Raw genomic sequence first — 227,457 nt, 5'->3', positions numbered from 1 at the left:
CCGCGCCGGCGGAGAGCGCGGCGAGGCATTCCGCCTCTGTCATCGCCGGCGCCGTGGTGAAATCGGCGGTCGGACGGTCGAGATCGAGCGCCACGACCTTGAGGTCCAGCCCGGCTGCACGGGCGAGCGCGTTGATCGCGGCGCCGCCATGCTCGAAGGTGGCGACCATCTGCGCCGTTACCGCCGCCGGAAAAGCGCTCACATTATGCGCGACTATCCCGTGGTTGCCCGCGAACACCGCCACGCGCCCGCGCCCGATCCGTGGTCGTGCGCGCCCTTGCCAGCCGGCGAAGAAAACCGCGATCTCCTCCAGCCGGCCGAGCGAGCCGGGGGGTTTGGTCAACTGCGCCTGTCGTGCCCGCGCCTGCGCGATGGCCTCCGCATCGGGCGCGATCGAGGCCGCCAGCGCGGCCTCGACATCGGCTATCGTCGCGAAGGTCATTCGGCGACGAAGCCCGGCGGCGGGGTGCGTGTGATGAAGTGGCCCTTCACACCCTGCGGCCATCGCGCGAAAGGCACGCGACCATGTTCGCTCCCGGCGTATTCGACCGCGTAATCGAGGATCGCCCTCGCCGCCTCCGCGTCGGGCGCGAAGCGGCCGAGCACGTAGCCGACCTTGTTCGGCGCGCGCAGATGCACCGTGCAGAAGTCCGCGCAAGCGAACAGACACGGCATTTCCTGCACCGCGATGCCCGCGTACCGCGAGTCCGACGCCTTCACCGCGCGCAACGCCGCGACGAGGTGCGCGCCGCCACGCAGACCCGCCGCATCCTCGCGCGCGTCGGGTGTATGGCGGCAGGTGTTGCACGCGACAACCGCCGGACCATCCTCGACTCGCCTGAGCATTATACGGACACCGCGCGCGGAAGCATAAGACGCGAGAGACACTGAGACATCGAACGGCACCCACGACATGGGCCGCGCGCGATGCGCCATGTCCACGACACGGCACACCGCGAAACGCGGTCCAACCATGTCGCCTCTCGGGTTCACCCCCGTTCGCCCGGCACACCCTGTCCGCACGAAGGACGACCGCGACGGGCAGGTCTCCTGGCTCGCGGGTCAGTGCCGGTTCGCGCCGCCTTCTCGGGATCTTGCGATCCCAATGGCCTGTGGCGCGATGGCTCGCCGCTTACAGTTGCAGGGGCAGCCGGGGTTCTCCCGTTCCCTTTTCATCCCCGTCGCCGGGGAACCTGTCGCACCCGGCGCGGTAGCTGCGGTGGTACGGCCCGTCAATACGCGCGCCCGGTAGGTACGATCGTCACGGTTTCGCCAAATCGCTCGATCGTCGCGGTGATGCCGTAGACCGCGCGCAGCCGCTCGGGCGTGAGCACGTCGAGGGGCACGCCATCGGCGACGATCGTGCCGGCATCCATCAACAACACGCGGTCGCAATAGCGCGCCGCCATCGTCAGATCGTGCAGCACCGTCACGACCAGCGCCCCGCCCCGTGCCTCGGCGCGGAGCAGGTCCATCACGTCGATCTGGTGCCCGGGATCGAGCGATGCAAGCGGCTCGTCGGCGAGCAGCCCCGGCGCCTCGACCGCGAGCGCGCGGGCGAGCAGGACACGCGCGCGTTCGCCGCCCGAAAGGTCTGTGGCGATCCGCTCGCGTAAATCCGCGACACCAGCCCGTTCCAGCGCCCGTTCAACTGCGGCGGCATCGGCATCGGAAAGGCGTGACATCGGCGCGAGGTGCGGCAGGCGACCTAGCGTGACGAGTCGTTCGACCGTGAGCGGCCAGTGCAACGTCTGCCCCTGCGGCAGATAGGCGAGCGTCCGCGCGGCCACGCCTCGCGCCATGCGCGCGAGCGGCACATCGTCCACGCATATGCTGCCCGTCGATGCGACCAGCCCGAGCGTTGCCCTCAGCAACGTCGATTTGCCCGCGCCATTGGGGCCAACGATCCCGACCACAGCGCCGGGCGCCAGCACCGCGTTTACGTCATGCACCACCGGTCGCCGCCCGAGCGACACCCCGACATCGCTCAGCGCGATCGTCACCATAGCCGTCGCTCGCGCATCAGATAGGCGAGGAACACCGGCACGCCGAGGAACGCGGTCACCACGCCGAGCTTGAGTTCGTTGGTCGAGGGGATCAGCCGCACGCCGATGTCCGCGAAGGTCAGCAGCACCGCGCCGGCCAGCGCCGAGGGCAGCAGGATCGCCGAGGGGCTTCGGTCGGTCAGCGGGCGCACCAGATGCGGTACGATCAGCCCGACGAACCCGATCGACCCCGACACCGCCACCGCGCCACCCACGCCGATCGCCACGCCGAGCAACAGCCGCAACCGGGTCGCGCGCAGATCGGTGCCGAGCGCGCGTGCGCCATCCTCGCCGAGCGTCAGCGCGTCGAGTGCGTGGCCGTCGAACAGCAGCAACGCCGCGCCCACCGCGATGCAGGGCAGCGCGATCCAGACATGCTGGAACGACCGGTTTTCCAGACTGCCGAGCAGCCACGTCATGATCTCCATCGCCGCGAACGGATTGGGCGACAGATTGAGCGCGAGACTGATCGCCGCCCCCGCCAGCGTCGACACCGCGATCCCGGCGAGAATCAGCGTGAGCGGGCTTTCCGACCGACCTGCCAGCGTGAACAGCAGCGCCAGCGACACGAGCGCCGCCGCGATCGCCAGTACCGGCAGCACGATCGGGTTCAGTTCGGCCAGTCCGAAATAGATTGCGCCGACCGCGCCGAGCGCTGCCGCGTTCGAAGCGCCCAGCACGGAGGGCTCGGCGAGCGGATTGCGCAAATATCCCTGCAACGCCGCTCCGGCCAGCCCGAGCATCGCCCCGACCGCGAGGCCCAGGATCGTGCGGGGAAGACGCAGCTCGATCACGATCGCGGTCGCGACCGGATCGCCCCGCCCGACCAGCGCCGCGAGGACGCGGGTCGGCGCGAGCGACACCGATCCCAGCGCGAGCGAGGCGACGCCCGCGGCGATCATCAGCGCGATCAGGCCGCCGATCAGTGCGGCGCGCCCACCGCGCGGGATGCCGGTTCTCACCGGAAGCTCCGTGGTGGGTGATCGCCTTGCTTGTCTCGCTGAAGCGTTCGCTTATGGGCGTCGCAATGATACGCCGCCTTCTGCCGATACTGCTCGCGCTCGGTGCGACGGCTGCCGCGCCGTCGCACGCGCCGCGCCGCATCGTCTCGCTCAACCTGTGCGCCGATCAATTGCTGGTCGATCTGGCCGATCGCGACCAGATCGCCGGGCTGACCCGCAACGCGACCGACGCGGAGATGTCCGCCGTCGCGGCGCGCGTGCGCGGGCTGCATATCCTCGGCCAGTCCGCCGAGGAGATCCTCGCGATCGACCCCGATCTGATCGTCGGAACGCCGCCCTTTCAGGGCGGGATGATGGCGGTGCTTGCGCCGCACCACTATCCCGTCGTCGATCTCGCATGGGCGAGCAGCTACGCCGATATCGTTGCGCAAATCCGTCAGGTTGCGCGCGCGGTCGGCCATCCGGAGCGCGGCGAAGCGCTGATTGCGCGGATGAACCGCGATCTCGCCGCGCTGCCCCGAGCGCCCGGCCACCCGGTCGGCGCCTATTACCAGCGGCGCGGGTACATGACCGGCACCGGCACGCTGGTCGACGACATGATGAATCGGGTCGGACTGACCAACCTTGCCGCCAAGCTCGGCAAACCCGCGCTGTCGCAGGTGTCTCTGGAGGAGATGATCGCCGCGAAACCGGACTATCTGATCGTTGAAACCGGGTCCGATCATGTCGTCGATCAGGGCACCGAGATGCTCCACCACCCGATCCTCGATCACATCCCGCGTTTGCGCCTCCCGCAAGCGTGGACGGTGTGCGGCGGCCCGGCCTATGTGCAGGCGGCGCAAAGTCTCGCGCGGCAGATCGCGGCAGCCCGCACGCGCTAACCCCCCGTGGAGAGTCAAAACTCCACCCCCGCCTGCGCCTTCACGCCTTGCTCGCGGAACGGATGCTTGACCAACGTCATCTCGGTAACGAGATCGGCCACGTCGACCAAAGGTTGCGGCGCGTTGCGCCCGGTGATGACGACGTGAGTCATCGCCGGCTTGGCGGCGAGCGCCGCCAGCACCTCGGCGAGCGGCAGATAGTCGTAGCGCAAGACGATGTTGAGTTCGTCCGCCACCACCATCGCATAGCTCGGATCGGCGATCATCCGCTTCACCTCGTCCCAGGCGGTGCGCGCGACAGCGATGTCGCGGGCGCGATCCTGTGTGTCCCAGGTGAAGCCTTCGCCCATCGGCTTGAATTCGACAAGCTCGGGAAAGCGGTCGAACACGGCTTTCTCCCCCGTCGCCATCGCGCCTTTGACGAACTGGACGACGCCGACCTTCTGCCCGTGCCCGATCGCGCGCACCACCATGCCGAGCGCGGCGGTGGTCTTGCCCTTGCCCGTGCCGGTATAGACGATGACGAGCCCCTTCTCGACCGTCTTGGCCGCGACGATCCGGTCGTGCGCGGCCTGGCGCTTGCGCATCTTGTCGGCGTGCTCCGCCTCTGTACGGTCGCGCATCAGATCCGCGCCTTGATGCCGCCGTAGCCGGCCCGGCCCGGGCTGCGGACCCCGACATTCTCGCGGTAATCGGTATCGAGCAGATTCTCGACTCGCCCGAACAGCGACAGCCCGCGCGCGAGCGTCACGTCGGCGCCGAAGTTGACGAGCGTGTAGGCCTTCAATGTCTCGGTCGCGAAGGTCGCGAAATTGCTGTCGCGCGAGTCGCCATTGTAGCGCATCGTCAGGTTCGCGCCGAAACGGTCGCTCTTCGCACGCCACGCGAGGTTGGCGCTGCCGATGTGCGACGGGCGGCGGGTCAGCACGACATCGGCTTCGTCATGCGCGTCGAGATAGGTGTAGCTGCCGTCGAACCGGAACCCCGCCGGCAGATCGAAATTGGCCGATACCTCGACACCCTGATGCGGCGACGATCCGGTCGCGTTGATGACAGTGTAGACGGGCGCGAACGTGCTGACGATCTTGTGGCGCAGCACCGCGTTGAAGTAGGTCACATCGATGCGACCATGCCCGGCAAGGAAGGACTGCTCGATGCCCGCCTCCCAGCCGGTCGATTCCTCGGGCTTCAGGTTGGGGTTGCCGACGAAGCCGCTGGTGGGCGAATAGCCGAACAGTTCGGAGAAGACCGGCGCCTTGACGCCCGTCCCGCCCGCCGCGTGGAGGCGCGTGCCGCTGTCGAGGCGGTAGCTGGCCTGAAGGTGCCACGTCGTTGTGTCGCGGAACCGCTCGTTGATATCGTGACGTACTGCCGCGCCGAGGCCGAGGCGCCCGCCGACGGTCAATTGATACTGGCCGACCAGCCCCCAATTGTCCGTGCTGTTGAACGGGTTACTGCCGGTGATAAACGCCGAGGTGCCGCGATATTCCTCATGCTCATAATCGACCGCGCCGGTGATGACGTGGCTGACCATATCGTCGCCGAGCTTGAGCGCGGAGACGAACGAGACCTTCTTGCGGCGCCCGGTGTCGCCGGTGGTTTCGGCGCCACTGTCATCGAAATAGTGGCGCTGCGAATCCTGCAATTGCGCGCTTAGATCGTTGCTCCAGCGTCCGTCTGCGGTGTCGTAGTGCGCGCCGACCAGCGCATAGACGGCGTCATTCAGATACATCCCGCCCGAGTCGATCGCATTGCCGGTGGCGACATAATCCTGATCGTTGAGATCGGCGTCGATGTGGGTGTAACGCACCACGCCCCGCAGCGCGAAGCCGCCCGAGCGATAGCCGAACTTGCCGTTGACGGCGCCGATCTTCGACCCGATCCGCCGATCGCCCTCCGGCGCGACGACATAGCCGCCGATCCCCGAATACGACCCGCCGACCGCATAATCGAAATCGCCGACCGTGCCGGCCCCGCGCGCCGCACCGTTGACGGTGTTGAACGATCCCGCCTCGATATTGCCGGCGAAGCCCGGCATCTCGCGTCCGGTCGCGGTGATATAGTTGATGACGCCGCCGATCGCGTCCGATCCGTAGAGCGCGCTCTGCTCACCGCGCAGCACTTCCACGCGCGCGCCGGGATCGGCGAGCAGCGAGGCGAAATCATATTCGCCGTAATAGGGATCGGCCGCCTCGATGCCGTCGATCAGCACGAGCGTATGGTTGCTCTCGGCGCCGCGAATCCGCACCTGCGTCATCCCGCCGACCGCGCCGGTGCGGTTGACCGAGACGCCGGGCACGTCGCGCAACACGTCCGACACGATCACCGTCTGGCGGTCGGCGAGATCCTGCGCCGACAGCACCGTCGCCGAAGACCCGAGCGTCGCGGTCGAGATGCCGCCGCTGGCGCGGGCTGCGGTGACGACGACCGTGTCGGTCACGCTGTCGGTGGTGGTATCGTCGGGCACGCTCTGCGCCAGCGCCGGCGTGGCGATCGTCAGCGCCAGCAACGAAATCACGGTGTTCTTCATAGTCTTACCCCCAGGCGTCGAGCGAAGGCACGGCTGGGGCGAGCCGTCCGCGCGCGCGAACGACCGATCGCATGTGCGCCAGGCGGACGCCGATCGGCGCCTGACACCACGCGACCCTTGCGGCCCCGGCCGCAGGGTCCGGGTTCGGCAAAGCAATGCTTCGCCGGAACCCGTTCGTCGCTCAGACGGAGGACCGTGCCACGGCCTGTTCCTGGACCTTGGCAAGAGCGACCACGACGCCGGCAGGTCTCCTGGCTCACGGGTCAGGGCTTGATGCACGCCTTCCCAGCGGATGTTGGCATCCGCCAGTGGCCGCCCGGACGGATCCGGGCCAGTGCATCGCGCTCGCCGCTTACAGTTGCAGGGACAGCTATGGATTTGGGCCGGGCGGCCCGCACCATATTCCCGTTTTCAGCCCCTCTCGGGGCACCGACGCGATCATGAGCGGATCGTCACCGACCCGCTCGATCGGGCGCTTAGGACAGATCGCCCATGCCGCCAACCCGAATCGATCGCGCGGAACCGAAGCGGCCCCTGCCCCGTCTTACCGACAGCAAGGAGCGGCGCGATGGCGATTCATCTGAAGAAGGGCGACAAGGTCTCGTGGAAGAGCCACGGCGGCACCGCGCACGGCACGGTGGTGAAGACGCAGACCTCCGAAACCGCGATCAAGGGCCACAAGGTCGCCGCCAGCAAGGAAGCGCCCCAGTTCATCGTCGAAACCGAGGAAGGCAAGCAGGCCGCGCACAAGCCCGAAGCGCTCAAGCGCGATTAGGTCAGGCGGCACGCTCGTACAATGCGGTGGCGATCGCCTGTTCCACCATCCGGCCCGCTGTTCGAACCCGGTTGGCCGCCAACAAGGGCTTCGCCGCTTTCGCCTTCGCCAGTACCGCGACCGGATCGAGATCGCGAAACCCAGCGCTGCGCAGGCCGGGATGTGCCGCGATCGCCTCGCACATCGCTCGGAAACGGCGCATCACCATCCGGTTGGGCCGCCTCCGGTCGCGCGAGAGCATCTCGAAACTGTGCGTCACGATCACGAACGGGTCGTCGCCCGTCGCGGCATGGCGCAGCGCCGCGCGCATCTCCCAGGCCGAGAGCGCGCAAATCTGCGCGGGACGAAAATGTCCCGGCCGATCGAGCAGCCCCGATACCGGCAGTTCGGCCACACCACCCACATCGACCGGCGCATGCGTCTTGCGGCTGATGCGGCAGCTATCGTCGGGGCAGCCGATGTTGACGCTGCTGTCCCACGTCATGCCGAGCGTCGCCAGCGCGGCGAGGGTGCGATCGTCCGCGCCGTAATTGCCCGCGCGAAACGCGGTCGGGCGCGGGGCGCCGGCGGCGGTGAGCAGGTCGCGGGCGAGCGTCAGCAGCGTGATCTGCTCGGCCAGTTCGAAATCGCCGATGTTCCGCCTTAGTCCACCGACCGGCGCGTGCGCTGCCCATTCGAGCCACTCGGTATGGATATGCAATTGCACCTCATGCCCGCGCGAAAGCATCGGCGCGATCATTGGCGCGAGGAAATCCGGGCCATGCGCGAGCGCCGGCATCGGATCGACGAAGAACACGCCCTTCAGCCCGGCGCGTTCCAGTTCGTCCATCTGCCAGCCGACGCCATACGCCGCATCGCCGACTCGCCCCGCGATCGACCGGTCGAGATTGTCGGCGAGGCTCGCGCCGTGCCGATGCAGGCGCGAGGACAATTCCGTGTCGATCGTGACGAGGACTTCGGCCATATGCTCGCCAGCGATGCCAACTCGGCGTTAACATCGCGTGTGCGTTTATCCGCTCCTTAACGCCTCGGCGCTATCCGCCTGCCTTGTATGGAGATGATCGACACGCGCTACGGCACGTTTCGCGGGCTGGTCCGGCTCGCGCTGACGCGGGCCGAACTCGCCCTTGGCGACGGGGGCGTGTCCTTGCCCGATCCGACCGCGATCCGCCGGCTGGTGTTCGTCTGCCACGGCAACATCTGCCGGAGCGCTTTCGCCGACGTGCTGGCGCGCAAACACGGCCTCAACACCGCCTCGTTCGGCCTGTCGACCGCCAACGACAAGCCCGCGCATCCCCCGGTCACGGCGGCGGCGGCGGCGATGGGGCATGATCTCGGCGCACACCGCTCGCTGCGCGTGCAGGATTACACCCCCGCCGAGGGCGATCTGCTGCTCGCGATGGAGACCCGCCATCTGCGCAAGCTCGCCGGCGACCCGGCGCTGGCGGCGATACCGCGCACGTTGCTCGGCCTCTACACGCGGCCGGCGACACCGCACCTGCACGATCCCTATGAACTCAGTGACGCCTATACACGCGCCTGCCTGAAGCGGATCGCCACCGCGATTCCCGTTCTTGCCGCCGCTTTTCCGGGTGCGGTGTCAGCGGCATTCTCGCCCCCATCTCCGTTCGTCCTGAGCGAAGTCGAAGGACGGGCCCGGAGCAAGGCGCCTGAGGCACGTGCTTCGACAGGCTCAGCACGAACGGATCAGACAGGGTCCGAGACCGCCTAACGCTTGAGCTTGGCGAGGATGCCGGTCACGTCGCGCAGCAGCGGCTTGGGATCAGCCCAGGACCATATGTAATAGCCGGTACGCGGGTTGAGGAACTCGGCGAGGTACGCCGCCGCCTCGCGCCATCGGCTGAACGGCGGACGCCCCGCGCCGGCGATATCGGGATCGCGCAGGATCTGAACGAGCCGCTTGGTGTCGGGGATGGCATAGCGCGCGCGGCGCGGGCGATAGGCGATCGTCGCGTCCGCGGGTTCACCCAGCACGGCGTGGCGATATTGCTCCCACGCGAAGCACGCGCCCGCCTGGCTGGCGAGCGGCAGGCTCCCCCAGAAGCGGCCGTTGATCTCCATCAGCCAATAGCGCCCGGTCGCGGCTTCGTGGCGATATTCGACCATCGCCGGCCCTTCCCAGCCGATCGCGGCGAGCAACGCCTCGGACTTCGCCATTTGCTCGCGGTGCAGATCGGCCGACACGGTGGCGCACAACGTCGAGACGCCGCCGCTCGCCGGATATTCGCGCACGCGGCGATGCTGGAAGCGCAATCGTGCGGCACCGTCCGCCATCATCAGCATCTGGCCGAAGCCATAGCCGCCGACCCAGCTCTGCACGAGCGGATACGCGCCCAGCGCTTCGTAGCGCGAGAGCCGGCGCAGGAGGTCGTCCGGCGTGCCAGCGTATTCCGCTTTCTCGAACGCAAGCCCCGCAGCATCGAGCCGGGCGAACATCGCCGGCGGGTCGCTCCATTTGAGCACAACCGGATAGGCGAGCGTCGTGGCACGCTCGGCGAGCGGCTCACCGATGCGCGGTTGCCAGCTCTCGGGCGTGCGGATGCCAACCGATCGCGCCGCCTCCAGCGTCTTGAGCTTGTCGAGCACGATGTCGAGCTTCGCCCTGCGCGGCGTCAGCACCCGGCATGCGCCGATCGTGTCGGGCAACGCGGCCAAGTCTAGCAAATCGCCCTCGCTGATCGAGATCAGCGCAGCGGCGGCGGTTTCTGCGATCAGATCGGGCAGCCATTCGGCCAACGCATGATGCTTGGGCCGCAGCACGAACCGCGTGCAATAGCGCGATGCGCCGCCCACCGAATAGGCGGACCGCCCGATTCCGATGACCGGCACCCCAAACCGTCCCAACTCCCGCACGACGGTCAGCCCGATCGCGGTATCCACCCCGAGAACGATCGCGGAGGGGAGAGGATGCGGGCGGTTCATCGCGATCGACCCTGCCGCCCGCTCGTAAGCTTGGCAAGCCGGTCCACGTACCGTCCAGACGTTGTATCGGAAAAATGGTCGGGGAGACAGGATTCGAACCTGCGACATCCTGCTCCCAAAGCAGGCGCGCTACCAGACTGCGCCACTCCCCGACGCGGGAGGCGCCCCTTTAGGCGAAGCGGTTCGCGAAGAGCAAGCGCTCATCGCGAACCGCCGCAGACTGTTTACGGCTGGGTGGCGCCGTCGGCAGTCTTGGCCGCCGAATCGCCGACCTTTTTAGCGCTGTCGCCGATATCCTTGGCCGCGCCGGACACGGCATCGGTGCGAATCGTGTCGTTCTTGCTCTTGTTCATCAGGAACATCGAGCCGATCACCAGCGCGAACGCCAGGACGATCGCGATCAGCCATGTCGCACCGCTGCCGCGTCGCTCGACGATCGTGGTATGCGGGGTGTCGGTCACACGGTCATCGCTCATCACTCGGCTCCTCGTCCTATGTGTTTACAAAACGAGGAGGCACGCGCGATTGTTCCCGAACAGGCCCTGTCGATCAGAACGGCAGCTTGAAACCCGGCGGCAGCGGGATACCGCTCGTCATCTTCGCCATCGCGGCGCCCGACGCGGCATCGGCCTTGGCGCGCGCATCGTTGAACGCGGCGATGACGAGATCTTCGAGCATCTGCTTCTCGCTCACGGCGAGCAGCGATTCATCGATATTCAGCCCGATGATCCGCCCCTTCGCCGAAGCCGTGACCGTGACGAGCCCTCCGCCGGCCGCGCCCTGCACTTCGATCGTGTCGAGGCCGGCCTGCGCCTTTTCGAGTTCGGCCTGGACGTTCTGCGCCATGGCCATGATGTCTTCGAGATTGTTCATGCTTCACTCCGTTGCAGGGCTATGATGCGATCGAGTTCGTCGGGCAGGAGTTCCGCACCGGGAAACGCTTCGAACGCGGCTTTGACCACTGGCATCGCCAGAATTTCGAGACGGCGCTTCTCCTTGTCGGCATCGTCCTGCTCGCGCAGCGTCGGCGCGCCCGGCACGTCGGCGGTCGTCACCTTCCAGACCTTGCCGGTCAACCGCTTCAACTCGACGTTCAGATCACGCACCAGATCGGCGGAAATGGGCCGCGCCGAGCTGAGCACAACCTCGGGCGCGGCGAAATGGACGACACTGGCGCTGAAATAGACTTTCGAGGCGAGCGCCTGCTCGCCATTGTCGTCGAGATACGTCCTCAGCGCGGCGATCGTGTCCGGCAACGCGGCCTCGGCGGCCGGGGCGAGCGTCGGTGCGGCGGCGGGCGCGGCCGGTGCCGCCATCGAGACGCGGCCCTCCGCCAGCATCTTCGCGAGCTCGCCCGGATCGGGCAGCGTCGATGCGTGGACGAGCCGCAGCAGCGCCATCTCGCACGCCTCGATCGGCAGCGCGGCGCGGCCGACTTCCTCATGCGCCTTGAGCAGCAATTGCCAGAGCCGGTGCAGCGCCGCGAACGACAGCCCGCTCGCCCAGCCGGCGAGCGCGTCGCGCTCCTCGACCGATTGACCGGCGTCGATGCCGGCACCGAGCTTGACGAGAGTCGCGCCGTGAACCGTCTCCAGCAGCCCGCGCAACACGCTCAGCGGATCGACGCCGAAATCATATTGCCGCCGTAGCGATGCCAGTGCCCCTGCCCCATCACCAGCGAGCAGCAGCGCGAACAGATCACGCGTCGCGCCACGATCGGACAGGCCGAGCATGTCGCGCACAGCGTCCGCCCGCACGCCGCCGCCTTCTTGCCCCGCATGCGCGATCGCCTGATCGAGAATCGAAAGTCCGTCGCGGGCCGATCCTTCGGCCGCACGCGCGATCAGCCCAAGCGCTTCGGGTTCGGCCTCGACACCTTCGGCCCGCGACACAAAAGCGAAGTGCTCGGCGAGCTTCTCGGCGGGGATTCGGCGCAGATCGAACCGCTGGCAGCGCGACAGCACCGTCACCGGCACCTTGTTGACCTCGGTGGTCGCGAACAGGAACTTCACATGCGCCGGCGGCTCCTCGAGCGTCTTCAACAGCGCGTTGAAGGCGTTCTTCGAGAGCATATGGACTTCGTCGACGATGTAGATCTTGAACCGCGCCGACACCGCCGCATAGCGCGCCGCATCGATGATCTCGCGGACGTCGTCGACGCCGGTGTGGCTGGCGGCGTCCATTTCGATCACGTCGATATGGCGCCCCTCGGCGATTGCGCGGCACGGTTCGCATACACCGCACGGGTCGATGGTCGGGCCGCCCTGCCCGTCCGGGCCGATGCAGTTGAGCGCCTTGGCGATCAGCCGCGCGGTCGAGGTCTTGCCGACCCCGCGCACGCCGGTCATCAGAAACGCATGCGCGAGCCGATCGCGTTTGATCGCATTGCCGAGCGTCTGCACCATCGCATCCTGGCCGATCAGCTCGGCAAAGGTCTGCGGCCGGTATTTCCGCGCGAGAACGCGGTACGCCTCGGCTTTGGGCTGCGGAGGTTCACCAAGATCGAAGGAGTCGGACATGGCGGCTATGTAGGCATGGCGATGTGCGTTGTCGAAGCTTTGGTGTCCTCCGTGTCACCTCACTTGGTCGGATACTCCTTCGCCTCTTCGAGCACCGGCAGAGTCACCTCGCCGGTCGCCGCCCATTCGGTGCCGCGCAGCAGCAACGTCTGGAGCGGCTGGAAGTGGAGTGAGACCTCGTCATGCCCCAGCGTGATCGAGAAGACGCGGCCCTTGCCGTAATCCTGAGTCCACACCTGCGGGTGATCGGCGTCCATCCCCTTCATCGCCTTGAGCTTCTCGGGCGTATAGGCGGCAATCGGATATTTCGGCCCGGTCAGCTTGGGATCATAGCTCGCCGAGCTGTCGCGCGCGGTGGCGAGGACGTGGAGCTTGGCGCCGGGCGCGAAGCTCATGTTGGTGTACATGTCGTCGTTGTACGTCCAGATATACTCGCGCATCCCCGCCGTGATCGGGTTGTCGCGATCGACGATATGGATCGGGAACGCACCCGGCGGCGAACGGCGGCTGCCGTGGATCGGGTCCATCACCCCGCCGACCAGCGCCTTATACTCGGGCCAGTTATACCCCCAGGTGAACGACGAATGGTAGGCGACCAACCCGCCGCCCTGCTTCACATAATCGAACAGCGCCTTTTCGGCTTCAGGCGACCAGCGGTGTTCCTTCTGGTCATCATACACCCAGCGGCTCGAATAGTTGAGCAGCACCACGTCATAGCCTTTCAGCATCGCGAGATTGCCCTGGTCGAAATCCTCGGTGACGCGGACGTCGAAGCGGCCGGTGTCCTGCATCATCGTGCGCAGCATGTTGTCGATGCCGGTCCAGTCATGCTCGTAGCTGTTCTGGCCGCTGATGATGAGGACACGAATGCGCTTTTCGGTCGGGTCGGCCGGGATGGCGACGCGCTGAACGGTCTCGGGCGGGCGGTAACTGGGGTGGACGATCACCTGCGCGCCAGCGGGCACGACACCAAAAGCCAGCAAGGCAGCCGTCATCATTCGGTACTTCATGCCGTCTCTCCCGTTTTATATCGGTTCAACACTCAGGCGGTAAGCGGTGCGCGCTCGCGGTCTTTCGCGGTGGCCGCGTTCATCGGCCAGAACAGGATCACCACCGCCTGAAGCATGAGCAGCACGATCGGCCAGCCGTAATAGGACCAGCGAATCGTCGCGCGCGCACCATCGCTGACATGGTCGGGCGTGAAGGCGGCGAAGGCGAGCGCATAGGCGATCGCGGCGGTGCCCATCGCCATGCCGATCTTGGTGGCGAGGCTGATGCCGGAGGACAGCAGCCCTTCATTGCGCACTCCAAAGCGCGCCTCGTGGTAATCGACCGCCTCCGCCGCCATCGCGAAGATGCCGGTGATCGTCATCGAGGTCGCGATCGACGCGGCGAAATAGAGCGACAGGAACGCCACCGGGTTCGCCTCGGTGAAGGGCAGCGCCGCGAACAGCGCGATCGACAGCACCAGCGCGCCGAAACAGCCCGTGCGGATGCCCGTCCGCGACAGGATCGGCGGCGCGAGGAACGCCGAGAGCAGCAGCAGCCCCGAGATCGCCGGCAGCATCACCGAGATCATCCACGGCCGCCCGAGCACATGGATCGCGAAGAACGCCGTCACCGAGATCATCGCGCCGAAGCGCACGAAATAGAGCAAGGCGAACAGGAAGCAGACCCACCACGCCCGGTTGCGCAGCATCTCGCCGATGCCGGTGAAAACCGGCATGCCGACCGGCGCGGCATCGTGGAAACGCTCGCGGCAATTGCGGAACAACGCGGTGAGCGCGACCAGCGACAGCGCGGCGAACAGCACCGCGACGAGCAGGAACCCGCGCCGTTCGTCGCCGCCGCCGAACAGCCCGACCAGCGGCATCGTCGCCGCCGTGCCGAGAATCACCGACACCGACGTGCCGATCGATCGCATACTGCCGAGCTTCAGACGTTCGTCAGTCGCCTCGGTCATCATCGGCATCAGCGCGGTATAGGGGATCGAGCCGAACGACATCAGCACGCCGAGCAGGTTGAAGGTGACGAACGCCCAGACGAGCTGCGCATCGACACCCCAGTCCGGCACCAGGAAGATCGCGAGGAAGATCCCGCAGTAGGGCAATGCGGTGAACAGGAAGTACGGGCGTGTCCGCCCCCAGCGCGTGCGCGTGCGATCGACCAGGATGCCGACGCCAATGTCGATGACCGCATCGAGCAGCCGCGCGGTGAGGAACAACGTCCCCACCGCCGCGGCCGGTAGCTTGAGCACGACGGTGTAATAATACAGCAGAAACGCACTGACCATATTATAGGCCAGGCTGTACCCGAAGTCGCCGAACCCGTAGCTGAGCTTCTCGACGAAGCCCAGCTTCGGCGCCCCCCTCACCGCCGCCCGCATCGCGTCAGCCCTCCAGCGTCGCGCGCGTCCGTTCGAGCGATTCGAGCGCAGGCGCGGTCGGTTTGTATTCGAGCCCGTAGGCGCCGGTATAGCCAAGCTCGTCGAGCGCCTTGAGCGTCGCGGGCCAATCGATCGTACCCGTGCCGGGCTCGTGGCGGCCGGGCGTGTCGGCGAGTTGGACGTGCGCGACGAGATGCACGCGGCCGTTCAACACATCGGCCATGTCCTCGCCCATCACCACCGAATGGTACACGTCGTAGAGCAGCCGCAGATTAGGGCTGTCGACCGCTTCGATGATATCGAGCGCGAGCTTTGTGCTGACGAGGAACATGCCGGGATGCTCGACGCGATCGTTGAGCGGCTCGAGCACGAGCAGGATGCCGGCCTCTTCGGCAAGTGCGGCGGCTTGCTTGAGCGCGTCGATCGCGGCGGCGACATGCTCCTGCTGGCTCACGCCCTCCCGCGTGAAGCCCGAGGCGACGACGAGCGGCGGCGAGCCGAGCGTCTTGGCGGTGACGAGGCTCTCGCGCACCGCTTGCAGGAATTCGCCGTGCTGGGCGGGATCGACGATGCTGCGGCGGGGTTCGACGACGATGCCGGTCAGCTTCACGCCGGTTTCGGCCAGCGATTCGGCGATCGCGTCGACATCCTTGTCGCGCCACAGATGGAATTCGACCGTGTCATAGCCCGCCGCGCGCGCCGCGCGGATACGATCGGGCATGGCCGGATGTTCTTCCGCGAAAATCCACTCGACACACGGTGACAATTTCGGGGAAACCTGCATGTTCATTCAACCTCTCCATTGGCGCTTTGGCGCTGAACACGCTTGTGTGTCCGCGCCTGGCCGATCTCGTTCGATCCGCCCACGCCGTGCTTTCATTTATAATTAGAACTTCAATTCTTTATGTCGAGCGTAAAATACGTTCGCATACGCACAAGATTGTTGCGCCGCAGCAGTATCGGCGCATCTGCGCGTTTTTGATCCAGGTCATTGCGCCCCTGCTTGACACCATCGCGAATCAGATATTATTGGAACCATTATTTTATTTCGAATGACGACAGTCATCGTTGTGGGGAGGATGGTTCACATGCGCTACAACTCGATTCGGGTTCTGATGGCTGGAGCAAGCCTGCTGGCGAGCAGCGCCGCGATGGCCCAGCAAGCACCGGCCACCGCGCCGGGCGACGACACGATCCCGGACATCATCGTCACCGCGCAGAACCGCGCCGAGAGTGTGCAGGACGTGCCGATCGCGATCTCGGTGATCAGCGGCGACACGCTGAAGGCGCAGGGCGTGACCGATTTCACCTCGGTCGCCAAAGTCTCGCCTGCGCTTCAGGTGACGAGCGACACCACCAACACGCGCGTCAGCGTGCGCGGCATCGGTACGCTCAGCAACAACGAGGCGCAGGACCAGTCGGTCGCGGTCAATATCGATGGCGAGTATATCAACCGCCCGACCATCCTGAACGCGGCGATCTTCGATCTCGAACGCGTCGAGGTGCTGCGCGGCCCGCAGGGCACATTGTATGGCCGCAACTCGACCGCCGGCGCGGTCAATTTCATCACGCGCAAGCCTGGCGACGAATTCCGCGTCAACGGATCGGTCAGCTATGGCAATTATAATGCGGTGATCGCCGAGGGCGGCGTCGACGTTCCGCTCGGCGACGTCGGTGCGTTCCGCGTGGCGGGCACCTATTCCTACCACGACGGCTATGTTTACAGCCCGAACACGCCAATCTCGCTTCCGCAGTTCAAAGCGGACGACGGCGGGCATCGCAGCGGCAATGACAACACCTGGGGCGTGCGCGGCTCGCTGCGGCTCGAACCGCTTGCGGGTCTCGAGATTAACGCCTCGGTCGAACACGACGAGATGCACATCATCCCGGCGGTGCAGGCGTATCAGGATCTCAACGCCGCTGGCGGCTGCTCGGCGAGCGGCTTCGTCGAGGTCGGGCCAATCACGCCGGGCGTGCAGTGCATTCCGCAGAACACCAACTTCCTCAGCAAGGTCGATCGCGGCAATTACAATATGCCGCTGACCGGCGTCGGCAAGTTCGACCAGATCTCGACTGCGGTACGCGGCCGCATCGCCTATAATTTCGGCCCGGCGACGCTGACCTATACCGGCGGCTATCGCGAAACCTCGAACACCGGGTTCAACTCGCTCTCCCCCGCGTATGCCTTTTCCAATTTCGGCGCATCGGTGAAGACGCAAAGCCACGAACTGCGGCTGAACGGCGAGGAAGGCCGCTTCAAATGGCAGTTCGGCGGGTTCTTCTTCAAGGAATTGCTGGACACCAACGGCGGCTTGTACAGCCCGTTCATCGGCCCAAAGGGTTCGTACATCACCTATCCGGTCCATCCTACCGACACCCAGAGCTGGTCGGCATTCGGGCAGGCGGAATATGGCCTCACCGACCAAATCACCGCGGTTGGCGGTTTGCGCTATACCAAGGACCGGCGCAGCGCGAACTTCTCCAACTACGGCTTCTCGTTCAATTCGGGCTATGTCGATCTGACCAAAACCTCGGCGGTGCCGACGCCAGTCCCGCTCTATTATTCGGGCGACAAGATCACCTGGCTCGGCGGGCTGAACTACAAGCCCAACAACGATACGCTGATCTACGCCAAAGTTTCGACCGGCTACAAGGCGGGCGGCTTCGACGCCACCGGGGCGAACTTCCGGCCCGAGAACAACACCGCGTATGAAGGTGGCCTAAAGCTCAATTACGGGCCTGGGCATCACAACATCTTCAACATTTCAGGCTTCTACTACGATTATAAGGACTTGCAGAACGACGTCCTGCTCAACAATGTTACGGGTGCGCAGACGCTCAATTCGGGCGCCGCGACGATATACGGCGTCGAGGCCGAATCGACGATCCGGCTGTCGCCGCGCGATACCTTCACTGCGTCGTTCAACTATCTGCACGCGCGCTACGACAACTTCATCGCGTCTTACGTCGTGCTCGACTCGGCGAACCCGAACCTGACCTCTCTCTCGACGGCCGAGAACCCCAACCTGAAGGGCAACCGGCTGCCGCAAGCACCGACGTTTGTGATCGGTGTCGGTTACGATCACGTCTTCGATCTCGGTTCGTCGGGCAAGCTCACGGCGCGCGCCTACTCGCGGTTCAAGAGCGATTACTATCTCGACTTCTACAATTACCGCGACTCGCAGCAGAAGGCCTATACCCAGACCGACCTGAGCCTGGAGTACAGGCCGGAGAACGGGAAATTCGGGGTGCAGGTGTTTGCCCGCAACCTCGAGAACATCCGGCCGCTGGTGTATGCCTCCTACGTTGCGGCCGGGACCGACGATATCATCAACTGGCAGTTCAGTGCGCCGCGCACCTACGGCGCGCGGGTGTCGATCGACTTCTGATCGATCAGGAGACATGACCGTGAGTGAGGCAAAGCAGTGGAACCGGCGTGAGCTGATCGGCGGCATTGCCTTGCTCGCGGCGGCGATCGGCGTGCCGGCGGCAGTGGTGTCGCTCTCGGCCTTATCGGCAGACGACGCACCGACCGACCGGCAGCGCGCGATCATCACCGCCGCCAGCCAGCACGTCATCCCGCGCACCGCGACGCCGGGCGCGGGCGACGTGGGGGTCGGCGATTTCGTGATCCTCGCGCTGGCGCACGGCCTGGACGGCACCCGCGCGCCGAGCGGAGCGGCGGGCATGCCACAGCTCGCACGCTTCCAGCGCCCGGACGGATCGCTCCGCTTCCTTGACTGGCTAGAGGATGCGCTCGACGCGCGCGGACGCAGCGACTGGCTGGCGCGCAAACCCGCCGAACAAAGCGCCGCGCTCGCCCGGCTCGATGCCGAGGCGTTCGCGCAAGGCGCCGACAAACACCCGTGGCGCGCGCTCAAGGCGCTGATCCTCACTGGCTATTACACATCGCAAGCGGGTGGGTCGCGGGAGCTACGCTACGTGCTCGATCCCGGCCGCTTCGATCCCGACCTACCGCTTGCCCCGCATACCCCCGCCTTTTCCAGCGACTGGAGCGCGGTCGATTTCGGATGACCCAGATGAACACTCCTGAATTCGACGCGATCGTGGTCGGCTCCGGCATCACCGGCGGCTGGGCGGCCAAGGAACTGACCGAGGCGGGCCTACGCGTGCTGATGATCGAGCGCGGGCGCAAGATCGAGCATCAGGTCGATTATGAAACCGAGACCAAGGCGCCGTGGGACATGCCGTTCCGGGGCCTCGGCGACGCGGAACTCTACCGCGAGGAATATCCGGTGCAGGCGCTCAACCGGCATTTCACCGAATTCACGCAGGGGCATTTCGTAAATGATGGCGAGAACCCCTATTCCACCGCGCCGGGCAGCGATTTCACCTGGTTCCGCAGCTATCAGCTCGGCGGACGCTCACTCACATGGGGGCGGCAATCGTACCGTTGGTCGGACTATGATTTCGGCGCGAACAAGCGCGACGGCCACGGCACCGACTGGCCGATCCGCTACGCCGATCTGGCACCGTGGTACGACAAGGTCGAGGAGTTCATCGGCGTATCGGGCGCGGCCGAGGGGCTGAAACAATTACCCGACGGCAAGTTCCAGCCGCCGATGGCGCTCAATGCGGTCGAGCAGCATGTGCGCGGCGTGCTGGCCGAACGCTATCCGGGCCGCGTGCTGACGATCGGCCGCACCGCCAATCTGACCGAGGCCAAGCCCGATCAGGGGCGCGGCGCCTGCCATTCGCGCAGCATCTGCGCGCGCGGGTGCTCCTATGGCGCGTATTTCTCGACGCAATCGAGCACCCTGCCCGCCGCGAAGAAAACCGGGCGGCTCACGCTCATCACCGACGCGATCGTCGAGAAGATCGAATACGATCCGGCAACCCAGCGCGTCACCGGCGTGCGCTGGTTCGACACCATCGACAACACGCGCAAGCAAGCGACCGCGCGAATCGTGTTCCTCAACGCAGGATCGTTCAACTCGAACCATCTGCTGCTCAACTCGACCAGCGAGGCGATGCCGCACGGACTCGCCAATGGCAGCGGCGTGCTCGGCACGCACATCATGGACCATGCCAACACATTATCGGCGGCGGCGCTGATGCCGGGGTTCGAAGGCCACACCAGCTTCGGAAACCGCCCGACCGGTGTGATCGTACCGCGCTACCGCAACATGGATGTGATGGACGGCATTGGCCACACGCGCGGCTTCTCGTTCCAGGGGGGCGCGCTGCAAAGCACGTGGACTCGCGCCAAGCGCGAAGCCGGCATCGGCGAAGACTATAAAGCTCGGATGCGCGACGTCGGGCCGTGGCGGATGGTGCTGGTCGGCTTCGCCGATTGCGTGCCGCGCGCGACCAACCGGCTGACTCTCGATCGCGTCAAGACCGACGCGCACGGCATCCCGCAGCTCAACGTCGCCTTCGCGTTCGGCAAGGAAGAACTCGCGGCGCTGGCGCAGGCCAAGGCCGAAGCGTCCGAGATGCTCACCGCCGCGGGCGGTCAGGTGCTGATGGGCTTCGACCGCCCCGGCCCTGGCGGCACCGCGATTCACGAGATGGGCGGCGCGCGGATGGGTTGGGACCCGGCGACCTCGGTGCTCAACCGCTGGAGTCAGGCGCATCAGATCGCCAACCTGTTCGTCACCGATGGCGCGCAGATGAGCAGCTCGGCGTGTCAGAACCCGTCGCTCACCTATATGGCGCTCACCGCGCGCGCGGCCGATGCGGCGGTGACGATGCTGAAAGAAGGAAAGATTTGAGCGCGATCGACCCCGCGGCGATGACGCCGCGGCAGAAGAGCCTCGCGTTCTTCACGCTCGTGATCGGGTTGGTGCTCGAAATCGTCGATCTGACGATCGTCAACACCGCGCTCCCCGCGATTCAGCGCGATTTCGGCGGCGATGGCGCGGCGGCGCAATGGATCGTGGCGGGCTATGCGCTCGCTTTCTCGGTGCTGCTGATCCTCGGCGGGCGCTTGGGTGACCTGTTCGGCGGGCGGGCGATGTTCCTGCTCGGCGTCGCCGGCTTCACCCTCGCCTCGCTCGCGTGCGGCGCGGCGGGAAGCGCGGACGCGCTGATCGCCGCGCGGGTGGCGCAGGGGGCGGCGGGCGCGATCATGGCGCCGCAGGTGCTGACGATGATCCAGCTGCTGTACACGCCGGTCGAGCGGATTTCGCGGCTCGCATGGTTCGGGGTGATCGGCGGGCTCGCCGCGATCTCGGGGCCGATCCTTGGCGGGGTATTGATCGCGGCGAACATCGGCGGACTGGGCTGGCGCACCGTGTTCCTCATCAACGGGCCGGTCGGCGTGCTCGCGCTTGTCGCCGGCTGGTGGCTGCTGCCGCGCCACCGTGCGGAGCATCGCGTGCGAATCGACCTGATCGGCACGGCGCTGTTCGGCGTGGCGCTGGCGGCTTTGTTCTTTCCGCTCGTCCAAAGCGAACACGCCGCCTTCGGCGCGAGGAGCGCGCTGCTGCTGCTCGGCGGCTTGGCTCTGCTCGTCTTCATGTGGCGGCTGCTCAAGCGGCGCGCGGCGCGCGGCGCGCCGGTGGTGTTCGATCCGGCGCTGCTGTCGAACGCGGTGTTTCGAGGGGGCCTCGGCATCGCATTGGCCTTTTCCGCCGCCAACACCGGCTTTCTGTTCCTGTTCGCCTATACGCTCCAGAAACTGTCGGGGTTCACGCCGCTTCAGGCCGGATTGATCCACGTGCCGTTCAGCGCGGGCGTGATGTTCGGTATGGCGGTGCTCGGGCGCACCTACGCACGACGCGCGGGCAAGTGGCTGATCGTCGGCGGCGCGGGCCTGCTTGCGCTGTTCTACGGCGGCACGCTCGGCTGGATCGCAAGCGCTACGCACGGCCTCTGGACGCTGTTGCCGCTGGTGCTCGTCGCGGGCGTCGGCATGGGCATGGTGTCGGCACCGATCGCGCCGATCGCTGTGTCGCGAGTCGAGCGTGGCCATGCCGGCGCGGCGAGCGGCATCCTCAAGACGGTGCAGCAGATCGGCGGCGCGTTCGGCGTGGCCCTGGTCGGCGGCGCGTTCTTCGCGATCGGTGGCGAGCGAAGTCTGGTCGGCTCGATTGTGGTGATCGAAGTGCTGTTGCTGGCCTGCGCGCTGTGCGCGGCGACCCTGCCGCGCGCGATCTTCGAACCTGCCTGATCGCACCTTCGATATTGGAATTGCGTTCTCATCACCCTCGGGAAAAACGATGAGCAAGCGCAAACATCCTGTGGCCGGCGCTTGACAACAACGTCTTCCGAATACTATCGAAATACGAACGCTAATTCTAAAATGGAGGAGGGGAAAAATGCGGTTTTCGGTGTTCCTCAACGCTCGTTCGACAAAGCCAGAAGAAGACGGTCGCCTCATCACCGATCTGATCGACCATGCCGAGCGCGCCGGCGATCTCGGTTTCTCGGCGATCTTCATGCCAGATCACCATTTCAACGGGTACATGCCGGTCGCGAGCGATAGCTTCCTGCTCGCCGCTTATCTCGCCGCGCGGATGCCCGAGATGTATTTCGGCTTCTCGGTGGTGTCGGTGCCGCTGCACCATCCCGTGCGCTTCGCCGAACGGATCAACGTGCTCGACCATCTCACCAAGGGCAAGCTGCTCGTCGGCATCGGCTCGGGCACCACGCCCGAGGAGATGATCGGCTTCGCGGTCAACTACAAGGAAGCCAGCGCGCTCGCCGAGAAGAACCTCGCGACCGCCGAAGAACTCTGGGCGAAGCGGATGGACGATCCCGCCGTGGTGATCGACAACGGGCCGTATCAGGGGCGCGTGCTCCAGCGCATCACGCCGACACCCTATGGCGAGCACCACGCCCGGCTGATGCCGGTCGCCTTCCGCGAATCGAGCGCGCGCCGCGCCGCCGAGAACGCCTGGCCCGCCTTCATCCCGGCCTTCACCCCGCCGCAGATCTACGGCACCGAGCCACTCGCGCACGTCACCAAGCATTTCGGCAACTATCGCCGCCTGCTCGATGAGGCTGGCCACGACCAAGCCGCGATCGCGGCGGCGCTCGACTGGACGACGCACACCTATCAGTGTGTCCACATCGCCGAGACCGACGAACAGGCGCGCGAGGAACTTGAGATCATCCTCAAGGGCTATCAGGACGCGGTCGATCGCGAGAACGCGTTCAACCGCCGTGCCGAGGCGGACGACGCCAACAAGAAGCAAGACGTCAACGTCAACGCGCTCGACGATGGCTGGATCGGGACGTGGTGCCTGTACGGCTCGCCCGAAACGGTGATCGAACACCTCAAGCCGTACCAGGAACTCGGCATCGGCAACGTGCTGTGCGGCACCACCACCGGCCCGCTCACCGAGCAGCGGCTCGGCTTCGCCAACCAGACACTTGACCTGCTTTCGAGCAAGGTCATGCCCGCGTTCGCCTGATGGCGCGCCGGGTCGTCGGGATCGGCGGCACGCTCAGGCCGCGGTCGTCGAGCGAAATGCTCGCGCGCGCGGTGCTGGCGGAATGTGCGGCGCTGGGTGCGGAGGCGGTGATGTTCGACGGCATCGCACTCAGCGAGCTGCCGCACTTCAACCCAGAGGCGCCGACCCGCAACGCCGCCGAGCAGGCGCTGGTCGCAGCGGTACGCGCGGCCGATGCGCTGGTGATCGCCAGCCCCGGCTATCACGGCGGCGTCTCCGGCCTCGTCAAGAACGCGATCGACCTGCTCGAAGACACCCGCGGCGACGCGCGCGTCTATTTCGACGGGATGCCGATCGGGCTGATCGTCTCGGCGGCGGGATGGCAGGCGGGCGGCGTGACGCTCGCCGCGTTGCGCGGCATCGTCCACGCGATGCGCGGCTGGCCGACCCCGGTCGGCATCGCGATCAACTCGATCGAACAGAAGCCGTTCGGTGCCGACGGCACGCTCATCGATGCCGGTATCGCCGCGCAGGTGGCGTTGCAGGCGCGCCAGATCATGACGTTCGGAGTATCGGAGGCGGCATGACCCGCGCATTGACCCTGACCGAAGCCGCCACGCTGACGGCGGGCGCGACGATGTGGACGAGCGTTGCGATTGCGGACGCGGATATCCCGTCGTTCAGCATGGCCGACGGACCGATGGGAATCGCCAGCGGCCGGATCGACGAGCGCGAAGTCTCGCTGCTCAGCCCCTGCCCCACCGCGCTCGGCGCGAGCTGGAACGTCGCGCTGGTCGCCGAGGTCGGTCGGATGATCGGCGGCGACGCGGTCGCGCGCGACGTCGATGCGGTGCTCGCGCCCAACGTCAACCTCGCGCGAAGCCCGCTCGCTGGCCGCGCCTTCGAATATTTCTCGGAAGATCCGCTGCTGGCGGGCGTGCTCGGTGCGGCGTGGATCACTGGACTGCAATCGACCGGCACCGGATCGGTCGCCAAACACCTCGTCTGCAACGACAGCGAGACCGGGCGCGACTTCGTCGATGTCCGGGTCGATGAACGCACACTGCGCGAAGTGTATTTGCTGCCGTTCGAGCTCGCCGCCGCCGCCGGCTGCGTGGGGATGCTGGCCGCGTATAATCGCGTCAACGGCGATTGGTGCTCGGAACAGGCGCACGTCATCACCCGCATCGTCAAGGACGAATGGCGCTTCCCCTATCTGGTGATGAGCGACTGGTTCGGCACGCATTCGACCGAGGGCACGATCACCAGCGGACTCGATCTGGAGATGCCCGGCCCGGCGCGCTTCATGGGGCCGAAAATCGCCGAGGCGGTGACGGCCGGCCGGGTAGATCCCGCCCGCGTGCGCGATGCCGCAGCGCGCGTCGCCGCGACCGCGCGGCGCGTGACCGGACCGAAGACCCCGCCCGCACCCGAAGAGGCCGCCGATATTCTCGAACAGGCCGCCGCCGAAGGCTTCGTGCTGCTGCGCAACCAAGGCGATCTGCTGCCGCTCGCGCCCGGCGTAGTGAAGCGGATCGCGGTGATCGGCCCGAACGCCGCCGCGCCCTGCTATCAGGGCGGCACCTTCGCCAAAATCTCGGTATCGCCCGACACGCCGACGCCGGTCGCCGCGATCCGCGCGCGCTATGGCGCCGACTGCGAGATCGTGTTCGAACCCGGCGTCGATCCGCAACCGCGCCTGCCCGCAATGCCGGTAGCACCTGGTCGCGACATCGGCGACGGCTGCGTGAGCGGCATGACGCTCGACTATTTCGACAGCACGGATTGCTCGGGCACACCGCGCTTCAGCGAGACGCGCGCGACCAACTCGTTGGTATGGTTCGTCGGCGTCCACGATCAGGGCCGGTTCGACCAGCCCGGCTCGGTGCGCGCCAGCGGGCTATTCCGTGCGGAAACCGATGGCGCGCATCGCTTCTATCTCGGCGCGACCGGCCTCGCCCGGCTGCTCATCGATGGGCGCGAAGTGCTGCGCGGCGGCCGCGAACTGCCCGCCAAGGATGTGATGGGCGCGCTGAAAAGCGGCGATGCCGATAGTGTCGAGGTCATGCTTTCGGCCGGACAGGAGGTGCGCGTCACCGTCGAGTTCGGCTATACGCCGGCGCGCGTTCATGGCCTGTGGTACGGCCTCCGCGCCCCCGACAGCCCGGCGGCGATGCTCGCCCGCGCGGTCGCGGCAGCGCGCGATGCCGATGCGGTGTTCCTGATCGTCGGCGAAACCTCCGATTCGAGCGTCGAAAGCAAGGACCGGCCCGACACCAGGCTCGCGCCCGAGCAACTCGCGCTGATCGAGGCGGTCGCCGCCGCGAACCCGCGCACCGCCGCGATCGTCAACGTCGGCCACGCCTTCGATGCCGAATGGGGCGATCAGGTCGCCGCGCTGATGGTGGCATGGTATCCGGGCCAAGGTTTCGCGCCCGCGCTCGCGAGCGTGCTGTCGGGCGACCGCGAGCCGGGCGGGCGGATGCCGGTCAGTATCGCGCGCGCCGAATCGGAATATTGCGGCTATGCGCTGACCCCCGATGCCGACGGGCGGCTCGCCTATGACGAGGGCACCCGCTTCGGCTATCGCGGGCTGATCGCCAACGGCACGCCGGCGCGCCACGCACTCGGCAGTGGCTTCGGCTATGCGCGGTTCGACTGGTCGGACGTGCGCATCGAGGACGGCGCGGTGTCGGTGCTGGTGCGCAACGTCTCGGCGCGAGCCGGCGCGGAGGTGGTGCAGGTGTATCGCGACGCGCCCGAATGTGCGCTGCTCGGTTTTGCGAAAGTGTCGCTCGCTCCCGCCGAACAACGTCGCGTCGAGATCGCCGTCGAACCGCGCCTGCTGCGGCTATGGGCGGAGGATGGTTGGGCCGAAATCACCGGCGAAATCGCCTTGCGTGTCGCGCGCGACGCGGAAGATGCCGGGCTGGTGGTTACGCTCTCGCGGTAAGCAAAATCCTCCGCATGAGCGGAGGATTTCACCGTGTCCGCAACATCCCGTTGGCTTCCAGCCAGCGCCGGAATCCCTCGATCCAGTCGGTCGTCGTGGTTCTGGCCGCGCCCAGCCCGAAGCCGTGGCCGCCACGCTGATAGAGGTGGAACTCGACCAGCGCATGTGCCTTCGACCAGCTTTTGATCAGGCCGGTGCCGCCCGTCCAGAACAACGGATCGTCGCTCGCCAGCGCCACGAACATCGGCGGCGCACCAGCGGGCGCCTGCACCGCATCGAGCGGACCGTAGATCGGCGCGATGAACGCCGGCCGCGCGGCGGGATCGCCTGCGAGCGCGACACTCAGCGTCGTGAAGGCGCCCGCCGAAAAGCCCATCATGCCGATCCGCGCCGGGTCGATCTTCCATTCCGCCGCACGAGCATGAACCAGTTTCAGCGCGGCGATGCCGTCGGCAAGCGCTTCCGGGGGCGTGCCCGCCGGAGGGCGGAAGCTCGCAGGGCCGGTGCCGGTACGGACCGCGATCATCTCACGACGATAGGTGGCGAAATCGGCCGGTGTCGCGAGCGTGCGATATTTGAGCACGAACGCGGCGATGCCATGATCGGCGAGCCAATGCGCGACCCGATAGCCCTCGGTATCGATCGCGAGGCCGAGGAAGCCGCCACCCGGCGCGACGATCACCGCCGCACCGGTCTCGGCCCCGGCGGGTGGCAGCACCGGGGTCAGCGTCGCCTCGGAGACGTTGCGGACACCGAGATCGCCGTTGATCCACTGCCATTGTTCGGGTGGCATCGCGGGTTTCTTCGGCGTGCCGAGCGCGATTTCGGCCGGCACCTCGGGACGATGCGCCAGCGCGATCGTGAACGCAGGCGGCGCATCGGCGGCGATGGCGGGCACGGCGGCGAGCAGCGCGAGCGCGGCGAGTGCGACTCGCACCACTCAGCGCCCCGCCAGCGCGGGCGTGCCGCCGCGCAGGGACGCGGCCAGCGCGACCAAGGTGACCGCCAGCGCGGCGATACCCGCGATCAGGAACGCGCCCTGCATCGATCCGGCGGCGAGATCGAGCCGGTGGACGATCAGCGGCGACACGAACTGGCCGAGGAAGAAAGCGCTGCTCCAGATGCCCATGCCGCGCCCGCGATGCGCGAACGGGAATTTGGTCTGCGCCCAGGCGATCAGCGTCGGCACCGCCATGCCGGCAGCGGTCTGCTGGAGGCAGAGTGATGCAAACAGCACCGGCACCGTCCGCGCCAGCCCGAGTCCGGCGAGGCCCAGCCCCATCAGGGCAAGGAAGGTCGCGATCTGCACGGCGTTGCCGCGCCCGGAGAGCAAACGGAAGATCACCGCGCCGAGCATGATGAACAGACTGGGAATCGCCGTCATCCGGCCGACCGCTGCCGGATCGTTGATGCCGATTTCCTGGAATACGATACTGCCGTTGACGATGAACACATAATAGAGCGCCGCGCAGAACAGCGTCGCCACCCCGACCACCACCGCCGAGGCGACCGGAAACGCACTCGCCGGTGGCGTTTCACCCGTGACGGCCTTCGCTTCGGGCGGCTTCGGCTCGAACAGGTAACGCACCATCGCGAAGAAGATCGGGAAGGCGACCAGATAGACGAGGAACCCGCCGTTCCACCGCATCGAAGCGACCGTGCCCGACAGCAATATCACGCCCGACGCCAGGAACGGCCCCGCCATGCCTTGCAGGAACAGCCAGTTGCGCCGCCCGCGATCGTCCCAATAATCGCCGATCAGCGTGTTGACGATCGTCAGGATGCCCGCCTCGCACACGCCCAGCATCAGCCGCGTCGCGAGGATCGAATCGAGGCTTTGCAGGAAGAACGGCAGCGTACCGAACACGCCGTAGAGCAAGGTGCAGCCGAGCAGCAGCGGCCGCCTGCCGAAGCGATCGACGAAAAAGCCCATGAACGGTGCGAGGATCGCGATGGTCAGGCCGGGCGCCGTCACCATCAGCGGCACCTTGGTCTTGGCGTCGGGATCGTCGGCGAAATGCTGGATCATCGCCGCGACGATCGGGAACATCGAAACGATCGCGAAGATCGGCAGGAATCCCGCCGCCACCACCGTAATCCCTTGCGGGCGGAGCGTGAGACCTGTGAAGAAGGAGCGTATCGCGCGCATCTGAATCCTCCCATCGGACGGAGTTATGCCGTCTCGCTGCTTGACGAGACATGCGCTAACAAAATAGAATAGTAATTACAAATATAACATTGGAGAGTGGCGATGCGGCGATTGCGAATGGGGATGATCGGCGGCGGCCCCGGATCGTTCATCGGCCCGGTCCATCGCATCGCGGCGGAACTGGACCGCGAAATCGAGTTGGTCGCGGGTGCGTTCTCCAGCAACGCCGGGCGCTCACGTGCGGCGGGCGAGCAATACCGCATCGACCCGAGTCGCGCCTATGCCGATGTCGCCGCGCTGATCGCGGGAGAGACGGCCCGCGCGGACGGGGTCGATTTCGTCACGATCGTCAGCCCCAACCATCACCACCTTCCCGCCGCGCGCGCCGCGCTCGCGGCCGGCATCCCGGTACTGAGCGACAAGCCCGCGACCGCGACGCTGGCCGAGGCGCAGGAACTCGCCGATGTGGTGCGTGGCGCCGCCCTGCCTTATGCGCTCACCTACACCTATTCGGGCTATCCCCTGGTGCGCGAGGCGCGCGCGCGGATCGCAGCGGGCGCGCTGGGCACGATCCGCAAGGTCGTGGTCGAATATCCACAAGGCTGGCTCGCGGGCGAAGCCAGCGGCAAACAGGCCGAGTGGCGAGTCGATCCGGCCCGCGCGGGCGAAGGTGGCTGCATCGGCGACATCGGCGTGCATGCGCTCCATCTCGCCGAGTTCGTTACGGGCCTGCGCGTCACCGAACTGCTCGCCGATCTGGCGGCGGTGGTGCCGGGCCGTGCGCTCGACGACGATTGCACCGTGCTGCTGCGCTTCGAGAACGGCGCGCGCGGCGTGCTGCTCACCTCGCAGATCGAGATCGGCGAACTCAACGGTTTGCGCATCCGCGCTTATGGTGATCGTGGCGGGCTGGTGTGGAAGCAGGAAGAACCCAACAGCCTGACGCTCTACGATCTCGACGGCGGCTGCTCAATGGTGCGCGCCGGCACCGCGCTGCTCGGCGCCGATGCGGCGGCGCGCACGCGCACGCCGGGCGGGCATCCCGAGGGTTATCTGGAAGCGTTCGCCAATCTCTACCGCGATTTCGCCGCACTGCTGCGCGGCGAGCCGGCGCCGTTGCTGCCCGGCATCGAGGATGGCTTGCGCGGCATGGCGTTCATCGCGACCGCAGTCGCCGCCAGCCGTGATCGTGCCGGCTGGGTGCCGTTGAGCGTCTGAGCAATGCCCGGCTCAACACTCGACGACGTTGACGGCGAGCCCGCCAAGCGAAGTCTCCTTGTAGCGCTCGGACATGTCGAGGCCGGTGCGGCGCATCGTCTCGATCACCTGATCGAGACTGACGCGGTGCGTGCCGTCGCCGAGCATCGCCAGCCGCGTCGCCTCGATCGCCTTGATCGATCCTACCGCGTTGCGCTCGATACACGGCACCTGCACCAGCCCGGCGACCGGATCGCAGGTGAGGCCGAGATTGTGCTCCATGCCGATCTCGGCGGCATTCTCGATCTGCTCCGGGGTCGCGCCGAGCGCGGCGGCCAGCCCCGCCGCCGCCATCGAGCAGGCGACGCCGACCTCGCCCTGGCAACCTACCTCGGCGCCCGAGATCGAGGCATTCTCCTTGAACAGGAAGCCGATCGCCGCCGCCGTCAGCAGGAAATCCTCCACCCCGCGCGGCGTCGCGCTCGGCGCGAAGCGTTCGTAATAGCGCAGCACCGCCGGCACGATGCCGGCCGCGCCGTTGGTGGGCGCGGTGACGACCTTGCCGCCAGCGGCATTCTCCTCATTGACCGCGAGCGCCCACAGGTTGATCCAGTCGATCACCGTCAGCGGATCGGCGAGCGCGCGTTCCTGCCGGGCGACCAATGTGCGGTGAATGCCGGGCGCGCGCCGCTTGACGCGCAAGCCGCCAGGCAGCTCGGCCATGTCGGAGCGGATGCCGCGATCGATGCAGGCCGCCATCGCGTCGCGAATCTCGGCAAGCCGCACCGAGACCTCCTCGGGCGCGAGCGTGGCTTCCTCGTTCTCGCGCATCAGTTCGGCGATCGTCTTGCCGGTGCGCAGGGCGAGCGCGAGCAGTTCGTCGCCCGAGCGGAAGCGGTTGGGAACGTCCCAACCGCCTTCGGGCGCGGCGTTGCGGCCGATCTCGTCCTGATCGAGCACCGCGCCGCCGCCGATCGAATAATAGGTCCGGCGCAGCGTCTCGACGCCGCTCGCGTCGAACGCGGCGAAAGTCATCGCATTGCTGTGAAAATCGAGCCGTTCGCGCGGGCGGAACAGCAGGTCGCTCGCTTCGTCGAACGCGATTCCGCGCGTGCCGCCGAGCATCAAGCGCCGATTGGCGCGGATCGCGGCGACCTCGCTATCGGCAACGTCGGGGTCGATCGTCGCGGGGACGTGCCCGGCGAGCCCGAGCAGGATTGCGCGGTCGGTGGCATGCCCCTTGCCGGTCAGCGCGAGCGAGCCGAACAGCAGCACTTCGACGCGCGCCGTGCCCTCGCCCGCAAGGCGCGCGAAATCGGCGGCGGCGCGCATCGGCCCCATCGTATGCGAACTCGACGGACCCACGCCGATCTTGAACAGGTCGAAAGTGCTGCTGACCATGACGCGCGGCCTATCAGCTTGATGCACCACAATCTTCCCTTTTCTGAAACGAGGACCACCGCATGAAGACGATCAAGGGACCGGCGATCTTCCTCGCCCAGTTCGCGGGCGACGCCGCGCCGTTCAACACGCTGGAAAGCATTGCCGGTTGGGCGGCGGGCCTCGGCTACAAGGGCGTGCAGATCCCGAGCTGGGACGCGCGGCTGTTCGATCTCGCACGTGCGGCCGATAGTCAGGACTATTGTGACGAGGTGCTCGGTCTGCTCGCCGACAAGGGCCTGACCCTCACTGAGCTATCGACGCATCTGCAAGGCCAGCTCGTCGCCGTGCATCCCGCCTATGACGCGCAGTTCGATGGCTTCGCCGCCGAGCACGTGCGCGGCAACCCGGCGGCGCGGCAGCAATGGGCGGTCGAGCAGATGCACCTCGCCGCGCGCGCCAGCCGGCGGCTCGGCCTGACCACGCACGCCAGCTTCTCGGGCGCGCTGGCGTGGCCTTATGTCTATCCCTGGCCGCAGCGCCCGGCCGGGCTGGTCGAGGATGCGTTCGACGAACTCGCGCGGCGCTGGAAGCCGATCCTCGACGTGTTCGACGAAAATGGGGTCGATGTCGCCTATGAGATCCACCCCGGCGAGGATCTGCACGACGGCGTCACGTTCGAGATGTTCCTCGAGCGGGTCGGCAACCATCCCCGCGCCAACATCCTCTACGATCCGTCGCATTTCGTGCTGCAACAGCTCGATTATCTCGCCTTCCTCGACATCTACCACGATCGCGTGAAATGCTTCCACGTCAAGGACGCCGAGTTTCGCCCGAACGGACGCTCGGGCGTGTACGGCGGCTATCAGCGCTGGGTCGATCGGCCCGGGCGGTTCCGCTCGCTCGGCGACGGACAGGTCGATTTCGCGCAAATCTTCTCCAAGATGGCGCAATATGACTTCGCCGGCTGGGCGGTGCTCGAATGGGAATGCGCGCTCAAGCACCCCGAGCAGGGTGCGGCCGAGGGGGCGCCGTTCATCGCCAAACACATCATCCGCGTGACCGACCACGCCTTCGACGATTTCGCGGCCGGCGGCAGCGACCGCGCGCTCAATGCGCGGATCATGGGGATCGGCTGACGCTGGGTGAGGGCGTTCGGCGTGCCGCCGGACTATGATTGTGGAACGGGCGCGCCGATCAATGCGCGCCCGCAGGTGTCTCCATGATTTCGGTCAGCACGCCGCCCATGTCCTTGGGGTGGACGAAGAACACCAACGTCCCGTGCGCGCCGATGCGCGGCTCGCCGAGTACGCGCGCGCCCTTGCTCTCAAACCATGTTTTCGCGGCGTGGATATCCGGCACCTCGTAGCAGACGTGATGCTGTCCGCCCGCCGGGTTCTTGGCGATGAAACCGTGGATCGGAGAGGCGGCGCCGAGCGGCTCGATCAATTCGATCTGCGCATTGGGGGTATCGACGAAGCACACTTTCACGCCCTGTGCAGGCAGATCGAACGGTTCGCCGATCGTCGTCGCGCCAAGCACGTCGCGGTACAGCGCGATCGACGTTTCGATCGACGGCGTCGCCACGCCGATATGGTTGAGCCGTCCGAGCTTCATGTCTCTCTCCCCAGTATCAGCGATCAGCCGAGCAGATCGCCTGCAAAATCAGATCCGTTGGAACGTGACAGCCCCAGCGATCAATTCTCCGCGTCGTCCGCCTTCGCGGCGGGCGGGGGCGGTGGCGGCGCGGGCATCTGGCCGAACACGTAACCGCATGCCTCGACCGTCTGGCGGATCGGCGCCTCGCTGCCCGGCCCGGCGAACACCGCATCGACGGGCACGTTGGCGGGATCGATCGCGCGGACCTTGATCGACTTGGCATGCGCGATCGCGACGGTCAGCGTCGTCACCACCGCATCCTGCGCGGTGTACGCGCCGCCGCCCGGAAACTCCCAATTGATGCCAAGCGCCGGGCCATTGTCCGCAGTGATCGTCACCGGACGAGGCGATGCCTTGGCGAAGGGCGGCTTGGGGATGAACTGGACCGAAACGGCGTTGGTGCCGGGCGCGCTGCGATCGCATCGCACCACCAGCCGCGCGTTGCCGTCCGCGCTGTGCGTCGAGACCGAGGTCGAGCCGAGATGCGTCGTCGGATCGATCTTCGCGACGGTCGTCCAGCCGGCCGGTGCCGGCACTGCGGCCGCAGCCTGGAGCAGCAACATCAGGATCATGGTTCGCCCTTTCGTCCCCCGCGATAGCGGTGGCGCACGCTTGGCAAATGCGCGGCGCCAAAACAAGACCGCCGCACACGCGGCTGCTTGCAACGCCGCCCCCTCATCGGCAAAGGAATGGGCAGGAGATCGGTATGCCAGAACAGAGCCTTTACCCCGTGCCCGCAGAGTGGGCGAAGCAAGCGCGCGTCGATGCGGCAGGGTATGACAAGCTCTACGGACGGTCGCTTGCCGATCCCGGCAGCTTCTGGCTCGAACAGGCGCGCCGGCTGGACTGGATCAAGCGGCCCGAAATCGCCGGCGACTGGTCGTTCGACGAAGCGGATTTCCACATCCAATGGTTCGCCGACGGCAAGCTCAACGTCGCCGCCAATTGCCTCGACCGCCATCTCGCCAAGCGCGCAGACCAAATCGCGCTGATCTGGGAACCCGACGATCCCAAGGCCGAGCCGCGCCGCTTCACCTATGCCGAACTGCACGCCGAAGTCTGCCGCTTCGCCAACGTGCTCAAGGCGCAGGGCGTCGCCAAGGGCGACCGCGTCACGGTCTATATGCCGATGATCCCCGAAGCGGCGTTCGCGCTGCTCGCCTGCGCGCGGATCGGCGCGATCCATTCGGTGGTGTTCGGCGGCTTCTCGCCCGAGGCGCTGGCGGGGCGAATCAGCGATTGCGACAGCAATATCGTCATCACCGCCGACGAAGGGCGGCGCGGCGGCAAGACCGTACCGCTCAAGGCCAACGTCGATGCCTGCGCCGCGCACGCGCCGGCACTCAAACAGGTGATCGTGGTGCGCGCGACCGGCGGCGCGGTGACGATGCAGCCCGGCCGCGACGTGTGGTATCACGAGGCGGCGGAGAACGTCTCCACCGTCTGCCCGCCCGAGCCGATGGGCGCCGAAGACCCGCTGTTCCTGCTCTACACCTCAGGATCGACCGGCCAGCCCAAGGGCGTGCTGCACACCTCGGGCGGCTATCTGCTGTGGGCGAGCCTGACGCACGAACTCGCGTTCGACTATCGCGCCGGGGACGTCTGGTGGTGCGCCGCCGATATCGGCTGGGTGACCGGGCACAGCTATGTTCTGTATGGCCCGCTCGCCAATGGCGCGACGACCTTGATGTACGAGGGGCTGCCCAACTGGCCAGACGCGAGCCGGATCTGGCAGGTGTGCGACCGACATCAGGTCCACACGGTCTACACCGCCCCCACCGCCTTGCGTGCGCTGATGAAGGACGGCGACGACTTCGTTGCGAAGACCAGCCGCACGTCCCTCAAGCTGCTCGGCACCGTCGGCGAGCCGATCAACCCCGAGGCATGGCGTTGGTATCACGATGTCGTCGGCGAGGGCCGCTGCCCGATCATCGATACGTGGTGGCAGACCGAAACCGGCGGCGCGATGATCGCCCCCCTGCCCGGCGCGACCGGGCTCAAACCGGGCTCGGCGACCAAGCCGATGCCGGGCGTCGATCTCCAGATCGTCGATACCGAAGGCCAGGTGCTGGCTGGCGCGACCGAAGGCAATCTCGTCATCGCGCGAAGCTGGCCCGGCCAGATGCGCACCGTGTGGGGCGATCACGACCGCTTCTTCCAGACCTATTTCACCACCTATCGCGGTAAATATTTCACCGGCGATGGCTGCCGCCGCGACGAGGATGGCTATTACTGGATCACCGGCCGCGTCGACGACGTCATCAACGTGTCCGGGCATCGCATGGGCACGGCAGAGGTCGAGAGCGCGCTGGTGCTGCACCCGCAGGTCGCTGAAGCGGCGGTGGTCGGCATGCCGCACGACATCAAGGGCCAGGGCATCTACGCTTATGTGACGCTCAACGCCGGCGAGACTCCGTCCGACGATCTGCGCCGCGATCTGGTCAAATGGGTCCGCACCGAGATCGGCCCGATCGCCACCCCCGACAAGCTGCAATTCGCGCCCGGCCTGCCCAAGACCCGCAGCGGCAAGATCATGCGCCGCATCCTGCGCAAGATCGCCGAAGGCGACGTCTCCGCTCTCGGTGACACGTCGACGCTCGCCGATCCGGCGGTGGTCGACGATCTGGTGGCGAACCGGGTCGAATAACGGCGACGCGTTAGATCGTCTGCGGGCGCACCACGACGCGTTGTTCGATCACCCCGAACGGCGCGTCGCCATTGCCGCCGCGCGCTTCCATTCGGATCGTGTCGCCATCGGTCATGAAGCGCGTGGCCGGCGCGCCGGTCGCGATGATCTCGATCGCGCGGCGTTCGGAGATGCAGGACGATCCGACCTCGGCATAGTTCGCGTTCGAGACGGTGCCCGAGCCGATGATCGTCCCCGCGACAAGATCGCGAGTCCGCGCGGCGTGGGCGACCAGTTCGGGGAAGCCGAACAGCATCTCCGCGCCGTTGGCCGCACCGAAACGCGCGCCGTTCCAGTCGACCAGCAAATCCATCGCTACCCGCCCGTCGCGCCAGTCGGCGCCGAGCGCGTCTGGCGTCACCGCGAACGGCGCGACGCTGCACGGCGGCTTGGCCTGCACCCAGCCGAAGCCGGTCTTCATCTCGATCGGCGCGACCGCGCGCAGCGACCAGTCGTTGATCTGGACGATCAGCTTGATGTGCGACGCCGCCTGTTCGGGCGAGACGCCCATCGGCACGGAATCGACGATCACGCCGAACTCGCCCTCGAAGTCGATGCCGAGCGCGGGATCGGGAAACGGCACCTCGTCGCGCGGGCCGTAGAAGCGATCGGACAGGCCCTGATACATCAACGGGCGATCGGTCGGCACCGGATCGAGCCCGAACGCGATCTGCATCAGTTCGCCATGCGTCACGAAGGCGGAGCCGTCGAGCCATTGCCACGAACGCGGCAGCGGCGCGGCGAGTGCCGCAGGATCGAGCGGCTCGCCCTCTCCCACATCGAGCGCTTCGGCGAGCGCACGCAGCGCCGGCTCGGCCACGTCCCAGCGCTCGATCGCGGCGAGCAGGTTGGGGAAATCCGGTCCGGCGGAGCGGCAGCGCGCACCATCCGCAGACACGACGATCAGCGCGCCATCGGGCGAGCCATCACGGCGGGTGGCGAGCCTCACGACTCGAAGATCGCCACGGCGCGCGTCCAGCCGGCCGAGCCGCCCTTAACTTTGTGCGGGAAGCACGAGACGGTGAAGCCGTGCGCCGGCAGCGCCTCGAGATTGTGCAGCTTTTCGAGGTGGCAATAGCCGATGTCGCGCCCGGCCTTGTGCCCCTCCCAGATCAGCGACGTGTCGCCGGTCTCGGCAACTTTCTTCGCGGTGTAGCTGAACGGCGCGTCCCAGCTCCACGCATCGGTGCCGGTTACGCGCACGCCGCGCTCCGTGAGGTACATCGTCGCATCATACCCCATGCCGCAGCCGATGTTGACGAAATTGGGATCGCCCAGCGCCCCGCCCGCGCGGGTGTTGACCAATACGATGTCGAGCGGCTGAAGATCATAGTCGATCCGCGCCAGTTCGGCCGCGACCTCCTCCGCCGTGACGACATGACCATCGTCGAAATGGCGAAAGTCGAGCTTCACACCCGGGCGGAAACACCAGTCGAGCGGGACTTCGTCGATCGTGATCGCACGTTCACCACCGTCCATCGTCGGATGGAAGTGATAAGGCGCATCGAGATGCGTGCCGTTGTGCGTGGACATCGTCACCATCTCCGCCGCCGCGAAGCCGGCGCCGTCGGGCGTCTGTTCCGCCGTGACGCCGGGAAAGAAGTGCTGAAGCTCGGTGACGGTCTCGCCATGCGTCTGATAGGTGATCTTGGGCCGCATGAACGGCGGATCGGTGATGACGTCGTTGTCGAGCGTGATCGACAGATCGACGAACCGGCGGCTCATGCGGTGTGCCCTCCCAACGTGTCGGCGAACCAGTCGGCGATATAGTCGCGCCCGTACGCCATGTTATCGGCGCCGACATGCTCGACGCCGCCCTCGCGCGGAGTGAAGATCTTCAACTCGCGCCGTGGGCTGTTGCTGAGTTGGTCATAGGCCTGATTCGCGTAATCGAGCGCGATCTGGCGGTCCTTTTCGCCGTGGGTGACGAGGAACGGCACGGTGATCCGCTCCATCACACCGTTAAGCGTCATCGCCGCCGATTTGGCGTGGAAGTCGTCCATGTCGGTCGCGCCGAACGCCCACATCACATGCGCCCAATAATGCGGCACCGGGTTCTCGCCCTCGCGCCGCAAGCGCTTCTGCTGGACTTCGGCCCAATTGTGGTTGGCCCCCCACACCGCGCCGCTGGCGAAGCGCGGTTCGAACGCGACCGCGCGCGGCGCAAAATGGCCACCGAGCGAAATGCCCGTCATGCCGATCCGCTTGGCATCGACATCGGGCTGCGTCTCAAGCCAATCGACCGCCTTGGATGCCCAATGCTCGCTGTGCGGATCGACCGGCAGGTTCTGGAGCCGGAGCGCCTCGCCGCTGCCGGGCTGATCGACGCACAATGTCGAAATGCCACGCCGCGCGAGCGCATCGGGCAACCACGACCAGAACAGCAGTTCCTTGCAGCTATCGAGCCCGTTGCAATAGACCACCGCCGGATGCGGCCCGTCGCCGGGCGCGCGCGTCCACAGCGCCGGCATCGTGCCGGTTTCGAGCGGGATCTCGACGCGTTCGCGATTGGCCTTGCCGAGCGTCGTCGCCTTGTCGAACGTCGCCAGCGCCTTGGCGTACGTCTCCTTGCGGCCGGGATGGCCATGGCCCTGCATCCGCTCGGCGGTGATCAGGTACAAGGCCGCGCGGTCGAGCTTGGCGGCAGCGGAAAAGCCACGTCCGCGCGCTTCATCCTCGGCGGCGAGACCGATCAGCTTGTCGGCCATCGCCACCCACTGCGCCATGAAAGCAGGCGTGCCCGCATCGGCGCCGTTTGCCGCCGCATCGCGGATCGGCTGGCACATATCGACGATCTCGCCGACGCGCCCGCCGCTTTCGAGCGCGATCGCGACCGACAGGTTCCAGATATAATTGGGGAAGAGTTCGAGAAGCGCCATTAGCTGCCGTTCTTAGAAATAGGGGTGAGGATTGGCCGTGCTGGCGGCGATCGGCTGGATCACGTCCTAATGCTCGACGATCTTGCCGTTCCTGAGCCGGTAGAAATCCGCCACCGCCGCGCCGGGCTTGGTCGGGTCGGCACTGCCGCGCAGGTGGATCGCCGCCATGTCGCCATCGACCAGGATACGCTTCACCTCGAAACGACCGCCCGGCCTGGCGAACATCGGCGCCAGCGCGGCGATGGCCGCGGCACGGCCATCGGCGATGCCGGGGTTGTGCTGGACGTAATCGGGCGCGACGTAACGCTCGAACGCACCGCGCACGTCATGCAGCTCGTAGAAGCGGCGGGCGAAATCGGCCATGATCGCGCGGTTGCGGTCGCCCGCGTTCGCGCCGGTGCGCGCATCACAGGGAACCGCCGCCATGCACAGCATCGCGGCCATGCCGGCGAGCAGCCGCATTACATCGCCGCCGGCTGGAACAGGCACGGATCGGGCGCGGGATGCGGCATCGTCTGCGGCCCGCCGACGCCGGTGCCCCACTGGTCCATCACGGTCGGGCTGGGCGCGTGAACCTTGTCCTCGTGCGTCTCGAAATCGACATGCTCCAGTTCGGAGCTGTATTCGACCGCGAAGCCGCCCGGCGTGGTGAAATAGCTGAACGTGTTGTTGCCTGCGGTGTGCCGCCCCGGCCCCCAGCGGATATCGGTGCCCGCCTTCTTCAACCGGCTGATGCCGCGCATCATGTCGTCGACCGTGAGCATGTCATAGGCGACATGGTTGAGGCACGGCGGCCCCGGCAGGATCGCAACGCGGTGATGCGCCGAATTGCAGCGCAGGAAGCACATGAAATCGCCGAGCCAGTCCGACACGCGGAAGCCAAGCACCTCTACGAAGAAGCGCACCATCGCCTTATGATCGGGCGAATGCAGCACGATGTGGCTGATGTTGACCGGCAGCGCATCCCAGCGCGCGATATCGCGGGCTTCGCCGCGCGCCACGTCACTCGACACTTCGAACGGCAGCCCATCGGGCGAGAAGAAGCGGAAGCCATAGCCGCCGCCCGGCGCGTCGAGGTCGTGCGGCGCATGGACGATCTTGCAGCCGGCCGCCACCACCTTATCGTGCAGCGCATCGACATCGGCGCGCGTATCGGTGGCGAGCGCGATCACGTCGACATGGTTGATGTCCGCCTTCCGCAGCCGCACGACATGATGCTCGTCATGGCCGTAAGTCTTGAACCAGGCGGCCTGGTCGATCGCGGCGACTTCGGCGAGACCCCAGTCGTCGGTATAGAAGCGGCGTTCGGCGTCGAAATCGACGACGCCATAGCCAACATAACGGATTTCGGTGACACGGCTCATCTCGGGAACCCTCTCGAATCAAGTGGCATGGCGCGGCAACAGCGCCTCTCCAATGTTTGTCGCACTGATTTAGCGGTGGCGCTGACATTTGAACAAATGATTGTATGGATGCTTATACATCCGCCGAATGGATCAGCTGAGTGCAGCGGCTTGTGCGACCAGACGCTCGATAAGCCATTGCAGCCCGCCATCGCGTTCGCGGGCGGCGTGATATTGCGCCATTTCCAGCATCGGCGGCATGGCCACTGGCAGCGGCGCGATGACGAGCGGGAGATCGGTGACCAGCTTGCGCGCGAGCCGTTCGTGCATCGTCGCGATGCGTTGCGTGCCGAGCAGCATCCATGGGACGACGAGGAAGGACGGCGCCACCACCTCGATCCGCCGTTCATAGCCAAGCCGCTGCGCCTCGAATTCGGCGAAATTGGTCGAATGGCCACCCAACTCGACGACGATATGCCCGCCGTCGAGATAGTCGCGCTCGCTCAAACCCCGCTCGAAACGCGGATTGCCGCGCCACCCAACCGCTACGAAGCGTTCCTCGAACACCAGCCGGGTCGGATGTTCGGGCGAAAGGAACGGTTCAGGGCCGAGCATCAGGTCGATCTCGCCGCGCGCCAGCTTGAGTTCGGCGCCGACTCGCGCGGGGGTGATCTCGATGCCGATCTGCGGCGCGTCGCGTTCCAGTTCGGCGAGCAGCGGCGCGACCAGCACCATCGTGATGTAGTCCGAAGCGACGATGCGGAACACGCGTTTCGAGGTCGCCGGATCGAACACGTTCGCCGCAGCGATCAGCGACTGCATCCCGCCGAGCAGATCGTCGAGCATCGGCGCGAGCATCTGCGCATGCGCCGTCGGGATCATCGCGCGGCCGTTGGGGACGAGGATATCGTCGCCGAGCGCCTCGCGCAGCCGTTTGAGCGCGGCGCTCATCGCCGGCTGGCTCAGCCCGACTCGTTCGGCGGCGCGGGTGACGCTGCGCTCCTCGATCAATGCGCGTAACGCGCCCAGCAGGTTCAGATCGAAATTCTGGAAACGCACGACAGGCTCCGGCTGCGAAGCCCGTGCATAGAGCGATAAGCCGCCGCCGCTAAGGGGCTATATGGATATGATACGGCGCGGTGGCGAACAGGTCCGCAGCCGGCACGGGGTCGGCGAAGTCGATGATCGTGTCACCCCACCAGTCCGCGTCGGGGCTGGTCCGCCCGGCCGCGACTTGCGCGGACGCCGCCTTGAGCAGAACCGCGCATTCGAGCCGCGCCGTGCCGTGAGTGCGGGTGAAAGCGAGCACATGCCCGGCGCGCGCGCCCGAGACCTCTACAGGACGATATTCACCGTGCGCGAACAGCGCGGGCGAGTTCCGGCGCGCCCCGAGCAGGCGCGCGATCAGGTGCAGCTTCGACAGCGGATCACCCTCGCTTTCCAGCAGTGCTGCACGAGCGGCGTAATTGACCGGACGGCGATTGTCTGGATCGACGAGACTCCAGTCGTCCAGCTCGGCCCCCTGATAGCAGTCGGGCACGCCGGGGACGGTATTGCGCAGCACGGCGACGGCAAGGCTGTTGGCGGTCGCCGCCGGCGCGAGGCGCTGTACGATCGCGTCCATCTCGGCGGTAAACGCATCGTCCGCCAGCAAGGCATCGACCAGCGCGGCGCAGCGGGCTTCGTACTCCGCGTCGGGTGCTTCCCATGACGAGCGCAGCTTGGCTTCGCGGAGCGCCTTGGTCTGCCATGCCTTGATGCGGTCGGCATCGATCGGCCACGCGCCAAAGACCGTCTGGAACAGCATGTAGCGATCGGCGGGATCGACCCCCTGCCCCCCCGTCCGCGCCATCCAGTCGGCGACACGCTCCGCCCAGAGATCGGGCACGCCACTCAGCACCGCGAGCCGCGCACGCACGTCTTCGCCGCGTTTGTGATCGTGCGTGGCGGTGGCGAGCATCGCGTGCGGGAAATCGTGCCCGCGCGTCGCCACGGCCGCGTGGAACCGTGCGGTGTCGAGCGCGAACTCTTCGGGCGCGAAGCCGACATCGTTGGTCGAAAGCAAGACGCCGTGGCGGTAGAAAGCGGTATCCTCGACCGCCTTGGCAGCGATCGGCGCGGAGAGTTGCTGAAAGCGGCGCACCGCCTCCGCAGCCAGCCCCGCACTGCCCGGCCCACGTCCGGCGAGCCATTCGACGATATAGCGCGAGATCTCCGCCTCGCCCGGCGGGCAGAAATCGGCGCTGTCAGCCAGCGCGCGATCGAGCAGCGCGCCGTCGCTCGCCGGGGCATGATTGCCGAGGCCATAGCTGCGATAGACCGGGAACACCCACAGCAACCGCTCGATCGCACGGCGCAACATCGCCGGCGTCACCGCCTCAAACACGGGGTGGCTGGCGCTGGCCGAGCGCGCCAACGCAACGAACGCCGCGACGCAGCGATCGGTCTGCCCTGAAAACTGCCAGGCGAGCAGTTGCTGGCGGGCGGTAAGCGCCTCGTCCGCGAAATCGGCGGGGCGGCCGCTGATGCTCTCCCACAAGTCGCCCAGCGGCGCTTCACCTTCGGGCGCGTGCAGCACGCCCGTCACGTCGCGCATGAAATCATAGCCGCTGGTACCGTCGAGCTCCCAGTCTCGCGCAAGCGTTTCACCCTCGGCAAGAATTTTCTCAACGACGATGTAGGCGCGCCGCCCGCCCCCGATCGCATCGAAGCGCGCGCGCAAGGTACGGGAATAGCCGGCGGGATCGGTGAGGCCGTCGACGTGATCGACGCGCACGCCATCGATTAGCCCTTGCTCGAACAGGCTGAAATACAGCGCGTGGGTAGCCTCGAACACCTCGGGATCTTCGACCCGCACACCGGCGAGATCGTTGATGGTGAAGAAGCGCCGCCAGTTGAGTTCGTCGTTCGCGGTGCGCCACGAGGCGAGCCGATAATGCTGCGCCTCGACCAAAGTGCGCAGGTCGCCGTCCGCCGGCACGTCGGGCCGTAGCGGCGGGCCGTCCGCGCCATACAGCCGGAGCGCGCCATCGCCCAGCGTGAGATCGCCCGCCGCGATCACCTCGCCGAGCGGTGCGCCGAGGATCGGCAGCAGCAGCGGCTCGCTCCAGTCGATATCGAACCAGCGCGCGTATCGGCTGCCCTGCCCGTGGCGGAGCACGTCGTTCCAATAGGCATTCTCGCCGCCCGCGACGCCCATGTGATTGGGCACGATATCGATGACGATGCCCATGCCGCGCGCGCGCAAAGCGCCGACGAGGCTGCGGAATCCGGCTTCGCCGCCGAGTTCCGGGTTGATCGCGGTCGGGTCAATCACGTCATAGCCGTGCGGCGATCCCGAGACGGCGGCTGTGATCGGCGAGGCATAGACGTGGCTGATGCCGAGCCGGTCGAGATACGGCAGGATCGCCTCGGCCGCCGCGAAGGGGAAATCGCGGTTGAATTGCAGGCGATACGTCGCGCGCGGCGGGAAGTCGGTCATGCGGCGTCCTTGATCCAGGCGGCGAAGCTCGCCGGCGCGCCGGGCGTGCCGAGCGCGTAGAGCGGTGCGTCTCCCCGCACCGCGACCGGCTCGGTCCCGAGGTTGATCGCAAGCGTCAGCACCGCGCCGTCGCCGAGCGTCCACACCGCCTGAACCGCGCCCTCGCCCAGCATCTCCGCGCCGTCAGCGGTGGCTCCGCGCAAGCGGGGTACGATCGCCGTATGTCGGAGCGCCAGCAGGTCACGGTATAGCGCGCGCCATCGAACCGCCTCATCGTGCGGAATCGGGCGAGAGGCCGCGAAGGTCTCGTGCGCATTGGGATCGGGAATGCTCTCCCGCGCCGATTCGGACGAGAACGCCTCGAAATGCGCGAACTCCTTGCGCCGTCCTTCGCGCACGACATCGGCGAGTTCGTCATGGAAATCGGTGAAGAAGTAGAACGGCGTCTGCGAACCCGCCTCGTCGCCCATGAACAGCAATGGAATTTGCGGGCAGAGCAATAGCAGCGCGGTCGCCGCCGCGAGCCGTTCGGGCGCCACGAGCGTGGTCAGACGCTCGCCGAGCGCACGATTGCCGATCTGGTCATGGTTCTGGAGGAAGGCCACGAACGCGGTCGGCGGCAGATGCCCGCTCGGCGTACCGCGCGCTTTGCCATCATGAGTCGGCATAGCCTCGCCCTGGTAGACGAAGCCTTCGCCGAGACAGCGCGCGAGCTTCTGCGTCGAATTTTCGGCGAAAGCCGCGTAATAGCCTTCGCTTTCGCCGGTCAGCAGGACGTGCATGACGTTGTGGAAATCATCGTTCCACTGCGCGTCGAAGCCGTCGTCGCCAAGCCGCGCCGCGTCGTTGCTCTCGTTTTCGAGGACGAGGTGAACATGCCGCTCGGGCGCGACCCTCGCGCGGATCTCCGCTGCCATCCGGTCAAGGAACGCGGTGTTGCCGATCGCATGGACCGCATCGAAGCGCAGCCCGTCGAAACCATAGTCCTCGATCCACATCAGCGCGTTTTCGAGGAAGTACGCCGCGACCTCGGGCCGATCGACCGCCACCGCCCCGCCCCACGGCGTATCGCGATCGGCATGGAAGAAGTCGCCCGCATACGCGCCGAGATAATTCCCGTCCGGCCCGAAATGGTTGTAGACCACGTCGAGCAGGATCATCATCCCCAGTTCGTGCGCGCGATCGACCAGAGCGCGCAAATCGTGCGGCGAACCATAAGCCTCGGCGGGCGCGAACGGCAGCACGCCGTCATAGCCCCAGTTGCGCGACCCCGCGAACGCGGCGATCGGCATCAGTTCGATCGCGGTGATACCAAGCTCGGCGAGCGCGGGCAGCGTTTCGGCGACACCGTCATAGCCGCCGAGCACGCCGACATGGACTTCCTGGATGACCGCTTCTTCCCACGGGCGGCCAAACCAGCCTTCGTTCGTGCCGAGCGAAGTCGAGAGACCGAGGGATGACGCACCGCCTTGCGCCTCGATTTCGCTCGGCACGAACGGGGTTGGCACGACGACGCTCCAGCCATGCACGCCACCCGACTGCAACCGCGACGCCGGGTCCGGCACGGCTAGGTCGGCATTCAGCCGGAAGCGGTAGCGCGTGCCCGCCGGCGCAGTCGCCTCCGCCTCGAACCAGCCGCCGTCACGTGCGGTCATCCCGACCGGCTCCGCGCCGTCGATCTCCAGCGTCACCGCGTCACGATCGGGCGCCCACAGCCGAAAGAGCGTGCGGTCGTCCGCCGCAACGCGTGGCCCCCACAGGTTCATGGGTCCACCTTGTCCGCCAGCCAGCGGATCAGCACCGCGGCGTGCGGCTGCACCTCATAGGTGTCGCCGATCTCGACGGGTTCGAGGTCCGGCTGAGCGCTGTCGATCAGCACCTTGCGGTCCGAGGACGGTGCCGGCAGCGTGAAGGTGATGGCATCCTCGCCCGCGTTCATCAACAGCGTGATCGCCTCGATCCGCCCGTCGTCGAGCGCGACCGCACGGCGCATCGCTAGCGCGCGCCCGTCAGGATTATCCCAGTCCTCGCCCGAAAGCGCTTCGCCGCGCTCGTCCCACCATTCGATATCGTTGATGCCGTAACCGGGCGAATTTTCGCCATACAGGAAGTTGGCCGAGCGCAACACGGGATGCTTCTTGCGCAGCGCGATCAGCCGCGACGTGAAGGTGTAAAGCGTCTGGCCTTCCGGGCTTTCCGCCTGCGCCCAGTCGAGCCAACTGATCTCATTGTCCTGACAATAAGCGTTGTTGTTGCCGTGCTGCGTGCGGCCGAACTCGTCCCCCGCCACCAGCATCGGCGTGCCGAGCGCGGCGAACAGCGTCACCAGCATCGAGCGCTGTACCGTGCCGCGCGTCTTGAGGATGGCTTCGTCTTCGGTCGGCCCCTCCGCACCCCAGTTGCGCGAGATGTTGTTGTCGTGACCGTCGTTGTTGTTCTCGCCATTGGCCTCGTTGTGGCGCTCCTCATAGGAGACGAGATCGGCGAGCGTGAAGCCGTCGTGGCTGGTCACAAAATTGACGCTCGCCCACGGCCGCCGCGCGCGCCGGTCGAACAGATCGCCCGACCCGGCGAGCCGCGCGGCGAGATCGCCACGCTTGCCGGGGTCGCCGCGCCAAAAGCCGCGCACCGTGTCGCGGTATTTGTCGTTCCACTCGGCGAAGCCCGGCCCGAAATTGCCGAGCTGATAGCCGCCCATGCCGACATCCCACGGCTCGGTGATGAGCTTCAACTGGCCGAGGATCGGGTCCTGCCGCAGCACGTCGAAGAAGCCGGCGTTGGGATCGAAGCCATTGTCCGTTCGCCCGAGCGTCAGCCCGAGATCGAAGCGGAAGCCGTCGATCCCGAACGAGGTCGCCCAATAGCGCAGCGAATCCGCGACCATCTGGATGACGCGCGCGTGATCGAGCTTGAAGGTGTTACCGGTGCCGGTATCGTTGATGCAATAGCGCGGCTGGTCCGGCACCAGCCGGTAATAGGTCGCATTGTCGATCCCGCGCCACGACAGCGTCGGGCCGAGTTCGCTTCCCTCGCAGCTATGGTTGTAGACGACGTCGAGGATCACTTCGATCCCGGCGGCGTGAAGCCGCCGCACCGCCAGCCGAAGTTCGTCGTGCGAATCGCTGGAGAAATAGCCGGGTTCGGGCGCGAAGAAGCTGAGGCTGTTATAGCCCCAGTAATTGCGCAGGCCGCGCTCCTGAAGGAAGCGATCCTGCGTGAAGGCGTGGATCGGCATCAGTTCGAGCGCGGTGACGCCGAGCCGCTTGAGGTGATCGATCACATGCGGGTGCGACAGCGCGGCGAAGGTGCCACGTTCGCGCGGCGGCACGAGATCGAGCAGCTTGGTCAGCCCCTTGGCGTGTGCTTCGTAGATGACCGTCTCTGACCAGGGCGTGTTGGGGCGCACGTCGCGCGACCAGTCGAACGCATCGTTGGTGACGATTCCCTTGGGCATCGCCGGCGCGCTGTCGCGCTTGTCGAAGCCGAGATCGGCGCGGCGACCGCGTACCGGATAGCCGTGCAGCACGTCGCTCCACTTGATCGCGCCCGACAACCGGCGCGCATAGGGATCGAGCAGCAGCTTGTTGGGGTTGAAGCGGTGCCCCTCCTCGGGCGCATACCGGCCATACGCGCGGTAACCGTAGAGCAGCCCCGGCCGCGCATCGGGCAGGTAGCCATGCCACACTTCATCGGTCCACTCGGGGAGCGTGTAGCGGGCGATCTCGCGCTTGCCGCTCGGCTCGAACAGGCACAATTCGATCTTTTCGGCGTGGGCGGAGAAGATGGCGAAATTGACGCCCAGCCCGTCGAAGGTCGCGCCGAGCGGATAGGGCGATCCGCCATCGAGGCGGTCGGCAGTTGGACGCAAGATAGTCTCCCTCAGTCGACGGGATCAAAAGAGCCGGCTGAATGCCCGCGCGCGCGGGCGGATTTCAGCGGATCGGGTTGAGCGGTTTCACCTTGCGCTTCACCGTCTTCTTAGCGGGCGCAGGTGCGGGCGTTGCCGCCACCGGTTCAGGCGTCGCCACGACGTCCGGCTCGGCGAGCGGAGCGGGTTCCGCAGGGGCTTCGGGTTCGGCAACCGCGGTGTCCGCGCTCTCGGTCGCGGGCGTGGTCGTTGCGGAGGCCTCGGCGGCGTCGAACTCGGCTTCGGCCTGCGCCCAATGCTGGTCGGCAGCGCCCTCGGGCTGGCCTTGCTCAATCCAGATCGCATGTGCGCGCTGACGGACTAGCGAGATCCGATCCTGTTCCATGAACTTCCCCCTTCAGGTGGCCGTGACGTTTCGCCCACTGCAATGCGCGGCGGCGCATAAGGATGCGCGTTTTGCCATCGCGCAAAGAATTTTTTCGCGGCACGCCCGGCGATTGCCAAGCGTTGCCACGCGCTGGATATACCCGGGCGTTCGCTGCGGAGCATCAACATGGATCATGACGTCGCCATTATCGGGGCCGGCTCCGCCGGTATCGCGGCGGCGCGCAGTCTGGTCGAGGCCGGCAAGTCGGTGCTGATGCTGGAGGCGAGCGACCGCGTCGGCGGGCGCGGCTGGACGGTCGGCGTGGCGGGAATGCCGCTCGATCTCGGCTGCGGCTGGCTGCATTCGGCGGAACGCAACCCGCTCGTTGCAGAGGGTGAGGCCGCGAACTTCACCATCCATCGCGGCCCATCGGCGTGGCAGGAACAATGGCGCGGACTTGGCTTCAACGCGGACGAGCAGGCTCGGGCCCACGATGCCTGGGCTGCGCTGGACGACCGATTCCATCGCGCGCCGCCTCCAAGCGATCGCGCTTCGGATGCGCTGGAACCGGGCGCGGAGTGGAACGCCTTCTGCCGCGCGCTGAGCGGCTATATGAGCGGCGCCGATCTCGACCGGCTCTCGATCACCGATTTCCTCGCCTATGACGATGCCGCGACCGAGACCAACTGGCGCGTCCGCGAAGGCTATGGCGCGCTGCTCGCCGCGCGCTTGCCGCAGGTCGAGCTGCGGCTGGCGACGCCCGTCCGGCGCGTCGCGCTCAGCGACCGCGGCGTGAGGATCGAGACCGATCGCGGCACGGTGACGGCTGGGGCGGCGATCGTCACCGCCTCCACCAACGTCCTCGCCAGCGGCACGATCGTGTTCGATGCGGACGCGACAGACCATCTCCATGCGGCGAGCCAATTGCCGCTCGGGCTGGCCGACAAGCTGTTCTTCGAACTGGTCGGCGATCACGATTTCGAAACCGAGACCCACCTGATCGGCAATCCGCGCGACGCCAACACCGGCAGCTATTATATCCGTGGGCTCGGCCGGCCGGTGATCGAAGCGTTCTTCGGCGGCCCCGGCGCGGAGCTGCTCGAACGCGGCGGCATCGTCGAGGCGTTCAAGATCGCTTCCGACGAACTCGCCGCATTGCTGGGAAGCGACGTGCGCCGCCATCTGCGGCCGATCGCCGCATCTGCATGGTGCAGAACGGCATGGATCAACGGATCGTACAGCCATGCCCTGCCCGGTCAGGCGCACGCCCGCGCGACCCTCGCCCGCCCGATCGGCGACCGCATCGTCTTCGCCGGCGAGGCGACTCACGTCACCGATTTCTCCACCGCGCATGGCGCATGGGAGAGCGGCGTCCGCGCGGCGCGGGAGGTGCTGGCGCGACGCGATATTTGATCCGCGTCAAGCTTGCGCACATGCGCCGGAACCGGTGGGCGTTGCGGAAGTTGACGGTGATGCCTTGCAGGAGCACGCCGTGACCAGATTCGTCCCCTTCGATCCGTCGGTCGAGACCTTCTCATCGGATGAAGCCGACGCAATCGCCTCGCTCAAGACGAGCTTCAAGCAAATCCTCGAAACGACGTCGAAGGACTACGGCCATGCCGTGCGCGGTGTGCATGCCAAAGGGCACGGCATCATCAAGGGCGAAGTCTCGGTCCTGCCCGGCCTGCCACCCGAACTCGCACAAGGGCTGTTCGCGCAGCCGGGCAGCTATGAAGCGGTCCTGCGCCTGTCGACGTCGCCGGGCGACATCCTCGACGATGCGGTGAGTTCGCCCCGCGGCGCCGCGCTGAAAGTGCTCGGTGTGGCGGGCGAACGCTTGCCCGGCGAGCATGGGGGCGAGCAGGATTTCGTTCTGGTCAACGGTCCCGTGTTCGGCGCGCCGACCCCCGCCGCGTTCGCCAAGAACCTGAAATTGCTCGCCGCGACGACCGACCGTGCCGAAGGCGCCAAAGTCGCGCTATCGACGACATTGCGAGTCGTCGAGGGTGCGCTGGAGGCGCTCGGCGGCAAGTCCGCGCTGATTTCGCTGCTCGGCGGCGCGCCGGAAGTGCATCCGCTCGGCGAAACCTATTATTCGCAAACCGCCTATCGCTACGGCGCCCATATCGCGAAAATCTCGCTCGCGCCGGTCTCGCCCGGTCTTACCGAGCGCACCGGCGATCTTGTCGACGTCCACAATCGCCCGGACGCGTTGCGCGAGGATGTCGCCGATGTGATGATCGAACACGGCGGCATCTGGGAATTGCGCGTGCAATTGTGCGTCGATCTGGAGACGATGCCGGTCGAAGACCCGACCGTCTTGTGGGACGAAAAAGCCAGCCCGTTCGTCACCGTCGCCACCTTCACCGCCGCGCCGCAGACATCGTGGCGCAACGGGGTCAGCCAGTCGGAGGAGGATCTTCTCTCGTACAGCCCGTGGCACGGCCTCGCCGCGCATCAGCCGCTCGGCGCGATCAACCGCGCCCGCCGCGAGGTGTACGAGTATTCGGCGGACTTCCGCGCGCGCGTCAATCAATGCCCGGTTCACGCGATCAAGATGCTGGAAGACCTGTCCGACTGACCTTTCTGTCGGTGGCGGCGCGCGTTAAGCAGGCGGCATGACCGCAACGATCGACCCGTTCCACGCCATCGCCATCAGCCGCGCCGCGCACCAATTGGCCGCCGAGGGGCGCTCGGTGATCCACATGGAGTTCGGCCAGCCTTCGACCGGCGCGCCGGCTGCGGCGATCGCCGAGGCGCACCGCATCCTCGACAGCGACGGCATGGGGTATTGGGAGAGCAGCCCGCTCAAAAGCCGGATCGCGCGGCATTATGCGGACAGCTACGGCGTGTCGGTCGATCCCGAGCAAGTGATCCTCACCTGCGGCGCCTCCCCCGCCTTCGTGCTCGCGCTTTCCTGCCTGTTCGCGCCGGGCGACCGGGTGGCGTTCGCGCGGCCGGGCTATGTCTCGTACCGCAACACGGTAAAGGCGCTGTTCCTCGAACCCGTCGAGATCGGCTGTGGCGAGGCCGAGCGCTTCCAGATCACCGCCGCGGCGATCGAAGCGCTCGATCCCGCGCCGCAAGGGCTGATTCTCGCCAGCCCCGCCAACCCGACCGGCACGATCATCGCGCCGGACGAACTGGCCGCGATCGTGGCGGTATGCCGTCGGCGCGGCATCCGCATCATCTCGGACGAAATCTATCACGGCCTCAGCTACGGCGAGGCCGCGCGATCGGTGTTGCAGGACGCGCCGGAGGCGCTGATCGTCAACAGCTTCTCCAAATATTTCAGCATGGCCGGTTGGCGGCTCGGCTGGCTGGTGGTGCCGCCCGCGCTGATCGACGCGGCGCGCGCGCGGATGGGGAACCTGTTCCTGACGCCGCCCTCGCTCGCCCAGCATGCCGGGCTGGTCGCGTTCGACTGCCGCGACGAACTGGAAGGGCATATCCGCACCTATGCGACCAACCGCGCGCTATTGCTCGATGCGCTGCCAGCCCTCGGCCTGCGCCGAATCGCCCCGCCCGACGGGGCGTTCTACATCTACGCCGATATCGGTCATCTGACCGACGACAGCATGGCGTTCTGCATGGAGCTGCTGATGGACACCGGCGTCACCACCGCGCCGGGGATCGACTTCGATCCTGTCGACGGCCACCGCTTCATGCGCTTCAGCTTCGCCGTCTCGACCGACCGTATCGAAGAGGCGCTGCGGCGGATGACGCCGTGGTTCGCGGCGCGGTTGCCTCTACCCCGTTCGTCCTGAGCTTGTCGAAGGGCGTGCCCGAAACGGAGCGTCTGGGGCACGTGCTTGGACAGGCTCAGCACGAACGGGACTGAGCCGGCTCAAAGCCCCTTGAACATCAGCCACACCTTCGGTCGTCCGGTCGGCTTCGCGGTGCCGTCCAGCCGTACCGCATGAACGATCGTAACCGGACGAACGAGCATCTGGTCCTTCATATCCTCGTCACCACCCGGCGCGGTCGGCATCGCGAGCATGCGTTTCACCACCTCCATCCCGCTCAGGACATGGCCGAACACCGCGTAGCCCGGCGATCCCGGCTTGGCATCGAGATTGGGGCTCGGGCCGACCAGCAGCGAGAAGTTGGCCGAGCCCGACGCCGGATTGGCATAGCGCGCCATCGAGATCGCACCGCTGACATGGCGCAGCCCGGTCTGGCTGGTCGGTTCCAGCGGCAGCATGTCGAGCTTGCGCCGCGCATCGGTGCCGATCCCACCCTGCACGAAGCCGAGGTCGGGGTGCCCGGCCTTGCGCGAGGCGCGGTAGAAGCTGGTGCCGTCGAGCCGACCGTCGTCAACATATTGCAGGAAATTGACCGCCGTCTTGGGCGCATGACGGTAATCGATCGCCAGCGTGATCGGGCCGGCGGTGGTATCGAGCCGCACCCGCACCACCGGCGGCTCGGCGGGCGCGGCCGCAATCAACATCACCGCGACACAGGCAAGACCAACACACCGCACGCACTTCTCCCGTTCCGAAAACACCCATCAACGCCTCTGGTTTGACGATTCCATCTGAACATCGGCTGAGAGATTGGCAATCCGTGCGCTGCCGCCGCCCGCCACCTTGCCCTGCGACGCCATTCCCGCAAGGATGCCGCCAGGACGAACCGCACACCGCCGCCGCGAGTGGTGGGGCTTCGTCGGGGGAGATGGAGACAGCGCATATCGGGGGGACAATTCGATGAACAAGCGTGATTTCCTGAAGACCGCGGGCGCGGTGTCGCTCGCCGCCCTGCTCGACTCGCCCGGCTTCGCCGCCCGTTCGCCCGCCGAACTCGCACAGGACGAGGCCTTCTGGGCCGAGATCCGCACGCACTTCCCGACCGACAACCGCTTCATCAATCTCGAAAACGGCTTCTACTGCTTCCAGCCCAAGGACGTGTTCGACGCGTTCGTCGCCAATGCCGGCGCGATCAACGGCGAGGCGTCGCATTACATGCGCACCAAGCTCGACACCGACGTGGTGAAGATGCGCACCGCCGTCGCCGCGCTAGCCGGCGTGCCGGTCGAGGAACTCGTCATCACGCGCAACACCACCGAATCGCTCGATACGATTATCAACGGCATCCCGTGGCAGGCCGGTGACCAAGCGGTGATGGCGACTCAGGATTACGGCTCGATGATGGATATGTTCGCGCTACAGGCGCGGCGCCACGGCATCGTCAACCACATCGTGCAACTGCCGCTCGATCCGGCGAGCGACGCCGAGATCATCGCGATCTACCGCAAGGCGATCACACCCAAGACCAAATTGCTGATGGTCTCGCACATCGTCGGCGGCACCGGGCAGGTGCTGCCCGTCGCGGCGATCTGCGACATGGCGCACGGCCTCGGCGTGCCGGTGATGGTCGATGGCGCGCACAGCTTCGCGCATCTCGACTTCAAAATTCCCGATCTGCACTGCGATTATTTCGGCACCTCGCTGCACAAATGGCTGTCGGCACCGCTTGGGCTGGGCATGCTGTGGGTCAAGCGCGCGCGCATTCCCGGACTGTGGCAGATGTTCGGCGATGCTGGCATGCCGGACGACGACATCCGCAAGCTCAACCACCGGGGCACGCACCCGATCCACAGCGACCTGACGCTGCCGCGCGCGATCGCCTTCCATCAGGCGATCGGCTCCGAACGCAAGATGGCGCGGCTGCGCTTCCTCCAGCATAGCTGGACCAACCGCGCGCGCGCGATCCCGGGCGTGTACCTCAACACACCCCACGCGCCCGAGCGGACCTGTGCGATCGCCAACGTCGGGGTGCGCGGGGTCGCGCCGGCGGCGCTGGCGGAAATGCTGCTGAAGGACCATAACATCTACACCGTCGCGATCGATCGCGGCGAGGTTCAGGGCGTGCGGGTGACGCCGCAAATCTATACCGCGCCAGCGGAACTGGATGCGCTGGTGGTGGCGTTGACCAAGATCGCCGGGCGGGCCTGACGCCGATCCTCACCAAGTCCGGCGTGCAATCGTGTCTTTAAGCAAGAGCGTCGTTTCCTAATCGTCACCCCAGCGAAAGCTGGGGTCTCTCCGGGGCGGGCGCTGCGGCCTCCCCGGAAAGATCCCAGCTTCCGCTGGGATGACGTGTGGGGCGACGCCAGGATGACCACCGCCGCCGGACAACACCTGCGTTCCCCTTCCGTTCGACATGCGCTATCCTGCCCGCATGGACGTGCGCAAAATCCTCCATATCGACATGGACGCCTTCTACGCGTCGGTCGAGCAGCGCGACGATCCGGCGCTTCGGGGCAAGCCCGTCGCGGTCGGCTCTGCCTCGGCGCGGGGTGTGGTGGCGGCGGCGAGCTATGAGGCGCGCACGTTCGGGGTGAAATCCGCGCTGCCCTCGGTCACGGCGCTGCGGCGCTGCCCCGATCTGGTGTTCGTGCGGCCGCGCTTCGACGTGTACAAATCGGTCTCGCGCCAGATTCACGCGATCTTCGCCGAGTTCACGCCCGTCATCCAGCCGCTGTCGCTCGACGAGGCGTATCTCGACGTCACCGCCAACTTACGCAACCTGCCGACCGCCTGGGCGACCGCCAAGGCGATCCGCGCGCGCATCCTTGAGGAAACCGGGCTGACCGCGTCGGCGGGGATCTCGTACAACAAGTTCCTCGCCAAGCTCGCCTCGGACCATCGCAAACCCAACGGCCAGTTCGCGGTGACGCCCGACATGGGCGCGGCCTGGGTCGAGACGCTGCCGGTGTCGCGCTTCCACGGCGTCGGCCCCGTCACCGCGCGCAAGATGGCGTCGCTCGGCATCAAGACCGGCGCCGATCTGCGCGCCAAGTCGCGCGCGTTCCTCGCCGAGCACTTCGGCAGCGCGGCGGACTGGTATTACGCCATCGCGCGCGGGATCGACGACCGTCCGGTCAACCCCGATCGCATCCGCAAATCCTCCGGCTCGGAGACCACCTTCCGCAGCGACCTCACCGAACCCGCCGACATCGAAGCCGGCGTACTGGAGATGGCGGAGGACGTGTGGCGCTGGTGCGACGGGGCGCAGGCGTTCGGCCGCACGGTAACGGTGAAGGTCAAATATCAGGATTTTCAGCAGATTACTCGCAGCCGCAGTGCCACCCGCCCGATCCGCACCCGCGCCGACCTGCACGAAGCGAGCCTCGCGCTGATCCGGTCGGTGCTGCCGACGCCGAAGGGGATACGGCTGGTCGGCGTGACGGTTTCGAACTTCGACGGCACCGACGCGGAAGCGTTGCCGCTGTTCGACGCTTTGCTCAGCCAGACCTAGCCGGAACGCGCAGCCCGGCGATCAGGATATCGACCATCGCCCGGGCATGCGCCTCCCAGCCCGGCCCGGCGCCGACATTGGCGACGCCGATCACCGCGCGCAGCAGATCGAGCGGTTCGACCGTCAGCCGGATCTCGCCGCTGGCAATCGCGCGATCGGTGAGCAGGCCAATCGACTGCGTAATCTGCGCACTCGACACCGCATACAGTTCGCGCCCGCCGACCATCGTCGCGAGCGCGCCGGCGATGATCTGCTTGGTCGCGAAATACTCGACGAACAGCAGCATCCAGGTGCGCAGTGCCTCAACCGGCGGGTGTTCGGCGGCCAGTCGCTCGGCGGCAGCGCCAAGCTGGTTCGCCTCGTTGCGATAGACCTGCTCGATCAGTGCCTCGCGCGTCGGGAAATGGCGATAGAGCGTGCCGATCCCCACCCCAGCCGCGCGCGCGATCTCCTCCAGCCCGACGTCCATGCCCTTGCTCGCGAACACATCCTTGGCGGTGGCGAGCAGCTTAAGCCGATTGCGTTCGGCATCGGCGCGCGGCTTTCGAACGGGCGTTTGCGCGGAAATCACCACTTTGTTTCACCGTACCCTTGAAAACGGAGGACTCCTCCGTATTTAAACGGAGACGTCCTCCTGATACCGTAATGTAGCGCGAGAGGCAACGTCGCCAGCCTTCAAGGGAACAGCATATGGCTCAGCAATTTGGTGCGACCTCCACCACCGACGCGGTGCTCGCGGGCGTCGATCTGTCCGGCAAGCGCATCCTCGTCACCGGCGTCTCGGCCGGACTCGGCGTCGAAACCGCGCGGGCGCTCGCCGCACATGGCGCGATCGTGGTGGGCGCCGCGCGCGATCTCGCCAAGGCGGAACGCGCGACCGAGGTGGTGCGCGCAGCCGCCGCCGGCGGCGGCAGCCTTGCGTTGATCGAACTCGATCTCGCCAGCCTTGCCAGCGTGCGCGCTGCCGCCGACGCGCTGGTCGCTAAGGGCGAACCCTTCGACGTCATCATCAACAACGCGGGCGTAATGGCGGCGCCGTTCGGCCACACCGCCGATGGGTTCGAGACTCAGTTCGGCACGAACCATCTCGGCCACTTCGTGTTGGTGAACCGGATCGCGTCGCTGCTGCGGCCCGGTGCGCGCGTGATCGCGCTCGCATCGGCGGGGCATCGCTTCGCCAATGTCGATCTCGAAGACCCCAATTTCACGCGCGGCGACTATGATCCGTGGGTGGCCTATGGCCGCTCGAAGACTGCGAACATCCTGTTCGCGGTAGAGTTCGACCGGCGGCACCGGGAACGCGGCGTGCGTGCCGCAGCGGTGCATCCCGGCGGCATCCAGACCGAACTCAGCCGTCACCTCGATGATGGCGCGATCGACGCGATGATCACGCAGGTGAACGCCGATCTCGCTGCCGAGGGCAAGCCGGCCTACCAGTGGAAGACGATCCCGCAGGGCGCAGCGACGTCGGTCTGGGCCGGCGTGGTCGGCGACGCCGATGACATCGGCGGGCGCTATTGCGAGAACTGCCACGTCACCACCACCGTAAGCGATGGCGCGCTCAGCGTCATGAGCGAGGGCGTGCGGCCTTATGCGATCGACGCCGGCAACGCCAAAGCGCTCTGGGCGAAGAGCGAGGAACTGGTCGGCGAGACGTTCTGAAGAGGTGATATGAGGCCGCGACCACCGTCACACGACGACGGTCGCGGCCTCCCGCGATCACTCGTTTTCCGCCGTGCCGGGCTCGGCCATCTTGCGATGCTGCTCGGCGAGCACCGATGCCGGCACAACATGCGCCGCCGCGACCTGGAGCTTGTTCTTCCAGCCCGAGACGATGCTGGCCTTGCCCGCCATCACCGCATCCCAGCCGTCTTTCGCGACATCGACGGGATCGCTCTTGGTGTTGCTCGCGCCGACCGAGGTGTCGAGCATGTCGCCACGTTCGAAGAACTCGGTCTCGACCGGCCCCGGCATCAAGGTGGTCAAGGTGACGCCTTTCGATTCCTTGATCTCGTTGCGCAGCGCATCGGTGAAGCTGTCCACGAACGCCTTGGTGCCGTTATACACCGCCTGGAACGCGCCGGGGATGAACCCCGCGATCGAGCCGGTGACGAGCACCTTGCCATCGTCGCGCGCCACCATCGGCTTGAGCACCTTCTGGAGCAGATAGGCCGTGCCGACGATATTGGTGTCGACCACGCGCCGCCAGTCGGCGAGATCCTGATCGAGAAACGCATGGCCAAGCCCGCGCCCCGCGTTGGCACACAGCAGGTCGATCTGGCGACCGCCAGCCGCGGCCAGCAACTGGTCGACGCCCTCGATCGTCGAGAGATCGGCCTCGACCCATTGCACGTTGGTGCCGAACTGCTCGAAGTCGGTCGCCGCCGCCTCGATCAGCGGCTCGTCCGCGACGACGAGGATATCGTAGCCGTCCTTCGCCGCGAGCGTGGCGAGTTCGAAGCCGATGCCGGTGGAGGCGCCGGTGATGATCGCGAATTTGTCAGCCATGTCGTGTATCCTTATGCAGCGGCAGCGGCGAAATCGGGCTTGAGCACGACCTTCGTCACCACATTCTGGTCATCGTGGAACATCTTGTAGCCCTTGGGCGCATCTTCCAGCGCCATCCGGTGCGAGATCAGGAACTCGGTATCGATCTCGCCTTCCATGATCGCGTTGAGCAGCGCGGGCATGTAATGCTGGACGTGGGTCTGACCGGTCTTGAGGGTGAGGCCCTTCTCCATCAGCGCGCCGAGCGGGAACTTGTCGACGAAGCCGCCGTACACCGCCGGCATCGAGACCCGCCCGCCCTTGCGGCAGGCGATGATCGCCTGACGGATCGAGTGCGGGCGATCGGTGCCGAGGAAGGTCGACTTCTTGATCTGGTCGATCACATTGTCGGCGAAGAAGCCGTGCGCCTCCAGCCCGACGCTGTCGATCACCGCATCGGGGCCGATTCCGCCAGTCATCTGCATCAGCGCTTCGTAGGTGGCGGTTTCCTCGAAGTTGATCGTCTCCGCGCCGAAGCGTTTGGCGAGTTCCAGCCGGTGCGGGAAATGGTCGATCGCGATGACGCGCTCGGCGCCCATCAGGAACGCCGACTGCACCGCGAACAGCCCGACGGGGCCGCAGCCCCATACCGCGACGGTATCGCCCGGCTCGATCTCGGCATTTTCCGCCGCCATCCAGCCGGTCGGCAGGATGTCGGAGAGGAACAGCACCTTCTCGTCCGAAACACCGTCGGGGATCACGATCGGGCCGACATCGCTGAACGGCACGCGGACATATTCGGCCTGCCCGCCAGCATAGCCGCCGGTCATGTGGCTATAGCCGAACAGCCCCGACATCGGCTGGCCGTACAGCTCTTGCGCGATGTCTTGATTGTCGGCCGGCAAGCCGTTGTCACACGCCGAATATTGGTGCTTGCCGCAATGGTAGCAGCTTCCGCACGCGATCGTGAACGGCACGACGACACGCTGGCCCTTCTTGAGAGTCGATTTGGCGCCGACGTCGACCACTTCGCCCATGAATTCGTGGCCGAGGATGTCGCCGGCCTGCATCGTGGGGATGTAACCGTCGTACAAATGCAGGTCCGATCCGCAGATCGCGGTCGAAGTGACCTTGATGATCGCGTCGCGCGGATTGAGGATTTCGGGGTCGTCGACGGTATCGACGCGGACGTCGTGCCGGCCATGCCAGGCGAGTGCGCGCATCAGGCCTTCTCCTCTTCGAATTGCTGGCGGGTTCGCGACGACGTCGCGATCTCGCCTGTTTCCATGAGTTGCTTGAAACGGCGCAGGTCGCGCCGTGCCTGGATGGCGGGTTCGCGCTGGAACATTTTGGCGATCAGCTTGCCGATCGCGCCGCCGGGCGGATCGTACAGCACCGTCGCGGTGACGACCGTGCCGCGCGCACCGGCATCGCGAAAGTCGATGCGGCCGCTATTGGGCACATCGGCGCCATCTTCCGAGGCCCAGGCGATCAGTTCGTTCTCGCGTTCCTCGGTGATGACGGCGGTCCACTCCACCGTGCGGCCACCCGGCGCCTTGACGGTCCAGTGCGAACGCCGCTCGTCGATCGGCGAAACGTCGACGACATTGTCCATGAAGCTCGCGAGGTTCCGAAAGTCACGCCAATAGGCGTAGAGTTCGGCGACCGGCCGATTGATCGTCACCGCGCGCGCGACAAGGCTGTCGCCTTTGGGTTCGAGCAGCGCGCCCGTCGCCTCATCGACAGCGCCGGACCGCTTCGAGGTGGCGAGCGGCGCGTCGTCGGTCTGAAAGTCGGCTTCTGCCATAGCGTCCTCCGTGTTGAGTAGGGAAGATCGCATGGCGCACGGGTCCGTTCCCGTCGTTTCCCGAGCGAAATCAATTACCTTACTGATCGAGATTAAGGCGTGGTCGCAAGCGTTACCAACGCGGGGTTATCGCACGCGATCCGCTTCGAGCAGATCCGCCACCGCCGCACCCGCGACCGGAGCGCTGAACAGATAGCCCTGCCCGAAGTCGCAACCATCGTTCAAAAGCGCATCGCGCCGCTCGACCGTTTCGACCCCTTCCGCCACTGTCCTGATACCAAGCCCCTTGCCCAGCCCGATGATGGCGCGAACGATCGTCCAGTCGCACGCCGATGGCGCATCGACGAACGACCGGTCGATCTTGAGGACGTCGACGGGGAATTGCTTGAGATGCGCCAGCGACGCATAGCCCGTCCCGAAATCGTCGAGCGCGATGGTGATACCCGCGTCGCGCAGCGCAGAGATGATCCGCAACACGTGCGCGTCGCTATTGTCGAAAAACACGCCTTCGGTGATTTCGAGTTCGATGCTGGTGGCGGGCACCCCGAACGCGGCGAGGCGCGCGATCAGCTTGATCGCGAAATCCGCGCCGCGAAACTCCATCGCTGAAGCGTTGATCGCGATGCGACCGGTATTCACACCACGCTCGCGCCACGCCCGAACGTCGGCGAGCACCCTGTCCTGCATCCGCTCGCCGAGCGCGAGCGCCAGTTCCGGGTCGTCGAAGGCGGCCGCGATCGTCGCCGGGGGCTGTACGCCGTTCCCCGGGTGGTTCCAGCGCAACAAGGCTTCGAACCCGGCGATGCGCCCGGTGCGAAGATCGATCTTCGGCTGATAATATGGCAGGATCAAATCGCGATCGAGCGCATCGCGGGCGATCGACAGCATCGACAGCCGCTCCTGCATCTGCTGGCGCAATTCTCCGCGAAAATAGCGCAGCGTCCCGCCGCCGCCGCCCTTGGCGTCGTACAGAGCGAGATCGGCGTTCTTGCGCAGCGTGTCGCTCTCCGCCCCGTCCGCGGGATACAGCGCGACGCCGACGCTGCTGCGACAATGATAGGTGACCGCTTCGTAGCGAAACGGGGCGTCCAACGCGGCGACCGCCTGATCGATCGCGGCGATGAGCCGCGCCGTATCAGGCCGCGCGAGGAACAAGGCGAATTCGTCACCGCCAAGCCGACCGACCATCGCCGGCACCTCCGCCGCTTCGCTCAGGCGCGCGGCGACATCCTTCAGCAATGCGTCGCCGGTGTCATGCCCGAACTGATCGTTGACCTGTTTGAAATTGTCGAGATCGAACAGCACGAGCGCGACCTCGGAGCCGGCTTCGGCCGCGCGATGCACAACGGTATCCAGCCCGGCAAGGAACGCCGCACGCGCCCAGATGCCGGTAAGGCTGTCATGCTCGGCCGCCCACCGGATCGAATCCGCGGCCAGCTTGCGGTCGTGAACATCCTCGATTGTGCCGTACCAGCGCAGGATCTTGCCCGACGAGTCTTTCAGCGGCGCCGCGCGTGAACGATGCCAGCGATAGCTGCCGTCGCGCATCCGCATGCGAACCTCGTTGTCGATGTCATGCCCCAGCGATGCGTTACGGCGCCACATCGTCGCGACGTTCTGGCGGTCGTCGGGATGGACCACCGCGAAGAAGCCCTGCCCCCGCACTTCGCCCAGGCTCAACCCGGTTCGCGCCAGACCCGGCTCGTCGATATCGAGGATGTCGCCGTTCGGCCACGCCGTCCATGCGACAAGCGGACTGAGCGCGATGGTATAGCGATACCGCTCCTCCAATTCGCGCGAGGTCTGTTCGAAGCCCGGCGCGCGGCCACCTTCGTCCGCTTCGCCGGGGCGGCTCACGCGCCGTTCCAGGTGTTCGAGAAGATCCTCGTCGAGGCCCATTTTCCAGTCATTGTCGGCCCCAGTCTCTCCATCCTCCCAACCCATCAGCTAAGTGGTTCGTTTTGTTATATTTTAAAACCGCCCCGGGGAGCATTAACAATTTATAGTAACCGCAAATATATACCGAAACGACACGTCGATTGTTCCGCTGCGGCGGACAAATATTTCACCGCTTTCCTATCTATCCGCCGTTTCCGGATCCGCCCTACGCGTTAAGACCGAAGGCATCGAAATCCCTCGCGTCGTGCCGTTCGCGCAGTTGCACATCGCCGACGATGCGGTTGACGATCCGGCCGCGCTTCACCGCCGGGCGCGACGCGATCAGTTCGGACCAGCGCGCGAGATTGGGATAGTCGGCCACGGACAGGAACGTCTGCGCACCATAGGCGCCGTTCAAGACGCCGCCGTACCACGGCCATACCGCCATATCGGCGATCGTATAGGTATCGCCGGCAAGGTAGCGATGGTCGGTGAGATGCGTGTCGAGCACATGCAACTGGCGCTTGGTCTCCATCGCATATCGGTCGATCGCATATTGGATCTTGAAAGGCGCATATGCGTAGAAATGCCCGAAGCCGCCGCCGACGAACGGCGCCGATCCCATCTGCCACATCAACCAGTTGAACGTCTCGGCCCGCGCACGCGGTTCGGTCGGCAGGAACGCGCCGAATGTCTCGGCAAGATAGACAAGGATCGAGCCGCTCTCGAACAGGCGAAGCGGCGGGTCGAGCGAATGGTCCGCCAGCGCCGGGATCTTGGAATTGGGATTGATCGCGACGAAGCCGCTGCCGAACTGGTCGCCCTTGCCGATCTCGATCAGCCACGCATCGTACTCAGCGCCGGCATGGCCGGCCGCGAGCAGCTCTTCGAGCAGGATCGTGACCTTCTGGCCGTTGGGTGTGCCGAGCGAATAAAGCTGGAGCGGATGTTTGCCGACCGGCAACACGCGCTCGTGTGTCGCGCCGGAAATCGGTCGATTGATGTTGGCGAACTGCCCGCCATTGGTGGTGTCCCACGTCCAGACGTCCGGGGGCACGTAGCCGGCGGGCTGGTTGTTCGCGCTGTCGTCGGCATCGGCCATTTGCGTTCTCCACGGGTCAAACGAACTTCACTGCGCCCCGTATCCCACCCGCGTATCCCAACCGCGCGACGCGATCCATCGCGTCATTCTGATGGTTGCGTTGCGACGCTGAAGCCGTATGAATGACACCGGTAACCAAAGACGTCGGAAAGCTATCCGGCACGCCAGGAGAGACTTGGATGCACCACGCCGCCGTCACCCGCCGCGATCTGCTCGCGGGAACCGCCGCGCTCGGCATCGCGGCCGCCGTCGCGCCACGCGCGGCCGAAGCGGCGCCCGCGTCCGCCGCGATCGATGCGGCGATGCTCGGCGCGGCGAAGTACATGGTCGAAAAGGTCAGCCATCAGGGCGGCTACGTCTGGCAGGTGCTGCTCGACCGCTCGCGCGAATGGGGCGAGATGCAGGCCTATCCGACCAGCGTTTGGATTCAGAACCCGGGTACACCGCTGATGGGACAGGTCTTCCTCGACGCCTATCACGCCACCGGCAACGCCTATTTCTACAAGGCGGCGGCTGCGGCGGCCGACGTGCTGATCCGTGGCCAGCACGACAGCGGCGGCTGGAACTATCATTTCGATCTCGCCGGCGAACAGTCGATCCGGCGCTGGTACGATACGATCGGCAAGAACGGCTGGCGGCTGGAGGAATTCCAGCATTATTACGGCAACGCCACCTATGACGACAGTTGCACCGCCGATTGCGCGAAGTTCATGCTGCGCATGTATCTGGAAAAGCGCGAGCAGCGTTACCGGGCTTCGCTCGACAAGGTGCTCGGCTTCGTACTGGCGAGCCAATATCCGGTCGGCGGCTGGCCGCAGCGCTTTCCGTTGCGTGACGAATTCCACGACCACGGCCTGCCCGACTATACCTCGTTCATCACCTTCAACGACGATGTCGCGGCGGAGAACATCGCCTTCCTGCTGATGGTCTGGCAGACGCTCGGCGACGAGCGCGTGCTCGATCCCATCGCGCGGGCGATGGACTGTTTCGTGCGCGCGCAGCAACCCCAGCCGCAACCCGGCTGGGGCCTGCAGCACACCGTCGCCGATCTCAAGCCGGCGAGCGCGCGCACCTACGAACCCAAGGCGCTCGTCTCACACACCACCGCGACCAACGTCGCGCTGATGATGGATTTCTACGAGCTGACCGGCGATCAAAAATTTCTGCGCCGTCTGCCCGAGGCGCTCGACTGGCTCGATTCGATCCGCCTGCCCGCCAGCATCGATCCGCAGCGGCGCTACCCGACCTTCACCGAAGTCGGCACCAACACGCCGATGTACATTCACCGGCGCGGTTCGGATGTCGTCAACGGCGAATATTATCATGATGACGATCCGCGCAACACGATCGCGCACTACAGCTCGTTCCGCTCGCCCGACGTGGCGAAGCTGCGCGCGCGCTATGCCGCGCTGTCGGCGCGCCCGGTCGCGGAAGTCGTCGCAGGGTCCGCACTCAAGGGCAGCCGCCACCCGCTGCCGCGCTATTTCACGCTCGGCGACGTCACGATTCGCGATCTCAAGACGACCGCCCCGAGCACCGTTTCACCGGGGGCGCAGGACGAGGTCGCCGCAATTCTCGCCGCGCTCGATGCCGATCATCGCTGGGTGACGCCGCTGCATACCACCAGCCACATCTACACGCGCGACGGCTATGAGAAACCCGTGCCGGGCGACTTCTCGCACACCTATGTCGGCGATGACACCGATACCTCGCCCTATCCCGATCCGCAGCCCGTGCCGGGGATCAGCACTGCCGTTTTCGCCAAGAACATGGCCGTCCTGATCCGCGCGCGGGCGGCGGCCACCTGACCGGCTTAGAACAAAGTCGTCAGCAGATAGAACAGCGCGCCGACCGCCGCCGAGGCGGGAATGGTGATGACCCACGCGATCATGACGTTGCCGGCGATCCCCCAGCGCACCGCCGAGGCGCGCCGCGCCGTGCCAGCGCCTATGATCGCGCCGGTGATGGTGTGCGTGGTCGAGACCGGAATGCCGAGCCACGATGCGCTGAACAGGATGATCGATCCGCTCAGCGACGCGCTGAACCCCTGATGCTGCGACAATTTGGTGATCCGCGACCCCATCGTCTCGATGATCTTCCAGCCGCCGCTCAGCGTGCCCAAAGCGATCGCGATATAGCAACTCACCGCCACCCAATGCGGCACTTCGAAATGGCCGTGCAGATAACCCGTCGAATAGAGCAGGACGGTGATGATCCCCATCGTCTTCTGCGCATCGTTGAGCCCGTGGCTCAGCGAATAGGCGCCCGAAGAGATCAGGTGCAGCACGCGGAAGCTGCGCTCGGCGCCGCCCGACGTGGCGCGGCGGAACAGCCAGCTCGTCACCAGCATCACCAGCATCGCCAAGATCATGCCGAGCGTCGGCGACAGCACGATCGCGATCAGCGTCTTGTTGAGGCCGACCCACTGGATACCGCCGACGCCGGCATGTGCCACCCCCGCGCCGATCATCCCGCCAACCAGGGCGTGGCTGCTCGACGAGGGGATTCCCTTCACCCACGTCACCACGTTCCAGAACATCGCGCCGACCAGCGCACCGAACACCACGCCGGGCGTGATCAGATCGCGCGCGATCAGCCCCTGTCCGATCGTATCGGCGACCTTGTGCAAGGCGGGAAAGGTGATCGTCAGGAAATAGGCGGCGCCGTTGAACGCCGCCGCGAACAGCACCGCATGCACGGGCTTCAGCAGCCGAGTCGCGACCACCGTGGCGATCGCATTGGCGGCATCGTGAAGCCCGTTGAGAAAATCAAACGCCAGCGCGACCAGAATGAGGCCGATGAGCAGCGGTAACGCGAGTTCGTACATCAGGCGTGATCGATGACGATGCCGTCGATCTCGTTCGCGACATCCTCGAACGCGTCGATGATCCGTTCGAGATGCTTGTAGACCTCGCGCTGAACGGAGAAGCGCAGCGCGTCGATCGGCCCCAGCTCCTTGAACGCGCGTTTCAGCCCGGCGGTGTGGATGTCGTCGCCGTGGCTCTCCATCCGCACCAGCCGCTCGGTCAGTTCGTGGAGTCGCACACCATTGCGCGCGACATCGCGCAGCAGCGGCATCGCCTCGGCGGTGAGCCGCGCCGCATCGACGATGATCGCGGCCATGTCCTTCATTTCCGGCTCGAACACGGTCATGTCGTACATGTCGATCGCCTGCACCGCCGCCTGCATCTCGTCGATCGCATCGTCGAGCGAACCGATCAGGCTGGTGATCGCGCCGCGATCGAAGGGGGTCAGGAAGGTCTCGCGAACGGTGGTCAGCACCTCGCGGATGATCTCGTCGGCGTCATGCTCGCGCTCGATCACCTCGCGGATATGCTCGCGGTCGCCATCCTGCAGCAGCCGCGACAGCGCGTTCGCGCCGGCGACGACGGTCATGGCATGCGCCTCGAACAGATCGAAGAAATTGCCTGACTTCGGAAGCAATCTTTGAAACCACGCAAACATGCCACTCACCTTCGATCGCGCGGCGACGGCATGGAGGATGCCGGTACGCTGCGCTGCCGCCCTGAATTCCGCTTGGCCGAAAGATCGGATCAGGTCACGCAAATCCGGTTCGTCGACCATTTCCGCCGCTTCGGCGAGGCTGACCCAGCGCCGTTCCCGCTGCGCCTGCTCCTTCCAGGCGGTGAGTTCGTTGCTGACGGCGAGCGGAAAAACGTCGACATCGATCAGCAGCGATGCGCCACTGCGGCGTTTCTTGCGGTAGCGGTAGGAGCCGAGCGGCTCGGGGCAGATCAGCCCCTGCACGCCCGCCTCTTCCTCGGCCTCCAGCGCGGCGGCGGCGTGTGCGCTCATTCCCGCCGGGTGGTTGCCCTTGGGGATCACCCAGCGCCGCGTTTCGCGCGACGTGACCAGCAGGATTCGGACCGGCGCATCGATCGCATGTGCTTCGGAGCGGTACGGCAAGGCGGCGATTTGACGGATGGGTATGCTCCGATGGGGTGCAAGCCGAGTCTGTTACAGATTTACGGCATTGCTTCCAGCCGTTTCCAACGCAACCAAGCGCGAGATCGCGCTTTGACACGATCGACCGACCAGAGGAGTGAATCGAACCATGAGCACACTCCACGACCACGCACGCGCCGCCGGGCTACAGATCGACTGGGAAGATGCGCAGGGCAAGCCGCAGCGTGTCTCCGACGAATCGCTGACGGCGATCCTCGCCGCGCTCGGCGACCCAACGCCGGACGACCCGGCTGCGTGCGACTTCGTCAGCGGCGATGCCGGGCGGCCGATCGCCCTCCCCTCGGGCTGCGGCGCGGCGGGGCTGGCCGACGTGGTCTTCGAGGATGGCAGCCGCAGCGACATCATGCTGACGGAAACCGGCGACCGCCTCGAAATCCCGGCGATCGCCACCCCCGGCTACCATCGCCTCATCGTCGGTGATCGCGAAATCCGCCTCGCCGTCGCGCCGTCGCGCTGCTTCTCGGTCGCGGACGCGGTCGGCAGCCGCCGCATCTGGGCGCCGTCGGTCCAGATCGCCGCGTTGCGAGACGGCTCCGCCACCGCGTTCGGCGATTTCGGCACGCTCGCCAACACCGCCCGCGCTTTCGCCGCGCGCGGCGCCGATGCGCTCGCGATCAGCCCGGTCCACGCGCTGTTCCCCGCCGACAGCAGCCGCTTCAGCCCCTATGCGCCATCGACCCGGTCCTTCCTGAACGTCCTCTACGCCGATCCGGCGCTCGCCGGCGCATCCGCCAGCACCCCGCCAAGCGGCGACCTGATCGACTGGCATCACGCCATCCCCGAGCGGCTGCGCATCCTGCGCGCAGCCTATGACGCCCGCCCGGAAGCGATCCGCACCGAAGTCGCCGCCTACGCCGACGACGGTGGCGAAGACCTCGAACGCCACGCCCGCTTCGATGCGCTGCACGCGCATTTCTTCGCGCGCACCGGCGCACGCGGCTGGCGGGACTGGCCGGTGGCCTATCACGACCCCGCCAGCGCAGCGGTCGCCAGCTTCGCCACCGAACACGGCGAAGAGGTCGGCTTCTACCTGTTCCTGCAATGGCTCGCCGCGCGCAGCCTGCAAGCCGCGCAGCACGCCGCCACCGATGCCGGCATGGGCGTCGGGCTGATCGCCGATCTCGCGGTCGGCATGGACACCGGCGGCAGCCATGCCTGGAGCCGCCCCGACGATCTGCTCACCGGCCTGTCGATCGGCGCGCCGCCCGATCCGCTCGGCCCCGACGGGCAAAGCTGGGGCATCACCGCTTTCGCGCCGCGCGCGTTGCAGCGCACCGGCTTCGCGCCGTTCATCGCGACGATGCGCGCCGCGATCGGCCACGCGGGCGGCATCCGTATCGACCACGCGCTCGGGCTACGTCGGTTGTGGGTGGTGCCCGAAGGCGCGTCGCCCACCGAGGGCGCGTATCTGACCATGCCGATGGAGGACATGCTCCGCCTCATTGCGCTCGAATCGCACCGCGCCCGGGCAGTCGTGATCGGCGAAGACCTCGGCACCGTGCCCGAGGGTTTCCGCCCGGCGATGGACGAGCGGGCAATGCTCGGCATGCGCGTGCTGTGGTTCGAGCGTTACGCGGACGGCGGCTTCCGCCCCCCCGCCAGCTACGCCCGCGACGCGGCGGCGATGACTGGAACGCACGACCTTGCCACCGTCGCCGGCTGGTGGCGCGGACGCGACATCGACTGGACGTGGCGGCTCGGGCGCAGTTCGTCCGCCGCCGACGAAACCGCAGATCAGGCAGCGCGGGCCGAAGACCGCGAAAGGCTGTGGAGCGCCTTCGTGACGGCGAATGTGGCGGACGGACCAGAACCCACCGCACAGGAGCCAGCCCCCGCCGTCGATGCCGCGCTCGCCTTCATCGGTTCGACCCCGTCCGCGCTGGCGATCGTGCCGTTCGAGGATGTCATCGGCGCGGTCGAACAGCCCAACCTGCCCGGTACGATCGACGAACATCCCAACTGGCGCCGCCGCATGCCAGAGGCGACCGACGCGCTGCTCGCGCGCGCCGACGTGACCGCGCGGCTCGCCACGCTGGACGCGACGCGCCGGGCATGAGCGGTCACCGCGCCGGCGGGCGCGGGGATAGCCAGCCGCCGTCGGCGAGCCAGTCGTTGAGCCGGTCGGGCCAATGCAGGATGCCGATGCGGTTCGACTCGTCGAGATTGAAGGCGTGGCCGCTGTCGGCATACATGTGCAGTTCGGCCTGCACGCCCGCCTTGCGCAACTGCTCGTACAGCGCGACAGACGGCGCGGCGCAGCACGGATCGAGGCTGCCGGCGGTGATGAACGCCGGCGGCGCGGATGCGGCGGCGGTGCCCGGAATGCCGAGCGGGCCGGGAAAGACCAGCACCTGGAAGTCGGGCCGCGCCGAAAGCGAATCGATCGCGTCGGTCTTCGGCCGCCCCGCCGGTTCGGGATTGTCCGCGATCAGCGAGACGAGTTCGCCGCCCGCCGAAAAGCCCATCACGCCGACCCGCGCCGGATCGACGCCATACTCCGCCGCATGCGCGCGCACCCAGCGCACCGCCCGGCGTGCATCGTCCGCAGCGTCGCCCTCGATCGAATACGGCGAGCCGGGTTCGCGCGCGAGCCGGTATTTGAGCACGAACGCCGAGATGCCCATCCGGTTGAGTGCGGTCGCCGCCTTGGTGCCTTCGTTGGTCCAGACGAGGATCTTGTGCCCGCCGCCGGGAATGACGACGATCGCCGCGCCATTGTTGTGCGCGGGCAGCGCCGGGAACGCGAGTAGCGACGGAGTGCGGACGTTGCGCACCCAATAATCGCGCGCCACCTCGGGCGTGACCAGGCGCGTATCCTTGCCGGGCGGACCTTTGGGCCAGAGCGGGATCGAGACGAATGTGGGCGGCGGGACCGGATCGGGGTCTTGGGGCGCATTTGCGAGCAGCGCGGCGCAGGCCAGCAGTATCCATCCGGTCTTGCGCATCAGGTCTCTCCCATGACTCGGCCGTTGCCTGCCGTTACCGATATCATAGCAGCGGGCGTGGGATACGGAAGCGCGATTGCGCTTCCAGATCCGTGCTTTATGGTTGCGCTATCATAATACCGATCGGCGGATGCCGGCGGTTTGCGAGAGGATGTACAATGGCTATCAATCGTCCGCGCGCTACGATCCTGACCGCCGCGATCGCCGCTGGTCTGCTGGCGATCGGCCCGGCGTTCGCGCAGCCGCCCGCGCCGGCCACACACTTTCCCGGCGACGGCCAAGGCGCGTTCAAGACTCACCGCTACCGCGATCTCTTCGCCGAGCAGCTCGGCACCAAGCCGGGCGCGGCGCGGGCCAAGATGGAGGCGGCGTTCCAGCAATTCTTCCACGGAGACGGGCAGGAACAGCGCGTCTATTTCGAGACCGGCGCCAATGCCAATGGCCCGCTCGCCTACATCACCGACTGGGCGAACAACGATGCCCGCACCGAGGGCATGAGCTACGGCATGATGATCGCCGTCCAGCTCGGCCACAAGCGCGAGTTCGACGCGCTGTGGAACTGGTCGAAGACTCACATGCTCGTCACCGATCCCAAGAACCCCTCGGTCGGCTATTTCGCCTGGTCGATGGCGACCGACGGATCGCCGCGTTCGACCGGCGCCGCGCCTGACGGTGAGGAATATTATGCGATGGCCTTGCTGTTCGCCGCGCGGCGCTGGGGCAATGGCAAGGGCATCTACGATTATCAGGCCGAGGCCGATCGCATCCTGCGCGGTATGCGCCACCATCCGCTGCTGACCGGAACCCCGCCGTTCCGCATCCACCCCGGCGATGCGCCGTTCGTCGAACCCGACGTGCCGTGGCCAAGCCTCAACAATCGCGCGGCGGCTGCCGAGGCGGCGAAAGCGGGCACGCCCTGGCCGCCCTACCACCCCGACCGCCGCCCGCGCCCCGTCACCGTTGGACCGATGGTGGATGAGGCGCATACGATGGTGCGTTTCGTGGCGGAGACCAATGTCGAAGGCACCGACGCCTCCTACCATCTGCCCGCCTTCTACGAATTGTGGGCGCGCTGGGGTCCGGTCGAGGATCGCGCCTTCTGGGCGCGCGCCGCCGATGCCAGTCGCGCGTTCTTCGTCACGGTCACCGACCCGAAGACCGGCCTTGCCCCGGATCGCAGCCATTTCGACGGATCGACGATGCTCACGCGCGACGGCAAGCCCGATCCGTTCGGCTATGATAGCTGGCGCACGGTCAGCAACTGGTCGGTCGATTACGCCTGGTGGGGCAAGGATTTGCGCCAGCGGGTGCTGAGTGACCGCGTGCAGGGCTTCCTCTCTGCGCAGGGTATCGACCGCTTCGCCGACCGCTACACGCTCGATGGCGAGCCGCTCTCGACCCGCCACTCGCCGGGCATGCTCGCCGCCGCAGCCGTGGGCGGCTTCGCGGCCACGCCCGGTGCGAACTCGAAGGCGTTCCTCAGGGCGCTGTGGGACATGCCGCTGCCGACCGGCGAGCAACGCTATTTCGACGGCATGCTCTATCTGATGAGCATGCTCCATTGCAGCGGCGAATTCCGCATCATTGACGGGCGGGAGCGCTAGGCGCTCCCTCCCTCAGAACCGCGCGTTGACGCCCACCGCGAAGGTACGGCCCACGCGCGTCTGGTACAAAGTGTCCTTGCGCTGGCTGTCGGTATAGAGCCGGTTCTGCTGATCGGTGAGGTTCTGCGCCTCGATGATGAGCTTGAAATTGTCGGTGATGTTGTACGAGGCCGACGCATCGACATAGGTGGTCTGCGCATTGCCTTGCAGATCGCTGCCCGCCGAGGCCGGGATGCCGCGAATGAACGGCCCGCGATAATTGACCGTGCCACGAATGCTGAACTTGCGGTCCTCGTAGTAGAGCGTTCCCGAAGCGGTGTTCTTGGACAGGCCGACGAGATCGTTGGTGGTGGTCACGGTGCAGACCCCGCCCACGCTGGTCAGGCAGTAATTGATCCGCGACGTGACGTGGGTGTAATTGCCGAGCGCGCCGAAATTGCTCAGGAAACCGTGCAGGAAGGTGAACGGCAGTTGCGCGTTGATCTCGACGCCCTTGAGCTTGCCGCCCGGCGTGTTGACCGGGCGCGTCACGCTGAACAATTCGGTCGGCTGGGTGTTGCTGCCGTCGAGCAGCGCCACCGGCAGGCCGAGATCGGTATACGGCACCAGGCTGGTCACGCTCTGGATGTAGGTCTTGATATCCTTGTAGAAGAACGCAGCCGACAGCAGCGAGCCGGGCCGGAAATACCATTCGAGCGCGGCATCGAAGGTGTTCGCGCGGATCGGTTCGAGCAGAGGGTTATTGACCGTGCCGGTGCGGGTGACCGGGTTGACGCCGCTGGTCGGCGTGAGGACGCCCAATTCGGGCCGCGACATCACCTTGGCGCCGGATACGCGCAGCAGCAGGTTCCTGACCGGCTCGAACACGATGTTCGCGGAGGGCAGCCAATCGTCGTAACTGCGCGTCACCGCGCCATAGAGTCCGGTCACGCCGGTCGGCGAGGCGGGGCTCGCGACGGATACATAGCCTGAAGAGAATTGCAGCGTGTTGATGTACCGCACGCCGACATCACCACGCACGCCGAAACCGATCGCATCGGTCAGATCGAACACGCCCATCGCGAACGCGCTCCTCTCCTCCTCGCGGACGATCGGCTTGGGGCTACCGCATTCGATGGTGCAACTCCGCGACGCGCCGAGGTTGGCGGTGTCGTAGAGCTTCTTCCAGTCGAGCGTCGCCCAGCTCGCGGGCGCGCCATTGCCCCACAACGCGCCGAAGTTGCTGATCTGCGACGAGATGCTGGCAAGCGACGTGCCGGCGGGCAGCGCCTTCACCAGCGTGTCGGCGGTGTAATAGCGCGTATCGATGCCCGATTGTTTCGACTGGCGATATTGCGCGCCGCCGCGCAGCGTGAGCGCGTCGTTGATCTCCCAATCGGCTTCGAATTCGGCCAGATAGCCGTCGGTCGTGGTCTTGGCCGGCTTGCCCTGGAGCGAGAAGCCGCCGAGCACGGTGCCGTCGGCGAGGCCCGGCGCATAGTTGAAATTGGCCGGGTTGGTGACGTCGAACCCGAAACCGAGCAGCGGGGTGGTGCCGCCCTTGCGATAATCGAGCGTGAAGCTCTTATCGATCGCGTCCATGAAATACTGGATACGCTGGTGATCGTCGAAGACCGACTGGTTGAGGCCGAACTTGCCGGTGATCTTCAGCCGGTCGGTGAAGCGGTGCATGAAGTTGAGATTGGCCTGTTTGAACGACGAGGTGAAATCGGCGTGCAGGCCCTCGGAGCGGATATCGACGCCGTTGAACGCGCCATATTGTACCGATCCCAGCGAGGACAATTGCAGATCGGTGACGGAGGTCATCGGCTGGCCGTCGTTCGAAGCCGACCGGCCGAACGAGATGGCCCCGAGATAATTGTCGTCGCGGATGACGTGGAAGCGCGAATACAGCAGGTCGAGCGAGATGTCGGTGTCGTCGCCATCCTTGAACTGGAGCGTCAGCGTGCCGGCGATCCGCTCCTGGCTTTGCGTCGAGTTGAGGTAGCGCGGAATGCGCGGGAAGAACGCACCACTGCCGGCGGTGTTGGGCGCATCCGCCCGGCGCGCGTTGACGATCGTGTTATAGGCCGAAAGACTGCCGGTGCGCGGATTGTTGGTGCTGCAATTGGTCGCCGTGACACCGCGAAGCGCGAGCTGTGCCGGGGTCTGGCCGGCGGTGTTGATCGGCGCGCCGATCGGCGAGCAGAAGCCGCCGTTGGTGTTGGCCGACAGGATATCCACCGCCGAATAGCCCACTTCGCGCAAGTGGCGTTGGTTGTAGGCGACCGAGCCGAGGATGCCGAAGCGGCCCTCTCCGAATTTCTTCGATATCAGCGCGGATACGCGCGGATCGGCGCGCTTGGAGATTTCGCCGTAGATCGCCCGGCCGGTCGCCGCGACGACGAAATCGTCCTTCTGGTCGAGCGGATGCGGCGCGGCGAGATCGACCGTCGCGCCGAGCGAGCCTTCCTCGACATCCGCCGACGGCGTCTTGCGTACCGATAGCGATGAGAAGATTTCGGTCGGGAAGACGTTGAAGTCGAAGCTGCGGCCGGTGTTGCCCGCGCCGTAGATGTCCGAGCTGCCGGTCTGCGAAACGCCTTCCATCCCGTTGATGCGAACGCGGGTGAACTGCGCGCCGAGGCCGCGCACCGAGATGTTCTTGCCCTCGCCGCCGTCGCCCCGCGCGAGCGCAACGCCCGGAATGCGCTGCATCGATTCGGCGAGGTTCGAATCCGGGAACTTGCCGATGTCCTCGGCGACGATCGAATCCACCGCAGCGGTTTGCGTGCGCTTGAGGTTGAGCGCGCTGTCGAGCGAGGCGCGGAAGCCGGTGACGACGATATCCTGCACGTCCGAGTCGGACGGCGGCGTGGCGGTCGGTTGCGGTTTGGCGTCGTCGGTGGGGGTCTGGGCATATGCGGGAAGTGCGGTCCCGGCGGCGATCATCAATGCCACACCGGACGTGCAGTGAAGCCACGCCGATGTCTTCTGGAACGCACGTGCCATGTCAAACCTCCCCTTTTGATAGCATCTTTATTGTCCCAATGTTCTACATTGTGGAACTTAGTTCATGTATATGGTTTAGAATCGCACATTTGAAAAGCCGAAAAGTTACGTTGACGCGCTCAAAGTCCCTACATATGAAAATGTACCGTATTTTGTGGGACTATTCGAACGAGAGCCGAGACCTGTCGTTCGGGCGGATATCCGTCGGAGAGGATGCATCATTGCCTGCCAGCGCCGCCGTCGCACTGCTGCTGGCCGCCGCGTCGCCGGCGGCGGCGCTACATTTTGATCTGTCGGCGAACACGCCCGACCGCCAACCCTATCAGGTTGGCGGGCACGGCATCGAACCGGGCGGCTCCAGCACGGACTTCGCGTTTTCCGTGGCGGTGCCGGAGGGGCTGTACCGTGTGACGGTGCGGCTCGGCGACCCGCGTGTCACCGGCGAGACCACCGTCAAGGCGGAAGCGCGCCGGCTGGTGCTCCGGGGTGTCGCGACGCGCGCCGGTCAGGTCGTCACCCGGAGTTTCCTCGTCGACGTACGCACCCCCGCCCTGCCCGCACCGCCGCCCAATGCGCCCGGCGGGAGCGCGGTGCGGATCGACGCACGCGACCGCGCCGAATATACTTGGGACGACAAACTGACGCTGGAGTTCCTCGGCGATCCGCGCGTCACCTCGGTCGATATCGCATCGGCGACCGCGCCGACGCTCTACCTCGTCGGCGATTCCACCGTCACCGATCAGTCCGCCGAACCCTATGCGAGTTGGGGGCAGATGCTACCGGCAATGCTCGACGATAGTATCGCGGTCGCCAACCACGCGCGATCGGGCGCGACGCTCAAGAGCTTCCTGACCGATCTGCGCTTCGACAAGGTGCTGTCGCGGATCAGGCCGGGCGACTGGCTGTTCATCCAGTTCGGGCACAACGACCAGAAGGCGGAATGGCCGCAGACCTATGCCGCGGCCGACACCACGTACCCGGCATATCTCGCCGCTTATGTCGCCGAGGCGCGGCGGCGTGGCGCCTATCCGGTACTGGTGACATCGCCCGAACGGCGCACCTTCGACGCGCGGGGACGGATCAAGGCTACTCTGGGCGGCTATCCGCAGGCGGTGCGCGCGCTCGCGAAAGCGCAGCATGTGCCGCTGATCGACCTCAACGCGGATAGCCGCGCGATCTATCAGGCGCTGGGGCCGACGGTGGCGCCACGCGCCTTCGCGAACGCCGGCGCCGACTTGACCCATAACGACAATTACGGCGCGTGGCTGCTCGCCAGCGCGGTCGTCGAGCGGATACGCGCCACGATCCCGGCACTCGCCCAGCACATCGTCATGCCGCGCTTCTCGCCCGATCATCCGCCCTTGCCCGCCGCGGTGACGATCGTCGCCAGCGCCGGGCGCGCCGCCGAGCGCCCGGCTGGGAGTTGAAGCGATGCTGATCAACCGCCGCGAACTCAGCTTGGGCGTGGCCGCAAGCATGGCGCTGATGCCGGCCGCCGCGATGCCGTTCGCCGGCCACCTCGCGCGCCGCTTCGACGTGCGCGATTACGGCGCACGCGGCGACGGCGTGGCGATCGACAGCGGCGCGTTCAACGCCGCGATCCTCGCCGCGTCGCAGGCGGGCGGCGGCACCGTCGTCGTGCCGCGCGGCCGCTACCTGTGCTTCTCGATCCGGCTGCAGAGCCGCGTCACGCTGCTGCTCGGCAAGGGCGCGGTCATCGAAGCCGCCGATCCCGCCCGCCATGCCGGGCACTACGACGTGCCTGAAGAGGGCATCGATCAACTCTATCAGGATTTCGGCCACAGCCACTGGCACAACAGCCTGATCTGGGGCGCAGACCTCTCCGAAGTCGCGATCGTCGGCCCCGGCCTCATCCACGGCGCCGGCCTCACCCGCGACGGCCCCGGCGCGCGCTGGAAGGCGCAGACCGGCGAGCGGCCGCTGTCGATGCGCGGGTTGAGCGACCGCGAGATCGCCCGACTCGAACCCGACTGGAAGCGGATGGTCGGCCTTGGCAACAAGGCGATCGCATTCCGGGGCGGACGCGATATCCGGCTGTCGGGCTTCTCGATCCTCAAGGGCGGCCATTTCGCGATCCTCGCGACCGGCACGCGCGGGCTGCGCATCGACGGCCTCTCGATCGACACCGATCGCGACGGGATCGATCTCGATTGCGTCAGCGACGTGATCGTCGAGCGCTGCCGGGTCAATTCGCCCAACGACGACGGCATCGTCGTGAAGAGCAGCTTCGCGCTCGGCCGCGCGGTCGCCGCGGAGGACATCCTGATCCGCGATTGCGCGGTCTCGGGCTATGACATGGGGTCGATGCTCGACGGCACCCGCCGCCAGACGCAGCAGATCGCGCCCGATCAGGACCGCGTGACCGGGCGGATCAAGCTCGGCACCGAATCGAACGGCGGCTACCGTAACGTCCGTATCGAGGACTGCAGCTTCACCCACTGTCGTGGCCTCGCGCTGGAAACGGTCGATGGCGGCGTGATGGAGAATGTCGTCGCGCGTCGGCTGACGATGCGCGACGTTACCACCGCGCCGCTGTTCCTCCGGCTCGGCGACCGCCGGCGCGGCCCCGACGGTACCGGCATCGGGGCGATCCGTGGCGTCGAGATCAGCGACATCGACGCGCGCGGCATCGACCACCGTTTCCCTGCCGCCATCGCCGGCCTGCCCGGCAACCGGATCGAAGACGTGTCGCTCAGCCACATCCATTTCTCCTATCGCGGCGGCGGCACGGCGGAGGATGCGCGGCGCGTGCCCGAGGACCATGCCAGCGCCTATCCCGAACCGAGCATGTTCGGCGTGCTGCCCTGCTGGGCCTTATGGGTCCGCCACGCCGCGCGACTGCGGATCGACCGCTTCACCGCAGAGACCGCGACACCGGACCAGCGGCCACCGTTCGTCTTCGCAGATGCCCCCGGCCTATCGATCCTGCGAACGCCCCTGTTTCGCGCTTAACGTTTGACGCGACGCGCTGATAGCTTTACCCATATTACGGAATAGCAGTTCACAATATGGTGGGAGGGGAGCAATGAGAAAGCGCGCATCGCAGACGCATCTCGGTCGCGCCGGCCGGGCGCTTGCCGCCTTGCTGACCGCGTCCGGCCTCGTGCCACCAGCCGCCGCGCAGGTCGCCAGACCCACCGCCAACCTCGCCGCGCCGGTCCGCAGCTTCGGCCGCGTCTCCTATGACGCCCGCTCCCTGATGATCGACGGCAAGCGCACGCTGATCTGGTCGAGCGAGTTCCACCTCTTCCGCCTGCCCAGCCCCGATCTGTGGCGCGACATCCTTCAAAAGATGAAAGCGAGCGGGTTCAACACCGTCGCCGTCTATTTCGACTGGGGATATCACAGCCCCAAGCAGGGCGTGTACGATTTCAGCGGCATCCGCGATATCGACCGGTTGCTGACGATGGCGGAGGAAGAGGGCCTCTACGTCATCACCCGCGCCGGCCCTTATGTGAATGCGGAACTGTCGCGCGGCGGCTTTCCGGGCTGGCTGGTCAATCAACGCGCCAGGGCGCGCACCGATGATCCGCAATATCTCGCGGCGGTCGACGAATGGACCAGCCGGATCGACGCGATCATCGCCCGCCACCAGATCAACGGTGACGGCAAGGGGCATCACGGCACCGTCATCCTCCACCAGATCGAGAACGAACTGTCGGTCACGACCGCGTCGCAGCGGCGCTACATGGACCATCTTTACGCGCATGCGCGCGCGGATGGCATCACCGTGCCGATCTTACACAACGATCAGGGCCGCAACGGATATTGGGCGCCGGACAGCTCGCCGGTCGCGCAGGTCGTTCACGGCCCCAACGATCTCTACGCGTTCGATGGCTATCCCGGCGGCACCTGCACCGTGCAGGGCAAGCCGACGCGCAATGTCGGCGCGCCCGACTGGGGCTTTTACGGCCCCGGCGGCGCGAAGGGCGGCGCGTCGGCATCGCCCGACACGCCCGGCTTCCTCGCCGAATTCGGCGGCGGCTGGTTCGATTATTGGGGATCGAACGGCGGTTACGACTGCAACGCCATCCAGCGCGGCAAGCGTTTCCAGCGCGTGTTCTACGGCACCAATCTCGCCAACGGCATCGGCATCCAGAGCTTCTACATGGGCTATGGCGGCACGAGCTGGGGCTGGTTGCCCGCGCCGGTTGTGTTCACCAGCTACGATTATGGCGCGGCGATCTCCGAACCACGCGAGATCCGCGAGAAAGCCGAGGAACTGAAGCAACTCGGCGGGCTGATCGCCTCGGTGCCCGATCTGGCTGGGATGGTGGCGGCCGGGCCGGTGGCGATCTCCTCGCCCGACATTCAGGTGTATCACAACAAAAGCCCCGAGAGCGGCGCGCGCTTCCTGCTGGTGACTCACAAGCCCTCGAACGGGCAAAGCGACGACCGCTTCACCGTCACCGCCGATCTGCCCGACGGTCGCTACACGCTGCCGCTGCGGCTCAATGGCTTCGACGCCAAGTGGCTGGTCGCCGGGGTCGATCTCGCCGGGCAGCGGCTGGTCTATTCGACCTCCGAACTGCAAAGCGCGCAGACGATCGACCGTGCCGGGCTGCTGCTGCTCTACGGCCGCACCGGCGAGCCGGGCGAGACTGTGCTGCGCTACACCTCCGCGCCGACCGTCACCGTGCTGGAAGGCAAAGCGGAAAGCGCGTTCGATGCGGCGAAGGGCGATCTCAAGCTCGGCTATATCCACGACGGCCGCACCGTCGTGCGGATCACCGGCGGCGGCCGCCCCGCGCTCACGATGATCCTCGCCGACGAGAAAGAGGCGGTGCGCTACTGGCGCCGCGACAGCGCTGCAGGGCCGGTGCTGGTGCGCGGCCCGGCGCTGGTCCGCAGCGCGGCGAGCGCCGGAGCGACGCTCGCGCTGACCGGCGACACCGCCGCCGAAACGCCGCTCGAGATATGGGCGCCCAAAGCCGTGCGCGCGCTTCGCTGGAACGGCGCTGTCGTGCCGGTGGAAGCGACCGCAACCGGCAGTCTCGCCGCAACCCGCCCGCTCGCCGGTCCTGTTCCCGTGACCTTGCCCGCGCTCGACCATTGGCGCGCCGCCGAGGGTGTTCCGGAGACCGAGCCGAATTTCGACGACGCCGCCTGGCAAGCGGTCGACACCCGCGCCAGCGCCAGCATCACGGCGCGCCCCGACGGCCAGCCCAACATGGGAATGGATTCCTACGGCTTCCACGAAGGCGACGTCTGGTATCGCGGCCGCTTCACCGGCGCGCCCGACGCTAAGACGCTGGCTCTGTTCTACGGCGCGGGCGGATCGGGGCTGGTACAGGTCTGGCTCGACGGCGTGTTCGTCGGCCAGGACGAACTGCCCGCCGGCCTCCCCCGCCCGATCACCACCGGCGGCGCGCGCTTCACGCTTCCTACAGCTTCGCAGACGCCGGGCGAACACATCCTGTCGGTCATGGTGCGCAACAATGGCCACAATTGGGATCTCGACGCCGACGATTACCACAAGGAAGCGCGCGGCCTGATCTCAGCCTCGCTCGAAGCACCGGGCGGGCGCAGCTTCGGCATCCCGATCGCGTGGCGAATCCAGGGTCAGCGCGGCGGCGAAAACCTGCCCGATCCGTCGCGCGGCCCCGCCAACAGCGGCGGCCAATATGGCGAGCGGCAGGGCTGGCACCTGCCCGGCTTCGACGATCGCAATTGGGCGACGGCCCCGCTCCCCGCCGTCTCGGCCAGGGCCGGCACGACCTGGTATCGCACCGGCTTCGATCTCGCCGTGCCGAAGGGGCAGGATGCGACGATCGGGGTGTCGTTCGGCGATCCGACCACACCGCGATCGGTCGCGCGCTATCGGGCTTTGCTGTTCGTCAACGGCTGGAACATGGGCCAGTTCATCGCGCATGTCGGCCCACAACGCACCTTCCCGATCCCCGAGGGCATCCTTGATCATCACGGCCACAACGTCCTCGCGCTCGCCGTCACCAGCGACGGCGCACCCGGCGACGCCCTGGAGGCCGTGAAACTGGTCACGCTACGCACCGTCAAAGGCGGCGTGCCCGTCCGCAGCGTAGCCGCGCCACAGACTCCGGCCGAGCTGAAGTGAGCGCTTTTGCGATCTCACGGCGTGCGCTCGGCGTCGGAGCGGGCGGGCTGCTGCTCGCGGGGGCGGCGCGCGCCGCACCTGCCGGGGCGAGGCCGTGGCCGTATCTGATCGGTGCCGACATCTCGTGGGTGCCCGAGGATGAAGCGGCGGGCGCGACCTATTACGAGGCAGGCGTCCAACGCGATCCGCTCGCCATCTTCCGCGATGCCGGCTTCAACGCGATCAAGCTGCGTCTGTTCGTCCATCCCGAGAATGGCTATTCGCGCGGCAAACCCGGCGGGCCGTGGTGTGGCCTCGCCCAGATCATCGACTTTTCGCGGCGCATCAAGGCGGCCGGCTTTCACCTGTCGCTGACCCTCCACTATTCCGACACATGGGCCGATCCGCAGCATCAGGACAAGCCGGCGGCGTGGGCGGGGCTGAGCTTCGCCAAACTGGTCGAAGCGGTGCATCGGCATACCCGCGAGTCGCTGGGGGCGATGGCGAAGGCGGGGGTCGCGCCCGATCTCGTCATCATCGGCAACGAGACCACCTTCGGGATGCTCTGGCCAGACGGGCGCGTGCCGCTGACGATCCCGACCGGCAATGCCGTCACCGACCGAACCCATATGCACCTCGCCGGCGCGGGCGGGTTCGATCGGTTCGCCGTTTTGCTGAAAGCCGGCATCGCCGGCGCGCGCGAAACGGTGCCGGGCGCCAGAATCGCGCTTCACAACCATCTCGGCCGGCACTGGCCGATCGTACAGGATTGGATGGACAATCTGCTACGTCGGGGCGTGCGCTTCGATGCGACCGGCTTCTCCTGCTACCAGCAGGCGGCCGAGGGCGATTGGGCGCGCACCTTCGACGCATTCGAGCGGCGCTATCCCGACCACGGCTTCTTCGCGATCGAATACAGCTCACGCAAACGCTATCTGAACGATCTCGTTCATGGCCATCGCAACGGCTGGGGCGGTTTCATCTGGGAACCAACCCGACACCAGGAAGCGATCTTCACGCGCAACGGCGTCAACGCCGGCGAAGGGCCGAAGCCCAACCTCTTATCGCAAGGCGCCAACGGCGCCGAAGCGCCCGGCGGCGTGCCGAGCGCGGCGTCGCCACCGCCCGAGGATCACGGCGGCCGCTACGACGCCGATCCCGCCTTCCTCGAACTCTACCGCAATATGGCGCGCGATTATGGCCTGTCGGCCGGCCCGCGCCCTGCCCCGATCCGCAAGTAACAGGAGATACACTTGGCCGCTCTCACCCACGACATCCCGCGCACTCAGGTGACGGCGACGATCGACCGGCTGATGGATAACCTCCTCACCATCAAGGACGAGACCGGCGCGTTCCTGCTCCATCTTGAAGACGGGCGGATCATCGACACCAAGGGCTGGGCCGGCTGGGAATGGACTCACGGCGTCGGCCTGTTCGGCATGTGGCGCTATTACGAGCAGACCGGCGACGCCAAGGCGCTCGACATCATCAAGCAATGGTTCGAGGACCGCTTCGCCGAGGGCACGCCGACCAAGAACATCAACACGATGGCGCCGTTCATCACGCTCGCCTACCTCCACGAACATACGCCGGACCCGCGCTACATTCCCTATCTCGACACCTGGGCGGAATGGCTGATGGCGCCCGATGGCCTGCCCAAGACCGAGGACGGCGGCTTCCAGCACATCGTCTACAATGACGAGAATCCGGGCGAATTGTGGGACGACACGCTGATGATGTCGGTGCTGCCGCTCGCCAAGATCGGCTTGCTGCTCGGCCGGCCGCACTATGTCGAGGAGGCGAAGCGCCAGTTCCTCATCCACATCAAATACCTGTTCGACAAGAAGACCGGGCTGTGGTTCCACGGCTGGGACTTCAACGGCCGCCACAATTTCGCGGAAGCCCTGTGGGCGCGTGGCAATTGCTGGGTGACGATCGCCATCCCCGAAATCATCGAGATTCTCGATCTGCCACACGGCGATGCGCTCCGCACCTTCCTCATCGATACGCTCGCCGCACAGGTGAAGACGCTCGCCGAGACTCAGGACGCCGAAACCGGGCTGTGGCACACGCTGATCGTCGATCCAGACAGCTATCTCGAAGCCTCGGCGACGGCCGGGTTCGCCTATGGCATCCTCAAGGCGGTGCGGAAGGGCTATCTGCCGCGCCACTATGAGGCGGTCGGCATCAAGGCGGTACGTGGCGTGCTCGCCAATGTCGACGAGACCGGCGAATTGCGCCAAGTCAGCTTCGGCACCGCGATGGGCGACACCTTGCAATTCTACAAGGACATCGCGCTCACCTCGATGCCCTACGGGCAAAGCCTGGCGATCTGCGCGCTCGCCGAATTCCTGCGCAGCTATATCTAATCCGGGAGCGACGCCGTGGAAACCGTGCCTGACACCGCCGCTCACGCGCCGCGCCGCGTGCGCCTGCACACCTATCTGGCTTACGGCGGCAACGACGTGCTCGGCGCCGGATCGATGGCGGTGGTCAGCACCTGGATCTTGATCTTCTACACCAGTTTCTGCGGGCTTTCGGCGGCGCAGGCGACGATCATCTTCGGCGTGGCGCGCGTGCTCGATGCGTTCACCAGCCCGTTGATCGGGCATCTCTCCGACAATCTCGGCCGGTCGTGGCTCGGCCGCCGGTTCGGGCGGCGCCGCTTCTTCATCCTCGCCGCGATCCCGCTGCTGCCCTCGTTCGCGGTGATGTGGGTCGCCGGGCAAGGCTTCTGGTATTATCTCGTCACCTACGTGCTGTTCGAGATGGTCTATGCGATGGAGATCATCCCCTATGAGACGCTCGCGTCCGAAATGGCGACCGATTACGCGACCAAGGCGAAGTTCGCCGGCGCGCGTATCCTGATCGGCCAGATGTCGGCGATCGCCGCCGCCTTCCTGCCGGGCTGGCTGATCGCGTGGCTCGGCCCGGATTCGCCCGACACCTATCTGTACATGGGCATCATCTTCTCAGGCCTGTTCATGGCCGCCGCGACCTTGCTCTACATCTTTAGCTGGGAACGCCCGCGCGCCGCCGGCCTCGACGACATCGCTGGCGACCGCCCGACACTTGGCGCGGCCTTCGCCGCTTTGTACCGCAACCTGTGGTCGACGCTGCGCATCCGCGCGTTCCGGCTCCACCTCGGCATGTATCTTGGCGGCTATATCAGCCAAGACATCTACAACGCTGCCTTCACCTATTTCGTGATCTTCGCGCTGGCCGGATCGACCGCGATCGTCGCCAATCTCGTCGGCGTCACCTATATCGTCCAGCTCGTCGCGGTGGTGCTGGCGATCAACTTCGCGCTGCGCCTGTCGCCCGCCGCCGCGTACCGCTTCGCCGCGCTGAGCTTCGCGGCGGGGGTGGTGATCTTCCTGGTGATGTACGCCGCTGGCTACACCGCCACCGCCGCTCTGTTCTGGCTGCCGGTGGTGTTCGCCGGACTGGGCCGCGGCGCGCTCAACTACATCCCCTGGGCGACGTACAATTATATGGCCGATGTCGACGAGATCGTCACCGGGCGGCGCCGCGAGGGCGCGTTCGCCGGCGTGATGACCTTCGTCCGCAAGATGAGCCAGGCGCTCGCCGTCATCCTCGTCGGGCAGGTCATGCAGGCGGCGGGCTTCGTGTCGAAATCCGCGCAGCAAAGCCCGCAGGCGATCGCGGCGATCGTCGGGGTGCTCGGCGTCGGCACGCTGGCGATGCTGGTGGTCGGCGTGCTGGTCTCGACCCGCTTCCGGCTGACGCCCGCGACGCACAAGGTTCTGCTCGACGAGATCGAGCATCTGCGCGGCGGCGCCGACGCGCCATCCTCGCCGCAGGCGGCGGCGGTGGTCGAGGATCTGTCGGGCTGGCGCTATGACCGGCTATGGGGCAACAATCCCGTCGCCGCGCCGATGGTGCGCTGAGCCACCGGCCCCGCCCGTTCGTGCTGGGCCTGTCGAAGGCTCAGGACGAACGGGGTTGCAGGCCGGATATTACAAAAACCCGACCTGCCGCAGCCACGCCGCGCACAAGTCCGGCCACGCCGACACCGGCAACCCCGGCGTATCGAGCGCAAAGCCATGTGGCGCGTCGCCGAAGACGTGGAGGTCGGCGACACCGCCCGCCGCGCGCGTCGCGGCATAGAGCCGCAGCGCATTTTCGACCGGGACCACAGGATCGTTGCCCGAATAAACGATGAACATCGGCGGCGGATCGGGCAGAAGCTGCGCATCGGGCTGGAGTCGATCGTACATCGCCTGCTTCTCCACCGGAGGCAGCGGCGGCTTGTCGGGTGCCAAGGTCCGGCCCTTGGCGTTGGTCGAGAGCGGGCCATAGCCGACCACCAGCACATCGGGCCGCGTCGGCAGGTCGGCATGCGGCGACGGCGGCTCGCGCCACTCGGCTGGATATTCGGCGGCAAGGCACGCGGCAAGATGCCCGCCCGACGACAGACCGACGACGCCAAGCCCATCCGGCGCCAGCCCGCGCACGCGGATACGGCGCATCGCCTCGCGCGCGTCATCGAGCGGCGCCGACGGCCCGGTCGCTGCTTGGGGAAAACGATGGATCAGCACGAAGGCGTGATAGCCCAGCCCCGCCAGCCACCGCGCCACCTGCACGCCCTCGCGCCCCGCCATCAGCGCGACATAACCGCCGCCGCCGAGCACCAGCATCGCCCGGCCGTTGGGCGCGACAGGCGCGAAGCCGAGCAGCACCGGCTCCGTCACTGCGGTCACCACAGCCTGTTCGGGTGGCGCGGCTACGTCCTGCAACGTGAAGGGGTTCTCGCCCGCAGTGTCAGCCCATAACGGCCAGACGGTATCGGCACCGAGCTTGGTCATACGCGCCGCTACTTCGCGCCCTTGTAGCCGATCGCCGCGCTGACCTGATTGGCCGCGCGCGCGACTTGAGCGGCGAGATCGTCGATATTGTCCTCGGTCAGATAATGCGCCGCGCTGGCGATGCTGATCGCGATGCAGATTTGGCCGCGCGCGTCGCGCACCGGCGCGGCGATCGAGCGGACGCCATCGCCAAGTTCGCTGTCGTGGAGCACCAGTCCGCGCTCGCGGTTCTTGCGCATCATCTCGATGAACCGCGTGCTGCGCGCCGAGCCAGCCGGCTCGCCGGTCGCCTGCATGTAAAGCTGCGCCCAATGCTCGTCCGGCTCATCGAGCAGCAACGCCTTGCCGATCCCCGTCTCGGCGATCGGGCGGCGGTCGCCCGGCGAGGTCGAGACACGCAGCCGCTGCTGCCCGGTCACGCGGTCGAGGTGCCGCGACCAGTCGCCCTCGCGCTTGCCCGCGAACACGCAGAAGCCGGTGCGCTCGGACAGCAATTCCATGAACGGCCGGGCGATGTGCATGAAGTTGATCTGCTCGGTCGCCAGCGCGCCGAGCTGGAGCAGCTTCGGCCCGAGCGCGAAGCCGGTCGGGGTCACCTGCAGATATTTACGCGAGGCGAGCGCCTGCACCAGTCGGTGCGCGGTCGTCTTGCTCATCCCCAGCTTGCGCGCCAAATCGGTCGCGCGGATCGGCCCGGCGATCACTTCGTCCATGATATCGAGCGCGCGCATCAGCGTCTGCGCGCCTTTTACGCCCGCCGGTTCCTGCTTTTCGTCCTGCTCGTCCATCACTCTCGTCTCGTGCCGCGCGGTAGCGCGGGTTGCCGGACCTACGCCGAGTCGGTGTCACAAGTCAGCAGCTTTTTATGGATGCGGCTTCCGGCGTGCGTGCGCAACCGGCTGTCGGACGGCCGGGAACCGCGATCCCGTTCGATCGCTGAAGCGCCAATCCATCAAGGAGTTACCACATGAGCGACCGTCTGACGATGCAAGACCCGCGGCAGCAATATCCGCGTCCGCCGTTCCCCCGCCAGCCGCAGCCCGTACCCGGCCTCGCAGGGGAACTGGAGCCAAGACCCGACCACGGCGAGACGAGCTACACCGGCTCGGGCAAGCTGAAAGGGCGCAAGGCGCTCATCACCGGCGGCGACAGCGGCATCGGCCGCGCCGCCGCGATCGCCTTCGCGCGTGAAGGCGCCGATGTCGCGATCTCCCACCTGCCTTCGGAAAAGCCAGATGCCGCCGAGGTGCTCAAGCTGATCGAAGCCGAAGGCCGCAAGGCAGTCGATCTGCCCGGCGACATCACCGACGAGGCGTGGTGCCGCGATCTCGTCGCGCAGGCGGTCGAGAAGCTCGGCGGGCTCGACATCCTCGTCGTCAACGCCGGCCACCAGCAGAACCGCAAGGATATCTCCAAGGTCACGTCGGAAGATTTCGACGTGACTCTCAAGACCAACCTCTACGCGCTGCACTGGATCACGCAGGCGGCGGTGCCGCATCTGCCGGCGGGCGCGTCGGTCATCACTACCGCATCGATCCAGGCGTATGAGCCCTCCGCGATCCTGCTCGATTACGCGACCACCAAGGCCGGCATCGTCGCCTACACCAAGGCGCTCGCCAAACAGTTGCTCGAAAAGGGCATCCGCGCCAACGCCGTCGCGCCCGGTCCGTTCTGGACCGCGCTGCAAGCGTCGGGCGGGCAGCCACCCGAGGCGGTCGAAAAATTCGGGTCGGAAAGCCAGTACGGCCGCCCCGGCCAGCCGGTCGAAATCGCGCCGGTGTATGTGCTGCTCGCGAGCCAAGAGGGCAGCTATATCACCGGCGAGGTATTCGGCGTGACCGGCGGGGCAGGTATCGCCTGATCCTCGTCAGGCGCGGCGGCGAAGATCTTCGTACAAGGCCCTCAGGTCCGCCGCGTCGATGTCGAGCGTCTCGCCATAATCGGCGAGCACCGCGTCGAAATCGGCGGGGGTGAGCGCGTCGGGCGCGGGCTGCGCGGTGGCGTGCGCGCGGTGCGGGTAGGAATGGCCGGTCGCGGTGTTGAAGACGATCGCGACGATCATCAGCAACATCGAGTTGAGCAACACCGGCTCCAGCGCGAAGCCATAGCCAGCCGCCGTGATGTGGCTGCCGCCGAGCACCGCCGTCAGCGCGACCGCGCCGCTCGGCGGATGGACGCAGCGCAACGCCGCCATCGCCGCGATGCTGACCCCCAGCGCCAGCGCCGACGCCACTACCGGATCGGAGACCCAGCGCGCCGCCGTCACACCGATCAGCGCGGCGATCACATTGCCGCCGACGATCGGCCATGGCTGCGCGAGCGGGCTGGCGGGCACCGCGAACAGCAACACCGCCGATGCGCCGAGCGGCGCGATCAGGAACGGCAAGCCCGACGAAGCCGCGCCCATCCACCACGCCGATGCGAACCCGATCAGCACGATGCCCAGCGCCGCGCCAAGCGCGCCACGCACCCGCTCGCGCCAGCCGGTCGGGGGTGGCGGCGGCACGAAGGCACCCCAGAAGCTTGGCATGTTGGAGGGTTCCTGGTCGATCATGATGGGCAGCGTCGCTAGCCGATTTGCACGGCACGAGCCACCGGTGATAGCAAGCGGGTGACTGGAGGCCGGTGATGCGCAGGCGAGATCTTTTATGCGGCGCGCTGCCGCTGGCGACGCTCGCGATGCCGCGCCTCGCCTGGGCGAAGCCGGCTGGCGAGCTGTGGCAGTTCGATTCGCTGCGCTCGGTCGGCGGGCACGTGGTCGAAACCGTCGGCGCGCCCACCCTCATCGACAGCCCGTGGGGACGGGCGACCGCGTTCGACGGCATAGACGATGCGCTGCTGATCGGCCGTCATCCGCTGGCGGGGGCGAAGACCTTCACCTTCGAAGCACTGTTCCGCCCCGACGGCGGCGCGTTCGAACAGCGCTGGTTTCACTTGGAGGCCGATGACGGCTCGGGCGCGCCGCCGGGCACCGGCACGACACGGATGCTGTTCGAGATCCGTGTCGTCGAGCAGAGCTGGTATCTCGACGCTTTCGTCACCGGCGCCGGCTACAAGCAGACGCTGATCGATCCGGCGCGCCGCTTCCCCGTCGGGCGTTGGTATCACGTCGCCCAAAGCTACGACGGCCACACCTATCGCGCGTTCGTCGACGGCAAGCTCCAGGCCGAAGCCCCGATCGCCTTCACGCCGCAGCAATCGCCGGGCGGGCCGGGGCGCGCCGCGATCGGCATGCGGATGAACCGCGTCAACTATTTCCACGGCGCGGTGCGCGCGGCGTTCTTCGCCAGGCGCGCGATCGATCCGAGAGACTTCCGGCTGGCGCCCCGAGACTGAACGCTCCGCACGGGCGCACTATATACGCCTGTCATCCCAGTTCGAGGCCGCTTTTCGAATGCCCAAGCGCAACCCCTATCATACCGGCCCGGCCAGCGATCATTTCGATGGCCTGCGCTTCCGCAACGTCGCGGGCGAGCCGGAGACCGACCGCTCGCTCGGCGACGTGCTGCGCTGGCGGCGCGCGGCGCCAAAGACGATCTGGCCAGACATGCTGCCGGTAACGCCGATCGTCCCCGAGCCCCGCGTAGCGGGACTGAGCGTGACGATGGTCGGCCATGCCACAGTGCTGATCCAGATCGCCGGACTCAACATCCTCACCGATCCAGTCTGGTCGCCACGCGCCAGCCCGCTCGCCTTTGCTGGGCCGAAGCGGATCACCGCGCCGGGCGTGACGCTCGATGCGCTGCCGCCGATCGATGCGATCCTGCTGTCGCACAACCATTACGACCATCTCGACATCGCCACGCTGCGCACGCTCCACGCCCGCCACGATCCGCTGATCGTCACCCCGCTCGGCAACGATACGATCGTGCATCGCCGCATCCCGGCCGCGCGAACGATCGCACTCGACTGGGGTGAACACACCGAGATCGCCCCCGGCGCGGAGGCGCATGTCGTGCCCGCGCTGCACTGGTCGTCGCGCGGCGCGAGCGATCGGCGGATGGCGTTGTGGGGCGGCTTCATGCTGCGCGTCGCGGGCCGCCAGGTCTATTTCGCGGGCGACACCGGCTATGGCACTGGCGCGATCTTCCGCGCGATCCGCGCGCGTTTCGGCGCGCCCGATCTCGCGCTGCTGCCGATCGGCGCCTATGATCCGCGCTGGTTCATGGCCGCGCAGCACACCGACCCGGAGGAGGCGATCCAGATCATGGCCGATCTCGACGCGCGCGCCGCGGTCGGCATCCATTGGGGCACCTTCAAGCTGACCGACGAACCGCGCGACGATCCCGCGTTGCGGCTGGCCGCCGGGCTGGCGGCGCGGGGCATCGCCCCGCGCCGCTTCGTCGCGCTGCAACCGGCGGAGACCTTCACGCCGGACTGACGCGCCCAATAACCCCTCCGTCCCGAGCGAATGATGGCAAGGGGGAGACCTACCCCCAGTGTGCCCGCTTCGAGGTCTGACCGATACCGGGGTTGAAGCTGTTGGTCGGGTCGAGCGCGCGGTAGTGCGCGGCGAGCGCCGGCTTGGCGGGATAGAGGTGGCCGACATTGTGCTCGGCCGGATATTCCGCGCCGCGCGCATCGAGCAACGCCCACATGCGATGCTCGATCGCGAGCGGATCATGGCCTTTGCGGATCACGTAATCCTGATGGAAGACGTGGCAGAAGAAGTGGCCGTAATAGAATGTGTGCGCGATCGCCGCGTCCAGCTCGGGCGGCAGCGTCTCGAACCAGTCGGTGTCGTTACGGCGCAGCGCAATGTCGAGCGCGACGATATCGGCGACTTCGCGCGCATGCACCGCGCGATAGCGCACCGCCGCCCCCGCCGCGGCGAAACGGTGCATGAACGCCGCATCGCCCTCGGCCTTGTCGCACCGGAAGAACGCGCCCCGCCCTTCCCCCAGCACGTGCGCAAGCAGCGCCTCGGTCGCTGTCGTATCGGCGCTCGCGACACGCAGCATCAGATGATGCTCGAACCGGTCGCGATAGTCGGTCAGCCGCTTTGGCAAATGGCTCGGGCCGAGGCGGGTCGCGGCCTGTAGCGCCTTGTCCGCCACATCGCGCAAGCCCAGCCGGCGGAACCAGCCGTCGACGCGGTCCTTCCAGCGAAACAACGCCGGCAACCGCGCTGTGCCGAGATAGCGGATGGCGAGAAAGGTGTCGCGGCCATAGCGCTCGGTCAGCACGAACGCGTCGCGGTGGAGATACTCGCCCGCGATCGGCAGCGGCAGATCGCCCGCCAACATCTCGCGCCGGAGTCGCGTCAGATCGGCGGGGTCGTTCGAGCCGATGTAGAACACCTCGGTGCCCGCTTCCTTGGGAAATGTATCGAGCCGCACCGCGAACACCACGACATGCCCCGCCGAACCCGACGCCTCGAACAGCCGCCCCGGATCGGCGTTGAAGCGCGCCGGCGTATCGGCATCGATCGCGCGGACATGTCGCGCGTAATCGTGATCGGAGGCCCGGCCGCCCTCCTGTACCTCGGCGAAATCGCCTCTTTCCAGGCGCATCAGGATCTCCTCGGGTGTGTCGCCGAGTTCCACGCCGAGATGGTTGACCAGTTCCAGCCGCCCGTCCGCATCGACACGCGCATACAGCGCCAGTTCGGTAAACGCCGGTCCGCGGCGCACCAGCGCGCCGCCCGAGGTGTTGCACACCCCGCCGAGCACCGAGGCACCGATGCACGACGATCCGATCACCGAATGGGGCTCGCGTCCGAGCGGGGCGAGCGTCTTCTCCAGCACGTCTAGCGTCGCACCCGGCAGGCACACCACCTGCGCGCCCCCGCGCACCAGATGCACCCCGGCGATCCGCCGCATCGAGACGATCACGACCGGGCGGTCGTACCCGTCGCCATCGGGCGTCGATCCGCCGGTGAGGCCGGTGTTGCTCGCCTGCGGGATCAGGATCGCGCCCGCCTCGACCACCGCCTGCGCGACCCGCCACAGCTCGATCAGCGACCCCGGCCGCACCACCGCGAGCGCCGGCCCGGTGCCGAAGCGATAGCCGGTGCGGAAACGGTGCGTCTCGGCGTCGCCGGTCAGCACATGGCCACCTCCGACCGCGTGACGCAAAGCGCCGAGCAGAGCGGTCGGCGGCCGTGCCGGATCGTGAACGTCATGGTCTTTCATCTGCGCCATCGCGATAGTGCCCGCCGAAGTGATCGTCGTGATGATATCGGCGCAATAGCTGCGCGTGAGAGGATCGGAAGCAACAGAATTTCGTGTAGGTAAACAGTTCGTCGTGCAGAATGCACGGCTCAACGTGCAAATGCTGCACGTGCGAATGCGTGTAATAAAATTGCGCTAGAACGCAACAATCTCCAAATACGCTTCAAGCCGGAATTGACCGGCTGGAGACCCTACCATGCGCATTCTTCAGAACCTCGTCGGCAGCATCTTCGCTGTGGCGGGTGTCGCGCTGGTGGTCGAGGTTCTCATCCTCTGATCCATCGGCCCACCCCGCCCCTTTTCATGAGGGGCGGAACGGGCCGGCGGGATCAAAATGCCGCACAGCGCGCAACGACAGAATTGCAGGCACGCAGAATTTCCGGGGCATCGCGGAGATGCCGACCGGAATGGTGACTGTCGCGTTCCGTCCGCCGATAGCGCGACATTTCGCCCCGGCATCGACATCAAAATGAATGATCCGAACCGTATAATCCGGGCAAAGATCCGAGCAGTGATATTCGGCGATCACAAGCCTGCCATGATATTGGCCAAGAATATTACGCCCGTTTAGCCGAGTTCCGTCCAGGCGGCTTTCCGCAAACGCCCTCAACGTTTCATCGTTCAGCAGCGTTGGCGATGGCACGCCCGCCGCCAGCATGGCGGCGAGCGCGAGCATCATCCCCAGGCACCCTTCATCTTCTGAAAGAAGCCGGCGCTCTGCGGAGTTTCTGCGCCCGTCTCGGTGGCGCGCAATTCCTCGAGCAGTTCGCGCTGGCGTGCGCTGAGCTTGGTCGGCGTCTCGACCTCGATCCGCACCACCAGATCGCCGCGCCCGCGCCCTTGCAGCACGGGCATGCCCGCGCCGCGCTGGCGCAGTTCGCGGCCATGCTGCGTGCCGGCCGGGATCTTGATATGGTGCTGCTCGCCATCCGGCCCCGGAATCGTGATCTCTCCACCGAGCGCCGCGGTGGTGAAGCTGATCGGCGCGCGCGCGAGCAAGGTCGTGCCCTCCCGCTCGAACAGCGGATGCCGGGCAACGTGCAAGAAAATGTAGAGATCGCCAGCCGGCGCGCCGCGTAGCCCCGCCTCGCCTTCGCCGGTCAGGCGGATGCGCGTGCCCTCGTCGACGCCAGGGGGCACGTTGACGGTGAGCGTCTTGGTGCGCTCGACCCGGCCCTCGCCGTGGCAGGTGCCGCACGGATCGGCGATCACGCGGCCAGCGCCGTGGCACGACGGACAGGTCCGCTCGACCACGAAGAAGCCCTGTTGCGCGCGCACCTTGCCGTGGCCGGCGCAGGTGGTGCAGGCCTTGGCGCTGGTGCCGCGCTTGGCGCCGCTGCCTTCGCAGGTCTCGCACACCGCCGACACATCGACCGTGACCTCGGTCGAGCGGCCGTTGAACGCATCCTCGAGGCTGATTTCCATGTCGTAGCGCAAGTCCGCGCCGCGTCGCGGCCCGCTGCGGCCACCGCCGCCGCGCTCGCCGCCCATGAATTCGCCGAAGATGTTCTCGAAAATGTCGCTGAAGCCGCCAAAGTCCTGCGCGCCGCCGTGCCCGCCGCCCGGACCGCCGTTGCGGAACGCGGCATGACCAAAGCGATCATAAGCCGCGCGCTTCTGCGGATCTTTGAGGCAATCATAGGCCTCGCTGATCGCCTTGAAGCGGCCCTCGGAATCCTTGCACCCGGCGTTCCGATCCGGGTGATATTTCATCGCGAGCTTGCGATACGACGCCTTGATGGTGGCATCGTCAGCGGTGCGCTCGCATTCGAGCAGTTCGTAGAAATCGACTTCGGTGGTCATGTACCGCCCTCAAGCCCGCTCCCCGGTGGGAGAGGGTTGGAAGAGGGGCAGCCCCGAACCGACCGTTCGCGACTGCCCCTCTCCCGCCATCGCTTCGCTCGGCTGCCCCCCCGCAGGGAGAGGGCGAACCGGATTACGCCTTGGTGTCGTCGACTTCGGAGAATTCCGCGTCGACCACGTCCTCGTGCGGCGCCTCGGCACCAGCCGAAGGCGAAGCCTCGGACTGCGCCTGCTTCTCGTAGATCGCCTGACCGAGCTTCATCGCGACCTGGCCGAGCGCTTCGGCCTTGGCCTTCATCGCCTCGGGATCGCCGCTCTCGACGGCCGCCTTGGCGTCAGCGATCGCCGCTTCGATCTCGCCCTTGAGCGACGCATCGACCTTGTCGGCATTGTCGGCGAGCTGACGCTCGGTCGTGTGGATCAGGCTCTCGGCGTTGTTCTTCGCCTCGGCCGCCGCACGGCGCTTCTTGTCGTCCTCGGCGAACTGCTCGGCGTCGCGGACCATCTGCTCGATGTCGCGATCCGACAGACCGCCCGAGGCCTGGATGCGGATCTGCTGCTCCTTGCCGGTGCCCTTGTCCTTGGCGGACACGTTGACGAGGCCGTTGGCGTCGATGTCGAACGTCACTTCGATCTGCGGCACGCCGCGCGGTGCGGGCGGGATGCCGACCAGATCGAACTGGCCGAGCAGCTTGTTGTCCGCCGCCATTTCACGCTCGCCCTGGAAGACGCGGATCGTCACGGCGTTCTGGTTGTCGTCCGCGGTCGAATAGGTCTGCGACTTCTTGGTCGGGATCGTCGTGTTGCGGTCGATCATGCGGGTGAACACGCCACCCAGCGTCTCGATGCCGAGCGACAGTGGCGTCACGTCGAGCAGCAGCACGTCCTTGACGTCGCCCTGAAGCACGCCCGCCTGAATGGCGGCGCCCATCGCGACGACCTCATCCGGGTTAACGCCCGAATGCGGCTCCTTGCCGAAGAAGTCCTTCACGACCTGACGGACCTTGGGCATGCGCGTCATGCCGCCGACCAGAACGACTTCCGAAATCTCGCTGGCCTGGATGCCCGCGTCCTTCATCGCCTTCTTGCACGGCTCGAGCGTCCGCTGGATCAGATCCTCGACCAGCCGCTCGAGATCGGCGCGGGTGATCGCCTTGACGAGATGCTTCGGACCGGTGGCGTCCGCCGTGATGAACGGCAGGTTGACCTCGGTGGTCGCCGCCGACGACAGCTCGATCTTCGCCTTTTCGGCCGCTTCCTTCAGACGCTGGAGCGCCAGCTTGTCCTTGGTGAGATCGATGCCTTCCGCCTTCTGGAAGTCGCTCGCCAGGAAGTTGAGCAGCTTGTTGTCGAAATCCTCACCGCCGAGGAAGGTGTCGCCGTTGGTCGCCTTCACCTCGAACACGCCGTCACCGATCTCGAGGATCGAGATGTCGAACGTACCGCCGCCAAGGTCATAGACCGCGATCGTCTTGTTGGTATCCTTGTCGAGACCATAAGCGAGCGCGGCCGCCGTCGGCTCGTTGATGATGCGCAGCACTTCAAGGCCCGCGATCTGCCCGGCGTCCTTGGTCGCCTGGCGCTGCGCGTCGTTGAAATATGCGGGCACGGTGATGACCGCCTGAGTCACCGTCTCGCCGAGATAGGCCTCGGCGGTTTCCTTCATCTTCTGGAGCGTGAAGGCGCTGATCTGCGAAGGCGAATATTCCTTGCCGCCGGCGCCGACCCAAGCGTCACCGTTGTTGCCGCGCACGATCTTGTACGGGACCAGCTCGGTGTCCTTCTTGGTGATGGGATCGTCGAAGCGGCGGCCGATCAGGCGCTTCACTGCGAAGATGGTGTTTTCCGGGTTGGTCACTGCCTGGCGCTTTGCCGGCTGGCCGACCAGTCGCTCGCCATCCTTGGCGAACGCGACGATCGACGGCGTGGTGCGCGCGCCCTCGACATTCTCGATGACCTTGGGCTTGCCGCCCTCCATCACCGAGACGCAGCTATTGGTCGTGCCCAGATCGATACCGATTACTTTTGCCATTGGTCCTCTACGGCCCCCGTCTTGTTCAGGTTTGCAACACTGGCGGCGCCCCCGAATGGGCGACACCGCTCTCTACTCGCCGGATATAGGGGGGCTTTTGCTTGTCGCAAGATTTCCACGCGCCTAGAACGTAACGATCCTTTCCCGAAGCGGGAGTTTGTGTGCGCATCCTCGGCCTTTTTATGGCGATCCTGCTGGGTCTCGGCGGCTGTAGCCAGCCCAAGCAATTCTATATCGACCACGGCTACGTCCGCCTCGCGGCGGCGCCGGGGCGGCCGGCGGCGGCGTATTTCACGCTGCACGGCGGCCCGGCCGACATGACGCTGATTTCGGTCCATACCGAAGTCGCGATCAAGGCCGAGATTCACCAGTCGATGATGACGGGCAATATGTCGGCGATGAAGCCGCTCGACCGTGTTGCCCTGCCCGCCGGCGGGACACTGGTGTTCAAGCCCGGCGGAATGCATGTGATGCTGTTCGACATGAACCCCGCGATCAAACCGGGCAAGACGATGACTCTGGACTTCACCTTCTCGGATGGGTCGCGCTACGAATATGACGCGATGGTGATTGCGGCTGGCGCCCCAGCACCGAAGTTTTGAGCCAGGCGGCACGGCCGCTGACCGAGGGCGAGATCACGCTCGCCCGCAGCGTGTTCGGCGATGCGATCGATTACGCGCCGGTGCGGATCGTGCTCGGCAAATGGGCGTTCTTCCAGCCGCGCGACACGGTGATGGCACCGCGCGGACGAATCCATTTCCACCCCAAGGGCACAGCCTATCGCGACGATTTCGCGCGCGCGCCGCTCGGTGCGCAGGCGCTGTTCATCCACGAGATGGTGCATGTCTGGCAGCACCAATGCGGGCTGTTCCTGCCGATCCGGCGCCATCCGTTTTCGCGCTATCACTATGCGATCCGCGCGGGCCTGCCGTTCGCGCGCTACGGCATCGAGCAGCAGGCCGAGATCGTGCGCCACGCCTTCGTGCTCCGGCATGGCGGGCGCGTGATCGGCGCGGCGGCACTTGAAGTGTACGAGGGGATGTTGCCGTTTACGGCGGCTGCGCGGGTGTAAAACGGCAGCTTTGGAGCGATGCGGCAAGATGCGGTTCGACGCTGTCGAGGCTATTGATGCCTTCGTGAGCGACGGGTGGGCCGCTACGTTGAAAACCCGGTAAACGGCACCGCAGCGCCTCCATCCGATCATTTCGTTACACGCACGATTGAACTTCTCGGGGCCTTCGCGGGTTCTTGTTCCACGCCAGGATAGAAAACGAAGGAATCCGCAGATGTTCAAGAAACTCGCAATGGCGACATTGATCGCCACCGTCGCTATCCCGACCACCGCCTTTGCCGGTGGCCAGGATTATGATCGCAGCAGCCAGTGGCATCGCGAGCAGGCCGAGCGCGATTCGTCGTACAACAACGGTAACCGCCGCTATCGTGATAACGACCGTAGCTATCGCAACAGCAGCCGTCGCTATCAGGATCGTCGCTACTATCAGGACTGCAAGCGCAGCAGCGGCACGACCGGCACGATCGCTGGCGGCGCGGGCGGTGCCGTACTCGGTAACGTGCTCGGCGGTGGTGTGCTCGGCACGGTTGCAGGCGGCGTCGGCGGCGCGCTGCTCGGCCGCACGCTCGACAAGAACCATGATCGTGCGCAGAACCGTCGTAACGGCTGCTGATCTCGCATCATGTCCCCCGGACCTGGTCCGGGGGACATGATTCCGCCGATTTACTCGACAGTTACCGACTTCGCGAGGTTGCGCGGCTGGTCGACATCGGTGCCCTTGGCGACCGCGACATGGTACGCCAGCAACTGCACCGGCACCGCATAGACGAGCGGCGCGATCAGCGGGTGGACCTTGGGCATGGTGATCGTCGCGATACACCCCTCGCCCGCCGCCTGCACCCCGTCATAATCCGAGATCAGCACGACCTTGCCGCCGCGCGCCTGCACTTCCTGCATGTTGCTCACGGTCTTGTCGAACAGCGGACCCGACGGCGCGATGACGATCACCGGCACGGCATCGTCGATCAGCGCGATCGGGCCATGCTTCATCTCGCCAGCGGCATAGCCTTCGGCGTGGATGTAGCTGATTTCCTTGAGTTTCAGCGCACCTTCGAGCGCGAGCGGATAATCGGTGCCGCGCCCCAGATACAGCACGTCGCGCGCACCGGCGATGAGATGCGCCATGTCGGCGATCGTCTCGTCATAGGCGAGCGCGCCGTTGAGCGCGGCCGGCGCCTCCGACAGATGCTTGACGATCGCCTTTTCCTCGGCGGCGTTGAGCTTGCCCTTGGCGCGCGCAAGGTTCGCCGCCAGCGCCGCCAGCACGGCGAGCTGGCAGGTGAACGCCTTGGTCGAGGCGACGCCGATCTCGGGGCCGGCGTGAGTCGGCAGCAGCAGATCGGCCTCGCGCGCCATGCTGCTGGTCGGCACGTTGACGACCGCGGCAATCGTCTGCCCCTCGGCCTTGGCGTGCCGTAACGCCGCGAGCGTGTCGGCGGTCTCGCCCGACTGGCTGATGACGATCATCAGACCGCCCTCCTCCATCACCGGCTGACGGTAGCGGAACTCGCTGGCGACATCGAGATCGACCGGCACGCGCGCGAACTGTTCGAACCAGTATTTCGCGACCATGCCGGCATAGTAGCTCGTCCCACACGCGACGATCGTCACGCGTTTGACCGTGCTCAGGTCGAACTCGGGGATCGGCAACGTCACCCGGTCTTCCATGCGCTGAAGATACGAGCGAAGCGTCTGCGCGACGACGATCGGCTGCTCATAAATCTCCTTGAGCATGTAGTGGCGGTGATTGCCCTTGGAGATCAGCTCGCCGGTCACGCCCGAGATGGTGACGGCGCGCTCGACGGGGGTGTTATCGCGATCGAAGATCTGCGCACCGTCCTTGTCGATGACGACCCAGTCGCCTTCATCGAGATAGGCGATACGCTGGGTGAGCGGCGCGAGCGCGAGCGCATCCGAGCCGAGATAGGTCTCGCCATCACCATAGCCGACCACCAACGGCGAACCGAGCCGCGCGCCGATTAGCAGATCGGGATGCTGTCGGAACAGGATCGCCAGCGCGAACGCACCGTGAAGGCGCGGCAGCACCTCACGCACCGCATCGGCGGGCGCGAGCCCAGCCTCGACCTTCTCGCTGATCAGATGCGCGACCACCTCGGTATCGGTCTCGCTGGTGAAGACGCGGCCGCGCGCGATCAGTTCGTCGCGCAGCGGCTTGAAGTTCTCGATGATGCCGTTGTGGACCAGCGCGACTTCCTCGGTCGCATGCGGATGCGCGTTGTTGGTGGTCGGCCCGCCATGCGTCGCCCAGCGCGTGTGCGCGATGCCGGTGGTGCCGGGCAACGGATGCTCGGCGAGTTCGGTCGCGAGATGGACGAGCTTGCCCGACGCGCGCCGCCGCTCGATCCGACCTTCGAAATCGGTGGCGATGCCAGCCGAATCATAGCCGCGATATTCGAGCCGCTTCAGCCCATCGAGCAGACGATCCGCGACCGGCTCCTGGCCGACGATTCCAACGATTCCACACATGCGCCCGTCCTTTACTGCTCGATCCTGTACGGAACCCGAATGCCGGGCATCGTCTCGGGAAAGTCCTTGGTGTTTCGCGTTACCAGTACACGATTGTTGACCTGCGCCGACGCGAGGATCACCGCATCCGCCAACTTGAGCCGGCGCCGCTCATTGCGCAATTCGGCAGCGCGCGTGGCAATGGCGAGCGTGAGTTCATCGACGTTGAAGCTTGCAAGCAATGCGCGCGTCGCGGCCAGTGACGCGGGCGACACGCCGGACATCACCTCGATCCACGTCACGCGGCTGATCCACCATTCCGCCGCGCTTTCGAGCTCAGTCGCTGCAGCACCGATCCCGTTCAAAGCGTCGATCAGGATGTTGCTGTCGAACGACGCCGCCGTCACAGCTTGGTCTTGTAGCGTTCGGGATCACGCGCGCGGTGCATTTCATACTCGCGGTCGTCCTGCTCATCGAAAACGTCGGGAAACTCCGCCCGAACCTCGGGGTAATCGACATCCCAAGGCCGAGTCCAACCCGCGCGCTCGCGCCGCTGCCATTCCACCGCGTCGCCGATATCGGTACGATTCTTCCAAGCGCCAAAGCCGGCACGAAGCCCCGCCAGACGGCGTTCGCGGTCGCTCGATTCGCTGCTGTCATCGAGCAGACGATCAACCGCCTCGCGAATCAAAGCAGACCGCGACAACCCGCGTTGCCCGGCAAGATCATCGAGTCGCGAGGTTCGATCTTCACCAAGGGAAATCAGGACTCGTGATGCCATGCACGCAAGATATCATGCACTGATATCATTTCCCAGCATCCTTCTTGGCCTTCGCGGCCGCCCGGAAGCGCGGCGCCCAGCCATCGCGGGTCTCTTGCCGGCCGCGCGCCACCGCCAGTGCATCGGCGGGCACATCCGCGGTGATGACCGATCCCGCCGCGATCAACGCGCCGTCGCCGATCGAGACCGGCGCCACCAGTGAGGCGTTCGAGCCGATGAACGCGCCCGCGCCGATCCGAGTCAGCGACTTGTTGTAGCCATCGTAATTGCAGGTGATCGTACCCGCACCGATGTTGGCGCCCGCCCCGACTTCGGCATCACCGAGATACGTCAGATGGTTGGCCTTGGCGCCCTTGCCGAGCACCGCCTTCTTCATCTCGACGAAATTGCCGACATGCGCATCCTCGCCGACCACCGCGCCGGGGCGCAGCCGGGCATACGGCCCGATGATCGCGCCCCGCGCGACGGTCGCGCCCTCGATGTGGCTGAATGCCCGCAGCGTCACGCCGTCGGCGATCGTGGTGCCGGGGCCGAAGACGACGTTGGGCTCGATCATCACGTCGCGGCCAATCACCGTGTCGTGCGCGAACCACACCGTCTCGGGCGCGATCAGCGTCGCGCCATCGGCCATTGCGGCGGCGCGGCGCGCCTGCTGCCACGTCGCCTCGACCGTCGCCAGCTCGGCGCGGCTGTTGACGCCCGCGACCTCGGCGGCATCGGTCTCGATCACCACCGAGGTGCGCCCCTCGGCGATCGCGAGCATTACGATGTCAGGGAGGTAATATTCGCCTGCCGCATTGTCGTTGCCGACCTTGGCGAGCAGCGGGAACAGATCGGCGGAGCGCACCGCCATCAGCCCGGAATTGCACAATGTCTGGGCGCGCTCGTCGGGCGAGGCATCCTTATACTCGACCATCTTGACGATGCGACCGTCGGCGTCAGCGATGATGCGGCCATAAGCGGCGGGATCGGCCGGGCGGAAGCCGAGCACCACCGTCGCCGGCGCATCGTCACCGGCGAGCCGGTCGAGCATCCGCCGCATCGTCGCCGCGCTCACCAGCGGCACGTCACCGTAGAGGATCAGCACCGCGCCGTCGAAGCCGGCCAGCGCGGTTTCGGCCTGCGCGACGGCGTGGCCGGTGCCGAGCTGTTCGGCCTGGAGCGCGGTCGTCGCGCCGAGCGGTGCCACCGCCGCCTCGACCTGCTCGCGGGCAGCGCCGGTCACCACCACCACCCGCTCGGGCGCGAGCGATTCGACGTTCGTCAGCAGGTTGAGCAGCATCGGCCGCCCGGCGACCGGATGGAGCACCTTGTGGAGATCGGACTTCATCCGCGTGCCCTTGCCCGCAGCAAGGATGATCGCGGCCAACGGGGGTGCAGAAGCGGGGGAATTTACGTCCATGGCCGCAGCCCTGCCACGAGAGGGTTGCCAATTCCATAGCGCCAGTGTCAGGCGCGCCGATCATGACGGATTTTTCCTTCGATATCGTCGGATTCGACCTCGACGGCACTTTGGTCGACAGCAGTGGCGATCTCGCCGCGGCGGTGAACGCGATGCTTGCGAGCGACGGGCGGCGAACGCTCACCGTGCCCGAGGTGGTCGCGATGACCGGCGGCGGCGTGGCGCGGCTGGTGCGGCTCGCGCTCGCGGCGACCGGCGGCGCGACGGACGAAGCGGCCACGCGGCTCCAGGCGGTGATGCTCGCGTCATACGAGGCGAACATCGCGGTTTTGACCCGACCCTATCCGGGCGCAGTGGCGGCGATCGAGGCATTGCGCGCGCGTGGCGTGCGGGTGGCGATCGTCACCAACAAGCTCGCAGCGCTGTCGGAAAAGCTGCTCGCGGACCTCGCGTTGCGCGACCTGTTCGACACGGTGATCGGTGGCGATACGATGGGGCCGGGCAAGCAGAAGCCCGATCCCGCGCCGATTCAGGAAATGGTCCGGCGCATGGGTGGCGGGCGCGCCGCGTTCGTCGGCGATACGATGTTCGATGTGACGGCCGCCAAAGCCGCCGGCGTGCCGGTGGTGGTGGTGGATTTCGGGCGCGAATCCGTAGAGGGCTTCGGCGCCGACGCGGTGATCGACCATTTCGACGCGCTGATCGCGACACTGGAGGGACTGGGGGCATGACCAAGACGACGTTGACGGTCCGGCTGCTGTTGTGGGCGGCCATCGTCTTCGCGGTGACGATGGCGGTGCTGCCGCACCCGCCGCACATGCCGATCGACCGGTTCGGCGACAAGTTCGAGCATATGACCGCGTTCGCGGTGATCTCGGCGCTGGCCGCGTGCGCCTATCCGCGCTTCCCGCTGATGCGGATCGGTGAGCGGCTGTCGTTCCTCGGCGCGCTGATCGAGGTGGTGCAGTCGATCCCCGAACTCCACCGCGATTGCGACATCCGCGACTGGGTGGCGGACACGCTGGCGATCACGGCGGTGCTGCTGGTGGCGGCGATGTTCCGGGCGCGGCGGAAGCTACGATAACCCCTCCGTTCGCCCCGAGCGAAGTCGAGGGGCAGACCAAGGCGCAGTGTCTCGACTTCGCTCGACACAAACGGTTTTGGAAATCAACCGCCCTGCTTGCGCCATTTGGTCCATAAATGCCGCGCCAGCATTGCCGGTGGCATGCGCAGCCAGTGCGAGCGCAGGTAGAACGCCAGCCGCGTCCACGGGCGTGTCGCGCGACCCCAGCCGTCCCGGGCCGTGATTCGGCGCAGGCAGAGCCGGTCGCCGGGGGAGAGCGTCGCGCCGTCCCCGTAGAGCGCCGCCGCCAGCCGCAGCGCACGGCCGACCGCGTCGCCAAGGCCATGATGTTCGGCGCGCTCGACCAGCCCCTCGGCGTCGAACTCTTCGATCAGGCAGTGGACATCCCAAAGGTTGCGCATCCCGCCGGCGAGATCGCCATCGGCGAACAGGTGCGCGGCGGCGTGGACGATCACGTCGGTGCGCGACAGCATGGCCAGCCCCCCCTTGTCCTCGGCCCGCAGCGGGACCGCATCCGCCAGCAAGCCCTCGGCATCGGGGGTGATGCGTGCGGTGAGCGGCAGGATGGTGTGGTGGACGTCGATCATCCGGTCGCGGTCGCGGTGGATCAGCGGCGGCAGTTCGTGCATCCACCGCCGGTAATAGGCGTCGTCATAGGCGTCGGGCTTGACCCATTCCCAGCCGTTCGCGAGCAACGCGCGCTCGACCACGTCGAGGCTCGCGCGTGGCACGAGAATGTCGAGATCGCCGATCGAGCGCCCCTGCCCCGCCATCAGCCCGGCCGCGACGAAGGCGGTGCCCTTGAGCAGCACCACCGGCACGCCGAGCGGGGCCAGCGCGCGCCGCGCGGCCTCGGCCTCCCAGAGCGCCAGCGTGCGGCCATGTTCGGCGGAGGCGCGCGCATCGGCGAGGATTCGCGCCACCGCCGGTGGCATCGTGGTGCCGTGCAGCCGCCAAGCGAGCGTGCCGATCATCTGCTCGGCACGCGCGATCGCGATCAGCGCGGTCCAGCTCGCGGCATCCAGCGTCGCCGCGTCGCCCGGCGCGCGCAGGATGCGCGCCAGCAACCAGCCGTTCGCGCCAACGTTCACAGCGCGCCCCACAACGCCTCGACCTGCGCGAGCGCGTGGTCGGTGTCGGGATAGTCGATCGCGCGCGCCGGGATGCCCAGCACCAGCCGGGTCAGCGCGTCGAAGCCGCGTTCGCCCATCGCGACATAATTGGTCGATGCCTGAGTCAGCCGCATGAACACCTCGCCCGGCGCGACCTCGCGAATGTCGGGCGCGAAACCGAAGCGCGGGAACAGCAACAGCGCCGGCTCGCCCGGCGTATCCATCCCCGCGACCGCAGCCGCGTCGGGGACGAGATGGCGGATCGCGCCCTTGGGCGTGCCTTCCAGCAACGGGCCGAAGCGCGCCTGAGGCATCGCCGCCTCGGCCACCGAGATCGCGGCGTTCTTGAGGCTGACGAGGCGCGGGAAAGCGTGCGCGAGCCCGCTCACCGGATCGATCAGCGCGAACTCATCGCCCATCAGCCGCCAGCCGCGCCGCGACAGCAAGGCGGCGAGCGTCGATTTGCCCGACCCGGACTCGCCCGTCATCAGCAACACGCGCCCGTCACGCTCGACCGCCGACGCATGGAGCAGCAGATACCGGCGCTGGCCGAGCGCCATTTGCAGGTTCATCGCCATTTCGGCGGCGAGCAGCCCCTGTGCGAGCGGCAGGGGCGCCGCATCGGGGATCATGAAATCGCCGCCGATCATCACCGCCGGACGGATCACCCGCCGCCACGGGCGCTGCGCGAACAGCCGCACGGTGAAATCCGGCACGCCGTCCTCGGGCCGCGGATACCCGGCGTACAGCGCGGCAAGCTGGCGGATCGGCGCGCGCCAGTCCGATCCCACGCGAAACCCGACAGGCCCGATCCTGACCGAAAAGGCGTGCCTCATGCCGTGCTCACCAGACCCGCCGCGACCAGTTCGTCGAGCCGAGCGCCGAGCGCGGCCTCATCCGCGTCGAGCAGATCATAGCTTTCGCCGAGCCGCGCGATCAGCTCGCCAAGCGTCAGCCCGTCCGGCCCGAGCGCCGCGAGGATCTCGGGCGCGGGCGGCCCGACGAGGTGCGTGATGCCGGAAGCACGGTGATAGATCGCGGTGAAGGCGTCGAGCGGCACGATCCGCAACGCGTCGGCCCGCGCGGCACGGTACACCGCCGCCACGCGAAATCAGCCGCGCGGCATCTGCAAGGATGCGAAGCAGGTGAATCCGCTCGTCCCCGAATGGAGATTGCGGACATACTTCATATAGGCTTGGCTGCGTTCATATTCGACGCTGGGCAACTGGCCACCGGCGAGCGCCTGCTTGACGTCCTCGCCCTTGAGCGGCTGGCGCGGCGGCGCGAACGCGCCCGCCGTCCCGCTCGCCACGACCGAACCGTCGGCGGCGATCCAGCCGCTGGCGCGCGCCGCATCGGGCACCGGAATCTGGCAGTGCACGATCGACACCGCTGTCGAAGCGAGCGCGGGACGGATCGACACGATCGCGCTCGCGCCGACCGCGCCGAGCATCAGCGCGCGCCGCCGCGTGGCGCCGACCGACTCAAGGCCTTCGCGCTCGGGAATGTCGTTCCGCTGCTCGCCGTCTTCGCTCATCGACCGTCCTTTACGGGCATAGCCCTTTCACAATCATAAATGGCTGGCAAGCAAGCCTGTCGCGGTCAACGATGTTTCGGATAGGGACACTCGCGCAACCCGTTCGGGCCGGGCCAGATCGAAGTTCATGCCTGTGGACACGTCCTTCGACTTCGCTCAGGACGAGCGGAACTCTCGGCCGATCGGAAGGCAGCAGGAAACCGCATGATGAACGGCTTCGGTCTTCGCACGCTCGCCGCGATCGGCATCATCGTCGTCGCGGGCGCAGCGGTGTTCCTGATCGGCGATGTGCAGGCGAGCCTCGTCACGCTGATCGGCGGCATCGCGGCGGTGCTCACCGCCGCCGGCATCGGTGATGGCGAAGACGACGCATCGCCCGTGGCGACCGCCGACCCCACCCCACCGCCCGATCACATCCCGGCGGTGATCGACGCGATCGTCGAGCCGATCCTGATCGTCACCTCGGGCCAAGTCAGTCATGCCAATGCGGCGGCGCGGACTTTGCTCGGGCAGCACATCATCGGTCAGGACGTGCGGCTCGCGATCCGCCATCCGGGCGCGGCCGAACGGCTGATGAGCCCGCCCAGCGAAGGTGCGCAGCCGCCGGTCAACCTCGTCGGGCTCGGCGCGCGCGAGCAGCGCTGGGAAATGCGGATCGGCGATGCGGCCGGCGGGCGGCGGATCGTTCACCTCGTCGATCAGACCGGCAGCTACGCGGCCGAGCGGATGCGAGTCGATTTCGTCGCCAACGCCAGCCACGAACTGCGCACCCCGCTCGCTTCGATCCTCGGCTATATCGAGACGCTCGGCGACGAGGCGGGCGACGAGAAGGAGCTACGCGAACGCTTCCTCAAGATCATGTTCGACGAGGCGCGGCGGATGCAGCGGCTGATCGAGGATCTGATCTCGCTGTCGCGGATCGAGGCGGAGAAATATCGCCTGCCCGACCGCGCGGTCGATCTCGCCGCGCTGATCGAGGAAGTGCGCGGCGGCATCCTCGATGCGCAGGGTGAAAACGCCGTGCCGATCCGCGCCGATCTCGCCGCCGAGGTGCCGCCCGTATCGGGCGATGCCGCGCAGCTCAGCCAGGTGCTGCACAATCTGATCGGCAACGCGATGAAATACGGCCGCAAGGGCGCCCCCGTCACGATCCGGCTCGAACGCCTGCCGACCGGCATGGTCCGCTTCGCGGTGAGCGACGAAGGCGACGGCATCCCCGCCGAGCATATTCCGCGCCTGACCGAACGCTTCTACCGCGTCGATACCGGCCGCAGCCGCGCGGCGGGCGGCACCGGGCTTGGCCTGTCGATCGTCAAACATATCGTCGAGCGGCATCGCGGCCGGCTCGATATCGAAAGCACGATCGGCACAGGCACCACCGTGGCGGTGATGATTCCCGCGCACGGGAGCGCCGTCATAAAACGGTAACCAAACCGTCACACAGGCTGGTGTTGCGGGTGATAGCGCGGATCGGGGGCAACACCGCCTCGCCTGGAGATACCTCATGCACGGAAGGGTTGCGATCGTCACCGCGTCAGCGCTCGCCGTGGCATTGGCGGGATGTACCGATCAGGCCAATGGCGGCGGCGCCGGCTCGCGCGACCAGATCAAGGTGGTCGGCTCCTCGACCGTGTTCCCCTTCACGACGATCGTCGCCGAACAGTTCGTCGAGAAGACGCCGGGCGTGAAATCGCCGGTGATCGAATCGACCGGCACCGGCGGCGGGCTGAAATTGTTCTGTGGCGGCGTCGGCGCCGAGCATCCCGATATCGCCGACGCCTCGCGCCGCCTCAAGCGATCCGAATATGCCGTGTGCAAGGCGAACGGCGTCGTCGATATCCTCGAAGTGCCGATCGGCCTCGACGGCGTCGCCTTCGCGGAAGCGAAAAACGGCCCCGCGCTTCCACTCACCGTCATCGATCTGTTCAAGGCGATGGCCGCCGCGCCAGACGGCAAGCCCAACCGCGCGCGCACCTGGCAGGACGTCAACCCCGCGCTGCCGCCGACCCCGATCCAGATCTACGGCCCACCCGCAACCAGCGGCACGCGCGACGCGCTCGCCGAATTGATCCTCGCGCGCGGCTGCGAAGCGCTGATGCCCGAAACGGTCGCACTGCGTGAGAAGAACCCCGACGACTTCGCGCAGAAATGCACGCGCATCCGCGAAGACGGCGCGTATGTCGATGCGGGCGAGAACGACAATCTGATCGTCCAGAAACTCCAGTCGAATTCCAATGCGGTCGGCATCTTCGGCTATTCGTATCTGGAAGAGAACAAGGACCGCCTCAACGGCCTCGCCATAGACGGCGTCGCGCCCACCTATGACACGATCGCTGGCAATCGCTATCCCGGCTCGCGTCCGCTCTACCTCTATGTGAAGAAGGCCCATCTCGGCGCGATCCGGGGCTTGCGGGAATTCCTCAACCTGTACGCCGCCTCGTGGATGCCGAATGGTCCGCTCGCCGCAAAAGGGTTGATCGCCTCGCCCCCCGACGTGCGTGCCCGTGCCGCGGCGATCGTCAGCGCGGCAACCACGCTCGATCCGCGCACCCTGCCCTGACCCTCTCCAGACCGAGCCGCCTTTGTCCCTTCTCGTCCTTTTCTTCCTGATCGCAGGACTCGGCCTGATCGCATGGCTGAGCGCGCGGATGCGCGCCGCACGCTTCCGCCGCGCGAGCAAGGCGCGCTTCAGTTCGCTGCCGTCGCATTTCGGCGGGTTTGTCGCGATGTGGACGGTGCTGCCCGCCGCCATCTTCCTCGCGGTCTGGGCATCGTGCGCGCCGGGCCTGGTCACGGATCGCGTGCTGACCGACCCCGCCGCCGTGCATCTGCCGCCGCCGGGGTTCGAGCGCGCCGCGATTCTGACCGAAGCGCGGTTGATCTCGCGGGGCGACGGCTTCGGCACGCCGACGCCACTCGCCGCAACGCTCGCACCCGCCTATGCCGCCGCGCAGACACGAGCCGACTGGATCGGCGCGACCGTCGCGTTGCTGCTTGCCTTCGCGAGCGGCGCGTGGGCGTTCACCCGCATCCGCCCGGACTTTCGCGCGCGCAACCAGATCGAGCGGCTCATCATGGCGCTGCTGCTTGCCGCCGCGCTGGTGGCGATCCTGACGACGATGGGGATCGTCGCCTCGCTGCTGTTCGAATCGGCACGCTTCTTCGGAATGGTGCCGATCAGCGAGTTTCTGTTCGGCACGCACTGGAGCCCACAGGTGATCGACCCGCGCGATCCCGGCGCATCACTCGGCGCGGTGCCGCTGTTCTGGGGGACATTCTTCATCGGCGCGGTGATCGCGATGATCGTGGCGATCCCACTCGGGCTGATGAGCGCGATCTACCTCACGCAATATGCCGCGCCGCGGATGCGGATGTGGATGAAGCCGCTGATCGAGGTGCTCGCGGGCGTGCCGACCGTGGTCTACGGCTATTTCGCCGCGCTGACGGTCGCGCCGCTGGTGCGCGATTTCGCGGTCGCGATCGGGGTCCGCTGGGCGAGTTCGGAAAGCGCGCTCGCGGCGGGCCTCGTGATGGGAATCATGATCATCCCGTTCGTCTCCTCAATGGCCGACGATTCGATCACCGCCGTCCCCGCCGCGATGCGCGACGGCAGTCTTGCGATGGGCGCGACCCAGTCCGAAACGATCCGCCGCGTGCTGCTGCCCGCCGCGCTCCCCGGCGTGGTCGGCGGCATCTTGCTGGCGGTGAGCCGCGCGATCGGCGAGACGATGATCGTGGTGATGGCCGCCTCGGGCGTCGCCACGCTGACGCTCAACCCGTTCGCCAGCACGACCACCGTCACCAAGCAGATCGTCGACCTGCTCACCGGCGAGGCCGAGTTCGACAGCCCCAAGACGCTCGCCGCCTTCGCGCTCGGACTGACCCTGTTCGTCATCACCCTGCTGCTCAACATCGTCGCGCTGACGGTCGTCAAACGGTATCGCGAGGCTTATGAATAGGGCGCCATCCTTTCACCGTTCGCCCCGAGCGAAGCCGAGGACCGTCTCGGCTCCGCTCGACGGAATGCCTCGACTTCGCTCGGCACGAACGGGTTGGGGGAGCGGCGTATGACTGAGCGTGCGTCCATCTCCAGCACACCCGCACCAACCGACTGGCGCGACGCCGCGCACCAGCGGCGCATGGCGAAGCGCTATGCCGCCGAGCGCCGCTTCCGTTGGCTCGGCCTCGGCGCGGTGTTGATGTCGGCCGGGTTCCTCGTCGTGCTGCTCGTCTCGATGCTCTCGGCAGGGCTCAGCGGTTTCGTTCAGACGCAGATCGCGCTGCCGATCGATTTCGCGCATAGCCGGCTTGCGATCGATCCCGCCAAGCTGCGCGGCCGCGGCGCCGACCTCGCGCTCGCCGCCGCCGATCTCGGCGCCGCGACCGATGCCGCCGCGATCGCGGCTTACGGCCCGGACGGCGACAAGCTGTTGTCGGATGGCGCATGGACGCGGGTGCGCGATCAGCTCAAGGCCGATCCATCGCTGCTCCGCCGCCGTGCGACCGTGTGGGTGCCCGCCGCCGACCGCATCGACATCGCCGCCAAGCGCGAGGGCGCGCCCGCCGACGAGGCGATCGTCGCTAAACTCGACGCCGCGCGTGCACTCAAGACCAGCTTCAACAGCTTCTTCCTCACCAGTTCGGATTCGACCGACCCGACGATGGTGGGCATCTGGGGTGCGCTCAAAGGCTCGCTACTGACGATGTGTGTCACGCTGCTGATCGCCTTCCCGGTCGGGGTGCTGTCGGCGCTCTATTTGGAGGAATACGCGCCGCATAATCGGTGGACCGATCTGATCGAGGTCTCGATCAACAATCTCGCGGCGGTGCCCTCGATCATCTTCGGGTTGCTTGGCCTCGCGGTGTTCCTCAACACCTTCCATCTGCCGCGTTCGGCGGCGATCGTCGGCGGGTTGACGCTGGCGCTGATGACGATGCCGGTGATCGTCATCGCCAGCCGTAACGCGATCAAGGCGGTGCCCCCTTCGATCCGCGATGCCGCGTTCGGGATCGGCGCCAGTCCGGTGCAGGTCGTGTTCCACCACGTCCTGCCGCTGGCGATGCCGGGCATCCTCACCGGCACGATCATCGGCATGGCCCGCGCGCTCGGCGAGACCGCGCCGTTGCTGATGATCGGCATGCGCGCGTTCATCACCGCGCCGCCGGGGGGGCTGCGCGATCCGGCGACGGTGCTGCCGGTGCAGATTTTCCTGTGGTCCGATCAGGTCAATCGCGGCTTCGTCGAGAAGACCAGCGCCGCGATCCTCGTCCTGCTCGTCTTCCTGCTCGCGATGAACGGCGTCGCGATCTACCTCCGCAACAGATTCGAGACTCGCTGGTGACCGCTGCTTCCCACAAGATTTCCGCTCGCCACGTCAACGTCTTCTACGGCGACAAGCAGGCGATCAGCGACGTGTCGATCGATTTCGACCGCGACGTGGTGACTGCGCTGATCGGCCCGTCGGGCTGTGGCAAATCGACCTTCCTGCGCACGCTCAACCGCATGAACGACACGATTCCCTCGGCGCGCGTCGAAGGCGAGATCGATCTCGACGGCGAGGATATTTACGCGCCCGAGATGGACGTGGTGCAATTGCGCGCGCGCGTCGGCATGGTGTTCCAGAAGCCGAACCCGTTCCCCAAGTCGATCTTCGAGAACGTCGCTTACGGTCCGCGCATCCACGGCCTTGCCTCCAACCACGCCCAGCTTGCCGACATCGTCGAGCGCTCGCTCAATCGCGCCGGCCTGTGGGACGAGGTGAAGGATCGCCTGTCCGACAGCGGCACCGCACTTTCGGGCGGTCAGCAACAGCGGCTTTGCATCGCCCGCGCGATCGCGGTCGATCCCGAGGTGATCCTGATGGACGAGCCGTGCAGCGCGCTCGACCCGATCGCGACCGCCAAGATCGAGGAACTGATCCACGAACTGAAGGGCCGCTACGCGATCGTCATCGTCACGCACAACATGCAGCAGGCGGCGCGCGTTTCGCAGCGCACCGCCTTCTTCCATCTCGGCGCGTTGGTCGAATCGGGTTCGACCTCGGACATCTTCACCAATCCGCGGCAGGAACGCACCAAGGATTACATCACCGGCCGGTACGGCTGAAGGACGCGCGCATGGGCACTTACGAACATACCATCAAGGTCTTCGACGACGAGATCGGCCAGCTCCGCGGGCTGATCGCGCAGATGGGCGGGCTTGCCGAACAGGCGATCGGCCACGCGATCGAGGCGCTGAAGCGCCACGATCTCGAAACCGCCGCCGAGATTGTCCGCAACGACAAGAAGATCGACCAGCTCGAAGTGCAGGCCGAGGAACTCGCCGTGCGCATCATCGCGCTGCGTGCGCCGCTCGCCGACGATCTGCGCGACGTGGTGGCGGCGCTCAAGATCGCCGGGGTGATCGAGCGGATCGCCGATTACGCGAAGAATATCGCCAAGCGCACGCCCTTGATCGATTCGCACGGCGAGATCGAGCCGCTGTCAGTGCTGCCGGCGATGGCCGCGCTCGCGATCGAAATGGTGCATGACGTACTCGACGCGTTCGCCGCGCGCGATGCCGAGGCGGCGCAACAGGTCTGCGCGCGCGACCGCGCGGTCGACGATTTCTACAACAGCCTGTTCCGTGTGCTGGTCACGCACATGATGGAAAATCCCGCGACGATCGGCCAGGTCACGCACCTGCTGTTCATCGCCAAGAATCTGGAGAGGATCGGCGATCACGCGACCAACATCGCCGAGATGGTCTATTTCGCCGCGACCGGCACGCACATGGCCGAGCGCGATCGCGGCGCTTTCGTAACGCGTCAAGGGGAGTAAGCACATGGCCCGGGCCAAGATGTTGCTGGTGGAAGACGATGCCGCGCTTGCCGAATTGCTGATCTGGCACTTCAAGCGCGAGGATTTCGACGTGAAGCAGACGCCGGACGGCGAGGAGGCGCTGCTGCTCGCCAAGGAAGCGACACCCGACATCGTCCTGCTCGACTGGATGGTCGAAGGGCTTTCGGGGATCGAGGTATGCCGGCGCCTCCGCCGCATGCCGGAAACCGCCAACGTGCCGATCATCATGCTGACCGCGCGCGGCGAGGAAGAGGATCGCGTGCGCGGGCTGGAGACCGGTGCGGACGATTACGTCACCAAGCCGTTTTCCCCGCGCGAACTGGTCGCGCGCGTCGGCGCGGTGCTGCGCCGGGTGCGGCCGGCGCTGGCGGGCGAGCAGCTCACCTATTCGGACATCGAGATGGACACGGTCGGCCACAAGGTCCGCCGCGCGGGCGAGGTGATCCCGCTCGGGCCGACCGAATTCCGCCTGCTCAAGCATTTCCTCGAACATCCGGGCTGGGTGTTTTCGCGCGAGCGGCTGCTCGATGCGGTGTGGGGGCACGACAGCGACATCGAGAGCCGCACCGTCGACGTCCACATCCGCCGGCTGCGCAAGGCGATCAACGGCGACGACCGGCCGGACATCATCCGCACGGTGCGCTCGGCGGGCTATGCGCTGGACTCGGGTGCATGACCCATCCTGTTCGGATAGACCGGCGCGCAAGCCGGTCCATCGCAATTTTCGAATCGGCACCGAAACGAGGGAGCCTTGGGCGCTGACGTGCGTTAGTCCGGCGCGCAGCGGATAAAGCTGCCCGTTATTGCAGGAGTGAACCGATGAAGCTGATGATGCTCGCCGCGCTGGCGGTTGCTACCCCCGTCGCCGTTTTCGCCCAGACCGCCACCCCCGACGCGCAGACCGCGCCCGCGACCGCGCCAGCGGACGCCGCTGCCCCGGCGGCACCGGCCGACGCCGCCGCTCCGGCTGCGGACACGGCCACCACGGCCGCGCCAGCGGCTGCCACCGGCACCCCGCAGGTGCAGATGGGCGCGCCGGTCGCCAACCCCGCCCCCGCCGCGCCGGAAAGCTATCCGGTCTGCTCGGCGGGCGTGAAGGACCAGTGCCGCGAGGGCGCGGGCGGCGCGCACAAGGCGCATCGCAAGCACAAGAAGTAAGCCGATCGGGGCGGGCGCGCGTGCGCTCGCCCCTTTTTCATAAGTCCTCTACCCGACCGTGACGATCCGTGTGCCGATCCGTTCGGCCTCGCTCGCGTCGTGAGTCACCATCAGGATCGGCAGCCGCACCGTATCGCGGATATGCTCGATCGCGGCGAGGATCTCCTCGCGCCGCGCACGATCCAGCGACGAAAGCGGCTCATCGAGCAGCAGGAACGCGGGTGCGCCGAGCAAGGCGCGGCCGATCGCGACCCGCCGCGCCTCCCCCCCCGAGAGCGTTCGCGGCCAGCGATCGAGCAAATGCGCGATGCCGAGAAAACCGATCGCCGCCATGTCCAGCAACCCGCCCGGCGCACCGTAACGCAGATTGTCGCGCACGCGCAGATGCGGGAACAGCCGGGGTTCCTGAAAGACATAGCCGGCGCGACGACGCTCGGGCGGCAGGTCGATGCGTGCATCCGCATCGAACAGCGTGTCCCCGCTCACGCGGACATGGCCCGCATCGGGCCGCAACAGCCCAGCGATCATGTTGAGCACACTCGTCTTGCCCGCGCCCGATGGGCCGAACAACACCGTCGCGCCCGCGCCGGCTTCCAACGCGAAATCGATCCGCGTTTCGCCAAGGTGCTTGGTTAAACGCAGGTCAAACGCCACCGTGCCCCCTCCCCGCGCGGCGCACGAGCAGTTCGGACACGACCAACGCCGCCAGCGACAGCGCGACCGAGATGGCCGACAGTCGCCACACCAGCGCATCGCCGCCGGGCTGTTGCAACGCGCTGTAGATCGCCAGCGGCAGCGTCTGCGTCTCGCCCGGCACGTTCGACACGAAGGTGATCGTCGCGCCGAACTCGCCGAGCCCGCGCGCGAAACCGAGCACCAGCCCCGCCGCGACGCCGGGCAGGCTGAGCGGCAGCGTGATCGTGCGGAACACGCGCCAACGCCCTGCGCCGAGTGTCCGCGCGGCATTCTCCAGCCGCCGGTCGACCGCCTCGATCGACAGCCGCATCGCGCGCACCATCAGCGGCAACGCCATCACCCCCGCCGCGATCGCCGCCCCGGTCCAGCGGAACAGCACGGTGACGCCGAACGCGCGATCGAGCCAACCACCGATCGGCCCGGAAGGTGCGAACAGGATCAGCAGCACCCAGCCGGTCACGACCGGCGGCACCACCAGCGGCAGGTGAACGACTGCGTCGACCAGCAGCTTGCCCGGAAACCGCACGCGGGCGAGCAGCCAGGCGAGCGCGAACGCCAGCGGCAGCGTCACGGCCATCGCGACGAGGCTGACGCGGAGCGAGAGCAGCACGATCTGCCATTCGGTGGGCGTCAGCATCGCGCGAGCCACTCGTCGCGGTTCCCCCGCGAAAGCGCGGGAACGGTTTCGGTACACGTCACTTGGCCGAGAAACCGTAGCGCACGAAGATCGCCTTGCCCGCGCGACTCAACAGAAAGCGCCGGAAAGCTTCGCCCTCGGGGTTGGCCGAGGTCGCCAGCCGCGCGATCGGATAGCGGATCGGCGGGTGCGTCGCCTGCGGGAACACACCCGCGATCCGCACCTTGGCCGAGGCGCGCGCGTCGGTCGCATAGACGATGCCGAGCGGCGCCGCGCCGCGTTCGACCAGCGCGAGCGTCGCGCGGACATTTTCGGCCGAGACGATATGCGATTGTACCGCCGCCAGCACACCCAGGCTGGTCAAAGCAACACGACCGTACCTTCCAGCGGGCACCGCCGGATCTGCCATCGCCAGCGGCCCGGCGCTCAGGAACCGCGCGAGCCGCGCTCCGCCCGCTGGCGCGCGCGCGGTGCTGCCGGCGGGGGCGACGATCACCAGTCGGTTGCCGAGAAACGTCGCGCGCGTCCTGGGCGCGATCAGATGCTTCGCGGCGACTTCGTCCATCCAGTCCTCATCGGCGGAGACGAACAGGTCGGCGCGCGCGCCCGCTTCGATCTGCCGCGCGAGCGCGGAAGAGCCAGCGAACGACACGGTCGGCCGGGGATGCCCCCGTTTTGCCCAGGCATCGGCGGCGGCGGTCATCGATTCCTGCAAGCTCGCCGCCGCCAGCACCAGCGGTGGTGCGGGCGGCGCCGCGATGGCGACGCTCCCGGTCAGGAACAACAGGAGCGCGGCGAGCAGGCGTTTCAGCATATCCGTCGATATACAGCGTTCGCACCGCAGCGCTACATCGTCACTCGCCCCGTCCGCGCGAGCTTGCCCCAGCCCACTTTCGGGCCGCGCAGCGCCTGCGTGATCGCCTTGAGGACGACGTAGTACATCACCTGCCGATAGCCGATCCGCTGCGGGATCAGCAGCCAGAGCAGCTTCCAGTTCTCACGCCGCTCCAGCGCGAACGCGATCGTCGCTGCGAGCAAGTCGATCGCGGTGAACACCAGCCAATAGATCAACATCGTCTCGACATCATGCTGGGTCTGCGCCCAGCCATGCGCGCGCACCGCGATATAGGTCATGATGAAGCTGACGATCAGCGCGAGATCGATGATCGGCGAGATCGCCGCCAGCACGATCTGGAACAGGATCGCTTGCGGCAGCCCGACGCGGGCGAGCCCGGCGGGCTTGCCGCTCGCCATCACGCCGCCATGCTTCCACAGGCATTGCAGCGTGCCATACGCCCAGCGGAACCGCTGCTTGGCGAGACCCTTGAAGGTCTCCGGGCTTTCGGTCCAGGCGACCGCATATTGATCGTAATCGACTCGCCATCCCGCACGCTGGATCGCGATCGTCAGATCCTGATCCTCGGCGAGCGTATCGTCGGGATAGCCGCCGACGCTCTTGATCGCTTCGAGCCGCCATGCGCCGACCGCGCCCGGCACCACCGTCATCGCGTTGAGCCGCGCCAGCGCGCGCCGCTCGAGATTCTGTGCGGTGATATATTCGAGTGCCTGCCAGCGCGTGATGAGGTTCACGCGGTTGCCGACCTTGGCATTGCCCGCGACCGCGCCGAGCGCGGGATCGACGAACCAGCGCGCCAGTCGCGCGATCGTGGTCGGCTCGAACTGCGTGTCGGCGTCGAGCGCGATGACGATCTCGCCAGTCGCGAGCAGCAAACCCTGATTGAGCGCGCGCGCCTTGCCGCCATTTTCCAGCGTCAGCAGCCGCACGCTCGGCTCGTCGGCGAAGGCGGTACGGACGACCTCGCTGGTGCGATCGGTCGATCCGTCGTCGATCACGATCACTTCGAGCCGAACGTCGGTGCTCGCCAGCACGCCGCGCACCGCGCGTTCGATGACGGTTTCCTCGTTGAAGGCAGGGATCATCACCGTCACGAACCGCATCGGGTCGATCGCCGGGAACACCGTCCGCCCCTCGCGCCGCGCCTGGATCAGCGCCAGCGCCGACAGCGTGAGCGCGCGCGCAATGCCGATCGTGATCGCGAAAAAGAAGATCCATCCCAGCCCGACCACGATTGATCCGAGCGCGGTGAACACGAACAGATCCGCCGAAGACGCGAGCCGGTCGCTTTCCGAAATCGGCGGCATCGCCACGTCCCGGGAGATCCCGGCCAGCGCCGAGACCGGCACGAAGCGGATGCCCTTGGCGCGAAGCTGCTGGATGATCTGCGGCAACGCGTCCACGGTCTGCTGGCGGTTGCCGCCGCCATCGTGGAGCAGGATGATGTTGCGGCTGCAACTCGCGTCCGAATTGGCGTCGCAATGCGGTGGCGGCACCACTTCCGAAAGGACGGTGTTGATGATCGCCGGCACGCCCGGCCGCTTCCAATCGTCGGGATCGACGTGAAGACCGACCGAAATGTAGCCGCGGTTCTGCGCCTGCAACGCCGGCTCGATTTCGTCGGCGGTGGTCGGCTCGGCATCGCCGAAATAGGGTGCGCGGAACAACCGCAGCGATCGGCCGGTGAACGCTTGGAACAGCCGCTGCGTGGCGTTGAGCTGGAACGCGGTCTCGGTGTCGGTCGATCCCGCCATGTTGGGGTGGGTATAGCTGTGACTGCCGACCTCATGCCCCTCGCGCACCATCCGTTCGAGCAGACGGCGTTGCGTCAGCGCATTTTCGCCGATCACGAAGAACGTCGCGGGCACGTGCTCGGCCTTGAGGATATCGAGGATCTTGGGCGTCCACGTCGGGTCGGGGCCGTCGTCGAAGGTCAGCGCGACATAGCCGGGCTTATAGCCGGTGCGCTGCACGACATAGGGCGACGGCAGCCGCGAGAAATCGACTCGGTCGATCATTCCGTTGGTGGCGGTGGCGTTGCGCACGCCGGTGACCGGAACGCCCGCGATCTTGAGGATTTCGCCGTTGCCATCGATATCGACATCGGTTCCGACCGGGATCGTGTTCATGACCGACGGCGCCGGCAACGTGCGGTGCGCGCGGCCGAAAATCGACCACAGACCCGGATCTTCCGAGCCGAGCCGCCACAACGCCACCGCGCCGAGCTTGGCGCGGTTGAGGAAGCGGAGCTGGTTGTAGGCGGAAGGCGCGTCGAGCAGCCACAGGACATGGCGGACGCTGCCTTCCTGATAAGCGAAGCTGGTGTTGCCGCTCGCCTTGTCGAACACCGGCGTCGCCCCGGACTCGCGCGCGGCCTCCCACGCTTCGTCGATCGCGACCGGATCGCCACCCGAACTGCTGTCGCTGTGCCAGTCGTAGCCGTAATTGCCGATCGCGACGACGATCTTGTTGCGCGGCACGCCAGACGCCGCGCGCACGACGGCGTTCTCGAACCACGCCTGCGAGGCGATCGGGCCGGGGGGGCTGCTCAGTTCATGCTGGTCATACGCCATCAGGAAGACGCGATCGACCACGGTGGCGAACGCCTTCACATCCCACGCATTCTCGCCGACCGGAACCGCGATCGCCACCACCCAGCCGCGCTTGGCGAAGCGCGTCTTGGCTTCGCGCAGGAACGCGCGATACTCGGGCAGGCTCTTGCGCGGCAGTTCCTCGAAATCGAAGAACGCGCCGCCGGCCTGGTTCGCGGCCAGCCACGGTTCGAGCTTGTCGAGCAAAGCGCGGCGGGTGGCGGGATTATGGAGCAACGCGGCCATGCCGGCGCCGTCCCAATTGCCCTGTTCGGCATTCTGGATCATCGGCAGCAACAGCGGCCGCCGCACCGCGCGGTTGAGGATCGCCTTGCCGGCGGCATCGCGGAACACGGTGATGTGGTGGGTCGGCCCGGTGACGCTCACCCAGCCCGGGATCAGCCAGTCGAGTTCGTTGATATGCCGGCGCAGCGACGAGGCGCTCGACGGATCCCACGGCACATGGAAGGCGATGGCGAGCGGTACATCACCCGCCGGCTTGACGCCGCGTGGCGGGGCGCCGGTGAGCATCCGCGCATAATCAAGCAATTCGCGGCGCGTCCGCTTGAGCAGCGGCTCATGCGGCGGCGGCAGGCGGACAAGCGCGGCATGTTCGGATTCGACCGGCAGCAGCGGTGCGGGCGGCACGATGCCGATCGAGAGCCCCAGCGCCACGATCGACAGGATCGCCAGCACGATGAACGCGCCGACCGCCAAAGCGAAGCGCCGCCGCCGCCGCCCGGACGCATCGAAAAAAAACCGGCGCATTCGCCATATCTGCAATAATCCCCGTTACGGACCTACCCTTAACAGCGTGGCGGACTGCCTGAAAGCGGGCACCGCGATGACAAAGCATTCATGGTCCGCCCAGGATTGGCCAGTTGGCACCCCCGCCACGAAGGAACCGACGCAAAATTCGTCGCCGTGCGTACTTTTGGCTTGCGAGCGCCCCGTCGCGCCGCTAGGCGCACTCCCCTGCAATGTGTCGGGGCGTGGCGCAGTCTGGTAGCGCACTGGTCTCGGGGTCCAGGGGTCGTAGGTTCGAATCCTATCGCCCCGACCATTGCAGCGATATCCAACAAAAAGATCGAGACCCTGAGCATCGGCAGCGTCGAAAGACGCCCGTGCTCAAGCCCGCGTGTCGAATGTCGGCAGGTTTCTCGCCGCCCCTTGCGGAAGCGGCGAGATGCGCGCGCTCAGCCCTTCTTGGCTGCGAGCGCCTTCAACGCCGCCATCGTGCCCGAGACATGGCCTTCGGGGCTCGGCTCGGTCAGCGCGTAAGCGATCGTACCGTTCTTCGCGATGACGAACGACGTGCGGTTCGACCAGCCCGTCTTTTGCGGCAAGGTCACGTCATAGCCGGTGATCGTCGCGGGCGTCGCGACGCCGACCGGGAATTTGTTGCGGCATTCGGTGACCGAGAATTCCTTGATCCGCTCGGCATTGCCAGCAGTCAGGCCGATCAGCGTCGCGCCGAGTTTCTTATACTCATCGGCAGCCTCGGCGAATTCATGCGCCTCGATCGTGCAGCCCTGCGTGAACGCGGCGGGGAAGAAATACAGCACCACCGGCCCCTTCTTCAGCGCACTTTGCAGCGTGAAGGAGAAGGACTTGCCGCCTACCGCTGCCTGCGTGGTGAACAGCGGCGCCTTCGCCCCGACGGCGAGCGCGGCATGCGCGGGCGCGGCGAGCGCGAGCGAACCGGCGGCAAAGGCAGTCAGAAACTTGAGCATCGTTATTCTCCTACAGGAATCGAGGTGTCGATCCCCGCCGGCACAGTGGCGCGCCGGCGGAGAAACGGCGGTTATTGCGTCGGGCCGAGCTTGGTGTTGAGCACCCAGCCAACATTGTCGTTCTCGTCGGCGACTTCCCACCACAGGCCGTTCTTGTTGCCGGTGGGATAGAGGATCGATCCCGGCGTCAGCGTGCGGATCGGCTTGCCGCTGGCCGATGCGGTCGCGCGCATCGTCACCGGCGCGAGCGCGCTGAACGTCTTGGTCGGTGCCGCCTGCGCGGTGCCGGCGTCGCCCGGCGTGACGAGACCGAGATCGTTGACCAGCTTCGAATAGGCCTGGATGAACGCCAGCGTGACGATCTTGCCGATATCGGTGTTGTCATAGCCGCCGCCGACCACGCCGCCACCCGCGAAGCCGCCGAACACGCCGCCACCGCCGCCGAAGCTCAGCGAGTTCTTGGCGGCATAGCCGTCCTCGGTCGCGATCGTCTCGGTGGTGCGGACGTTGGTGATCGACAGGACGACGTTCGCCTCCTGCTTGCGGCTGCGCAAGCCGCCGACGAGACCACCGACCGGGCCGCCGATCAGCCCGCCGATGCCGGCACCGATGCCGCTGCCGCTCGCGTTGCTGTTGGCGCCCTGCACTTCGGCCTGAAGCACGTAATCCGCCGCCTTGATCTGGCCGACGCCGACGTTCGCGCCGCGCTGGAGACCGAGGCCTCCGCCGATATCGCGCTCGCGCTGCGCGGCCTGCAAGCCGCTGCCGCGATCGACCAGGTTGAAACAGCCAGACCGCTGCACGAGCACCTTGAGCAACTTCTGCGGCGGCGCGAGATTATACTGGGTCCATCCACGGGAATCGTCGCCATCGACGATCGAGAGCGTGCCGAGTTTCTTGTAGCAGTGCGGCACGTCGTTCGCCGTCGCGTCCTGAAGCTTCTGCGCGCCCGAGGGCTTGGCGAGCCGTTGCGCGGACCCGGCCACGGGCGCCATTGCCACACCTGCCACGAGCACCGCCGAAATCAATGTACGCATCAATAACCCCTGTCTTGATTTCACCCGCGCCGATGCTCCGGCTGTGGGCGCTCCTGAAAGATCGACCGCGACCCAAAACGCCGGGGACGTACCATTTCGCAGGTGTAATCGCCAGTCTCTTGGCCGCGCGCTTTGGCTTATCGGCCAAGCAATGCTATCGGCTCGTCCACACCCTGTTTCACAGAATGGCCGACGTGACGACTCCACTCGAAAAGATCCGTAATTTCAGCATTATCGCCCATATCGATCATGGGAAGTCGACCCTTGCCGACCGGCTGATCCAACAGACCGGGGGGCTAACCGCGCGCGAGATGTCCGAGCAGGTGCTCGATAACATGGACATCGAGAAGGAGCGCGGCATCACCATCAAGGCGCAGACGGTGCGCCTGTCGTACACGGCCGACGATGGCGAGACCTATACGCTCAACCTGATGGACACGCCGGGGCACGTCGACTTCGCCTATGAGGTGAGCCGCAGCCTCGCCGCGTGCGAGGGCGCCTTGCTCGTCGTCGATGCCGCGCAGGGCGTGGAGGCGCAGACGCTCGCCAACGTCTATCAGTCGATCGAGCACAATCACGAGATCGTGCCCGTCATCAACAAGATCGACCTGCCCGCCGCCGATGCCGAGAAGGTGAAGGCCGAGATCGAGGAGGTGATCGGCCTCGATGCCTCGCAGGCGGTGCTGACCTCGGCCAAATCGGGCATCGGCATCCGCGAGACGCTCGAAGCGATCGTCACGCGCATTCCCCACCCCAAGGGCGATGCCACCGCGCCGCTCAAGGCGATGCTGGTCGATAGCTGGTACGATCCGTATCTCGGCGTCGTCATCCTGATCCGCGTGATCGACGGGGTTCTCAAGAAGGGCCAGCACGTCAAGTTCATGCAGGCCGGCACCGAGCATCTGGTCGACCGGGTCGGCTGCTTCCGCCCCAAGATCGAGCAACTCGCCGATCTCGGCCCCGGCGAGATCGGCTTCATCACCGCGCAGATCAAGGATGTCGCACAGGCGCGCGTCGGCGATACGCTGACCGACGTGAAGCGCCCCGCGCTCGAAGCGCTGCCGGGCTTCAAGGAAGTCCAGCCGGTGGTGTTCTGCGGGCTGTTCCCGGTCGATGCCAACGATTTCGAGAAACTGCGCGAGAGCATCAGCAAGCTGCGGCTCAACGACGCGAGCTTCTCGTTCGAGATGGAAACCTCGGCCGCGCTCGGCTTCGGCTTCCGCTGCGGGTTCCTCGGGCTGCTGCATCTGGAGATCATCCAGGAGCGGCTGACGCGCGAATATGATCTGGACCTCATCACCACCGCGCCGAGCGTGGTGTACGAGATCGAGCTGGCGCACGGCGCCGGGCATCTCGAACTCCACAACCCCGCCGACATGCCCGATCCCAACAAGATCGAAAGCATTGCCGAGCCGTGGATTCTCGCGACGATCTATGTGCCCGACGAATATCTCGGCTCGATCCTGAAATTGTGTCAGGACCGGCGCGGCATCCAGAAGAACCTCACCTATGTCGGCGGCCGCGCGCAGGCGACCTACGAGCTGCCGCTCAACGAAGTCGTGTTCGATTTCTACGATCGGCTGAAGTCGCTGTCGAAGGGCTATGCGAGCTTCGATTACAGCCAGATCGGCTACCGCGAGGGCGATCTCGTCAAGATGGGCATCCTCGTCAACGAGGAGCCGGTCGACGCGCTGAGCATGATCGTCCACCGCAGCACCGCCGAAGTGCGCGGGCGCGGCATGGTCGAGCGACTGAAAGAGCTGATCCCGCGCCACCTGTTCAAGATCCCGATCCAGGCAGCGATCGGTGGCAAGGTGATCGCCCGCGAGACGATCAGCGCGATGCGCAAGGACGTGACCGCGAAATGCTACGGCGGCGACGCGACGCGCAAGCGCAAGCTGCTCGACAAGCAGAAGAAGGGCAAAGCGAAGATGCGGGAGTACGGGTCGGTTTCGATCCCGCAGGAAGCATTCATTGCGGCCCTTCGCATGGGCGACGAGAACTGAGGAAGCGCGTCAGGCTAAGCGCAGCTTAGCCTCGGATCGAAACCGGCCCGGCCGGCGGCGCTGTAGCGCCGTCCGACGACGCGGCTTTGCCGCGGCGGGGTTGAAGGTGCGAACACTTTACGTCGATCTCGACCGCGCAACGCTCTATTTTGTATTCTGACACTCTCTGCGACGAATGTGCGCGGAGCGCCTTTCCCGGACAGACAAATATTAGCGACCGCCTACATTTACCGATAACTATCGATGCAGTTAACGCGATGATCGCGGTATTGTTCAATATAATACCTCTGTTCATCAAAGTGGAATATAAAAATCATCATTTTCAAATTTACTAATTTTCCGTCGAGAAATTTCAAACACAGTATGGTTTAACACACTTATAATATCATATTCCATCTGCCACACATACGCATGATTTACCTCTTCCCTAAGAGAGCCATCTATTCTCTTACCATTCCTATGAACACAGTCATGTCTAACAGGAATAGCTGAAAATAACCTAGCTTTTACATCTTTATCTGAAAAAATTTTGAATTGAAACGCTATATCAAATAGCAATTCAACTTTACCGAGGTTATGAAAAGCCTCCCCACGTATCAGACTTTCAACGCTATCCGTAACAATACCTGGGTTGTTATGCACCTCATCCAGCGTAAGCGATATTCTTTTCAAATCCTTGTTTATTCTAATCATGCGTTCGAGGGCGTACGAACTATTACGCAAACTCTTTATGAGAGTATCACAGAGAAATGCTTCCAAAGCGGAAAACTGCTGAACGAAGGCCATTCTATGAAGTGTTGGTTCGTAAAGGCTATCTGTACCTGCCGTTACGACGTTCCTAATTTCCATCAATGCGTATCTTAGTTCGTCCTCAGGACTTGACGAAATTTCGTAATTTCTGTGATCTAAAATGTCGTCAACTATAACACAACGGCTCGTATTAATAATGACGCCCGGACTCTCCGGTAGATTAGCGTGAACTAGTCCCCCAGAGTTTGTTATATTCAGCAGAAAAACTCTGCGACACTGCTCACAAGCGATATCTGTTTCGTTTACAGAACTATATTGTCCAATTTCCTCTTCTTGGACAGTGACGTCGTCGACAACGATAGCTCCACAATCCGGACATTTGAAATTTATTTCACTTTCCAAGTGAGCCATAGATGATAAATCCAATTATAATTATGAATTTAATATTATCAGTTCTCTTAAATCAATGGATTCTTTGCAGCACGATCATTTCCGACGGCGCTTCGGACGCATACTTAGCAGCGCCAAAATGCAAACTCGCAAAACTGAAGTGCAGCGCAAGCTGCGATGCTGAGCAACGCAAAAATCTACCGTAAAATAGAGAGATTATCCTTGGCGATCAGCCATTCATAGTAGCCAAACACCACCCACTCACTCCCCACACCATTTCGCCCACCCCTCCTCCGTCGCCGCCGCTTCCCACAGCGCCTGCGCCTCGGCCATCCGCCGGCACGCCTCGTCCTGTGCCGCATAGCGCGCCTCCATATGCGGTCCGCCGCGCATCGTCGGCGACCCAAAAGCCTGGGCGGGCAGCTTGACCGGGGGGCGGATCAGGCCCTCGTCCGCCCACACCGCGCGGCGGGCGTCGTCGAGGAAGCGGCACAGTGTGGTGGCCTCGAGCGGCTGGTCGTGCCGATTGCTGCCGCTCCACAAGGCGAGCACCGCGTCGGGCGCGCCGGCGCAATCGAACATCATTTCCATATAGAAAATCTGGCGCATCGCGAAGTCTGCGCCCACGACATCGCCTTTGAGCCGCGCGTTACGTTCGGCGGCAACCTTGGTGATGTAGAGCTTGAGCGTCCGTTCGAGCCAAGGCGCTTTCGCCTTCAGCGTCTCGACGGCTGTCGCCTTCGCCGCTTCGTCCTCGGCGGCGCGGGCCTTGCAGACCGGGCAGTTCTCCGCCGCCTCGCGCTCGATCGTCTCGCGGCTGCGCGTGCCGTGCGCGAGCCCCGGCGCGCCGTAGCGATCGGCGAGGTGGTGGCGCAGGATGAACATCAGCAGCCGGTCATTGTAGCGGCGTTTCTCGCCGACCTGCTCGCCGCGCCAGTGGATCGGCACGGGCACGCCCTCGATCGCGCGTTCGATGGCGATGTCGGCGAGGCGCTGGACGCCGTGATCGAGCGCGGCGATCCAGGCGGCGCGGAAGCCGTCGGCGTCGGGCTGGCGGCGCAGGTAATAAGCGCCTTCGTAGCTCATGTTGATGCGCTTGGCGGCGGCCTTGACCGATCCGGTCTCGGCGAGCGCGGCGATGAAGGCGCGCTGGCGCTCGGCGGTCCAGCCGTCGTAGCGGTATTTGCGGGGGACCGGCTCGAAATCGAGCACTGGGCGGGGTGTGGGCACGCGGTTCTGCATGGGCAGCGCAGATAACCTATTTGGTTCGTGTAGGACAGCGCCGCCGGGCATGGCGTTTCCCGGGCCGGTGGCTTACCAGCCCGCCGACGGGTCGTCGCGTGGCCGACCCCATTCGAGAATATGGAGGACCAGCGTGAGCGACGACGACTATGTGTATGACGAGGAGAGCGGCGAGTGGGTGTCGGCGGCGGACCTCGCCGAGAAGACCAAGCTGGCGTCTCAGGTCGAGGTGCGCGACGCGGTCGGCAATCTGCTCGCCGACGGGGACCAGGTGACGCTCATCAAGGATCTCGAGGTCAAGGGCGCCGGCCAGACGCTGAAGCGCGGCACGCTCATCAAGTCGATCCGGCTGACCGGAGATGCGCAGGAAATCGACTGCCGCTACGATGGCATCAAGGGCCTCGTGCTGCGCGCGGAGTTCGTCAAGAAGCGCTGAGCGCGGTTCGCGGCGGGCGCTACGACGCCAGCCGCGCGCGGCTCATGCGGAGCGTCACGATCAGCCCCGTCTCGCCCCAGTCATAGGCGATCGTGCCGCCGAGCTGATAGGTCACGGTGCGCGCGACGAGCCGGGTGCCGAAGCCGCTGTCCTCGGGCGCGCGGACATCCGGCCCGCCATGTTCGAGCCAGGTCACGACGATGTAGTCATCTTCGGCGACGCTCGACACGTCGAGCGTGCCGACCGGGACCGACAGCGCGCCGTATTTCATCGCGTTGGTGGCGAGTTCGTGGATCACCAGCGCGAGGCCGGTCGCGGCCTTCTCGCCGACGCCCATCCGCTCGACCGCGACGCGGATTCGCCCCTTGAACGCGCCGAGATCGTCATAGGGCGCAAGCAGCACCGAGAGCAGATCGCCGAGCAGCGCGGCATCGCCCTGCCCGTTGGGGAGCGGACGGACGAGATCGTGCGCGCGGCCGAGCGCCGAGAGGCGGTCGGTCAGTTCGCTCGCCATCTGTTCGGCGCTATCGGCCGAGCGCGAGGAGATCGCGGTCAGCCCGGAGGCGATCGCGAGCAGATTCTTGACGCGGTGGCTCATCTCCCCGGCGAGCAGCTCGTGCCCTTCCTCGGCCTGCTTGCGCCCGGTCACGTCGAGGAAGATGCCGTACATCGTGCGCCCGACGATGCCGACATCCTCGCCCTGCCCGCGCGCGGCGATCCAGCGCACCTCGTCGCCGATCAGGATGCGGAAATCGGTCTCATACGGCCCGAGGATCGCGCGCGTCGCGGTGAAGGCGGAGCGCACCCGGTCGCGGTCGGCGGGGTGGATGCGTGCCGAGAGTTGCTCGAACGTGACGTTCTTGCGGTCGGGCAGGCCCCACAATTCCAGCCCGATCGCGTCCATCGTGAAGCCATCGCTATCGACATTCCATGCCCATAGCGCGACCCCGGCGGCGACGATGGCGCGGCGCAGATGTTCGGGATGCCATTCGTGGCGTTCGGGCATGTCAGCAACCACTTCGATATCCTCAGTTGCCTCGGGCGCGATCACGCCCCCGCCTTAGCCTGCCCGCGCCGATCGGCATAGCGGCAAGCGAAGCGCGGCCGGGCACGAAAAAGGCCGGGTGCCGTCGCCAGCACCCGGCCCGTTTCGAACCTCAGTCGGTGGGATCAGAGGCCGTAGGACAGCCGCAGATATCCGAACTGGCCCGGCAGGTCATAGGTGGTCGGGTCGAAGTTCGCGCTGTCGCAGGTGTTGCAGGCCGGCGGCGCCTTGTTGAAGATGTTGTTCACCCCGGCGGTGAGCCGCATCTTGTGGTCCATCCACTCTGGCGAGAAATAGAGCTGAACGTCGCCGTAGAAGGTCGCGCCCATGCGGTGACCGTCGCCTTCGTACACCGCACTGATGTAGCGCGCGGTGAACGATGCACCGAACGCCGCGCTCGACCAGTCGAGCGTGGTGTTCAGCTTGAACTCCGGGAAGGCCTGATCGGTGGCGAGGCACCGCTCGGAGCCCTTGCAGACCAGGGTTGGCGCCTTGAGTTCGGCGGGCGGGCTGACGTCGTACTTGATGAGGTACGCCGCGTTCGCGCTCAGCCCGATCGTGCCGCCGTACACGCTCGGCGAGCGGTACAGGAAGGTCGCGTCGAGACCCTCGGTGTTGATCGAGTTGAGGTTCTGCAACGTGCCGTTGACGCCAGCGACGTCGCCGGTGGTGGTGCGCGTGATGTTGGCGCAGCTCACCGGATCACCGAAGAAGGCGCAGCGGTTGAGCGTGAGCGTGCCCGGCACCGAATCGACCGCGTTCTTCAGCTCGATGCTGTAGTAATTGACTTCCAGGCTGAGCGTGCTGGCGAAGCTGCCGCGTGCCCAGGATGGGCTGTAGACGCCGCCAGCGGTCCAGGTCGTCGAGGTCTCGGGCTTGAGCGCGGTGCTGCCTTGCGAGAAGATGCCGATCTGGCCGCCCTGCGGTTCGGCGTAGCTGCCGTTGGCAGGCACGCCGTTGGCGATGCAGTTCGCGCGGACGGTCGCGTTGCTCTGGAAGCTGCCGCCCGATGCGCTGGTGCACGGATCGTTGATCGTCGCGTCGGAACGCGAGCGGCCGGCGTACAGCTCGCCGATGCTCGGTGCGCGCAGGCTTTCGGCATAGCCGCCACGGAACAACAGGTCGGGGACCGGCTTCCACAGGCCCGAGGCGGTGAACGTCGTGTTGCCGCCGAACGTCGAATAGTTCGAATGCCGAACCGCGCCATCGAATTCGAGGCGGTGGAAGAACGGCACGTTGGCGAGGATCGGCACGCGGATTTCGCCGTAGATCTCGTCGGTGTTGAACCCGCCCCGCGCCGGGCTGGTCGGAACGTCGGCGCCGAGGCCGGCGACGATCACGGGATCGGGATCGTAGCTCGCCTGCTGGTCGCGATGTTCGTAGCCGATCGCGACACCGACCGCGCCCGCCGGCAGATCGAACAGATCGCCCGACAGGTTTGCGGTGAAATCGGCCAAGCGCTGCTTGCTCTTGTCGCGTTCGTCGAAGGTCACGTACTTGAGCATCGCCGGGGTGATCGTTCCCGTACCGCCCACGGCCGCACCGCCGAAGATGTTGAACGGCACGCAATCGCCGGTGCAGTTCGCGACCGGGCCGAGCGCCTGCGCGAGCCTGGCGGCATTGAGGTTGCCGGTGAACACCTGATGCGCATCATTCAGGCCGTAGACGCCGTTGATGTCCCAATACCATTTATGCTCGCCGACATGGAACGAGCCATCGAGCGTTGCGCTCGCGGAGAAGGTGTTCACATCCTGCGAGAAGGTGCGCTGGCCGCCTTCGACGAAGCGCCGGTTGATCCCGGTGTAGTTGGCCGGAAGCGCCGACGGCGTACCATCGAGATTGACGCCCGAGGAGAGCGTCACGCCGAACGGGTTGTACGGGTTGGTCGCGTCGATCGAGATGCGGTCGAGCAGGTTGCCGTTGCCGGCGCCAGGCCCGATCGCCAGCGGCAGGAAGGCCGCCTGGGTCGTCGAATTGCGCTTGTTGTAGATGATCTTGGTGCGGAAATGCACCGAATCGGACAATTCCTGCTTGAAGTTGAAGAACGCGCCGTAGCGTTCGGACGGGGTGAGCAGATAGTTGAACGGCGCGAAGTTGAAGCGTCCGGCGTTGTTGAACGCCGTGTAGTCCGCCGCGGTCGGGTTGCGGCCCGCAACCGGGGCTCTGAGCGTCACATCGGTGCCGATGCCGATCAGTTTGCCGACCGCGCTGCTGACGCGGTATCGCCCGAGCGGCGGCGTGCCGCTGCACCCGACGCCATCGGGGAAGGCGGGATCGGTGCAGCTCGTCGCATAGGGTGACGGATATTGCGAGATCGCGCGGTCTGCGGTCTTAACCGGCTCTTGCTTGGTGTAATAGCCGCCGAACACCGCCGAGGTGCCGCTCTCCGGCTTCTGGATGCCGTAGCTCAGCTCGTAATTCTGGGTGTGGCCGTCACCCTGACGGTAGGTGCCGAACTGCGCGTTGGCTTGCAGGCCCTTCTGGCTCTGCTTGGTGATGATGTTGACCACGCCCGCGACCGCGTCCGAACCGTAGAGCGGCGACGCACCCGACTGAAGCACCTCGACGCGCTCGATCATGTTGGTCGGGATCGTGTTGAGATCGACCGAGGCCGGAATGCCGCCCGCCGACGAGCCGTTGACGTAGCGCATGCCGTCTACCAGCACGAGCGTCCGCTTGGCGCCGAGATAGCGCAGGTCGATTTCCGCCGCGCCCGAGCTGACGCCGGTGCCGTCGGGCGGACCACCGATGTTGCCGGCGTTGTTGACTTTGGTGTTGAGGCCGCCACCCGCGCTCGGCAGGCGTTGCAGCACGTCCGCGATCGAACTGAGGCCGGTCTTGCCGATCGCCGACTGATCGACCGTGATGACCGGCTTGTCCTGATCGAGCGGATTGCGGCGGATGCGCGATCCCGTCACGACGATATCGCTGGCGTCCGCTGACGGTGCAGCCTCCTGCGCATCCGCCGGCCCGGCGAGCGCCGCCACGGCCAGAGCGAGCACCGCAGCACCCGAATATTTCCCAAACTTCATCTCGCGCATTCGAATATGTCCCCTATTCGCGCTTCGAGACATCCCCTCTGTCTTATGCTGCAATAAAGTCGCAACAAACGACTGATGGCAAGTGGCGCACGGGCAACACCAGCCGAAAATCGTACCAGGAGGCGTTAAATTTTCTCATGAGTGAATGAGAGTCGCGGTGAAAAATCCCGCCAGCCGCCCGCGCCCGCGAAAACGCGGGCGAACGCGACGTCACGCCGACGCGCGCGTGTCCTCACCAAGCGGCGTTACACCGCGTGCCCAGGCGATGAACGCTTCCTCGGCCATCGGCTCGGCGATGGCATAGCCCTGGATCACGTCGCAGCCGATCACGCGCAGCACGTCCGCCTGCGCGCGCGTCTCGATCCCCTCGCCGACCGCCTCGCAGCCGAGCCCGTGCGCCAGCCCGATCACCGCCTGCGCGACCGCGCGGGCCTGCGCGTCCTCGACGACATGCTCGATCAGCGAACGGTCGAGCTTGATCCGGTCGATCGGCAGCCTGCGCAACCGTGGCAGGCTCGAGGCGGCGGTGCCGTAATCGTCGATCGCGATCGTCGCGCCATCGACGCGCAACTGCCGGATCGCGTCGATCACCGATTCACTGCATCGCATCGCCAGCGATTCGGAAATTTCGAGTTCGAGCAACCTTGCCGGTGCGTTCGCCGCCCGCATTTCGGCGCGCAACTGTTCGAAGAAGGTGACATGGTCGATCTGGCGCGGCGAGACGTTGATCGCGAGCCGCTGCTCGATGCCGATCCGTCCCCAGCGCGCGATCGTCGCGGCGACCTCCCGCACCACCCATTCGCCGATCTCGACGATCAGCCCGGTTTCCTCGGCGCGCTGGATGAAGCTGCCCGGCAGGCGGAAACCGTCGCGCGGATGGCGCCAGCGCACCAGCGCCTCCGCCGCGACGATCGTGCCGTCGCTGGCGCAGACCTGCGGCTGGAAGACGAGCATGAACTGATCGTCGCGGATCGCGTCGCGCAATTCGCTTTCGAGCTGATGGCCTTGCGCGATACCGGCGGCGAGCGCCTCGGAGAAATACTCGGCGCGGCCGCGGCCGGTCGCCTTGGCGTGGTACATCGCGACATCGGCGGCGCGCATCAGTTCGGTCAGCGTCTCGCCGTGATCAGGACGCATCGCGATTCCGATCGATGCCCCGATCGTCACGTCGCTGCCGTGCAGGCAGAACGGCTCGGCCAGCGCGAACAGCACGCTGCGGCAGAGCCGCGCGACCGTCGCCGCATCGGCGAGGCCGACGAAGAACATCGTGAACTCGTCGCCGGCGAGCCGCCCGATCAGCGGCGAATGCCGTTCGCATTCGCTGGCGAAGCGTTCGCCGACCGCGCGCAGCCGGTTCGCCACCATTTCGAGCAGCAGATCGCCGGTGGCATGCCCCATCGTGTCGTTGACCAGCTTGAACCGATCGAGATCGATGAACAGCAGCGCCGCGCTTTGCCCCTCGGTCATTTCGGCGAGCACGCGTTCGCAACTGCGGCGGAAGCTGGTGCGGTTGGGCAGGCCCGTCACGGCATCGAACATGGCGAGCTGGCTCACCGTGTCGAGTGCGGTCGCCTGCGCCTCGAACAGGGCCGCCATCGCGCTCGCCAGTTCTGGCGCGTGCGCGGTGGTGATCGCGGGAACGGTGCTGCTGAGATCCCCCTCGGCGGCGACGGCAAGCCGTTGCACCGCGCCGTTGATCGCTGCGCGCCGGGCGGCGGCGGTGCGGCCGGACGCCAGCAACAGGCCGACGGCGCAGGTGGCAGCGAAGATCAGCGCGACCAGAGCCGTGCCGAGATCGCGCGCCGCGATGCCGGCAAGCACCACCGCCAGCACGGCAGCGACTGCCGCCGCTATGCGCCGGTGCCTCAACAAAGCTCCTGTCATCGCGATTTGAGCCACTCCTGCGACCGTGGATGTTCGCTCCCGTGCCGCCCCGGATACCAGCCAAAGGTTAACGGTTTCGATGTTCCGTGCTGCGCCGCAAGATGATGTAGAGTGCGCCGCTGCCACCGTGGCGGGGGTGCGCGGGGCGGACTGCGGCGATATGCGCGCCATGGCGCGAACCGGCAAGCCAGTCGCCGATCGCGGCGCGGATCGCACCGCGCGCGTGCGGCCGTTCGCTTTCGGCGCGCGGCGGTTTGCCGGTGATGACGAGCAGCACGCGCTGGCCGCTGTGGATCGCGAAATCGAGCGCGGCGTCGAGCCGCGCATAGGCCGAGCTGAGGGTATGGCCGTGCAGATCTATCGAACTGTCCGGCACGGTGCGGCCGCGCGACAAATCGCGATCCCACGATCCGTCGAGCGTGTTGGCGGTGAGCGGACGCGGCGCGGCAGGCTTGGCCGGAAGCGGCAACGGCGCGGGCACGCGGCCGCGCACCTTCTTTGCCGGTGCCGGCGGCTCGGGCGCGGGCGCTACCGGCGCTTTAGGCGGCACGGATGGCTTGGGCGGTGCGGGCAGGCGCATCGGGCGGACACTCGCGATCACGCGCGCCCACAGCGCCGCTTCCTCAGCGCTTAACGGACGCTTTCCCACCCGGCCCCTCCGCCGCGAGCCGCGCGAGCGTTCCGACCGGCAGCAGCAGGAACGCGGTGCCGTGCGCCGACATGCCGCCCGCCGTCGCTTCCGCCTGCGCGCCGCCGCCCCAATAGGTGTCGAAGCGATTGGCACCCTTGATCGCGCCGCCGGTATCCTGCGCGATCCAGATGCCGTTCGCGTCGGCGCGGTCCATCGACAGCAGCACCGGCGCACCGAGCGGGATGAACTTCGGGTCCGCGGCGACGCTCGCCCCGCCCGTCACCGGATAGCCGAGCGCGCCGATCGGCGGCGTGTCGAGCAATCGAAAGAACACGAAGCTCTTGTTCTCGCGCATCAGCGCGCGGCCCTCGGCGGGGTGCGCGCGAAGCCACGCAACGATCCCCTGCATCGTCGCCTGCCCCGGCGCGAGCAGCCCGCGCTGGCGCATCAGCGCGCCGATGCCGGTATAATCGCGCCCGTTCTGCGTCGCGTAACCGATCCGCAGAGTCGATCCGTCCGGCTGGCGCAGCCGCCCCGATCCCTGGATCTGGAGGAAGAACAGCGCGATCGGATCGGCCGCCCAGGCGAGCACCGGCGCGCGATTGCCAAGCGCGCCGTCCTCGATCGCGGCGCGATCATAATAGGGCACGAAATTGGCGCCATCGACCCGGCCACGGATTTTCTTGCCCTTGAGGGTATCGCTGAACTGGCCGAGATCGACATCGACGAGATCGGCGGGACGGCCGAAGATCGGCACCTCATAGCCGCGCCGGCGGTCGCGCGATCCTGCGATTTCGGGCTCGTAATAGCCGGTCGCGAACGCCTTGCCGTCGCCGACCTGCACGGTCTCGAAATATTGCGCGAAGAAACTGCGCGCCTCGCCACGCTGGACGGTCGCAGCCGCGTCGCACGCCGCGGCCCAGTCGGTCGCGCGGGTCAGGCCTGAGGCGTCGCTGCGTGTGCGCAAGCTCGGGCACGACAGCCGGAACGCCGCCAGCGCGCGCGCCGCCTGAGCCTCGTCGATCGGCAGCGTGTAGATCGCCGGCCCGGCGACCACGCCCGCGTCACGCGCGCCGGGCGCGCCCGGCGTCGTCGTGGCCGGCGTCGGCGCCAGTGGCGCTGCGGCCGGTGGACGCCGCACCGGCCCAGCGCCGGCGCTCGGCCGGGGCTGTTCGGCAGGGCTCACGCACGCGCCCAGCAGCAAGGCCGCCGCGACCACTCCCCAACGAAGCAAGGGCTTCACGCCTCGTCGGTGTCGGCGAGCTTCCAGTTCGGATCGCTGCTCTTGAGCGTCCGCGCGAAGGTCCAGATGTCATGCGTCTCGACCGCATCGGTCATCGAGCCGGCCACGACGACACCGTCGCGGTCGCGAGTCACCGCCGCGATATCGGCGTCGAAGCGCACCGTGATCCGCGCCGCCTTGCCGCTCAGCGTCGCATCGGTGATCGCGGCGCGCTCGATCGTGACGAGGCGATTTTCGAGCGTGTGCCCGGCCTCGGCACGCTCGGCGATGGCGGCGACGAACGCGGCGCGCACGTCGTCCTCGGCGAGCCAGCCGAGTTGCTCCTCGTCACCGCTCCAATAGGCTTCCAGGATCATCCGGTATGCCGATTGCGCGCCTTCGAGGAAGCGCATCACGTCGAACCCCGGCTCGGCCGCGACGATCGCGCGCAGGCCGGCTTCGGCACGTGGCGCGATATTGCGCCCGAGCAGCTCGCGCGATTCGCCCGGCGTCTCGATCGGACGCGGCAGCACCGTGATCGGCGCGCGATCCTCAGCGGGCTTGGGCAAAGGTTGCTCATGCCCGGTCCGCTTGCCGAGGACCGTATAGAGACGCAACGCCAGAAAACCGGCGACCATCCCGAGCAGAACGACGTAGAACACTTTGCCTCCTGAACTTCGGCGAACAGCCAATATAGGCGCAACGCACGGGCGATACAAATGGCACCGCCGCCTGCGTGTTGAACTGCCGCGCGCCCCCTGCTACGCGCGCCGCTTCGGCAGCGCCAGAGGGTGTGCCGCTCCGTTAGAGAATCAAGGACGCGTTTCATGAGCGAACAGGACGACGGCATCATCACCAGCACCGCGCCGTTTTCGAATGGTGAGGATACGGCGCCGGCTGCCGGCATGATCTCGCAATATGTGAAGGACTTGTCGTTCGAGAACCCGAACGCGCCGGCGATCTACCAGACGCCCGGCGCGCCAGCGATCGACGTGCAGTTCAACATCGGCGCCAACCAGGTCGGCGAGGATGTCCATGAGATCACGCTGCGCATCGAAGTGCGCGCCGAATCCGAGGGCACGGTCGCGTTCCTGGTCGATCTGTCGTTCGCCGGGCTGTTCGGCCTGCGCAACATCCCCGAGGAGCATATCCAGCCGTTCCTGCTCGGCGAAGCCCCGCGCCTGCTCTTCCCGTTCGCGCGCCGCGTGCTCGCCGATGCGGTCCGCGACGGCGGCTTCCCGCCGCTGATGCTCGAGCCGATCGATTTCGGCGCGCTGTATCTTCAGCAGGCCGCGCAGCAGCAGGGCAATGTCGGCGTGACCGGCAACGCCTGATCCAGGCCAAGGGGGCGAGCGCCGAACGATGAACCTCGCGCGCGCGCTCGGCTCGGTCGGCGGGCTTACGCTCGCCAGCCGCATCCTCGGGCTGGTGCGCGACTCGCTGTTCGCGCGCTATGTCGGCGCGAGCTTCGCGTCGGACGCGTTTCTCGTCGCCTTCCGCCTGCCCAACATGTTCCGCGCGCTGTTCGCCGAAGGCGCGTTCTCGGCGGCGTTCATCCCGATGTTCAACAAGAAGGTCGGCGACAAGGACGGCGGCGGCCTGCCCGACGGGATCGCCTTCGCGCAAGACGTGCTTTCGGTACTGCTGCCGATCCTGATCGTGATGACGGTGATCCTCGAAGTGTTCGCCTGGCCGGTGACGCTGGCGCTGTCGGGCAAGTTCCACGGCGTCAGCCACGACCAGTTCGCCTTCGCGGTTTTGCTGTCGCGCTTCACCATCCCCTATCTGATGTTCATCAGCCTGGTGTCGTTGCTCGGCAGCATCCTCAATTCGTTACAGAAATTCTGGGTCAACGCGGCCGCGCCGATCCTGCTCAACGTCACGCTGATCGTCGCGCTGCTGGCGTTCCACAACCATGATCCGTTCGTGACCGCGCGCAATCAGGCGGTCGCGGTGAGCGTCTCCGGGCTGCTGCAACTGATCTGGCTGTATGCGGCGTGCCGCGCCAACGGCGTCAGCATCCGCCCGCGCCCGCCCCGCCTCAACGCCGATGTGAAGCGCTTGCTCGCGTTGATCTGGCCAGCCGCCGCCGGCGCGGGCGCGGTGCAGATCAACCTCGTCGTCTCGACCGCACTTGCCGCGCATTTCCTCCAGCACGGCTCGGTGACGTACATCTACATGGCCGACCGCGTGAACCAGCTCCCGCTCGGGCTGATCGGCATCGGCCTCGGCACCGTGCTGCTGCCGCTGATCTCGCGCCAGCTCGGCGCGGGCGAGGACAAGGCCGCGATGGAAACGCAGAACCGCGGCATGGAACTCGCGCTGTTGCTTACCCTGCCCGCCACGGTCGCTTTGGTGCTGTGCGGCGGGCCGATCGTCGCGGCGCTGTTCGAACATGGCAAGTTCGACGCGGTCGACACGGTCAACACCGCGCAGGCGCTCGCCGCCTTCTCGGTCGGGCTGCCGAGCTATATTCTCGTCAAGGTGCTGACCCCGGGCTTCTACGCGCGCGCCGACACCCGCACGCCGGTGCGCTATGCGACGATCTCGATGGGGGTGAACCTCGTGCTCAACCTCGCGCTGATCGTGCCGTTGAAGCACATGGGGCCACCGCTCGCGACCGCGCTCGCCTCGACCGTCAATACCGTCCTGCTCTACCGCGCGCTTCGCCAGCGCGGCCATTTCATCCCCGACGCGCGGCTCCGGCGCCGCGCATGGCGGCTCGCGCTCGCGGCGCTGGCGATGGGGCTGATCCTCTGGCTGCTGCAGGGGCTGTTGACCCCCTATACGCACGGAAGCTGGCCGGTGCGGACGGGCGCGATGCTGGTGCTGGTCGGCGCCGGGGGCTTGGTCTATGCGATCGCGACCTTCGTGCTCGGTGCGTTCACCCGCGCCGATCTGGCCTTCCTGCGGCGCCGTCGCGCCGCCTGACATTCGAGAGATTTCATGCGCATCGTTTCCGGCATCCAGCCCACCGGCAACCTTCACCTCGGCAATTACCTCGGCGCGATCAAGCAGTGGGTCGCCATGCAGGACGCGATGGGGCCGGACGACACCTGCCTGTTCTTCCTCGCCGATCTGCACGCGCTGTCGCAGCCGGTGGTCGCGGCCGAGCTTCACGCCAACACGGTCGAGATGGCCGCCACGCTGCTCGCCTGCGGGATCGATCCCGCGCGGTCGATCCTGTTCAACCAGGCGCGCGTGCCCGCGCACACCGAGCTGAACTGGCTGCTGAGCGGCACCGCCCGCATGGGCTGGCTCAACCGCATGACTCAGTGGAAGGACAAGGCCGGCAAGAGCGGCGAGACCCAGTCGGTCGCCTTGTTCACCTATCCCGTGCTGCAGGCCGCCGACGTGCTGCTCTACAAGGCGACTCACGTTCCGGTCGGACATGACCAGAAGCAGCATCTCGAACTCGCGCGCGACATCGCCACCAAGTTCAACGGCGATTTCGGCGTCGATCTGTTCCCGCTGCCCGAGCCGCTGATCTCCAAGGCGGCGCCGCGCATCATGAGCTTGCGCGACGGATCGGTGAAGATGTCCAAGTCCGATCCGTCGGACGCCTCGCGCATCAACCTGATCGACAGCGACGACGTGATCGCGGGCAAGCTGCGCAAGGCCAAGAGCGACGCCGACGTGCTGCCCGAGACGGTCGCCGGGCTGGAAGGCCGCGCCGAGGCGCTCAATCTGGTGACGATCTACGCCGCGCTTGCCGGCGTGAAGCCGGATGCGGTGCTTGCCGAACATGCCGGCAAAGGCTTCGGCGCGTTCAAGCCCGCGCTCGCCGATCTCGCCATCGCGACGCTCGCGCCCGTTCGCGACCGGCTGACCGCGCTGCTCGGCGACCGGCCTGCGGTCGCGGCGGCGCTTGCGCACGGTGCGGCCAAGGCAACGGCGCTCGCCGCGCCGACCCTGCGCGCCGCGCAGGAGGCGGTCGGGCTGCATCTGTAGGCGCGCCCGTTTATCCGTGTCGCTCCCCCGACCGTTCGTGTCGAGCGAAGTCGAGAGATATGGCCGCCAAAACCGTTCGTGCTGAGCTTGTCGAAGCACGTGCCGCAAATGCTGAGATGCGTGGCACGCCCTTCGATAAGCTCAGGGCGAACGGCAGGGAGGCCATGCCATCGATCGAATCTCCCGCGCGATCCGTCTCTAGGCAGCGTCTTGTTCAAGCGCTATTCAGGGGCCATCTGGCAGTGCAGATACAATGCCGTCTCCAGCAAGGTCGTGAAATCATGAAGATGTTTCCTTTCGCTGCCGCCGCGCTGCTCGCGCTGGGCGGTTGCGCCCAGCCGTTCGCAGCGAAGGTATCGCGCTTCCAGCAGCTCGCGCCATCGACCGGCCAGACCTTCGTGATCCAGCCGGCTGATCCCAACCTGCGCGGCGGTCTTGAGTTCAGCCAATATGCCAGCCTCGTCTCGGGCAAACTCGCGCAGCAGGGCTATCGCCCCGCGCAGGGCGCTCCGGCCGATCTGGTTGTGAAGGTCGCCTATGATGTCGATCATGGCCGCGAACGCACCGTCACCACGCCCGGCTTCGGCGGCGGCTATGGTGGATATGGTGGCTGGGGCGGCGGTTATGGTGGCTGGGGTGGGCCGCGCTGGGGCTATTATGGCCGCAGCCGCTTCGCCTTTGGCTTCAACGATCCGTTCATGTGGGGCGGCGGCTTCGGCCCAGACGTGTCGAGCTACACCGTCTACACCAGCGAGCTGATGGTGACGATCGAACGCTCCGACACCGGCGCGCACGTGTTCGAGGGCACCGCCAAGGCGCAGTCGCGCACCGACGACCTGCCCTATCTGGTGCCGCGTCTCGTCGAGGCGATGTTCACCGGCTTCCCCGGCAATTCGGGCGAGACGGTGAAGATCACGATCGCGCCCGAGAAGAAGGGCTGAACTGACTGGATGTGGGGGTGGGTGCGGGCGACCCCGTAACCCACTCCGTTCGTGCTGAGCTTGTCGAAGCACGTGCCTCAAGCGCTCGGTCCCGTGCACGTGCTTCGACAAGCTCAGCACGAACGGCTTTTGGTATAGGGTCGTGCGCCGACGGCAAAGCCGTCGGCCGGGTTCGGCGGCAGGCGCCGACCCGCCGGCCGTGCCGGGTAGTGCGGCGTTGCCGCACCGGCGCGTATTACGCGCCTCTACCCGTCAGTCCTCCTCGGCAATCCTTACACGCAGCCCGTCGAGCTCTTCGCTGAACGGCAACTGGCACGACAGCCGCGAGGTCGCGTCGCGGTCGTTGGTCGAATCGAGCAGGTCATCCTCGTCTGCGCTCATCGCGGGCAGTTTGGCCGCAAATTCCGGGTCGACATGGACGTGGCACGTCGCGCACGAGCAGCACCCGCCACAGAGAGCCAGGAGTTCATCGATGCCGGCGTCGCGAATGATCTCCATCACACTATGGCCGACCTGTCCGTCGAGCGCGCGTTCTTCCCCTTCGCGGGTCACGACGATAAGCTTGGGCATCCATTTCCTCCTTCGGGGTTTTGCTGCGCTGCCATGCCGCGCCGTCCCCGCCAACGCAAGGACGTGCCTGTGGGCCTGAGTGCCGAGCAACTTCGCAGCGGCCTCGATGCGCTTGGCGAAATCGAGCCGGCGTTCGCCGCCGCAATCCTCCGCGCCGGCTATCCCGAGCCGCGCATCCGCGAGCGTGGCTATGCCACGTTGCTGCGTACCATCCTAGGCCAGCAGGTCAGCACGCATGCCGCCGAAGCGGTGTGGCGCAAGCTCGCGATCGTAGCGGGCGACGTCACCGATCCGGCGACGATCACCCGCGCGAGCGACGAACAACTCCGCGAGGCCGGCCTGTCGCGCCAGAAGGCGAGCTATGCGCGCAGCCTCGCCGAAGAGGTGACGAGCGGTCGACTCGACCTCGATCATCTCCCCGCAGATGACGAGGACGCGATCGCGGCGCTGGTGCGGATCAAGGGCATCGGCCGCTGGTCGGCGGAGATTTACCTGCTGTTCGCGGAAGGGCGCACCGACATCTGGCCGGCGGGCGACCTCGCCGTGCAGATCGAGATCGGCCGGCTGCTCGGCCATGAAACGCGGCCCAGCGAAAAGCTGCTGCGCAAACTGGCGGAAGAGTGGCGCCCGCACCGCGGCGCGCTCGCGATCTTCGCGTGGCACCATTATGGCAGCGATATGCAGGTTATTTGAGCGCCCCGTTCGTATTTCTTTCCGCCGTTCGCCCTGAGTAACGGCCGAGTAGCCCGCAGGGCGTATCGAGGTCGTGTATCGAAGGGCAGGCCCCGAGCGATGACCTGTGCTTCGATACGATGAGCAGGTCGGATCATCCCCCGGATGATCCTGAACATGCCGAGGGCATGTTCACCTGCTCATCTCGATACGGTGCTGCGCACCTACTCGGTCTCTACTCAGCACGAACGGAGTGAAGGTGTTTTCGCGCTCGTGCGAAGGCGAAAACCTTGCGCTCACCCGTTAATTTCGGTCAGGGCGAGTTGAGATCGCAAAGCAGGGAATACGACCAATGACCAAATGGACGATCGGCATCATCGGCGGCTCGGGCCTGTACGCGATCGACGGCCTGCGCAACGCCGAATGGCGGCGCGTCGAGACGCCGTGGGGCGATCCCTCAGACGAACTGCTGTTCGGCACGATCGGCGATGTCGATCTCGTCTTCCTGCCGCGCCACGGCCGGGGCCACCGGATCAGCCCGTCCGAGTTGAACGCGCGCGCCAATATCGACGCGCTCAAGCGCAGCGGCGTGACCGACATCCTCGCGATTTCCTCGATCGGCAGCCTTCAGGAAGAGCTGGAGCCGGGCAAGTTCGTGATCGTCGACCAGTTCATCGACCGGACGGTGGCGCGTGCATCGAGCTTCTTCGGCACCGGCATGGTCGCGCATGTCTCGATGGCCGAGCCGACCTGTCCGCGCCTGTCGAGCCTCGCCGCTGCGGCGGTGACGGCGGCGGGTGGTACGGCCGCCGCCGGCGCGACCTATATCGCGATGGAGGGCCCGCAATTCTCGTCGCGCGCGGAAAGCCTGCTGTACCGGCAATGGGGCGCCGACGTGATCGGCATGACCGCGATGCCCGAGGCCAAGCTCGCGCGTGAGGCGGAGATTCCCTACGCGCTGATCGGCATGGTCACCGATTATGATTGCTGGCGCGAGAGCGAGGCGCATGTCGAGGTGAGCGAGGTCATCAAGCAGATGCACGCCAACGGCGAGATCGCCCGCAAGACGGTGGCCGCGTTCGTGGAAGCGCTCCCGCCCGAGCGCGCGCCCTCGCCGCTCGACACCGTGCTCGATCAGGCACTCATCACCGCCCCCGAAGCGCGCGATCCCGCTCTGCTCGCCAAGCTCGACAAGATCATGGCGCGCGTGCTCGGGCGCTGACGCGGCGGAGCGCGCGCATATTGATCGCGACGCCAGATTTCACTATATTGGCGGCGCCGAAGTCCATCGGCTATCTTCCGTCGAGATACGAAGCCCGGTCGTTGTAGCGGCCGGGCTTCACTCGTTTGGGGGACGCGTTGTAGCACGCCCCCCGCCCGTTGCGTTACTTCCGGCGTGCCACTTCGACGATCCTCAGGACGAGGGTCGCGAAAGCGAACAATACCAGAAGGAAGACGCAAAGATGACCGAACTCCATCGGTCGTCTCCTTCCGTCAGATACCGGCGAGACTGCCGGCCAGCGCATTATGCAAATCCGGTCACGGCTGGCTAGGCGCCGCGTCGTAGGACAGGCGGCTCGATTTTTGGCGCCGACGCGCTAAGACCGCAGCCAAGAATATGGAGAGCAACCAATGGCCGGCATGAGCGCCTTCGACTGGGCGGACCCGTTTTTCCTCGACGATCAGCTCGACGATGACGAGCGGATGATCCGCGATACCGCGCGCGCTTATGCCGACGACCGGCTCGCGCCGCGCATCCTCGCGGCCTTCCGCGACGAGCAGACCGATCCCGAGATCTTCCGCGAGATGGGCGCGCTCGGGCTGCTCGGCGCGACGGTGCCGGAGCAATATGGCGGCGTCGGTGCATCCTATGTCGCCTACGGCCTCGTCGCGCGCGAGGTCGAGCGGATCGACTCGGGCTATCGCTCAATGATGTCGGTGCAATCGAGCCTCGTCATGTACCCGATCCTCGCGTTCGGATCGGAAGCGCAGAAGACGAAGTACCTGCCGCGCCTCGCCAGCGGCGAATGGATCGGCGCGTTCGGGCTGACCGAACCCGACGCCGGCTCGGACCCAGCCGGCATGACGACGCGCGCGGTGAAAACCGACGGCGGCTACCGCCTGTCGGGCGCGAAGACGTGGATCACCAACGCGCCGATCGCCGATGTGTTCGTCGTCTGGGCGAAGTCCGATGCGCATGGCGGCGCGATCCGCGGCTTCGTGCTGGAACGCCGCATGGCCGGGCTTTCCACGCCGAAGATCGAGAACAAGCTCAGCCTGCGCGCCTCGATCACCGGCGGCATCGTGCTGGAGGATGTCGAGGTCGGCGAGGATGCGCTTCTCCCCGAAGTGTCCGGGCTGAAGGGGCCGTTCTCCTGCCTCAACCGCGCGCGCTACGGGATCAGTTGGGGCGCGCTCGGCGCGGCGGAATTCTGTTTCCACGCAGCACGGCAATATGGGCTGGATCGCAAGCAGTTCGGCCGGCCGCTCGCCGCGACGCAATTGTTCCAGAAGAAGCTCGCCGACATGCAGACCGAGATCGCGCTCGGGCTACAGGCCAGCCTGCGCGTCGGACGGTTGATGGACGAGGGCCGGTTCGCGCCCGAGATGGTCTCGATGGTCAAGCGCAACAATGTCGGCAAGGCGCTCGATATCGCGCGGATGGCGCGCGACATGCACGGCGGCAACGGCATTTCGGGCGAATATCAGGTGATGCGCCACCTGATGAACCTCGAGACGGTCAACACCTATGAGGGCGCGCATGACGTGCATGCGCTGATCCTTGGGCGGGCGATCACGGGAATCGCGGCGTTTTAAGACCGCCTCGCGTCACCCAAGCGTTCGCTGGGGTGACGAGGACTTACCCGAACCGATAGCCGGACACCGCCCACCCCATCACGTGATCGCGGTAATCGCACACCGCCGCGTCGTCCCCGCCCGCGCCGAGCGCGACCATCAGCGGTAGCAGGTGTTCCTCGCGCGGGTGGGCGAACGTGGCATAGGGCAGCTCTTGCCAGCGCGCGACGCGCTCGGCGCGCTTGATCGGATCGGGATCGGTGACGGCGGCGGTGAGCGCCGCATCCCATTGGTCGGCGATCGGCGTCACCTGTGGGCCGCGCGCGCGCAGATTGTGGAAGCTCATGCCCGATCCGACGATCAGCACGCCCTCGTCGCGCAAGGGCGCCAGCGCGCGGCCGATCGCGATATGCGCGCGCGGATCGAGATCGTGGCGCAGCGCCATCTGCGCGAGCGGGATGTCGGCGCCTGGCACCGCCACCATCATCGGGATGAACACGCCGTGATCCCAGCCACGCTCCGCCTCTTCGCTGGTGGCGAAGCCCGCCGCCTCAAGCAGCGCCGCCGCGCGCCGCGCGACATCGGGCGCGCCGGGCGCGGGCCATTGCAAATGATAGGTGTGCGGCGGGAACCCGCCATAATCGTACAGCAATGGCCGGCCGTTCCCGACATGCACCGCCACGTCGCGCGTCTCCCAATGGCCGGAGACGAGCAGGATCGCGCTGGGCCGCTCGGGCAGCGACGCGATCAGCCCGGCGAGATACGCCTGCATCCCCTGCCACATCGGATCGGGCGGCCCGCCGGCCGGGTCCATGAAGAAACACGGGCCGCCGCCATGCGGTATGAACAGGGTGGGAAGCGTCATGCGCAGCATATCGCCCCGCGGCACAGTACCCACAAGGCCGTCCCCACGGAAACGACGCGTTTCACCACGCGCGCGCTTGGGGTAGCGTCACGCCATGACCCGTTTCACCGTCAACAACCAGCCGGTCCACTATCGGATGGACCCCAAGACGCCGCTGTTGTGGGCGCTGCGCGACGCCTCGAACCTGACCGGCGCCAAATATGGCTGCGGCACCGGCGATTGCGGCGCCTGCACCGTCGATATCGATGGTGAGGCCGTGAAGGCGTGCCAGACGACGATCGGCGCGATCGAAGGCAGCTTCGTCACGACGATCGAAGGTCTGTCGCGCGAGCGGTCGCATCCGGTGCAACTCGCGTGGCTGGCGAAGAACGTCACGCAATGCGGCTTCTGCATCCCGGGCATGGTGATGGCGGCGGCGGTGTTCCTCAAGAAGACCCGCAACCCGAGCGAAGACGAGATTCGCGCGACCATCACCAACCTGTGCCGGTGCGGCGTGTATCCGCGTGTGGTGGAGGCGGTGTTGCAGGCGGCGCGGGTGCAGCGCGGCGACGAGACGATCGAGGCCGGCGCATCGCCGGACACGTCACCCGACGAAGCCGCAAGACGCGTGCCCGCGCTCGGCCCGGCCAAACGCTGAATGCTTTCGCGTTGCTGTCAATGAAGTTCAGAATACGCTCAGTGCGCATGGAGCATTAGCACAGTAACAGCGGCGAATCCTTCGGCCGCTCTTTGGAGGGTTGGTTCGATGCGTAAGTATCTGCTTGCGGCAATCATGGCGGCTTCGGCGCTGGTGCCGGCAGCGGCGTTCGCGCAGGAGCATCGCGAGTGGCGCGGCGGCCGTGGCGACAATGGTCAGCGTCCGATGCAGCCGCGCCCGCCACAGGGCGAGCCGCAACAAGCTCGCCCGCAACCCGTCGCTCAGGCACAGCCCCAGCCGCAGGCCCAGGCTCCGCAGGGGCAACGCTGGCAGGGGCGCGGCAACGACGGTTTCAACCGTCCGCAATATCAGGGCGGACGCGGTGACGGACGCGGCTTTCAGGGCCAGCCCGGCGCGCGGCCGGATCGGCAACCCGGCGCCCAGCCGCAGGGGCAGCCGCAAGGTCAGCCGCAGGCGCAACCGCCCGGCGGCGGCTGGCAGGGCAATCGTGGCGACCGCGACGGGCGCGGCGGTGACGGGCGCGGCTGGCAAAGCGATCGTGGTGGTGATCGCCCCGGCAATGGCGGCAACTGGCAGGGCGACCGTGGCGATCGGCCGCGCCCCGGCGGCCCCGGCTGGCAGGGTAATGATCCGCGCGGGAACGACCGGCCGGGTGGCTGGCAGCAAGGCCGCGGCGACAACCGCCCCGGCAACTGGCAGGGGCGCGGCAACGATCGTCCCGGCGGCTGGCAGCAAGGTCGCGGGAACGACTGGAACCGCGGTAACGGCAATGATCGCAGAGACTGGAACCGTGGCTGGCGCAGCGACAATCGCTACAATTACTCCGCATTCCGCAACAGCAACCGCGGCATCTATCGGCTGCCGCGCTATTATGCGCCGAGCGGCTGGGGCTATGGCTATCGCCGCTTCGGCGTCGGTCTGACGCTCGACTCGATTCTGTACGGACAGAATTACTGGATCAACAACGCCGATTACTATCGCCTGCCGCCGGCCTACGGCCCGTATCGCTGGGTGCGCTATTACAACGATGCGCTGCTCGTCGATATCTACACCGGTCAGGTCGTCGATACCGTCTACGATATCTTCTGGTAAGGCGCGCTTCCGCTAGAGTGATCGGGGGGCCGGACGAAAGATCGTCCGGCCCCTTGTTTTTCGCCAGGGCCTGCGCTGAAACGGCGCGATGCTGTTCCGCAAGAAACCTGTCAGAACGTCGCCGGTACGCCAACATTACGGAGAGGCTGTGTCGGCCCGCCTCGCCGCCAACCCGGCGGCGGAGCCCGCCAAGAGCGACGCGATCCAGCTCTTCTATCACCCGGATTTCCTGAGCGCCGGGCAGTGCGCGCGGCTGCGCGCGATGATCGACGCGAACCGCCGCCCCTCGACCGTGCTCAGCACGGCCGATCCCGATTACCGCACCAGCGACAGTTGCGACATGGATCGCTGGTCCCCCGAAGTCCGCCCCACCGACGAGGCGATCGCCGAACTGCTCGGGCTCGATCCGCTCCAAGGCGAGACGATGCAGGGCCAGCGCTACGCGCCCGGCCAGCAATTCCGCGCACATTGCGACTGGTTCAGCGAGGACCAGCCCTATTGGCCGGCGATGCAGCAATGCGGCGGCCAGCGCACCTGGACGACGATGATCTATCTCAACGATGTCGAGGAAGGCGGCGCGACGTGGTTCCCGCTCGCGGGGCTGCGCGTCAACCCGAAGCGGGGGCTGCTGCTCGCGTGGAACAACATGAACCCCGATGGCAGCCCCAACGACAAGACGCTCCACGAAGGCGTCGCGGTGATGAAGGGCACCAAGTACATCGTGACCAAGTGGTTCCGCGAGGGGAACTGGATTCAGGGGTGAGGCGAAGCGTTAGCGGGAAGACGCTCACCGCCGTTCGTGCTGAGCCTGTCGAAGCACGTGCCACGAAACGCGCGCTCTGGGCACGTGCTTCGACAAGCTCAGCACGAACGGATCTGGGGATTTTACGCGCGCGAAACCTGGAACCCCGCAAAGCTCTGCCGCACCGGCATCAGTTCCAGCGTGTTGATGTTGAGATGCGGCGGCAGCGTCGCCACCCAGGCGATCGTCGCGGCGATGTCCTCGGCGGTCATCGGCTCGGCGCCCCCGTACAGCGTGTCGGATGCGGCCTGATTGCCGCCGGTACGGACCAAGGTGAACTCGGTCTCGACCATGCCCGGCTCGATCGAGGTGACTCGCACCCCCGTCCCCGCCAGATCGGAGCGCAAGCCCAGGCTGAACTGGTGGACGAACGCCTTGGTGCCGCCATAGACGTTGCCGCCGGTGTACGGATAGGTCGCCGCCACCGAGGACAGGTTGATGATCGCGCCCTTGCGCGCGACCAGCCCCGGGAGCAGCCGGTGCGTGACGGTGGCAAGCGCGGTGATGTTGGTGTCGATCATCGTGCGCCACTGATCGAGGTCGGCGCTCTGCGCGGGCGCGGTGCCGAGCGCGAGGCCGGCATTGTTGACGAGCAGATCGATGTCGCTGAATGGCGCGGGCAATGCGGCGAGCGCGGCTTCGAACGCGGCCTCGTCGCGCACGTCGAACGCGGCGACATGGACGAGATCGCCGATCTCCGCCGCCAGCGCGTCGAGCCGGTCCGCCCGGCGCCCGGTTGCGACGACATGCCAGCCCGATCCGGCCAGTTCGCGCACGGTCGCGGCGCCGATGCCGGCGGTGGCGCCGGTGATGAAGGCGGTCGGCATCGCAAAATCTCCTCAAGGTTGCGCGCCCTCATGTCGCGGGCGGAGGGGCGATTGCAAGGCTTCGCGCGCAAGGAAGTTTGGCTCGCGCAGAGGCGCAAAGGGCGCTTCGCCCGATCCACGCCCAACACCTCCGCGCCCTTTGCGCCTCTGCGCGAACCTCTCTTTTCCCCTTCAGAACAGCAGCTTGCGCACAGAGAGACGCACCGTCCGCCCAAGCGGGTTGAGATACCCCGGCTGATAGGCGACCGGCGTCGCGCCTTGCGAATCGGTGACGGTCTGGCGCGTGTCGAACAGGTTGGTGATGCCGAACGCGATCCGCATCCCGCGCACCCACGGATGCGCCTTCACCAGATCGAGCCGCTGGCCGAGATCAGCGAACAGCCGCAGGTTGATCGTGCCGAGCGCGGAGAAGTGCAGCGGATCGGGGTTGCCGACGGTGCCGCCGGTCACGTCGGTCGCACTCTGCCAGTCGGCCGAAAGCCGCGCGCCGAGGCCGTTGTTGCTATAGCCGGCCTGCGCCTCGATCTCGTGACGCGGCTGGCCGCCGCCCGAGCCGATCGTGTCACCACGCAACAGATCGAGCGCGGGGCCGCCTTGCGCCACCAGCACGCGATCGGTGAAGTGCCAGGTGTGATAGACCGCGAACTGCAGCCGCCCGCCGCCCTGCCCGCGCCCGCCGAAGCCGCCGCCACCACCGCGAAAGCCGCCCCCGCCGGGACCACCGCCCCCCGGACCACCCGGACCGCCCGGACCGCCCGAGCCGCCGGGTCCACCAGCGCCCGGTCCACCGAAACCGCCGTTGCGTGGGCCTCCGCCCGGCCCGCCCGGAGGCGCGCCCTCGGGCCGGCGTCCGCCCGGCGGCATCAAGCCCTCCAGCGGGTTCGGCCCCTTGCCGGCGCGATAGGCCTCGAACGCCTTCTGGATCTTCGACTTGAGCGGCACCGAGAAGTTGACGCCCCAGCGCAGTTCCGATCGGCTCGATTCGGCGAAGTTGATCGGCCGCTGATCGACCTGGGTCAGATCGCCCTCGGCATCGCGCACGAACCGGTTGGGGAACACGCTTTCGATCGCGGCGGTCGCACCGGGGAAGGACACCGCCGGATTCTCGGTGCGGACCTGCACGTAATTGGCGGTGAGGTTGATGTCCTTCGCCGCCCACGGCTTGAGAGTCGCCTGGAGCTTCTTGGTGTGTGTCGTGCTGGCGATCAACGCGCGGTTGCCGCCGCTGATCGCGGTGACGATCGCGTTGTTGCCGGTGACGTAATCGAACACGCGCACGTTGGGCGTGACGATGCTCGGGTTGCCGAGTTGCTGCGCGGTCGGCGCGTCGTCCTCATCGGTCGCCGAAGCGATGATGCGCAACGCCGGCACCGGCGCCCAGTTCACCCCGTAGCCGACCGTCGTCAGCGTGCCGAAATCGGAGAGATGATCGACCGCGAGGTTGACGTTGGCCGACAGCGTGCCGATCGCGCCCAGCACCTGCTTCGACCGGCTGGTGAGCGGAATGTCGACGTTGATCTGGCCGTTGACGATGTCGCGCCGGACGGTGCCGGCCTGTTCGATGTTCGAACGGTACGAGCGGCTGTCGAAGCTGTTGGTCTGCGCGCCGACGCGGATCGCGGTCGAGATCGCGCCCGCCGGCAGCTTGAACAGCGTGCCGCTGAACAGCGCGTCGGCGCCGCCGGTCTGCGCGGTCGAAGTGCCGCGGTTGACCGGCAGCGCGCCCAACTGGCCGGCAAGCGATCCATAGGGATTGGCGGTCGGATCACCCGCGTTGAGCCGCGCCTGGAACGCGGACGTATCGATGCCGAGATCGGTGAACGTCTTGCTGTCGGTGCGGTCATACGTGCCCGTCACGGACCATTGCCACGTGCCGGCATTGCCGTTGAGCGTGGTGCCGAAATGCGCGATCACGCTGGACGAATCCTGCCGCAGCGGCAGATAGCCCGCGCCGACCGATCGATCGAGCACCACATTTTGCGAGAAGGGTGAGAACGGGTTGCCCGCCGGCAGCGTCAGCGCGGCGTTGGGCAAGCCGTTCAGCGCGTGGCTGTCGGTGACTTCGAGACGCCCGTTGAACGCCGCGCTGACGTTGCCGAAGATCGATGTCGCGTAGTTCGAATTGACCGCGAAGTCGCGGCTCGAGGGAACGAGCGTGCGATACGGGCTTTGATCGGTAAGGTTCGCCGCCGCCGCCGCGAAATCGCCGAGCGCGGGATTGGCGGTGGCGGCCGCGCGGGGCAGGCTGGCCGTCGTCAGCGTTCCGAGCGCAGGGTCGAGATATCCGTTCGGGTTGAGCGGGCTGACCACCCCGGTCACGCCATTGCGCGATGACGAGGTTATGCCGCGCTCGTCCTCGGTCAGCGCCGAGCTCGACTTGTACGAGAGGTGGACGTTGGCGCGCGTGCCGCTCTGGATCTTGAGCAGATCGGCCTCGATGCCAGGGCTATTGTTGCCGCCGGCGGTCGGCATCGTATCGGCGAGTTCGGTGGTGAGCGCGCGGAAGCGGCGGCGCAGCACGATGTTCACCACGCGCTGATCGGCGCGGTAGCCGTATTTCAGCGCGACCTCTTCGGGCAGGATTTCGGCGCGCAGGATCGCTTCGGTCGGGATGTCGCGGATTTCGGCGAAGCTGGAGATGCGCTTGCCGTTGAGCAGCACCACCGGCGCGCCGCCACCGCCACGGTCGCTGCGCGTCTGCGGCGACAATTCGGTGAGCAGATCGGCGACCGAACTGACCCCGTAGGAGCGGATGTCGGCCGGCCCGAGCGTCTGTTCGGGCGGAATGTCGCCAACCACCGAGCCGGGCGGCTTTACGCCCTGCACGACGATGTCAGGCTCCTCAGCCTCCGTAGCCTCTTCGGGCGGCGTCGGAGCGTGCCGCGTCGGCGCGCCATCCTGCGCGGCGGCGATCGTCGCGATGCTCGCGCATGCGAGAAACATTATGGCAGAGCTGCGGCGCATGGAAATCGTCCCCGTTTCGTAACGGAGCCCGGATGCCCGCACTTTGTCGCAGGATTATGCCAGTTCGGCCCGAAATCGATTATTGTGCGTCGCACCCCGTCGTGCGCGACGACCAGCTCGCATTGGCGATCTTCCAGGTGCCGCCTTCGCGGACCAGATCGAAATGATCGACGCCGCAATGATGGAGCGTGCCGTTGATGCGGAAGGTGTAGGGCGCCCACACCATCGCGATATCGCCGTCGCTCTCGATCGCGGGGTCGCTGATCCGCTCCTCGAAGCGGTCGGCGCCCGGGGCGAAGCGCGCCGCGACCTCGGCCCAGCTCCGCCGCGTGATCGTGCGCGTGCCGTCCGGGTTCTCGGCCGCATAGGTCGCGCCGCCGTCGGCGCGCACCACTGCGAGGATCGCCTTGGGGTCGCTCGCCGCGACACCGGCGAGGAACGCGGTGACCGGCGCCATCACCGCGCCGGTATCGGCATCCGCGAGCGGGATCGGGTTCGCCGGCGGCAGCTTGGGGATCGGCGTGGTCTGGTCAACGAGCAGAGCGGCGGCAAGGAACAGGCTCATCAACGTCTCCGAAATCAGGCGGGCAGCATCGCCTTGAGTGGTACGTCGGCATCGGCGAGCAACGCGGGGTCGATCACCGCGCCCGCCAGCACCAGCGCACGGCCCTGCACATAGTCCTTGGTGGCGTTGACGCAATCGAGCGCGATGACACGGCCGGCCTTGAGGTAGATCACCGAGAAGCTGCGGCTCTCGGGAACTCCGCGCACCACCACCGCGTCATGCCCGATCGACAGCCCGACCGTTTGCAGGCGCAGGTCGTACTGGTTCGACCAGAACCACGGCACGGCATCGTAAGCGACGTCCTCGCCGAGGATCGTCTTCGCCACGATCGTCGCCTGGTCGTTGGCGTTCTGCACCGATTCGAGCCGGATCGTCGCCCCTTCGGCGAAGCGGTTGGCGTGCGCCGCGCAATCGCCGATCGCGAAAATGTCGGCGAGGCTGGTGCGGCACTGCGCATCGACCGCGACGCCGTTACCGCCCTCCGCGCCCGCCGCGAGCAACGGCTCGACCGCCGGGATCACGCCGATGCCGACGATCACCATGTCGCACGGCAGGATCGCGCCGCTCGCCAGCCGCACGCCGCAGGCTGCGCCGTCGCGTTCCTCGATGCACGCGACGCCGACCGACAGATGCAGATCGACGCCATGCGCGCGGTGCTCGGCCTCGTAGAAGCGCGACAGCGGTTCGCCCGCGACCCGCGCCAGCACGCGGTCCTGCGCCTCCAGCACGGTGACATGTTTGCCGAACTTGGTCAGCACCGCCGCCGCCTCAAGTCCGATATAGCCGCCACCGACCACGACGACACGGTTCACCTGCGGAAGCTCGCGAACCAACTGATCGACATCGGCGCGCGTGCGGACCGCATGCACGCCGCGCAGGCTGTGCCCGTCGCAGGTCAGTTTGCGCGGACTTCCGCCCGTCGCCCAGATCAGCTTGCCATAGCCGATCACGTCGCCCGCCGCCGTCTCGACGATCCGCGCTTCGGGATCGACCCGCGTCACCGCCGCGCCGAGCAACATCGTCACGTTTCGCTCGTCCCAGAACGCGGGCGGGCGGATCAGGATACGTTCGAAGCTCTTGTCGCCGGCCAGATAGTCCTTGGAGAGCGGTGGCCGCTCATACGGGAGTTCGGGTTCGTCGCCGATCATCGCGATCGTGCCCGCGAATTTCTGCTGGCGCAGCGCCACCGCCGCTTGCGCGCCGCCGTGCCCCGCCCCGACGATCACCACATCATAGCTGGTCATACGATCCTCCACCCCCCGTTTTCCCGGCCTTTGCCAACCGGCGGCCGTATTGTCGAGATGGTCACCACGCCCAGCATCCTGTATTGGGCGGCGATGAGCGAAGACCGATTCGAGCGCCACCGCCAACCCTGGACCACCGACGAGATCCAGAAGCTGCACACGCTGGCGAAAAAGGGGATGGCACTGAAAGCCATCGCCAAGGCGCTCAAGCGCAGCGAGGAATCCACCAAGGATCGCGCCAAGGCCGACGGACTCTCGATCGCCAAGTTGCGGTAAGCCCGAATCGGGCGTGTTGCGCTGCAAAAGAAGTCGGGTACACAAGCGTTATACCCGGTATTCGGATTCGGCGTCTCATGCGGAGGAATGATCCCTCGCATGCACTCCGGGCGGATGCGCGATGGAGTTACGATGACGCCCCCCCAGCCCTGCCGCTTCCTTCGTTCGCCTTCCACTATCGCCATCGCCCTGCTCTGCACGGCTGCGCTCGCCGGGTGTTCGGCGGGGTCGGGCGGTGGCGCCGGCGGTAAAAAGGGCAATGCCGGGCCGCCACAGGTCGGCTATGTCGTCGCCAAGACCAGCAGCGTGCCGGTCGTCACCGAACTGGCGGGCCGCACCTCGGCGTTCGAAAGCTCGGACGTGCGTCCTCAGGTCTCGGGCGTGATCTACCGGCGTTTCTTCACCGAGGGCGCGCTCGTCCAAAAGGGCCAGCCGCTCTACCAGATTGATCCGAGCCTCTACCGCGCTTCCGCCAACCAGGCGCAGGCCAATCTGCTGAGCGCGCAGGCGACCGCGGCCTCGACCCGCATCAAGGCCGATCGCTACAAGCCGCTCGCCGAGATCGAGGCGGTCGCCAAGCAGGATTATACCGACGCCGATGCCGCCGCGAAGCAGGCCTCGGCTGCGGTCGCGCAGCAGCGTGCCGCGCTGGAGACGGCGAACATCAACCTGCGCTTCACCACCGTCCCCGCGCCGATCACCGGGCGGATCGGCCGCTCGCTCTACACGGTCGGCACGCTCGTCACCTCGGGGCAGGCCGATGCCCTTGCGACGATCCAGCGGCTCGACCCGATCTTCGTCGATATCCAGCAATCGAGCGCCGACCTGCTGCGGCTGCGCCGCGCGCTCGCCTCGGGCGGTGAAGTCGCGACCAGCGCGGCGGTCACGCTCAAGCTGGAAGACGGCAGCGATTACGGCATGACCGGCAAGGTGCAATTCTCCGAAGTCGTGGTCGATCAGACCACCGGCACGGTGACGCTGCGCGCGGTGTTCCCAAACCCCAAAGGGCTGCTGCTCCCGGGCATGTTCGTGCGCGCGAGCTTCGCCCAGTCGATCGACAACAGCGCGATCCTGATCCCGCAACAGGCGGTGTCGCGCAACCCCAAGGGCGACGCCACGGTGTTCGTGCTCAACGGCGACAAAGCCGTGCTGCGCACCGTCACCGCGACGCGCACGGTCGGCACGGACTGGGTCGTCACCGCCGGTCTCAAACCCGGCGACAAGGTCATTACCGAAGGCGTCGGGAAGACCAAGCCCGACCTCCGGGTAAGGCCGGTCCCCGCCGGCTCGCCGCAGAAGATCCAGGCGCCGCAGAAGCCCGGCCAGAAGGGCTGACCCGCCAGTGATCTCGCGCATCTTCATCGACCGGCCGATCTTCGCCTGGGTCATCGCCATCATCATCATGCTGGCGGGCATCGGCGCGATCTATACGCTGCCGATCGAGCAATATCCCGACGTCGCCCCGCCGACCGTCAACATCCGCGCGAACTATCCGGGCGCCTCGTCCGCCACGCTGGAGAACAGCGTGACTCAGGTGATCGAGCAGCAGCTCACCGGCCTCGACGGCCTGCTCTATTTCCAGTCGAGTTCCAGCTCGCGCGGATCGGTGACGATCACCGCGACCTTCCAGAAGGGCACCGATCCCGACATCGCGCAGGTGCAGGTGCAGAACAAGGTGCAGCAGGCGGTCTCGCGCCTGCCGCAGCAGGTTCAGCAGCAAGGCCTCACCGTCACCAAGTCGAACCCCGACTTCCTGATGGTCATCGCGATCTACGACACGTCCGATCGCGTTACCAACGAGGACGTGTCGGACTATCTCGTCTCCAACATGCAGGAATCGCTCGGCCGCCTGAAAGGCGTGGGCGATACCAACGTGTTCGGCTCGCAATATGCGATGCGGATCTGGCTCAACCCCGACAAGCTCGCCAGCTACAGCCTGATGCCGAGCGACGTCACCACCGCGATCCAGGCGCAGAACGCAGAAGTCGCGGCGGGCGAGATCGGCGGCGCGCCCAACCCGCCGACCCAGGTGCTCGACGCGACCGTGACCGCGCAGACTCGCCTGCAAACGCCCGAACAGTTCCGCGACATCGTCATCAAGACGCAGACCGACGGATCGGCGGTGCGTATCCGCGATGTCGGCACCGTGCAGCTCGGTGCGGAAAGCTACGGCATCGTCAGCCGCTACAACGGCCACCCCGGCGCGGGCATGGCGATCAGCCTCGCCCCCGGCGCCGATGCGATGTCCACCGCCGAACTCGTCAAGGCCGAGATCGAACGCCAGGCCAAGGGCTTCCCGCACGGCTTCGCCTACGCCTTCCCGCAGGATTCGACCGAATTCATCAAGCTCTCCGTCGATGAGGTCGTGTGGACGCTGGTCGAGGCGATCATCCTCGTCGTCATCGTCATGTTCGTGTTCCTGCAAAGCTGGCGCGCGACCCTGATCCCGACGATCGCGGTGCCGGTGGTGCTGCTCGGCACGTTCGGCATCTTCGCCGTGGCGGGCTTCTCGATCAACACGCTGACACTGTTCGGCCTCGTGCTGGCGATCGGCCTGCTCGTCGATGACGCGATCGTCGTGGTCGAGAATGTCGAGCGGCTGATGGACGAAGACCCCTCGCTCTCGCCGCGCGACGCGACGATCCAGTCGATGGACGAGATCACCGTCGCGCTGGTCGCGATCGCGCTGGTGCTCTCGGCGGTGTTCCTGCCAATGGCGTTCTTCGGCGGCTCGACCGGCGTGATCTACAAGCAATTCTCGGTGACGATCGTCTCGGCGATGGTGCTGTCGGTGATCGTCGCGCTGGTGCTGACCCCGGCGCTGACCGCGACCCTGCTCAAGCACCGCACCGAAGAAAAGAACGATGGCTGGTTCGCGCGCAAATCGCAGCGCGCGAAGGACTGGTTCAACACCAATTTCGACACGATGGTCAATCGCTATGGCAAGGCGGTCATCAGTGTGGTCGATCGCAAATGGCTGTACCTGCTGATCTACGCGCTCGTGGTCGCGCTGCTCGCGTTCATGTTCGTGCGCCTGCCGACCGGCTTCCTGCCGACCGAGGATCAGGGCATCGCCTCGATCCAGTACAATCTCGCGCCCGGCTCGACGATCAACGCCACCAAGCTCGCGCAGCGCGAGATCGAGAAATATTTCCTCACCCAGGAAAAGGCCAATGTCGAAGGTGTGCTGACCGTGGCGGGTGCCGGCGGCGGCGGTGGCGGCGGGCAGAACGCCGGGCGCGGTTTCGTCGCGTTCAAGGACTGGTCGGAGCGCAAGGGCAGCGTGAACGGCGCGCCCGCGATCACCCAGCGCGCCACCGCCGCGCTCGGCGCGTTGCGCAACGTCGAATTCTACGCGATCCAGCCCGGCGCGGTGCGGGGTCTCGGCCAGTCGAACGGCTTCACGCTCGAACTGCAGAACACCGGCGGCCTCAGCCGCGCCGACTTCAAGGCGGCGCGCGACAAGCTGCTCGCCGCCGCGCGCGGCGACACCCGGCTGGCGGCGGTGCGCCCGACCGAACTCGACGACCAGCCGACGCTCAGGGTCGATGTCGATCCGCTCAAGCTGAGCGCGCTCGGTCTCAGCCAGGCGAGCGTCAACGCGACGCTGTCGACCGCGTGGGGCGGCTCCTACGTGAACGACTTCAACGATCGCGGCCGCGTCAAGCGCGTCTATGTGCAGGGCGAGGCCGAGTATCGCTCGCGGCCCGAGGACATGGCGCGCTGGTACGTGCGCGGCACGAGCGGATCGATGGCGCCGTTCTCCTCGTTCGCGACGACGAGCTGGAACACCGCGCCCAACTCGCTGTCGCGTTTCCAGGGGCTGTCGTCCTACGAGATTTCGGGCCAGCCCGCGCCGGGGCAAAGCTCGGGCGACGCGATGAACGTGATGACCGAACTTGCCGCGCAACTCCCCGGCACCAGCGTCGCGTGGAGCGGCCTGTTCTATCAGGAGCGGCTGTCGACGGGTCAGGCGCCGTTCCTCTACGGCATCTCGCTGCTCGTCGTGTTCCTGTGCCTCGCCGCTCTGTATGAAAGCTGGACGATCCCGGTGGCGGTGCTGCTCGTCATCCCATTGGGGCTGGTCGGCGCGATCTTCGCGGTGACGCTGCGCGGGCTCCAGAACGACGTCTATCTCCAGATCGGCCTGCTGACGACGATGGGCCTCGCGTCCAAAAACGCGATCCTGATGATCGAGTTCGCCGAACAGGCCGAGAAGAAGGGCGCTCGCGTGATCGACGCTGCGCTGGAGGCGGCCCGGCTTCGGCTCCGCCCGATCCTGATGACCAGCTTCGCGTTCATCTTCGGCGTGTTGCCGCTGGCGATCTCGACCGGAGCGGGCGCGAACAGCCGCGTCGCGATCGGCACCGCCGTCATCGGCGGGATGCTGACCGCGACGATCCTCGCGATCTTCTACATCCCGTTGTTCTTCGTGCTGGTGCGGCGCGGCGTTCGCGACGGCTTCAAGGCGGTGAAGCACCGCCTCCACCACGATACCCCGCCGGAGACCGCGGCATGACCCGCACGATCGCCACCGCGCTCGCGCTCGCCGCGCTCGGCGGCTGCACGATGGCGCCCAAATACGTCCGGCCGGTCGCGCCTGTGCCGGTGTCGTGGCCAACCGGCGACGCCTATCTACGCCAGACCGAAGCCGCGCTGCCGAGTGTCAGCTACCGCGACATCTTCCGCGATCCGCGTCTGCAACAGATCATCGATCAGGCGCTCGTCAACAATCGCGACCTGCGCGTCGCCGCCGCCAACATCGCCATCGCGCGCGCGACCTACCGAATCCAGCGCGCCGAATTGCTGCCGACCATCGGCGCGAACAGCGGCTACACCTTCCGCCAGAACAGCTCGGCGGGCGGCATCAACACCGGCGGCGGCACCGGCAACGGCGGCACCGGCAACGGCGGCACCGGCAACGGCGGCACCGGCACCGGCGGGTTCGGCGCGGCGGGCGGCACCTCGAACAGTTTCTCGGCGAGCGCCGGCATCACCGCGTTCGAGATCGACCTGTTCGGCCGCATCCGTTCGCTGAGCGAAGCCGCGCAAAACCGCTATTTCGGCACCGAGGCGACCGCGCGCGCCACCCGCCTCACGCTGATCGGCGATCTCGCCACCGGCTGGCTTACCTACGCCTCCGACAAAAGCCTGCTCAGGATCGCCGAGCAGACCGCCGAGATCGCGCAGAAGAGCGTCACGCTCACCCGCCAGCGGCTGACCGGCGGCATCGCGCCGCGCACCGATCTCGCGCAGGCGCAGATCACCTTGCAAACCGCTTTGTCCGACCTCGCCGAACAGCGCACGTTGCTCGCGCAGGACGTCAACGCGCTGCAACTGCTGGTCGGCGCGCCGATCGACCCGGCGCTGCTGCCCGACGGGATCGAACAGGCCGGCACGACGATCGCCGAACTCCCTGCCGGTCTCGATTCGCGCGTGCTGTTGCGCCGACCCGACGTGGTCCAGGCCGAATATGAACTGCGCGCGGCCAATGCCGAGATCGGCGCGGCGCGTGCGGCGCTGTTCCCCACCGTGTCGCTGACCTCGCTCGCCGGCTTGGCGTCGAGCGCGCTGTCGAGCCTGTTCACCGGCGGCGCGTTCAACTATTCGGTCGCGCCGAGCGTGAGCTACCCGATCTTCCGCGCCGGCGCCGCCCGCGCCGGAGTCGCGCAATCGCAAGCGCAACGCGATTCCGCGCTCGCCACCTATGAGAAATCGATCCAGACCGCGTTCCGCGAAGTCTCCGACGCGCTCGCACGGCGCGGCACGATCGCCGATCAGGAACGCGCCCAACAGGCGCTGACCGCCGCATCGCGCGACAATTTCCGGCTCTCCGAAGCGCGCTATCGCGGCGGCATCGACACCTATCTGGCCAGCCTCACCGCGCAGCAGTCCTTCTATGCGTCACAGCGCTCGCTGGTGAACACGCAGCTGACGGCGGCGACCAATCTGGTGACGCTGTACCGCACGCTGGGCGGTGACTCGACGCTCGACGTCGCGCCCGACGACAAACGGGCGGTGCCGGCAGTGCAATAACGCCAAAGCCCTCTCCCCACAGGGGAGAGGGCTAAGAAGTCACTCCCCCTTGGGCGGCGTCACCACGTCACGGCCGAACTTCATGATCAGTTCGCCGATCTCGCGTGCCTGGTTGACCGAGCGGCTGCTCTGCTCGCGGATGAAGTCGCCCTGGATCTTCATCACCTGCGACAGATCCTGCGCCTCCGCGACCTGACGCATCGCCGCGAATGCCTCGCGGGTGTTGGACTCGGCCTGATCGAGCATGCGCATGCCGAGGCTCGACCCGCCCTCGACGAACTTGAGGTGCGCCTTGCGGGCGGGATCGGCGATCTTCTCGTCGAACGCTTCCTTGGCCTTGTTGGCGAATTCGTTGATATCGACCATCGAACGGCTCCTTCTCTCGCGGACAGCCGGTCGCCCGGCCGGGGATCGGCTCTGTGGCCGGAACGCACGGGCTCGCCCCGCGTCGCATAGGCTGCCGAAAATAGGCCGCCACTTCGGCGCAGGCAACGCTCACCTCCGCGCAGCAACAGAATTTTACGCGATGCTCACCTCAGCCACGCGATCCGGCAACGCGGACGATCCTTCCGCCAACCGGCCGACCGCCGCCCCGCGATGGACCCGCGCCGGCAATCTGATACGCGATCCTCGATCGCCGGCACTGGCGATATCGCAAAGGGAGCGCGTGATGACCGTACCTGTTCTTCCGTGGACCGCCGGATGCCGCTGCGGCGCGGTGCGCTTGCGCATCACCAAACCGGCGATGCTGACCGTGGCCTGTCATTGCACCGGCTGCCAGAAAATGACCGGCAGCGCCTTTTCGACATCGATCATGGTGCCGTCCGACGGCGTTGTCGTGACGGGCGACACGGTGCGCGGCGGCCTTCGCGAGGGCATGTTGCACCACGAGCATTGCGATGCTTGCAAGAGTTGGGTGTTCACCCGCTTCGATCCCGATCCCGGCTTCGTCAACGTGCGCGCGACGATGCTCGATGATGCGACCTGGTACGCGCCGTTCGCGGAGACCTTCACCAGCGAAGCGCTTCCGTGGGCGAAGACCGGCGCGCGCTGGAGTTTCGAGCGCTTCCCGGCGGCCGACGAGCATCCCGCCGTATTCGCGGCTTTCGCAGCCGAAGCCAGCTAAGCGGCTTCTTCGCCTCGCCGGAGCGTCCCGTGTATCGGAACGCTCCGGTCGGGCCGGATCACCGCACCCGTTCACCGCCCTTGATGACGGCGGCGGGATGTTCGAGCACGCGCACATCGGCGAGCGGATCGCCATCCACCGCGACGATGTCGCCGTAGCGGCCGACCGCGATCTGCCCGACATCGTCGGGCGTGCCGAGCGCGTCGGCGGCGCTCAGCGTCGCGGCGCGGATCGCCTGGATCGGGGTCATCCCCCACTTCACCATCATCGCGAACTGCTTGGCATTGTCGCCATGCGGATAGACGCCGGCATCGGTGCCGAACAGCATCGGCACGCCCGCTTTCACAGCCCGCGCGAAAGTCTGGCGCTGCTTGAGGCCGATCATCCGTTCCTTGTCGATGCTCTGCTGTTCGGTGCCGTTCTTGGTGCCGGTCGCGAGGATATAATCGTCGTTGTAGATATCCATGTCGAACCAGGTGTGATGCTCGACCGCGAGCTTGATCGCCTCGTCAGAGGCCAAGCTGCAATGTTCGATCGTGTCGATCCCGGCGAGGATCGCGGCCTTGATGCCCTCGTCGCCATGCGCGTGCGCGGCGACCTTGAGGTGGAGCATGTGCGCCTCGTCGGCGATCGCCTTCATCTCCTCGAACGAGAGCTGCTGCCCGCCCACGCTGTCGCCAAGCGAGAACACCCCGCCGGTCGCGCAGATCTTGATGACGGTCGCGCCATATTTGTGCAGCCAGCGCACCTTGGCGCGGGCTTCCCCCGGCGAGTTGATGACCGAGGGCTGCTGCTTGTCGAGGCTGGGCGGCAGCGAATTGTCGTCGCAATGCCCGCCCGTCGCGCCGATCGCATAGGTCGCGGTGGTCATGCGCGGGCCTTCGATCCAGCCGCCGTCGATCGCCTGCCGCAAACCGACATCGTCGAAATCGCCCGATCCGACGTTGCGCACCGAGGTGAAGCCCGCATCGAGCGTCTTCTTCGCGTTCGCCACGCCGACCGCCTGCCAGAAGCTGTCGGTATATTTGAGGCCGGTATAGCCGCCGATCTCCGCCAGCGACGTGAGGTGGACGTGCATGTCGATCAGCCCGGGCAGGATCGTCTTGCCGGGCAGGTCGATCCGCGTCGCGCCGGCGGGGATGACCGGACGGGCGTTGGCGCCGGTGACGACCGAAGCGATGCGCCCGTCGGTGATGACCACGACCGGATCGTCGAGCGTCTTGCCCGAATTGACATCGAGCAGATGCGCCGCCGTGACGACCACGCTCTCGGCGAGCGCCGGCGTCGCCACCGACGCAAGCAGCGCCGCGGCAAGAATCTTGCGAACCATCAAATCCCCCTTTTTCAACCCTATGGCAAAGGTTGTCGCGCGGGTGCCGCCGCCTGTCCATCCCATTCGAGCATCGCCATATAGCCCGGCGGCGGCGACGGCAGCGTCGCACGCGCGGCAAGCCCGGCGGCGATCACCAGCGCGAGCGCGAGCGCGCAGCCAAGTGCCAGCCGGCGCGGCACCCTGCCCTCGCTCGCCACCAGGATCGCCGCGAGCGCCGCCGCCATCATCGGCCACAAATGGTAGCGCAGATCCGAGGCGATGCTCACCACCGCGAAGCTCGCCTCCAGCGCCAGCGCCGAGACGGCGAGCGCCAGCGCGAGATCGCGCACCGGCGTGCGCGCGCCGGCAAGGACGATCACCACCAGCGACGCCGCGACGACGATCCACGTGACCGGCCAGCCGAGCGGCGATGCCGCCAGCCAGCCAGCCGCCGCGACGACCGGCCATGCCCCCTTCGCGGGCGACCCCAGACCGACCGTGTTGAGTTCCGAAACCGACGGCGGCGCCGCGCTCGTCCATATCGCCGGCACCAGCCAGCGAGTCGTGGCGTTGAGATGCGCGAGGCGGTGGCGCGCATAGGCGACCGGATGGCGCGCGATCGCGCCAGCCCAGGCGATGTCGAGCGTGCCGGCGGGCATCGGCTGAAAGCGGTCGGCGATCGCGCCGCAGCGCGACGCGCTGCCGATCGGATCCCAGAAAAACGGCTGATAGCAATGCTTCTCGGCGATCAGCGCGCGCTCGCCGGCGCTCAGCACGCCATCGTCACCAGCGAAATGCGCGATGCCGGCGAGATCGAACAGCGGCAGCGTATGGCTCACGCGGGTCGGCTCCGCCCGGAACAGCCGATGGTTGATGACCGGCGACACCGCCAGCACTGCGAGCGTCAGCACCGCGATCGCCCCGGCGCGATAGGCCCAGCGCCGCCGCCCCGGCACCAGCATCACGCCGAGCGGCACCACCGCGAACACCGCATTGGTCCGCACCAGCGCCGCGTAGCCGAGCAACACCGCCACCGCGATGAGCGCGCGCGTCGACAGCCGCCGCTCGCCGAACCGCGCCCGCGCGACGATGCCGACCGCAGCCAGCATCGCGCCGAGCATCTGCGCATCCTTGAGCACCACCGATTGCCACGCGACGAACAACGGCAGCGCGCCCAGCGCGATCACCGCCCAGCCAGCGCCCGCCCGCCCGCCCCGCGCCAGCCCCGCCGCGATCAGCCCGAGGCCAAGCCAATATGCCCCCGCCTGCACCAGCAGCATCGGCGCGGCGCCGGGCCAGAGGGGATGGAGCACCGCCCACAGCTTCGCCATGATCGGTGGGTGCCAGTCGTCATACGCGCCGCTCAGCACCTGCGTGTACTGGCCGATCGTGTCGAACATCGCGACGCCCGGCCACCACAAAGCGATCTGGAGGAGACACAGCAACGCCGCCGCCCACGCGACCCGCCGCATGGGCGTCAGCGACATTGCGACGCGGGACGAGGCTGGAACGCCTCGCGCGGCTTGCCGTCGACCGTGTAGAGCCGTTCGGCGGGGAGCTTGACCACCAGCCCGCTCGCCGGCAGCGGGAAATCATACACCGCGCCGCGCAGGCCCGCCATCCGCGTGCCGCAGACTCGCTCACCGAACGCCGCGAAGCCGATCGCGATCCCCTCGCCCATGCTGCCGGTCCATCGCCCGACTCGCAGGCTGACCGGCCCGGCATGATATCGCCCGGCGCGCGGCAGCACCTGTTCGATCCACTGGCGCGGCACGCCGGTCTCGCGCTCCTCGGCGGGAAGCGTGTGAACCTGATAGGCGCTCGGCACGCGCACGAACCAGCCCATCACCGCGCGCGCGACGCTGGTATTGCCGCCGCTCGGCGTATCGGTGAGATCGATCGTTACCGGCGCATTTGTGGGGATCGCCGCCATCGCCGCGTCGAACGCCGCGATGGTCGCCTGATCGCCGAGCGAATTGTTGAAGCGGATCGTCGTGCCGGTCACGGTCAGCGGCGGGCGATCGGGCTGCGCGTCGTACAGGCTCGCCAGCGTCAGCGTGCGGGTGCCGCGCGTTCCGGCGAACGCCAGCACCCGTGGCCGATCGCGCCGCCCCGCCGCCAGCACGCGCGCGCCATAGGCCCCGCGCTCACCTTGCGCGTCCAGCCCGAGCGGCGCCCAGAACGCCGCCAGCGCCTGCGCGATCGGCACGCCATCGACCGCAACGAGCCGATCGCCGGTCGCCACACCCGCCCGCGCGGCCGGCGTATCGGGGCGCACCGCATCGACCGCATACTGATCGCCGCTGCGTTCGATCCACAAATCGGCATAGGTCGGCACCACCGCCCAATCCTGCTTGAACGAAGCGCCCGTGATCGCATGATGATCGGCGAGCGACGTCAGCACGTCCTCGGCATACTGGAGCAAACTGTCGCGATCATGGACGGCGGCGCGCTCGGCGGCAAGTTGCGGCGTCGCCGGCGCCTTGCCGCCGGGGAAACGATCGAGATAGGCGTAATTGGCGGTGACCAGTGCGTCGAGCGCGACCGCATCCCCCGCATAATCGGGCGCCGCCGCGCCGAGAAGGACCGGCGCAGCGAGCACACCCAAGGCCGCCGCGCCGGTGCGCATCAGATGTGGATCGCTCGGCCGTAGGCGCCGAGCACGCTCTCGTGCATCATCTCGCTGAGCGTCGGGTGCGCGAACACCGTCTCCATCAGCTCGGCCTCGGTGGTTTCGAGCTGGCGCGCGATCACATAGCCCTGAATCAGCTCGGTCACTTCCGCGCCGACCATGTGCGCGCCGAGCAGTTCGCCGGTCTTGGCGTCGAACACCGTCTTGACGAAGCCCTCGGCCTCGCCGAGCGCGATCGCCTTGCCGTTGCCGATGAAGGGGAACTTGCCGACCTTCACCTCATGGCCGGCATCCTTGGCCTTGGCTTCCGTGAGGCCGACCGAGGCGACCTGCGGGCGCGAATAGGTGCAGCCCGGGATGTTCCACGTCTCGAACGGATGCGGCTTCTCGCCGGCCAGCGCCTCGACGCAAACGATGCCCTCATGGCTCGCCTTGTGCGCGAGCCAGGGCGCGCCGGTCACGTCCCCGATCGCATAGATGCCGGGCACGTTGGTGCGGGCATAGCCATCGACCTTGATGTGGCCGCGATCGGTCTCGACGCCAAGTGCCTCAAGCCCGATATTCTCGGTGTTGGGGACGATCCCGATCGCGACGATGACATGGCTGAACTCGGCCGACGTGACTTGCCCGTCCTTGCCCTTGATCTTCGCCGTCACGCCGTTCGCGCCGACATCCAACCCATCGACCCCGGTGCCGGTGAGCAGCTTGATGCCCTGCTTGGTCAGCGCCTTGTCCATGAACGCGGAGACTTCCTCGTCCTCGACCGGCAGGATGCGCGGCAGCATCTCGACGATCGTCACGTCGGCACCCATGTCGTTGTAGAAGCTCGCGAACTCGACGCCGATCGCACCCGAGCCGATAACGAGCAGCTTCGTCGGCATTTCGGGCGGCACCATCGCGTGGCGGTAGGTCCAGATGCGCTTGCCGTCGGCCTTGGCGAACGGCAGGTCGCGCGCGCGCGCGCCGGTCGCGACGATGATGTGCTTGGCCTTCAGTTCGACGGTCTTGTCGCCCTGCGTCACGACCAATGTGTCCTTGGCGGTCAGCGCGCCACTGCCCTCGAACACCGTGACCTTGTTCTTCTTCATCAGCCCTTTGACGCCGGCATTGAGCTGCCCGGCCACCTTGCGGCTGCGCTGAGTCACCGCCTCCAGGTCGAAGCCGATGTTGTCGGCCTTCAACCCGTAATCCTTGGCGTGGCTCATATAGTGATAGATTTCGGAGGTGCGCAGCAGCGCCTTGGTCGGGATGCAGCCCCAGTTGAGGCAGATGCCGCCCAGCCGCTCGCGCTCGACAATGGCGGTCTTGAGGCCGAGCTGCGCCGCGCGGATCGCCGCGACATAGCCGCCGGGGCCGGAGCCGAGGATTACGAGATCGAATGATTCGGACACTTAAAGGGTTCCTTCCAGCAGCGGCTTGATATCGGAAGTGGTTGGCGCGGTGTTAAGGGCTTTGGGCGCGCCGTCCTCGCCCATCGCGACGAGCACGAAGGTGCCGCGTGCGGCGCGCGCGGTGCCCTCGCCGTGGCGGTCGCGCCGCCACACCTCGACCGCGACCGTCATCGAGCTGCGCCCGGTGCCGACGATCGCGGCGTAGAACGAGACTTCATCCCCCGCCATCACGGGTGCCGTGAAAGCGAAGCCGTCGGCGGCGACCACCGGCGCGCGCGCGCCGCTGTGCCGCGACGCGACCGATCCAGCGGCGAGCGCCATCTGCCCCATCAGCCAGCCGACGAAGATCGTGCCATAGGGGTTGTTATCCGCGGACATCGCGGTGGCGCGGATCGCGGGTTCGCCGGGCGGTAGTGTCGGTTCAGCCATCGACGGCCTGCCTGTTCGCATGATCGAGCCGCCACGCGCGGCGGATCGGGCGGACCTGGAGCAACACGTCGAAGATCATCACGACATAGGTCACGCCCCAGACGGCGCGGCCGGTGCCCGGCACCGCCCACACCGCCACCGAGGCGATCGTCATCGCAACGCCCAGCCCGAGCGCGAGGAACATCAGTTCGACGAGCGTCCGCCGCACGAGTGTCTTACGCGAGCATCGCGAGCGGCGATTCGACCAGCGTCTTGAACGCGGCCATCAACTGCGCGCCGTCGGCCCCGTCGATTGCGCGGTGATCGAAGCTGCCGGTCGCCGACATCACCGTGGCGATGCCAAGCTCGCCGTCGATGACATAGGGGCGCTGCTCGCCAGCGCCGATCGCCAGGATCATGCCCTGCGGCGGATTGATGACCGCCTCGAACTGCTTGATGCCCATCATGCCCATGTTCGAGATCGAGGCGGTGCCGCCCTGGAATTCCTCGGGCTTGAGCTTGCCGTCCTTCGCGCGGGTGGCGAGATCCTTCATCTCGGTCGAGATCGCGGCGACGCCCTTGGTGTCGGCGCCCTTGATGATCGGCGTGATGAGGCCGGCCGGCACGCTCACTGCCACCGACACGTCGGCGCGGCTGAAGCTGATGAGTTGATCGGGCGTATACATCACGTTGCACTTGGGCACCTGCATCAGGCTGACGCCGAGCGCCTTGATGAGCAGATCGTTGACCGACAGCTTCACCCCGCGCGCGGCGAGGCCGGCGTTGAGTTCGCCGCGCAGCTTGAGCAGCGCGTCGAGCCGGACATCGACGGTCAGATAGATGTGCGGCACCTGCTGCTTCGATTCGGTCAGGCGGCGCGCGATCACCTTGCGCACGTTCGAGAGCTTTTCGGCGGTGTGCGGGATGTCGGGCACGTTGGCGACGGTCGGCGCGGGCGCCGGGGCCGGCGCGGCGCTGGGCGCTGCGGCTTCGGACGCCTTGGCGGGCGCCGCGCCCGACTTGGCGCCGTCGAGATCGGCCTTGACGATTCGGCCGTTGGGGCCGCTGCCGGTCAGCGCGGCGAGATCGATGTTCTTTTCGGCAGCGAGACGGCGCGCGAGCGGACTGGCGCGCAGGCGGTCGCCCTCGGCGGCCTTGGACGCGGGGGCCGCTGCGGGCGCGGGTGCAGGCGCAGGCGTGTGAGCCGGCGCGGCTTCGGCCTTGGGAGCCTCCTTCGGGGCGGGCACTTCGGCCTTGGGCGCTGGCGCAGCCGACGCATCCTCGCCCTCGCCCGCCATCACCGCGATCACGGTGCCGACCTTGACGCCCTCGGACCCTTCCGCGACCATCAGCTTGCCGATCGTGCCCTCGTCGACCGCTTCGAATTCCATCGTCGCCTTGTCGGTCTCGATCTCGGCGAGCAGATCGCCCGAGCGAACGGTGTCGCCTTCCTTCACGAGCCATTTCGCAAGCGTGCCCTCCTCCATCGTCGGGGAAAGCGCGGGCATCTTGATCTCGATCGGCATGAAGTCGTCCTTGAAATCGAATCCTGGGGCGTCCGCGTCTCTCGCGCCCCGAACCGGCCCGGTCAAGACCATGATCGGCGCAGTCAGGCTTGCACACACCGCGCGCACGCGCCACCTAACGCGTTGAGGGGCCTTAACACATGCGCATCTATCTCGTCGTGATCGACAACACTCCCGAAAGCGCGATCGCGCTCCGCTTCGCCGCGCGGCGTGCGGTGAAGACCGGCGGCGGCGTCGAGATCCTCGCGCTGATCGAGCCGCAGGAGTTCATCCCGTTCGGCGGCGTGCAGGCGACGATCGAGGAGGAGGCGCGGCTTCACGCCGAGGGCCTCGTCGCGGGCGCGGCCGGTACGCTGATCGACGAATCGGGGCTTCGCCCGTCGATCACGGTGCGGCAGGGCGACGGCCCCAAGATCATTCGCGAGATGATCGCCGCCAACCCGGACATCGCCGCTTTGGTGCTGGGCGCGGCACCGAACGGATCGCCCGGCCCGCTGATCGCGCATTTCGCGGGCGATTCGGGCGCTCTGCCGGTCCCGCTGATGATCATTCCCGGATCGCTCGACGCCGAAGCGATCGACCGGCTGAGTTGACCGCTTGATCTATCGGTGGCGCTGCCCGATCATGCCGGGATGCGCGAACCGCCCGTGATCGACCATCGCCCCGAAAACGTACCTGACACGGTGGTCCTGCCGGCGCGCCCCGAGCCGATCCGCGTGTCGCCGCACGACACCGCCGTCATCGTGATCGACATGCAGAACGCCTATGCCAGCGAAGGCGGTTACGTCGATCTCGCCGGGTTCGATATCGCCGGCGCCGCCGGCGTGATCGGCAAGATCGGCCAGGTGCTCGATGCCGCGCGCGGCGCTGGCATGCCGGTGATCTTCCTCCAGAACGGTTGGGACGCCGACTATGTCGAGGCCGGCACGCCGCAGTCGCCCAATTACCACAAGTCCAACGCGCTAAAGACGATGCGCGCACGCCCCGAGCTTGCCGGCCAGTTGCTCGCACGCGGCGGCTGGGATTACGAACTGGTCGATGCGCTCACCCCCAAGCCGGGCGACATCCGCGTCCACAAGACGCGCTATTCGGCGTTCTTCAACTCGCAGCTCGATTCGATCCTGCGCGCACGCGGCATCCGCACGCTCGTGTTCGTCGGCATCGCCAGCAACGTCTGCGTCGAATCGACTCTGCGCGACGGTTTCCACCTCGAATATTTCGGGGTGATGCTGGAAGATGCCACGCACCATCTCGGCCCAGACTTCATCCAGCAGGCGACCGTCTACAACGTCGAGAAATTCTTCGGCTGGGTCAGCACCGTCGCAGATTTCTGCGGCGCGGTCGGCCAAGTGCCAGACAGGGAAGCATGATGCCGTTCGAAGCGATCAACCCGCCGCAATTCCCCACCCCGATCGCGCCCTATTCGGCCGCCGCGAGGGCCGGGAACACGCTCTACGTCTCGGGCATGCTCGCGCTCGCCGAGGGCGGCGTGGTGCTGCACGTCGGCGATGCGGCCGCGCAGACCCGGCATGTGCTGGAGGCGATCAAGACCACGGTCGAGGCGGCAGGCGGCAGCATGGCCGACATCGCGATGAACCACATCTTCCTCAAGGATCTCGGCGATTACGCCGCGTTCAACGCGGTCTATGCCGGGTATTTTCCGGGCGACAAGCCAGCGCGCTACTGCATCCGCGCCGATCTGGTGAAGCCCGAATGCCTCGTCGAGATCGCCTCGGTCGCGCATCTCGGCTGATGCCGCACGCGGACGGGCTCTACTACGAACTGCACGGCCCCGAAGGCGCGCCGCCGCTGCTGCTGTCCTCCGGGCTGGGCGGTTCGGGCGGGTACTGGCACCCCAATCTCGCCGCGCTCGCCGCGCGGTATCGCGTCATCCTGTACGATCATCGCGGCACCGGCCGCTCGGAGCGCGAAATCGCCGGTCACGTGACGCTGGAGGCGGTCGGCGAGGACATGCGCCGGCTGCTCGACGCGCTCGACATCGCAGCGGTGACGATCGTCGGCCATGCGATCGGCGGCATGGCCGGCATGGCGCTTGCGCTCGCAGCACCCGAGCGGGTCGCGCGGCTGGTGGTGGTCAACGGCTGGGCGCGGCTCGACCGGCATACCGAACGCTGCTTCGACACGCGGCTCGCGTTGCTGCGCGACAGCGGCGCGCAGGCCTATCTCCACGCGCAGCCGCTGTTCCTGTTTCCGCCGCAGTGGATCAGCCAGCATCACGACCGGCTGATCGCCGAAGCCGCCGAACAGCTCGCGCACTTTCCCGGTACGGTGATGATCGAACGCCGCATCGCCGCCGCGCGCGGCTTCGACATCGCCGACCGGCTCGGCGACATCACCGCGCCGACATTGCTGATCGCCAGCGACGACGACATGCTCGTGCCGCCCGCCTGCTCGGCCGCGATCCACGCGAGCGTGGCAGGATCGCGGCTGGTGCGGTTCGCGCGCGGCGGCCACGCCTGCAACGTCACGCAGGCCGATGATTTCAACGCCTGCCTGCTCGGCTGGCTCGACGGCAACTGAAGAGGGTATCGCGCATGCAGATCGGCGTCTTCATCCCCATCAACAACAACGGCTGGCTGATCAGCGAAGCCGCGCCGCAGTACAAGCCGAGCTTCGATCTCAACAAGGCGATCGCGCTCAAGGCCGAGGAGCATGGCCTCGATTTCCTGCTGTCGATGATCAAGCTGCGCGGCTTCGGCGGCAAGACCGAATTCTGGGAATACGGCCTCGAAAGCTTCACGCTGATGGCCGGCCTCGCCGCCGTGACCGAGCGGATCAAGATCTACGCCACCTGCCCCACCCTGCTCATTCCACCCGCCTTCGCCGCGCGGATGTGCAACACGATCGATTCGATCAGCCACGGCCGCTTCGGGCTGAACCTCATCACCGGCTGGCAGCCGCCCGAATATACCCAGATGGGCATGTGGCCGGGCGAGGAGCATTTCCGCAACCGCTACACGATGCTCGACGAATATGCCCACATCCTGCGCGAACTGTGGGAGACCGGCACGTCCGACTTCAAGGGCGACTATTACCAGATGAGCGACTGCCGCGTCTGGCCGCAGCCGCAGGGCGAGATGAAGATCATCTGCGCCGGCTCGTCCGATGCCGGCCTCGCCTTCTCGGCGAAATGGGCGGATTACGCTTTCTGTCTCGGCAAGGGCGTCAACACGCCGACCGCGTTCGCGCCCAACAACATCCGGCTCGCCGCCGCGACCGAAAAGACCGGACGCGACGTGTCGATCTTCGTGCTGGTGATGGTGATCGCCGCCGAAACCGACGAAGCCGCGCAGGCCAAGTGGCGCGCCTATAACGACGGCGCCGATCTCGACGCGATCGCCTGGCTCGCCGATCAGGGCGCCGCCGACACGGTCAACACCGACACCAACGTCCGCCAGCTCGCCGCGCCCGAGGGGGCGGTCAACATCAACATGGGCACGCTGGTCGGCTCGTATGAAACCGTCGCGCGGATGCTCGACGAGATGGCCGAGGTGCCCAATACCGGCGGCGTGCTGCTCACCTTCGACGATTTCCTCGAAGGCGTCGAAGCATTCGGCACCCGCATCCAGCCACTGATGAAGAGCCGCGCGCATCTGCGGTGAAGGGCGACTTCTTGTTTCCCACCCCGTTCGTCCCGAGCGAAGTCGAGGGACAAGCCCCAAGCGCAAGCGCATTGTGTCTCGACTTCGCTCGACACGAACGGTTGAGGAGGATGCAAGTTCGCTGGGGGTAAACGGAAGGAGGAACCCTCGTCAGCCGCTCAAAACGCCGTCGCCAACCGCTCCTGCATCGATCGCGCCGGGCTCTGCCCCGCCGCCACGCCCGCCTGCGCCGCGTCGAGCAACCCGACCCGCCGGTACAGGTCCGCACTCGACTGGATCAGCGCCCGCGCCCGCGCCGGCAGTTCCGCCACCGCGGTCGCATCGCTGATCGGCGCCGGGCCGAGCCGCCGCGACGGATCGAGCGCGTCGCGCGGCGCCATCTCGCCCGCGCTCACCGCGCGCTGGGTCAGCAGCCAGGCGATGACGTGCATCAGCCGTGTCGTCACCTTGAGCGATTCACAACTGAACGCGACGCGCGCGAGCGGCGGCAGCGCCTCGCGGTCGGCGCGACCGCCATCGTCGAAATAGCTGCGCGCCTCGTCGGCCAGCACCATCGCATCGACGTAGAGCACGTCGATCAGACGGCGGTGAATCCGCGAATCCGGCAGCGCCCCCCTCGTCTCGGCACCCCTCATGTCAGCCCTGTGGCACAGGTCGCGCGCCCGGCGGTAGGGCGGCGCGTTGCGTTCATGCCGCCGACCGTCCCGTTTCGGATCGCCGCCCGGCTCACGCGATGATGTCGGGAATCAATTGGTCTTCCAGCGAGACGATCTCGTCGCGCAGCCGCAGCTTGCGCTTCTTGAGACGGGCGAGCTGCATCTGATCGGCCGCACCACCGGCGATCAGCGCGGACAGTGCGGCATCGAGGTCACGATGCTCGACTCTCACCACCTCAAGCCGCTTGGCGATCTGCGCTCCGTCCATTCGTCCCCCTGCGCCGGTGATCGGCTGAGTCGCACCGGCCCGCGCCACCGCCCGGCGGCTCACCCGGATCTACCGAGGGGGCTTCGGGCGGGGGAACGGGCCGGTCAAGGGAACTCTAGCAAAACCGTGGAAGGACGCGAGCGCCAATAATCCGGTCGTCGCACTTCTTTGCTCGGTACGTCGAATCGCACCGCCAAAGGGGCAGACATTGAACCAGAATCATGCTTGATTGCTTCCCCCGCCACCCTTTCGGAAGGAGGAAAACTCAATGCAGAACGCGCACCACATGGCCCTGGAGGCCAAACACGCCGTCCTCGAAGAGAAGATCAGCGCCGAGTCGCATCGACCGCAGCCTGATAGCGCAATGTTGGCCGCGCTCAAGAAGCAAAAGCTTCGCGTTAAGGAAGAAATGACGATCCTTTAACGACAGCGCGCCCGGGCAGCACCGCTGCCCGGGCTCCGAACCCCGCTTTACGTGCGCGGCGTGTATTTGGGCGCGACCACCATGTTCGGCTTGGCCCCGGTGCCGACCGGCTTGCGCGCCAGCTTCGGATCGATCTGCCGGTCGAACGCAATCCCGATCCGCCCCGCCGCCGACCACGCGACTCGCCCGCGCACCACGCCGACCCCGCGCAGATCGCATTCAACCTCGGTGCCGACATCCAGACCCTGCTGATATTCCGCCATCAGCCCGCCGGCGGACAGGTTGCGCACGCGCACCGTCGTCGTGGTATCGCCGACCCGCAGGTCCGACATCACCAACAGGCTGTCGCGCGCGCCGCTACGGTCCCCCGCGTCTTCGCCGCTCATGCGTTCGCCGCTCGGCTCACGCAGGGAATCGTTGGAGTGCTCGTCCATCACCATCGCCGGATTGAAGATACTCGGCTCCACGATAGCGGGCTTTGGTATCCAACCTCTTAAATTATCGGACTGCGCTCAGTCCTCGCGCGAGACCTTTTCGTGGCGTTCGTGGCGCTCCTGCGCCTCGACCGTCATCGTCGCGATCGGCCGTGCTTCGAGCCGGCCGAGCGAGATCGGCTCGCCGGTGACTTCGCAATAGCCATATTCGCCGTCCTCGATCCGACGCAGCGCCGCATCGATCTTGGAGATCAGCTTGCGCTGCCGGTCGCGCGTGCGCAGCTCGATCGACCAGTCGGTCTCGCTCGATGCGCGATCGGTCAGATCCGCCTCGCGCAGCGAATCGAGCTGGAGCTGCGAGAGCGTCCCCGCCGATTCGCGCAGGATCGCATCCTTCCACGCTTGCAGCTTGTCCCGGAAATACGCCTGCTGGCGCGGGTTCATGAAAGGTTCGTCGGCGCTTGGCCGATACCCGTCGCTATCGTTCGACAGGGCCGGAGGCGCGTCGAATTTCGTGGTGTCATCTAGGTGATTCAAGACCAGTCGCCATCCCATCGCTGCCAGTCGTATGACGCTCAAAGCGTTCTTTTTCCACGCCCGGCTGTCCCATGATGAGCGCGCCTATAGCCATGCCGTTCCCGCACCACAAGCAACCCCGGCGGGCTGACATGCGAAAGCGCGCCCGCATCCGCTATTCACCCGCGCCCGCGCAGGAAAGTACGAACCGGCCACAGATCTGTACCGTCCCGATACGTTTACCATGATCCGCACCGACGACGCGTAAAGAATCCCGTATTGAGACCCTGATAACTCGGTTAACGACCTTGAACTTAACCCTTTGTTCGGCACTTTGGGCAAAGAGCGGCGAACCCGCTGAGGTAATGCAGACCCGGCAGAAGATCCTGTCGGCAACGAAAGAGCGAAATCATGTCGGTGCGGATGGCCTTGGCTAAACTGTGCGCTTGCGCATGCGGCGGCGCTATCGTCGGCGGTGGCGCGGTGCATGTCGCCGAAGCCTCGAAGACGCGCCATGCGTATGTCCAGAAGACCAAGCGCGTCGTGCGCCGCACGGTGAGCCACCCCGGCGGTCGCGTCCGCCGAGTCGTAACGCAGACCCGCGCGGTGTGCCCGCCCGCGGTCGTCACCATGACCAGCCAGGGCGCGCCGATCCCGCTGCCCCCCGCCGATGTGCCGGCGATGGGCGGGGGCGGTGGCGGCGGCATGACCGTGATCGGCGGCGGCTTCGGCGGATTCGGCGGCGGCTTCTCGGGCGGCGGCTTCTTCGGCGGCGGTGGCGGCGGCGGATCGGGCGGGATCGTCATTTCCTCGACATCGAGCGGCGGATCGACCTCGTCCAGCGGCGGCTCCACCTCGACGGGTGGTTCCTCCACCGGTGGGTCTTCGACGGGTGGGTCGTCCACCTCCACCGGCGGGTCATCGACCGGCGGCTCATCCACGTCCACGGGCGGCTCCTCCACCTCGACGGGCGGGTCTTCGACATCGACCGGTGGCTCCTCGACCTCCACATCCACGGGCGGGTCTTCCACCTCGACCTCGACGGGCGGCTCCTCGACGTCGAGTTCGACGAGTTCCTCCACCTCGGGGTCTACCTCCACGTCGAGCGCGTCGAGCGGATCGAGCAGCTACGCGTCGAGCAGCCACGGCTTCCCGGGCAGCAGCGGCTGGCATGGCGGCAGCAGCGGTTGGCACGGCGGCAGCAGCGGCTGGCATGGCGGCAGCAGCGGTGGCCACCCGGCGCCGGTGCCCGCGCCGCCGATGGTGTTGCTGTTCGGTGCCGCCGCCGCCGCGCTGGTCGCCCGCAAGCGCTTCGCCAAGCGGCCCGCCGCCGAAGCCTGAGTCCGATAACAGGCCGAAACCAAAGCCCCTGCGCGACGCGAGTCGCGCAGGGGCTTTTCGATTCACGTGCGGTGGCTTGCGCAGGCGGAACCGCGCGGCCATAGCCTCGCGCATTATGCACGACATCCGCCTGATCCGCGACGATCCCGCCGCCTTCGACGCCGCCCTCGCCAAACGCGGGGTCGCCCCCGCATCGGCCGCCCTGCTCGCGCTCGACGAGGCGCGTCGCGCGCTCATCACCGAGGCGCAGACCGCGCAGGCGCGCCGCAACGAAGCGTCGAAGGCGATCGGTGCCGCCAAGGCGCGCCGCGACGACCCCACCGACCTGCTCGCCGAAGTCGCCGAACTGAAGGAACGCCTGCCAGCGATCGCCGCCGAGGAGAAAGCGGTCGGCGAGACGCTCACCGCCGCGCTCGCGGCGATCCCCAATTTGCCGCTCGCCGACGTGCCCCGTGGTGCCGACGAGGACGACAACGTGCTGGTCGCGACTCACGGCACCCAGCCCGCATTCGCCTTCACGCCCAAGGAGCATGACGCGATCGGCCCAGCGCTCGGGCTCGATTTCGAGACCGGCGCGGCGATGTCGGGCGCGCGCTTTACGCTCGTGCGCGGCCACGCCGCCAAGCTGCACCGTGCGCTCGGCCAGTTCATGCTCGACACACTGACGGCTGAGCACGGCTATGAGGAAGCCATCCCGCCGCTGCTGGTGCGCGACGAGGCGCTGTTCGGCACAGGGCAGCTCCCCAAGTTCGCCGAGGACCAGTTCCGCACCACCGACGGCCGCTGGCTGATCCCCACCGCCGAGGTGCCGCTGACCAACATCGTCGCCGGCAAGATCCTCAGCGAAGCCGAGCTGCCGCTGCGCTTCGCCGCGCTCACCGCCTGCTTCCGCTCCGAAGCGGGCGCGGCGGGGCGCGACACACGCGGCTTCATCCGCCAGCACCAGTTCGAGAAAGTCGAGATGGTCTCGATCGTCGCGCCCGAAAAATCCGAGGCCGAGCACGAGCGCATGACCGCCTGCGCCGAGGGCATCCTCACCGCGCTCGGCCTGCCGTTCCGCCGCATGAAGCTCTGCACCGGCGACATGGGCTTCACGGCGGCGCGCACCTATGATCTCGAAGTGTGGCTGCCCGGCCAGGGCCGCTACCGCGAGATTTCGAGCTGCTCGACCTGCACCGATTTCCAGGCGCGCCGCATGAACGCGCGCTACCGCCCCGCCGAGGAAAAGGGCACGCGCTTCGTCCACACGCTCAACGGCTCCGGCCTCGCGGTCGGGCGGACGCTCGTGGCGGTGCTGGAGAATTACCAGCAGGAAGACGGCTCGGTCGCGGTGCCCGAGGTGCTCAAGCCGTACCTCAAGGGCCTCAACCGCTTGGAACCCAAATGATCCTTCCCGGCACTGCGAAGATCTGATGCGTATCCTGCTCTCCAACGATGACGGCATCCACGCGCCCGGCCTCGCCGTGCTCGAACGGATCGCGCGCACGCTCTCCGACGACGTCACGGTCGTCGCACCGATCGAAGAGCAATCGGGCAAGGGCCGCTCGCTCACGCTCACCGAGCCGGTGCGGCTGCGCGCGTTCGGCGAGAAGCGCTGGGCGGTCACCGGCACGCCGACCGACGCGGTGATGATCGCGCTCGCGGAGATCATGAAGGACGCCAAGCCAGACCTGATCCTGTCGGGCGTCAACCGCGGCGCCAATCTCGGCGAGGACGTCAGCTATTCGGGCACCGTCGCCGCCGCGATGGAAGGCGCGCATGCCGGCATCCGCTCGATCGCGCTCAGCCAGCGCTATGCCGGCAGCGGCCTCGGCGACGCCGTCACCTTCGCAGCGGCGGAAGCCTGGGGCGAGCGCGTGCTGCGCACGCTGGTCGACACGCCGTTCGCGCCGCGCACCTTGGTCAACGTCAACTTCCCGCCGGTCGCGGCGGAGGACGTGCAGGGCATTCGCGTCGTCGCCCAAGGGATGCGCGACTACGGTCGGCTCCAGCTCGACCGCCGCACCGATCCGCGCGGCTTCGACTATTACTGGCTTCGGCTCGGGCGGATCCCCCACACGCCGACGGAGGCGACCGATCTCGAAGCGATCGAGCACGGCCACATCACCGTCACCCCGCTGCATCTCGACCTGACACATCGCGCCTCGCTCGCTATGCTCGGCGAACGGTTCCAATAAGGGCGCGCAATGGGGTGGATTAGGGGTCGGTCGCGCACTGCGGCGTCGTTGGTCGTTCTCCTGCCGGCACTGGCCGCCTGTATCCCGCAAGGCGCAGCGCCCAATCCCGACGCCACGCGCTACCGCCCAAGGCAAACCATGCCCGAGCGGCAGGATGCTCCGCCCCCCAGCGGCCCGCCGCGCTACGAACCGTACCGCATCGACGAAGGCGTCGCCGCGCTCCCCGCGCCGCGGCCGGCATGGCAGGCGCGTCCGGTCAACGCCGATGCGAAGCCGATCGACACCACCACCTATGTCGTGCGCCCCGGCGACACGCTGCGCGCGGTCGCGGACCGCACCGGCGCCGGCGCCGAAGCGATCGCGCGCGCCAATGGCCTCACCGTGCCGTTCATGATTCGCGCGGGCCAGCGGCTGTCGATCCCCGGCGGGCGCTATCACCTCGTCCGCTCGGGCGAGACCGGCATCGCCATCGCACGCGCCTATGGCATAGACTGGTCGCGGATCGTCACCGCCAATGGCCTCAGCGAACCCTATACCTTGCGCGCCGGCATGCGCGTGCTGATCCCCGGAGCCACGCCCGGCAGCAGCAGCGCGGCGGAACGCGCCGCCGCCTTCCGCCTCGATGTCGACGATCTCATCACCGGCAGCGCCCCGGCGCTCGCCAGCAACCAGCGCCCTGCCCCGCCCTCACGCTCGGCGCGCCGCGTCCTCGCGCCGACCGAGGCGATCAGCGAGCCGTCGCGGCTGCGCGGGGTGTTCGGCTGGCCAGCGCAGGGCCGAATCGTCGCGCGCTTCGGCCCCAGCGGCGCGAGCGGCGAGCGCTTCAACGGCATCAAGATCGCGGTCCCGGTCGGCACGCCGATCCACGCCGCCGCCGACGGCGTGGTCGCCTATGCCGGCAGCGAGGTGCCGACGCTCGGTGGCCTCGTCATCGTCAAGCACGGCGACGGCTGGACGACCGTCTACGGCCACGCCAGCCGGCTGCTCGTCCAGCGCGGCCAGGCGGTCAAGCGCGGCCAGACGATCGCGCTTTCGGGCGACACCGGGCTGGCCGACCGGCCCGAACTTCACTTCGAAATGCGCAAGGGCCGCACCCCGGTCGATCCGATCGCGCAATTGCCGCGATCGTAACCGCCAGCCCCTTCTCCGTTCGTGCTGAGCCTGTCGAAGCCGCTCAGGACAGGCTTCGACAAGCTCAGGGCGAACGGGGTGTGCGGCTCAAGGAGTAACCGACGGCTCCAGCACCGAAAACGCCCCATAGCTCCCCTGGAAGAACAGCAACGGCGCGCTCGGCGCCTCCACTTCCAGCGCGATCACGCGGCCGAGCACGATATAATGGTCGCCCGCCTCGTGGACGACATCGAGGTTGCAGTCGATCCACGCCACCACCCCGTCGAGGATCGGCGAACCGTTGGCCGAGGTGCGGTGCGAGATGCCGGCGAACTTGTCCGCCCCGCGCGCGGAGAATTGCCGGCACAGCGCCTCCTGATCGGCGGCGAGCACGTTGACGCAGAACTTGCCGACCTTCTCGATGCGCGGCCAGCTCGTCGATTTGCGATCGGGGAAGAACGCCACCAAAGGCGGATCGAGCGACACCGAGGTGAACGAGCCGACCACCATGCCGATCGGCGTGCCGTCTTCCTCGACAGCGGTAACGACGCAGACGCCGGTGGGATAATGTCCCAGCACGCGGCGGAAGGTGGTGTTATCGAAACTGGTGCTCACCCCGGCGACTCCCCGCTGTGTCCGAACGCCCGCATGCTGATTTCGCGCGCGGCAATCAACCCCGCCTAGCTGCGATTGGGGCCGGCCTAGAATCATTCGCTTGCCCGCGGCCCCCGCACGCCGTCTTGGGGGCGCTCATTCTCGTTCATCGGACATGCCCGTGGAATCCCTGACTCATCTGCAACGCCTCGAATCCGAAGCGATCCACATCCTGCGCGAAGTGGTCGCGGAAGCCGAGAAGCCGGTGATGCTCTATTCGGTCGGCAAGGATTCGGCGGTGATGCTGCATCTGGCGAAGAAGGCCTTCTACCCTTCGCCCCCACCCTTCCCGCTTCTCCACGTCGATACGACGTGGAAATTCCAGGAAATGTACAAGCTGCGCGACCGGGCGGCGGCGGAGGCGGGCATGGAATTGCTCGTCTATCAGAACCCCGAGGCGCGCGAGAAGGGGATCAACCCCTTCGACCACGGCCCCTTGCACACCGATATGTGGAAGACCGAAGGGTTGAAGCAGGCGCTCGACCTGTACGGTTTCGACGCGGCGTTCGGCGGCGCGCGGCGCGACGAGGAGAAGAGCCGCGCCAAGGAACGCATCTTCTCGTTCCGCACAGCCTCACACCGCTGGGACCCCAAGGCGCAGCGCCCCGAACTGTGGCACCTCTACAACGCGCGCAAGGCCAGGGGCGAGAGCATGCGCGTGTTCCCGATCTCGAACTGGACCGAACTCGATATCTGGCAGTACATCCAGCTTGAGGGCATCGAGATCGTGCCGCTCTATTTCGCCGCGCCCCGCCCCACCGTCGAGCGTGACGGGCTGCTGCTGATGGTCGACGACGCGCGCTTCCGCCTCAACCCCGGCGAGGTGCCCGTGGAGCGCTCGATCCGTTTCCGCACGCTCGGCTGCTACCCGCTCACCGGCGCGGTCGAGAGTAGCGCGAAGACGTTGCCGGAAGTGATCCAGGAAATGCTGCTCACCACCACCAGCGAACGCCAGGGCCGCGCGATCGACAAGGACGGCGGCGATGCGAGCATGGAGAAGAAGAAACAGGAGGGGTATTTCTGATGCGCGACCCCGCCCCATTCCCGTTCGTGCTGAGCGTAGTCGAAGCACGTGCCCCAAACGCTGCCGCCCTTGGCACGTCCTTCGACTGCGCTCAGGACGAACGGGTTATGGGTTCCCCCGCCCCCGGCATCACCCCAGCGCACGCTGGGGTCTCGTGCGGCTCGCGCGCGCCCTCCCCCATGAGATGCCAGCTTGCGCTGGCATGACGGACTGGAAGACATGACCGACACTCAAGACCCGATCTACCAGACCGACACCCTCATCGCCGAGGATATCGACGCGTATCTCGACGCGCATCAGCACAAGACGATGTTGCGCTTCATCACCTGCGGCTCGGTCGATGACGGCAAGTCGACGCTGATCGGGCGGCTGCTCTACGATTCGAAGATGATCTTCGAGGATCAGCTCGCCGCGCTCGAGGCGGACAGCAAGCGAGTCGGCACGCAGGGCGGCGAGATCGATTTCGCGTTGCTGGTCGATGGCCTCGCCGCCGAGCGCGAGCAGGGCATCACCATCGATGTCGCCTATCGCTTCTTCGCGACCGAGAAACGCAAGTTCATCGTCGCCGACACGCCGGGCCACGAACAATATACCCGCAACATGGTGACCGGCGCCTCGACCGCCGATCTCGCCGTGATCCTGATCGACGCGCGCAAGGGCGTGCTCGTCCAGACGCGGCGGCATTCCTACCTCGCGCACCTGATCGGCATCCGCAACATCGTGCTGGCGGTCAACAAGATGGATCTGGTCGGCTACGACCAGAGCGTGTTCGAGGCGATCGTCGCCGACTACACCGCCTTCGCCAAATCGATCGGGATCGAGGCGTTCGTCGCGATGCCGATCTCGGGCTTCAAGGGCGACAACATCACCAGCGCCAGCGCCAACACCCCCTGGTACGCCGGGCCGACGCTCATGGAGCATCTCGAAACCGTCGCGGTCGATGCGACGCTCGACGCGCAGAAGCCGTTCCGCATGCCGGTGCAGTGGGTCAACCGCCCCAACCTCGATTTCCGCGGATTCTCCGGGCTGATCGCAAGCGGGCGGATCGCACCGGGGGATGCGATCCGCGTGCTGCCCTCGGGCAAGACCTCGACCGTCAAGTCGATCGTCACGCTCGACGGCGATCTCGACGCAGCCATCGCCGGCCAGTCGGTGACGCTGACTCTCGCCGACGAGGTCGATTGCTCGCGCGGCGACGTCATCGCCGCCGCCGATGCGCCACCGCAGGTCGCCGACCAGTTCGAGGCGACGATCGTGTGGATGGACGAAGCCGAGATGCTGCCGGGCCGGCCCTACTGGCTCAAGATCGGCACGCAGACCGTCTCGGCGACGCTCCAGCAGCCGAAATATCAGGTCAACGTCAACACGATGGAGCATCTGGCGGCGAAGACGCTCGATCTCAACGCGATCGGCGTCGCCAACCTCGCCACCGACCGGCCGATCGCGTTCGAACCCTATGCGCAGAACCGCGATCTCGGCGGCTTCATCCTGATCGACAAGATGAGCAACGCCACCGTCGCGGCCGGCATGATCCATTTCAGCTTGCGTCGTGCCGACAACATCCACTGGCAAGCCGTTGACATCACGCGCGATGTCCATGCCGCGCAGAAGTGGCAGCAGCCGCGTCTGGTGTGGCTCACCGGGCTGTCGGGATCGGGCAAATCGACCATCGCCAATATCGTCGAGAAGAAGCTGTACGCGCGCGGCAAGCACAGTTTCCTCCTCGATGGCGACAATGTCCGCCACGGTCTCAACAAGGATCTCGGCTTCACCGATGCCGACCGAGTCGAGAACATCCGCCGCGTCGGCGAGGTCGCCAAGCTGATGACCGATGCCGGGCTGATCGTCATCACCGCGTTCATCTCGCCGTTCCGCTCGGAGCGCGACATGGTGCGGCAGATGCTGCCCGCCGGCGAGTTCATCGAGGTCCATATCGACACCCCGCTCGCCGAGGCCGAGGCGCGTGACGTGAAGGGCCTCTACAAGAAGGCGCGCGCGGGCCAACTCAAGAACTTCACCGGCATCGACAGCCCCTATGAGCCGCCGCTCACCCCCGAAATCCGCATCGACACCACCAAGCTGACCGCCGATCAGGCGGCGGACGTGATCGTCGAGGCGATCATCGGCATCTGGAGCCATGACCTGTGAGCATGACCGACGCCGACCTCGCCGCGCACCTTGCCGAGACCGCCGGCAAATTGCTGCGCGATGTGCGCGGCTCGGGCATCTTCTCGCCGCAAGCGCTCGGCAAGGCCGGCGACCAGACCGCCAACCAGTTCCTCGTCCACGCGCTGCGCGAGGCGCGGCCCGATGACGGACTGCTGTCCGAAGAGATGAAGTGCGACGGCACGCGGCTCGGCATGAAGCGCGTGTGGATCGTCGATCCGGTCGACGGCACGCGCGAATATGGCGAGGCGCGCGCCGATTGGGCGGTGCATGTCGCGCTCGCGATCGACGGTGTCGCCAGCATCGGCGCGGTCGCGCTGCCCGATGCCGGCCTCGTCCTGCGCAGCGACCGCCCCGCCCCCATTCCCCCGGCACCCGCGCAACTGCGCATGGTCGTCAGCCGCACCCGGCCCGCGCCCGAAGCGATCGCGATCGCGGCCAAGCTCGGCGCGGAGCTGGTGCCGATGGGGTCCGCCGGCGCCAAGGCGATGGCGGTGGTGCTGGGCCAGGCCGACATCTACCTCCATTCGGGCGGGCAGTACGAATGGGACAGCGCCGCGCCGGTGGCGGTTGCGGCGGCTTATGGGCTGCACTGCTCGCGGATCGACGGATCGCCGCTCGTCTACAACAATGCCGACGTATATATGCCCGACCTGCTGATCGCCCGCCCCGAACATGCCGAGCTGGTGCTGAAGCTCCTCCACACCTGATCTTCCCGCATCGCGGGGAGGATCGAAAGGACGTCCACAATGCCCACCGCACGCTGGAACGGCGCGATCATCGCGCAATCGGACGATACCGTCGTCGTCGAGGGTAACCAGTATTTCCCCGCCGACTCGGTCGATCCGGCATTGCTGGAGGACAGCGCCACGCACACGATCTGCCCGTGGAAAGGCACCGCCAGCTACAAGACGCTGGTCGTGAACGGCGAACGCAATCCCGATGCGGTATGGTACTATCCCGACCCCAAATCCGCCGCCGCCGAGATCAAGGGCCGCTTCGCGTTCTGGAAGGGCGTGACCGTCGGCTGACACCGATCTGGCGCGCGGGCGCGACCGGCGGTATGGAGCCGCATGTCCACGACCTTCACGATCGACACCGCGACCAGCCGCGCCAACCCCACGCCGGCGCCGATGAAGCGGCTCACCGTGCCCGCGATCCGCAAGCGCAAAGGCGGCGAGCCGCTGGTGATGCTCACCGCCTATACCGTGCGGATGGCGCAACTGCTTGATCCGCATTGCGATATCCTGCTGGTCGGCGACAGTCTCGGTCAGGTGATCTACGGCCTGCCCTCCACGCTGCCGGTCACGCTCGACATGATGTGCGCGCACGGCGCCGCGGTGGTGCGCGGCAGCTATCACTCGGTCGTCGTCATCGACATGCCGTTCGGCAGCTATGAGGCGAGCCCGCAAGCCGCCTTCGCCTCGGCGGCGCGGATCATGGCGGAAACCGGCGCTGCGGCGGTGAAGCTTGAGGGCGGCGTGGCGATGGCGCCGACCGTCGCCTTCCTGTCCGAACGCGGCATCCCGGTGATGGGGCATGTCGGCCTCACCCCGCAGGCGGTCAACGCGCTCGGCGGCTATGGCGCGCGCGGCCGCAGCGAAGCCGAGCATGCCAAGATCCTCGCCGACGCGCGCGCCGTCGCCGACGCCGGCGCGTTCGCGATCGTCGCCGAGGGCATTCTCGAACCGCTCGCGCGCACCATCACCACGGAGGTGGCGTGTCCCATCATCGGCATCGGCGCGTCGGCGCAGTGCGACGGACAGGTGCTCGTCACCGAGGATATGCTCGGGATGTTCGAGCGCACGCCACGCTTCGTCAAGACCTTCGACGACATGGCTGGCCGCATTTCCGCCGCGGTTGAAACCTATGCCCGCGATGTCCGGTCACGCGCGTTTCCGGGCGTCGACCAGACGTATCTGCCGAAGGACTGACGCCACTTCCCCTAATACCCGCGGCCCGCTAAGGTCCGCGCCTTCCCCGCCCGATTGGAGTTATGCGTTGGCTGTCCCGCCGAATACCGATGCCGCTTTCCTGCGCGAAGTCGATGAGGAACTGCGCCGCGACCAGCTCACCGGCGCATGGCAGCGTTACGGGCGGATCGCGATCATCGCGATCATCTCCGCGCTGGTCGCGTTCGGCGGCTATCTGCTGTGGCGCAGCCACCAGCAATCCGAAGCGGGCGAAAAGGCCGAAGCGTTGCAGAAGGTGTATGACGGCATCGCCGCCAAGGACGCCGCTGCCGCCAAGCCGCTGCCCGATCTCGCCAAGGCGAGCGAACCCGGCTACCGCGCGCTCGCGCAATTCACCCAGGCCGATCTGCTGCTCCAGAAGAACGATCTGCCCGGCGCGGCGAAGCTGTTCGCCGCCATCGCCGCCGATACCGGCGTCGGCCAGCCGTTCCGCGATCTCGCGCTGATCCGCCAGACCAGCGCCGAGTTCGACACCCTCAAGCCCGATGTGGTGGTCTCGCGGCTGCGCGATCTCGCCAAACCGAACAACGCATGGTTCGGCAGCGCCGGCGAACTGGTCGCGATGGCCTATCTGCGCATGAACAAGCCCGATCTGGCTGGGCCGCTGTTCGCGCAGATCGCGCGTAACGAAGATGTACCCGGCAGCATCCGCCAGCGTGCCGTACAGATGACGGGCGCGCTCGGCGTCGATGCCGTCGATCAGGGTGAGGACAAGAAGGCGAAATGAAGACGAGGATATTTCTGGCCGCGACGGCATCTGCCGCGCTGGCGCTGAGCGGCTGTGCCGCGCTGAAGGGCTCGGGCCGTCACAAGACGCCGACGCTCGGCGAGCGCATCCCGATCCTCGCATCCGAAAGCGCGGCCGACGCCGACAAGACGATCGCCGACGTGCAGGTACTGCTCCCCGAGGCGACCGTGAATGACACCTGGGCTCAGCCCGGCGGCAGCGCGTCCCGCTCGCTCGGCCAGCTCGCGCTCGGCACCGCGCTGACGCGGCAGTGGACCGCGCAGATCGATGGCGGCTCGAACCGCCAGCGGCTCGGCTCGGCGCCGATCGTCGCCGACGGCAAGCTGTTCGCGGTCGATGTCGATGCGACGATCCACGCCTTCGACGCCGCGACCGGCGCGAAGATATGGACCGCCGATATCGCCAAGGGATCGGACAAGAAGAACCGTTCCGCCCGTTTCGGCGGCGGTGTGAGCTTCGAAGATGGCAAGGTCTTCGCGACCGACGGCCTCGGCGATGTCGTCGCGTTCGATGCCAAGGACGGCAAGGAGTTGTGGCGCGTCAAGCCAGGCGGCCCGTTGCGCAACGCGCCGACGCTCGCTTTGGGCCAGCTCTATGTGCTGAGCCAGGACAACCAGCTTTACGCGCTGTCGCAGGCGGACGGCTCGATCGTGTGGTCGGGTTCGGGCTCGCTCGAAACGCAAGGCGTGTTCGGCGTGGCCGCCCCGGCGTTCGCGCAGGGCACCGTGATCGCGGGCTTCTCCTCGGGCGAACTCACCGCCTATCGCTACGAGAACGGCCGCACGCTGTGGCAGGATGCGCTGTCGCGGTCGAGCATTTCGACCTCGGTGTCGTCGCTCGCCGATATCGATGCCGATCCGGTGGTCGATCGCGGCACGGTGTTCGCGGTCGGGCAAGGCGGCCGCACCGTCGCGCTCGAGATCGTCTCGGGCCAGCGCCAGTGGGAACAGAATTTCGCTGGTATCTCGACGCCATGGGTAGCGGGCGAATGGCTGTTCCTCGTCACCGATGATGCGCGGCTGGTCTGCCTCGCGCGCGGCACGGGCAAGGTGCGGTGGATCGCGCAGCTCCAGCATTACAAGAGCGACAAGATCGTCGCCGACGATGGCGGCGAAAAGAAGAAAAAGAAGAAGAAGGAAAAGCACAAGAACCCGATCACCTGGTTCGGCCCGGTGCTGGCGGGCGGGCGGCTGGTGCTGACCAACTCGCTCGGCCAGATCGTTTCGGCGGCGCCCGATACCGGCAAGGTGGTGTCGACGATCGAGGCCAAAACCAGCTTCACGCTGCCGCCGATCGTCGCCAAGTCGACGCTCTACGTGCTCGACCAGAAGGGACATGTGGTCGCGTATAAGTGAGGTGGCGGGCTGCGGCCCGCCCCCCCCACTCCGTTCGTCCCGAGCGAAGTCGAGGGATGCGCCGGCGCTTCCCACCACAATCGTCCGTGTCGAGCGAAGTCGAGACACCTGCGTTCGGCGCATGTCCCGCGACTGCAGGCGTTTGAAAGTCGTAAGATCTCGCCGAATACTTCGTCATCCCGGGCTTGTTCCGGGTCCACCGTGCCACGCAATCAGCGGCTTCAAGGCTTGTTGAACGGTGAATGCCGGAACAAGTCCGGCATGACCGGTGGCTTGGCGCGGCGGTCTCATCTTTGCCGGCGAACACCGCTAAGGCGCGGGGGTGACGAACCGCCCTGCGTGCCGTAAGGGAGCGCAATGCCCAATCTCCCCGTGGTCGCGATTATCGGCCGGCCCAACGTCGGCAAGTCGACTTTGTTCAACCGTCTCGTCGGCAAGAAGCTCGCGCTCGTCGATGATCGCCCCGGCGTCACGCGGGATCGCCGCGAAGGCGATGCCTCGCTGATCGGCCTCGATTTCCGCGTCATCGACACCGCCGGCTATGAGGATCAGGACGCCGCCTCGCTGCCCGGCCGGATGCGCCAGCAGACCGAAGCCGCCGTCGCGCAGGCCGATGTCGCGCTGTTCCTGATCGATGCGCGCGCCGGTATCGTGCCGCTCGACGCGGAAATCGCGCGCTGGCTGCGCGGATCGACCACGCCGATCGTGCTCGTCGCCAACAAGGCCGAGGGCCGCGCCGGCGAATCCGGCATCATCGAGGCGCTCGGGCTTGGTCTCGGCGATCCCGTCCAGCTTTCCGCCGAGCACGGCGAAGGCATGGGCGAATTGTTCGAGGCGCTGTTGCCGCACCTCGAACCCGACGGCCAGGCGCCGGCCGAGGAAGCGCCCGAGGACGAGGAATTCTACGAACAAGGTCCGCTCAAGCTCGCCATCATCGGCCGGCCGAACGCGGGCAAATCGACTCTCATCAACCGCATGCTCGGCGAGGAACGGCTCATCACCGGGCCGGAAGCCGGCATCACGCGCGATTCGATCGCGATCGACTGGATGTGGGAAGGCCGCCCGGTCCGGCTGATCGACACCGCCGGCATGCGCAAGCGCGCGCTGGTGCAGGACAAGCTCGAAAAGCTCTCGGTCGCCGACGCGCTCCACGCGATCGACTTCGCCGAAGTGGTCGTGCTGCTGCTCGATGCGACACGCGGGCTGGAGGCGCAGGATCTGCGCATCGCCGACGCCGCGTTGCAGGAAGGCCGCGCGCTGATCGTCGCGATCAACAAATGGGATGTCGCCGAGAATGGCAGCAGCCTGTTCAACGGCATCCGCAGTGCGCTCGAAGAGGGGCTGAGCCAGGTCAAGGGCCTGCCCGTGCTGACCGTCTCCGCGGCGACGGGCAAGGGCATCGACACGCTCATCAAGGTCGCGTTCGACACGCGCGAGGCATGGTCGCGTCGCGTCGGCACGGGCGAACTCAACCGCTGGTTCGAAAAAGCGGTCGACGCCAATCCCCCGCCCGCCCCCGGCGGCAAGCGAATCAAGTTGCGCTATCTCACTCAGGCTAAAACCCGTCCGCCGGGCTTCGTGTTGTTCGGCACCCGCGTCGATCAACTGCCGATGAGCTACCAAAGGTATCTTATCAATGGTATCCGCCGCGATCTCGGCTTCGGCGCGGTGCCCGTGCGACTGACGTTGCGCGCACCGAAGAACCCATTCGACCGGTAGATGTCTCACGCTCGACTTGGTTGAGCGCTCGTCAACATCTCGTTTACGCGGCGCGTGTAGACGATCGGCCATGACCACCGCGACCGCTCTGATCGCGATGGAGGAGAATGGCCGTGTCGCTGGACGATCGAGAGCTTGTCGACTGGACCGTGTTCGCGCGCGTGCGCAACGAGCTGGGCGCCAGCTTCGTGCGTATTCTCGGCTATTTCCGCGAGGATGGCGTGAAATCGGTCGCCGCGATCGAAGCCGCGATGCACGCGCGGAGCGCCGCCGGACTGGTGATGCCCGCGCACACGCTCAAAAGCGAATCGCGTCAGTTCGGCGCTGAACCGCTGGGTGACCTCGCCGAACGACTCGAGACGACCGCGCGCGATTGCCTCGAAAGCCACGACACGCCCGAGGCGATGCTGGCGCTGGTGGCAACCCTGCGCCCGCTGTTCGAACGCACGCTGGCGATGCTGGAGCGCGAGGCGAACCCGCTGGTCGAGCGCCGCCAGCGCACCGCCTGAACACCCCCGTCGCCCCGGCGAAGGAGCATCGGGTTGAGCATGCCGCGCATGCTCAAGGAACGTCCGGGGGACGATCCGACCCGATGCTGGCCGTTGCGCAAATTGGGGAGCCGCGTGTCCAACCACACGACGGCCCCGGCCTCCGCCGGGGCGACGGGTTGAGGACGCGCAACGTCCCCAACCCCACCCAGGCTCAGCTCCGCAGCCGCTCGATCGCCTGTGCCAGCGCCACGTAGAGCTTGCCCATGTCCGAAGACAGCAACGTCACGCCAAGCGGCGATCCGTCGCGCTGCGCGAGGATCGCGCGCAGCATCGCTTCGAAATCGTGGATGTAGCGGTTGACGTGGTCGCGGAAGCGATTGTCGTCGTCGTACAGCCGGGCGATCTCGCGCGCCTCGCCGCCGTCGAGCAGCCGCACCGCGCGGCGGGTGAACACGCCACGATCGCCGCGCAGATACGCCGCCCAGGCGCTGTCGGCGACTTCGGTCGAGAACGCTTTGGCGATGTCGATAGAGGCCGAGTTGAGCGCCTCGATCAGCAGCGAGACACGACGTGCGAAACTCTCCTCCTCGGCGTTTTCGCGTTCGTTGCGCGCCTGCTCGACTCGAGTCTCGACGATCGCACTGGCCGCGCTGATCGTCGCGACCTGCTCGGCGATCCGCGCCGCCATGCGTTCGGCGACGCGCGCGGCCTCTTCGGCCGCCTCGCCGATCGCGGAGATGTTGAGGTCGAGCGAGGACGCCGCGGCGCGCTGCATCGCGTCCGCACTCGCCGCCTCCAGCGCGGCGGCGGCCTCGGGGATGACGCTGGCGAGCGTCTCGCGCGCGCTGGCGGCGGCGGCGTTGGCGGTGTCGCGAACGCGCAGCAGCGCATCGACAAGGCGCGGCGCGGCTTCTCCCGCGAAGCGGTTCGCATGTGCGATCGTCGATTCGACCGACGCGCCAAGCTCTGCCGCCCGGTCGGCACTCGCCGCCAGAGTCGTTTGCAGCGTTCCGGCGAGCCGCTCCGCCCGCGTGCTCTGGCCGGAAATCACGAAGGCGACCGACTCGATCGCGGCGTGCGTGCTTTCGGCGGCGGTGATGAGCGCGCCCAGTTCGGGCTTGGCCTCGCCGACCAGACGGCGGCTCGCGCCGATCCGCTCGTCGAGCCGGGCGAGCGCGGCAGGAACCGTCTCGTCGATCTCCCGCGTCGCCGAATCGAGCGCGGTCAGCAACCGCTCGGTCGTCGCGATCGTCGTTGTGGCGATGTCGTCGCCGGTGCGGATCGTTTCGGACATGCCTTCGGCCGATGCGCGTAGCGCCTCGATCGCCAGGGCAAGATCCTGCGCCCGCGCGGCCTGGCGGGCGTGGAAGCTGTCGAACTCGGCCGACAGATGCTCGACGCCGGCGCCGAGCATCTCGACCATGTCGGTGGTGGCGTCGCTCTGCGTCGCCAGCCGCGCCGCGATCCGGTCGATCACCGTGTCGATGTCGGAAATCCGCGCGGCGAGCGCCTCGGCGCTGTCGCGGGCAGCATGGTCGAGCGCGGCCTGATTGGCGCCGAGCATCGCCAGCATCGCCTCGCCCTGTGCGCCTATCCCCTTGCGCGCCTCATCGACCGCGCCAGCGGTGCGGTCGAGCAGGCTGTCGACCGATGCCGACATGTCCGCGCTGACCTGTTCGAGCCGCGCCGCCGCCGATTCGCTGATCGCCTTCATCCGCATCAGATTGGCGGCGAGCTTCTGCGCGGCGCCGCCGGCGACCTGATCCGCCTCGCGCCCGCGCTCGGCGAGCGCGACGAGTTGCGCGTCGAGCGCCGTCGCGCTTTCGCTCGCCGCGATCGCGGTGTGCTTGAGCTGTTCGGTGAGTGCGGCGGTATCCTCGCCGGCACGCGGCAGCATCGCGACCAGCACGTCGAGATTCGCGCAGGCATCGGCCGAAAGCGTGGCGAGCGACTGGGCATTGGCCTCGGCGCGCGCGATCTCGGCGGCGATGCCGCCGCCGATGCTGCCGAGCCGCGCGGTCGCGGTCTCGCCGAGCATCGCCAATGTCGCGGCCTGCTCGGCCAGCCGTTCGCGATTGTCCTCGATTTCGCGCGACAACCCCGCGATCGTGCTTTCGAGCGACGCCGCCTCGGCGCGCATCGCCTGCGCTGTGCGGCCGAAGCGATTCGCCTCGGCCCGGCTGGTGCGAAGCGTGAGCAGCAGTCCGATACCGATCAGCGCAGGCGGCACGCATAAGGCCGCGAGGAACACCGTCAGCTCCATCGGCGGCGTGGCGGCAAGCCGGCTCCAGCTCAGCGCGAGCATCGTGCCGACCCAACCAACCGACGCCAGCGCGCCGAGCGCGGGCAGCAGCCAGCCGAAGCGATCGGCCGGCGTGGTCTCCGGTTCGTCGTCGAGATGAATCCCGTCTTGCGGAAGGTCCGCCGGCAGCTCGTTGATATGCTCTCCGCTCCCGGCGCTTTCGCCGACCGAAAAATCCCCCGGTGCCCCCGGGCGAAGATCAATGATGCGAGAACCCCCGTTCATTTGCATGTGTTTACCATGATTTCGGCGACGGGAAAGTGAATTGCGAAACCTTGCCTTAACGTCCGTCGTGATAATGGTCCGTTATGGCTTATGATCCCGGAGCAATCGATGCGACGCTGGCGGCGGCGGTGGGCGACGAACCCGAGCTGATCGCCGAACTGCGCGGCGCCTTTCTCGACAGCGCCAACCGCGCGCTCGACCAGCTCGAAGCGGCGCGGCGCGCCTCCGACTGGCGGCTGGCGGCAAGCCGGCTCAAGGGCCTCGCCGCCAGTTTCGGCGCGGTACGGCTGATGGCGGTGGCGAGCGAAGCCGCCGAAGCCCAGCCGCTCGACATGGCGATGGTGCGCCGGCTGCGCCGGGCGGTGGAGCGGCTCTAGGCCGTTTTCGCTTCCACTCCCCTCCCTGGAAGCAGGGCTATCGCATTTGGCGGAGGAGGGTTGCGAGGTAGTGGTCATCCCATCCGGCGCGTTTGATTTTGGCGCGGATGGAAAGCTTTCTTGGATCGTGCTGGAGAAGGTTGAGGGCGAGCCTTCGCAGGAGGGCGAGGTTTTCGGCGCAGTGATCGGATCGGGTGTGGATGCGATCTTCGCCGAAGGCGACATCGAGCAGCCAGTGTTGCTGATTCTCGATCGTCCAGTGTGCCCTGATCACCCGAAGCGCCTCGCGCGGCGGCAGGAAGCGGGAGAGGATGGCATAGCGGGTGTCGGTTTGCTCCTCGCCTTTGACGCGGCGCAGACTGTCGATCCGCACGATGGCGCCCAGACCCTCGAAGCCATATCGATCGGCCCAGTCGGCGGGCGCGGGGACGACCCATGCCCGCCGCTCTTCGTATCTGCCATGCGCGGTCTCGCTGGTGCTGGCAGCCTGTGCGGCGTCGGGATCGGCGAGCAGATCCCGGATCGCGGCGTGCAGCGGTCCGCGATTGCCTTTGATGATCAGAGCATAGTCGCCACCGCGCGCCCGTATCGCCGAGACCGTCCGGCGGCTGGCATGCAGCGCATCGGCGGTAACCGTACAGCCGGTCAGGTCGAGCAGGGCGATGATCTCGCGGGCCGCGGTGACTTCGCTGCGATTATGCGCGCGGCACTGGCTCAGCACCAGCCGATGATCGGCCGCCCAGGCGCTCACCAGATGCAAAGGCATGGTGCGGCGCGCGCTATCGACGGCCCCCCGCAACGACTTGCCGTCGATGGCAATGATTGGCCCGGCGATCCCCTGGCGCTCCAGCGTTGCGGCAAAAGCACTGACGAAGCGCTGAAACGCCCGCTCGAACGACGGCGGATCGAGCGTGCGAAAGACCCGGCTGAACGTGTCGTGGCTCGGCGTTCCATGATCCAGCTTCAGGAACTGGCCAAGACAGTCCCGCTTCGCCTCGCCGAACTCGGCGATATCGACGCATGTCTCGGCCCCACACAGCAGCGCGGCGAACGCGATCAGCAAGATATCCGGCAAAGCATGGCTGCTGTTCGAACGTCGTGGGTCCGGCACGACATCGAACACCTCACGGAACCCGCGCATACCAATCTCCCCGGCAACCCAGGAGAGACTACAGAATCCAATCTATCAAACTTGGATAGCCCTCTCATCGCCAAATGCGATTCCCCTGCCCTGGAAGGGAGGGGAGAATGTCGCAAACGGCACGTTTCCGCATCACCTTTGCCTTTGCCGGCAACTCCGACTAATGGCCCCCGATGCTGGCGGGCCTGATTTTTGCGACGGAAGATGCCGAGGATCGTGCGGGAACGCTGGCGGAGACGCTGCCGTTCGGCGGACTGACGCTCATCGAATTCCAGGCGCGGCTGCTGATCGCGGCCGGCGCGACTCAGATCGTGCTGGCGGTGGCGCGGATGACGCCGGGGCTGCTCGGCGCGATCAGCCGGATCGGGCGGCGCGGCGTCACCGTCGACGCGGTCCGCACCGCGACCGAAGCGGTCGAGAAGCTCCACCCGCTCGCGCGCGTGGCGGTGGTGGCGGACGGCGTGGTCACGACCGGCGACACGGTATCGCTGCTCGCCGCCGAACGCGGCGACACCCTCCTCGTCACCGATGACGGCGACGATAGGTTCGAGCGGATCGGCGTCTCGACCGCCTGGGCCGGCCTCGCGCTGATCGAGGTCGCGCGGATCAAGGATGTCGCGGCGATGCCGCACGATTATGATTTCCAGTCGACCTTGCTGCGCATCGTCGCGCAATCGGGCGCACGCCAGGTCCGTCTGCCCAAGAGCGCCGAACCGACTCACGGCATCGAACGCGACTCGCAGGCGCTGGCGCGCTGGGGCAATGCCATCGTCGCGACGCTGATGGCGCAGCCCGAGCGCTGGGCGGATCGCTACGCCACCGCGCTGCCCTCGCGGCTGCTGTTGCCGCCCTTGCTCGCGCGCTCAGCGCCGAGCTGGGCGTTCAGCCTCGGTGCGGGTGTCGCCGGGCTGGGCGGATTGGGTGCGATCCTGTCGGGGTGGCCGGCGATCGGGCTCGTGGTGCTGCTCGCGGCGATGCTGCTCGCGACGATCGCCCACACGCTCGCGTGGCTGCGCGACGAGGCGCTGCCGGCGCGCGTGCTGGCGGTCGCGGCGCCGGGGCTGGCGGCGGCGAGCCTGCTCGCGGTCGGCAATGCCACGCATGTCGCGCTCGGCTGGGCGTTGGCGATCGGCGCGCTGGTCGCCGGGGGTCTGGTCGAGCGGATCGCGCTCGCCACCTGGCCGCGACGCTGGTGGTCGAGCCTCACCGCCGCGCCGATCGTGATGCTACCCTTCGCGCTGTTCGGCTATCCGCTCGTCGCGCTCGGCGTCGCCGGCCTCTATGCCGCCGTGACTCTCGCCGTCGCGATCGAAACGCTGATCGAAAATCCTTAGGCCAGTCTTAACGATACCGCGCTACGCATGCGGTCATGTCGATCAGCGATCGCGATCCGAAGACCGGCGGCCGGCCTGCCGCCCCCACGCTGCTCGCGCGCGCGGCGGCTGCGGATCTGCGTGCCGATCGCCGGCTCGCCACCGCGATCGACGATGCCTTCCTCGGCGATGACGGCCGGCTCGACGATCGCGCGCGGGCAGCGCTCGCGGTCACGCTCGAATCGTTGGTCGGCGGGCTCGAAACCACGATTCGCGCGCATGCCGCCCGCCTGCTCACCGCGCGCGCGCTGCCGCAGCTTGCCGGGCTGATCGCAGACGGCGTGCCCGCGCTCGATCGCCTGCGCGCGGCCGGGTTGCTGCGCGATCCCGAGCTGATGCACGAGCTGATCGGGCGCGTGCGGCAGGGACTGATCGCCGACGCGTTGCCGATCGAACCGCCCGACCGTGCCGATCAGCCGAGCCTGCTCGCGCGCCTGTCACGCGACCCCGATCAGCGAATCGCGCGCGGTGCCGTCGCGCTGCTCGCCGCTGAGGCTCACCGCAAGGCGCCGATCGTCACCGGGACGACACTGCGCACCGATCTCCCGGCTGCAATCCACCGCCGGCTGATATGGTGGGTCGCCGCCGCGCTCCGCGACGTCGCCGCCGGCGATATCGACGCGCTCGACCGCGCGCTCGCCGAAGCGGCGCAGCGCAGCATCGCCGCACATGACGAAAGCGACGGACTCGAAGCGGCGTCGACTCGCCTCGCCGCCGCGCTCGACGCGCGCGCGGAGGAACTCACCGCGTTGCTGACCGACGCGCTCGCCGACCAGCGGCTGTCGCTGTTCATCGCCCTGCTCGGCCATGCGCTCGGCCTCGGCTATGGCGACGTGCGCGATCTCGTGCTCGATCCCGATGCCGAGCGGCTGTGGCTGGTGCTGCGCGCGCTGGAACTGGACCGCACCGCGATCGCCCATATCGGGCTGGCGCTGTGCGAAGCCGATCCGCGCCGCGACATCGAGCATTTCGCCGACACGCTCGACAGCATCGCCGCGATCGCGCCAGAGCAGGCCCGCGTAGCGATCACGCCGCTGCTGCTTCCCCCGGACTATCGCGCCGCGATGCTCGCCGTCGCGCGTGGGGTACGGGCATGAGCGCGCACGAGCCGGTGCTGCCGCTGGTGCGTGGCCTCGTCGGTCCCGACGGGCGGCTGATCTCGGCCGACCAGCGGCTGAACGATCTCAACGCGCGCGCCGGCGGTGCGCTCGGCGAACCGCTGGCGGTGCCGCAACTCGCGCGGCTGGCGCGGCTCGCGCAGCGGCTCGGCATTCTCGTCTCGCGCGGCGTGGTCGCGGCGGACGGGGCGGACGATCTGCAATTGTGGGTACGCGCCGAGCCGGGCGCGGCGGGCGTTTCGCTCACCATCACCGGCTGGAGCGGCCGCCCGGCCTGGACCGCACCCGCCACCAGCGGCGAGGCGGAACACGCCGCGCTCGCTGCCGACGCCGACTGGCGCTGGGAGACCGACGCGGCGCTGCGGCTGACCTTTCTCACCCCCGATGTCGGCACGCGCCACGGTTTCGATGCCGATTCGCTGCTCGGGCAGCCGCTCACCACCTTGTTCCTGCTCGGTGGGGACGAGACCGGCGGCTTCCCGATCCTCGGTGGCCTCGCGATGCGCGAGCGGTTCGAGGACCAGCCCGCGCGGCTGCGCGCGACCGGCGAGCCGCTTCGCCTCGCCGCTTCGCCACGCAACAATATTCGCGGCGAGTTCGTCGGCTTCATCGGCGCGGTGACGGTCGAGCGTCCCGACAGCGCGCAAACCATCGACGATGCCGGCGGCGCGTTCGCGGCACGTCTCGACACCGCGCTTCGCGCCCCGCTCGGGCGGATCATCGCCAATGCCGACAGCATCAACGCCCAGTCGGACGGGCCGCTGCGGCAGGATTACGCCGAATATGCCGCCGACATCGCCAGCGCCGCGCGGCATCTGATCGGGCTGGTCGACGATCTCGTCGATCTGCAGGCGATCGAACGGCCCGACTTCCACGTCGCGGTCGAGCCGATCGACATCGCCGATCTCGCGCGCCGAGCGGCTGGCCTGCTCGCGGTGCGCGCGGCCGATTCGAAGGTGCGGATCGAAAAGCCCGCGCTCGGCGAGGCGCTCCCCGCGCATGGCGAGTTCCGCCGCGTGTTGCAGATCCTCGTCAACCTGATCGGCAATGCGGTGCGCTACTCGCCCGAGGGCGGGGTGATCTGGGTCCGCGCCGAGCGCGAGGGCGCGGTCGCGGCCGTCATCGTCGCCGATCAGGGCAAGGGCATCGCCGAGGCGGATCAGGCGCGCATCTTCGAGAAGTTCGAACGCGTCGATCCACGCGAGCCCGGCGGCAGCGGCCTTGGCCTGTACATCGCGCGGCGGCTCGCGCGCGCGATGGGCGGCGAGATCACCGTCGACAGCGCGCCCGGACACGGCGCGCGCTTCGTGCTGACGTTACCCGCCGCCTGATGCTCCCCGCGCGCGGGGACGGTCAGCTCAGCCCGGCGCCTGCGTAAACCTCGGGCTTGAACCCCGCCAGCAGCGTCGCGCCGCTCTCCAGCACCGGCCGCTTGATCATCGACGGCTGCGCGATCATCAAGTCGATCGCCTTGTCGCGGCCCAGATCCACCTTGTCCGCCTCGGGCAGCTTGCGGAACGTCGTCCCCGCCCGGTTGAGCAGCGTCTCCCAGCCAAGCACATCGGCCCAGCGCTCAAGCGTCGCCCGGTCGATCCCAGCCTTCTTGTAATCGTGAAACGTGTAGGCGACGCCATGCGCGTCGAGCCACGTCCACGCCTTCTTCATCGCGTCGCAATTGCGGATACCGTACAGCGTCGTCATCGTGTCGCATCACCCTCAAGAAAGCGCCCCAGGACCACAACGTCCTGCCGTTCCAGCCCAAGCGCATCGTAAAACCCGAGCGCCGCCGTATTGCCCTCGCGCACCATCAACTGAACCTTGGGCACACCGCGCGCGGCAAGCCACGCCTCCGCCGCCGCCATCAGCGCCCGGCCAAGTCCACCGCGCTGCCGTTCCGGCGCGACGGCGAGATAATAGATCCAGCCGCGATGCCCGTCGAACCCGACCATCGCGCTGCCGCTGACCTCCGCCCCCTCGCGCGCCACCAGCACGGTCGCGGTCGGAGTGGCCAGCGCCAGCGCGAAATCCGCATCCGGGTCGTTCCACGGCCGCGTCAGCCCGCACGCGCGCCACAAAGCGACCACCGCCGCCGCGTCCGCTGCGCTCGCCTCGTCGATCATGCGATACCCTGCAAATGCAGTTTGTAACCGATATGGCTGCGCTCCCAGCCGAGCCGTTCGTAGAAGCGGTGCGCGTCGATCCGGTCGCGCTGGGTGGTGAGCTGCACCATCCCGCACCCCGCCGCGCGGCACTGTTCGACCGCCCAGTTGACCAGCTCCGCGCCCAGCCCCTGCCCGCGCAGATCGCCCGCGATCCGCACCGCCTCCAGATAGCCGCGCGATGCGCCTTTGCGCGACAGGCCGGGCAACACCGCGATCTGCGCCGTGCCAACGACGCGCCCGTCAAACTCCGCCACCACAAGCCGCATCCCCGGGTTCGCGGTGATCGCCGCGAACGCCGCAAGATAGCCGGGGTCGAGCGGCAGGCTGGCATCCTCGCGCGCGGCGCCCTTGATATCGTCGGCAAGCATCGCGACGATCGCGGGCAGGTCATCGATCGTGGCATCGCGCATCCGCAATCGGGTCATGCCATCCTCCCCAAAGCGCGGCTGATAGCATAGCTTTACGCACGCGAAAGCCGCAGACCGTCGCCCCGGCGAAGGCCGGGGCCGCTGCGTTCGGGGCAACCGGCGCGCAAAACACGCAACGGCCCCGGTCTCCGCCGGGGCGACGCATTACCCGATCCGCGCCAAAGTCGCCGTATCCCGTTCCCCGCCATACCAGCGATCGAGCGCCGCGCCGAACAGCGCACCCCCGCCCGCCGCCTCGAACAACGTCAGCGAAGACCGCAATTTCACCGCGTCGATCGCCCCGAATACCGCCTCGGGCGCGCTCGGCGGCAGATCCTGCAACGCCGCCGTGATCTCGCGCAGCCGCCCGCCCAGCACCGGATGCGCAAGATACGCCCGCGCCTCCTCGATCGACTGGATCGCATAGCGCCGCGCCATCCCGCTCGATCCCAAGCCGGCGATCTGCGGAAACACGAACCACATCCAATGGCTGCGCTTGGCGCCGCGCCGTACCTCTGCCAGCGCGGTCGCATAGGCATCGGCTTGCGCCTCCACAAAGCGCTCCAGATCGAACGGGTCGCTCATTCGGCGAGCAACGCGTGGATCTGCGACACCACCGCCGCGCCCTCGCCCACCGCCGCCGCGACTCGCTTGGTCGATCCCGCCCGCACGTCGCCGATCGCGAACACGCCGGGCAGGCTGGTCTGGAGCGGCAGCGACGATCCGCCGGTGACGATGAAGCCCTTGTCGTCGGTCTCGACGCAGCCCTCCACCCAGCCCGCGTTGGGGTCCGCGCCGATGAACAGGAACAGGTGCCGCAGCGGACAGCGCCGCGTCTCGCCGGTCGCCTTGTCCTGGAAGATCGCCGCGGTCAGCCCGCTCGCATGGTCCCCCTCCAGCCCGACCACCTCGGAGCCGACATGGATCGTCACATTGGGAAGCGCGGCGATCCGCTCGATCAAATAGCGCGACATCGTCTCGCGCAGGTCGCGCCGCACGACGAGGTCGAGATGCTTGACCTTGCCGGCGAGGAACACCACCGCCTGTCCCGCCGAATTTCCGCCGCCGACCAGCGCGATCCGTTCGCCCTCGCACAATTTCGCTTCGATCGGCGACGCCCAGTACGAAACCCCGTCACCGTCGAACGTGGCGAGATTGTCGATCGCCGGCTTGCGATAGCGCGCGCCGCTCGCGACGATCACCGTGCGCGCCTGAATCCTGCCGCCGCCCGTCAGCATCAGCCCGAGCGGATCGCCGGCGGCGTGAGTCTTGGCACAATCGAGCCGCTCGACACCGAGCGGCACCGCCACTTCCGCCCCGAACTTGAGCGCCTGATTGAACGCACGCCCCGCCAGCGCGCGCCCCGAAATGCCGGTCGGAAAGCCGAGATAATTCTCGATTCTACTCGACGCACCCGCCTGCCCGCCGGTCGCGCGCTCGTCGAGCACCACCACCGCCAGCCCCTCGGACGCAGCATAGACCGCCGCCGCCAGCCCCGCCGGGCCGGCGCCGACGATCGCCACATCGTACAGCTTCTCGGGGTCAAGCTTGGGGGTCATGCCCAGGCACGCCGCCGCCTCGGTGTCGGTCGGCCGCTTGAGGATCGTGCCGTTGGGGCACACCATCAGCGGCAATTCCTCGGGCAGCACGCCGATCCGCTCGACCAGCGCGTGGCCCTCCTCGTCCGATTCAGCGTCGAGCACCTGATTGGGATAGCCGTTGCGCGTCAGGAAGCCCTGCAACCGCACGACTTCGGGGCTGTTCGGCGCGCCGATCAGAATCGATCCGGCCCCGCCCTCCTCGATCAGCCCGACCCGGCGCAGGATCAGCGCGCGCATCACGATCTCGCCGAGATCGGCCGATCCGACCATCAGCGCGCGCAGATGCGCCGCGTCGAACGGCAGGGCGGTGCAGCCGTCCGCGCCCGCCACCCCGGCGGCGATCGTCGGCCGCCCCGAAAGCTGCGACACCTCGCCGCTGAACTGGCCGGCGTCATGCACCGTGATCGTCGCTTCGCGGTTAAGCCCGTCACGCCGGGTCACGTCGATCGTGCCGTCGAGCACCAGCCAGGCCGGCGCGCCGATCTCGCCGATCTCGTACAGCGCCTCACCCGCCGCGAAGTGCCGTGCCGGCCCGCTCGCGAACCGGCGCGCGACCGCGATCTGGCCTGCGTCGAGCGTGGGGAACATCTGGTGGCTGCGCGTGTCGATCGTGCTCATGGCCGGAGTATCGGCGATGTCACAGCCAGCGTGCAACCCGATACCTTCGGTTAGGTGCGATCCGTCACCGGGTCGCGCGCCGGCTCCACGAACGCGCGCGACAGGCCGTGGTACAGCCGCTCGGGCGATATCACCGCGCTCACCGCATCGGCGATTAGCGCGGTCGCGAACAGCGGCAGGATCATGCCCCGGCTCGCGGTCGTCTCGGTGATGATGATGACCGCGGTCAGCGGCGCGCGCACCACGCCGACGAAATAGGCGACCATGCCGAGCGTCACCACCGCGCCGCCCGGATCGTTGGGGAACGCCGCCGCCACGAGATGCCCGATCCCCGCGCCCACCGCCAGCGACGGCGCGAAGATGCCGCCGGGCGTGCCGCTCAGCGTCGTCGCCAGCGTCGCGATCGCCTTGCCCGGCCCGAACCACAACGAACCGGCGCCGCCCTCGACGAGATGCCGGGTCGCGTCATAGCCGGTGCCCCACAGCGCCCCGCCGCTGGTGATGCCGACGACCGCGACGACCAGCCCGCAGCCGGCCGAGAACAGCACCGGCCGCGACCGCAACCGCACCAGCCAGCGATGTTTGGGCGCGCCGAACGCCAGCACGATCCGGCTGAACAGCCCGCCACTCACCCCGCCGACCACACCCGCGACCGGGCAGATCAGCAACACCGACAGAATCGGCAGCGTCTGCCGCATCGTTCCGAAATAGACGTAGTCCCCGGCGATGCCGAGGCTCACCAGCCCCGAGATCATCACCGCCGCCATCACCAGCACCGCGACGCGCTGCTCATACGCCGAGGCAAGCTCCTCGATCGCAAAGGCGACCCCCGCCAGCGGCGTGTTGAACGCCGCCGCCACGCCAGCCGCGCCGCCCGCGATCAGCACGCCCGCGGTGATCGGCACGCGCAGCAGCCGGTGGACCGCGATCATGATCGCCGCGCTGACCTGCACAGTCGGCCCCTCGCGCCCGACCGACGCGCCCGCGAACAGCATCACCACCGTCATCGCGATCTTGGCGAGCGCGGTGCGCAGCGACACCAATGGCCCCAGCGATGACCGCTCGGGCGTGCGGCTCGCCGCGATCACCTGCGGAATGCCCGATCCGCGCGCCTGCGGAACCCAGCGCATCGTCGCCCAGGTGATGCAGGCGAAGATCGCCGGGCTGACCAGCAGCGGCGCATAGGGCCAGCGCGCCACGCCTTGCGCGAACAGATGCTGCGCCCAGTCGCCCGCCTTGGCGAACAGCAGCGCCACCAGCCCGAGCAACACCGCGCCGATCCCGGTCGCGATCCGCCGCCGGAACACGCCGAGCGGCAGGTCCAGCCCATGCTTGCGCCCGCGCACCCAGCGCCCGAGGCGCTCGCGCGCTACCGATACCCACGATCGCGTCATCGCCTGCCTGTGCCAGACCACAGCGCAGCGCGCCACCCACGCGAGACGAGACTTTGCGCGATCCTTCCTGTTCTCCCGCGCAAGCGGGAGTCCAGAATCCCAGGCGCCGCCGATCGCGTCCTGTCCGGCTCTCGCTCGGCGGCGCGCGCACGTGCGGTCATAACGTAGCTGACGCCCCCGATCCCGCCCGCTACGCTTCGGCAATGCCCAATCTCTCCACGATCGTCGCCGAGATCGCCGCCGAAATGGCGGACGCGCCCGATCGCGGCGCGGTCGCCGATTACATCGCCCCGCTCGGCGCGGTCGATCCACGCAAGTTCGGCATCGCCGTCATCGACGCCGACGGCGCCTGCCACAGCGCGGGCGATGCCGAGGAAGCGTTCTCGGTGCAAAGCGTCGCCAAGGTGTTCGGCCTCACGCTCGCGCTCGGCGCGGGCGGCGATTCGGTGTGGAAGCGCGTGGGCCGCGAGCCGTCGGGCACCGCGTTCAACTCGATCGTGCAGTTGGAGACCGAACGCGGCATCCCGCGCAACCCGTTCCTCAATGCCGGCGCGATCGTCATCTCCGACATCCTGCTCGGCAACCGCCAGCCCGCCGAGGTGATCGCCGAGCTGCTGCGCTTCGTGCGCGCGCTCGCCGGCGAGGACGGCATCTTCATCGACAACCAGGTCGCCGCCGCCGAACAAGCGACCGGATACCGCAACAAGGCGCTCGCCAATTACATGCGCGCGTTCGGCAACCTCCACCATGATGTCGACCGCGTGCTCGGCGTCTATTTCCACCAATGCGCGCTGGCGATGAGCTGCCGCCAACTCGCCCTCGCCGGCCGCTATCTGATGCGCAGCGGGCGCAACCCGACCACCGGCCATTCGGTGGTCTCGCCCCAGCGCGCGCGCCGAATCAACGCGCTGATGCTGACGTGCGGCCATTACGACGGCTCGGGCGAATTCGCCTTCCGCGTCGGCCTGCCCGCCAAATCGGGCGTCGGCGGCGGCATCCTCGCGGTCGCGCCGGGTCGCGCAAGCATCGCGGTCTGGTCGCCCGGCCTCAACGATCGCGGCAATTCGCAACTCGGCACGCTCGCGCTGGAGAGGCTGGTGCAACGCACCGGCTGGTCGGTGTTCGAGGGGTGAGGCTTGGCACGAACGGGTATGATTTGATCGCTCTTTGGATCAGGGAGACGACACATGCGCGTGATGGTGATCGTGAAAGCTACCGAGGACAGCGAAAACCCGCTGCCCCCGAACCCTGAAGCGATGGCGGAGATGGGCCGGTTCAATCAGCAACTCATCGCCGCCGGCATCATGCCCCCCGACACCGGCATCGGCCTCAAACCCTCGTCGCAGGGCAAGCGCATCGCCTTCGACGGCACCGACCGCACTGTCATCGACGGTCCCTTCCCGGCCACCCGTGAACTGGTCGCCGGTTTCTGGATCTGGACGGTCAAGGACGTCGACGAAGCGGTCGCCTGGGTGAAACGCTGCCCCAACCCAATGCCCGGCCCGAGCGAAATCGAAATCCGCCCGCTCTATGAGGCCGAGGATCTGGAATAATCCGCAAAAAACCGTTCGTGCCGACGAACGGAGGCCCCGCTCAATCCATCGTCACGCGCCCGCGCCCGGCCTTGACCCCCGATCGCTTCACCTTGCCGTCCACGCGCCGCGTCTGGGAAGCCTTGGTCGGCTTGGTCGGCCGACGCTTCTTCGGCACGATCGTCGCTTCCTTGATGAGAGCGATCAGCCGCTCGCGCACGTCCTGACGGTTCTCATGCTGCGAGCGCGATCCTTCGCTGCGCAGAACCAGAACCCCCTCCCGCGTCAACCGCGATCCCGCCAGCACGGCGATCCGGTTCTTGACCGCGAGCGGCAATCCCGGCGAGTTGCCGACATCGAAGCGCAGGATCACCGCGCTGTCGGTGGTGTTGACATGCTGGCCGCCGGGGCCGCCCGACCGCGTCGTCGACTCCAGAAGCTCGCTGTCGTCGATCGAAATCGAACGCGTGATGGGGATGGCGACCATCGCGCGATGATAGCCGATCGCTACCGCTTGGAAAACGGGATCGTCACGTTCAGCCGCCGAAGCCCGCCTTGAGGAACCGTTCGGGCAGCGGCGCCTCGGCGATGATCGGCTCCTTGCCAGCACGCGGGATCGTCAGCGCGGCGGCGTGGAGCAACGTCTCGCCACCACCGCTGCCGTAGATCGGATCGCCGACCACCGGCGCGCCGAGCGCCTCGGCGGCATGGACGCGGATCTGGTGGGTGCGCCCGGTCTCGGGCGTGAACTCGACGAACGCGCGCCCGTCCTTCACCGCCAGCACGCGCCAGCCGGTGCGCGAGGCCTTGCCGGCGGGGTCGCCCTGCATCCGCCACCCGGTCTCTGCGGTGCTCACCTTGAGCAGCGGCAGATCGATCAGCCCCGATTCGCCCTCGGGCACGCCTTCGAGCACGGCGAGATAGCGCTTCTGCACCAGCCCCTGTTCGAACGCCTGCTGGAGCCGCGCGTGCGCCTTGGGGTTGCGCGACAGCAACAGGCAGCCCGACGTGTCGCGGTCGAGCCGATGCACCGGATGCGGCCAGCGTTTGAACCCGAAGGTCAGCCCATCCATATGGTTTTCAAGGGAGATCGACCCGTCGCGCGGGCGATCGACGGGCAGACCGGCGGGCTTGTCGATGACAAGCGCCTCGCCGTCGAGGAAGAGAACATGATTGGCAAGCATGAAGCCGTCTTGCCACCGCAAGCGCGCGCATGCCAGAGCGCTTCGACGATGCGACGCAACAGACTTTCCGACACGACACGACTGGCATGGGTGGCGCTCGCCGCACCCTCGCTGGCAATGGCCGCGGCTCCCGAACAATTGTCTCCCGGCGTATGGGTCACGCCCAGCGCCGATGGGCGCGTGTTCGGCCATATCCCCTACCGCGAGGCGCCGCACACCGATCTCGTCCCGGCCCCCGCCGGCTTCGCGCTCGGGCAACCCTGCTACGTCCAGCGCGACGCCGCGCCCGATCTCGCGCGGATGCTCGCGGCAGCGGCGGCGACGCCCGGCATCGGCAACCGCCTGCGCGGCGTATCGTGCTACCGCACGATCGAGCATCAGCGCGCGGTGTTCTGCAGCCATAGCGGCGCGCGCAGAGGCTGCCGCGACGCCGCCGACCGCGCCCGCGCGGTCGGCCCGCCGGGGCATAGCGAGCACGCCACCGGCTATGCGATCGACTTCGGCCTGCGCCCCACCGGCGACTGCGGCGATGTCAGCCCATGCCTCGCGCGTACCCCGGCGGGGCAATGGCTGATCGCACACGCCCCCGAATATGGCTTCGAACTGAGTTTTCCCGCCGGCAATGCGCAGGGCGTGACGTGGGAGCCGTGGCACTGGCGCTGGGTCGGCGCGTCGATCGCCACGCCCGGCGCGGCGCGCGCCCGGCTGCTGTTCGCCCGCGCCCGCCAAGAATTTCCCGCCGCCCCGCAGGTCCGCGACGTCGCCGATGGCTGGATCGGCGTGATCCGCCCGGCCACCCCGGCCCCGGCGCCGATCATGCCGCCGCCGGGTTCACCCTATTTGCAGGGCCATCCGCAAAGCTATTTCATCCAGCCGCTGCCGACGCCGCAGCCAAGGCCATCGGATCGCCGGAGCCGGCGGCGGTAAGGGCCACGTCCCTACCCCGCTCGTGCTGAGCTTGTCGAAGCACGTGTTCCGGACACGCCCTTCGACAAGCTCAGGGCGAACGGAGTTTTACGTGGATGCCGCGCGCTAAACCGCCTCGACCTCGACCTCGACCGGCCCGCGCCGCTTCTCGGTGAACCAGATCGCGATCAGCGCGAGTTCGTAGAGCAGGATCAGCGGCACCGCGAGCATCACCATCGATCCCGCGTCGGGCGGTGCCAGCACCAAAGCGATCGCGAAGCAGCCGACGATCGCGTAGCGCCGCGCGCCGGCAAGTTGCTTGCGCGTGACAATGCCTGCGCGCTCCAGCAGCATCAGCACCACCGGCAGCAGGAAGGCGATGCCGAACGCGAACAGGAACTGCATCACGAAATCGAGATATTTGTCGACCGCCGGCAGCGCGGTCTGCTCGATCCCGCCGACATTGCCCTGATAGCTCAGCAGGAAGTGCAACGCCGCCGGCACCGCCGCGAAATAGGCCATCGCCGCGCCGGTCGCGAACAGGAACGGCGTCGCGATCAGGAACGGCAGCAGCGCGCGCTTTTCCTTGCGATACAGGCCCGGTGACACAAATCGCCACAGCTGATTGGCGATCACCGGGAACGAGACCATCAGCCCGGCGAACAGCCCGACCTTGAGCTGGACGAAGAACGCTTCGAACAGCCCGGTATAATAAATCCGCTTCTGGCCCGCGCGGATCAGCGGCTGGACCAGCCAGCCGAAGATCGGTTCGGCGAAATACAGGCACACCGCGAAAGCCACCGCCAGCGCGCCGAGGCTGTAGAGCAGCCGCCGCCGCAACTCGACGATATGATCCAGCAGCGGCGCGCGCGACGCGTCGAGTTCATCAACAGGCGCGTTCACGACGCCGCCTTGTCCAGGTTCACCGGCGCCGGCGCGTCGGACGCGACGATCGTGGGATGCTCGACATAGATGGGCGGACCGTCCTCGCTATAATGCTGCTCCGAGTCTGGCAGCGCCGGCATCGCCGGTTGCGCGTCGATCGCGTCCAGCGGCGGCGCTTCCAGCGCGGGCGTGGGCGGATGCTCGCGCATGATCCGCTCGTTCTCCGCCGCCCATTTCTTTTCCATTTCGTGCAGTTCGGCCTCGCGCACCATCGTGTCGAAGCCGCTGCGGAATTGCTGCGCGACCCCGCGCATGCGGCCGACCCAATAGCCGGCCACCCGCATCGCCTTGGGCAGATCCTTCGGCGGAATCACAACGATCGCGACCGTCGCCAGGACGACCAACTCCATCGGCTGGAAATCGAACATTCTAAGGCGAAACCTTCTTCGTAAAACGCCTTAGCGGTCCTCGCGAACCTTCTCGCCGTGCGCGTCGAAGGCGGGTTCCGCCGCCGGCTTGGCTTCGATCCGGCTCGGCGAGCGCGGCTCGTCTTCCTCGGCCATGCCCTTCTTGAACGATTTGATGCCCTTGGCGACATCGCCCATCATGCTCGAGAACCGGCCACCGCCCAGCACGAGGATGGCGAGCACGCCGAAAATGAGCCAGTGAATTGGACTACCGAAACCCATCATGTTTCTCCTAGGTATGGTTTCTATCTAGTCCTCTTCTGAAGGATTTGCCACCTCGTTCGTGTCGGCGCCCGCATCGGGCACCATCTCCAGCGTCAGATCGGCCGGATCGAGCAATCCGGCCGCGCGCAAATCCTCCAGCCCCGGCAGATCGCGGCGGCTGGCGAGGCCGAAATGGGCGAGAAACTCGGGCGTCGTCGCATAGAGCAGCGGGCGCCCCGGCACCTCGCGCCGCCCCGCCGGGCGCACCCAGCCCGCCTCCATCAGCACGTCGATCGTGCCCTTAGAAATCTGCACGCCGCGAATCGCCTCGATCTCGGCGCGCGTCGCGGGTTCGTGATAGGCGATGATCGCCAGCGTCTCGATGCCGGCGCGGCTGAGCTTGCGCGGCTCCTCGCGGTCGCGCCGCAGCAGATGCGCCATGTCGGCGGCGGTCTGGAAATGCCAGCGCTCGCCACGCCGCACCAGTTCGATGCCGCGCCCGGCATAGTCCCTGACGAGCGTATCGAGGGCGCCGCGCACGTTCGCGCTCTCGCCGACATGCGCGCGGATCGCGTCGATCGTCAGCGGTTCGGTCGCGGCGAACACGATCGCCTCGACCGCGCGCTTCAGGTCGTCCGGCCGGGACTCGGGGAAGCCCGTCATTGCGGCGCCCGCAGATAGAGCGGCGCGAATGGAGATTTCTGCTGCAACTCGACCCGCCCCTGCCGCGCCAGTTCGAGCGCCGCGAGGAACGACGATGCGAGCGCCGACTTGCGGAACACGCCCGTAGCGCTCTCGGGCAGGAAGCTTTCGATCACCGCCCAGTCGACCGCGCTCCCGACCAGCCGCGCGACACGCTCCAGCGCCGCCTCCAGCGTCATCACCGGGCGGTTGGCGACGATGTGCATCACCGGCCGGGTCCGCGCGCTGATCCGGCCATATGCGGCGATCAGGTCGAAAATCTCCGCCTGCCACAGCGCCTTGCGGACGGTACGCAAGCCCTCGGGGGCACCGCGCGGGAACACGTCGCGCCCCACCCGGTCGCGCGCCATCAGCCGCGCGCCCGCCTCGCGCATCGCGTTCAAGCGTTCGAGCCGCAATTGCAGCCGCAGCGCGAGTTCCTCGGGGCTCGGCTCGATCTCGGGGTCGCGCGGCAGCAGCAATCCCGATTTGAGATACGCCAGCCACGCCGCCATCACCAGATAATCGGCGGCGAGTTCGAGCTTGATCTCCCCCGCCGCCGCGATGAACGCGAGATACTGATCGACCAGCGCGAGAATCGAAATCTCGCGCAGATCGACCTTCTGGTTGCGCGCCAGCGCGAGCAGCAGGTCGAGCGGCCCTTCCCAGCCATCGAGATCGAGCGTGAGCGTTTCGGGTTCGGTCATCGCGCGCGCTCACCCCCGAGCCGACCGGTCACCCGACCAACGTCCGTCACCCCAGCGAAAGCTGGGGTCTTTGCGGGGAGGGCGCGCGCCGTCACCGGGAGACCCCAGCGTGCGCTGGGGTGACGGAATGGTCCCGCTCGGGAAAGATCACACCAGCGCCAGCAGCGCGTCGCGCTTCGCGACCAGATCCGCGAACGCCACGCCGCTGCGCTTGCCCGCGACCGATGCCATCGCCCGCTCCAGCCGCGCCCGCGACACTTCCGACATCTCGCCCAGCCGCCCGACGATCTCGACCATCTCGTCCATCCGCCCCCAGCAATCGAGCACCACGTCGCACCCGGCCGCGATCGCCCCCGCGGCCTTCTCGCCCGCCGTCCCCGAGAGCGCCTTCATGTCGATATCGTCGGTCATCAACAGCCCGTCGAACCCGATCCGGCCGCGAATGATCTGCTCGATCACCACCGTCGACAGCGTCGCCGGGCGCGCGGCGTCCCACGCGTCGAACACGATATGCGTCGTCATCCCCATCGGCGCGCCCGCGAGCCGGCGGAACGGCTCGAGATCGACCTCCAGCGCGGCGTCATCGGCGGTCACGCGCGGCAGTTCGAGATGGCTGTCGACCAACGCCCGGCCATGCCCCGGCATATGCTTGACCACCCCCACCACGCCAGCGCGCGCCAACCCGTCGAGAATCGCCCGCCCCAGCGCCGCCACGCGCATCGGCTCATGCCCGAGCGCGCGGATGCTGATGATCTCGGCGGTATCGGGCTGCGCGACGTCGAGCAGCGGCCAGCAATCGACGGTGACGCCGACCTCGGCGAGCATCGCGCCGGTAGCCTCGGCATGCGCGCGCGCCGCCTCGATCGCCGAGATCGGCGCGACATCGTACAGCGCGTCGAACGCCGGCCCGGCCGGAAACGCCGGCCACTCCGGCGGCCCCATCCGCGCGACCCGCCCGCCCTCCTGGTCGATCAGGATCGGCAGATCGTCGCGCCCGGTCAGCGCACGCAGATCATCGGTCAGCGCCCGCACCTGCGCGCGGCTCTCGATGTTGCGGCGGAACAGGATGAAGCCGACCGGCTGGCTCTCAGCGAAGAACCGGCGCTCGTCGGCGGTAACGGTAAGGCCGGACAGGCCGAAGATGACAGGCTTCATCAGCGCGGCATATCAGCGGTGCGCGTTGAGACCAACCCGGCCCGAAACCAAATACCCGTTCGTGCTGAGCGTGTCGAAGCACGTGCCCCAAGCGCTGCGCTGCTTGGCACGCCCTTCGACACGCTCAGGGCGAACGGTGTGGGCGTTATGCCCGATCCCTCAGCTCAATCCCGCGCGACGAAACACGCTTCGCCGGCGACCTTGAGCTTGCCGCACAATTCGCTCGCCTGGCTCGCGCTGCCCGCGTTGACGCGCAGCCGGTAGGCGGTCTGTCCGTTGACCTCCGCCGCCTGCACCGATTTGCCGAGCGGCGCGAGATACGGAATCCGCCCCGACAACTTCGCCCACGCCGCATTCGCCGCCGCTTCGGACGGGAACGCGCCGAGCTGAACGAGCGCGCCGCCCGCCGTGCCGTGCGCGACCGGCGGGGTCGCCGTCTTCGCTTCCAGCTTGCCGTGCGACGGCGGCAGCGCCACCACCGCCTTGCTCGCGCCGGCGCCTTCCTTGACGGCAGGGGCAGCCCGCTTGCCGACGATCGGCGCCTCGGGCATCGCTTTCACGTTGATCGAGGCGTTGCCGCTGCCGGCACCATTGCTCGTCGCGATCGCGCTGTCGCCCTCGCCTTCGACCTTGAGCCCGCCCGGCTCGTCGGGCTTGACCTTATAGTCGCCTTCCTGCGCGGCGATCAGCGCGCCGTTGCCGCCGGTGTCGCGCGCGCTGCGCAGCAACTGATAGCCCAGGATCGCCGCCGCGATCACCGCGAGCAGAGCCGCCACGACCAGCACGATGTGCAGCGCCGACGGCCCCTTGTTGTCATAATCTTCGGCGGTCTCGAGCCACGGCAGCCGATCCCCGTCGTCCGCATCGATCTTGCCGAAGGCCATCAGTTCATCTCCTCGACCGCCACGACACCCATGATGCCGAGGCCGTTGCGAATGATCTGCCCTATCGCATCGGCCAGGAAAAGCCGAGCGCAGGTGATCGCGGGATTATCGGCGATCAGGAAGCGCCGGTCTACCCGGTCGTTGCCGACATTCCACTGCGCATGCAAAGATGCCGCCAAGTCATAGAGATAGAACGCGATTCTATGCGGTTCGCGCGCGGTGGCCGCCGTCTCGACGATACGCGGGAACTGCGCGGCGAGCTTCACCAGCGCGAGGTCTTCCGTATCAAGCTGGGACAAATCGACCCCCTCGCACACGATATTCGCCTCGGCCGCGCGCCGGTGCAGCGAGGCGATGCGCGCGTGCGCGTACTGGACGTAGAACACCGGATTGTCCTTCGACGCCTCGACCACCTTGGCGAAGTCGAAATCCATCTGCGCATCGGCCTTGCGAGTCAGCATCGTGAAGCGCACCACGTCCTTGCCGACTTCGCGCACGACATCGGCCAGCGTCACGAAATTGCCCGAGCGCTTGGACATTTTCACCGGCTCGCCCGCGCGCAGCAGCCGCACCATCTGGACGAGCTTGACGTCGAAGCGGGTCTTGCCCCCGGTCAGCGCCTGCACCGCCGCGGTGATGCGCTTGACCGTACCGGCATGGTCGGCGCCCCAGACGTCGATCAGCGCGTCGGCGGATTGCGCCTTCTGGTAATGATAGGCGAGATCGGCGCCGAAATAGGTCCACTGCCCGTTCGACTTGCGGATCGGCCGGTCCTGATCGTCGCCGAATTGGGTCGATCGGAACAGCGGCAGCACCACCGGCTCCCAGTCTTCGAGTTCCTGGCCCTTGGGCGCTTCGAGCACGCCGTCATAGATCAGCCCGCGCGCGCGCAATTCGGCCTCGGCGGCCTCGGGCTTGCCCGCCGCCTGCAATTCGGCTTCCGACGAGAACAGATCGTGGTGGATGCCGAGCAACGCGAGATCGGCGCGGATCATCACCAGCATCGCCGCCACCGCCGCCTTGCGGAACAGCACCAGCCAGTCGCTCTCGGGCGCGTCGACGAAGCGGTCGCCATATTCGGCCGCCAGCGCCTGCCCGACCGGCACCAGATACTCGCCCGGATACAGCCCCTCGGGGATCGCGCCGATATCCGCACCGAGCGCCTCGCGGTAGCGCAGATGCGCCGAGCGCGCGAGCGTATCGACCTGCCCGCCCGCATCGTTCACATAATATTCGCGGATCACCTTATGCCCGGCGAACTCCAGCAACGCGGCAAGCGCATCGCCCACCACCGCGCCGCGGCAATGCCCCATGTGCATCGGACCCGTAGGGTTTGCCGAGACATATTCAACGTTGACGGTCACGCCGCGCCCGATCGTCGCGCGGCCGTAATCGGCGCCGGCATCACGGATCGCCGACAGTTCGGCGCGCCAGCTATCGTCATTGAGCTTCATGTTGATAAAGCCCGGCCCTGCGATCGACACGTCCTCGACCTCGTCGAGAAGCCGCAGCTCGGCCGCGATCTTTTCCGCCAGCGCGCGCGGGTTGGTGCCCGCCGGCTTCGCCAGCACCATCGCCGCGTTGGTGGCGAGATCGCCGTGGCTGGCATCGCGCGGCGGCTCGACCGTCACGGGCGCGCGGTTGAGCCCGCCGGGCACGTCACCGGCGGCAACGAGCGTATCGAGCGCCGCATCGAGATGCGCGGCGAAACGGGCGTAAAGGGTCATGTGGGTTCCGGTCGTATCAAGCGAGCGCGCGCCTTAGCGCAGAGGCGGGCGCGGTTCAAACGGCGCGCCACCTGTTCGACAACAGCGGCGTTTCAGGCCGTCCGCTTTAATCGTGTTTTCCCGCGAACGCGGGAATCCAGAGCCAAGCAAACAACGACTTCCGGCTCTTGCCACTCTGGACTCCCGCGTTCGCGGGAGAACACGATAGCGGCTCAACGGTCACGCAAGCCCGTCGATCCACCCCGGCAGCTCGGTCAGCGCCTCCAGCCGCCGGAAGCGCGGATGCGCCTCCGGGGTGTCGCCCGCCTCATGATGCCACGCATCCGGCTGCGGGATATACGCCGCCCACGCCCCGGCCCCGAGCGCAGGCAGCACGTCCGATCGCATCGAATCGCCCGCCATCACCGCGCGTTCGGGCGCCACCCCGAAGCGGCCAAACAGCCGTTCGAAGGTCGCGACCGATTTGTCGCTGACGATCTCGATCGCGCTGAACAGTTCGCCCACCCCCGATGCGGCGATCTTGGTTTCCTGGTGGAGCAGGTCGCCCTTCGTCACCAGCACCAGCCGGCCGCGACCGGCGAGCGCGGTCAGCGTCTCGGCGGTGCCGGGCAGCAGTTCGACCGGATGCGCGAGCAGATCACGCCCGACCGCGAGGATGTCCGCCACCGCGCGCCCCGCCGCCGCATCGCCGAGCAGGTCGACCGCGGTCTCGATCATCGACAAGGTGAAGCTCTTCGCGCCATAGCCATAATGCGCGAGGTTGACCGCCTCGACCGCGTGCAGCCGCTCGCAGGCGATGCCCGCCTCGACGAACGGCGCGAGGATCTGCGCGAACGCGGCTTCGGCGCCGTTGAAGTGGCGCATATTGTGCCACAGGGTATCGTCGGCATCGAGGCAGATGAGGTCGATCGTCATGCCCGCGTTTTTACGGCGCGGCATCGTCTCACGCCAGCCCCGTCACCGCCTTGCCGCCGCGCGCGCCCGGGAACAGCGCAGCCATCGCCCGCCCGCCGGAAATCCCGAAATGCGCCGCCGTCGCCCCCGCGATGAAACCATCCAGCGCGGTCGTCGCGCGCAGGTCGCGGTTCTCGTACAACGCCGCCGGAGCCAGCCCCGGCCAGTCGGCGATCACCCGCCCGCCCTTCACCGCGCCGCCGAGCAGCATCGCGCACGCGCCCGTGCCGTGATCGGTGCCGCCGGTGCCGTTGACCGCGACGGTGCGACCGAATTCGGTCGCGACCAGCACCATCGTATCGGCCCACACCGGACCCAGCCCGGTCTGGAGCCCGCCGATCATCCCGTCGAGGCCCTTCAACTGCGTCGCCAGCCGGCCGCGCTGGCCGGCGTGCGTGTCCCAGCCGCCGGTCTCGATCATCGCGATCCGCGCGCCATCGGCCGGCGCGAGCAGCTTGGCGGCGAGCGCGCCGGTCGCGGCGGCGGTCTTGCCGTTGTCGGCGGCGAGGTCGCCGGTCAGGTTGCGGGTCGCCAGCGCCTCGCTCCACAGCCCATGCAACTGGCTGTCGCCGGCATAGAGCATCGACACGCGCTGCATCAGATCGTCGGAGGCCTGCGGCAACGCCGACGGCGCGTAGGACGACACCTCATGCGGCCCGCGCAGCGCCATCGGCACCGCCGTCGCGATCGCGATCGCCTTCGCTTCGCCCGGCGAGAGCAGCCCGAGCATCCGGTTGAGCCAGCCGTCCTTGACCTGATACGCGCTCGCGCCGCCGGTCTCGAGCACGTTCTGCCCGTCGAAATGCGATCGGTCGCGATACGGCGAGGCGACGGCATGCGCGAACAGCGCCTGCTTTTGCCCGTACAACGCGTTCACCGTCGTCAACGCCGGGTGCAGCGCGAAGGTCGCGTCGAGCTTGGGCGCGCTCGCGAAATCCTCCGCGAACGCGCCGCGCGCGCCCGCGAACGCCGGATCGCCGACCGGGGCGACGATATGTAGCCCGTCCGCCGCGCCGCGCTGGATGATGAAGATGAAGCGGCGGTCGGTCGCCGCCTTGGCGAACGCCATGCGCGGCGCGAACGCCCCGGCGAGGCCGAGCACGCCAGTGCCGATGAAAGTGCGACGATCGAGCATGTCCTATCTCCGCTGGAATTCAGGGGCGACGAGCAGCAGCGCGAGCGCCTGCCCCTGGCTTTCGGCGCGTGCCAGCGCCTGCGTGGTGGCGGGGCTGACCGCGCCGGGGAACAGCTTGGGCGCCAGCGCGCGTGCGTCAATCGTGGTCGGCGCCCGTTGCGCGAAGCGCTCCGCCGCCTCGACCCGGCGCATCACCGCGTCCGATCCGGCCCAGCTCCCGGCGATATCGTCATAGCCGACCGGCTGGCCCGGCTTCCACACCGGCTGGCCGAGCTGGGTCATCAGCCCCGTCACCGCCTGCGCGTCAGCCGTCTTCTGCCCCAGCGCGCGCATCGCGCCGATCGACCATTCCCACGGGGTGCGGAACTTCACCGGCGTCTCGACCCACGCCTCGGGCGAGTCGATGATCGCGCGGTACACGGTCGGCAAGTCGCCGTGCGATTGCAGATACGCCGCCTGCAATCGTGCGACCATCGCCGGCGGCGGCGTGTCGCCCGCGAAATGCCGCGCCAGCTTGGTGGCGAGATGAGTCGCGGTGGCCGGATTGAGCGCGACATCGTTGAGCACCGCCTGCGCCTGCGCGACCCCGCCCGCCGGATAGACTTTGCCCATGATATTGCGGTCGCCGGGCTGGTGCATCGCGTCGGCGAACAGGAAGTCGCCGGGCAGGCCATCGGTGCCAGCCTGCTTCGCGCCGGGCGCGCGGCCGATCCCCGACACCGTCCAGCCGGTCATCGCGCGGGCGAACTCGGTGACGTCGGCCTGCGTATAGCCGCTGCGCACGCCGAGCGTGTGCAGTTCGAGAATTTCGCGCGCGAGATTCTCGTTGAGGCCGACCTTGCCGCCGCGCTTCTGGCCGATCGCGCTGTCCGGGCCGATCGACACCGCCTGATCGAGATACAGCAGCATCGCCGGATGCCGCTCGACCGCACCGAGCATGTCGCCGAACGTGCCCAGCACATGCGGCCGGATCGCCTCGAATTCGAGCGTGCCGGCAAGCCCGGTCAGTTCGAGCTTGTCGGCGGAGACCGCGAAATGGTTCGACCAGAAATACACCAGCCGCTCGACGAACGGCGTGTCGGTAACGAGCGCGGTCTGCGCGCGCGCGCCGATCGCGCCGGCATAATCCTGCCGCCCGGCCCGCCTTGCGAACTGCGCCGCCTCGCGCATCGCGTCGGTGCGCGGCGGCAACGCGCCGGGTGAGGCCGCCTTGGCCTGCTCGCGCAGCATCCGCTGGTCGCGGAAATAGGCGGCGAGTTCGGCAGACACGCCCGCGCTGGTCGGCGCGGCGAGGATCGCGTCCGGCTTGGGATCATATTTGGCGAACTGTGCGGTCAGCCACGCCTTGGGATCGGGCGGGACCGGCTGGTCCGGGCGATTGCCCAGACCGAAACGATTCAAGGCGATACTTGCGGGGCTCATCGGCCATGTCTCCTGCGCCCCCGGTCACAGCTACATAGGCCGGATTTGTCGCAAAATCATGTCGCCCCCGCGATCTGGCGTTCGTTTCGTGCAACTGGTCGCGCAATCTTTGCGATTGGCGGTTTTGCTGCACCGCAATATCAGGTGTTTCGACAACGAGAAAATACAGGATGCTGATCTGGCTTTCGAACCCAACCGAAAGGAAAGATCATGACCAAGACCCTCCTCCTCGCCGCTTCGCTTTTCGCGGCCGTTTCCACCCCCGCTCTGGCCGACACCGCGCCGCAGCACACCTTCACGCGTGATGGCGACACCTATGTCTACACGACCAAGCAGGTTGCCAATCGCACGATCATCTCGGGCCGCGTGCTCAACACCGGCGACACGTTCGAACTCGCCGTCCGTGGCAACCGCGTGACCGGCTTCACCGGCCGCCGCGAAGTCGCCTTCAACGTGCCCGCAGCATCGGCCCGCGCCGTCGCTTCGACCGCCAACTGATCGCATCCATCCAAACGAAAACGCCGCCGCGCGGAAGCCCCGCACGGCGGCGTTTTTGTGTCCGGTCTCAATGAGATCGCGAACTCTCAACCCGTTCGTGCTGAAGATGATAGCGCCCCTCCGCCCATAACGAGCGGAGGGGATATCCAATCAGCCGAACAGCTTGGCAGCCGTCTCGGCGATCCGCTTGCCCTGATAGCGCGCGCCGTCGAGATCGACGCTGCTCGGCTGGCGGCTGCCGTCGCCATCGGCGAGCGTGCTCGCGCCATAAGGCGTGCCGCCATGCACTTCCTTCACGCCGACCATGCCCTGGAAACCATAGTCCAGCCCGACGATCGTCATGCCGTGATGCAGCAGGTTGGTGATGATCGAGAACAACGTGGTCTCCTGCCCGCCATGCTGGCTCGCGGTCGAGGTGAACGCGCCGCCGACCTTGCCGATCAGCTTGCCGGTGAACCACAGCCCGCCGGTGGTGTCCCAGAAGCTCGCCATCTGGCTCGGCATGCGGCCGAAGCGCGTCGGCGCGCCGACGATGATCGCATCATAATTGGCGAGCGCGTCAGGGCTCTCGATGACGGGATGCGCGGTATCGGTCTTGAAGTGCGCCGCTTCGATCACCGCCTGCGGCGCGGTCTCGGCGACGCGGCGGATATCGACCTCGGCACCGGCCGAGCGCGCGCCTTCGGCGACGGCATCGGCCATCGTCTCGATGTGGCCGTAGGACGAGTAATAGAGCACGAGAACTTTAGCCATGTGCAGATCCTTCTTCTTGGCTCCCCTCCCGTATGCGGGAGGGGTTGGGGGAGGGCATGTCCTGAAACGCTACGGGGGTGAGGTTGGACACGCCCTCCCCCGCTCCTCCCGCATGCGGGAGGGGAGAAACTTACTCCGAATCGACCAGCACCAGCTCGGCATCCTCGATCGCGGTGATCGCGACCGTCTCGCCGCCGCCGATCGCGATGCCGTCGCGCGCGCCGTAGCGCACGCCAGCGATCTCGACCGCGCCGGTCGCCGGCACCAGATAGGCATGCCGCCCCGCGCCGACCACGTGGGTGATCGTCTCGCCCGCCTGAAGCGTGGCGGCGAGCAGCCGCGCGTCGGCGCGGATCGGCAGCGCGCCCGCATCCTCGGCGAAGCCGCTGGCGAGCGTGACGAACTGGCCGCTGCGATCCCCTTTCGGGAACGGCTTGGCGCCCCAGCTCGGCGATCCGCCCTTGCGGGTCGGTTCGATCCAGATCTGGAAGAGCGTCGCCTTCTCCGTCTCCAGATTATATTCAGCGTGGCGAACGCCGGTGCCGGCACTCATTACCTGAACGTCGCCAGCACCCGTGCGGCCCTGATTGCCCATCGAATCCTGATGCGTGATCGCGCCGGTGCGGACATAGGTGATGATCTCCATGTCGCGGTGCGGATGCGGCGGGAAGCCGCTGCCGCCGGCGATCTCGTCATCGTTCCACACGCGGATCGCACCCCATCCCATCCGGGCGGGATCGTAATACTCGGCAAAGGAAAAATGGTGGCGCGCGTTGAGCCAGCCGTGATCGGCATGGCCCAGGCTCTCGAACGATCGTTTCTCGATCATGGCGTTGCTCCCGAAGGACTGAATATGACGCCAAGATAAGCGTTCTCATTGCAACGTAAATGGAAACACTGGAAACCGATCGTTTCCAACGATAAGCATTCCTCCCCTCCCTGGAAGGGAGGGGTCGGGGGTGGGTCGGCTCGTGGCGGACCTAACCTATCCTCGCAGACCAACCCACCCCCAGCCCCTCCCTTCCAGGGAGGGGAGTGAAGAAGGGACATACATGCGCCTGCCCGATCTCGAAGCCTGGGCGATCTTCGCGAGCGTGGTCGAGCATCGCTCGTTCAGCGCCGCCGCCGATGCCATCGGCACCTCCAAGGCGACCATCTCCAAGGCGATCAGCCGGCTGGAGGCGCGGCTCGGCCAGTCGCTGTTCCACCGCACCTCGCGCCGCCTCACCCTCACCGAAAGCGGCACCGCGCTCGCCGAGCACGCCCGCCGCATCCTCGCCGATGCGCAGGCCGCCGAGGAGGCCGCGCACGACGCCGCCACCGCCCCCGCCGGGCTGATCCGCATGACCGCGCCGACCACGCTCGGCATGGTCCAGCTCGCGCCGATGCTCGCCGATTTCCTGCACGACCATCCCGGCATCGAGATCGACCTCCAGCTCTCCGACACCAAGGTCGATATCGTCGCGGAGGGGATCGACGTCGCGCTGCGCATCGCCAACCTGCCCGATTCATCGTTGCGCGCGCGCCGGCTCGGCCCGATCCGCACCTTCGTCGTCGCCGCCCCCGCCTACCTCGACCGGCGCGGCCGCCCGACTCACCCCGCGCAGCTCGGCGAACATGCCTGCTTCGCCTATACCAACGTCTCCGGCCCGTGGCGCTTCACCAACGCGCATGGCGAGGAAGCGGCGCTGCGCCCGAGCGGCCCGATGCGATCGAACAGCGGCGACGCGATGCTCCCCGCCTTGCGCGCCGGGCTCGGCATCGCGCTGCTCCCCGATTTCATCGTCGGCGAGGATGTCGCGCGCGGCACGCTGGAAGTGATCCTCTCCGACTGGTCCGTCCCGGCGATCGCGCTCCACCTGATGACCCCGCCCAGCAACCTGCGCCCGGCGCGCGTCGAGACGCTGATCGCGTTCCTTACGGAGCGGTTCCGCGGCCTCTGCGTTACCCCGGCACCATGAACCGCCTCCGCCCCGACGCAGACGACACGCGGTTCATCCGCCGGGTCATGCTCCTCATCCTGATCGTCGCGGTCGTCGCGGCGTTGTGGAAAGCGGGCGACCTGCTCATCCTCGCGTTCGGCTCGATCCTCGGCGCGATCGTGATCCACGCCTTCGCCGATCTCTACGCCGAGCGGCTGCGCCTCCCGCGCCGCCCCGCGCTCGGCCTCGCCATCGCGACGATCCTCGCCGCGATCGGCTTCCTCGTCTGGCTGTTCGGCATCCAGTTCGGCGCGCAGATCAACGCTTTGGTGCTGCGGCTGCCCTCGCTGCTCGATCAGCTCGGCGCATGGGCCTCGCAAAGCCCGGTCGGCGCCAAGATCGTCGATGCGGTACAGGCCGCCTTCGCCGGCTCACGCGTCGCGCGTGACATCGGCGGGCTGGTGACGGGCGGCGGCGAGCTCATCCTCAACTGCCTGCTGCTGCTGGTCGGCGCGATGTTCTTCGCCGCCGACCCCGGCATCTACAAACGCGGCGCGCTGCTGCTGATCCCGCGCAGCATTCGCCCCGCCATCGCCGACGCGATCGACGATGTCGGGATCAACCTGCGGCTGTGGCTGCGCGCCGAACTGATCCTGATGACGACGATGGGGCTGCTCGTCGCCTTCGGGCTGTGGCTGTCGGGCGTGCCGTCCTGGGCGGCGCTCGGGCTGCTCGCCGGGCTTAGCGAGTTCGTTCCCTATATCGGCCCCACCGCGGCGATGCTGCCCGCGCTCGGGCTGGGCGCGACCGCCGGCACCGGCCCGCTGGTCGGCACGCTCGTCACCTATGCCGCCGTCCGCCTCGTCCAGACCAATTTCCTCACCCCCTGGGTGCAGAGCCACGTCATCGCCATCCCGCCGGCGATCACGGTGTTCGCGATCATCGGCATCGGCACGGTGTTCGGCCTGTTCGGGCTGTTCTTCTCCGCCGCCTTGCTGGTGGTGATCTTCACGCTCGTGCGCACCCTGTATCTGCGCGAGATGCTCGGCGAGGATATCGACTCACCCGCGGCTTGACCCGCGCGACTCGTGGAGTCAGGCCGGTTAGCGCAAAATTAACCTTTTGCGTTCACATATGTTGAGGTTACTGTAACCGTCTGAGTGCACCGCGCCGAAGGGGGCGATCGGGCCGCGAAGCGACAGGGGAACTGCCAGATGCGCGTGCTACTGATTGAAGACGAGCCGACCACCGCCAAGGCGGTCGACCTGATGCTCTCGGCCGAAGGTTTCAACGTCTACACCACCGATCTGGGTGAAGAAGGCGTCGATCTGGCCAAGCTCTATGATTACGACATCATCCTGCTCGATCTCAACCTGCCCGACATGAACGGGTATGATGTGCTCAAGAAGGTCCGCGCCGCCCGCATCCAGACGCCGGTGCTCATCCTCAGCGGCATCAACGAGATGGATTCGAAGGTGCGCGGCTTCGGCTTCGGCGCCGACGATTACGTCACCAAGCCCTTCCACCGCGAGGAACTCACCGCCCGCATCCATGCCGTCGTGCGCCGCTCGAAGGGCCACAGCCAGTCGGTGATCCGCACCGGCAAGCTCGCGGTCAACCTCGACGCCAAGACGGTCGAGGTCGACGGCAGCCGAGTCCACCTGACCGGCAAGGAATATGCGATGCTCGAGCTGCTCTCGCTGCGCAAGGGCACCACGCTCACCAAGGAAATGTTCCTCAACCACCTCTACGGCGGCATGGACGAGCCCGAGCTGAAGATCATCGACGTCTTCATCTGCAAGCTCCGCAAGAAGCTCAGCCTCGCTTGCGGCGGCGACAATTACATCGAAACCGTCTGGGGCCGCGGCTACGTGCTGCGCGAAACCGACGACGTCGCGGCAACCGCCGTCGCCTGACCGGGTTCGTTCGCGAGATGGCGACCGCAAGGCGGCCGCGATGCCGGGGGGCGTCGCGGCCGCTTTTGGGTTCGGGGGGGTGGTGGATGGCGTCGGCGTCGCCGCGATGGTATATACATCGTCATCACCAGCCGCGAGGATGTATGTCGAAAGCCGCCGTCTTCACCATGAAGCTCGAACCCGATCTTCGCGCCGAATTCATGGCCGCCGCCGAAGCCAGCCACCGCCCGGCATCGCAGGTGGTACGCGAATTGATGCGCGAGTTCGTCCAGCGCCAGCAGGCGCAAAGCGACCACAGCGCCGTCCTGCACCGCAAGGTCGAGGCCGCGCGTGCCTCCGCCCAAAACGGACAGGGCCGCTCCAACGAAGCGGTGGAAGCCGATTTCGCCGCGCGCCGCGCCGGGCTACCTGACAGCGCGTGAAGGTCCGATGGACGCCGGAAGCCGATCGGGACCGCACGGCGATCTGGGACTATCTGGCGGCGCGCGATCCCAATGCGGCGTTGCGGATCGATCAGCTTTTCAGCGACGCGGTTGTCGGGGTGGCCGACTTCCCCTGCTCGGCCACGAAGGAGAAGTCCCCGGCACGCGCGAACTGACCCCGCATCACAGCTACCGGCTGGTCTGTGAAGTGGTGGGCGATACTGTCTGGGTTCTCGTCGTGATCCATACCGCCCGCCAATGGCCTCCGGGGTGACCGTCTCGGCGTCAAGCGGCAGAGAAACGGTTGCGCGGTTCATCAAGGTGGCCGGGTCTGGTGGTTAGGCGACAGGCAGCTATTCGGCAGAACCTATGGAAAACTGGTCACTGCTGAGGCAGACTGTTCCCATGGGCACGCTGACTTTCCTTCGATTGAACTCGGACTGGAATGCCGATCCGAACGATCCTGATCCGAAAGTGGTATCGGAAGGGGCGACGCTGCGCGTGGCCTTCTACCTCAACTCCTTCGCCTATAAGGCTGCTGACGGCGAAATCGGCATTTTATCGTTTCCCGGATGCAGCCGGTGGCGGTGGGACAGCACCAATGATCATGGATGGTATTCGGGCGAAGGGCGTTTCGCGAAGGAGGCTCCGGCTTGGGGACAGTTTTACGAGCTTGTCGGTGACGAAACCGCACTAAACGAAATAGAATGGCAGGTGATTGCGCCGACAACGAGAGTGCGAGACACTTCTTGTTCTACTTTCGCGATGAGGCGATCGAGTGCGTTGCGGCAGATTGGTCGATCGAGCGGCAGCCAGCACCCTCGACGTCGGCAGCTACCGGTGTTTCGGCTTCTCGCTCCTAACGGCAACAAGTAGGCAGGAGGTGCCGATACGACGTTCCTCGCAAGGGATGATGTTTCGGAATGGCCGCGTCCGGTGGAAAGCAGAAGAGCGGCATTCGACCGCCTGTTGGCCAAGTGTTCGGTGTTGCATTAGGGCAAGCACGGCGATGCCGAGCGGGACGGTGAATATGGAGTTCATTTTCGAGATTGCACTCCAATTTCTGGGTGAAATACTGCTTCAGGTCATTTTTGAATTTTTAGCAGAAACTGGCGTTCATAGCCTTGCCGATACACTGAAGAGACCAAAGAACGCGGTGTTATCCACGATTGGCTTTATTCTATGGGGCGCGATGGCGGGCGGGATCAGCCTGTTTATCCTGCCACACTCACCAATTTCTAATCCTCTCCTCCGCAAGTGCAATGTGCTCGTAACTCCTCTGGTAGCTGGCATTTTCATGATGATGATCGGACGACAGAGAGATAAAAGAGGGCAAACGTTGGTCAGGCTAGACCGATTTAGCTACGCATTTGCATTCGCCTTTGCCATGGCGATTGTCCGCTACTGTTGGACAAAATGACTGTGCTTCGTGCTGATGCGAATGTCCGTAACTGGGGGTGTATCGACTTATCCTGCGGCTACCGGTAGGTCACCCCCCGCACCCCCATCACCCACCACGCGCCCGATCCACCCGCTGATCTTCCCCACCACCGCATCCTCGATCCCGTAATAGCCATGCGGCGTCAGCGAGCCGCAGTCCTTGTCCGATCGCGTCACCCCGCCCGCCACCATCAGCACGCGCACGTCGCGGCTCGCCGTCATCGCGGCGGCGATCTTCGGCGCGGCTCCCGGCGGCGCGACGTTGCAGCGGTCGTCGCGGTTGGCGACGATCAGCGCCGGCACGCGCACCCGCTCCGGGCTGGCGTCGAACACCGTCTCGCCGCTCCCGCCCATCACCGATACGGATTCGGTCAGCACCACCCCGGCGACGCTGCCGGCGGGGGCGTGCGCCGCGCCGTTCATCGCCGCGATCGATCCCTGGCTGGTGCCGAGCAGGAACACCGGCCCGCTGACGTGCCGGTGCGCGAAGGCAACCAGATCGCCGACGCGGCGCGCATAGCTCGGCGAGCTTCGCACCCCGCGCAGATTGGCGCGGCCGACCGTATCGGGGATCAGCACCGCATAGCCGCGCGCCGCCCACAAAGCGCGCGTCCGCACGACGAAATTGTCGCCGTGCCGGATATCGCCGTCACGTTCGAGCCCGACATCCCCCGCCCCGCCCGGCAGCATCACGATCGTCCCGCGTGGCCGCGCCGGCAGGAGCAGCAGCGCCGGCTGCGTCGCGCCGCCCGCCAGCGGCACATCGACCACCCGTTCGGTCGGGCCGCGATCCTGCGCGGACGCCATCGCCGGCAGCAGCGCCATCGCCAGCGCGATCGCCACGATCCTCGAACGCGAACCCATCACATCATCCTTCATCACCACGCCGCGCGGGTCTGCGCCGCCGGACATGACCGCAGCATGACCCGCGCCCGCGACCCCGCGTCACGATCGCTGTCCTACACGCGCCCGCGCTGGCATGGTCGCGGCCGCTCTTTCCCATCGTCGGCGCCTTCGAAACCGCGCAGCCAGCGGTTCAATCGTGGCAATCGTGAAACCGGTCGTCACGTTTCCCGACCGTGCGCAGCATAGGCAACGTTAGCCATCTTTGCGCCGCTATTTGCGCACCCAGACCTTCTCGCCGCCCACCCAGGTCTGCTGCACCTTAGTCGCGCGCAGATCGGTGGGCGAGGCGAGCAGCGGGTCGCGGTCGACGATGATGAAGTCGGCGCGCTGCCCCGGTGCGAGCCGCCCAAACTTCGCCTCGGCGAAACCCGCATAGGCCGCGTCCATCGTATAGGCGCGCCACGCCGCCTCGCGGCTGATCACCTCCTGCGGCTGCCACCCGCCGGAGGGCTGGCCGTCCGCCCCCTGCCGGGTGAACGCCGCCGCCCAGCCCGCGAACGGATCGGGGCTTTCGACCGGAAAATCGGTGCCGAACGCGAGCGTCGCGCCGTTCGCCAGCATCGATTTCCACGCATACGCGCCCGCCAGCCGCGCCGGCCCGAGCCGCGCCTCGGCCATCATCCGGTCGCTCGTCTCGTGGACCGGCTGCATCGAGGCGATCGTACCGTATTTGCCGAAGCGCGGCAGATCGACCGGATCGACGATCTGCGCATGCTCGACCCGCCAGCGCCGGTCGCCCTTGTAGGTCGCCGCCATCTCCTCGATCGCGTCGAGCACCTGCGCATTGGCCTTGTCGCCGATCGCATGCACCGCGACCTGATAATGGTCCATCGCCGCGCGGCTCATCAGGTTGCGGATCACGTCGTCGCTCATGAAGCCCGCCCCCGACTGCCCCGGCGCATCGCTATACGGCGCCTTGAGCCAGGCCCCGCGCGAGCCGAGCGCGCCATCGGCGAACAGCTTGATGCCGCCCATGTGGAGCTTGTCGTTGTAAAGCCACGGCGTCGGGCCACCGCCCCCGACGCGAACCGCGGTTTCGACACCGCTCGCATAGCTCATGATCCGCACGCGCAACGCGCCGAGATCGCCCATCCGCCGGTACGACAGCCATTCGTCGAGGCTCGTCCCCATGTCCGCCGTTGCGGTGATGCCGTAGCTCAGCAACGTCTCCTGCGCGCGCAGGAAGGCGACGTCGAGTTCCTTGGGAAGCGGCTGCGGCACGACCTTCTCGACGAGGCTTTGCGCGGCATCGACGAACACCCCGCTCGGCCCCGCCTTCACTCCGGCGCCGGTCTTCTCGATTCGCCCGCCGGCGGGCGACACGCTCTTGGGCGTCACCCCCGCCGCCTTCATCGCCGCGCTGTTCGCCCAGCTCGCATGGCCATCGACCCGCGACAGCCACACCGGCCGGTCCGGGACGACGGCATCGAGATCGGCCGCGGTCGGGAAGCGCCCCAGCCCCCACGCCTCCTGATTCCAGCCGCCCCCGACGATCCACTTCCGCTCGGGATTGGCGGCGGCATACGCGGCGATCTTCGCCTTCGCCTCATCAAGCGAATGCGTGTCGGAGAGATCGAGTTCGAGCGCACGGAAGCCGAGGCTCATGACATGGCCGTGCGCATCGACGAAGCCGGGCAGCAGCACCCTGCCCTTCTCGTCGGCGCGCCAGTCGAGCCGCTCGGGCCGCTTGTCGCTCGCCTGCAACAGCTTGAGGACTTTGCCGTCGGGGCTGATGAGCAACGCGTTGAAGCGGATGACCCGGCCGTCCTTGTCGAGCGTCATGCCATTGACGTTATCGACCAAAGCATCGGCGAAGGCAGGAGTTGGGGCGGGGGCGGCGAGCGCGACGAGCGCGACAAAGGGGATAAGCGAACGCATGGCCGCATGCGATAAGGCGTGTTCCTTCGCTGCGCCAGATGGTCTAGGGCGCGCGCTCGGCCGCACCCTGGCCGCGCACGGAAACGATCATGGCGACGCATGCGAAGTTGGACACGGAAACCCTCCCCGTCACGATCGAGGATGTGCGCGCGGCGCACGCCCGCATCGCCGACGCCATCGTCCGCACGCCGACCTTCATCAGCCGGACGCTCTCGAAGCTGACCGGCGCGACCGTTTACCTGAAGTTCGAGAATCTCCAGTTCACCGCCGCCTACAAGGAGCGCGGCGCGCTCAACACGCTGCTCCAGCTCGGCCCGAACGCGATGGGCGTGATCGCCGCATCGGCCGGAAACCACGCGCAGGGCGTCGCCTATCATGCCAGCCGGCTCGGCATACCCGCGACGATCGTGATGCCGACGACGACGCCGACCGTGAAGGTGATGCAGACCGAAAGCCACGGCGCCAACGTCGTGCTGTTCGGCCAGACCTTCGATGCCGCGTATGCGCACGCTCGGGAACTGGAAGCCGAACGCGGCTACACCTTCGTCCATCCGTTCGACGATGCGCGCGTGATCGCCGGCCAGGGCACCGTCGCGATCGAAATGCTCGCCGACGTGCCCGCGCTCGATACGCTGATCGTGCCGATCGGCGGTGGCGGATTGATCTCGGGCGTTTCGACCGTCGCGCGCGCGATCAGCGCCGAGCGCGGCGGCGCACCGATCGAGGTGGTTGGCGTCCAGGCCGAACTGTTCCCGTCGATGTACAACCGCATCCGCGGCACCGACATGCCGTGCGCTGGCGATACGCTCGCCGAGGGCATCGCGGTCAAGGAACCTGGTACGATCACCTCCGGGATTGTGCGAGCCTTGGTCGATGACATCGTGCTGGTGAGTGAGCGCAGCCTGGAAAGCGCGGTCAGCCTGCTGCTCCAGATCGAGAAAACCGTGGTCGAGGGCGCCGGCGCCGCCGGACTCGCCGCGCTGCTCCAGCATCCCGATCGGTTCCGTGGGCGCACCGTCGGCATCATCCTGTGCGGGGGCAATATCGACACGCGGTTGCTCGCCAACGTGCTGCTGCGCGACCTCGCGCGTTCGGGCAGGCTCGCCCGGCTGCGCATCGTGCTGCGCGACCAGCCGGGCGCGCTCTATGGCGTGGCGCGGATTTTCGAGCAGGAGCGCGTCAACATCCTCGAACTGGCGCACCAGCGCATCTTCACCAACCTGCCCGCCAAGGGCCTCAGCCTCGACGTCGAGTGCGAAACGCGCGACCTCGCGCATCTCGAACGGCTCAAGGCGGCGCTCCGCACCGAGGGGTATGAGGTGAGCGCGGTCGAACTCGGCTGACGCGCGGTGCGCTGAGTCCTTTGCGAGACGCCGCGGTTATGCTGCGGTGTGGCCGGCGCGAATGCTGCGCACCGGACTTGCGAAACCTCCACCACCTCGCGCCGCCGCCGCGTTAACGCTCTTTGATGGTAAAGGCGCTTTTCATCACGCGTGGAGCGATTCATAAGAGCGTCAGGCGCTGCATCTGTAGCGGCCGTGAAAGGACCATCCGGCGGTGAGTGCGCCTTTTCGTTTCCCCCGATTCTTCGTCACCAGCCCCTCGCCGTGCCCGTATCTGCCCGGCCGCCACGAACGCAAGGTCTTCACCGAACTGCGCGGGCCGCATGCCGGCGATCTCAACGACGCGCTTGGCCGGATCGGCTTCCGCCGCAGCCAGTCGGTCGCGTATCGGCCGAGTTGCGCGGGCTGTTCTGCGTGCGTTTCGGTGCGCGTGATCGCGTCAGACTTCGTTCCCAATGCCACGCAACGAAAGCAGATCCGCCGCAACGCCGATCTCGACGTGGCGGTATGCCGCCCCTGGGCGACCGAGGAGCAGTTCGACTTGCTGCGCCGCTATCTCGGCGCGCGCCACCCCGGCGGCGGCATGGCCGAGATGGACGAGCAGGATTATGCCGACATGGTCGAGCATTCGCCGGTCAACAGCTTCGTCATCGAATATCGCGAGCCGGCGGTGAACGGCGCGCCGGGCAAGCTGATCGGCGCCTGTCTGACCGACCAGCAGGCCGATGGCCTGTCGATGATCTACAGCTTCTTCGATGCGGATGCCGACGCGCGGCCGGGCTTCGGCAGCATGATCATCATGGACCACATCCTGCGCGCGCGGACGGCGGGGCTCGCCTATGTCTATCTCGGCTATTGGGTGAAAGGCTCGGCGCGGATGGCGTACAAGACGCGCTATCGGCCGATCGAAGCGCTCGGCCCGAAAGGCTGGGCGTTGCTCGTTGATGAGGACGCGACCTTTCATCCCCCGGCGCAGCATTACACGATGCTCGCCGACGAGATCGCGTGACGGCTATCGACCGGCGTCGGGTGAGCGACTGAAAGTGGCAAAGGTTGTCCACCGGAGGCACCGTGCGGGAGTGTCACTTTTGGGCGCGCCTGACGAGCGGATACACCCCTCGCGCGCCGCGAAGGGGGCATTACGGTTGGTGCTGACACTGTCAAAGAGCGTGGCCGGGAGTATGGCATCGGCGGCGCGTGTAGGACAGGTTCTATAGCAGTGCTCGTGGGGCGGAAAATGGTGGATAGCTGCCGTTCGCAGGGTCTTCTTCATCGACCCCATGTATCAATGCGTCGACGTCCTCGGGCCGCATTCGCTTTAGCTTTTCATCCAGCTTGCGATCGAACCCACGGTCATTGGGCTCCTGCCCCTTCTGCGCCTTCCGACCGATCTGCCGCAGATACACTGCGGTTTCGGCAGCCAGACGCTCCTTTTTCTCGCGTGCTTTCATGGCGCGAACTTATCACGATGGTGAAGGCCCGCAACCGGGGCTGCTCCTGCCGGTTGGCTTTCAGGCGCGTCGTGTCGATCAATGGCGCGGGAACGGGGAAAATTGGTGGCGTGCGCTGGAATCGGGCGCCGCAGATTACCGACTTGTCAGCAGCCGCTTCCTATACAGTGCATCCGGTGACTTGGCCGCTTCGATCCGAATACGGCGATGGAGAACCCCCAACATCAACGGGCCACCTATCAAGAACAGACCGACCAGCGCCTCAATGAAATCCGGCAACCAGCCGGCCAGCAAAGCTGCTCCATAAATCAGTGCAAAGAACGCGAACCATGTGAATGCCGCGACATCGACGAGGAACAGTGGCTTCCTGCCGTGATAGTGTTGGTGCGCAAACCGCCAAAACGCCGCTCTCATGCCACCCTCAATCTCAACTTTCGGCCTGTCGTAACGTCGCGTTTCGGGAAGCGCCACCTTCGCTGCGGACGTCTTCAAATGGGCCTTTGCGGCCAGTCCCCAAAACGAACGTTCACGAACGCCCGGTCCGACAGCCCGGTCGTAGTTGACGATCCCGCCCCGCCATTCCATATGGTGCGCCACGGTGATGGATTTCCGCCGGGCATTCGCCGAACCGCTCTCACAAGAGCTGATGATTCCTACTGGGCGCCGCAAGGCGGCAAGGAGGAATCGTGCGTGCTACCTTTCGTACCTTCATCGGCGAGCTCAACGTCGCGGGGTTCGTGCGCAACCGCCACGATCATGCCATGTCGGTGGTGCGCTGGGCGCTGATCCTGGTGCCGTTGGCGGCACTCGTCGGGACGCTGTGCGCGGCGTTCCTGTGGAGCCTCGATGCCGTGACGCGGTTGCGCTTCGCCTGGCCGTGGCTGCTCTACCTGCTGCCGCTGGGCGGCTTCGCGGTGGGGTTGCTCTACCATCTTGCCGGCCGCTCGGTGGAAGGCGGCAACAACCTCATCGTCGAGCAGATCCACGAGCCGGGGGGCGGCGTGCCGTTGCGGATGGCACCGCTGATCTTCTTCGGCACGGTGGTGACGCATCTGTTCGGCGGTTCGGCCGGGCGCGAGGGCACCGCGGTCCAGTTGGGAGGAAGCCTGGCGAGCGGCTTCGGCCGGGCTTTGCGGCTCGACGCCGATGGCACGCGCATTCTGTTGATGGCGGGAATCGCGGCCGGGTTCGGTGCGGTGTTCGGTACGCCGATCGCGGGCGCGGTCTTCGCGCTCGAGGTGCTGGCGATCGGGCGCGTCGAATATCGCGCGATGGCGCCATGCCTGGTCGCGGCGCTGGTCGGCGACTGGGCGTGCCTTGCGTGGGGTATCCACCACAATGTCTACCGGATCGAGTCGCTGGTGCCGGTCGATGCGCTGCTCACCGCCAAGGCCGGGATCGCCGGCGTGGCGTTCGGGCTGGTCGGGCTGGCCTTCGCCGAAGCCAATCACGCACTCGGCGGATGGCTCAAGCGGATCGTCCCTTATGGCCCGCTACGCCCGGTCATCGGGGGCGGTGCCGTGATCGCGTTGGTCTATGTGTTCGGCACGCGCGACTATCTCGGGCTCGGTACGCTGGCGGCAACCCCCGACGGCCTCACCATCGCCAGCTTCTTCGGGCCGGACCCGCATCCGTGGAGCTGGGCGCTGAAGCTGCTGTTCACCGTCGTCACGCTCAGCGCCGGGTTCAAGGGCGGTGAGGTCACGCCGCTGTTCTTCATCGGCGCGGCGCTCGGCAATGCGCTCGCACCCGTGTTCGGCGTACCGACCGACGTGTTCGCCGCGATCGGGTTCGTCGCACTGTTCGCCGGCGCGGCCAATACCCCGCTCGCCTGCACCTTCATGGGCATCGAGCTGTTCGGCGCGATGTATGCTGTGCCGATCGCGGTCGGCTGTTTCGTCGCCTATCTCTGTTCGGGGCACAACGGCATCTACCTGTCGCAGCGCATCGCGATACCCAAGGTGTCGACGACCGGCCTCGCCCCGACCGCGACGCTGCGCGAGATGCGGGCGAAGCGCGCGGTGCGGCGGCCACGTTCCTGACCCCGGCGTGCCAACCGAAGGTTCCGCATCGCCGGTCAGCTTTTGGGCGTTGTGTCTGAACCGGAAGGTGACTGAGGAAGGTAACCAGTTCTCATGAGAAACGCACGAAGAGCGTCCGGGAAGGTTTTGAGGCTCGCTTTCGGGCATCGGCCATCCGTCAGCGCAGTCATGGGAACACTACAAGGCTGCCACCATTCCTGATCGTGCTCGTAATGCTTCAGCATCGCCGCCCAAGCTGCTTTGAACCGCCTCGCACGCGCGGCATCTGCCACATAAGCGGCGCAGGCACCATTTCGGCCCGGTGCCTTTGACAGGCATATTGGCGCCAGCCGCGCCATATCCTTGGAAAACACGCTACGCAGAGCAGGGTCGCGACTTTCGTCAACGACTGCGCCTTCCTTCACCGCCAACAGCTTGGGTGGACGAGGGGTGCAAGCATTGCAGCCGAACGCCGAGTCGAACGCACCATCGCCCAATTTCAGGTCAATTATGCCGTCCCCGGACAGGTCAGTGGGAAAATCCGCCAACTCTCCCTGGAGGTCTCCTCCGTCGTGATGACCCACTGCAACCGCACGGTAGCTGTCGCCATTTGGGATCAGCAACTGAATCGTCATGTTGCCACCAGAGCCGCCGGACTGGCTCTCTATGATGACACCCGCACGGGAGTCACTCCGCCTAAACCGCACTACTGCGATCCGCGCGTAGGAACTGCTTGGGTCTGTGGTCACCGATAGCGATGCTGAGCGTGGCCCGCTAACGGTCACAATGGCTTGGTTGTTGAACCCGTCTGAGCCACAGGTACTTTCCCCGATAGGTCGGACTGGACACGGCAACGCCTCTACATGCACTTTCAGCCCATCCGAAATGAAGTCGACGGGTGTTTTCTTATAAGAAGACCAAGCCTGAAATTTGCCGAGTGGCACCTCCGCTGGCGCAGCACCGATCAATAAACAGCATACCGCAAGCTTTAGACTACGCATTATGCCTGCCTCTCCTTGACACGCCTCAA

Annotated in this window: 214 protein-coding genes, 2 tRNA genes and 3 riboswitches (1 of these 219 running past the window's edge); of the genes, 99 read left to right on the top strand and 117 right to left on the bottom strand. The window is 66.9% G+C overall.

The window, feature by feature from the left end; genetic code table 11:
• From cobT to J0A91_RS13390, 4 genes are all read right to left on the bottom strand, one after another.
• Positions 1-442: the 5' end (the start) of a nicotinate-nucleotide--dimethylbenzimidazole phosphoribosyltransferase gene (gene cobT, locus J0A91_RS13405; RefSeq protein WP_069205332.1), read on the bottom strand. It extends 572 nt beyond the left edge of the window; only the first 442 of its 1,014 coding nucleotides appear in the window; its start codon is at positions 440-442; its stop codon lies off the left edge, out of view.
• Positions 439-846 (bottom strand): DUF1636 domain-containing protein, encoded by a 408-nt coding sequence (locus J0A91_RS13400; protein WP_069207307.1) that lies wholly within the window; start codon positions 844-846, stop codon positions 439-441. Before J0A91_RS13400 ends, cobT begins: the two co-directional genes overlap by 4 nt.
• 177 nt (positions 847-1,023) lie before the next feature.
• Positions 1,024-1,212, bottom strand: a riboswitch (cobalamin riboswitch).
• 20 nt (positions 1,213-1,232) lie between these two features.
• Positions 1,233-2,006 (bottom strand): ABC transporter ATP-binding protein, encoded by a 774-nt coding sequence (locus tag J0A91_RS13395; protein WP_069205331.1) that lies wholly within the window; start codon positions 2,004-2,006, stop codon positions 1,233-1,235.
• A complete protein-coding gene (locus J0A91_RS13390) occupies positions 2,000-2,947 on the bottom strand; it encodes a FecCD family ABC transporter permease (protein ID WP_069207306.1) in 948 nt (315 codons plus the stop codon). Before J0A91_RS13390 ends, J0A91_RS13395 begins: the two co-directional genes overlap by 7 nt.
• A 125-nt stretch (positions 2,948-3,072) precedes the next feature.
• Between J0A91_RS13390 and J0A91_RS13385 the strand changes: the two genes are divergently transcribed.
• Complete coding sequence (locus tag J0A91_RS13385) at positions 3,073-3,888, top strand: ABC transporter substrate-binding protein (protein WP_206364907.1); 816 nt, start codon at positions 3,073-3,075, stop codon at positions 3,886-3,888.
• 14 nt (positions 3,889-3,902) lie between these two features.
• Here J0A91_RS13385 and cobO read toward each other — a convergent pair whose 3' ends face one another.
• Both cobO and J0A91_RS13375 read right to left on the bottom strand, forming a co-directional pair.
• The gene (gene cobO / locus J0A91_RS13380) at positions 3,903-4,511 is read right to left on the bottom strand and encodes a cob(I)yrinic acid a,c-diamide adenosyltransferase (RefSeq protein ID WP_069205329.1); all 609 of its coding nucleotides are present in this window, start codon (positions 4,509-4,511) and stop codon (positions 3,903-3,905) included.
• Positions 4,511-6,418 carry a TonB-dependent receptor plug domain-containing protein gene (locus J0A91_RS13375; protein WP_069205328.1) on the bottom strand — a complete coding sequence of 636 codons (1,908 nt, stop codon included), beginning with the start codon at positions 6,416-6,418 and terminating at the stop codon, positions 4,511-4,513. The genes cobO and J0A91_RS13375 overlap by 1 nt, the downstream gene beginning before the upstream one ends.
• Positions 6,419-6,642: 224 nt before the next feature.
• Positions 6,643-6,867: riboswitch (cobalamin riboswitch) on the bottom strand.
• A gap of 119 nt (positions 6,868-6,986) precedes the next feature.
• Between J0A91_RS13375 and J0A91_RS13370 the strand changes: the two genes are divergently transcribed.
• Positions 6,987-7,193 carry a hypervirulence associated TUDOR domain-containing protein gene (locus tag J0A91_RS13370; RefSeq protein WP_069205327.1) on the top strand — a complete coding sequence of 69 codons (207 nt, stop codon included), beginning with the start codon at positions 6,987-6,989 and terminating at the stop codon, positions 7,191-7,193.
• 1 nt (position 7,194) lies between these two features.
• Here the strand turns inward: J0A91_RS13370 and J0A91_RS13365 are convergent, their stop codons facing one another.
• Entirely contained in the window at positions 7,195-8,157 is a 963-nt protein-coding gene (locus J0A91_RS13365; RefSeq protein ID WP_069205326.1) for a polysaccharide deacetylase family protein, read from the bottom strand.
• Between the two features lie 87 nt (positions 8,158-8,244).
• Between J0A91_RS13365 and J0A91_RS13360 the strand changes: the two genes are divergently transcribed.
• Entirely contained in the window at positions 8,245-8,925 is a 681-nt protein-coding gene (locus tag J0A91_RS13360; RefSeq protein ID WP_069205325.1) for an arsenate-mycothiol transferase ArsC, read from the top strand.
• Here the strand turns inward: J0A91_RS13360 and J0A91_RS13355 are convergent.
• The 8 genes from J0A91_RS13355 to J0A91_RS13320 form a co-directional block, all read right to left on the bottom strand.
• Positions 8,922-10,136, bottom strand: coding sequence for a carboxylate--amine ligase (locus tag J0A91_RS13355; RefSeq protein ID WP_069205324.1), 1,215 nt, complete (start codon positions 10,134-10,136; stop codon positions 8,922-8,924). The genes J0A91_RS13360 and J0A91_RS13355 overlap by 4 nt on opposite strands.
• A gap of 75 nt (positions 10,137-10,211) precedes the next feature.
• Positions 10,212-10,288: transfer RNA gene (locus J0A91_RS13350), tRNA-Pro, on the bottom strand.
• 72 nt (positions 10,289-10,360) lie between these two features.
• Entirely contained in the window at positions 10,361-10,612 is a 252-nt protein-coding gene (locus J0A91_RS13345; protein ID WP_069205323.1) for a hypothetical protein, read from the bottom strand.
• Between the two features lie 73 nt (positions 10,613-10,685).
• Complete coding sequence (locus J0A91_RS13340; protein WP_069205322.1) at positions 10,686-11,009, bottom strand: YbaB/EbfC family nucleoid-associated protein; 324 nt, start codon at positions 11,007-11,009, stop codon at positions 10,686-10,688.
• Positions 11,006-12,655, bottom strand: a complete 1,650-nt coding sequence (locus J0A91_RS13335) for a DNA polymerase III subunit gamma/tau (RefSeq protein WP_069205321.1) — start codon at positions 12,653-12,655, stop codon at positions 11,006-11,008. The genes J0A91_RS13340 and J0A91_RS13335 overlap by 4 nt, the downstream gene beginning before the upstream one ends.
• 59 nt (positions 12,656-12,714) lie before the next feature.
• The gene (locus J0A91_RS13330) at positions 12,715-13,665 is read right to left on the bottom strand and encodes a ThuA domain-containing protein (RefSeq protein ID WP_069205320.1); all 951 of its coding nucleotides are present in this window, start codon (positions 13,663-13,665) and stop codon (positions 12,715-12,717) included.
• A gap of 32 nt (positions 13,666-13,697) precedes the next feature.
• Complete coding sequence (locus J0A91_RS13325) at positions 13,698-15,029, bottom strand: MFS transporter (RefSeq protein ID WP_240502007.1); 1,332 nt, start codon at positions 15,027-15,029, stop codon at positions 13,698-13,700.
• 16 nt (positions 15,030-15,045) lie between these two features.
• Positions 15,046-15,762, bottom strand: coding sequence for a hydroxypyruvate isomerase family protein (locus J0A91_RS13320; protein WP_240502006.1), 717 nt, complete (start codon positions 15,760-15,762; stop codon positions 15,046-15,048).
• A 367-nt stretch (positions 15,763-16,129) separates the two neighbouring features.
• Between J0A91_RS13320 and J0A91_RS13315 the strand changes: the two genes are divergently transcribed.
• The 7 genes from J0A91_RS13315 to J0A91_RS13285 all read left to right on the top strand — a co-directional run bounded on the left by J0A91_RS13315 (position 16,130) and on the right by J0A91_RS13285 (position 26,354).
• The gene (locus J0A91_RS13315; protein WP_150126915.1) at positions 16,130-18,430 is read left to right on the top strand and encodes a TonB-dependent receptor; all 2,301 of its coding nucleotides are present in this window, start codon (positions 16,130-16,132) and stop codon (positions 18,428-18,430) included.
• Between the two features lie 13 nt (positions 18,431-18,443).
• Positions 18,444-19,076 carry a gluconate 2-dehydrogenase subunit 3 family protein gene (locus J0A91_RS13310; protein WP_069205317.1) on the top strand — a complete coding sequence of 211 codons (633 nt, stop codon included), beginning with the start codon at positions 18,444-18,446 and terminating at the stop codon, positions 19,074-19,076.
• A gap of 5 nt (positions 19,077-19,081) precedes the next feature.
• Positions 19,082-20,776: a GMC oxidoreductase gene (locus tag J0A91_RS13305; protein ID WP_069207304.1), complete on the top strand. Its 1,695-nt coding sequence runs from the start codon at positions 19,082-19,084 to the stop codon at positions 20,774-20,776.
• Positions 20,773-22,176, top strand: a complete 1,404-nt coding sequence (locus J0A91_RS13300; RefSeq protein ID WP_069205316.1) for an MFS transporter — start codon at positions 20,773-20,775, stop codon at positions 22,174-22,176. The genes J0A91_RS13305 and J0A91_RS13300 overlap by 4 nt, the downstream gene beginning before the upstream one ends.
• 148 nt (positions 22,177-22,324) lie before the next feature.
• Positions 22,325-23,422: an LLM class flavin-dependent oxidoreductase gene (locus tag J0A91_RS13295; RefSeq protein WP_069205315.1), complete on the top strand. Its 1,098-nt coding sequence runs from the start codon at positions 22,325-22,327 to the stop codon at positions 23,420-23,422.
• Positions 23,422-23,988 carry an NADPH-dependent FMN reductase gene (locus J0A91_RS13290; protein ID WP_069205314.1) on the top strand — a complete coding sequence of 189 codons (567 nt, stop codon included), beginning with the start codon at positions 23,422-23,424 and terminating at the stop codon, positions 23,986-23,988. Before J0A91_RS13295 ends, J0A91_RS13290 begins: the two co-directional genes overlap by 1 nt.
• Complete coding sequence (locus J0A91_RS13285; protein WP_069205313.1) at positions 23,985-26,354, top strand: beta-glucosidase; 2,370 nt, start codon at positions 23,985-23,987, stop codon at positions 26,352-26,354. The genes J0A91_RS13290 and J0A91_RS13285 overlap by 4 nt, the downstream gene beginning before the upstream one ends.
• A 28-nt stretch (positions 26,355-26,382) precedes the next feature.
• Here J0A91_RS13285 and J0A91_RS13280 read toward each other — a convergent pair whose 3' ends face one another.
• Both J0A91_RS13280 and J0A91_RS13275 read right to left on the bottom strand, forming a co-directional pair.
• The gene (locus J0A91_RS13280; RefSeq protein WP_069207303.1) at positions 26,383-27,291 is read right to left on the bottom strand and encodes an alpha/beta hydrolase; all 909 of its coding nucleotides are present in this window, start codon (positions 27,289-27,291) and stop codon (positions 26,383-26,385) included.
• A 3-nt stretch (positions 27,292-27,294) separates the two neighbouring features.
• Entirely contained in the window at positions 27,295-28,503 is a 1,209-nt protein-coding gene (locus tag J0A91_RS13275; RefSeq protein WP_069205312.1) for an MFS transporter, read from the bottom strand.
• Positions 28,504-28,605: 102 nt separating this feature from the next.
• On the opposite strand from J0A91_RS13275, the gene J0A91_RS13270 reads away from it, so the two are divergent.
• Entirely contained in the window at positions 28,606-29,721 is a 1,116-nt protein-coding gene (locus J0A91_RS13270) for a Gfo/Idh/MocA family protein (protein WP_069207302.1), read from the top strand.
• 12 nt (positions 29,722-29,733) lie between these two features.
• Here J0A91_RS13270 and J0A91_RS13265 read toward each other — a convergent pair whose 3' ends face one another.
• Positions 29,734-31,101: an L-serine ammonia-lyase gene (locus J0A91_RS13265; RefSeq protein ID WP_069205311.1), complete on the bottom strand. Its 1,368-nt coding sequence runs from the start codon at positions 31,099-31,101 to the stop codon at positions 29,734-29,736.
• Positions 31,102-31,163: 62 nt separating this feature from the next.
• Here J0A91_RS13265 and J0A91_RS13260 point away from each other — a divergent pair, with 62 nt between their 5' ends.
• Positions 31,164-32,219 carry a sugar phosphate isomerase/epimerase family protein gene (locus J0A91_RS13260; RefSeq protein ID WP_069205310.1) on the top strand — a complete coding sequence of 352 codons (1,056 nt, stop codon included), beginning with the start codon at positions 31,164-31,166 and terminating at the stop codon, positions 32,217-32,219.
• Between the two features lie 58 nt (positions 32,220-32,277).
• On the opposite strand, the gene mce is transcribed toward J0A91_RS13260, so the two are convergent.
• Both mce and J0A91_RS13250 read right to left on the bottom strand, forming a co-directional pair.
• Positions 32,278-32,697, bottom strand: coding sequence for a methylmalonyl-CoA epimerase (gene mce / locus J0A91_RS13255; protein ID WP_069205309.1), 420 nt, complete (start codon positions 32,695-32,697; stop codon positions 32,278-32,280).
• An 80-nt stretch (positions 32,698-32,777) separates the two neighbouring features.
• Positions 32,778-33,311 (bottom strand): hypothetical protein, encoded by a 534-nt coding sequence (locus J0A91_RS13250; RefSeq protein WP_069205308.1) that lies wholly within the window; start codon positions 33,309-33,311, stop codon positions 32,778-32,780.
• Between the two features lie 134 nt (positions 33,312-33,445).
• On the opposite strand from J0A91_RS13250, the gene acs reads away from it, so the two are divergent.
• Positions 33,446-35,386 (top strand): acetate--CoA ligase, encoded by a 1,941-nt coding sequence (gene acs / locus J0A91_RS13245; RefSeq protein ID WP_069205307.1) that lies wholly within the window; start codon positions 33,446-33,448, stop codon positions 35,384-35,386.
• A 10-nt stretch (positions 35,387-35,396) separates the two neighbouring features.
• On the opposite strand, the gene J0A91_RS13240 is transcribed toward acs, so the two are convergent.
• The 10 genes from J0A91_RS13240 to J0A91_RS13195 form a co-directional block, all read right to left on the bottom strand.
• On the bottom strand, positions 35,397-36,374 hold the full coding sequence (locus J0A91_RS13240; RefSeq protein ID WP_069205306.1) for a fumarylacetoacetate hydrolase family protein: 978 nt from the start codon (positions 36,372-36,374) through the stop codon (positions 35,397-35,399).
• Positions 36,371-37,150, bottom strand: coding sequence for a cyclase family protein (locus J0A91_RS13235; RefSeq protein ID WP_069205305.1), 780 nt, complete (start codon positions 37,148-37,150; stop codon positions 36,371-36,373). The genes J0A91_RS13240 and J0A91_RS13235 overlap by 4 nt, the downstream gene beginning before the upstream one ends.
• Positions 37,147-38,304: an alpha/beta hydrolase family protein gene (locus J0A91_RS13230; protein WP_069205304.1), complete on the bottom strand. Its 1,158-nt coding sequence runs from the start codon at positions 38,302-38,304 to the stop codon at positions 37,147-37,149. The genes J0A91_RS13235 and J0A91_RS13230 overlap by 4 nt, the downstream gene beginning before the upstream one ends.
• A gap of 66 nt (positions 38,305-38,370) precedes the next feature.
• The gene (locus J0A91_RS13225; RefSeq protein ID WP_240502004.1) at positions 38,371-38,766 is read right to left on the bottom strand and encodes a nuclear transport factor 2 family protein; all 396 of its coding nucleotides are present in this window, start codon (positions 38,764-38,766) and stop codon (positions 38,371-38,373) included.
• The gene (locus J0A91_RS13220; protein WP_069205303.1) at positions 38,766-39,668 is read right to left on the bottom strand and encodes a VOC family protein; all 903 of its coding nucleotides are present in this window, start codon (positions 39,666-39,668) and stop codon (positions 38,766-38,768) included. Before J0A91_RS13220 ends, J0A91_RS13225 begins: the two co-directional genes overlap by 1 nt.
• Before the next feature lie 132 nt (positions 39,669-39,800).
• Positions 39,801-40,706 (bottom strand): LysR family transcriptional regulator, encoded by a 906-nt coding sequence (locus J0A91_RS13215; protein WP_069205302.1) that lies wholly within the window; start codon positions 40,704-40,706, stop codon positions 39,801-39,803.
• Between the two features lie 49 nt (positions 40,707-40,755).
• The gene (gene treY, locus J0A91_RS13210; RefSeq protein ID WP_069205301.1) at positions 40,756-43,128 is read right to left on the bottom strand and encodes a malto-oligosyltrehalose synthase; all 2,373 of its coding nucleotides are present in this window, start codon (positions 43,126-43,128) and stop codon (positions 40,756-40,758) included.
• Positions 43,125-44,894: a malto-oligosyltrehalose trehalohydrolase gene (gene treZ, locus J0A91_RS13205; RefSeq protein WP_069205300.1), complete on the bottom strand. Its 1,770-nt coding sequence runs from the start codon at positions 44,892-44,894 to the stop codon at positions 43,125-43,127. The genes treY and treZ overlap by 4 nt, the downstream gene beginning before the upstream one ends.
• Positions 44,891-46,996 carry a glycogen debranching protein GlgX gene (glgX, locus tag J0A91_RS13200; RefSeq protein ID WP_069205299.1) on the bottom strand — a complete coding sequence of 702 codons (2,106 nt, stop codon included), beginning with the start codon at positions 46,994-46,996 and terminating at the stop codon, positions 44,891-44,893. Before glgX ends, treZ begins: the two co-directional genes overlap by 4 nt.
• A gap of 64 nt (positions 46,997-47,060) precedes the next feature.
• Positions 47,061-47,381 carry a DUF2934 domain-containing protein gene (locus J0A91_RS13195; protein ID WP_069205298.1) on the bottom strand — a complete coding sequence of 107 codons (321 nt, stop codon included), beginning with the start codon at positions 47,379-47,381 and terminating at the stop codon, positions 47,061-47,063.
• A gap of 168 nt (positions 47,382-47,549) precedes the next feature.
• Here J0A91_RS13195 and J0A91_RS13190 point away from each other — a divergent pair, with 168 nt between their 5' ends.
• The 3 genes from J0A91_RS13190 to J0A91_RS13180 all read left to right on the top strand — a co-directional run bounded on the left by J0A91_RS13190 (position 47,550) and on the right by J0A91_RS13180 (position 51,130).
• Complete coding sequence (locus J0A91_RS13190; protein WP_069205297.1) at positions 47,550-48,776, top strand: flavin monoamine oxidase family protein; 1,227 nt, start codon at positions 47,550-47,552, stop codon at positions 48,774-48,776.
• Between the two features lie 79 nt (positions 48,777-48,855).
• Positions 48,856-49,944: a catalase family protein gene (locus tag J0A91_RS13185; protein WP_069207300.1), complete on the top strand. Its 1,089-nt coding sequence runs from the start codon at positions 48,856-48,858 to the stop codon at positions 49,942-49,944.
• 37 nt (positions 49,945-49,981) lie between these two features.
• Positions 49,982-51,130 carry an aminotransferase class I/II-fold pyridoxal phosphate-dependent enzyme gene (locus J0A91_RS13180; RefSeq protein ID WP_069205296.1) on the top strand — a complete coding sequence of 383 codons (1,149 nt, stop codon included), beginning with the start codon at positions 49,982-49,984 and terminating at the stop codon, positions 51,128-51,130.
• 80 nt (positions 51,131-51,210) lie between these two features.
• Here the strand turns inward: J0A91_RS13180 and J0A91_RS13175 are convergent, their stop codons facing one another.
• Positions 51,211-51,813, bottom strand: coding sequence for a peptidylprolyl isomerase (locus J0A91_RS13175; RefSeq protein WP_069205295.1), 603 nt, complete (start codon positions 51,811-51,813; stop codon positions 51,211-51,213).
• A 256-nt stretch (positions 51,814-52,069) separates the two neighbouring features.
• Between J0A91_RS13175 and J0A91_RS13170 the strand changes: the two genes are divergently transcribed.
• Both J0A91_RS13170 and dinB read left to right on the top strand, forming a co-directional pair.
• Positions 52,070-53,317 (top strand): aminotransferase class V-fold PLP-dependent enzyme, encoded by a 1,248-nt coding sequence (locus J0A91_RS13170; RefSeq protein ID WP_069205294.1) that lies wholly within the window; start codon positions 52,070-52,072, stop codon positions 53,315-53,317.
• Positions 53,318-53,525: 208 nt separating this feature from the next.
• Positions 53,526-54,623: a DNA polymerase IV gene (gene dinB / locus J0A91_RS13165; protein WP_069205293.1), complete on the top strand. Its 1,098-nt coding sequence runs from the start codon at positions 53,526-53,528 to the stop codon at positions 54,621-54,623.
• On the opposite strand, the gene J0A91_RS13160 is transcribed toward dinB, so the two are convergent.
• A complete protein-coding gene (locus J0A91_RS13160) occupies positions 54,610-55,194 on the bottom strand; it encodes a TetR/AcrR family transcriptional regulator (protein ID WP_240502003.1) in 585 nt (194 codons plus the stop codon). The genes dinB and J0A91_RS13160 overlap by 14 nt on opposite strands.
• A 119-nt stretch (positions 55,195-55,313) precedes the next feature.
• On the opposite strand from J0A91_RS13160, the gene J0A91_RS13155 reads away from it, so the two are divergent.
• Complete coding sequence (locus tag J0A91_RS13155) at positions 55,314-56,285, top strand: SDR family NAD(P)-dependent oxidoreductase (protein WP_069205291.1); 972 nt, start codon at positions 55,314-55,316, stop codon at positions 56,283-56,285.
• A 57-nt stretch (positions 56,286-56,342) separates the two neighbouring features.
• On the opposite strand, the gene J0A91_RS13150 is transcribed toward J0A91_RS13155, so the two are convergent.
• From J0A91_RS13150 to yghU, 5 genes are all read right to left on the bottom strand, one after another.
• A complete protein-coding gene (locus J0A91_RS13150) occupies positions 56,343-57,131 on the bottom strand; it encodes an SDR family NAD(P)-dependent oxidoreductase (protein WP_069205290.1) in 789 nt (262 codons plus the stop codon).
• Positions 57,132-57,142: 11 nt separating this feature from the next.
• The gene (locus J0A91_RS13145) at positions 57,143-58,333 is read right to left on the bottom strand and encodes a zinc-dependent alcohol dehydrogenase (protein WP_069205289.1); all 1,191 of its coding nucleotides are present in this window, start codon (positions 58,331-58,333) and stop codon (positions 57,143-57,145) included.
• Positions 58,333-58,917, bottom strand: coding sequence for an SRPBCC family protein (locus tag J0A91_RS13140; protein ID WP_069205288.1), 585 nt, complete (start codon positions 58,915-58,917; stop codon positions 58,333-58,335). The genes J0A91_RS13145 and J0A91_RS13140 overlap by 1 nt, the downstream gene beginning before the upstream one ends.
• A gap of 126 nt (positions 58,918-59,043) precedes the next feature.
• Entirely contained in the window at positions 59,044-60,861 is a 1,818-nt protein-coding gene (locus J0A91_RS13135) for a putative bifunctional diguanylate cyclase/phosphodiesterase (protein WP_083224670.1), read from the bottom strand.
• 160 nt (positions 60,862-61,021) lie between these two features.
• Positions 61,022-61,897 carry a glutathione-dependent disulfide-bond oxidoreductase gene (gene yghU, locus J0A91_RS13130; protein ID WP_069205286.1) on the bottom strand — a complete coding sequence of 292 codons (876 nt, stop codon included), beginning with the start codon at positions 61,895-61,897 and terminating at the stop codon, positions 61,022-61,024.
• A gap of 179 nt (positions 61,898-62,076) precedes the next feature.
• Between yghU and J0A91_RS13125 the strand changes: the two genes are divergently transcribed.
• Positions 62,077-63,705, top strand: coding sequence for a pectate lyase (locus J0A91_RS13125; protein ID WP_069205285.1), 1,629 nt, complete (start codon positions 62,077-62,079; stop codon positions 63,703-63,705).
• 5 nt (positions 63,706-63,710) lie between these two features.
• Here J0A91_RS13125 and J0A91_RS13120 read toward each other — a convergent pair whose 3' ends face one another.
• Positions 63,711-64,724 carry an inorganic phosphate transporter gene (locus J0A91_RS13120; protein WP_069205284.1) on the bottom strand — a complete coding sequence of 338 codons (1,014 nt, stop codon included), beginning with the start codon at positions 64,722-64,724 and terminating at the stop codon, positions 63,711-63,713.
• Complete coding sequence (locus tag J0A91_RS13115; protein WP_240502002.1) at positions 64,724-65,824, bottom strand: DUF47 family protein; 1,101 nt, start codon at positions 65,822-65,824, stop codon at positions 64,724-64,726. The genes J0A91_RS13120 and J0A91_RS13115 overlap by 1 nt, the downstream gene beginning before the upstream one ends.
• Positions 65,825-65,972: 148 nt before the next feature.
• On the opposite strand from J0A91_RS13115, the gene malQ reads away from it, so the two are divergent.
• A complete protein-coding gene (malQ, locus tag J0A91_RS13110; protein ID WP_069205283.1) occupies positions 65,973-67,940 on the top strand; it encodes a 4-alpha-glucanotransferase in 1,968 nt (655 codons plus the stop codon).
• Positions 67,941-67,944: 4 nt separating this feature from the next.
• Here the strand turns inward: malQ and J0A91_RS13105 are convergent, their stop codons facing one another.
• Positions 67,945-68,829 carry an alpha/beta hydrolase gene (locus J0A91_RS13105; RefSeq protein WP_069205282.1) on the bottom strand — a complete coding sequence of 295 codons (885 nt, stop codon included), beginning with the start codon at positions 68,827-68,829 and terminating at the stop codon, positions 67,945-67,947.
• Between the two features lie 158 nt (positions 68,830-68,987).
• Between J0A91_RS13105 and J0A91_RS13100 the strand changes: the two genes are divergently transcribed.
• Entirely contained in the window at positions 68,988-70,433 is a 1,446-nt protein-coding gene (locus J0A91_RS13100) for a family 8 glycosyl hydrolase (RefSeq protein WP_069205281.1), read from the top strand.
• Between the two features lie 12 nt (positions 70,434-70,445).
• On the opposite strand, the gene J0A91_RS13095 is transcribed toward J0A91_RS13100, so the two are convergent.
• Entirely contained in the window at positions 70,446-73,424 is a 2,979-nt protein-coding gene (locus J0A91_RS13095; RefSeq protein WP_069205280.1) for a TonB-dependent receptor, read from the bottom strand.
• A 221-nt stretch (positions 73,425-73,645) separates the two neighbouring features.
• On the opposite strand from J0A91_RS13095, the gene J0A91_RS13090 reads away from it, so the two are divergent.
• The 6 genes from J0A91_RS13090 to J0A91_RS13065 all read left to right on the top strand — a co-directional run bounded on the left by J0A91_RS13090 (position 73,646) and on the right by J0A91_RS13065 (position 83,408).
• Positions 73,646-74,851, top strand: a complete 1,206-nt coding sequence (locus J0A91_RS13090) for a rhamnogalacturonan acetylesterase (RefSeq protein WP_069205279.1) — start codon at positions 73,646-73,648, stop codon at positions 74,849-74,851.
• 10 nt (positions 74,852-74,861) lie between these two features.
• Positions 74,862-76,397 carry a rhamnogalacturonidase gene (locus tag J0A91_RS13085; protein WP_069207298.1) on the top strand — a complete coding sequence of 512 codons (1,536 nt, stop codon included), beginning with the start codon at positions 74,862-74,864 and terminating at the stop codon, positions 76,395-76,397.
• Positions 76,398-76,470: 73 nt separating this feature from the next.
• Entirely contained in the window at positions 76,471-79,518 is a 3,048-nt protein-coding gene (locus tag J0A91_RS13080) for a glycoside hydrolase family 35 protein (RefSeq protein ID WP_069205278.1), read from the top strand.
• Complete coding sequence (locus J0A91_RS13075; RefSeq protein ID WP_150126913.1) at positions 79,515-80,738, top strand: glycosyl hydrolase 53 family protein; 1,224 nt, start codon at positions 79,515-79,517, stop codon at positions 80,736-80,738. Before J0A91_RS13080 ends, J0A91_RS13075 begins: the two co-directional genes overlap by 4 nt.
• Before the next feature lie 12 nt (positions 80,739-80,750).
• On the top strand, positions 80,751-81,866 hold the full coding sequence (bglB, locus tag J0A91_RS13070; RefSeq protein ID WP_069205277.1) for a beta-galactosidase BglB: 1,116 nt from the start codon (positions 80,751-80,753) through the stop codon (positions 81,864-81,866).
• Positions 81,867-81,890: 24 nt separating this feature from the next.
• Positions 81,891-83,408, top strand: coding sequence for an MFS transporter (locus J0A91_RS13065; protein ID WP_069207296.1), 1,518 nt, complete (start codon positions 81,891-81,893; stop codon positions 83,406-83,408).
• Positions 83,409-83,477: 69 nt separating this feature from the next.
• Here J0A91_RS13065 and J0A91_RS13060 read toward each other — a convergent pair whose 3' ends face one another.
• Together J0A91_RS13060 and J0A91_RS13055 are read right to left on the bottom strand one after the other, a co-directional pair.
• Positions 83,478-84,326 (bottom strand): alpha/beta hydrolase, encoded by an 849-nt coding sequence (locus J0A91_RS13060; protein WP_069205276.1) that lies wholly within the window; start codon positions 84,324-84,326, stop codon positions 83,478-83,480.
• Positions 84,327-84,334: 8 nt separating this feature from the next.
• Positions 84,335-85,114, bottom strand: a complete 780-nt coding sequence (locus J0A91_RS13055) for an IclR family transcriptional regulator (protein ID WP_069205275.1) — start codon at positions 85,112-85,114, stop codon at positions 84,335-84,337.
• A 179-nt stretch (positions 85,115-85,293) separates the two neighbouring features.
• Between J0A91_RS13055 and J0A91_RS13050 the strand changes: the two genes are divergently transcribed.
• Complete coding sequence (locus tag J0A91_RS13050) at positions 85,294-86,187, top strand: SDR family oxidoreductase (RefSeq protein ID WP_069205274.1); 894 nt, start codon at positions 85,294-85,296, stop codon at positions 86,185-86,187.
• A 6-nt stretch (positions 86,188-86,193) separates the two neighbouring features.
• Here the strand turns inward: J0A91_RS13050 and J0A91_RS13045 are convergent, their stop codons facing one another.
• A complete protein-coding gene (locus J0A91_RS13045; protein ID WP_069205273.1) occupies positions 86,194-86,880 on the bottom strand; it encodes an HPP family protein in 687 nt (228 codons plus the stop codon).
• Between the two features lie 74 nt (positions 86,881-86,954).
• Between J0A91_RS13045 and J0A91_RS13040 the strand changes: the two genes are divergently transcribed.
• The gene (locus tag J0A91_RS13040) at positions 86,955-87,662 is read left to right on the top strand and encodes a LamG domain-containing protein (protein ID WP_069205272.1); all 708 of its coding nucleotides are present in this window, start codon (positions 86,955-86,957) and stop codon (positions 87,660-87,662) included.
• Between the two features lie 58 nt (positions 87,663-87,720).
• Positions 87,721-88,707 (top strand): MBL fold metallo-hydrolase, encoded by a 987-nt coding sequence (locus tag J0A91_RS13035; protein ID WP_069205271.1) that lies wholly within the window; start codon positions 87,721-87,723, stop codon positions 88,705-88,707.
• 49 nt (positions 88,708-88,756) lie between these two features.
• Here J0A91_RS13035 and dld read toward each other — a convergent pair whose 3' ends face one another.
• From dld to dnaK, 4 genes are all read right to left on the bottom strand, one after another.
• Positions 88,757-90,469, bottom strand: a complete 1,713-nt coding sequence (gene dld / locus J0A91_RS13030) for a D-lactate dehydrogenase (protein ID WP_420852799.1) — start codon at positions 90,467-90,469, stop codon at positions 88,757-88,759.
• A gap of 331 nt (positions 90,470-90,800) precedes the next feature.
• Entirely contained in the window at positions 90,801-91,178 is a 378-nt protein-coding gene (locus tag J0A91_RS13025; protein WP_069205270.1) for a hypothetical protein, read from the bottom strand.
• Entirely contained in the window at positions 91,175-92,302 is a 1,128-nt protein-coding gene (dnaJ, locus tag J0A91_RS13020) for a molecular chaperone DnaJ (RefSeq protein ID WP_069205269.1), read from the bottom strand. The genes J0A91_RS13025 and dnaJ overlap by 4 nt, the downstream gene beginning before the upstream one ends.
• A gap of 133 nt (positions 92,303-92,435) precedes the next feature.
• A complete protein-coding gene (gene dnaK / locus J0A91_RS13015) occupies positions 92,436-94,334 on the bottom strand; it encodes a molecular chaperone DnaK (protein ID WP_069205268.1) in 1,899 nt (632 codons plus the stop codon).
• 161 nt (positions 94,335-94,495) lie between these two features.
• Between dnaK and J0A91_RS13010 the strand changes: the two genes are divergently transcribed.
• The 3 genes from J0A91_RS13010 (at position 94,496) to J0A91_RS13000 (ending at position 96,019) form a co-directional block, all read left to right on the top strand.
• Complete coding sequence (locus tag J0A91_RS13010) at positions 94,496-94,936, top strand: copper chaperone PCu(A)C (protein WP_240501999.1); 441 nt, start codon at positions 94,496-94,498, stop codon at positions 94,934-94,936.
• On the top strand, positions 94,933-95,406 hold the full coding sequence (locus J0A91_RS13005; RefSeq protein ID WP_069205266.1) for a vgr related protein: 474 nt from the start codon (positions 94,933-94,935) through the stop codon (positions 95,404-95,406). The genes J0A91_RS13010 and J0A91_RS13005 overlap by 4 nt, the downstream gene beginning before the upstream one ends.
• Before the next feature lie 214 nt (positions 95,407-95,620).
• Positions 95,621-96,019, top strand: a complete 399-nt coding sequence (locus J0A91_RS13000) for a hypothetical protein (protein ID WP_069205265.1) — start codon at positions 95,621-95,623, stop codon at positions 96,017-96,019.
• A 50-nt stretch (positions 96,020-96,069) separates the two neighbouring features.
• On the opposite strand, the gene glmS is transcribed toward J0A91_RS13000, so the two are convergent.
• Genes glmS through glmU form a run of 4 tightly spaced genes read right to left on the bottom strand, consistent with a single transcriptional unit; the run spans position 96,070 to position 100,055 of the window.
• Complete coding sequence (gene glmS, locus J0A91_RS12995) at positions 96,070-97,893, bottom strand: glutamine--fructose-6-phosphate transaminase (isomerizing) (protein WP_069205264.1); 1,824 nt, start codon at positions 97,891-97,893, stop codon at positions 96,070-96,072.
• Positions 97,894-97,904: 11 nt separating this feature from the next.
• The gene (locus J0A91_RS12990) at positions 97,905-98,279 is read right to left on the bottom strand and encodes a type II toxin-antitoxin system VapC family toxin (RefSeq protein WP_069205263.1); all 375 of its coding nucleotides are present in this window, start codon (positions 98,277-98,279) and stop codon (positions 97,905-97,907) included.
• Positions 98,276-98,653, bottom strand: a complete 378-nt coding sequence (locus J0A91_RS12985; RefSeq protein ID WP_069205262.1) for a ribbon-helix-helix domain-containing protein — start codon at positions 98,651-98,653, stop codon at positions 98,276-98,278. The genes J0A91_RS12990 and J0A91_RS12985 overlap by 4 nt, the downstream gene beginning before the upstream one ends.
• A 25-nt stretch (positions 98,654-98,678) precedes the next feature.
• A complete protein-coding gene (gene glmU / locus J0A91_RS12980; protein ID WP_069205261.1) occupies positions 98,679-100,055 on the bottom strand; it encodes a bifunctional UDP-N-acetylglucosamine diphosphorylase/glucosamine-1-phosphate N-acetyltransferase GlmU in 1,377 nt (458 codons plus the stop codon).
• Between the two features lie 62 nt (positions 100,056-100,117).
• Between glmU and J0A91_RS12975 the strand changes: the two genes are divergently transcribed.
• Entirely contained in the window at positions 100,118-100,786 is a 669-nt protein-coding gene (locus J0A91_RS12975) for an HAD-IA family hydrolase (RefSeq protein ID WP_069205260.1), read from the top strand.
• On the top strand, positions 100,783-101,139 hold the full coding sequence (locus J0A91_RS12970; protein ID WP_069205259.1) for a VanZ family protein: 357 nt from the start codon (positions 100,783-100,785) through the stop codon (positions 101,137-101,139). Before J0A91_RS12975 ends, J0A91_RS12970 begins: the two co-directional genes overlap by 4 nt.
• A gap of 83 nt (positions 101,140-101,222) precedes the next feature.
• Here the strand turns inward: J0A91_RS12970 and J0A91_RS12965 are convergent, their stop codons facing one another.
• From J0A91_RS12965 to J0A91_RS12950, 4 genes are read right to left on the bottom strand one after another with little or no spacing between them, the layout of a single operon-like run.
• Entirely contained in the window at positions 101,223-102,242 is a 1,020-nt protein-coding gene (locus J0A91_RS12965; protein WP_069205258.1) for a nucleotidyltransferase domain-containing protein, read from the bottom strand.
• Entirely contained in the window at positions 102,227-103,087 is an 861-nt protein-coding gene (locus tag J0A91_RS12960; RefSeq protein ID WP_069205257.1) for an HprK-related kinase A, read from the bottom strand. The genes J0A91_RS12965 and J0A91_RS12960 overlap by 16 nt, the downstream gene beginning before the upstream one ends.
• The gene (locus tag J0A91_RS12955) at positions 103,084-103,356 is read right to left on the bottom strand and encodes an HPr-rel-A system PqqD family peptide chaperone (RefSeq protein ID WP_240501998.1); all 273 of its coding nucleotides are present in this window, start codon (positions 103,354-103,356) and stop codon (positions 103,084-103,086) included. Before J0A91_RS12955 ends, J0A91_RS12960 begins: the two co-directional genes overlap by 4 nt.
• A 6-nt stretch (positions 103,357-103,362) precedes the next feature.
• Positions 103,363-103,788, bottom strand: coding sequence for a hypothetical protein (locus J0A91_RS12950; RefSeq protein WP_069205256.1), 426 nt, complete (start codon positions 103,786-103,788; stop codon positions 103,363-103,365).
• Between the two features lie 204 nt (positions 103,789-103,992).
• Here J0A91_RS12950 and J0A91_RS12945 point away from each other — a divergent pair, with 204 nt between their 5' ends.
• The 8 genes from J0A91_RS12945 (at position 103,993) to J0A91_RS12910 (ending at position 111,786) form a co-directional block, all read left to right on the top strand.
• A complete protein-coding gene (locus J0A91_RS12945) occupies positions 103,993-105,216 on the top strand; it encodes an ATP-binding protein (protein ID WP_069205255.1) in 1,224 nt (407 codons plus the stop codon).
• 76 nt (positions 105,217-105,292) lie between these two features.
• On the top strand, positions 105,293-106,348 hold the full coding sequence (locus J0A91_RS12940; protein ID WP_069205254.1) for a substrate-binding domain-containing protein: 1,056 nt from the start codon (positions 105,293-105,295) through the stop codon (positions 106,346-106,348).
• Positions 106,349-106,370: 22 nt separating this feature from the next.
• Positions 106,371-107,747: a phosphate ABC transporter permease subunit PstC gene (pstC, locus tag J0A91_RS12935; protein WP_069205253.1), complete on the top strand. Its 1,377-nt coding sequence runs from the start codon at positions 106,371-106,373 to the stop codon at positions 107,745-107,747.
• A 108-nt stretch (positions 107,748-107,855) separates the two neighbouring features.
• Positions 107,856-109,130 carry a phosphate ABC transporter permease PstA gene (pstA, locus tag J0A91_RS12930; RefSeq protein WP_069205252.1) on the top strand — a complete coding sequence of 425 codons (1,275 nt, stop codon included), beginning with the start codon at positions 107,856-107,858 and terminating at the stop codon, positions 109,128-109,130.
• Positions 109,124-109,894 (top strand): phosphate ABC transporter ATP-binding protein PstB, encoded by a 771-nt coding sequence (gene pstB, locus J0A91_RS12925; protein ID WP_420852834.1) that lies wholly within the window; start codon positions 109,124-109,126, stop codon positions 109,892-109,894. The genes pstA and pstB overlap by 7 nt, the downstream gene beginning before the upstream one ends.
• 11 nt (positions 109,895-109,905) lie before the next feature.
• Positions 109,906-110,607: a phosphate signaling complex protein PhoU gene (gene phoU / locus J0A91_RS12920; RefSeq protein WP_069205251.1), complete on the top strand. Its 702-nt coding sequence runs from the start codon at positions 109,906-109,908 to the stop codon at positions 110,605-110,607.
• A gap of 4 nt (positions 110,608-110,611) precedes the next feature.
• The gene (gene phoB, locus J0A91_RS12915) at positions 110,612-111,304 is read left to right on the top strand and encodes a phosphate regulon transcriptional regulator PhoB (RefSeq protein WP_069205250.1); all 693 of its coding nucleotides are present in this window, start codon (positions 110,612-110,614) and stop codon (positions 111,302-111,304) included.
• A 143-nt stretch (positions 111,305-111,447) separates the two neighbouring features.
• Positions 111,448-111,786 carry a hypothetical protein gene (locus J0A91_RS12910; RefSeq protein ID WP_069205249.1) on the top strand — a complete coding sequence of 113 codons (339 nt, stop codon included), beginning with the start codon at positions 111,448-111,450 and terminating at the stop codon, positions 111,784-111,786.
• A 48-nt stretch (positions 111,787-111,834) separates the two neighbouring features.
• Here the strand turns inward: J0A91_RS12910 and J0A91_RS12905 are convergent, their stop codons facing one another.
• Genes J0A91_RS12905 through J0A91_RS12890 form a run of 4 tightly spaced genes read right to left on the bottom strand, consistent with a single transcriptional unit; the run spans position 111,835 to position 117,334 of the window.
• Positions 111,835-112,440 carry an ATP-binding cassette domain-containing protein gene (locus tag J0A91_RS12905; RefSeq protein WP_069205248.1) on the bottom strand — a complete coding sequence of 202 codons (606 nt, stop codon included), beginning with the start codon at positions 112,438-112,440 and terminating at the stop codon, positions 111,835-111,837.
• Entirely contained in the window at positions 112,430-113,119 is a 690-nt protein-coding gene (modB, locus tag J0A91_RS12900) for a molybdate ABC transporter permease subunit (RefSeq protein WP_069205247.1), read from the bottom strand. Before modB ends, J0A91_RS12905 begins: the two co-directional genes overlap by 11 nt.
• Positions 113,120-113,177: 58 nt before the next feature.
• Complete coding sequence (gene modA, locus J0A91_RS12895) at positions 113,178-113,933, bottom strand: molybdate ABC transporter substrate-binding protein (protein ID WP_069205246.1); 756 nt, start codon at positions 113,931-113,933, stop codon at positions 113,178-113,180.
• A 32-nt stretch (positions 113,934-113,965) separates the two neighbouring features.
• The gene (locus tag J0A91_RS12890) at positions 113,966-117,334 is read right to left on the bottom strand and encodes a polysaccharide deacetylase family protein (protein WP_069205245.1); all 3,369 of its coding nucleotides are present in this window, start codon (positions 117,332-117,334) and stop codon (positions 113,966-113,968) included.
• Between the two features lie 218 nt (positions 117,335-117,552).
• On the opposite strand from J0A91_RS12890, the gene J0A91_RS12885 reads away from it, so the two are divergent.
• Positions 117,553-117,629 (top strand) — tRNA-Pro (locus J0A91_RS12885).
• A 133-nt stretch (positions 117,630-117,762) separates the two neighbouring features.
• On the opposite strand, the gene J0A91_RS12880 is transcribed toward J0A91_RS12885, so the two are convergent.
• Positions 117,763-118,299 (bottom strand): peroxiredoxin, encoded by a 537-nt coding sequence (locus tag J0A91_RS12880; RefSeq protein WP_069205244.1) that lies wholly within the window; start codon positions 118,297-118,299, stop codon positions 117,763-117,765.
• 71 nt (positions 118,300-118,370) lie between these two features.
• Positions 118,371-119,336, bottom strand: coding sequence for a CsgG/HfaB family protein (locus J0A91_RS12875; RefSeq protein ID WP_069205243.1), 966 nt, complete (start codon positions 119,334-119,336; stop codon positions 118,371-118,373).
• 194 nt (positions 119,337-119,530) lie between these two features.
• Between J0A91_RS12875 and lepA the strand changes: the two genes are divergently transcribed.
• Positions 119,531-121,342, top strand: a complete 1,812-nt coding sequence (gene lepA, locus J0A91_RS12870) for a translation elongation factor 4 (protein ID WP_069207292.1) — start codon at positions 119,531-119,533, stop codon at positions 121,340-121,342.
• A gap of 294 nt (positions 121,343-121,636) precedes the next feature.
• Here the strand turns inward: lepA and J0A91_RS12865 are convergent, their stop codons facing one another.
• A complete protein-coding gene (locus J0A91_RS12865) occupies positions 121,637-122,503 on the bottom strand; it encodes a hypothetical protein (RefSeq protein ID WP_150126911.1) in 867 nt (288 codons plus the stop codon).
• Positions 122,504-122,743: 240 nt separating this feature from the next.
• On the bottom strand, positions 122,744-123,712 hold the full coding sequence (locus tag J0A91_RS12860; RefSeq protein ID WP_150126910.1) for a hypothetical protein: 969 nt from the start codon (positions 123,710-123,712) through the stop codon (positions 122,744-122,746).
• A 145-nt stretch (positions 123,713-123,857) separates the two neighbouring features.
• On the opposite strand from J0A91_RS12860, the gene J0A91_RS12855 reads away from it, so the two are divergent.
• A complete protein-coding gene (locus J0A91_RS12855; RefSeq protein ID WP_069205241.1) occupies positions 123,858-124,160 on the top strand; it encodes an alkylphosphonate utilization protein in 303 nt (100 codons plus the stop codon).
• A gap of 19 nt (positions 124,161-124,179) precedes the next feature.
• Here J0A91_RS12855 and J0A91_RS12850 read toward each other — a convergent pair whose 3' ends face one another.
• The 6 genes from J0A91_RS12850 to J0A91_RS12825 all read right to left on the bottom strand — a co-directional run bounded on the left by J0A91_RS12850 (position 124,180) and on the right by J0A91_RS12825 (position 132,645).
• A complete protein-coding gene (locus J0A91_RS12850; RefSeq protein ID WP_240501997.1) occupies positions 124,180-125,211 on the bottom strand; it encodes a sensor histidine kinase in 1,032 nt (343 codons plus the stop codon).
• A gap of 119 nt (positions 125,212-125,330) precedes the next feature.
• Complete coding sequence (locus J0A91_RS12845) at positions 125,331-128,237, bottom strand: TonB-dependent receptor domain-containing protein (RefSeq protein ID WP_420852833.1); 2,907 nt, start codon at positions 128,235-128,237, stop codon at positions 125,331-125,333.
• Positions 128,238-128,456: 219 nt separating this feature from the next.
• Positions 128,457-130,115, bottom strand: coding sequence for a putative bifunctional diguanylate cyclase/phosphodiesterase (locus tag J0A91_RS12840; protein ID WP_240501996.1), 1,659 nt, complete (start codon positions 130,113-130,115; stop codon positions 128,457-128,459).
• Between the two features lie 82 nt (positions 130,116-130,197).
• Positions 130,198-130,779: a Smr/MutS family protein gene (locus tag J0A91_RS12835; protein WP_240501995.1), complete on the bottom strand. Its 582-nt coding sequence runs from the start codon at positions 130,777-130,779 to the stop codon at positions 130,198-130,200.
• Positions 130,754-131,995 carry a murein transglycosylase A gene (gene mltA, locus J0A91_RS12830; protein WP_240501994.1) on the bottom strand — a complete coding sequence of 414 codons (1,242 nt, stop codon included), beginning with the start codon at positions 131,993-131,995 and terminating at the stop codon, positions 130,754-130,756. The genes J0A91_RS12835 and mltA overlap by 26 nt, the downstream gene beginning before the upstream one ends.
• 5 nt (positions 131,996-132,000) lie before the next feature.
• A complete protein-coding gene (locus tag J0A91_RS12825) occupies positions 132,001-132,645 on the bottom strand; it encodes a Tim44/TimA family putative adaptor protein (protein ID WP_069205238.1) in 645 nt (214 codons plus the stop codon).
• Positions 132,646-132,810: 165 nt separating this feature from the next.
• Here J0A91_RS12825 and secB point away from each other — a divergent pair, with 165 nt between their 5' ends.
• The 4 genes from secB to J0A91_RS12805 all read left to right on the top strand — a co-directional run bounded on the left by secB (position 132,811) and on the right by J0A91_RS12805 (position 136,875).
• Entirely contained in the window at positions 132,811-133,317 is a 507-nt protein-coding gene (secB, locus tag J0A91_RS12820) for a protein-export chaperone SecB (RefSeq protein WP_069205237.1), read from the top strand.
• A gap of 28 nt (positions 133,318-133,345) precedes the next feature.
• Positions 133,346-134,914 carry a murein biosynthesis integral membrane protein MurJ gene (gene murJ / locus J0A91_RS12815; protein WP_069205236.1) on the top strand — a complete coding sequence of 523 codons (1,569 nt, stop codon included), beginning with the start codon at positions 133,346-133,348 and terminating at the stop codon, positions 134,912-134,914.
• Between the two features lie 15 nt (positions 134,915-134,929).
• Positions 134,930-135,934 carry a tryptophan--tRNA ligase gene (gene trpS, locus J0A91_RS12810; protein ID WP_069205235.1) on the top strand — a complete coding sequence of 335 codons (1,005 nt, stop codon included), beginning with the start codon at positions 134,930-134,932 and terminating at the stop codon, positions 135,932-135,934.
• 281 nt (positions 135,935-136,215) lie between these two features.
• A complete protein-coding gene (locus J0A91_RS12805) occupies positions 136,216-136,875 on the top strand; it encodes a DUF4136 domain-containing protein (RefSeq protein ID WP_069205234.1) in 660 nt (219 codons plus the stop codon).
• Between the two features lie 252 nt (positions 136,876-137,127).
• On the opposite strand, the gene J0A91_RS12800 is transcribed toward J0A91_RS12805, so the two are convergent.
• The gene (locus tag J0A91_RS12800; RefSeq protein ID WP_069205233.1) at positions 137,128-137,445 is read right to left on the bottom strand and encodes a 2Fe-2S iron-sulfur cluster-binding protein; all 318 of its coding nucleotides are present in this window, start codon (positions 137,443-137,445) and stop codon (positions 137,128-137,130) included.
• A 69-nt stretch (positions 137,446-137,514) separates the two neighbouring features.
• Here J0A91_RS12800 and J0A91_RS12795 point away from each other — a divergent pair, with 69 nt between their 5' ends.
• From J0A91_RS12795 to J0A91_RS12785, 3 genes are all read left to right on the top strand, one after another.
• Positions 137,515-138,138 (top strand): DNA-3-methyladenine glycosylase family protein, encoded by a 624-nt coding sequence (locus J0A91_RS12795; RefSeq protein WP_069207288.1) that lies wholly within the window; start codon positions 137,515-137,517, stop codon positions 138,136-138,138.
• 331 nt (positions 138,139-138,469) lie between these two features.
• Positions 138,470-139,339 carry an S-methyl-5'-thioadenosine phosphorylase gene (locus J0A91_RS12790; protein ID WP_069205232.1) on the top strand — a complete coding sequence of 290 codons (870 nt, stop codon included), beginning with the start codon at positions 138,470-138,472 and terminating at the stop codon, positions 139,337-139,339.
• Positions 139,340-139,749: 410 nt separating this feature from the next.
• On the top strand, positions 139,750-140,934 hold the full coding sequence (locus J0A91_RS12785; protein ID WP_069205231.1) for an acyl-CoA dehydrogenase: 1,185 nt from the start codon (positions 139,750-139,752) through the stop codon (positions 140,932-140,934).
• A 43-nt stretch (positions 140,935-140,977) separates the two neighbouring features.
• On the opposite strand, the gene J0A91_RS12780 is transcribed toward J0A91_RS12785, so the two are convergent.
• Positions 140,978-141,778, bottom strand: coding sequence for a DODA-type extradiol aromatic ring-opening family dioxygenase (locus J0A91_RS12780; RefSeq protein ID WP_069207287.1), 801 nt, complete (start codon positions 141,776-141,778; stop codon positions 140,978-140,980).
• Positions 141,779-141,872: 94 nt separating this feature from the next.
• On the opposite strand from J0A91_RS12780, the gene J0A91_RS12775 reads away from it, so the two are divergent.
• The 3 genes from J0A91_RS12775 to J0A91_RS12765 all read left to right on the top strand — a co-directional run bounded on the left by J0A91_RS12775 (position 141,873) and on the right by J0A91_RS12765 (position 144,291).
• On the top strand, positions 141,873-142,415 hold the full coding sequence (locus tag J0A91_RS12775) for a (2Fe-2S)-binding protein (protein ID WP_069205230.1): 543 nt from the start codon (positions 141,873-141,875) through the stop codon (positions 142,413-142,415).
• A gap of 108 nt (positions 142,416-142,523) precedes the next feature.
• On the top strand, positions 142,524-143,528 hold the full coding sequence (locus J0A91_RS12770; protein WP_206364905.1) for an RcnB family protein: 1,005 nt from the start codon (positions 142,524-142,526) through the stop codon (positions 143,526-143,528).
• Positions 143,529-143,616: 88 nt separating this feature from the next.
• Positions 143,617-144,291 carry a prolyl hydroxylase family protein gene (locus J0A91_RS12765; protein ID WP_069205229.1) on the top strand — a complete coding sequence of 225 codons (675 nt, stop codon included), beginning with the start codon at positions 143,617-143,619 and terminating at the stop codon, positions 144,289-144,291.
• 122 nt (positions 144,292-144,413) lie between these two features.
• Here J0A91_RS12765 and J0A91_RS12760 read toward each other — a convergent pair whose 3' ends face one another.
• The 4 genes from J0A91_RS12760 to J0A91_RS12745 form a co-directional block, all read right to left on the bottom strand.
• On the bottom strand, positions 144,414-145,157 hold the full coding sequence (locus tag J0A91_RS12760; RefSeq protein ID WP_069205228.1) for an SDR family NAD(P)-dependent oxidoreductase: 744 nt from the start codon (positions 145,155-145,157) through the stop codon (positions 144,414-144,416).
• A 171-nt stretch (positions 145,158-145,328) separates the two neighbouring features.
• Complete coding sequence (locus J0A91_RS12755) at positions 145,329-148,121, bottom strand: porin family protein (RefSeq protein ID WP_069205227.1); 2,793 nt, start codon at positions 148,119-148,121, stop codon at positions 145,329-145,331.
• Between the two features lie 79 nt (positions 148,122-148,200).
• Positions 148,201-148,686 (bottom strand): nuclear transport factor 2 family protein, encoded by a 486-nt coding sequence (locus J0A91_RS12750; RefSeq protein WP_069205226.1) that lies wholly within the window; start codon positions 148,684-148,686, stop codon positions 148,201-148,203.
• 14 nt (positions 148,687-148,700) lie between these two features.
• Positions 148,701-149,930 (bottom strand): NAD(P)/FAD-dependent oxidoreductase, encoded by a 1,230-nt coding sequence (locus tag J0A91_RS12745; protein WP_069205225.1) that lies wholly within the window; start codon positions 149,928-149,930, stop codon positions 148,701-148,703.
• Positions 149,931-150,023: 93 nt separating this feature from the next.
• Between J0A91_RS12745 and J0A91_RS12740 the strand changes: the two genes are divergently transcribed.
• The 4 genes from J0A91_RS12740 to J0A91_RS12725 all read left to right on the top strand — a co-directional run bounded on the left by J0A91_RS12740 (position 150,024) and on the right by J0A91_RS12725 (position 156,242).
• Entirely contained in the window at positions 150,024-150,206 is a 183-nt protein-coding gene (locus J0A91_RS12740) for a hypothetical protein (RefSeq protein ID WP_069207285.1), read from the top strand.
• Between the two features lie 132 nt (positions 150,207-150,338).
• Entirely contained in the window at positions 150,339-151,541 is a 1,203-nt protein-coding gene (locus tag J0A91_RS12735; RefSeq protein ID WP_069207284.1) for an efflux RND transporter periplasmic adaptor subunit, read from the top strand.
• Positions 151,542-151,548: 7 nt separating this feature from the next.
• Positions 151,549-154,725, top strand: coding sequence for an efflux RND transporter permease subunit (locus tag J0A91_RS12730; RefSeq protein WP_069205224.1), 3,177 nt, complete (start codon positions 151,549-151,551; stop codon positions 154,723-154,725).
• The gene (locus J0A91_RS12725; RefSeq protein WP_069205223.1) at positions 154,722-156,242 is read left to right on the top strand and encodes an efflux transporter outer membrane subunit; all 1,521 of its coding nucleotides are present in this window, start codon (positions 154,722-154,724) and stop codon (positions 156,240-156,242) included. The genes J0A91_RS12730 and J0A91_RS12725 overlap by 4 nt, the downstream gene beginning before the upstream one ends.
• Before the next feature lie 39 nt (positions 156,243-156,281).
• Here J0A91_RS12725 and J0A91_RS12720 read toward each other — a convergent pair whose 3' ends face one another.
• Positions 156,282-156,608: a phasin family protein gene (locus J0A91_RS12720; RefSeq protein ID WP_069205222.1), complete on the bottom strand. Its 327-nt coding sequence runs from the start codon at positions 156,606-156,608 to the stop codon at positions 156,282-156,284.
• A gap of 304 nt (positions 156,609-156,912) precedes the next feature.
• Here J0A91_RS12720 and J0A91_RS12715 point away from each other — a divergent pair, with 304 nt between their 5' ends.
• Positions 156,913-157,368 carry a GFA family protein gene (locus tag J0A91_RS12715; RefSeq protein WP_069207283.1) on the top strand — a complete coding sequence of 152 codons (456 nt, stop codon included), beginning with the start codon at positions 156,913-156,915 and terminating at the stop codon, positions 157,366-157,368.
• 58 nt (positions 157,369-157,426) lie between these two features.
• Here J0A91_RS12715 and J0A91_RS12710 read toward each other — a convergent pair whose 3' ends face one another.
• Genes J0A91_RS12710 through J0A91_RS12680 form a run of 7 tightly spaced genes read right to left on the bottom strand, consistent with a single transcriptional unit; the run spans position 157,427 to position 164,637 of the window.
• Positions 157,427-158,698, bottom strand: a complete 1,272-nt coding sequence (locus tag J0A91_RS12710; protein WP_069205221.1) for a Xaa-Pro dipeptidase — start codon at positions 158,696-158,698, stop codon at positions 157,427-157,429.
• A gap of 20 nt (positions 158,699-158,718) precedes the next feature.
• Positions 158,719-160,167, bottom strand: coding sequence for a glycosyltransferase family protein (locus tag J0A91_RS12705; RefSeq protein WP_069205220.1), 1,449 nt, complete (start codon positions 160,165-160,167; stop codon positions 158,719-158,721).
• Complete coding sequence (locus J0A91_RS12700) at positions 160,158-161,309, bottom strand: PDZ domain-containing protein (protein WP_069205219.1); 1,152 nt, start codon at positions 161,307-161,309, stop codon at positions 160,158-160,160. Before J0A91_RS12700 ends, J0A91_RS12705 begins: the two co-directional genes overlap by 10 nt.
• Positions 161,309-162,703: a dihydrolipoyl dehydrogenase gene (lpdA, locus tag J0A91_RS12695; RefSeq protein WP_069205218.1), complete on the bottom strand. Its 1,395-nt coding sequence runs from the start codon at positions 162,701-162,703 to the stop codon at positions 161,309-161,311. The genes J0A91_RS12700 and lpdA overlap by 1 nt, the downstream gene beginning before the upstream one ends.
• A complete protein-coding gene (locus J0A91_RS12690; protein WP_069205217.1) occupies positions 162,704-163,132 on the bottom strand; it encodes an acyl-CoA thioesterase in 429 nt (142 codons plus the stop codon).
• Positions 163,125-163,340: a hypothetical protein gene (locus tag J0A91_RS12685; RefSeq protein ID WP_083224666.1), complete on the bottom strand. Its 216-nt coding sequence runs from the start codon at positions 163,338-163,340 to the stop codon at positions 163,125-163,127. The genes J0A91_RS12690 and J0A91_RS12685 overlap by 8 nt, the downstream gene beginning before the upstream one ends.
• 7 nt (positions 163,341-163,347) lie before the next feature.
• The gene (locus tag J0A91_RS12680; RefSeq protein WP_069207281.1) at positions 163,348-164,637 is read right to left on the bottom strand and encodes a pyruvate dehydrogenase complex dihydrolipoamide acetyltransferase; all 1,290 of its coding nucleotides are present in this window, start codon (positions 164,635-164,637) and stop codon (positions 163,348-163,350) included.
• Positions 164,638-164,777: 140 nt separating this feature from the next.
• Here J0A91_RS12680 and J0A91_RS12675 point away from each other — a divergent pair, with 140 nt between their 5' ends.
• From J0A91_RS12675 to rutA, 5 genes are read left to right on the top strand one after another with little or no spacing between them, the layout of a single operon-like run.
• The gene (locus J0A91_RS12675; protein ID WP_069205216.1) at positions 164,778-165,230 is read left to right on the top strand and encodes a universal stress protein; all 453 of its coding nucleotides are present in this window, start codon (positions 164,778-164,780) and stop codon (positions 165,228-165,230) included.
• A 39-nt stretch (positions 165,231-165,269) separates the two neighbouring features.
• Positions 165,270-166,007, top strand: a complete 738-nt coding sequence (gene rutB, locus J0A91_RS12670) for a pyrimidine utilization protein B (protein ID WP_069207280.1) — start codon at positions 165,270-165,272, stop codon at positions 166,005-166,007.
• Complete coding sequence (gene rutC, locus J0A91_RS12665; protein ID WP_069207279.1) at positions 166,007-166,390, top strand: pyrimidine utilization protein C; 384 nt, start codon at positions 166,007-166,009, stop codon at positions 166,388-166,390. The genes rutB and rutC overlap by 1 nt, the downstream gene beginning before the upstream one ends.
• Positions 166,390-167,178, top strand: a complete 789-nt coding sequence (gene rutD / locus J0A91_RS12660) for a pyrimidine utilization protein D (protein ID WP_069205215.1) — start codon at positions 166,390-166,392, stop codon at positions 167,176-167,178. Before rutC ends, rutD begins: the two co-directional genes overlap by 1 nt.
• Before the next feature lie 14 nt (positions 167,179-167,192).
• Positions 167,193-168,260: a pyrimidine utilization protein A gene (rutA, locus tag J0A91_RS12655; RefSeq protein ID WP_069205214.1), complete on the top strand. Its 1,068-nt coding sequence runs from the start codon at positions 167,193-167,195 to the stop codon at positions 168,258-168,260.
• Positions 168,261-168,418: 158 nt separating this feature from the next.
• Here the strand turns inward: rutA and J0A91_RS12650 are convergent, their stop codons facing one another.
• Positions 168,419-168,895, bottom strand: coding sequence for a DUF1465 family protein (locus J0A91_RS12650; protein ID WP_069205213.1), 477 nt, complete (start codon positions 168,893-168,895; stop codon positions 168,419-168,421).
• A 91-nt stretch (positions 168,896-168,986) separates the two neighbouring features.
• Positions 168,987-169,184 (bottom strand): YdcH family protein, encoded by a 198-nt coding sequence (locus tag J0A91_RS12645; RefSeq protein ID WP_069205212.1) that lies wholly within the window; start codon positions 169,182-169,184, stop codon positions 168,987-168,989.
• Positions 169,185-169,452: 268 nt separating this feature from the next.
• Here J0A91_RS12645 and J0A91_RS12640 point away from each other — a divergent pair, with 268 nt between their 5' ends.
• Positions 169,453-169,608 (top strand): YdcH family protein, encoded by a 156-nt coding sequence (locus J0A91_RS12640; protein WP_083224665.1) that lies wholly within the window; start codon positions 169,453-169,455, stop codon positions 169,606-169,608.
• A gap of 47 nt (positions 169,609-169,655) precedes the next feature.
• Here the strand turns inward: J0A91_RS12640 and J0A91_RS12635 are convergent, their stop codons facing one another.
• Together J0A91_RS12635 and dksA are read right to left on the bottom strand one after the other, a co-directional pair.
• A complete protein-coding gene (locus tag J0A91_RS12635) occupies positions 169,656-170,075 on the bottom strand; it encodes a PilZ domain-containing protein (RefSeq protein WP_338056864.1) in 420 nt (139 codons plus the stop codon).
• A 45-nt stretch (positions 170,076-170,120) separates the two neighbouring features.
• Positions 170,121-170,486, bottom strand: coding sequence for an RNA polymerase-binding protein DksA (gene dksA, locus J0A91_RS12630; RefSeq protein WP_420852832.1), 366 nt, complete (start codon positions 170,484-170,486; stop codon positions 170,121-170,123).
• A 483-nt stretch (positions 170,487-170,969) separates the two neighbouring features.
• On the opposite strand from dksA, the gene J0A91_RS12625 reads away from it, so the two are divergent.
• From J0A91_RS12625 to J0A91_RS12610, 4 genes are all read left to right on the top strand, one after another.
• A complete protein-coding gene (locus J0A91_RS12625; protein WP_169833139.1) occupies positions 170,970-171,899 on the top strand; it encodes a PEP-CTERM sorting domain-containing protein in 930 nt (309 codons plus the stop codon).
• Between the two features lie 115 nt (positions 171,900-172,014).
• Positions 172,015-173,286, top strand: coding sequence for a serine--tRNA ligase (serS, locus tag J0A91_RS12620; RefSeq protein WP_069205208.1), 1,272 nt, complete (start codon positions 172,015-172,017; stop codon positions 173,284-173,286).
• A 25-nt stretch (positions 173,287-173,311) separates the two neighbouring features.
• Positions 173,312-174,076 carry a 5'/3'-nucleotidase SurE gene (surE, locus tag J0A91_RS12615; protein WP_069205207.1) on the top strand — a complete coding sequence of 255 codons (765 nt, stop codon included), beginning with the start codon at positions 173,312-173,314 and terminating at the stop codon, positions 174,074-174,076.
• 9 nt (positions 174,077-174,085) lie between these two features.
• The gene (locus J0A91_RS12610; RefSeq protein ID WP_069205206.1) at positions 174,086-175,207 is read left to right on the top strand and encodes a M23 family metallopeptidase; all 1,122 of its coding nucleotides are present in this window, start codon (positions 174,086-174,088) and stop codon (positions 175,205-175,207) included.
• An 87-nt stretch (positions 175,208-175,294) separates the two neighbouring features.
• On the opposite strand, the gene J0A91_RS12605 is transcribed toward J0A91_RS12610, so the two are convergent.
• Entirely contained in the window at positions 175,295-175,801 is a 507-nt protein-coding gene (locus J0A91_RS12605; protein ID WP_069205205.1) for a flavin reductase family protein, read from the bottom strand.
• 154 nt (positions 175,802-175,955) lie between these two features.
• On the opposite strand from J0A91_RS12605, the gene cysD reads away from it, so the two are divergent.
• The 9 genes from cysD (at position 175,956) to J0A91_RS12560 (ending at position 185,334) form a co-directional block, all read left to right on the top strand.
• On the top strand, positions 175,956-176,864 hold the full coding sequence (gene cysD / locus J0A91_RS12600) for a sulfate adenylyltransferase subunit CysD (protein ID WP_069205204.1): 909 nt from the start codon (positions 175,956-175,958) through the stop codon (positions 176,862-176,864).
• 219 nt (positions 176,865-177,083) lie between these two features.
• Positions 177,084-179,012, top strand: a complete 1,929-nt coding sequence (gene cysN, locus J0A91_RS12595; protein WP_069205203.1) for a sulfate adenylyltransferase subunit CysN — start codon at positions 177,084-177,086, stop codon at positions 179,010-179,012.
• 2 nt (positions 179,013-179,014) lie between these two features.
• Positions 179,015-179,740 carry a 3'(2'),5'-bisphosphate nucleotidase CysQ gene (locus tag J0A91_RS12590; protein ID WP_069205202.1) on the top strand — a complete coding sequence of 242 codons (726 nt, stop codon included), beginning with the start codon at positions 179,015-179,017 and terminating at the stop codon, positions 179,738-179,740.
• Between the two features lie 39 nt (positions 179,741-179,779).
• Complete coding sequence (locus J0A91_RS12585; RefSeq protein WP_069205201.1) at positions 179,780-180,061, top strand: DUF427 domain-containing protein; 282 nt, start codon at positions 179,780-179,782, stop codon at positions 180,059-180,061.
• A gap of 42 nt (positions 180,062-180,103) precedes the next feature.
• The gene (panB, locus tag J0A91_RS12580) at positions 180,104-180,964 is read left to right on the top strand and encodes a 3-methyl-2-oxobutanoate hydroxymethyltransferase (protein ID WP_069205200.1); all 861 of its coding nucleotides are present in this window, start codon (positions 180,104-180,106) and stop codon (positions 180,962-180,964) included.
• Between the two features lie 67 nt (positions 180,965-181,031).
• Positions 181,032-181,730, top strand: a complete 699-nt coding sequence (locus tag J0A91_RS12575) for a tetratricopeptide repeat protein (protein ID WP_069205199.1) — start codon at positions 181,032-181,034, stop codon at positions 181,728-181,730.
• Positions 181,727-183,106 carry an outer membrane protein assembly factor BamB family protein gene (locus J0A91_RS12570; RefSeq protein WP_069205198.1) on the top strand — a complete coding sequence of 460 codons (1,380 nt, stop codon included), beginning with the start codon at positions 181,727-181,729 and terminating at the stop codon, positions 183,104-183,106. The genes J0A91_RS12575 and J0A91_RS12570 overlap by 4 nt, the downstream gene beginning before the upstream one ends.
• 357 nt (positions 183,107-183,463) lie before the next feature.
• Positions 183,464-184,825: a ribosome biogenesis GTPase Der gene (gene der / locus J0A91_RS12565; protein ID WP_069205197.1), complete on the top strand. Its 1,362-nt coding sequence runs from the start codon at positions 183,464-183,466 to the stop codon at positions 184,823-184,825.
• 107 nt (positions 184,826-184,932) lie between these two features.
• Positions 184,933-185,334: an Hpt domain-containing protein gene (locus tag J0A91_RS12560; protein ID WP_069205196.1), complete on the top strand. Its 402-nt coding sequence runs from the start codon at positions 184,933-184,935 to the stop codon at positions 185,332-185,334.
• A gap of 193 nt (positions 185,335-185,527) precedes the next feature.
• Here the strand turns inward: J0A91_RS12560 and J0A91_RS12555 are convergent, their stop codons facing one another.
• A complete protein-coding gene (locus J0A91_RS12555; RefSeq protein WP_069205195.1) occupies positions 185,528-187,843 on the bottom strand; it encodes a coiled-coil domain-containing protein in 2,316 nt (771 codons plus the stop codon).
• Between the two features lie 83 nt (positions 187,844-187,926).
• Between J0A91_RS12555 and J0A91_RS12550 the strand changes: the two genes are divergently transcribed.
• On the top strand, positions 187,927-188,220 hold the full coding sequence (locus J0A91_RS12550) for an Hpt domain-containing protein (RefSeq protein WP_069205194.1): 294 nt from the start codon (positions 187,927-187,929) through the stop codon (positions 188,218-188,220).
• A gap of 37 nt (positions 188,221-188,257) precedes the next feature.
• Here J0A91_RS12550 and J0A91_RS12545 read toward each other — a convergent pair whose 3' ends face one another.
• Complete coding sequence (locus tag J0A91_RS12545; protein WP_069203655.1) at positions 188,258-189,361, bottom strand: ISAs1 family transposase; 1,104 nt, start codon at positions 189,359-189,361, stop codon at positions 188,258-188,260.
• Positions 189,362-189,534: 173 nt separating this feature from the next.
• Between J0A91_RS12545 and J0A91_RS12540 the strand changes: the two genes are divergently transcribed.
• Genes J0A91_RS12540 through J0A91_RS12530 form a run of 3 tightly spaced genes read left to right on the top strand, consistent with a single transcriptional unit; the run spans position 189,535 to position 193,183 of the window.
• Positions 189,535-190,695 carry a hypothetical protein gene (locus J0A91_RS12540; RefSeq protein ID WP_069205193.1) on the top strand — a complete coding sequence of 387 codons (1,161 nt, stop codon included), beginning with the start codon at positions 189,535-189,537 and terminating at the stop codon, positions 190,693-190,695.
• 35 nt (positions 190,696-190,730) lie between these two features.
• Positions 190,731-191,831, top strand: a complete 1,101-nt coding sequence (locus J0A91_RS12535) for a DUF2336 domain-containing protein (RefSeq protein WP_069205192.1) — start codon at positions 190,731-190,733, stop codon at positions 191,829-191,831.
• Entirely contained in the window at positions 191,828-193,183 is a 1,356-nt protein-coding gene (locus J0A91_RS12530) for a sensor histidine kinase (protein ID WP_069205191.1), read from the top strand. The genes J0A91_RS12535 and J0A91_RS12530 overlap by 4 nt, the downstream gene beginning before the upstream one ends.
• 22 nt (positions 193,184-193,205) lie before the next feature.
• Here the strand turns inward: J0A91_RS12530 and J0A91_RS12525 are convergent, their stop codons facing one another.
• The 6 genes from J0A91_RS12525 to J0A91_RS12500 form a co-directional block, all read right to left on the bottom strand.
• The gene (locus J0A91_RS12525) at positions 193,206-193,553 is read right to left on the bottom strand and encodes an arsenate reductase (RefSeq protein ID WP_069205190.1); all 348 of its coding nucleotides are present in this window, start codon (positions 193,551-193,553) and stop codon (positions 193,206-193,208) included.
• Positions 193,550-193,972 (bottom strand): GNAT family acetyltransferase, encoded by a 423-nt coding sequence (locus J0A91_RS12520; protein ID WP_069205189.1) that lies wholly within the window; start codon positions 193,970-193,972, stop codon positions 193,550-193,552. Before J0A91_RS12520 ends, J0A91_RS12525 begins: the two co-directional genes overlap by 4 nt.
• A complete protein-coding gene (locus tag J0A91_RS12515) occupies positions 193,969-194,439 on the bottom strand; it encodes a GNAT family N-acetyltransferase (RefSeq protein ID WP_069205188.1) in 471 nt (156 codons plus the stop codon). The genes J0A91_RS12520 and J0A91_RS12515 overlap by 4 nt, the downstream gene beginning before the upstream one ends.
• A 147-nt stretch (positions 194,440-194,586) precedes the next feature.
• Positions 194,587-195,006 carry a DUF1810 domain-containing protein gene (locus tag J0A91_RS12510; protein ID WP_069205187.1) on the bottom strand — a complete coding sequence of 140 codons (420 nt, stop codon included), beginning with the start codon at positions 195,004-195,006 and terminating at the stop codon, positions 194,587-194,589.
• Entirely contained in the window at positions 195,003-196,640 is a 1,638-nt protein-coding gene (locus J0A91_RS12505) for an FAD-dependent oxidoreductase (RefSeq protein WP_069205186.1), read from the bottom strand. Before J0A91_RS12505 ends, J0A91_RS12510 begins: the two co-directional genes overlap by 4 nt.
• A gap of 50 nt (positions 196,641-196,690) precedes the next feature.
• Positions 196,691-198,034, bottom strand: a complete 1,344-nt coding sequence (locus tag J0A91_RS12500; RefSeq protein WP_069207277.1) for a chloride channel protein — start codon at positions 198,032-198,034, stop codon at positions 196,691-196,693.
• Between the two features lie 203 nt (positions 198,035-198,237).
• Here J0A91_RS12500 and J0A91_RS12495 point away from each other — a divergent pair, with 203 nt between their 5' ends.
• Positions 198,238-199,167, top strand: a complete 930-nt coding sequence (locus J0A91_RS12495; RefSeq protein WP_069205185.1) for a glutaminase — start codon at positions 198,238-198,240, stop codon at positions 199,165-199,167.
• Between the two features lie 54 nt (positions 199,168-199,221).
• Entirely contained in the window at positions 199,222-199,587 is a 366-nt protein-coding gene (locus J0A91_RS12490) for a YciI family protein (RefSeq protein WP_069205184.1), read from the top strand.
• 40 nt (positions 199,588-199,627) lie between these two features.
• Here J0A91_RS12490 and arfB read toward each other — a convergent pair whose 3' ends face one another.
• Complete coding sequence (gene arfB, locus J0A91_RS12485) at positions 199,628-200,053, bottom strand: alternative ribosome rescue aminoacyl-tRNA hydrolase ArfB (protein ID WP_069205183.1); 426 nt, start codon at positions 200,051-200,053, stop codon at positions 199,628-199,630.
• Positions 200,054-200,102: 49 nt separating this feature from the next.
• On the bottom strand, positions 200,103-200,750 hold the full coding sequence (locus J0A91_RS12480) for an RluA family pseudouridine synthase (protein WP_069207276.1): 648 nt from the start codon (positions 200,748-200,750) through the stop codon (positions 200,103-200,105).
• On the opposite strand from J0A91_RS12480, the gene J0A91_RS12475 reads away from it, so the two are divergent.
• Complete coding sequence (locus tag J0A91_RS12475; protein WP_240501992.1) at positions 200,736-201,677, top strand: M15 family metallopeptidase; 942 nt, start codon at positions 200,736-200,738, stop codon at positions 201,675-201,677. The genes J0A91_RS12480 and J0A91_RS12475 overlap by 15 nt on opposite strands.
• A 105-nt stretch (positions 201,678-201,782) precedes the next feature.
• On the opposite strand, the gene tatC is transcribed toward J0A91_RS12475, so the two are convergent.
• The 11 genes from tatC to J0A91_RS12420 all read right to left on the bottom strand — a co-directional run bounded on the left by tatC (position 201,783) and on the right by J0A91_RS12420 (position 211,877).
• On the bottom strand, positions 201,783-202,559 hold the full coding sequence (gene tatC / locus J0A91_RS12470; protein WP_069205181.1) for a twin-arginine translocase subunit TatC: 777 nt from the start codon (positions 202,557-202,559) through the stop codon (positions 201,783-201,785).
• Positions 202,556-202,969, bottom strand: a complete 414-nt coding sequence (locus J0A91_RS12465; protein WP_069205180.1) for a twin-arginine translocase TatA/TatE family subunit — start codon at positions 202,967-202,969, stop codon at positions 202,556-202,558. Before J0A91_RS12465 ends, tatC begins: the two co-directional genes overlap by 4 nt.
• Positions 202,970-202,999: 30 nt before the next feature.
• Positions 203,000-203,230 (bottom strand): twin-arginine translocase TatA/TatE family subunit, encoded by a 231-nt coding sequence (locus J0A91_RS12460; protein WP_069207275.1) that lies wholly within the window; start codon positions 203,228-203,230, stop codon positions 203,000-203,002.
• A 27-nt stretch (positions 203,231-203,257) separates the two neighbouring features.
• Entirely contained in the window at positions 203,258-203,875 is a 618-nt protein-coding gene (gene scpB / locus J0A91_RS12455) for an SMC-Scp complex subunit ScpB (protein ID WP_069205179.1), read from the bottom strand.
• Positions 203,872-204,600, bottom strand: a complete 729-nt coding sequence (locus tag J0A91_RS12450; protein ID WP_069205178.1) for a segregation and condensation protein A — start codon at positions 204,598-204,600, stop codon at positions 203,872-203,874. The genes scpB and J0A91_RS12450 overlap by 4 nt, the downstream gene beginning before the upstream one ends.
• A gap of 147 nt (positions 204,601-204,747) precedes the next feature.
• Positions 204,748-205,755, bottom strand: a complete 1,008-nt coding sequence (locus J0A91_RS12445) for a glycoside hydrolase family 3 N-terminal domain-containing protein (RefSeq protein ID WP_069205177.1) — start codon at positions 205,753-205,755, stop codon at positions 204,748-204,750.
• Positions 205,756-205,919: 164 nt separating this feature from the next.
• The gene (locus J0A91_RS12440) at positions 205,920-206,639 is read right to left on the bottom strand and encodes an SPOR domain-containing protein (protein WP_069205176.1); all 720 of its coding nucleotides are present in this window, start codon (positions 206,637-206,639) and stop codon (positions 205,920-205,922) included.
• On the bottom strand, positions 206,639-208,366 hold the full coding sequence (gene argS, locus J0A91_RS12435) for an arginine--tRNA ligase (protein WP_069205175.1): 1,728 nt from the start codon (positions 208,364-208,366) through the stop codon (positions 206,639-206,641). Before argS ends, J0A91_RS12440 begins: the two co-directional genes overlap by 1 nt.
• 219 nt (positions 208,367-208,585) lie before the next feature.
• The gene (locus J0A91_RS12430) at positions 208,586-209,281 is read right to left on the bottom strand and encodes an HAD family hydrolase (RefSeq protein WP_069205174.1); all 696 of its coding nucleotides are present in this window, start codon (positions 209,279-209,281) and stop codon (positions 208,586-208,588) included.
• Positions 209,282-209,309: 28 nt separating this feature from the next.
• Positions 209,310-210,455 (bottom strand): DUF1501 domain-containing protein, encoded by a 1,146-nt coding sequence (locus J0A91_RS12425; protein WP_069205173.1) that lies wholly within the window; start codon positions 210,453-210,455, stop codon positions 209,310-209,312.
• Positions 210,456-210,458: 3 nt separating this feature from the next.
• On the bottom strand, positions 210,459-211,877 hold the full coding sequence (locus J0A91_RS12420; RefSeq protein ID WP_150126908.1) for a DUF1800 domain-containing protein: 1,419 nt from the start codon (positions 211,875-211,877) through the stop codon (positions 210,459-210,461).
• Positions 211,878-212,087: 210 nt separating this feature from the next.
• Here J0A91_RS12420 and J0A91_RS12415 point away from each other — a divergent pair, with 210 nt between their 5' ends.
• Positions 212,088-212,375, top strand: a complete 288-nt coding sequence (locus J0A91_RS12415) for a hypothetical protein (RefSeq protein ID WP_069205171.1) — start codon at positions 212,088-212,090, stop codon at positions 212,373-212,375.
• Between the two features lie 150 nt (positions 212,376-212,525).
• Here J0A91_RS12415 and wrbA read toward each other — a convergent pair whose 3' ends face one another.
• Positions 212,526-213,128 (bottom strand): NAD(P)H:quinone oxidoreductase, encoded by a 603-nt coding sequence (wrbA, locus tag J0A91_RS12410; protein ID WP_069205170.1) that lies wholly within the window; start codon positions 213,126-213,128, stop codon positions 212,526-212,528.
• Between the two features lie 130 nt (positions 213,129-213,258).
• On the bottom strand, positions 213,259-213,957 hold the full coding sequence (locus J0A91_RS12405) for a pirin family protein (protein WP_069205169.1): 699 nt from the start codon (positions 213,955-213,957) through the stop codon (positions 213,259-213,261).
• 223 nt (positions 213,958-214,180) lie between these two features.
• Here J0A91_RS12405 and J0A91_RS12400 point away from each other — a divergent pair, with 223 nt between their 5' ends.
• The 7 genes from J0A91_RS12400 to J0A91_RS12370 all read left to right on the top strand — a co-directional run bounded on the left by J0A91_RS12400 (position 214,181) and on the right by J0A91_RS12370 (position 218,808).
• Complete coding sequence (locus J0A91_RS12400; RefSeq protein ID WP_069205168.1) at positions 214,181-215,089, top strand: LysR family transcriptional regulator; 909 nt, start codon at positions 214,181-214,183, stop codon at positions 215,087-215,089.
• Positions 215,086-216,126, top strand: coding sequence for an AI-2E family transporter (locus J0A91_RS12395; protein WP_069205167.1), 1,041 nt, complete (start codon positions 215,086-215,088; stop codon positions 216,124-216,126). Before J0A91_RS12400 ends, J0A91_RS12395 begins: the two co-directional genes overlap by 4 nt.
• A gap of 138 nt (positions 216,127-216,264) precedes the next feature.
• The gene (gene ctrA / locus J0A91_RS12390) at positions 216,265-216,966 is read left to right on the top strand and encodes a response regulator transcription factor CtrA (RefSeq protein WP_069205166.1); all 702 of its coding nucleotides are present in this window, start codon (positions 216,265-216,267) and stop codon (positions 216,964-216,966) included.
• Between the two features lie 143 nt (positions 216,967-217,109).
• Positions 217,110-217,388, top strand: coding sequence for an antitoxin of toxin-antitoxin stability system (locus J0A91_RS12385; RefSeq protein ID WP_069205165.1), 279 nt, complete (start codon positions 217,110-217,112; stop codon positions 217,386-217,388).
• A complete protein-coding gene (locus J0A91_RS24850) occupies positions 217,385-217,564 on the top strand; it encodes a type II toxin-antitoxin system RelE/ParE family toxin (RefSeq protein WP_240501991.1) in 180 nt (59 codons plus the stop codon). The genes J0A91_RS12385 and J0A91_RS24850 overlap by 4 nt, the downstream gene beginning before the upstream one ends.
• Before the next feature lie 229 nt (positions 217,565-217,793).
• Positions 217,794-218,264 carry a hypothetical protein gene (locus tag J0A91_RS12375; protein ID WP_206364904.1) on the top strand — a complete coding sequence of 157 codons (471 nt, stop codon included), beginning with the start codon at positions 217,794-217,796 and terminating at the stop codon, positions 218,262-218,264.
• 154 nt (positions 218,265-218,418) lie between these two features.
• A complete protein-coding gene (locus J0A91_RS12370; RefSeq protein ID WP_083224949.1) occupies positions 218,419-218,808 on the top strand; it encodes a hypothetical protein in 390 nt (129 codons plus the stop codon).
• A gap of 47 nt (positions 218,809-218,855) precedes the next feature.
• Here J0A91_RS12370 and J0A91_RS12365 read toward each other — a convergent pair whose 3' ends face one another.
• Both J0A91_RS12365 and J0A91_RS12360 read right to left on the bottom strand, forming a co-directional pair.
• Positions 218,856-219,740: an alpha/beta hydrolase gene (locus J0A91_RS12365; RefSeq protein WP_240501990.1), complete on the bottom strand. Its 885-nt coding sequence runs from the start codon at positions 219,738-219,740 to the stop codon at positions 218,856-218,858.
• A 204-nt stretch (positions 219,741-219,944) separates the two neighbouring features.
• The gene (locus tag J0A91_RS12360) at positions 219,945-221,612 is read right to left on the bottom strand and encodes an amidohydrolase (RefSeq protein WP_069205164.1); all 1,668 of its coding nucleotides are present in this window, start codon (positions 221,610-221,612) and stop codon (positions 219,945-219,947) included.
• Between the two features lie 89 nt (positions 221,613-221,701).
• Between J0A91_RS12360 and J0A91_RS12355 the strand changes: the two genes are divergently transcribed.
• The gene (locus tag J0A91_RS12355; RefSeq protein ID WP_069205163.1) at positions 221,702-222,955 is read left to right on the top strand and encodes a threonine ammonia-lyase; all 1,254 of its coding nucleotides are present in this window, start codon (positions 221,702-221,704) and stop codon (positions 222,953-222,955) included.
• 214 nt (positions 222,956-223,169) lie between these two features.
• Positions 223,170-223,964 carry an arginyltransferase gene (locus J0A91_RS12350; RefSeq protein ID WP_069205162.1) on the top strand — a complete coding sequence of 265 codons (795 nt, stop codon included), beginning with the start codon at positions 223,170-223,172 and terminating at the stop codon, positions 223,962-223,964.
• 202 nt (positions 223,965-224,166) lie between these two features.
• Here J0A91_RS12350 and J0A91_RS12345 read toward each other — a convergent pair whose 3' ends face one another.
• The gene (locus tag J0A91_RS12345; RefSeq protein ID WP_069205161.1) at positions 224,167-224,406 is read right to left on the bottom strand and encodes a hypothetical protein; all 240 of its coding nucleotides are present in this window, start codon (positions 224,404-224,406) and stop codon (positions 224,167-224,169) included.
• A gap of 135 nt (positions 224,407-224,541) precedes the next feature.
• The gene (locus J0A91_RS12340) at positions 224,542-225,003 is read right to left on the bottom strand and encodes a hypothetical protein (RefSeq protein ID WP_169833138.1); all 462 of its coding nucleotides are present in this window, start codon (positions 225,001-225,003) and stop codon (positions 224,542-224,544) included.
• Positions 224,995-225,069, top strand: a riboswitch (Fluoride riboswitch). It overlaps the preceding gene by 9 nt.
• Positions 225,070-225,092: 23 nt before the next feature.
• On the opposite strand from J0A91_RS12340, the gene J0A91_RS12335 reads away from it, so the two are divergent.
• A complete protein-coding gene (locus J0A91_RS12335) occupies positions 225,093-226,448 on the top strand; it encodes a voltage-gated chloride channel family protein (protein ID WP_069205159.1) in 1,356 nt (451 codons plus the stop codon).
• A 35-nt stretch (positions 226,449-226,483) separates the two neighbouring features.
• On the opposite strand, the gene J0A91_RS12330 is transcribed toward J0A91_RS12335, so the two are convergent.
• Positions 226,484-227,062, bottom strand: coding sequence for a hypothetical protein (locus J0A91_RS12330; RefSeq protein WP_150126907.1), 579 nt, complete (start codon positions 227,060-227,062; stop codon positions 226,484-226,486).
• Between the last annotated feature and the right edge of the window lie 395 nt (positions 227,063-227,457).

The sequence above is a fragment of the Sphingomonas panacis genome (genome assembly GCF_001717955.1).
GTDB classification, from domain to species: domain Bacteria; phylum Pseudomonadota; class Alphaproteobacteria; order Sphingomonadales; family Sphingomonadaceae; genus Sphingomonas; species Sphingomonas panacis.
The sequence above is the reverse complement of the archived record's forward strand: the minus strand, read 5'-3'. Positions and strand labels throughout refer to the sequence as shown.

What these genes read in the sequence shown, in the direction of transcription:
- J0A91_RS12540 (WP_069205193.1), top strand. Translation starts at nt 189,535, where the DNA reads ATGCTGGCGGGCCTGATTTTTGCGACGGAAGATGCCGAGGATCGTGCG.
- J0A91_RS12415 (WP_069205171.1), top strand. Translation starts at nt 212,088, where the DNA reads ATGACCAAGACCCTCCTCCTCGCCGCTTCGCTTTTCGCGGCCGTTTCC.
- J0A91_RS12475 (WP_240501992.1), top strand. Translation starts at nt 200,736, where the DNA reads ATGATTGGCAAGCATGAAGCCGTCTTGCCACCGCAAGCGCGCGCATGC.
- J0A91_RS12780 (WP_069207287.1), bottom strand. Translation starts at nt 141,778, where the DNA reads ATGACGCTTCCCACCCTGTTCATACCGCATGGCGGCGGCCCGTGTTTC.
- cysD (WP_069205204.1), top strand. Translation starts at nt 175,956, where the DNA reads ATGCCCGTGGAATCCCTGACTCATCTGCAACGCCTCGAATCCGAAGCG.
- J0A91_RS12375 (WP_206364904.1), top strand. Translation starts at nt 217,794, where the DNA reads ATGGGCACGCTGACTTTCCTTCGATTGAACTCGGACTGGAATGCCGAT.
- J0A91_RS12940 (WP_069205254.1), top strand. Translation starts at nt 105,293, where the DNA reads ATGCACGGAAGGGTTGCGATCGTCACCGCGTCAGCGCTCGCCGTGGCA.
- J0A91_RS12425 (WP_069205173.1), bottom strand. Translation starts at nt 210,455, where the DNA reads ATGCTCGATCGTCGCACTTTCATCGGCACTGGCGTGCTCGGCCTCGCC.
- J0A91_RS13385 (WP_206364907.1), top strand. Translation starts at nt 3,073, where the DNA reads ATGATACGCCGCCTTCTGCCGATACTGCTCGCGCTCGGTGCGACGGCT.
- treZ (WP_069205300.1), bottom strand. Translation starts at nt 44,894, where the DNA reads ATGAACCTGTGGGGGCCACGCGTTGCGGCGGACGACCGCACGCTCTTT.
- J0A91_RS13375 (WP_069205328.1), bottom strand. Translation starts at nt 6,418, where the DNA reads ATGAAGAACACCGTGATTTCGTTGCTGGCGCTGACGATCGCCACGCCG.
- glmS (WP_069205264.1), bottom strand. Translation starts at nt 97,893, where the DNA reads ATGTGTGGAATCGTTGGAATCGTCGGCCAGGAGCCGGTCGCGGATCGT.
- dnaJ (WP_069205269.1), bottom strand. Translation starts at nt 92,302, where the DNA reads ATGACCACCGAAGTCGATTTCTACGAACTGCTCGAATGCGAGCGCACC.
- J0A91_RS13140 (WP_069205288.1), bottom strand. Translation starts at nt 58,917, where the DNA reads ATGGCAGAAGCCGACTTTCAGACCGACGACGCGCCGCTCGCCACCTCG.
- dinB (WP_069205293.1), top strand. Translation starts at nt 53,526, where the DNA reads ATGCGCTATCCTGCCCGCATGGACGTGCGCAAAATCCTCCATATCGAC.
- arfB (WP_069205183.1), bottom strand. Translation starts at nt 200,053, where the DNA reads ATGGTCGCCATCCCCATCACGCGTTCGATTTCGATCGACGACAGCGAG.
- J0A91_RS13305 (WP_069207304.1), top strand. Translation starts at nt 19,082, where the DNA reads ATGAACACTCCTGAATTCGACGCGATCGTGGTCGGCTCCGGCATCACC.
- J0A91_RS13000 (WP_069205265.1), top strand. Translation starts at nt 95,621, where the DNA reads ATGTTCAAGAAACTCGCAATGGCGACATTGATCGCCACCGTCGCTATC.
- J0A91_RS12560 (WP_069205196.1), top strand. Translation starts at nt 184,933, where the DNA reads ATGGCCGTGTCGCTGGACGATCGAGAGCTTGTCGACTGGACCGTGTTC.
- J0A91_RS13290 (WP_069205314.1), top strand. Translation starts at nt 23,422, where the DNA reads ATGGCGCGCCGGGTCGTCGGGATCGGCGGCACGCTCAGGCCGCGGTCG.
- J0A91_RS13370 (WP_069205327.1), top strand. Translation starts at nt 6,987, where the DNA reads ATGGCGATTCATCTGAAGAAGGGCGACAAGGTCTCGTGGAAGAGCCAC.
- J0A91_RS13310 (WP_069205317.1), top strand. Translation starts at nt 18,444, where the DNA reads ATGACCGTGAGTGAGGCAAAGCAGTGGAACCGGCGTGAGCTGATCGGC.
- J0A91_RS12480 (WP_069207276.1), bottom strand. Translation starts at nt 200,750, where the DNA reads ATGCTTGCCAATCATGTTCTCTTCCTCGACGGCGAGGCGCTTGTCATC.
- J0A91_RS12715 (WP_069207283.1), top strand. Translation starts at nt 156,913, where the DNA reads ATGACCGTACCTGTTCTTCCGTGGACCGCCGGATGCCGCTGCGGCGCG.
- J0A91_RS12735 (WP_069207284.1), top strand. Translation starts at nt 150,339, where the DNA reads ATGACGCCCCCCCAGCCCTGCCGCTTCCTTCGTTCGCCTTCCACTATC.
- J0A91_RS12800 (WP_069205233.1), bottom strand. Translation starts at nt 137,445, where the DNA reads ATGCCCAAGCTTATCGTCGTGACCCGCGAAGGGGAAGAACGCGCGCTC.
- J0A91_RS12680 (WP_069207281.1), bottom strand. Translation starts at nt 164,637, where the DNA reads ATGCCGATCGAGATCAAGATGCCCGCGCTTTCCCCGACGATGGAGGAG.
- J0A91_RS13230 (WP_069205304.1), bottom strand. Translation starts at nt 38,304, where the DNA reads ATGGCGCTTCTCGAACTCTTCCCCAATTATATCTGGAACCTGTCGGTC.
- J0A91_RS13060 (WP_069205276.1), bottom strand. Translation starts at nt 84,326, where the DNA reads ATGACCAAGCTCGGTGCCGATACCGTCTGGCCGTTATGGGCTGACACT.
- J0A91_RS13225 (WP_240502004.1), bottom strand. Translation starts at nt 38,766, where the DNA reads ATGCGGCTGCTCGCCGGCATGGCCGCGATGCTGTGCATGGCGGCGGTT.
- J0A91_RS13035 (WP_069205271.1), top strand. Translation starts at nt 87,721, where the DNA reads ATGCCCAAGCGCAACCCCTATCATACCGGCCCGGCCAGCGATCATTTC.
- J0A91_RS12440 (WP_069205176.1), bottom strand. Translation starts at nt 206,639, where the DNA reads ATGGCCTTCGGCAAGATCGATGCGGACGACGGGGATCGGCTGCCGTGG.
- J0A91_RS13260 (WP_069205310.1), top strand. Translation starts at nt 31,164, where the DNA reads ATGAAGACGATCAAGGGACCGGCGATCTTCCTCGCCCAGTTCGCGGGC.
- J0A91_RS13095 (WP_069205280.1), bottom strand. Translation starts at nt 73,424, where the DNA reads ATGGCACGTGCGTTCCAGAAGACATCGGCGTGGCTTCACTGCACGTCC.
- J0A91_RS12490 (WP_069205184.1), top strand. Translation starts at nt 199,222, where the DNA reads ATGCGCGTGATGGTGATCGTGAAAGCTACCGAGGACAGCGAAAACCCG.
- J0A91_RS13395 (WP_069205331.1), bottom strand. Translation starts at nt 2,006, where the DNA reads ATGGTGACGATCGCGCTGAGCGATGTCGGGGTGTCGCTCGGGCGGCGA.
- dld (WP_420852799.1), bottom strand. Translation starts at nt 90,469, where the DNA reads ATGGCGCAGATGAAAGACCATGACGTTCACGATCCGGCACGGCCGCCG.
- secB (WP_069205237.1), top strand. Translation starts at nt 132,811, where the DNA reads ATGAGCGAACAGGACGACGGCATCATCACCAGCACCGCGCCGTTTTCG.
- J0A91_RS13055 (WP_069205275.1), bottom strand. Translation starts at nt 85,114, where the DNA reads ATGGACGAGCAGGACGAAAAGCAGGAACCGGCGGGCGTAAAAGGCGCG.
- J0A91_RS12790 (WP_069205232.1), top strand. Translation starts at nt 138,470, where the DNA reads ATGACCAAATGGACGATCGGCATCATCGGCGGCTCGGGCCTGTACGCG.
- phoB (WP_069205250.1), top strand. Translation starts at nt 110,612, where the DNA reads ATGGCCCGGGCCAAGATGTTGCTGGTGGAAGACGATGCCGCGCTTGCC.
- J0A91_RS12845 (WP_420852833.1), bottom strand. Translation starts at nt 128,237, where the DNA reads ATGAAGTTTGGGAAATATTCGGGTGCTGCGGTGCTCGCTCTGGCCGTG.
- J0A91_RS13270 (WP_069207302.1), top strand. Translation starts at nt 28,606, where the DNA reads ATGCGGCGATTGCGAATGGGGATGATCGGCGGCGGCCCCGGATCGTTC.
- J0A91_RS13400 (WP_069207307.1), bottom strand. Translation starts at nt 846, where the DNA reads ATGCTCAGGCGAGTCGAGGATGGTCCGGCGGTTGTCGCGTGCAACACC.
- J0A91_RS12545 (WP_069203655.1), bottom strand. Translation starts at nt 189,361, where the DNA reads ATGCGCGGGTTCCGTGAGGTGTTCGATGTCGTGCCGGACCCACGACGT.
- J0A91_RS12345 (WP_069205161.1), bottom strand. Translation starts at nt 224,406, where the DNA reads ATGAAAGCACGCGAGAAAAAGGAGCGTCTGGCTGCCGAAACCGCAGTG.
- J0A91_RS12570 (WP_069205198.1), top strand. Translation starts at nt 181,727, where the DNA reads ATGAAGACGAGGATATTTCTGGCCGCGACGGCATCTGCCGCGCTGGCG.
- J0A91_RS12495 (WP_069205185.1), top strand. Translation starts at nt 198,238, where the DNA reads ATGCCCAATCTCTCCACGATCGTCGCCGAGATCGCCGCCGAAATGGCG.
- J0A91_RS12550 (WP_069205194.1), top strand. Translation starts at nt 187,927, where the DNA reads ATGGCTTATGATCCCGGAGCAATCGATGCGACGCTGGCGGCGGCGGTG.
- J0A91_RS12430 (WP_069205174.1), bottom strand. Translation starts at nt 209,281, where the DNA reads ATGACGATCGACCTCATCTGCCTCGATGCCGACGATACCCTGTGGCAC.
- J0A91_RS12890 (WP_069205245.1), bottom strand. Translation starts at nt 117,334, where the DNA reads ATGCGCCGGTTTTTTTTCGATGCGTCCGGGCGGCGGCGGCGGCGCTTC.
- J0A91_RS12420 (WP_150126908.1), bottom strand. Translation starts at nt 211,877, where the DNA reads ATGAGCCCCGCAAGTATCGCCTTGAATCGTTTCGGTCTGGGCAATCGC.
- scpB (WP_069205179.1), bottom strand. Translation starts at nt 203,875, where the DNA reads ATGACGGGCTTCCCCGAGTCCCGGCCGGACGACCTGAAGCGCGCGGTC.
- J0A91_RS12950 (WP_069205256.1), bottom strand. Translation starts at nt 103,788, where the DNA reads ATGAGCGAAGACGGCGAGCAGCGGAACGACATTCCCGAGCGCGAAGGC.
- J0A91_RS12465 (WP_069205180.1), bottom strand. Translation starts at nt 202,969, where the DNA reads ATGTTCGATTTCCAGCCGATGGAGTTGGTCGTCCTGGCGACGGTCGCG.
- J0A91_RS12370 (WP_083224949.1), top strand. Translation starts at nt 218,419, where the DNA reads ATGGAGTTCATTTTCGAGATTGCACTCCAATTTCTGGGTGAAATACTG.
- J0A91_RS12590 (WP_069205202.1), top strand. Translation starts at nt 179,015, where the DNA reads ATGACCGACGCCGACCTCGCCGCGCACCTTGCCGAGACCGCCGGCAAA.
- J0A91_RS13045 (WP_069205273.1), bottom strand. Translation starts at nt 86,880, where the DNA reads ATGATCGACCAGGAACCCTCCAACATGCCAAGCTTCTGGGGTGCCTTC.
- J0A91_RS13365 (WP_069205326.1), bottom strand. Translation starts at nt 8,157, where the DNA reads ATGGCCGAAGTCCTCGTCACGATCGACACGGAATTGTCCTCGCGCCTG.
- J0A91_RS12520 (WP_069205189.1), bottom strand. Translation starts at nt 193,972, where the DNA reads ATGATCGACGAGGCGAGCGCAGCGGACGCGGCGGCGGTGGTCGCTTTG.
- J0A91_RS12710 (WP_069205221.1), bottom strand. Translation starts at nt 158,698, where the DNA reads ATGGTTCGCAAGATTCTTGCCGCGGCGCTGCTTGCGTCGGTGGCGACG.
- dnaK (WP_069205268.1), bottom strand. Translation starts at nt 94,334, where the DNA reads ATGGCAAAAGTAATCGGTATCGATCTGGGCACGACCAATAGCTGCGTC.
- J0A91_RS13190 (WP_069205297.1), top strand. Translation starts at nt 47,550, where the DNA reads ATGGATCATGACGTCGCCATTATCGGGGCCGGCTCCGCCGGTATCGCG.
- J0A91_RS12505 (WP_069205186.1), bottom strand. Translation starts at nt 196,640, where the DNA reads ATGAGCACGATCGACACGCGCAGCCACCAGATGTTCCCCACGCTCGAC.
- J0A91_RS12625 (WP_169833139.1), top strand. Translation starts at nt 170,970, where the DNA reads ATGTCGGTGCGGATGGCCTTGGCTAAACTGTGCGCTTGCGCATGCGGC.
- J0A91_RS12755 (WP_069205227.1), bottom strand. Translation starts at nt 148,121, where the DNA reads ATGCGCCGCAGCTCTGCCATAATGTTTCTCGCATGCGCGAGCATCGCG.
- J0A91_RS13320 (WP_240502006.1), bottom strand. Translation starts at nt 15,762, where the DNA reads ATGCCCGATCGTATCCGCGCGGCGCGCGCGGCGGGCTATGACACGGTC.
- J0A91_RS12645 (WP_069205212.1), bottom strand. Translation starts at nt 169,184, where the DNA reads ATGGACGGAGCGCAGATCGCCAAGCGGCTTGAGGTGGTGAGAGTCGAG.
- J0A91_RS13265 (WP_069205311.1), bottom strand. Translation starts at nt 31,101, where the DNA reads ATGGTCAGCAGCACTTTCGACCTGTTCAAGATCGGCGTGGGTCCGTCG.
- J0A91_RS12535 (WP_069205192.1), top strand. Translation starts at nt 190,731, where the DNA reads ATGTCGATCAGCGATCGCGATCCGAAGACCGGCGGCCGGCCTGCCGCC.
- J0A91_RS13250 (WP_069205308.1), bottom strand. Translation starts at nt 33,311, where the DNA reads ATGATCCTGATGTTGCTGCTCCAGGCTGCGGCCGCAGTGCCGGCACCG.
- J0A91_RS13275 (WP_069205312.1), bottom strand. Translation starts at nt 28,503, where the DNA reads ATGCGCGCGATACGCTCCTTCTTCACAGGTCTCACGCTCCGCCCGCAA.
- dksA (WP_420852832.1), bottom strand. Translation starts at nt 170,486, where the DNA reads ATGAACCCGCGCCAGCAGGCGTATTTCCGGGACAAGCTGCAAGCGTGG.
- J0A91_RS12985 (WP_069205262.1), bottom strand. Translation starts at nt 98,653, where the DNA reads ATGGCATCACGAGTCCTGATTTCCCTTGGTGAAGATCGAACCTCGCGA.
- J0A91_RS13360 (WP_069205325.1), top strand. Translation starts at nt 8,245, where the DNA reads ATGGAGATGATCGACACGCGCTACGGCACGTTTCGCGGGCTGGTCCGG.
- J0A91_RS13080 (WP_069205278.1), top strand. Translation starts at nt 76,471, where the DNA reads ATGAGAAAGCGCGCATCGCAGACGCATCTCGGTCGCGCCGGCCGGGCG.
- J0A91_RS13195 (WP_069205298.1), bottom strand. Translation starts at nt 47,381, where the DNA reads ATGGAACAGGATCGGATCTCGCTAGTCCGTCAGCGCGCACATGCGATC.
- serS (WP_069205208.1), top strand. Translation starts at nt 172,015, where the DNA reads ATGCACGACATCCGCCTGATCCGCGACGATCCCGCCGCCTTCGACGCC.
- J0A91_RS12530 (WP_069205191.1), top strand. Translation starts at nt 191,828, where the DNA reads ATGAGCGCGCACGAGCCGGTGCTGCCGCTGGTGCGTGGCCTCGTCGGT.
- J0A91_RS12445 (WP_069205177.1), bottom strand. Translation starts at nt 205,755, where the DNA reads ATGAAGCCTGTCATCTTCGGCCTGTCCGGCCTTACCGTTACCGCCGAC.
- J0A91_RS12585 (WP_069205201.1), top strand. Translation starts at nt 179,780, where the DNA reads ATGCCCACCGCACGCTGGAACGGCGCGATCATCGCGCAATCGGACGAT.
- J0A91_RS12395 (WP_069205167.1), top strand. Translation starts at nt 215,086, where the DNA reads ATGAACCGCCTCCGCCCCGACGCAGACGACACGCGGTTCATCCGCCGG.
- J0A91_RS12865 (WP_150126911.1), bottom strand. Translation starts at nt 122,503, where the DNA reads ATGGCTCACTTGGAAAGTGAAATAAATTTCAAATGTCCGGATTGTGGA.
- J0A91_RS13125 (WP_069205285.1), top strand. Translation starts at nt 62,077, where the DNA reads ATGCACCACGCCGCCGTCACCCGCCGCGATCTGCTCGCGGGAACCGCC.
- J0A91_RS13330 (WP_069205320.1), bottom strand. Translation starts at nt 13,665, where the DNA reads ATGAAGTACCGAATGATGACGGCTGCCTTGCTGGCTTTTGGTGTCGTG.
- J0A91_RS13150 (WP_069205290.1), bottom strand. Translation starts at nt 57,131, where the DNA reads ATGGCTGACAAATTCGCGATCATCACCGGCGCCTCCACCGGCATCGGC.
- trpS (WP_069205235.1), top strand. Translation starts at nt 134,930, where the DNA reads ATGCGCATCGTTTCCGGCATCCAGCCCACCGGCAACCTTCACCTCGGC.
- J0A91_RS12705 (WP_069205220.1), bottom strand. Translation starts at nt 160,167, where the DNA reads ATGTCGCTGACGCCCATGCGGCGGGTCGCGTGGGCGGCGGCGTTGCTG.
- J0A91_RS12945 (WP_069205255.1), top strand. Translation starts at nt 103,993, where the DNA reads ATGATGAACGGCTTCGGTCTTCGCACGCTCGCCGCGATCGGCATCATC.
- rutB (WP_069207280.1), top strand. Translation starts at nt 165,270, where the DNA reads ATGCGCGAACCGCCCGTGATCGACCATCGCCCCGAAAACGTACCTGAC.
- J0A91_RS12805 (WP_069205234.1), top strand. Translation starts at nt 136,216, where the DNA reads ATGAAGATGTTTCCTTTCGCTGCCGCCGCGCTGCTCGCGCTGGGCGGT.
- J0A91_RS12785 (WP_069205231.1), top strand. Translation starts at nt 139,750, where the DNA reads ATGGCCGGCATGAGCGCCTTCGACTGGGCGGACCCGTTTTTCCTCGAC.
- cysN (WP_069205203.1), top strand. Translation starts at nt 177,084, where the DNA reads ATGACCGACACTCAAGACCCGATCTACCAGACCGACACCCTCATCGCC.
- murJ (WP_069205236.1), top strand. Translation starts at nt 133,346, where the DNA reads ATGAACCTCGCGCGCGCGCTCGGCTCGGTCGGCGGGCTTACGCTCGCC.
- J0A91_RS13390 (WP_069207306.1), bottom strand. Translation starts at nt 2,947, where the DNA reads ATGATCGCCGCGGGCGTCGCCTCGCTCGCGCTGGGATCGGTGTCGCTC.
- J0A91_RS13180 (WP_069205296.1), top strand. Translation starts at nt 49,982, where the DNA reads ATGACCGCAACGATCGACCCGTTCCACGCCATCGCCATCAGCCGCGCC.
- J0A91_RS13315 (WP_150126915.1), top strand. Translation starts at nt 16,130, where the DNA reads ATGCGCTACAACTCGATTCGGGTTCTGATGGCTGGAGCAAGCCTGCTG.
- J0A91_RS12450 (WP_069205178.1), bottom strand. Translation starts at nt 204,600, where the DNA reads ATGACCGAACCCGAAACGCTCACGCTCGATCTCGATGGCTGGGAAGGG.
- J0A91_RS13235 (WP_069205305.1), bottom strand. Translation starts at nt 37,150, where the DNA reads ATGAGCCGCCGGTTCGTCGATCTGTCGATCACGCTCGACAACGACGTC.
- J0A91_RS13135 (WP_083224670.1), bottom strand. Translation starts at nt 60,861, where the DNA reads ATGGGTTGGGAGGATGGAGAGACTGGGGCCGACAATGACTGGAAAATG.
- treY (WP_069205301.1), bottom strand. Translation starts at nt 43,128, where the DNA reads ATGACCGACTTCCCGCCGCGCGCGACGTATCGCCTGCAATTCAACCGC.
- J0A91_RS12765 (WP_069205229.1), top strand. Translation starts at nt 143,617, where the DNA reads ATGCTGTTCCGCAAGAAACCTGTCAGAACGTCGCCGGTACGCCAACAT.
- mce (WP_069205309.1), bottom strand. Translation starts at nt 32,697, where the DNA reads ATGAAGCTCGGACGGCTCAACCATATCGGCGTGGCGACGCCGTCGATC.
- J0A91_RS12610 (WP_069205206.1), top strand. Translation starts at nt 174,086, where the DNA reads ATGGGGTGGATTAGGGGTCGGTCGCGCACTGCGGCGTCGTTGGTCGTT.
- yghU (WP_069205286.1), bottom strand. Translation starts at nt 61,897, where the DNA reads ATGGCCGATGCCGACGACAGCGCGAACAACCAGCCCGCCGGCTACGTG.
- J0A91_RS13335 (WP_069205321.1), bottom strand. Translation starts at nt 12,655, where the DNA reads ATGTCCGACTCCTTCGATCTTGGTGAACCTCCGCAGCCCAAAGCCGAG.
- J0A91_RS13120 (WP_069205284.1), bottom strand. Translation starts at nt 64,724, where the DNA reads ATGTACGAACTCGCGTTACCGCTGCTCATCGGCCTCATTCTGGTCGCG.
- J0A91_RS12675 (WP_069205216.1), top strand. Translation starts at nt 164,778, where the DNA reads ATGCGCATCTATCTCGTCGTGATCGACAACACTCCCGAAAGCGCGATC.
- J0A91_RS13340 (WP_069205322.1), bottom strand. Translation starts at nt 11,009, where the DNA reads ATGAACAATCTCGAAGACATCATGGCCATGGCGCAGAACGTCCAGGCC.
- J0A91_RS12510 (WP_069205187.1), bottom strand. Translation starts at nt 195,006, where the DNA reads ATGAGCGACCCGTTCGATCTGGAGCGCTTTGTGGAGGCGCAAGCCGAT.
- J0A91_RS13040 (WP_069205272.1), top strand. Translation starts at nt 86,955, where the DNA reads ATGCGCAGGCGAGATCTTTTATGCGGCGCGCTGCCGCTGGCGACGCTC.
- J0A91_RS12405 (WP_069205169.1), bottom strand. Translation starts at nt 213,957, where the DNA reads ATGATCGAGAAACGATCGTTCGAGAGCCTGGGCCATGCCGATCACGGC.
- J0A91_RS12740 (WP_069207285.1), top strand. Translation starts at nt 150,024, where the DNA reads ATGAGCGAAGACCGATTCGAGCGCCACCGCCAACCCTGGACCACCGAC.
- J0A91_RS13155 (WP_069205291.1), top strand. Translation starts at nt 55,314, where the DNA reads ATGGCTCAGCAATTTGGTGCGACCTCCACCACCGACGCGGTGCTCGCG.
- J0A91_RS12725 (WP_069205223.1), top strand. Translation starts at nt 154,722, where the DNA reads ATGACCCGCACGATCGCCACCGCGCTCGCGCTCGCCGCGCTCGGCGGC.
- modB (WP_069205247.1), bottom strand. Translation starts at nt 113,119, where the DNA reads ATGCTGACGCCCACCGAATGGCAGATCGTGCTGCTCTCGCTCCGCGTC.
- J0A91_RS13345 (WP_069205323.1), bottom strand. Translation starts at nt 10,612, where the DNA reads ATGAGCGATGACCGTGTGACCGACACCCCGCATACCACGATCGTCGAG.
- pstA (WP_069205252.1), top strand. Translation starts at nt 107,856, where the DNA reads ATGACTGAGCGTGCGTCCATCTCCAGCACACCCGCACCAACCGACTGG.
- der (WP_069205197.1), top strand. Translation starts at nt 183,464, where the DNA reads ATGCCCAATCTCCCCGTGGTCGCGATTATCGGCCGGCCCAACGTCGGC.
- J0A91_RS12385 (WP_069205165.1), top strand. Translation starts at nt 217,110, where the DNA reads ATGTCGAAAGCCGCCGTCTTCACCATGAAGCTCGAACCCGATCTTCGC.
- acs (WP_069205307.1), top strand. Translation starts at nt 33,446, where the DNA reads ATGCCAGAACAGAGCCTTTACCCCGTGCCCGCAGAGTGGGCGAAGCAA.
- J0A91_RS13025 (WP_069205270.1), bottom strand. Translation starts at nt 91,178, where the DNA reads ATGATGCTCGCGCTCGCCGCCATGCTGGCGGCGGGCGTGCCATCGCCA.
- malQ (WP_069205283.1), top strand. Translation starts at nt 65,973, where the DNA reads ATGAGCACACTCCACGACCACGCACGCGCCGCCGGGCTACAGATCGAC.
- J0A91_RS12360 (WP_069205164.1), bottom strand. Translation starts at nt 221,612, where the DNA reads ATGCGTTCGCTTATCCCCTTTGTCGCGCTCGTCGCGCTCGCCGCCCCC.
- J0A91_RS13175 (WP_069205295.1), bottom strand. Translation starts at nt 51,813, where the DNA reads ATGTTGATTGCGGCCGCGCCCGCCGAGCCGCCGGTGGTGCGGGTGCGG.
- J0A91_RS12460 (WP_069207275.1), bottom strand. Translation starts at nt 203,230, where the DNA reads ATGGGTTTCGGTAGTCCAATTCACTGGCTCATTTTCGGCGTGCTCGCC.
- J0A91_RS12650 (WP_069205213.1), bottom strand. Translation starts at nt 168,895, where the DNA reads ATGAGGGGTGCCGAGACGAGGGGGGCGCTGCCGGATTCGCGGATTCAC.
- J0A91_RS13170 (WP_069205294.1), top strand. Translation starts at nt 52,070, where the DNA reads ATGAACAAGCGTGATTTCCTGAAGACCGCGGGCGCGGTGTCGCTCGCC.
- wrbA (WP_069205170.1), bottom strand. Translation starts at nt 213,128, where the DNA reads ATGGCTAAAGTTCTCGTGCTCTATTACTCGTCCTACGGCCACATCGAG.
- rutC (WP_069207279.1), top strand. Translation starts at nt 166,007, where the DNA reads ATGCCGTTCGAAGCGATCAACCCGCCGCAATTCCCCACCCCGATCGCG.
- J0A91_RS13220 (WP_069205303.1), bottom strand. Translation starts at nt 39,668, where the DNA reads ATGAGCCGTGTCACCGAAATCCGTTATGTTGGCTATGGCGTCGTCGAT.
- cobO (WP_069205329.1), bottom strand. Translation starts at nt 4,511, where the DNA reads ATGCGCGACCGTACAGAGGCGGAGCACGCCGACAAGATGCGCAAGCGC.
- J0A91_RS12365 (WP_240501990.1), bottom strand. Translation starts at nt 219,740, where the DNA reads ATGTCCGGCGGCGCAGACCCGCGCGGCGTGGTGATGAAGGATGATGTG.
- modA (WP_069205246.1), bottom strand. Translation starts at nt 113,933, where the DNA reads ATGCTGAAACGCCTGCTCGCCGCGCTCCTGTTGTTCCTGACCGGGAGC.
- J0A91_RS12515 (WP_069205188.1), bottom strand. Translation starts at nt 194,439, where the DNA reads ATGACCCGATTGCGGATGCGCGATGCCACGATCGATGACCTGCCCGCG.
- J0A91_RS12760 (WP_069205228.1), bottom strand. Translation starts at nt 145,157, where the DNA reads ATGCCGACCGCCTTCATCACCGGCGCCACCGCCGGCATCGGCGCCGCG.
- J0A91_RS12355 (WP_069205163.1), top strand. Translation starts at nt 221,702, where the DNA reads ATGGCGACGCATGCGAAGTTGGACACGGAAACCCTCCCCGTCACGATC.
- J0A91_RS12875 (WP_069205243.1), bottom strand. Translation starts at nt 119,336, where the DNA reads ATGCGTACATTGATTTCGGCGGTGCTCGTGGCAGGTGTGGCAATGGCG.
- J0A91_RS12910 (WP_069205249.1), top strand. Translation starts at nt 111,448, where the DNA reads ATGAAGCTGATGATGCTCGCCGCGCTGGCGGTTGCTACCCCCGTCGCC.
- J0A91_RS12750 (WP_069205226.1), bottom strand. Translation starts at nt 148,686, where the DNA reads ATGAGCCTGTTCCTTGCCGCCGCTCTGCTCGTTGACCAGACCACGCCG.
- J0A91_RS13355 (WP_069205324.1), bottom strand. Translation starts at nt 10,136, where the DNA reads ATGAACCGCCCGCATCCTCTCCCCTCCGCGATCGTTCTCGGGGTGGAT.
- J0A91_RS12880 (WP_069205244.1), bottom strand. Translation starts at nt 118,299, where the DNA reads ATGCTCAAGTTTCTGACTGCCTTTGCCGCCGGTTCGCTCGCGCTCGCC.
- J0A91_RS13295 (WP_069205315.1), top strand. Translation starts at nt 22,325, where the DNA reads ATGCGGTTTTCGGTGTTCCTCAACGCTCGTTCGACAAAGCCAGAAGAA.
- J0A91_RS13285 (WP_069205313.1), top strand. Translation starts at nt 23,985, where the DNA reads ATGACCCGCGCATTGACCCTGACCGAAGCCGCCACGCTGACGGCGGGC.
- J0A91_RS13105 (WP_069205282.1), bottom strand. Translation starts at nt 68,829, where the DNA reads ATGCGCAAGACCGGATGGATACTGCTGGCCTGCGCCGCGCTGCTCGCA.
- J0A91_RS12745 (WP_069205225.1), bottom strand. Translation starts at nt 149,930, where the DNA reads ATGACCAGCTATGATGTGGTGATCGTCGGGGCGGGGCACGGCGGCGCG.
- J0A91_RS13100 (WP_069205281.1), top strand. Translation starts at nt 68,988, where the DNA reads ATGGCTATCAATCGTCCGCGCGCTACGATCCTGACCGCCGCGATCGCC.
- J0A91_RS12960 (WP_069205257.1), bottom strand. Translation starts at nt 103,087, where the DNA reads ATGAGGCACGCCTTTTCGGTCAGGATCGGGCCTGTCGGGTTTCGCGTG.
- rutD (WP_069205215.1), top strand. Translation starts at nt 166,390, where the DNA reads ATGCCGCACGCGGACGGGCTCTACTACGAACTGCACGGCCCCGAAGGC.
- phoU (WP_069205251.1), top strand. Translation starts at nt 109,906, where the DNA reads ATGGGCACTTACGAACATACCATCAAGGTCTTCGACGACGAGATCGGC.
- J0A91_RS12330 (WP_150126907.1), bottom strand. Translation starts at nt 227,062, where the DNA reads ATGACGATTCAGTTGCTGATCCCAAATGGCGACAGCTACCGTGCGGTT.
- glmU (WP_069205261.1), bottom strand. Translation starts at nt 100,055, where the DNA reads ATGGACGTAAATTCCCCCGCTTCTGCACCCCCGTTGGCCGCGATCATC.
- J0A91_RS13050 (WP_069205274.1), top strand. Translation starts at nt 85,294, where the DNA reads ATGAGCGACCGTCTGACGATGCAAGACCCGCGGCAGCAATATCCGCGT.
- J0A91_RS12970 (WP_069205259.1), top strand. Translation starts at nt 100,783, where the DNA reads ATGACCAAGACGACGTTGACGGTCCGGCTGCTGTTGTGGGCGGCCATC.
- J0A91_RS12775 (WP_069205230.1), top strand. Translation starts at nt 141,873, where the DNA reads ATGACCCGTTTCACCGTCAACAACCAGCCGGTCCACTATCGGATGGAC.
- rutA (WP_069205214.1), top strand. Translation starts at nt 167,193, where the DNA reads ATGCAGATCGGCGTCTTCATCCCCATCAACAACAACGGCTGGCTGATC.
- surE (WP_069205207.1), top strand. Translation starts at nt 173,312, where the DNA reads ATGCGTATCCTGCTCTCCAACGATGACGGCATCCACGCGCCCGGCCTC.
- J0A91_RS12700 (WP_069205219.1), bottom strand. Translation starts at nt 161,309, where the DNA reads ATGCGCACCGGCGCGGCGGCCTTGGGTGTGCTCGCTGCGCCGGTCCTT.
- argS (WP_069205175.1), bottom strand. Translation starts at nt 208,366, where the DNA reads ATGACCCTTTACGCCCGTTTCGCCGCGCATCTCGATGCGGCGCTCGAT.
- J0A91_RS12720 (WP_069205222.1), bottom strand. Translation starts at nt 156,608, where the DNA reads ATGGTCGATATCAACGAATTCGCCAACAAGGCCAAGGAAGCGTTCGAC.
- ctrA (WP_069205166.1), top strand. Translation starts at nt 216,265, where the DNA reads ATGCGCGTGCTACTGATTGAAGACGAGCCGACCACCGCCAAGGCGGTC.
- J0A91_RS12555 (WP_069205195.1), bottom strand. Translation starts at nt 187,843, where the DNA reads ATGAACGGGGGTTCTCGCATCATTGATCTTCGCCCGGGGGCACCGGGG.
- J0A91_RS12770 (WP_206364905.1), top strand. Translation starts at nt 142,524, where the DNA reads ATGCGTAAGTATCTGCTTGCGGCAATCATGGCGGCTTCGGCGCTGGTG.
- panB (WP_069205200.1), top strand. Translation starts at nt 180,104, where the DNA reads ATGTCCACGACCTTCACGATCGACACCGCGACCAGCCGCGCCAACCCC.
- J0A91_RS12525 (WP_069205190.1), bottom strand. Translation starts at nt 193,553, where the DNA reads ATGACGACGCTGTACGGTATCCGCAATTGCGACGCGATGAAGAAGGCG.
- J0A91_RS12975 (WP_069205260.1), top strand. Translation starts at nt 100,118, where the DNA reads ATGACGGATTTTTCCTTCGATATCGTCGGATTCGACCTCGACGGCACT.
- J0A91_RS12500 (WP_069207277.1), bottom strand. Translation starts at nt 198,034, where the DNA reads ATGACGCGATCGTGGGTATCGGTAGCGCGCGAGCGCCTCGGGCGCTGG.
- J0A91_RS12690 (WP_069205217.1), bottom strand. Translation starts at nt 163,132, where the DNA reads ATGGCTGAACCGACACTACCGCCCGGCGAACCCGCGATCCGCGCCACC.
- J0A91_RS12400 (WP_069205168.1), top strand. Translation starts at nt 214,181, where the DNA reads ATGCGCCTGCCCGATCTCGAAGCCTGGGCGATCTTCGCGAGCGTGGTC.
- J0A91_RS12640 (WP_083224665.1), top strand. Translation starts at nt 169,453, where the DNA reads ATGCAGAACGCGCACCACATGGCCCTGGAGGCCAAACACGCCGTCCTC.
- J0A91_RS13145 (WP_069205289.1), bottom strand. Translation starts at nt 58,333, where the DNA reads ATGCGCGCACTCGCCTGGCATGGCCGGCACGACGTCCGCGTCGATACC.